Source organism: Methanosphaera sp. (assembly GCF_022768985.1).
Lineage (GTDB): Archaea > Methanobacteriota > Methanobacteria > Methanobacteriales > Methanobacteriaceae > Methanosphaera.
In genome coordinates this window covers 57,672-241,276 of record NZ_JALEKL010000004.1, presented here as the reverse complement: position 1 = coordinate 241,276, position 183,605 = coordinate 57,672, and the positions used below count along the sequence as shown (strand labels likewise).

179 protein-coding genes, 8 tRNA genes and 1 other RNA gene (1 of these 188 only partly in view) are annotated in these 183,605 nt (G+C 30.0%); 102 read left to right on the top strand and 86 right to left on the bottom strand.

The features are described from left to right. Nucleotides 1-58 precede the first annotated feature (58 nt). From MRZ80_RS02405 to tpiA, 6 genes are all read right to left on the bottom strand, one after another. Nucleotides 59-130: transfer RNA gene (locus tag MRZ80_RS02405), tRNA-Asp, on the bottom strand. Between the two features lie 99 nt (nucleotides 131-229). Further along, nucleotides 230-303, bottom strand: a tRNA-Tyr gene (locus tag MRZ80_RS02400). Between the two features lie 18 nt (nucleotides 304-321). Then, nucleotides 322-396: transfer RNA gene (locus MRZ80_RS02395), tRNA-Pro, on the bottom strand. Nucleotides 397-412: 16 nt separating this feature from the next. Continuing rightward, a tRNA-Thr gene (locus MRZ80_RS02390) sits at nucleotides 413-486 on the bottom strand. Nucleotides 487-660: 174 nt separating this feature from the next. Then, nucleotides 661-1,893, bottom strand: a complete 1,233-nt coding sequence (locus tag MRZ80_RS02385; RefSeq protein WP_292535832.1) for a phosphoglycerate kinase — start codon at nucleotides 1,891-1,893, stop codon at nucleotides 661-663. A gap of 36 nt (nucleotides 1,894-1,929) precedes the next feature. Then, nucleotides 1,930-2,601 carry a triose-phosphate isomerase gene (gene tpiA / locus MRZ80_RS02380; RefSeq protein WP_292535830.1) on the bottom strand — a complete coding sequence of 224 codons (672 nt, stop codon included), beginning with the start codon at nucleotides 2,599-2,601 and terminating at the stop codon, nucleotides 1,930-1,932. A 208-nt stretch (nucleotides 2,602-2,809) separates the two neighbouring features. Here tpiA and twy1 point away from each other — a divergent pair, with 208 nt between their 5' ends. Both twy1 and MRZ80_RS02370 read left to right on the top strand, forming a co-directional pair. Further along, nucleotides 2,810-3,751, top strand: a complete 942-nt coding sequence (twy1, locus tag MRZ80_RS02375) for a 4-demethylwyosine synthase TYW1 (protein WP_292535828.1) — start codon at nucleotides 2,810-2,812, stop codon at nucleotides 3,749-3,751. A 45-nt stretch (nucleotides 3,752-3,796) separates the two neighbouring features. After that, nucleotides 3,797-4,756, top strand: coding sequence for a DUF1002 domain-containing protein (locus MRZ80_RS02370; protein ID WP_292535826.1), 960 nt, complete (start codon nucleotides 3,797-3,799; stop codon nucleotides 4,754-4,756). A gap of 172 nt (nucleotides 4,757-4,928) precedes the next feature. Here the strand turns inward: MRZ80_RS02370 and MRZ80_RS02365 are convergent, their stop codons facing one another. The 4 genes from MRZ80_RS02365 to rnhB all read right to left on the bottom strand — a co-directional run bounded on the left by MRZ80_RS02365 (nucleotide 4,929) and on the right by rnhB (nucleotide 7,725). Continuing rightward, nucleotides 4,929-5,546 (bottom strand): IMP cyclohydrolase, encoded by a 618-nt coding sequence (locus tag MRZ80_RS02365; RefSeq protein WP_292535824.1) that lies wholly within the window; start codon nucleotides 5,544-5,546, stop codon nucleotides 4,929-4,931. 92 nt (nucleotides 5,547-5,638) lie between these two features. Continuing rightward, nucleotides 5,639-6,046, bottom strand: coding sequence for a biopolymer transporter ExbD (locus tag MRZ80_RS02360; RefSeq protein WP_292535822.1), 408 nt, complete (start codon nucleotides 6,044-6,046; stop codon nucleotides 5,639-5,641). A 22-nt stretch (nucleotides 6,047-6,068) separates the two neighbouring features. Continuing rightward, on the bottom strand, nucleotides 6,069-6,911 hold the full coding sequence (locus MRZ80_RS02355) for a MotA/TolQ/ExbB proton channel family protein (protein ID WP_292535820.1): 843 nt from the start codon (nucleotides 6,909-6,911) through the stop codon (nucleotides 6,069-6,071). 124 nt (nucleotides 6,912-7,035) lie between these two features. Further along, complete coding sequence (gene rnhB / locus MRZ80_RS02350; RefSeq protein WP_292535818.1) at nucleotides 7,036-7,725, bottom strand: ribonuclease HII; 690 nt, start codon at nucleotides 7,723-7,725, stop codon at nucleotides 7,036-7,038. A 302-nt stretch (nucleotides 7,726-8,027) separates the two neighbouring features. Between rnhB and pssA the strand changes: the two genes are divergently transcribed. The 11 genes from pssA (at nucleotide 8,028) to MRZ80_RS02295 (ending at nucleotide 17,921) form a co-directional block, all read left to right on the top strand. Next, nucleotides 8,028-8,786 (top strand): CDP-diacylglycerol--serine O-phosphatidyltransferase, encoded by a 759-nt coding sequence (gene pssA, locus MRZ80_RS02345; RefSeq protein ID WP_292535816.1) that lies wholly within the window; start codon nucleotides 8,028-8,030, stop codon nucleotides 8,784-8,786. A gap of 132 nt (nucleotides 8,787-8,918) precedes the next feature. Continuing rightward, the gene (locus MRZ80_RS02340; RefSeq protein WP_292535814.1) at nucleotides 8,919-10,076 is read left to right on the top strand and encodes a DUF515 domain-containing protein; all 1,158 of its coding nucleotides are present in this window, start codon (nucleotides 8,919-8,921) and stop codon (nucleotides 10,074-10,076) included. A 63-nt stretch (nucleotides 10,077-10,139) separates the two neighbouring features. Further along, nucleotides 10,140-10,502 (top strand): dihydroneopterin aldolase family protein, encoded by a 363-nt coding sequence (locus tag MRZ80_RS02335; protein WP_292535813.1) that lies wholly within the window; start codon nucleotides 10,140-10,142, stop codon nucleotides 10,500-10,502. A gap of 436 nt (nucleotides 10,503-10,938) precedes the next feature. Continuing rightward, complete coding sequence (locus MRZ80_RS02330; RefSeq protein ID WP_292535811.1) at nucleotides 10,939-11,136, top strand: 4Fe-4S binding protein; 198 nt, start codon at nucleotides 10,939-10,941, stop codon at nucleotides 11,134-11,136. A 4-nt stretch (nucleotides 11,137-11,140) separates the two neighbouring features. Further along, a complete protein-coding gene (locus tag MRZ80_RS02325; RefSeq protein WP_292535841.1) occupies nucleotides 11,141-12,268 on the top strand; it encodes a 2-oxoacid:acceptor oxidoreductase subunit alpha in 1,128 nt (375 codons plus the stop codon). Further along, complete coding sequence (locus MRZ80_RS02320; RefSeq protein ID WP_292535809.1) at nucleotides 12,269-13,138, top strand: 2-oxoacid:ferredoxin oxidoreductase subunit beta; 870 nt, start codon at nucleotides 12,269-12,271, stop codon at nucleotides 13,136-13,138. Nucleotides 13,139-13,141: 3 nt separating this feature from the next. Further along, nucleotides 13,142-13,699, top strand: coding sequence for a 2-oxoacid:ferredoxin oxidoreductase subunit gamma (locus MRZ80_RS02315; protein ID WP_292535806.1), 558 nt, complete (start codon nucleotides 13,142-13,144; stop codon nucleotides 13,697-13,699). 30 nt (nucleotides 13,700-13,729) lie between these two features. Continuing rightward, entirely contained in the window at nucleotides 13,730-14,851 is a 1,122-nt protein-coding gene (gene sucC, locus MRZ80_RS02310; protein ID WP_292535805.1) for an ADP-forming succinate--CoA ligase subunit beta, read from the top strand. A 360-nt stretch (nucleotides 14,852-15,211) separates the two neighbouring features. Beyond that, a complete protein-coding gene (locus tag MRZ80_RS02305) occupies nucleotides 15,212-16,129 on the top strand; it encodes a dihydroorotate dehydrogenase (RefSeq protein WP_292535803.1) in 918 nt (305 codons plus the stop codon). Nucleotides 16,130-16,149: 20 nt separating this feature from the next. Beyond that, nucleotides 16,150-16,962 (top strand): dihydroorotate dehydrogenase electron transfer subunit, encoded by an 813-nt coding sequence (locus MRZ80_RS02300; protein WP_292535801.1) that lies wholly within the window; start codon nucleotides 16,150-16,152, stop codon nucleotides 16,960-16,962. 377 nt (nucleotides 16,963-17,339) lie between these two features. Further along, nucleotides 17,340-17,921 (top strand): hypothetical protein, encoded by a 582-nt coding sequence (locus MRZ80_RS02295; protein WP_292535800.1) that lies wholly within the window; start codon nucleotides 17,340-17,342, stop codon nucleotides 17,919-17,921. A 469-nt stretch (nucleotides 17,922-18,390) separates the two neighbouring features. On the opposite strand, the gene hjc is transcribed toward MRZ80_RS02295, so the two are convergent. From hjc to MRZ80_RS02260, 7 genes are all read right to left on the bottom strand, one after another. Then, nucleotides 18,391-18,801: a Holliday junction resolvase Hjc gene (gene hjc / locus MRZ80_RS02290; protein ID WP_292535798.1), complete on the bottom strand. Its 411-nt coding sequence runs from the start codon at nucleotides 18,799-18,801 to the stop codon at nucleotides 18,391-18,393. Nucleotides 18,802-19,097: 296 nt separating this feature from the next. Beyond that, nucleotides 19,098-20,432, bottom strand: a complete 1,335-nt coding sequence (gene gdhA / locus MRZ80_RS02285; protein WP_292535796.1) for an NADP-specific glutamate dehydrogenase — start codon at nucleotides 20,430-20,432, stop codon at nucleotides 19,098-19,100. 365 nt (nucleotides 20,433-20,797) lie between these two features. Beyond that, on the bottom strand, nucleotides 20,798-21,931 hold the full coding sequence (locus MRZ80_RS02280; RefSeq protein WP_292535794.1) for an AAA family ATPase: 1,134 nt from the start codon (nucleotides 21,929-21,931) through the stop codon (nucleotides 20,798-20,800). Between the two features lie 29 nt (nucleotides 21,932-21,960). Further along, complete coding sequence (locus MRZ80_RS02275) at nucleotides 21,961-22,860, bottom strand: FAD-dependent oxidoreductase (RefSeq protein ID WP_292535792.1); 900 nt, start codon at nucleotides 22,858-22,860, stop codon at nucleotides 21,961-21,963. 252 nt (nucleotides 22,861-23,112) lie between these two features. After that, a complete protein-coding gene (gatE, locus tag MRZ80_RS02270; protein ID WP_292535790.1) occupies nucleotides 23,113-25,014 on the bottom strand; it encodes a Glu-tRNA(Gln) amidotransferase subunit GatE in 1,902 nt (633 codons plus the stop codon). A 21-nt stretch (nucleotides 25,015-25,035) separates the two neighbouring features. After that, entirely contained in the window at nucleotides 25,036-26,349 is a 1,314-nt protein-coding gene (gene gatD / locus MRZ80_RS02265) for a Glu-tRNA(Gln) amidotransferase subunit GatD (protein WP_292535788.1), read from the bottom strand. Between the two features lie 298 nt (nucleotides 26,350-26,647). Continuing rightward, the gene (locus tag MRZ80_RS02260) at nucleotides 26,648-27,109 is read right to left on the bottom strand and encodes a universal stress protein (protein WP_292535786.1); all 462 of its coding nucleotides are present in this window, start codon (nucleotides 27,107-27,109) and stop codon (nucleotides 26,648-26,650) included. A 248-nt stretch (nucleotides 27,110-27,357) separates the two neighbouring features. Between MRZ80_RS02260 and MRZ80_RS02255 the strand changes: the two genes are divergently transcribed. From MRZ80_RS02255 to hemA, 4 genes are all read left to right on the top strand, one after another. After that, entirely contained in the window at nucleotides 27,358-28,092 is a 735-nt protein-coding gene (locus tag MRZ80_RS02255; protein ID WP_292535784.1) for a tRNA-dihydrouridine synthase, read from the top strand. Nucleotides 28,093-28,274: 182 nt separating this feature from the next. Further along, on the top strand, nucleotides 28,275-28,760 hold the full coding sequence (locus MRZ80_RS02250) for a methanogenesis marker 9 domain-containing protein (protein WP_292535783.1): 486 nt from the start codon (nucleotides 28,275-28,277) through the stop codon (nucleotides 28,758-28,760). Between the two features lie 119 nt (nucleotides 28,761-28,879). Then, complete coding sequence (locus MRZ80_RS02245) at nucleotides 28,880-29,527, top strand: bifunctional precorrin-2 dehydrogenase/sirohydrochlorin ferrochelatase (RefSeq protein ID WP_292535781.1); 648 nt, start codon at nucleotides 28,880-28,882, stop codon at nucleotides 29,525-29,527. 92 nt (nucleotides 29,528-29,619) lie between these two features. After that, nucleotides 29,620-30,807, top strand: coding sequence for a glutamyl-tRNA reductase (hemA, locus tag MRZ80_RS02240; RefSeq protein WP_292535780.1), 1,188 nt, complete (start codon nucleotides 29,620-29,622; stop codon nucleotides 30,805-30,807). Nucleotides 30,808-30,944: 137 nt separating this feature from the next. Here hemA and MRZ80_RS02235 read toward each other — a convergent pair whose 3' ends face one another. The 3 genes from MRZ80_RS02235 to MRZ80_RS02225 all read right to left on the bottom strand — a co-directional run bounded on the left by MRZ80_RS02235 (nucleotide 30,945) and on the right by MRZ80_RS02225 (nucleotide 33,575). Continuing rightward, nucleotides 30,945-31,709: a GTP cyclohydrolase IIa gene (locus tag MRZ80_RS02235; RefSeq protein ID WP_292535777.1), complete on the bottom strand. Its 765-nt coding sequence runs from the start codon at nucleotides 31,707-31,709 to the stop codon at nucleotides 30,945-30,947. A gap of 176 nt (nucleotides 31,710-31,885) precedes the next feature. Further along, nucleotides 31,886-32,785 (bottom strand): 2-phospho-L-lactate transferase, encoded by a 900-nt coding sequence (gene cofD, locus MRZ80_RS02230; protein WP_292535775.1) that lies wholly within the window; start codon nucleotides 32,783-32,785, stop codon nucleotides 31,886-31,888. Nucleotides 32,786-32,810: 25 nt separating this feature from the next. Beyond that, on the bottom strand, nucleotides 32,811-33,575 hold the full coding sequence (locus MRZ80_RS02225) for a coenzyme F420-0:L-glutamate ligase (protein ID WP_292535773.1): 765 nt from the start codon (nucleotides 33,573-33,575) through the stop codon (nucleotides 32,811-32,813). A gap of 141 nt (nucleotides 33,576-33,716) precedes the next feature. Here MRZ80_RS02225 and MRZ80_RS02220 point away from each other — a divergent pair, with 141 nt between their 5' ends. Further along, nucleotides 33,717-34,019: a hypothetical protein gene (locus MRZ80_RS02220; RefSeq protein WP_292535771.1), complete on the top strand. Its 303-nt coding sequence runs from the start codon at nucleotides 33,717-33,719 to the stop codon at nucleotides 34,017-34,019. A gap of 81 nt (nucleotides 34,020-34,100) precedes the next feature. Here MRZ80_RS02220 and mmp11 read toward each other — a convergent pair whose 3' ends face one another. The 5 genes from mmp11 to hacA form a co-directional block, all read right to left on the bottom strand. After that, nucleotides 34,101-35,054: a methanogenesis marker protein 11 gene (gene mmp11, locus MRZ80_RS02215; RefSeq protein WP_292535769.1), complete on the bottom strand. Its 954-nt coding sequence runs from the start codon at nucleotides 35,052-35,054 to the stop codon at nucleotides 34,101-34,103. 144 nt (nucleotides 35,055-35,198) lie between these two features. Further along, nucleotides 35,199-35,603: a 6,7-dimethyl-8-ribityllumazine synthase gene (ribH, locus tag MRZ80_RS02210; protein WP_292535767.1), complete on the bottom strand. Its 405-nt coding sequence runs from the start codon at nucleotides 35,601-35,603 to the stop codon at nucleotides 35,199-35,201. A 207-nt stretch (nucleotides 35,604-35,810) separates the two neighbouring features. Next, a complete protein-coding gene (locus MRZ80_RS02205; protein WP_292535765.1) occupies nucleotides 35,811-36,788 on the bottom strand; it encodes an isocitrate/isopropylmalate family dehydrogenase in 978 nt (325 codons plus the stop codon). A 2-nt stretch (nucleotides 36,789-36,790) separates the two neighbouring features. Continuing rightward, nucleotides 36,791-37,297, bottom strand: a complete 507-nt coding sequence (locus MRZ80_RS02200; protein ID WP_292535763.1) for a 3-isopropylmalate dehydratase small subunit — start codon at nucleotides 37,295-37,297, stop codon at nucleotides 36,791-36,793. Nucleotides 37,298-37,323: 26 nt separating this feature from the next. Further along, nucleotides 37,324-38,580, bottom strand: coding sequence for a homoaconitase large subunit (gene hacA, locus MRZ80_RS02195; RefSeq protein WP_292535761.1), 1,257 nt, complete (start codon nucleotides 38,578-38,580; stop codon nucleotides 37,324-37,326). Nucleotides 38,581-39,350: 770 nt separating this feature from the next. On the opposite strand from hacA, the gene MRZ80_RS02190 reads away from it, so the two are divergent. The 6 genes from MRZ80_RS02190 to MRZ80_RS02165 all read left to right on the top strand — a co-directional run bounded on the left by MRZ80_RS02190 (nucleotide 39,351) and on the right by MRZ80_RS02165 (nucleotide 49,997). After that, nucleotides 39,351-41,744: an OB-fold nucleic acid binding domain-containing protein gene (locus MRZ80_RS02190; RefSeq protein ID WP_292535759.1), complete on the top strand. Its 2,394-nt coding sequence runs from the start codon at nucleotides 39,351-39,353 to the stop codon at nucleotides 41,742-41,744. A 71-nt stretch (nucleotides 41,745-41,815) separates the two neighbouring features. Beyond that, nucleotides 41,816-42,778, top strand: a complete 963-nt coding sequence (gene radA / locus MRZ80_RS02185) for a DNA repair and recombination protein RadA (protein ID WP_292535757.1) — start codon at nucleotides 41,816-41,818, stop codon at nucleotides 42,776-42,778. A 152-nt stretch (nucleotides 42,779-42,930) separates the two neighbouring features. Beyond that, nucleotides 42,931-43,833, top strand: coding sequence for an AEC family transporter (locus tag MRZ80_RS02180; RefSeq protein ID WP_292535756.1), 903 nt, complete (start codon nucleotides 42,931-42,933; stop codon nucleotides 43,831-43,833). Between the two features lie 220 nt (nucleotides 43,834-44,053). Then, nucleotides 44,054-46,021, top strand: a complete 1,968-nt coding sequence (locus tag MRZ80_RS02175) for a CoB--CoM heterodisulfide reductase iron-sulfur subunit A family protein (protein WP_292535755.1) — start codon at nucleotides 44,054-44,056, stop codon at nucleotides 46,019-46,021. 359 nt (nucleotides 46,022-46,380) lie between these two features. After that, nucleotides 46,381-47,649, top strand: a complete 1,269-nt coding sequence (gene glyA / locus MRZ80_RS02170) for a serine hydroxymethyltransferase (RefSeq protein ID WP_292535753.1) — start codon at nucleotides 46,381-46,383, stop codon at nucleotides 47,647-47,649. A gap of 161 nt (nucleotides 47,650-47,810) precedes the next feature. Continuing rightward, a complete protein-coding gene (locus MRZ80_RS02165; RefSeq protein WP_292535751.1) occupies nucleotides 47,811-49,997 on the top strand; it encodes a phage holin family protein in 2,187 nt (728 codons plus the stop codon). 7 nt (nucleotides 49,998-50,004) lie between these two features. Here MRZ80_RS02165 and MRZ80_RS02160 read toward each other — a convergent pair whose 3' ends face one another. The 3 genes from MRZ80_RS02160 to MRZ80_RS02150 are packed head-to-tail and all read right to left on the bottom strand — an operon-like array spanning nucleotide 50,005 to nucleotide 51,999. Next, entirely contained in the window at nucleotides 50,005-50,730 is a 726-nt protein-coding gene (locus MRZ80_RS02160; RefSeq protein WP_292535750.1) for a flavoprotein, read from the bottom strand. Between the two features lie 30 nt (nucleotides 50,731-50,760). Further along, the gene (locus MRZ80_RS02155; protein WP_292535748.1) at nucleotides 50,761-51,642 is read right to left on the bottom strand and encodes a metallophosphoesterase; all 882 of its coding nucleotides are present in this window, start codon (nucleotides 51,640-51,642) and stop codon (nucleotides 50,761-50,763) included. Continuing rightward, nucleotides 51,643-51,999 carry a DUF192 domain-containing protein gene (locus MRZ80_RS02150; RefSeq protein ID WP_292535746.1) on the bottom strand — a complete coding sequence of 119 codons (357 nt, stop codon included), beginning with the start codon at nucleotides 51,997-51,999 and terminating at the stop codon, nucleotides 51,643-51,645. Between the two features lie 278 nt (nucleotides 52,000-52,277). On the opposite strand from MRZ80_RS02150, the gene MRZ80_RS02145 reads away from it, so the two are divergent. After that, a complete protein-coding gene (locus tag MRZ80_RS02145) occupies nucleotides 52,278-53,501 on the top strand; it encodes a methionine adenosyltransferase (protein ID WP_292535744.1) in 1,224 nt (407 codons plus the stop codon). 150 nt (nucleotides 53,502-53,651) lie between these two features. Here MRZ80_RS02145 and MRZ80_RS02140 read toward each other — a convergent pair whose 3' ends face one another. Beyond that, nucleotides 53,652-54,434, bottom strand: coding sequence for an NAD(P)H-dependent oxidoreductase (locus MRZ80_RS02140; protein ID WP_292535742.1), 783 nt, complete (start codon nucleotides 54,432-54,434; stop codon nucleotides 53,652-53,654). A 279-nt stretch (nucleotides 54,435-54,713) separates the two neighbouring features. Here MRZ80_RS02140 and ileS point away from each other — a divergent pair, with 279 nt between their 5' ends. From ileS to MRZ80_RS02095, 9 genes are all read left to right on the top strand, one after another. Then, entirely contained in the window at nucleotides 54,714-57,884 is a 3,171-nt protein-coding gene (gene ileS, locus MRZ80_RS02135; protein ID WP_292535741.1) for an isoleucine--tRNA ligase, read from the top strand. A gap of 99 nt (nucleotides 57,885-57,983) precedes the next feature. Beyond that, a complete protein-coding gene (gene purL, locus MRZ80_RS02130) occupies nucleotides 57,984-60,170 on the top strand; it encodes a phosphoribosylformylglycinamidine synthase subunit PurL (RefSeq protein WP_292535739.1) in 2,187 nt (728 codons plus the stop codon). Between the two features lie 25 nt (nucleotides 60,171-60,195). Then, complete coding sequence (locus tag MRZ80_RS02125) at nucleotides 60,196-61,485, top strand: site-2 protease family protein (protein WP_292535737.1); 1,290 nt, start codon at nucleotides 60,196-60,198, stop codon at nucleotides 61,483-61,485. Nucleotides 61,486-61,611: 126 nt separating this feature from the next. Continuing rightward, complete coding sequence (locus MRZ80_RS02120) at nucleotides 61,612-62,406, top strand: DUF6198 family protein (protein ID WP_292535735.1); 795 nt, start codon at nucleotides 61,612-61,614, stop codon at nucleotides 62,404-62,406. A gap of 109 nt (nucleotides 62,407-62,515) precedes the next feature. Continuing rightward, a complete protein-coding gene (locus tag MRZ80_RS02115; protein ID WP_292535733.1) occupies nucleotides 62,516-63,142 on the top strand; it encodes a cobalt-precorrin-7 (C(5))-methyltransferase in 627 nt (208 codons plus the stop codon). A gap of 193 nt (nucleotides 63,143-63,335) precedes the next feature. Next, nucleotides 63,336-64,523 (top strand): redox-regulated ATPase YchF, encoded by a 1,188-nt coding sequence (locus tag MRZ80_RS02110; protein ID WP_292535732.1) that lies wholly within the window; start codon nucleotides 63,336-63,338, stop codon nucleotides 64,521-64,523. A 41-nt stretch (nucleotides 64,524-64,564) separates the two neighbouring features. Next, the gene (locus MRZ80_RS02105; protein WP_292535730.1) at nucleotides 64,565-65,734 is read left to right on the top strand and encodes a hypothetical protein; all 1,170 of its coding nucleotides are present in this window, start codon (nucleotides 64,565-64,567) and stop codon (nucleotides 65,732-65,734) included. After that, a complete protein-coding gene (cfbD, locus tag MRZ80_RS02100; protein ID WP_292535839.1) occupies nucleotides 65,734-66,792 on the top strand; it encodes a Ni-sirohydrochlorin a,c-diamide reductive cyclase catalytic subunit in 1,059 nt (352 codons plus the stop codon). Before MRZ80_RS02105 ends, cfbD begins: the two co-directional genes overlap by 1 nt. 103 nt (nucleotides 66,793-66,895) lie before the next feature. Next, complete coding sequence (locus MRZ80_RS02095) at nucleotides 66,896-68,425, top strand: FAD-dependent oxidoreductase (protein WP_292535728.1); 1,530 nt, start codon at nucleotides 66,896-66,898, stop codon at nucleotides 68,423-68,425. A gap of 192 nt (nucleotides 68,426-68,617) precedes the next feature. On the opposite strand, the gene MRZ80_RS02090 is transcribed toward MRZ80_RS02095, so the two are convergent. Next, nucleotides 68,618-69,796, bottom strand: a complete 1,179-nt coding sequence (locus MRZ80_RS02090) for an argininosuccinate synthase (protein ID WP_292535726.1) — start codon at nucleotides 69,794-69,796, stop codon at nucleotides 68,618-68,620. A gap of 278 nt (nucleotides 69,797-70,074) precedes the next feature. Here MRZ80_RS02090 and MRZ80_RS02085 point away from each other — a divergent pair, with 278 nt between their 5' ends. The 22 genes from MRZ80_RS02085 (at nucleotide 70,075) to MRZ80_RS01980 (ending at nucleotide 85,600) form a co-directional block, all read left to right on the top strand. After that, a complete protein-coding gene (locus MRZ80_RS02085; protein WP_292535724.1) occupies nucleotides 70,075-70,794 on the top strand; it encodes a metal-dependent hydrolase in 720 nt (239 codons plus the stop codon). A gap of 168 nt (nucleotides 70,795-70,962) precedes the next feature. Then, nucleotides 70,963-71,274, top strand: a complete 312-nt coding sequence (locus MRZ80_RS02080) for a Na+/H+ antiporter subunit E (RefSeq protein WP_292535722.1) — start codon at nucleotides 70,963-70,965, stop codon at nucleotides 71,272-71,274. Between the two features lie 15 nt (nucleotides 71,275-71,289). Continuing rightward, entirely contained in the window at nucleotides 71,290-71,556 is a 267-nt protein-coding gene (locus MRZ80_RS02075) for a hypothetical protein (RefSeq protein WP_292535721.1), read from the top strand. Next, the gene (locus MRZ80_RS02070) at nucleotides 71,556-71,858 is read left to right on the top strand and encodes a cation:proton antiporter (protein ID WP_292535719.1); all 303 of its coding nucleotides are present in this window, start codon (nucleotides 71,556-71,558) and stop codon (nucleotides 71,856-71,858) included. Before MRZ80_RS02075 ends, MRZ80_RS02070 begins: the two co-directional genes overlap by 1 nt. 1 nt (nucleotide 71,859) lies before the next feature. After that, nucleotides 71,860-72,144: a DUF4040 domain-containing protein gene (locus tag MRZ80_RS02065; protein WP_292535717.1), complete on the top strand. Its 285-nt coding sequence runs from the start codon at nucleotides 71,860-71,862 to the stop codon at nucleotides 72,142-72,144. Then, complete coding sequence (locus tag MRZ80_RS02060) at nucleotides 72,144-72,533, top strand: cation:proton antiporter subunit C (protein WP_292535715.1); 390 nt, start codon at nucleotides 72,144-72,146, stop codon at nucleotides 72,531-72,533. The genes MRZ80_RS02065 and MRZ80_RS02060 overlap by 1 nt, the downstream gene beginning before the upstream one ends. A gap of 34 nt (nucleotides 72,534-72,567) precedes the next feature. Beyond that, complete coding sequence (ehbF, locus tag MRZ80_RS02055; RefSeq protein ID WP_292535713.1) at nucleotides 72,568-74,076, top strand: energy conserving hydrogenase EhbF; 1,509 nt, start codon at nucleotides 72,568-72,570, stop codon at nucleotides 74,074-74,076. Between the two features lie 13 nt (nucleotides 74,077-74,089). Beyond that, nucleotides 74,090-74,431, top strand: coding sequence for an energy-converting hydrogenase B subunit G, EhbG (locus tag MRZ80_RS02050; protein ID WP_292535711.1), 342 nt, complete (start codon nucleotides 74,090-74,092; stop codon nucleotides 74,429-74,431). Then, on the top strand, nucleotides 74,428-74,715 hold the full coding sequence (locus MRZ80_RS02045) for an EhbH (RefSeq protein ID WP_292535709.1): 288 nt from the start codon (nucleotides 74,428-74,430) through the stop codon (nucleotides 74,713-74,715). Before MRZ80_RS02050 ends, MRZ80_RS02045 begins: the two co-directional genes overlap by 4 nt. Continuing rightward, complete coding sequence (locus tag MRZ80_RS02040) at nucleotides 74,708-75,193, top strand: MnhB domain-containing protein (protein WP_292535707.1); 486 nt, start codon at nucleotides 74,708-74,710, stop codon at nucleotides 75,191-75,193. Before MRZ80_RS02045 ends, MRZ80_RS02040 begins: the two co-directional genes overlap by 8 nt. A 13-nt stretch (nucleotides 75,194-75,206) precedes the next feature. After that, on the top strand, nucleotides 75,207-75,512 hold the full coding sequence (locus tag MRZ80_RS02035) for an energy-converting hydrogenase B subunit J (protein ID WP_292535705.1): 306 nt from the start codon (nucleotides 75,207-75,209) through the stop codon (nucleotides 75,510-75,512). Between the two features lie 15 nt (nucleotides 75,513-75,527). After that, nucleotides 75,528-76,859 carry a 4Fe-4S binding protein gene (locus MRZ80_RS02030; protein WP_292535703.1) on the top strand — a complete coding sequence of 444 codons (1,332 nt, stop codon included), beginning with the start codon at nucleotides 75,528-75,530 and terminating at the stop codon, nucleotides 76,857-76,859. Further along, the gene (locus MRZ80_RS02025) at nucleotides 76,856-77,404 is read left to right on the top strand and encodes a 4Fe-4S dicluster domain-containing protein (RefSeq protein WP_292535701.1); all 549 of its coding nucleotides are present in this window, start codon (nucleotides 76,856-76,858) and stop codon (nucleotides 77,402-77,404) included. The genes MRZ80_RS02030 and MRZ80_RS02025 overlap by 4 nt, the downstream gene beginning before the upstream one ends. A 14-nt stretch (nucleotides 77,405-77,418) precedes the next feature. After that, nucleotides 77,419-77,871: an NADH-quinone oxidoreductase subunit B family protein gene (locus MRZ80_RS02020; protein WP_292535699.1), complete on the top strand. Its 453-nt coding sequence runs from the start codon at nucleotides 77,419-77,421 to the stop codon at nucleotides 77,869-77,871. A gap of 19 nt (nucleotides 77,872-77,890) precedes the next feature. After that, nucleotides 77,891-79,042, top strand: a complete 1,152-nt coding sequence (locus MRZ80_RS02015) for a nickel-dependent hydrogenase large subunit (protein WP_292535697.1) — start codon at nucleotides 77,891-77,893, stop codon at nucleotides 79,040-79,042. A 14-nt stretch (nucleotides 79,043-79,056) separates the two neighbouring features. After that, nucleotides 79,057-80,046 carry an NADH-quinone oxidoreductase subunit H gene (locus tag MRZ80_RS02010; protein WP_292535695.1) on the top strand — a complete coding sequence of 330 codons (990 nt, stop codon included), beginning with the start codon at nucleotides 79,057-79,059 and terminating at the stop codon, nucleotides 80,044-80,046. Between the two features lie 19 nt (nucleotides 80,047-80,065). Beyond that, entirely contained in the window at nucleotides 80,066-80,335 is a 270-nt protein-coding gene (ehbP, locus tag MRZ80_RS02005; RefSeq protein ID WP_292535693.1) for an energy-converting hydrogenase B subunit EhbP, read from the top strand. Between the two features lie 367 nt (nucleotides 80,336-80,702). Further along, nucleotides 80,703-80,927 carry a ferrous iron transport protein A gene (locus tag MRZ80_RS02000; protein WP_292535691.1) on the top strand — a complete coding sequence of 75 codons (225 nt, stop codon included), beginning with the start codon at nucleotides 80,703-80,705 and terminating at the stop codon, nucleotides 80,925-80,927. A gap of 168 nt (nucleotides 80,928-81,095) precedes the next feature. Then, nucleotides 81,096-83,099 (top strand): ferrous iron transport protein B, encoded by a 2,004-nt coding sequence (gene feoB / locus MRZ80_RS01995; RefSeq protein WP_292535689.1) that lies wholly within the window; start codon nucleotides 81,096-81,098, stop codon nucleotides 83,097-83,099. A 267-nt stretch (nucleotides 83,100-83,366) separates the two neighbouring features. Next, nucleotides 83,367-83,576, top strand: coding sequence for a hypothetical protein (locus tag MRZ80_RS01990; protein WP_292535687.1), 210 nt, complete (start codon nucleotides 83,367-83,369; stop codon nucleotides 83,574-83,576). Nucleotides 83,577-83,590: 14 nt separating this feature from the next. Next, nucleotides 83,591-83,776: a hypothetical protein gene (locus MRZ80_RS01985; protein WP_292535685.1), complete on the top strand. Its 186-nt coding sequence runs from the start codon at nucleotides 83,591-83,593 to the stop codon at nucleotides 83,774-83,776. A gap of 786 nt (nucleotides 83,777-84,562) precedes the next feature. After that, nucleotides 84,563-85,600 (top strand): nucleotidyltransferase domain-containing protein, encoded by a 1,038-nt coding sequence (locus tag MRZ80_RS01980; protein ID WP_292535683.1) that lies wholly within the window; start codon nucleotides 84,563-84,565, stop codon nucleotides 85,598-85,600. Nucleotides 85,601-85,640: 40 nt separating this feature from the next. Here MRZ80_RS01980 and MRZ80_RS01975 read toward each other — a convergent pair whose 3' ends face one another. The 4 genes from MRZ80_RS01975 to MRZ80_RS01960 all read right to left on the bottom strand — a co-directional run bounded on the left by MRZ80_RS01975 (nucleotide 85,641) and on the right by MRZ80_RS01960 (nucleotide 87,908). Continuing rightward, nucleotides 85,641-86,291: a DUF5612 domain-containing protein gene (locus MRZ80_RS01975; protein ID WP_292535681.1), complete on the bottom strand. Its 651-nt coding sequence runs from the start codon at nucleotides 86,289-86,291 to the stop codon at nucleotides 85,641-85,643. A 119-nt stretch (nucleotides 86,292-86,410) separates the two neighbouring features. Next, the gene (locus MRZ80_RS01970; RefSeq protein WP_292535679.1) at nucleotides 86,411-87,160 is read right to left on the bottom strand and encodes a hypothetical protein; all 750 of its coding nucleotides are present in this window, start codon (nucleotides 87,158-87,160) and stop codon (nucleotides 86,411-86,413) included. Nucleotides 87,161-87,181: 21 nt separating this feature from the next. Further along, nucleotides 87,182-87,661, bottom strand: coding sequence for a hypothetical protein (locus tag MRZ80_RS01965; protein ID WP_292535677.1), 480 nt, complete (start codon nucleotides 87,659-87,661; stop codon nucleotides 87,182-87,184). After that, on the bottom strand, nucleotides 87,600-87,908 hold the full coding sequence (locus MRZ80_RS01960) for a hypothetical protein (RefSeq protein ID WP_292535675.1): 309 nt from the start codon (nucleotides 87,906-87,908) through the stop codon (nucleotides 87,600-87,602). Before MRZ80_RS01960 ends, MRZ80_RS01965 begins: the two co-directional genes overlap by 62 nt. A 260-nt stretch (nucleotides 87,909-88,168) precedes the next feature. On the opposite strand from MRZ80_RS01960, the gene MRZ80_RS01955 reads away from it, so the two are divergent. The 13 genes from MRZ80_RS01955 to MRZ80_RS01895 all read left to right on the top strand — a co-directional run bounded on the left by MRZ80_RS01955 (nucleotide 88,169) and on the right by MRZ80_RS01895 (nucleotide 99,644). Continuing rightward, nucleotides 88,169-88,735 carry a DUF366 family protein gene (locus tag MRZ80_RS01955; RefSeq protein WP_292535674.1) on the top strand — a complete coding sequence of 189 codons (567 nt, stop codon included), beginning with the start codon at nucleotides 88,169-88,171 and terminating at the stop codon, nucleotides 88,733-88,735. Nucleotides 88,736-88,801: 66 nt separating this feature from the next. Continuing rightward, nucleotides 88,802-89,284: a 6-pyruvoyl tetrahydropterin synthase family protein gene (locus MRZ80_RS01950; RefSeq protein ID WP_292535837.1), complete on the top strand. Its 483-nt coding sequence runs from the start codon at nucleotides 88,802-88,804 to the stop codon at nucleotides 89,282-89,284. A gap of 12 nt (nucleotides 89,285-89,296) precedes the next feature. After that, nucleotides 89,297-90,007, top strand: coding sequence for a 7-carboxy-7-deazaguanine synthase QueE (locus MRZ80_RS01945; protein ID WP_292535672.1), 711 nt, complete (start codon nucleotides 89,297-89,299; stop codon nucleotides 90,005-90,007). A 444-nt stretch (nucleotides 90,008-90,451) separates the two neighbouring features. Beyond that, complete coding sequence (locus MRZ80_RS01940; protein ID WP_292535670.1) at nucleotides 90,452-91,021, top strand: CBS domain-containing protein; 570 nt, start codon at nucleotides 90,452-90,454, stop codon at nucleotides 91,019-91,021. Nucleotides 91,022-91,074: 53 nt separating this feature from the next. Continuing rightward, nucleotides 91,075-91,983 (top strand): CBS domain-containing protein, encoded by a 909-nt coding sequence (locus MRZ80_RS01935; protein WP_292535668.1) that lies wholly within the window; start codon nucleotides 91,075-91,077, stop codon nucleotides 91,981-91,983. Between the two features lie 49 nt (nucleotides 91,984-92,032). Next, nucleotides 92,033-93,019, top strand: a complete 987-nt coding sequence (gene bsh / locus MRZ80_RS01930) for a choloylglycine hydrolase (RefSeq protein ID WP_292535667.1) — start codon at nucleotides 92,033-92,035, stop codon at nucleotides 93,017-93,019. A 233-nt stretch (nucleotides 93,020-93,252) separates the two neighbouring features. Next, a complete protein-coding gene (locus tag MRZ80_RS01925) occupies nucleotides 93,253-94,077 on the top strand; it encodes a CBS domain-containing protein (RefSeq protein WP_292535665.1) in 825 nt (274 codons plus the stop codon). Between the two features lie 169 nt (nucleotides 94,078-94,246). Then, nucleotides 94,247-95,095: a prephenate dehydratase gene (gene pheA, locus MRZ80_RS01920; protein ID WP_292535664.1), complete on the top strand. Its 849-nt coding sequence runs from the start codon at nucleotides 94,247-94,249 to the stop codon at nucleotides 95,093-95,095. A 257-nt stretch (nucleotides 95,096-95,352) separates the two neighbouring features. After that, nucleotides 95,353-95,766, top strand: a complete 414-nt coding sequence (locus tag MRZ80_RS01915) for a hypothetical protein (protein ID WP_292535662.1) — start codon at nucleotides 95,353-95,355, stop codon at nucleotides 95,764-95,766. Between the two features lie 37 nt (nucleotides 95,767-95,803). Beyond that, a complete protein-coding gene (locus MRZ80_RS01910) occupies nucleotides 95,804-96,412 on the top strand; it encodes a hypothetical protein (RefSeq protein ID WP_292535660.1) in 609 nt (202 codons plus the stop codon). A 58-nt stretch (nucleotides 96,413-96,470) separates the two neighbouring features. Beyond that, the gene (gene coaBC, locus MRZ80_RS01905) at nucleotides 96,471-97,625 is read left to right on the top strand and encodes a bifunctional phosphopantothenoylcysteine decarboxylase/phosphopantothenate--cysteine ligase CoaBC (RefSeq protein ID WP_292535658.1); all 1,155 of its coding nucleotides are present in this window, start codon (nucleotides 96,471-96,473) and stop codon (nucleotides 97,623-97,625) included. Between the two features lie 87 nt (nucleotides 97,626-97,712). Next, nucleotides 97,713-98,960 carry an ATP-binding protein gene (locus tag MRZ80_RS01900; protein WP_292535656.1) on the top strand — a complete coding sequence of 416 codons (1,248 nt, stop codon included), beginning with the start codon at nucleotides 97,713-97,715 and terminating at the stop codon, nucleotides 98,958-98,960. Nucleotides 98,961-98,978: 18 nt separating this feature from the next. Then, nucleotides 98,979-99,644: a fibrillarin-like rRNA/tRNA 2'-O-methyltransferase gene (locus MRZ80_RS01895; RefSeq protein ID WP_292535654.1), complete on the top strand. Its 666-nt coding sequence runs from the start codon at nucleotides 98,979-98,981 to the stop codon at nucleotides 99,642-99,644. A 111-nt stretch (nucleotides 99,645-99,755) separates the two neighbouring features. Here MRZ80_RS01895 and MRZ80_RS01890 read toward each other — a convergent pair whose 3' ends face one another. Together MRZ80_RS01890 and MRZ80_RS01885 are read right to left on the bottom strand one after the other, a co-directional pair. After that, nucleotides 99,756-100,781: a sugar phosphate nucleotidyltransferase gene (locus MRZ80_RS01890; protein ID WP_292535652.1), complete on the bottom strand. Its 1,026-nt coding sequence runs from the start codon at nucleotides 100,779-100,781 to the stop codon at nucleotides 99,756-99,758. A 513-nt stretch (nucleotides 100,782-101,294) separates the two neighbouring features. Then, nucleotides 101,295-103,103, bottom strand: coding sequence for a glycosyltransferase (locus MRZ80_RS01885; protein ID WP_292535650.1), 1,809 nt, complete (start codon nucleotides 103,101-103,103; stop codon nucleotides 101,295-101,297). A 229-nt stretch (nucleotides 103,104-103,332) separates the two neighbouring features. On the opposite strand from MRZ80_RS01885, the gene purE reads away from it, so the two are divergent. The 6 genes from purE to MRZ80_RS01855 all read left to right on the top strand — a co-directional run bounded on the left by purE (nucleotide 103,333) and on the right by MRZ80_RS01855 (nucleotide 109,536). After that, a complete protein-coding gene (gene purE / locus MRZ80_RS01880) occupies nucleotides 103,333-104,355 on the top strand; it encodes a 5-(carboxyamino)imidazole ribonucleotide mutase (protein WP_292535648.1) in 1,023 nt (340 codons plus the stop codon). Nucleotides 104,356-104,384: 29 nt separating this feature from the next. Next, nucleotides 104,385-105,668, top strand: a complete 1,284-nt coding sequence (locus MRZ80_RS01875; RefSeq protein ID WP_292535646.1) for a UbiD family decarboxylase — start codon at nucleotides 104,385-104,387, stop codon at nucleotides 105,666-105,668. A gap of 45 nt (nucleotides 105,669-105,713) precedes the next feature. Next, nucleotides 105,714-106,316, top strand: a complete 603-nt coding sequence (gene hisH / locus MRZ80_RS01870; protein ID WP_292535644.1) for an imidazole glycerol phosphate synthase subunit HisH — start codon at nucleotides 105,714-105,716, stop codon at nucleotides 106,314-106,316. A 172-nt stretch (nucleotides 106,317-106,488) separates the two neighbouring features. Next, a complete protein-coding gene (locus MRZ80_RS01865) occupies nucleotides 106,489-107,838 on the top strand; it encodes an AIR synthase-related protein (protein ID WP_292535642.1) in 1,350 nt (449 codons plus the stop codon). Continuing rightward, the gene (locus MRZ80_RS01860) at nucleotides 107,831-108,241 is read left to right on the top strand and encodes a hypothetical protein (RefSeq protein WP_292535640.1); all 411 of its coding nucleotides are present in this window, start codon (nucleotides 107,831-107,833) and stop codon (nucleotides 108,239-108,241) included. The genes MRZ80_RS01865 and MRZ80_RS01860 overlap by 8 nt, the downstream gene beginning before the upstream one ends. 200 nt (nucleotides 108,242-108,441) lie before the next feature. Further along, on the top strand, nucleotides 108,442-109,536 hold the full coding sequence (locus tag MRZ80_RS01855; RefSeq protein WP_292535638.1) for a cation:proton antiporter: 1,095 nt from the start codon (nucleotides 108,442-108,444) through the stop codon (nucleotides 109,534-109,536). A 72-nt stretch (nucleotides 109,537-109,608) separates the two neighbouring features. Here the strand turns inward: MRZ80_RS01855 and MRZ80_RS01850 are convergent, their stop codons facing one another. Further along, nucleotides 109,609-110,265 (bottom strand): PHP domain-containing protein, encoded by a 657-nt coding sequence (locus MRZ80_RS01850; RefSeq protein ID WP_292535636.1) that lies wholly within the window; start codon nucleotides 110,263-110,265, stop codon nucleotides 109,609-109,611. 364 nt (nucleotides 110,266-110,629) lie between these two features. On the opposite strand from MRZ80_RS01850, the gene MRZ80_RS01845 reads away from it, so the two are divergent. Beyond that, nucleotides 110,630-111,841, top strand: a complete 1,212-nt coding sequence (locus tag MRZ80_RS01845; RefSeq protein WP_292535634.1) for a bifunctional 5,6,7,8-tetrahydromethanopterin hydro-lyase/3-hexulose-6-phosphate synthase — start codon at nucleotides 110,630-110,632, stop codon at nucleotides 111,839-111,841. A gap of 181 nt (nucleotides 111,842-112,022) precedes the next feature. On the opposite strand, the gene MRZ80_RS01840 is transcribed toward MRZ80_RS01845, so the two are convergent. The 3 genes from MRZ80_RS01840 to MRZ80_RS01830 form a co-directional block, all read right to left on the bottom strand. After that, nucleotides 112,023-112,622: a hypothetical protein gene (locus MRZ80_RS01840; protein WP_292535632.1), complete on the bottom strand. Its 600-nt coding sequence runs from the start codon at nucleotides 112,620-112,622 to the stop codon at nucleotides 112,023-112,025. A 192-nt stretch (nucleotides 112,623-112,814) separates the two neighbouring features. Further along, nucleotides 112,815-113,552 carry a hypothetical protein gene (locus tag MRZ80_RS01835; RefSeq protein ID WP_292535631.1) on the bottom strand — a complete coding sequence of 246 codons (738 nt, stop codon included), beginning with the start codon at nucleotides 113,550-113,552 and terminating at the stop codon, nucleotides 112,815-112,817. Between the two features lie 159 nt (nucleotides 113,553-113,711). Then, nucleotides 113,712-113,891 (bottom strand): hypothetical protein, encoded by a 180-nt coding sequence (locus MRZ80_RS01830; RefSeq protein WP_292535629.1) that lies wholly within the window; start codon nucleotides 113,889-113,891, stop codon nucleotides 113,712-113,714. Between the two features lie 59 nt (nucleotides 113,892-113,950). Here MRZ80_RS01830 and MRZ80_RS01825 point away from each other — a divergent pair, with 59 nt between their 5' ends. Both MRZ80_RS01825 and MRZ80_RS01820 read left to right on the top strand, forming a co-directional pair. Next, a complete protein-coding gene (locus tag MRZ80_RS01825; RefSeq protein WP_292535627.1) occupies nucleotides 113,951-116,017 on the top strand; it encodes a hypothetical protein in 2,067 nt (688 codons plus the stop codon). Between the two features lie 136 nt (nucleotides 116,018-116,153). Then, nucleotides 116,154-116,576, top strand: a complete 423-nt coding sequence (locus tag MRZ80_RS01820; RefSeq protein WP_292535626.1) for a hypothetical protein — start codon at nucleotides 116,154-116,156, stop codon at nucleotides 116,574-116,576. A gap of 60 nt (nucleotides 116,577-116,636) precedes the next feature. Here the strand turns inward: MRZ80_RS01820 and MRZ80_RS01815 are convergent, their stop codons facing one another. The 3 genes from MRZ80_RS01815 to MRZ80_RS01805 all read right to left on the bottom strand — a co-directional run bounded on the left by MRZ80_RS01815 (nucleotide 116,637) and on the right by MRZ80_RS01805 (nucleotide 119,031). After that, complete coding sequence (locus MRZ80_RS01815) at nucleotides 116,637-117,377, bottom strand: hypothetical protein (RefSeq protein ID WP_292535624.1); 741 nt, start codon at nucleotides 117,375-117,377, stop codon at nucleotides 116,637-116,639. Beyond that, nucleotides 117,378-118,610: a DNA cytosine methyltransferase gene (locus MRZ80_RS01810; RefSeq protein ID WP_292535622.1), complete on the bottom strand. Its 1,233-nt coding sequence runs from the start codon at nucleotides 118,608-118,610 to the stop codon at nucleotides 117,378-117,380. It abuts the gene before it with no gap. A 124-nt stretch (nucleotides 118,611-118,734) separates the two neighbouring features. Beyond that, nucleotides 118,735-119,031, bottom strand: coding sequence for a hypothetical protein (locus MRZ80_RS01805; protein ID WP_292535620.1), 297 nt, complete (start codon nucleotides 119,029-119,031; stop codon nucleotides 118,735-118,737). 969 nt (nucleotides 119,032-120,000) lie between these two features. Here MRZ80_RS01805 and MRZ80_RS01800 point away from each other — a divergent pair. The 3 genes from MRZ80_RS01800 to MRZ80_RS01790 all read left to right on the top strand — a co-directional run bounded on the left by MRZ80_RS01800 (nucleotide 120,001) and on the right by MRZ80_RS01790 (nucleotide 122,785). Next, nucleotides 120,001-120,132, top strand: a complete 132-nt coding sequence (locus MRZ80_RS01800; RefSeq protein ID WP_292535618.1) for a hypothetical protein — start codon at nucleotides 120,001-120,003, stop codon at nucleotides 120,130-120,132. A 25-nt stretch (nucleotides 120,133-120,157) separates the two neighbouring features. Beyond that, complete coding sequence (locus MRZ80_RS01795) at nucleotides 120,158-120,532, top strand: hypothetical protein (protein ID WP_292535616.1); 375 nt, start codon at nucleotides 120,158-120,160, stop codon at nucleotides 120,530-120,532. 615 nt (nucleotides 120,533-121,147) lie between these two features. Next, on the top strand, nucleotides 121,148-122,785 hold the full coding sequence (locus MRZ80_RS01790; protein WP_292535614.1) for a hypothetical protein: 1,638 nt from the start codon (nucleotides 121,148-121,150) through the stop codon (nucleotides 122,783-122,785). A gap of 1,008 nt (nucleotides 122,786-123,793) precedes the next feature. Here the strand turns inward: MRZ80_RS01790 and MRZ80_RS01785 are convergent. After that, nucleotides 123,794-124,360 (bottom strand): MGMT family protein, encoded by a 567-nt coding sequence (locus MRZ80_RS01785; protein WP_292535612.1) that lies wholly within the window; start codon nucleotides 124,358-124,360, stop codon nucleotides 123,794-123,796. A 212-nt stretch (nucleotides 124,361-124,572) separates the two neighbouring features. On the opposite strand from MRZ80_RS01785, the gene MRZ80_RS01780 reads away from it, so the two are divergent. Then, nucleotides 124,573-124,821, top strand: a complete 249-nt coding sequence (locus MRZ80_RS01780) for a pro-sigmaK processing inhibitor BofA family protein (protein WP_292535610.1) — start codon at nucleotides 124,573-124,575, stop codon at nucleotides 124,819-124,821. A gap of 51 nt (nucleotides 124,822-124,872) precedes the next feature. On the opposite strand, the gene MRZ80_RS01775 is transcribed toward MRZ80_RS01780, so the two are convergent. The 3 genes from MRZ80_RS01775 to MRZ80_RS01765 all read right to left on the bottom strand — a co-directional run bounded on the left by MRZ80_RS01775 (nucleotide 124,873) and on the right by MRZ80_RS01765 (nucleotide 128,556). After that, on the bottom strand, nucleotides 124,873-126,342 hold the full coding sequence (locus MRZ80_RS01775; RefSeq protein ID WP_292535608.1) for an NAD(P)H-hydrate dehydratase: 1,470 nt from the start codon (nucleotides 126,340-126,342) through the stop codon (nucleotides 124,873-124,875). 180 nt (nucleotides 126,343-126,522) lie between these two features. Then, complete coding sequence (gene fhcD, locus MRZ80_RS01770) at nucleotides 126,523-127,404, bottom strand: formylmethanofuran--tetrahydromethanopterin N-formyltransferase (RefSeq protein WP_292535607.1); 882 nt, start codon at nucleotides 127,402-127,404, stop codon at nucleotides 126,523-126,525. A 123-nt stretch (nucleotides 127,405-127,527) separates the two neighbouring features. After that, nucleotides 127,528-128,556 (bottom strand): UPF0104 family protein, encoded by a 1,029-nt coding sequence (locus MRZ80_RS01765; RefSeq protein ID WP_292535606.1) that lies wholly within the window; start codon nucleotides 128,554-128,556, stop codon nucleotides 127,528-127,530. Between the two features lie 200 nt (nucleotides 128,557-128,756). On the opposite strand from MRZ80_RS01765, the gene MRZ80_RS01760 reads away from it, so the two are divergent. Continuing rightward, nucleotides 128,757-129,440: a TrkA family potassium uptake protein gene (locus MRZ80_RS01760; protein ID WP_292535604.1), complete on the top strand. Its 684-nt coding sequence runs from the start codon at nucleotides 128,757-128,759 to the stop codon at nucleotides 129,438-129,440. Between the two features lie 88 nt (nucleotides 129,441-129,528). On the opposite strand, the gene MRZ80_RS01755 is transcribed toward MRZ80_RS01760, so the two are convergent. The 3 genes from MRZ80_RS01755 to MRZ80_RS01745 form a co-directional block, all read right to left on the bottom strand. Beyond that, on the bottom strand, nucleotides 129,529-130,161 hold the full coding sequence (locus MRZ80_RS01755) for an MBL fold metallo-hydrolase (protein ID WP_292535602.1): 633 nt from the start codon (nucleotides 130,159-130,161) through the stop codon (nucleotides 129,529-129,531). A 103-nt stretch (nucleotides 130,162-130,264) separates the two neighbouring features. Continuing rightward, nucleotides 130,265-130,879, bottom strand: coding sequence for a GNAT family N-acetyltransferase (locus MRZ80_RS01750; RefSeq protein WP_292535600.1), 615 nt, complete (start codon nucleotides 130,877-130,879; stop codon nucleotides 130,265-130,267). A gap of 39 nt (nucleotides 130,880-130,918) precedes the next feature. Further along, the gene (locus MRZ80_RS01745) at nucleotides 130,919-131,527 is read right to left on the bottom strand and encodes a GNAT family N-acetyltransferase (RefSeq protein WP_292535598.1); all 609 of its coding nucleotides are present in this window, start codon (nucleotides 131,525-131,527) and stop codon (nucleotides 130,919-130,921) included. 113 nt (nucleotides 131,528-131,640) lie between these two features. Between MRZ80_RS01745 and MRZ80_RS01740 the strand changes: the two genes are divergently transcribed. The 3 genes from MRZ80_RS01740 (at nucleotide 131,641) to MRZ80_RS01730 (ending at nucleotide 134,240) form a co-directional block, all read left to right on the top strand. Then, nucleotides 131,641-133,434: a DNA-directed DNA polymerase gene (locus tag MRZ80_RS01740; protein ID WP_292535596.1), complete on the top strand. Its 1,794-nt coding sequence runs from the start codon at nucleotides 131,641-131,643 to the stop codon at nucleotides 133,432-133,434. A gap of 121 nt (nucleotides 133,435-133,555) precedes the next feature. Then, nucleotides 133,556-133,939, top strand: a complete 384-nt coding sequence (locus MRZ80_RS01735; RefSeq protein ID WP_292535594.1) for a hypothetical protein — start codon at nucleotides 133,556-133,558, stop codon at nucleotides 133,937-133,939. Nucleotides 133,940-134,095: 156 nt separating this feature from the next. Next, a tRNA-Trp gene (locus tag MRZ80_RS01730) sits at nucleotides 134,096-134,240 on the top strand. A 138-nt stretch (nucleotides 134,241-134,378) separates the two neighbouring features. Here MRZ80_RS01730 and larB read toward each other — a convergent pair. Then, the gene (gene larB / locus MRZ80_RS01725; RefSeq protein ID WP_292535592.1) at nucleotides 134,379-135,158 is read right to left on the bottom strand and encodes a nickel pincer cofactor biosynthesis protein LarB; all 780 of its coding nucleotides are present in this window, start codon (nucleotides 135,156-135,158) and stop codon (nucleotides 134,379-134,381) included. A 222-nt stretch (nucleotides 135,159-135,380) separates the two neighbouring features. Between larB and hypF the strand changes: the two genes are divergently transcribed. Next, nucleotides 135,381-137,699: a carbamoyltransferase HypF gene (gene hypF, locus MRZ80_RS01720; protein ID WP_292535590.1), complete on the top strand. Its 2,319-nt coding sequence runs from the start codon at nucleotides 135,381-135,383 to the stop codon at nucleotides 137,697-137,699. Nucleotides 137,700-137,752: 53 nt separating this feature from the next. Here hypF and MRZ80_RS01715 read toward each other — a convergent pair whose 3' ends face one another. Next, nucleotides 137,753-138,238: a hypothetical protein gene (locus MRZ80_RS01715; protein WP_292535588.1), complete on the bottom strand. Its 486-nt coding sequence runs from the start codon at nucleotides 138,236-138,238 to the stop codon at nucleotides 137,753-137,755. Nucleotides 138,239-138,248: 10 nt separating this feature from the next. Then, entirely contained in the window at nucleotides 138,249-138,650 is a 402-nt protein-coding gene (locus tag MRZ80_RS01710) for a hypothetical protein (protein ID WP_292535586.1), read from the bottom strand. Between the two features lie 193 nt (nucleotides 138,651-138,843). Between MRZ80_RS01710 and MRZ80_RS01705 the strand changes: the two genes are divergently transcribed. Beyond that, nucleotides 138,844-139,824: a M24 family metallopeptidase gene (locus MRZ80_RS01705; RefSeq protein ID WP_292535584.1), complete on the top strand. Its 981-nt coding sequence runs from the start codon at nucleotides 138,844-138,846 to the stop codon at nucleotides 139,822-139,824. 225 nt (nucleotides 139,825-140,049) lie between these two features. On the opposite strand, the gene rnpB is transcribed toward MRZ80_RS01705, so the two are convergent. The 4 genes from rnpB to MRZ80_RS01685 form a co-directional block, all read right to left on the bottom strand. Then, an RNA gene (gene rnpB, locus MRZ80_RS01700) (RNase P RNA component) lies at nucleotides 140,050-140,353 on the bottom strand. Between the two features lie 92 nt (nucleotides 140,354-140,445). Then, nucleotides 140,446-140,520: transfer RNA gene (locus MRZ80_RS01695), tRNA-Met, on the bottom strand. Between the two features lie 117 nt (nucleotides 140,521-140,637). After that, nucleotides 140,638-141,108 carry a coenzyme F420-reducing hydrogenase, FrhD protein gene (gene frhD / locus MRZ80_RS01690; RefSeq protein WP_292535582.1) on the bottom strand — a complete coding sequence of 157 codons (471 nt, stop codon included), beginning with the start codon at nucleotides 141,106-141,108 and terminating at the stop codon, nucleotides 140,638-140,640. A 137-nt stretch (nucleotides 141,109-141,245) separates the two neighbouring features. Next, complete coding sequence (locus MRZ80_RS01685; protein WP_292535581.1) at nucleotides 141,246-141,518, bottom strand: hypothetical protein; 273 nt, start codon at nucleotides 141,516-141,518, stop codon at nucleotides 141,246-141,248. A gap of 263 nt (nucleotides 141,519-141,781) precedes the next feature. On the opposite strand from MRZ80_RS01685, the gene MRZ80_RS01680 reads away from it, so the two are divergent. From MRZ80_RS01680 to MRZ80_RS01670, 3 genes are all read left to right on the top strand, one after another. Next, nucleotides 141,782-142,639, top strand: a complete 858-nt coding sequence (locus tag MRZ80_RS01680) for an NgoPII family restriction endonuclease (protein WP_292535580.1) — start codon at nucleotides 141,782-141,784, stop codon at nucleotides 142,637-142,639. Continuing rightward, nucleotides 142,636-143,607 (top strand): DNA cytosine methyltransferase, encoded by a 972-nt coding sequence (locus MRZ80_RS01675; protein ID WP_292535578.1) that lies wholly within the window; start codon nucleotides 142,636-142,638, stop codon nucleotides 143,605-143,607. The genes MRZ80_RS01680 and MRZ80_RS01675 overlap by 4 nt, the downstream gene beginning before the upstream one ends. A 209-nt stretch (nucleotides 143,608-143,816) precedes the next feature. Further along, entirely contained in the window at nucleotides 143,817-144,782 is a 966-nt protein-coding gene (locus tag MRZ80_RS01670) for a bile acid:sodium symporter (RefSeq protein ID WP_292535576.1), read from the top strand. 47 nt (nucleotides 144,783-144,829) lie between these two features. Here the strand turns inward: MRZ80_RS01670 and dnaJ are convergent, their stop codons facing one another. From dnaJ to grpE, 3 genes are all read right to left on the bottom strand, one after another. Beyond that, a complete protein-coding gene (gene dnaJ / locus MRZ80_RS01665) occupies nucleotides 144,830-145,984 on the bottom strand; it encodes a molecular chaperone DnaJ (RefSeq protein WP_292535575.1) in 1,155 nt (384 codons plus the stop codon). A gap of 182 nt (nucleotides 145,985-146,166) precedes the next feature. Then, a complete protein-coding gene (gene dnaK / locus MRZ80_RS01660; protein ID WP_292535573.1) occupies nucleotides 146,167-148,026 on the bottom strand; it encodes a molecular chaperone DnaK in 1,860 nt (619 codons plus the stop codon). 80 nt (nucleotides 148,027-148,106) lie between these two features. Further along, nucleotides 148,107-148,658, bottom strand: coding sequence for a nucleotide exchange factor GrpE (gene grpE, locus MRZ80_RS01655; RefSeq protein ID WP_292535571.1), 552 nt, complete (start codon nucleotides 148,656-148,658; stop codon nucleotides 148,107-148,109). Nucleotides 148,659-148,913: 255 nt separating this feature from the next. Between grpE and MRZ80_RS01650 the strand changes: the two genes are divergently transcribed. The 4 genes from MRZ80_RS01650 to MRZ80_RS01635 all read left to right on the top strand — a co-directional run bounded on the left by MRZ80_RS01650 (nucleotide 148,914) and on the right by MRZ80_RS01635 (nucleotide 150,845). After that, complete coding sequence (locus MRZ80_RS01650; protein ID WP_292535569.1) at nucleotides 148,914-149,417, top strand: ArsR family transcriptional regulator; 504 nt, start codon at nucleotides 148,914-148,916, stop codon at nucleotides 149,415-149,417. 116 nt (nucleotides 149,418-149,533) lie between these two features. Continuing rightward, nucleotides 149,534-150,292 (top strand): hypothetical protein, encoded by a 759-nt coding sequence (locus tag MRZ80_RS01645; RefSeq protein ID WP_292535567.1) that lies wholly within the window; start codon nucleotides 149,534-149,536, stop codon nucleotides 150,290-150,292. A gap of 306 nt (nucleotides 150,293-150,598) precedes the next feature. Next, nucleotides 150,599-150,673 (top strand) — tRNA-Arg (locus MRZ80_RS01640). A gap of 97 nt (nucleotides 150,674-150,770) precedes the next feature. After that, nucleotides 150,771-150,845, top strand: a tRNA-Arg gene (locus tag MRZ80_RS01635). 445 nt (nucleotides 150,846-151,290) lie between these two features. Here MRZ80_RS01635 and MRZ80_RS01630 read toward each other — a convergent pair. The 17 genes from MRZ80_RS01630 to hpt form a co-directional block, all read right to left on the bottom strand. Continuing rightward, entirely contained in the window at nucleotides 151,291-152,448 is a 1,158-nt protein-coding gene (locus MRZ80_RS01630) for a TIGR00375 family protein (protein WP_292535565.1), read from the bottom strand. Nucleotides 152,449-152,554: 106 nt separating this feature from the next. Then, nucleotides 152,555-153,343 (bottom strand): proteasome assembly chaperone family protein, encoded by a 789-nt coding sequence (locus tag MRZ80_RS01625; RefSeq protein ID WP_292535563.1) that lies wholly within the window; start codon nucleotides 153,341-153,343, stop codon nucleotides 152,555-152,557. A gap of 79 nt (nucleotides 153,344-153,422) precedes the next feature. After that, a complete protein-coding gene (locus MRZ80_RS01620) occupies nucleotides 153,423-153,593 on the bottom strand; it encodes an RNA-protein complex protein Nop10 (protein WP_292535561.1) in 171 nt (56 codons plus the stop codon). Between the two features lie 101 nt (nucleotides 153,594-153,694). After that, nucleotides 153,695-154,678 (bottom strand): alpha/beta fold hydrolase, encoded by a 984-nt coding sequence (locus MRZ80_RS01615; RefSeq protein ID WP_292535559.1) that lies wholly within the window; start codon nucleotides 154,676-154,678, stop codon nucleotides 153,695-153,697. 202 nt (nucleotides 154,679-154,880) lie between these two features. Next, a complete protein-coding gene (locus MRZ80_RS01610; protein ID WP_292535557.1) occupies nucleotides 154,881-155,663 on the bottom strand; it encodes a translation initiation factor IF-2 subunit alpha in 783 nt (260 codons plus the stop codon). Between the two features lie 41 nt (nucleotides 155,664-155,704). Beyond that, nucleotides 155,705-155,884, bottom strand: a complete 180-nt coding sequence (locus MRZ80_RS01605; RefSeq protein WP_292535555.1) for a 30S ribosomal protein S27e — start codon at nucleotides 155,882-155,884, stop codon at nucleotides 155,705-155,707. A 148-nt stretch (nucleotides 155,885-156,032) separates the two neighbouring features. Next, entirely contained in the window at nucleotides 156,033-156,317 is a 285-nt protein-coding gene (locus MRZ80_RS01600; RefSeq protein ID WP_292535553.1) for a 50S ribosomal protein L44e, read from the bottom strand. Between the two features lie 521 nt (nucleotides 156,318-156,838). Then, entirely contained in the window at nucleotides 156,839-157,987 is a 1,149-nt protein-coding gene (locus MRZ80_RS01595; RefSeq protein ID WP_292535551.1) for a hypothetical protein, read from the bottom strand. Between the two features lie 143 nt (nucleotides 157,988-158,130). Continuing rightward, a complete protein-coding gene (gene pcn / locus MRZ80_RS01590) occupies nucleotides 158,131-158,862 on the bottom strand; it encodes a proliferating cell nuclear antigen (pcna) (protein ID WP_292535549.1) in 732 nt (243 codons plus the stop codon). 174 nt (nucleotides 158,863-159,036) lie between these two features. Further along, nucleotides 159,037-159,429, bottom strand: a complete 393-nt coding sequence (locus MRZ80_RS01585) for a hypothetical protein (RefSeq protein ID WP_292535547.1) — start codon at nucleotides 159,427-159,429, stop codon at nucleotides 159,037-159,039. Nucleotides 159,430-159,800: 371 nt separating this feature from the next. Beyond that, nucleotides 159,801-160,787, bottom strand: coding sequence for a hypothetical protein (locus MRZ80_RS01580; protein ID WP_292535545.1), 987 nt, complete (start codon nucleotides 160,785-160,787; stop codon nucleotides 159,801-159,803). A gap of 236 nt (nucleotides 160,788-161,023) precedes the next feature. Further along, a complete protein-coding gene (locus MRZ80_RS01575) occupies nucleotides 161,024-161,341 on the bottom strand; it encodes a transcription factor S (RefSeq protein ID WP_292535543.1) in 318 nt (105 codons plus the stop codon). A 139-nt stretch (nucleotides 161,342-161,480) separates the two neighbouring features. Beyond that, nucleotides 161,481-161,909: an NUDIX hydrolase gene (locus tag MRZ80_RS01570; RefSeq protein WP_292535542.1), complete on the bottom strand. Its 429-nt coding sequence runs from the start codon at nucleotides 161,907-161,909 to the stop codon at nucleotides 161,481-161,483. Between the two features lie 173 nt (nucleotides 161,910-162,082). Beyond that, entirely contained in the window at nucleotides 162,083-162,349 is a 267-nt protein-coding gene (locus MRZ80_RS01565; protein ID WP_292535540.1) for a DNA-directed RNA polymerase subunit L, read from the bottom strand. Continuing rightward, on the bottom strand, nucleotides 162,336-162,914 hold the full coding sequence (locus MRZ80_RS01560; protein ID WP_292535538.1) for an exosome complex RNA-binding protein Csl4: 579 nt from the start codon (nucleotides 162,912-162,914) through the stop codon (nucleotides 162,336-162,338). Before MRZ80_RS01560 ends, MRZ80_RS01565 begins: the two co-directional genes overlap by 14 nt. 106 nt (nucleotides 162,915-163,020) lie before the next feature. Further along, a complete protein-coding gene (dph2, locus tag MRZ80_RS01555) occupies nucleotides 163,021-164,040 on the bottom strand; it encodes a diphthamide biosynthesis enzyme Dph2 (protein ID WP_292535536.1) in 1,020 nt (339 codons plus the stop codon). Between the two features lie 28 nt (nucleotides 164,041-164,068). Continuing rightward, nucleotides 164,069-164,629, bottom strand: coding sequence for a hypoxanthine/guanine phosphoribosyltransferase (gene hpt / locus MRZ80_RS01550; RefSeq protein WP_292535534.1), 561 nt, complete (start codon nucleotides 164,627-164,629; stop codon nucleotides 164,069-164,071). 182 nt (nucleotides 164,630-164,811) lie between these two features. Between hpt and MRZ80_RS01545 the strand changes: the two genes are divergently transcribed. Continuing rightward, nucleotides 164,812-166,149 (top strand): signal recognition particle protein Srp54, encoded by a 1,338-nt coding sequence (locus tag MRZ80_RS01545; protein WP_292535532.1) that lies wholly within the window; start codon nucleotides 164,812-164,814, stop codon nucleotides 166,147-166,149. 71 nt (nucleotides 166,150-166,220) lie between these two features. On the opposite strand, the gene MRZ80_RS01540 is transcribed toward MRZ80_RS01545, so the two are convergent. Continuing rightward, a complete protein-coding gene (locus MRZ80_RS01540; RefSeq protein WP_292535530.1) occupies nucleotides 166,221-170,672 on the bottom strand; it encodes a glycosyltransferase in 4,452 nt (1,483 codons plus the stop codon). Between the two features lie 205 nt (nucleotides 170,673-170,877). Between MRZ80_RS01540 and MRZ80_RS01535 the strand changes: the two genes are divergently transcribed. From MRZ80_RS01535 to MRZ80_RS01515, 5 genes are all read left to right on the top strand, one after another. After that, the gene (locus MRZ80_RS01535) at nucleotides 170,878-172,095 is read left to right on the top strand and encodes a tRNA pseudouridine(54/55) synthase Pus10 (RefSeq protein ID WP_292535528.1); all 1,218 of its coding nucleotides are present in this window, start codon (nucleotides 170,878-170,880) and stop codon (nucleotides 172,093-172,095) included. A 414-nt stretch (nucleotides 172,096-172,509) separates the two neighbouring features. Next, on the top strand, nucleotides 172,510-172,800 hold the full coding sequence (locus MRZ80_RS01530) for a 50S ribosomal protein L21e (protein ID WP_292535526.1): 291 nt from the start codon (nucleotides 172,510-172,512) through the stop codon (nucleotides 172,798-172,800). Nucleotides 172,801-172,802: 2 nt separating this feature from the next. Further along, the gene (locus MRZ80_RS01525; RefSeq protein ID WP_292535524.1) at nucleotides 172,803-173,165 is read left to right on the top strand and encodes an RNA polymerase Rpb4 family protein; all 363 of its coding nucleotides are present in this window, start codon (nucleotides 172,803-172,805) and stop codon (nucleotides 173,163-173,165) included. A 146-nt stretch (nucleotides 173,166-173,311) separates the two neighbouring features. Further along, the gene (gene rsmA, locus MRZ80_RS01520) at nucleotides 173,312-174,133 is read left to right on the top strand and encodes a 16S rRNA (adenine(1518)-N(6)/adenine(1519)-N(6))-dimethyltransferase RsmA (RefSeq protein WP_292535522.1); all 822 of its coding nucleotides are present in this window, start codon (nucleotides 173,312-173,314) and stop codon (nucleotides 174,131-174,133) included. Next, nucleotides 174,130-174,720 carry a HemK2/MTQ2 family protein methyltransferase gene (locus MRZ80_RS01515; RefSeq protein ID WP_292535520.1) on the top strand — a complete coding sequence of 197 codons (591 nt, stop codon included), beginning with the start codon at nucleotides 174,130-174,132 and terminating at the stop codon, nucleotides 174,718-174,720. Before rsmA ends, MRZ80_RS01515 begins: the two co-directional genes overlap by 4 nt. Nucleotides 174,721-174,823: 103 nt before the next feature. Here MRZ80_RS01515 and MRZ80_RS01510 read toward each other — a convergent pair whose 3' ends face one another. The 7 genes from MRZ80_RS01510 to MRZ80_RS01480 form a co-directional block, all read right to left on the bottom strand. Next, complete coding sequence (locus MRZ80_RS01510) at nucleotides 174,824-176,101, bottom strand: divalent metal cation transporter (protein WP_292535518.1); 1,278 nt, start codon at nucleotides 176,099-176,101, stop codon at nucleotides 174,824-174,826. Between the two features lie 18 nt (nucleotides 176,102-176,119). Next, entirely contained in the window at nucleotides 176,120-177,346 is a 1,227-nt protein-coding gene (locus tag MRZ80_RS01505; RefSeq protein ID WP_292535516.1) for a CBS domain-containing protein, read from the bottom strand. A gap of 122 nt (nucleotides 177,347-177,468) precedes the next feature. Continuing rightward, on the bottom strand, nucleotides 177,469-177,909 hold the full coding sequence (locus MRZ80_RS01500; protein ID WP_292535514.1) for an Lrp/AsnC family transcriptional regulator: 441 nt from the start codon (nucleotides 177,907-177,909) through the stop codon (nucleotides 177,469-177,471). Nucleotides 177,910-178,120: 211 nt separating this feature from the next. Then, entirely contained in the window at nucleotides 178,121-179,083 is a 963-nt protein-coding gene (locus tag MRZ80_RS01495) for a glycosyltransferase family 2 protein (protein WP_292535512.1), read from the bottom strand. Nucleotides 179,084-179,093: 10 nt separating this feature from the next. Continuing rightward, nucleotides 179,094-180,329 (bottom strand): glycosyltransferase family 4 protein, encoded by a 1,236-nt coding sequence (locus tag MRZ80_RS01490; protein ID WP_292535510.1) that lies wholly within the window; start codon nucleotides 180,327-180,329, stop codon nucleotides 179,094-179,096. 55 nt (nucleotides 180,330-180,384) lie between these two features. Then, a complete protein-coding gene (locus MRZ80_RS01485) occupies nucleotides 180,385-181,329 on the bottom strand; it encodes a glycosyltransferase family 2 protein (RefSeq protein ID WP_292535508.1) in 945 nt (314 codons plus the stop codon). Between the two features lie 96 nt (nucleotides 181,330-181,425). Continuing rightward, nucleotides 181,426-181,647 carry a hypothetical protein gene (locus tag MRZ80_RS01480; RefSeq protein ID WP_292535506.1) on the bottom strand — a complete coding sequence of 74 codons (222 nt, stop codon included), beginning with the start codon at nucleotides 181,645-181,647 and terminating at the stop codon, nucleotides 181,426-181,428. 179 nt (nucleotides 181,648-181,826) lie between these two features. Between MRZ80_RS01480 and MRZ80_RS01475 the strand changes: the two genes are divergently transcribed. After that, a complete protein-coding gene (locus MRZ80_RS01475; RefSeq protein ID WP_292535504.1) occupies nucleotides 181,827-182,921 on the top strand; it encodes a glycosyltransferase family 4 protein in 1,095 nt (364 codons plus the stop codon). A gap of 66 nt (nucleotides 182,922-182,987) precedes the next feature. Here MRZ80_RS01475 and cobI read toward each other — a convergent pair whose 3' ends face one another. Next, on the bottom strand, nucleotides 182,988-183,605 hold the 3' portion of the coding sequence (gene cobI / locus MRZ80_RS01470) for a precorrin-2 C(20)-methyltransferase (protein WP_292535502.1). The gene runs 87 nt beyond the window's last position; the window shows 618 of its 705 coding nt (coding positions 88-705); the start codon falls outside the window, past its right edge; its stop codon occupies nucleotides 182,988-182,990.

Sequence of the window (183,605 nt, the reverse complement as noted above, 5' to 3'; positions counted from 1 at the left end):
GGTTAAAAGCCAGGCGCTCTCCCAGACTGAGCTACGAGCCCTAAAATAAAAGTGCAAGCGCCTTGGCCGGGATTTGAACCCGAGTCGCAGGCTCGACAGGCCTGCATGATCGCCTCTACACTACCAAGGCACATATAAATAGATAATTGCATTATAGCAACTATTCTAATAGTATATTGTAAGTAGTATATAAAGGTTATTATATACCAACAATTACTATAAGATAATATCCCGTCTGCCGGACTTGAACCAGCAACATTCGGATCTACAGTCCGATGCTCTGCCAGATTGAGCTAAGACGGGTATTAATAAGTAAGTTGATGGGACCACCCGGATTTGAACCGGAGTCTCAGGCTCCCAAAGCCCAAAGGATCGACCAAGCTACCCTATGGTCCCAATTAATAAAAGTTAGAGCCCCAGGGGGGAATTGAACCCCCGACCGCTTGATTACAAGTCAAGCGCTCCACCAGACTGAGCTACTGAGGCATCTGATGTCTTTAGAGCTACATACGTTCAAGCTCTATTTAATATGTTGTACGTACTTAGTATATAAAGGTTTCCATTTATTCCTATTAAATTAAAAAATATGTACAAAATTAAATTTAAAAGAATTAAAAAGAAAAAAAGCAATTAAAATTGCTTTAATAAATTATTAAAAATTTAAAAATTATCTTTTTTCCTTGCAGATTCATCTAAAGCTTTTACAGCAGGTAAAGCTTTACCAGAAATTAGATTTATACTTGCTCCTCCACCACTACTAATATGAGTTATTACATCATCTAATCCCATATTACTTGCTACAGCAGCGAGATGTCCTCCTCCAATAATTGAAAATCCGTCAGATTCACCAATAGTGTTTAATAAATCCTCTGTTCCTTTACTGAAACCTTCTTTTTCAAATACTCCTGCAGGTCCATTTGCAAATAATGTTTTTGCAATTAATATTTTTTCCATATACATTGAAATTGTCTTACTTCCAACATCATAAATTGGAAGATCAGGAAGTTCATCAACCATATATTCTACACGTGAATCATCTTCAAGAATTGCAAGATCTATTGGAAGTATAATTTTATCAGAATATTCTTTTAGGAGATCTTTTGCAATATCTATATAATCTTCATATCCACGTTCAATTATAAAGTTACGATTATATTCTTTTATATCTATACCTTTTGCTTGGAGGAATATGTTTGCAACAAGACCAGTTGTTAGAATGTAGTCTGCACTATTACTTTTAAGAGCATTAGCCATTACATCAATTGAATCATCAGCTTTAATTCCACCAAGTACATATACACGTGGTTCTTGTGCATTGTCAAGAATTTGATACAATGTATTTAATTCAAGTTCCATTACACGTCCTGCAATTGATGGAAGAGCTTTGGAAAATCCAATAATTGATGTTTGTGATCTGTGAGCTGTTGCAAATGCATCATTAACAAAATAGTCAGCAAGAGGTGCAAGAGATCTTACAAGTTGAGTATCTGCTTGTTCTTCAGGTGTTAATTTTGACATTTCCTCAGAATAGAATCTTACATTTTCAAGAAGAATAATTTCTCCATTAACCATATTTTTAATTGTATTTTTTACATAGCTTGAAAATATAGAGTCTACATATTGAACTTCTTTTCCTGTAATATTTGATAGAACTTCAGCATGTTGTTTTAGTGTTGTGAAATCTGACTTTCCAGGTCTACTTTGGTGTGCTATTATAACTACACGAGCTCCACGATCTGATAATTCAGAAATTGTTGTTGAATGAAGTACCATACGTGTATCATCAAGTAAATCTCCACTTAAAGGATCTACAGGTGAGTTTACATCTACTCTTACAAGTACAGTTTTTGATTCAAAATCTACATCATCCATAGTTTTAAATTGATAATCCATAAATGAAATCTCCCTAATTTATTATATTTTTCATATTTAGACTTTATCTACTAATTCAAGCATTGCCTGTTTTTGATCTTCTGCTTTAATAATTCCTGAAGCAAGAAGTACACCATCTGCTCCAAGTTCCATTGCTGATACTAAATCATCACTTGTTGAAATTCCAGCACCACATAATACTTTAATATCTTTATTTACATTATGAATTGCCTCTACACTATTTTCAACAATTTCAGGATTTGCCTGTGATACTGCAACACCAGATCCTATTAATTCAGGTGGTTCAATTGCAATATAGTCAGGTTCAAATGATGCACATGCAGCACTTGTTTTAATATTATTTGTACATAAAATACTTGTTAAATTATTTTTACGTATAATTTCAACAACAGCATCAATATCTGCAAGTGTTAATCTTTTTTCTGAGTGATTAATTAAACTTCCACTAATACCTGTTTCAATAAGTGCTTCTGGTAAATATGATCCAGTATGTCCACCAGGTGTTATTGGATCGATATGTTGAGCATATACAGGAACATCTACAGCTTCACATATCTGTGCTAGATTTACAGCTTGAGGAGCAATAGCTATTTCAATTCCTGTTTCATCTGTCACTTCTTGTGCATATTGTGATAATTTTAAAGCCTTGCTACCTGTTGATTGTTCATAAGTTTTATAATTAATTATTATTTTTGGTACTTTAGTCATATCATTTACCTTCCATAAAGTTTTAGTTTATGATTTACCATTCCACACATTATTGTATGTTAAAAATCTAAATCTATTAACTATCTATATTAATAATATATCTATTTTCTCTAATATTAAACTAATATGTTAACAGAAGTAGTGTTGTAATATTTTTTATTTGGTTGTGATAATTTTTTAATATTATAAATTATAAACGAATATATTAATGTTAATTTCAAATGAAAAACAAAAAGATTTAGAAAAGAAAGGTTATAGATTTGCAGGAGAACATGTTCATGCTGCAAATAAGATATGTCATTGGACTAGAAAAAGTATAGTTGATGATGGATGCTGTTATAAAGAACAATTCTATGGAATAAAAAGCCATCGTTGTCTTCAAATGTCACCAGCTGTTGCTTACTGTCAACATAAATGTATGTTTTGTTGGAGAGATACAGAGATAACAAAAACATCATGGGACACAGATGACTATGACGATCCAAAAACAATAATAGAAGACTGTATAGAAAATCAGAAAAAGCTTCTATGTGGATTTTTTGGAAATGAAAAGGCAAATCCTAAGAAATTAGAAGAATGTGTTAAACCATCAAATGCAGCATTAAGTCTTGCAGGAGAACCTCTTCTTTATCCTGAAATAAATCAGTTAATTGAGGAATTCCACAAACAAGATTTCACAACATTTCTTGTAACAAATGGTGAAAGTCCAGAAGATTTAGCAAATCTTCAAGATCATGAGCCAACCCAGCTTTATGTATCAGTTGATGCACCAAATAAGGATGTATATAAAAAGGTTTGTAAACCACAAGTTGAAAATGGATGGGAAAAACTACAAGAAAGTCTTGATCTTCTATCAACTATGGATACAAGAAAAGTTCTAAGAATTACATCAGTAAAAGATCTTAACATGTCAAATACTGATGAATATGCAAAAATTATCAGCAATGCTGACATTGACTATGTTGAAATAAAAGCATACATGTTCGTTGGAGATTCAAGAAATAGACTCGAATGGGAAAATATGCCTAAAACTGTAGATATTCAAAACTTTGCACAAGAAGTTGCCCAAAAAAGTGGTCTTGAAATAGTTGATGAGGTAGAAAAAAGTCGTGTTCTTCTTCTTGGAGATAAAAAGCCTACAAAAGTATAATCCTTAATTTTCATACTACATAGTATTTTATGGAGGTATAAAACTATGGGAGCAGGTAAGATTATTGGAGTTGTTCTTGTTGTATTCATAATCTTTGGACTATTTGTTCCACTAGATTCTGTTACAAACATTATAAGTCCAAATTCATCATCAAGTGGTGGTGATGATATTGCAATAACATATGGACAGACAACTTATGATAATGCAAATTATAAGGATATTGTAGATGACTACTTTAAATCAAAAACTAGTGGTAGTCTTAGTAATGTAAAAGATACTATTATCACAGCAAACGATGTAAATAAGATTACATCAGACATTAGTGGTAGAACATACAATGAAAATCAAATTCTTTCATGTGCTATGGTAGACTTAAATAAGAAAGGAAGTCTTAAAGTTGATGTTGATGATTCAAAAATCACACTAGTAACAGAAAGTATGTATAAATCAGCACTTAATTCATCAGGTATTAGTGAAGGTTATGTTGTTGTTACATCACCTACAACTGCAACTGGTGAATCAGCACTTGCAGGTGTAATGAAATCATATGAAAAAGCTTCAGGAAAAGAAATTCCAGATGAACTTAAAGATGCTGCAAATAAGGAAATTTATACACAAACACAGGTTGTAAATGAAAGTAATGTATCAGCAGATGATGTTGCAGATGTTGTATCTGAGGCAAAACAGAAAGCTGCTGAGGAAAATACAACAGATAAAAATACTATTATTAATATCATTACAAATATTACAGAAAATAAGAATATTAACATAACAAACAGTAGTGTTGATAATATTGCAGATAGTGTATCACAATCACAATCTGTACAAGATCAAGCAAATAATTATCAATCACAAATATCAAATTATGTTAACTCAGATGATGGTCAGACTCTATTTGCAAAAATATGGGACTTTATTAACTCAATAATTAATCCATCAAAAGTAGTTGATACAAGTAGTGATGATATAGTTTTAAATAATAGTAGTAGTAATTCTACAAACTAACCACCCTAATTTATCCCTTTTTTACTATTTTATTTTTTTTTTATAAAATAAAGATTAAATTTTGCAAGTTATATTAAAAAGGGGTTGTTTTAAATAAATAATTTAATAAAAAAAAAGAGAAAAAAAGAAGATTAAAAAAATAATTAATAATAAATGGATATTATCTTTTTAATTATTCTTGTGGGTTTTTAAAGTCAATTTCCCATCCATTTGACTTACCAAATGCAGCACATGATGTTACAGGATTTGTAAATTCTTTAAATACTCCTTGATCATATATGTATTCTGCTGCTTGATGAGCATCTTTAACAGGATATTCTACTTCCATAGGTGTTGTTTGTTCATATACTGAAATGTAGTATGATTCATTAGGATTTACTTTTTTAACTTCAATACCACTATCAGTTATGATACCTATAAATCCTTCACCTTTTGTATTAATTACACCAGCAATTCTTGGTGTGTGATATTCATCTTTTTCATAGTCCATTGCAAGAAGTGATAATGCAAGAGCATCTCTCATATTCATTCCTTCACGGATTTTTCCTGCAATAATATCTGTATGTGAACCATTTGTAATTACACATATATCATCAATTATATCAATACAGTTGTAACTTATGTATATGTTTTTATAGATATCTTCTTCTGATCCTTCTGTTGGAACAATAGCTACTTTATTAGCATTTACAATTGATTTTCTATTTGGAAATGATCTGCTTGATACACGGTATGATGCATATACACCATTTTCATTACTTCCTATTGATACGATTCTTCCTAAATACATTTTTTCATCTCATAATTTAAATTTTAATAACTTATTAATTATACTATAGTTGTTATTTTATTTATCTTTTAATTTTTAAGTCACATGATTTACTAACCAGATGCTGGTGCTTTCACTGCCTTATCAACAAGATCAGGTGGTGCTTGAATATTTATTGTTCCTGTTGATGAATCCATCTCTATTTTACCCTCATCCATTACACGTGTATGTACAGCAATTGAATCTCCACGAATATATTTGGAGTAATCTACACCATTTACTGTTACATGTTGTAAATTATTAAGTGGAATAAGATAATATTCAGATGTTCCAGATGATGATGTAGGCTTTGCTGATACTTGATCTTGTGAATAATGGTCAGGAACATCCATTGATGTTTGACTTAGCATTACAAGTAGAAAGATCATGATTGTAAAAATTACATCAAGAAGAGGTACTATGTTAATACCTGGACTTTTCTCATTAAGCTTATCTTTAAATCTTTTTGTGTCAATACTCATTTAGATCCCCTTCATGTAAATCTTATTGTTTAAGTTTACTTTCAACGATTCTATTTGAAGTATCAGAACGTTCACGTATAATTGTTTTAATACCTTTTTCAAGCATGTTAGGTTTTATTGTAACTCTAAGATTTGCCTGTTCATCATCTATCTCTTTTACTTGTATTACACCTGGTGAATCTTGTAGTGCTTCAATAACTTCTTCTTTATCTGTTTCAATCCACACTTTCATCTCTGCACGACTCCAGTTACTCATTTTCTTTGCAATTTCAATATTGTCAAGTTGTACTTCAATTTTTGTTTTGATGTAACTGTAAAATGGTATTAATATAATTGCCACTGCAAGTCCAAAGATTGTTGTAATTATTGAAATATATATTCCACCAGCAAGTAATGACATATCACTACTCATTCCAAGATCTTTAAATGTATACCACATTCCAAGAACTGTACCAATAAGTCCTATAAGAGGAGCTATCTCAATTATTGTCTGTATTGTTGAAAGACCTTTCATCATCTTAGACATTTCAACAATAAATACTTGCTCCATGTTATCTTCTACTTCTGATTTTCCTCTATATCCTATCTTTAATGCTTCTGAGATTATACGAGAAATTGGTGTTTTATACTTACCAATAGCACGTAGGGCTTCAAGTGATCCTCCATGTGCCATTGAATCATTAACTATTATCATTAATTCTGATAAGTCAATCATAGAAGCTTTACGAAGATATAACATTTTATCTATTGAAATAAATAATCCATATAATCCTATTACTGTTAAGATATAAACAATAACTCCACCACTTTGGAACATGCTTATTAAGTCATTAACATATGATATGATTAATGTTATAACATCCATTTTATTAACTCCCTTTTGAGTGTTTTGAAGGTTTTATATAAATTATTAAACCTTACTTATTAATGTTTAATATATCTTAGTTTAATTAATAATAAAGCTATCATAATTATAAACTTAGATATAGTTATTTTTCTTCATGATTTTCATGTTGTATAGAATCTATTGTATTCCATGTTTTTCTTACAAACCATGGATAGTTATCTTCATCAAGTGTTTTTAGATAGTTTCGTGTTACAGGATCACTCGGATATCCTGATCCTAGCTTTCCATATTCTGATCTTATCTTTTCAAGTTCTTTATCTCGTGTTGTTTTTGCAATTATTGATGCTGCTGAGACTATGTCATATTTTTCATCTGCTTTGTGTTTTGTCATTATCTGTATTGGCATGTCTGGTTTTTGTATTGTTTTTATGAATTCCTCTATTGTTTCTGTGAATTTATCTTCATTTGATTCTATACAATCTATTATACATGCATCTGGCATTAACTCACCTATTATATCTTCCATTGCATTTGTTTCTATCTGATTTAGATTTATTGAATTAAGACGCATTTCATCGATTTTTTCAGCCGGTATTATTCTTGTTGTAAATGTTGTTAGTTTTTTTATTTTTCGTGCTATTACTGTTCGTCTTTTTGATGTGAGTTTTTTTGAATCTTTAACTCCCATTCTCTTTAGAAATCTTAGTTTTTTTCGTGGAACTAGTACTGCTCCTACTACTAGTGGTCCTAGTACTGATCCTCGTCCTGCTTCATCTATTCCTAGAACTAGTGAATCATCTTCCAATATAAAGTCATCATCGTATATCATCATATTTTTTTTGCCAGATTTTAGTTTTTTTTAAATATTAATATATTCTATTGTTTTGTTGTTATTATTGTTATGATTATCTACTTTTTGAAGTATTATCTTTATGAATTTACATATTTTTATAAAATTATATATATTAAATTAAACAATGTTTAAATAAGTATTGTATTTTTATAATTATTTATAGAAATACTATTTAAAATAAGAGTTGTTATTTGAAAAAAATCAATTATGTTAAAAAAAGACTTATTAAAGAAAATACATAATTAATATATTAATAAAATTATGTAGGGGCATCAAAGTAAATGGAAACAAACATACTAAAAATGATTACCATTGCAGACTGCATGTCCATTGCCAATGCCTTATGTGGATTTCTGGCAATGTTTTTCATACTAAAAGGTGAAAACATACTATCTGCACAACTACTACTTCTAGCAGTTGTATTTGATTGTTTAGATGGAACAGTTGCAAGAATGCTTAATACAAGATCTGGAATGTTTGGAGAAAACATAGATTCACTTGCAGATATTGTTTCATTTGGAGTAGCTCCAGCTATAATAATGTATATGATATCACCATCACAGTGGATTATAATACCAGCAGCACTTGTTGTTATATGTGGACTTCTAAGACTTACACGATACAATACACTTGTAGTATACCAGGAAGGACCTACAAAAACATTTCTTGGACTTCCAATTCCTGTAACATCAACAATACTTGCAGCTTTAATATTATCATCATTTACAGATATGTATCTTATATCTGTGTTAATGATAATTATATCAATACTAATGGTATCAGAAGTTAAATATCCAAAAATAAAAAATAATAAAATACTCATACCATTTGCAATTGTTGTAATATTATGTATGATTCCAGGTGTAAATACACTACTATATAGTATACCATCATATGTGCTTCTTATAGCTGTAGCTGTATATATATTTGGAGTTTTCATTAAGAATTTAAATCTTCAAAATTCAAAACTTTCAAATCAAATAAACAGATCATATAAAAATACAAAACATGAAGTACAATCATTACACAAAAAACAATAAAAAAAAATGGATTAAATCATAACCACCTAAATATTTTTTCTTTTATTTTTCTTTTTTTAATATAATAACAACTCTTTAACTTTGAATAAATAATTTTCAACATACATAATAATATAAACTAAAATAAGAGTTATGAAAAAACTTGATAAAATACTAAATTCTAAATTTAGCAAACACTTCAAAGAACTTAAAGAATATCTTAAAGAAGATAATCAAAATAAAAAGCCATCTCTTCATAAAAATCATAAATTTAGAAAAGAAGATATTTTTGATTATAAAAATTATTCACAAAAAGATCAAGAACTTATAACAGGCACAGTAGTATGTATAATTGTCATAGTTGTACTTCTATCAATTGGATATTATTTTCTAGTATTTGCACCAGAGGCAGAAAAACTAGATAATGCAAAGAATATGAAAATTAATGAAGTTAACATGATATTTAGTGATGATCTTACATATTCATCTGCAAAACAATCACTTACATCAGAAATTTACTCAGCAAAAAGTGTTGCAGAAGTAGATGCTATTGATGTTAAAAAAGCTGCATATCCTGTTATAAAAAATAAACTACTTGATGATATTAATCAAATGAAAGATCGATACAAGCGTGTTGCAATAAGAAGTGGTAGTTCAATTACAATTGCTTCAATTAAAAATGCAACAGAATATATTAACACAGCAGGTGTTGATGAAATAATAGATATGAAAATTGAGGAAGTTGACACAACAATTATTCCACTTACAATTACACGAAAACAGGCAGCAAGTGGACTTATTGATGTAAATGATATTGTTGATATATACACAACAAATCCACCCACAACAGATAATGGTGAGGATGAATTTAATGAAAATAGTACACAAAATAATACAAATAATACAACAATACCAGTTAATGGAAGTGAAGATAATAATGAAACATTAAAGCTTGCAGGTGGAGCACAGATCATTTCAATACTAAGAGCACAAGATGCAGGAAGTATTAACTCAAACATTGCAACATCAAACAATACAACAACATCTACAAGCTTTGACATACAACAGATACAATCAGCAAAAGCTGCAGGAATTGATGAAACACAAAAACATAAAATAAATCTCACATCATATGGAAGTAAATTAACAGAAAATGAACGTACATCAAATATTGCAGATCTTAATGCACAATATATTATAATGGTAGAAGTTCCAAAACAAAAAGTTAATGATATAATATCAAATATGGATAATATCATCCTTACAATACCAACAAGCAATGCACCAGATTGGGTTAAAATTAAAGCATGAAGAAATTTATATTAATATATATTATTATATGAAAAAAAAAACAATTCAATGAGGAGAAATAATATGAGTGATATTGATAAATACTTCAAAAATCTAACAGATCGTGAACATGCAATATTTGAAGGAGCAGTAAGTATGGGGGCATTATACCACCAGTTTGTTGGAACACCAGTAAGTATTGAAAGTTCACAATCACTAAAAGATGCAATAGCAGAAAGTATCATGCTTCAGCCTGCTGTTGTTGATGTAAAAGTAGACTTTGACATGGACTTAATGAAAAAGGCAATAGGTGATATGCAATACACATCACTTGATGGTAACATGCTTATAATTGAAATAACAACACAAATTAATGATACAAAAATAGTTACATGCATATCATATAATGAAGAACTACAATATCCACTAATGTATGTTAAAGACTAGAAAAAATAATAACATCACCACCCTACATATTCATCTTTTTTTATCTAAAACTTAGAAAGAATTGTTTAAATTGGAGTTATACTTAAAAGTTCTCAATGTCTAAAATTTATTTTAAATAAGATAAGTTATAAATATAATAATTAATTGTGAGAGTTTCAAATATATAAAGAAAAACAAGTATGTATTAAGTTAAAACTATGAAAATTTAATTTAAAAAAATATATTTAAAATTAAGAAATAAAAAAAATAAGAATTTATTTCAAAATTTATACCAGAAAATGTGAAAATAGTTTCCATAAGAAAAAACATGACATGACAACTAATATGACAAACAACTAATCAACACTAAATTTTCTAGGAAACAATAAAAAAAGAAGTTTTCACAACCATGATATAAGACTTTCACACTCTATATAAAACTAAAAAAGGTAATAATATGCTATACTTAAATGAAGAATTATGTAAAGGATGCTATATTTGTATTGACATATGTCCAAAACAAGTATATTCAAAATCAGATCAATACAACCTTAAAGGAGTTTGTATACCAGTAACTGATGATGAAAAATGTGTAAAATGTAAACTATGCACATTAATGTGTCCTGACCAAGTAATAACTGTAGAGGATGACTGATAAAATGGATAAAAAAGAACGTTTTATACAAGGAAATGAAGCATGTGCACTTGGAGCACTTGCTGCAGGATGCAGATTCTTTGCAGGATACCCAATTACACCATCAACAGAAATTGCAGAAATAATGTCAAAAGAACTTCCAAAAGTAGGAGGACACTTCATACAAATGGAAGATGAAATAGGAGCAGCAGGAGCAATAATAGGTGCATCATGGGGTGGACAAAAAGTTGTAACAGCAACATCAGGACCTGGATTTTCATTAATGCAGGAAAACATAGGATATGCTGCAATGACAGAAACACCTATTGTAATTATTGACATGCAAAGAGGAGGACCATCAACAGGACAGCCAACACATACATCTCAAGGTGATATGATGCAGGCAAGATGGGGATCACACGGTGATTATGAAACAATAACACTTACACCATCATCAGTACAGGAATGTTTTGACTTCACAGTAGAAGCATTTAACCTCGCTGAAATCTACAGATGTCCAGTATTTATAATGGCAGATGAAATTGTAGGACATATGAGAGAAAAAATTGTAATACCTGATGAAATTGAAATTGTACCAAGACAAATGCCACAAAAAACAGAAAACTATCTTCCATATGAAGCTGATGAAAATGCAGCACCTGCAATGCCATCATTTATGGAAGGCTATGATATACACGTAACAGGACTTACACACGATGAACGTGGATATCCAAGTACAGATGACCCAGATGTACATACAAAACTTGTATCAAGACTCTGTTCAAAAGTTCTAGAAAATAGAAATGAAATGGCAAACATTGAATATGACTACCTTGATGATGCAGAAGTTGTAATACTTGCATATGGAATACCTGCAAGATCAGCAATAACAGCAGTTAAAAAAGCACGTGATCAAGGACTAAAAGTAGGATACATCAAGCTTAACCTTGTATGGCCATTCCCAGCAGAAAAGATCATAGAACTAGCAGGTGATGCAAAAAGAGTTATTGTACCAGAATTAAATCTTGGACAAGTATATCTTGAAGTAGACAGAGTTCTAGGAAAAACAGCAAAAGTTGAACTTCTCCCAAAAATTGGAGGAGGACTACATACACCAACTGAAATATTAGATAAGATTATGGAGGACTACTAAATGGAGAATGAAAAACACCCATCTAGATTTATGAAATATCTAAGAGAAGAAAGATTACCTCATATATTCTGTCCAGGATGTGGACATGGAATAGTATTAAACACAATCTTTAATGGTATTGAATTATCAAATAAAGAATTTGAAAATATCTCCATGGTATCAGGAATTGGTTGTTCATCAAGAATACCAGGATATGTAAAATGTGACTCACTCCACACAACACACGGACGTGCAATAGCATTTGCAACAGGACTTAAAGTTGCAAATCCAAAACAAGACGTACTTGTAGTATCAGGAGATGGGGATGCAACATCAATAGGTGGAAACCATCTTATACATGCAGCACGTAAAAACATCGACCTTACAGTTGTATGTATCAACAATGATATCTATGGTATGACAGGAGGACAAATCAGTCCAACAAGTCCACAGGGAAGTTTTGCAACAACAGCACCATATGGATCAACAGATAAACCATTTAACATTGCAGAAGTTGCAAAAGCAGCAGGTGCAACATACGTTGCAAAATACACAACAAACCAGCCAATACAAGTATCAAATGCTATAAAAGCTGGACTTGAAAACAAAGGATTTTCATTAATTGAAGTAATATCACAATGTCCAACATACTATGGACGTAAAAACAAGCTCAGAACACCTATTCAGATGCTTAACTGGATAAAAGACAGTACAGTTACAATAGAACAAGCAAAAGAAATGACAGAAGAAGAACTTGAAGGTAAAATCATCACTGGTGTATATGTAGATAAACCACGTAAAGAATACATTGAAGCAATGGAAGATGTAATGCGTGAAAAATTCGATGTTGACCCTGATGAAAACATTAACAAAGCATATAAGAGGGATTAAGAAATGAGAAAAGATATTCGAATAGCAGGATTTGGTGGACAAGGTATACTTATGGCAGGTATTGTAATTGCAAAAGCTGCATCACTTTTTGATCATAACTATGCTGTACAAACACAATCATATGGTCCTGAAGCAAGAGGAGGAGCATCACGTACAGAAGTTGTAATTAGTGATGAAAAAATCGACTATCCTAAAGTTGAAAATCCTGAAATATTTGTTGTAATGTCACATGAAGCACTTCTAAAATATATTGATGATATTAAAGAAGGTGCAATACTAATTGCAGATCCTGACCTTGTAAATATTGATGCAATAGATGATATTATTAAAGATAAAAAACTAAAATATTATCAGTCACCTGCAACAAAAACAGCAGATCAAGAAATTGGTAAAAAAATTGTTGCAAATATCATAATGCTAGGATCATTTGTAAAAGCAACTGGTATCATATCAGAAGAAGCTGCAAAAGAAGCTGTTCTTGATAGTGTACCTGCTGGAACCGAAGAATTAAACCTTAAAGCATTTAGTGAAGGAATGAAAATAGTTGAAAAAGTAAACTAGGGACTAATAATTAATTTGGAGTCATAATATATGAATATACATGAATACGTAGCTAAAAATATATTTAAACAAGCTAACTTGAATACACCACAATCCTACTTGTCACATTCACCTGAAGAATCTGCAGAATTTGCACGTGAAATTGGAAAACCTGTAGCTGTAAAAGCACAAGTATTAACAGGTGGAAGAGGAAAATCTGGAGGTATCTTATTTGCAGATACACCAGAAGAAGCAGCTGAAAAAACAGAAATCTTATTTAATAAAACAATTAAAGGCGAAAAAGTAGAAAAAGTTCTTATTGAAGAAAAAGTTGAAAATAAAGTTGAAGAATACTATCTTACAGTTATTCTTGATCGTGATGTAAGACAACCTCTTATAATGGCAAGTATTGCTGGTGGAATGGAAATTGAAGAAGTTGCAAAAACAGCACCTGAAAAAATTGTTAAAAAATATGTTAATCCAATTAAGGAATTTATGCCATATGAGGCAAGAAACATTGCACTTCAAATGGGTGTAGATACAAGTGAAATTGCAAAAATTGGAGATATTATCCTTAAATTATACAACATATTTAATGAATATGATGCAACAGTTGTTGAAATTAACCCATTAATTAAAACAGCTGATGGTGAATTTATTGCTGCTGATGCAAAAATGGCTATTGATGATGATGCAAGTTTCAGACATACAAAAATTAAACAATTTGATGAATTTAAAGATGATAAATTTGCATATGTAAAACTTGATGGTAACATAGCAGTAATTGGTAATGGTGCAGGTTTAACTCTAACAGCTATGGATTTAATTGAATACTATGGTGAAAAAGCTGCTACATTTATTGATATTGGTGGTGGAGCTGCAGAAGATATTATTAAAGATGCACTTAACCTTGTTCTTAAAGATGATGATGTAAAAGTTATATTCTTTAACATGCTTGGTGGTATTACTCGTGCTGATACTGTTGCTGAAGCTATAGTTAAAGTAAGAGAAGAAAGTGATATCCATAAACCTATTGTTATTCGTCTTACTGGTACTAAAGAAGTTGAAGGTCAGAAAATACTTTCAGATCATGGAATTCCATTTGAAACATCAATGGAAAGATCAGCTATTAAGGCTATTGAAATTCTTCACTCACTTGAAGATGAAGAGTAGATTTCACAATATAAATATAGCATAATTCTTCACATAACCCCCATCTATTTTTTTATTTTTTTTATAGAACTTAATTAATTATTATAACTTCATGTAGATAACATACTTTAATTACTTAGTATTTTAGATATTGTTTTATTATTTTAGTATTTAGATTTAATAATTTTATATATTTTCAATATATTTACTTATTTAATTTATGATTTATTTAATTTAATTGAGGATAACAGCATACCTAGAATATCTCATTAATTAATCTTGCCCAAAAATAAATATAATATTATACTTTTTTTAATATGATCAAACAAAAATAAAATATAATAAAAAATCAAATAGACTTTTTGGGAGATTAAATTAGTTATGTTAGAAAATGAAATTCTTGGAATGAAAGTTTCAAACCCACTATTTTTAGCTGCTGGAATTCTTGGAACAACAGCAAGTTCAATGAAGATGGTTGCAAAAGCAGGAGCAGGAGGAATAGTAACAAAATCCTTCTCAATAGAACCAAATGATGGATATGAAAATCCAACAATAGTAAAAATAGAAGGTGGAGTAATAAACTCAGTAGGACTAGCAAGCCCTGGAGTAGAAGCAAAAAAAGAAGAACTAAAAGAACTTGAAGAAATACGTCCACAAACACCAGTAATAGCATCAATATATGGTGATAGTGAAGATGTATTCATAGATGTAGCACAAAGAACAAAAGACTATGTAGATGCATTTGAACTAAATGTATCATGTCCACATGCAAAATGTGGATTTGGATCAAACATAGGAGAAGATCCAGAACTAACACATAACATAGTAAGCAGTGTAAAAGATGCAATAGATGATGTGCCAATCATAGTAAAACTCACACCAAATGTACGAGACATCACAGAAATAGCAAAAGCATCAGAAGATGCAGGAGCAGATGCACTAACACTCATAAACAGTCTAGGACCAGGACTAAGAATAGACTATAAAACTGCAAGACCAATACTAAATAATAAATTTGGTGGAATAGCAGGACCAATGATAAAACCTGTAGCACTAAAATGTGTATATAAAACATATGAAGCAGTAGACATACCAATCTTTGGAGTAGGTGGAATAAAAGACTACAAAGATGCACTTGAATTCCTATATGCAGGAGCATCACTACTACAAATAGGAACAGCAATAATGTATGATGGACCTGAAATATTTTCTAAAATCAGCAATGACTTAGAAATATTCCTAAAAGACAATGGATATAAAAATATAAAAGAAATCATTGGATTATCACACAGACTATAAAAATTGAGGGGAGAATTTACATGTTAGAAAACATTTATGATGATGAAGTTCCAAAAGTTGTAGAAATAAAACAAACAATCATAGAAACACCAACAGTAAAAACATTCATATTTCCATGGCAAATAACAGATGACATAAAACCAGGACAATTTGTAATGGTATGGGATCTTGAAGTTGAAAAACCAATGACAATATCAGTAATAGATAAACAAAACAACCTCATGGGAATAACAGTAAGAAAAGCAGGACCATTTACAGAAAATCTATATGAAAATGTAGATGAAGGAGATCTTATAGGAATAAGAGGACCATATGGACATGGATATGAACTTGAAAGATACAAAAAAATACTAGCAGTAGGAGGAGGATCAGGAGTTGCATCAATAGCATCACTATCTGAATTCTATGATGATGTAGATCTAATATCAGCAGCAAGCAGCAAAGATGAACTTGTATTTACACAGAGATTTGAAGAAAAAAATGAAGAAGTATATGAATGTACAGATGATGGATCAAGAGGATATCATGGATTTAGTACACAACTTGCAGAAGAACTTCTACAAACAGGAAAATACGATGTAATAATAGGATGTGGTCCTGAAATAATGACATACAAACTATATGAACTTAGCATAAAATACAACATCGACTGTCAAATGGCACTAGATAGATACATGAAATGTGGAATAGGAATCTGTGGACAATGCTGTATGGACGACACAGGAGAACGTGTATGTGTTGAAGGACCAGTATTTGACAAACAACAACTATCAAAACTATCAGAATTTGGAAAATACCGCCGAGATGCATCAGGAAGTATAGTAAAATACTAAAATAGATTACCCACCACAAGAAAAAACATAAACTCCCAATCTCTTTCTCTTTTTTATTTTTTAAAGTTATTTAGAAGTTAAATTATGAAAAATAATTAAATTTTATAAAAATAGTTTAATGTAAAGTTAATATAAGAAAAAGTTCTATATAATAGTAAAATAAGGAACTCTAAAATTTAGCGATTCATAGAGTTCCTTAAAAATTGTAAATTAGTATAAAAAAACTATCATAACTAAGAGTTAAAATAGTGATTCAATACAATAGTATATACATTTTTTATTATTATTATACTTAACACTATTTTTATAATATCTCTTTTATTTGATAGTTTAATTCTTATTTACAAGCATTATTCAAAAAAGAAGAGATGTTAGTAATGGTTAATAAATCCAAAAATATTAGACTCCCTGAACATACACATAGAATTTTAGATGGTTTAGAAGAAGAATTTGATATTAAAACTTCTACTTTTCTAATAAAAGCTACAGAAAGTTTAATTCCAGAATTTTATAGAGATGAAAAAATAGAAATTGAAGTTTTAAAAAGATCTAATGAAGAATTAGACAATGATATTAATGAACTTGAAAATCTATTGAAACATAAAAGAGAAAAAAGAAAACTTAATAATATCAAAATAAAAGAATTAGAATCTAAAATTAATAAAACTCCAATTGTTTATAAATATACAGAAAATGAGATTAAAGAAATTATCAAATATCTTCATAAAGAAAATAAATTAAACCGTGACCATGATAAAAAAATTGGAAAAACTGGAGGAAAATCTCTCCACCAACTAGCAAAAAGTATGTCTAAAAGTAAACATGTAGATTTTTATATCGTATGGAATATTGTAGAACTTATTATTGATAATAAAATTACAGTTGAAGAAGTTCTAAAAAAACCTATTCATAAAATTGATGGAATAGATCCTAATTTATTAAAATCAATATTTCACTAAATTATTTTTTTTTACTTTTTTTTAAAATGCTACCAATTTCAAAAATTATTTTACATAAAATGGTAGCAATTAGTGATAGCAGGTAGCACCTACCCACTGCTATCAGGTAGCAGTTTCATTTTCAGATTTGAAAAGGTATCCCCCTAAAATTTAATTTTTCATTTTATAAAACATTTAAATAATATATAATTCATAAAAAATATCATATATAAAATTTTAATTTACTTTTTCTTTTAAATACTAATGATAAATTTCATTTCAATCAATTTCAAAAAGTAGGGTATACTTTCGTTTTGAAGATATCAAAGTGCTACATGATAGCACCCACTCACTGCTACCAGGTAGCAACAGGTGGTAGCAATTATGTTTTCATAAAAGTTATAATTGGTTGCAGCTAATTTTATCTAAAAAAAATAAGTTAGAGTATTATGTATACTCATGTGTCCTTCTACTTTTCATGTGGTGGTGATTATAATAGTTTAGTTTGCTTGCTTTCTTCTATCATTTCATCAAAGTCTATTCCTTTTGTGAATGCAAGTTCTTGATTTACTCGATAGTTGTTACTTGGTGTTATGTGTAAGTCTTCTAGTTTTATAAATCTCCATGGTTTTCGTATAAACTTTGCACCAATGTATGATTTTGATCCAAATATTTTTGAAAATTCTTTTAGATTTGTAATTTTTTCATTGTCAATGTATATGTGTTCAAGACGTGATGATTTTACCTCTATTGCAAGATATAGTTCTCCATTTCCTGCAAGTACATCAGGTAGTGGTCTTTTTGTTGCACCTCCACTTGCTGGTGCTCTCATTGCTGCAAATCCCACATCCCATAACATGTTAACTAGGTCTCTTTCTTCTTTTGAACCTGTTTTACTCATAATATTATAATCCTTTTAAGTTTTTAATTTTATATAAAAAAATTAGTAGTATTTTTTTTTTATTTTGTTAATGTTTATTATTTCTATTAAAAAAAGAGTAAATATTTTTTTATTTACATAAAAAAAAATGAGAGATCAAATTTGTAATTTTTATAATGTAATTTATTTAATGTAATTTATTTAAGAAAATAGTTTTAGTTTTTAGGTGTTTATGTAGTAAAGAGTTGTAAAAAAAGAAGTTATGATGAGAGAAGTTCTCATCATTGACCTTGTTTCTTTTTCTAAAATTTCTGTGATTAAACGATTCCTTGTGCTTGCATTGCATCTGCAACTTTTTCAAATCCAGCAACGTTTGCTCCGAGTACGTAGTCGTTTCCTGCTTCGTATTTGTCACAGCTTGCTTCGATTTGTGCGAAGATGTTTTTCATGATGTTTTGTAGTCTTGTATCTACTTCTTCAAATGTCCATTGTAATCTTTCTGAGTTTTGGCTCATTTCAAGTGCTGATACTGCTACTCCACCAGCGTTTGCTGCTTTTGCAGGACCGAAGAGTACACCTTTTTCTTGTAAGTATTTTGTTGCATCGAGGGTTGTTGGCATGTTTGCTCCTTCTGCTACTGCGATTGTTCCGTTGTTAACGAGTGTTTTTGCATCGTCAAGTGTTAATTCGTTTTGTGTAGCACATGGTAAAGCAACATCTGCTTCAATTTCCCATACTCCTCTACCTTCGTGGTATTCTGCGGATGGTCTTTCGTCTGCGTATGCAGTCATTCTTTCTCTTCTTACTTCTTTGATGTCTTTAAGTAAAGCTACATCGATTCCTTCAGGATCGTATACCCAACCAGTTGAGTCTGATGCTGTTACTACTTTTGCTCCTAATTGGTGAGCTTTTTCAATTGCATAAATAGCTACGTTTCCTGCACCTGATACTGTTACGGTTTTTCCTTCGAATGATTCGTTGTTTGCTTTTAACATTTCTTGTGCGAAGTATAATAATCCGTATCCTGTTGCTTCTGTTCTTGCAAGGGATCCACCGAAGTTTAATCCTTTACCTGTGAGAACTCCTTCGTATTGTTTTGTGATTCTTTTGTATTGTCCGTATAAGTATCCGATTTCGCGGCCACCTACACCGATATCTCCTGCAGGTACATCTTGATCTTGTCCGATGTGTCTGTATAATTCAGTCATGAAACTTTGACAGAATGACATGATTTCACGGTCTGATTTACCTTTAGGATCGAAGTTTGATCCTCCTTTTCCTCCACCAATTGGAAGTCCTGTAAGTGCGTTTTTGAAGATTTGTTCGAATCCTAAGAATTTAATAATTCCTATGTTTACTGATGGGTGGAAACGAAGTCCTCCTTTGTATGGTCCAATAGCATCGTTGAATTGTACACGGTAACCTGTGTTTACTTGTACTTGTCCTTCATCGTCTACCCATGGAACTCTAAATTTAATTTGTCTTTCTGGGTTTGCTAATCTTTCAAGAAGTGCATCTTTTCTGTATTGTTTTTCATTTGCTTCTACAGCTACTTCGATTGATTTGTAAACTTCGTTTAATGTTTGGTGAAATTCTGGTTCACCTGGATTTTCTTTTGTAATTTTGTCAATTACTTCATCAACATAAGACATAATCTTTTGCTCCCTTATAATTTTAATTTTTGTATTTATAATATATTTTTGTAGTTATAATTTTAATCTAGAAGATAACACCATTGTGTGGTGTTTCTAGTCATGTTTAACACAAATTTCAGAAAGAGATTTCCGACCTAAGTAGGAAAAGTGTTTCCGTTAGATAATGGTTTATAATAAGTTATATATAATGTTTTTGTATTTTACTTAAAATTAGTCGGAACTAAAATTTAGTTGAAAAATTAATCAATCGGAAAAAATTATTCTATGAAAAAATAAAAAATTATAACTTATAACTTAAAACTTATAATAACTCATAATATAAAAAAAAGAAAAAAAGAATAGAAAAAAATACTCCTAAATACTCATGTAAACATAGTATCAGCAGGAGATCTGATCTCTTTTTTACATTGACTTATTGCATAATCAATATCAGCATCTGAAATATAATCATGATCTTCAATAATAGCCTTATGAAGTGCAACTTTTAAAACCTTCTCCTTAATATCACGACCAGAGAACTTCTTAGTTTTCTCAACAGTTGCCTCTAAATTAAATCTACAATCAACAGGAAGAGTCTTCATATAATTTCTAAATATTTGACGTCTTTCATCACTATTTGGAAGTGTAAATTCAATCTCCTCTTCAAAACGACTTCTAAATGCATAATCAAGCATGTTAGGATTGTTAGTAGCACATATTGTAATAACACTCTCATTATCATCAATACCACCCATCTCAGTTAAAAGAGCATTAACAATCTCTGTAACATCACCACGAAGGGATTGATACTTACGCTCAAGAGCAATAGCATCAATTTCATCAATAAATATGACACAAGGCTTTATCTGACGTGCCTGTTCATATAAATCATGAATCTGATTTGCACCATCACCAACATGATCACCAATTAAACTAGTTGCCTTAATCATACGAATTGGAACATCAAGTTCTGATGCAAGAGCCTGTGCAAGCATGGTCTTACCAGTACCAGGAACACCATAAAATAATATATTTTTAGGAGCCCAACCCTTAAATTTATCAGGATCCTCAAGGTACTTTGTAATAATACGACTCTTATTTTTAGCCTTAGTTTGTCCAATAACATCATCAATTTTAAATTTACGTTTTGGAACAGCAACCTTAGATTTACTATCATTTGATGAAATTACAAGAACAGATGTATTATTTGTAATAGTTGAATTATCAGGACGTACATCAGCAACACGGAATGCAAAATCCGGGATGAGCTTCTGATCAAATATAAACTGATCCTTATGAACCCTATATCCACCCCACTGTTCATGTGCATACATTTCAAATAATTCCTTATTTGTAACTTTAATATCTGGAGTTTCAATATAACTACTTTCTATAGGAAATCCCACAGGTTCAAGTATTACAAACTTTGCCTCTTTTCTATTTTTATTAATTTCATACATTATCTGATTTTCATTAAGATATCTGCCATCCATTCTATTACCACTAATTATAATCAACCTCCTATCATATTTTAATTACACATTAACTAAATTAATGAATCAATCTTTGAAATTGCAACAGCACCCTGAGCTTCTGCAACAATAATCTGTTTTATTCCACCTGTAACATCACCAACTGCAAAAATACCATCAGTTGATGTTTGCATATCACTATCTACAATAATATATCCATTATCATCACATTTAATATTACAATCAACTGCAAGTTGATTATTTGCATCATGACCTATTGCAACAAATAAAGCTGCAACATCAACTGTTTCATCAACACCAGTTTTCTTATTATGAATTACAACAGATTCAAGCTTTGATGAAGCATTAATTGCTTTAACTTCACTATCCCAGTAAACCTTAATTCCTGCCTCTTTAATGTCAGATTTTAATTTACCATCACAACGAAGCTCATCACGTCTGTGCACTATTGAACAATTAACACCTATACGATTTAAGTATAATGCCTCTGTTGCAGCAGAATTTCCTCCACCAACAACAAGTACTTCACGACCAATAAAAAATCCACCATCACAAACAGCACAGTATGATACTCCACGACCAGTATATTCATCGATATGTTCAACATCAAGGGTTTTATACTTTGTACCTGTTGCAAGAATTACAAAGCGTGTATTTAATACTTCATCATCTACTGTAACATTAAATGTATCATCACTATTTTTTGTAATATCTTCAACATATGCAAATTCCCGTATTTCACAGTACTTACTTGCCTGAGTTGTAATCTTTTCTGCTAAATCCATACCAGCTATTTCATCATATCCTGGATAGTTTTCAATAAGAGGTGCTTCATTTACAGTTCCACCACTTTGTGCTTCATCAATAATTATAGTTTTAAGTGCTGAACGTCCAGCATATATTCCTGCTGTAAGACCTGCAGGTCCTGCTCCAACAATAACAACATCATACATAAAAAAATAAACCTCCAAATAAAATATTTTCTTTCTTAATCCATATTAATAATTAAAAAAATTTAAATTTACTAAATTATCATCTAATTCTACTTTAATTTTTGCTATCTTAATAAAATTACTTTATTATATCTTATATAAATAATCTAGAAAAAAGATAGCTATGCAACTATAAATATATTAAAAGAAAAATAAGAAAAAGATGTAAAAATGGGGGGGGGGAGATGAAACTGGGATTTGTAAATAATATAATTATCCATTTACAATTGCAAGAATTTCATCTTTAATAATATTATTTACAGTTTGACCATCAGCTTTTCCTTTAAATTTAGCCATAGCCTTACCCATAAGAGGACCCATTGCTCCCATTCCTCTTTGAGATATCATATCTTTATTTTCTTCAATAATTTCAACTATTGCAGCTTTTACCTCATCATCTGATAATTTTTCAAGATTATTATCTTTTACAGATTGTTGTGGTGAAACTCCATTACATGCATCTTTAAGAATTACCTCTGTTTCTGCTGCTGATATTACATCATCATCTACAAGTTTAAAGATTTCAACAAGTACATCTGCTGTAAGTTTTTCAATATCAAGACCGTCACGTTTTAAGTCTTTTATTGTATATACAATATCTGATGCTATTTTTACACTATCCATTTGTGGTAGTTGTTCTTTAATTTCCTCAAATAGATCTGCACGATTTCTTGATACAAGTTGTGATGCAAGATCATCACTTAGATCATATTGTTTTTCTATACGTTCTTTTTTAATGTATGGAAGTTCTGGTAGATCTGATGCAATTGCCTCAACACGTTCATGGTCAATAATTTCTGTTGGAATATCAGTTTCCACATACATTCTACTTGCAGTAGGGAGTGGTCTTAAATACTCTGTATTTCCATTATCTAATGCTTTTCTTGTCTGTTCAGGAACTCCTTCAATTGATGCTTTTGCACGTTTTATTACCTCATTTAATGCATTTTCTGCTTTTTGTGGTTCTGCACCAACAAGTATGAATGCATCATTATCACCAAGTTCTAGGTGTTTGCGTATTGCATCAACTTCATCTTGTGTTACACCATATGCTGGTAGTTCATCTGTATGGAATAGTCCATTAACTCCCATTTTCTTACCATGTTCTGAGAATTCTGTTCCAAGACGTTTTCCTGGCTGGATTTCACGTCCAATAAGTGAATCAAATCCAAAGAGTCTTATTGCAAGAACTTTTGCATCAGCACATCCTTCAAATATTGACTTAATAACTTTTGATTCAGTTTCTGCGAAGAATTCTGTTACATCATAGATTTCATCATCAACTGATGCATTACGTTTTTGTAATTCTTTACTTATATCAATAAGATTAAGTTGTCTTTGTACCTCATTTTCTACCATTGTTGGCATTAAGTCAAGATCTTGTACACCTTTAATTTCTACTCTTGCACCTTCTGCAATTGAGATGTTTAAATCCTGTCTTATTGTACCAAGACCTCTTTTTACTTTGGTACTTCTTAGAATTTGTCCTATCTGGTATGCTACCTCTTTAACTTGTAGTGGATGATGCATATCAGGTGATGTTGTAATTTCAGCAAGTGGAATTCCAAGTCTGTCAAGTCTAAATACTATTTTTCCATCCTCTTCACCAATTCTACGTGCAGCATCCTCTTCAAGACCAAGTGTTTCTATTGTTACATTTCCATACTGTGTTTCTACATATCCATCTGTTGCAAGAATACCAGTTCTTTGGAAACCACTTGTGTTACTTCCATCAATTACCTGTTTTCTCATTGTGTGGAATTCATCAACAACACGCATATGCATAAGTGATGCAAGTACTATTGAAATATCTACAGCTTCCTGATTTAGTGGTGCTGGTGGTTCTTCATCAGCTTCTACAAGACAGGTATGATGATTGTATGCTTCATATACAAATTGTAAGTTACGTTGTGATTCTTCATATGCTGCTCGATCTATTTCACCAAGTTCACTCTGTGTTGGTCTAAGTCTTCTGTAAAGTCTTAGTTCTGGTTCTTTATCTGTTAGATGGTTTGGACATCTACAGAAGAGTTTTTCTTGACTGTCAAGTTGTTGGTGAACTTCAAGTCCCATTTTTAAGCCTAGTTTTTTATAATCAAATTTATCTTCTGACAATTTAAAGACAACCCCCATATCTTAGTTTCTAAAGTAGTTTTGAGATAATGTATCTTTCATTTCTCCTTTAAGATTTGTCTGCATAATAGAGCGTATTTCAGCTATATCATCAGTTTGTCCTGCTGCCCATAGGAGTTTTGTATATGCTGTTTCTGTAATCATATCTCCTACTGGTATTACATTGTTTTGTAATAATCTTCTTCCACTACTATATACATTTAAGTTTGTATGTCCATAGACACACTGTGATGTTATAACAACTGGTATTTTTTCATCATTTGCACGTGCAATACTATCATATAAGTTATCAGAACAATGTCCAAGACCTGTTCCTTCAATAACAATACCATCATATCCATTGTCTATGTAGAGGTCAAGTACTTCTGTTTCAATTCCTGGATACATTTTAACAAGTGCAACTTTATCTGCAAGATTATTATTTAATGCAAGTTCTACTGATCCACGTTTGTTATATGCAACTTCTTCATCATACATTCTTAGTTTTTGATTTTGAACTTTTGCAAGTGGATCCATATTTATGCTTCTGAATGTGTCACGACGTGATGTGTGCATTTTACGAGCATTTGTTCCACGAATAACATTACAGTATGAATCATCTTCTGTTGCATGCATACATATTGCAACTTCTGCAATGTCTGATTTTGCAGCAACAAGTGATGATGTAAGATTCATAAATGCATCAGATGATGGTCTATCTGAACTTCTCTGTGCACCTGTAAGTATAATTGGTACTGGTGTATCTATCATAAAACTAAGAGCTGATGCTGTGTAGTGCATTGTATCTGTTCCATGTGCTATAATTATACCGTCTGCACCATTATTTATTTCATCATAGATTGATTCTGCTGTTTTCATCCAGATTTCTGGTGTCATATTTTCACTGAGAATATTAAATATTGCCTCAGCATTAATATTTGCATAATCTACAAGTTCTGGTGTTGCACGAAGTAGATCATCTGCTGTAAATGCAGGGTGTACAGCTCCTGTTTTATAATCAATTACACTTGCAACAGTACCACCAGTTGATAGTATTGTTACATTCATTTTATCATCAGATAACTGTTTATCTACAGCATCAAGTTGAATATTAGGTTTTTCACCATCTGCTATTTTTTCAACTTTTGCTTCTTTAATATCAGTTCCAATGTTATATCCACTATCAAGTTTTATAATAATAGTATTTTCATCTGAATTATCAGGCTTTTCAAGTAGCATTCCTTCATATTGTATGTCTGGTTTTATTATAGAAATTCTATCTCCAACTGTAATATTTGATGCATCTAGAAAGTCTTTTAGATATCCTTCATATACCAAGTTGTTTCCTCCCTAAAAAAGTAAGTCAATTGTATAATTAATATTTCATCTTTTTCTAAAAACAAAAAAATGGGTATATTTTAGAAAAGATTTAGAAAAATTTTCATATTAAAATAAAATTTTTAAATTAAGTTTAAATTTATTATGTTATATGTATAGTTTTTATTGTTTTTATTTCTTTGTTAAAATAGATGTAGAAAATAACATAATTATTAGAAATTTTTATTAAAAAAAAATATAGGTAAAAAGTGGGGGGGATGGAATTTGTGTGTTTAATTAATTTTTTATATCTTAAATTCTAGTATCCATTAGGAATTACAAGTACTGGTACTTTTGAATGTCTTACTGTTTTTTCTGTTACACTACCAAGTAAGAATCTGTCAATCATGTGTTTTCCACTACTTGCCATTACTACAAGGTCTACATCTTTTTCTTCTGATATTTTAAGAATAACATCAGCAGCATTACCTTCCATTGTTAAAGTTTCAATTTTAATTTTACCAGGTTCAATGTCTAGTTCTTCTTCATATTTTTCAATGATTTTTTCTACTCTGTGTGTTACTCTTTTACTTTCACGTTCAAGAACTATTTCTGTATCTGTAATTAATTCTTCTTCAGGAAGTCCAGATAAGTATACACTATCTACTACATTTAAGACTAAAATTTCAGAGTTTTCATCGTTTGCCATGTTTACTGCATGTATAATTGCTTTTTCTGAATTTGCTGATCCATCTGTTGGTAATAAAATTTTGTCATACATTTAAAAAACCTCTTTTATATTTTTTTGATTTTAACTATTAATTATTATATTTAATTATATAAAAATATTTTATTAAATTTTATACTTTTTTCAATAAATTAACAATATTCTATAAAATATCTAAGCTTATTTATATAGGAGGTGTACTTCCTACTTCCCATTTATAGATATTAATTTATGTTATGAAAAACAAATTTATATATATAGAAAGCTATTTTTTATTAAAAACTAATAAGGATTATTTTATTATGAATATGATTGCAGCAATGGCGGGAATTACAGATAGTAACTTTCTAAAACAATACATGAAAGATAACATTGATATTATTACACTTGGAGGATATAGTTGTGATAATGAAACATATAATGCTGCTAGAAAAATTGTAGATCGTGGACGTTGTGAATTCATAGTTAAACCTGAAGATCTTGCAGATCACATCAACTGTGAAGTTAACAAACTACGAAACTACAAACCAAAATGGAAAGGTAAAATATGTGCAAATATTCGTGCAACTAATCCTGAATCATTTAAAAATCTAGATAATTGCAATGTTGACATCATAGAAGTTAATGCTCACTGCAGACAACCTGAAATGATTAAGGCAAAAACTGGACAAACACTACTAGGTGACATAAAACGTCTTGAAGCAATAATTGAATATGTATGTGATAATCTTAAATGTGAATTATCTTTAAAGATGCGTGCAAATGTAGATAATATAGATACAATTGAAATTATAGAAATGCTTGAATCATATCCTATCCAATACATTCATATTGATGCAATGAAACCAGGTGTTATGATGGCAGACTTAGATATAATAAATACAATAAGTAATATTACATCAAAACATTTAATTGGAAACAATTCAGTAAAAACACACAAAGACTACATAAATATGATAAATAGTGGAGCAGACTCAGTATCAATTGCACGTGCTGCAGTTAATTGTGATATTGATGAAATATTTAGGATTTCTTAAGTTTTATAAAATTTAAATACATAAAACTATAGAGAATTTTGTATATAATATATGAAAACATATATAATAATAAGTGAAATTTCTTATTAGAAGAAAATAAATTGAAATTTAATAAAAAAAATATAATACTAAAAAATAAACTATGTTTTTAACTAAAAAAAAATTATTATGGAGTGAATATAATGGGATGGGATGATGCACCAGCACATGTATGTAAAGGAGGAGATGCAAGAGGACTAGCATTTTGCTGTCCACCAGTAAAACCATGTCCAATACATAACAAACTTGCAGAAATAGGACTAAGTCCACAAGAATTTATACAAATAAAAGAAGACTTTGCTAAAAAAACAGAACTAGGACAGGGAGCTGCAACATGTTTCGGATCACTAGTATGGTGTTGTAAAGCTTCAAAACCATGTCCACTAAGAGATTCACAACTTGCATCTCTTGGAATATCACATGATAAATACATGGAACTTAAAAAACAATTAGCAGATGAAATACTAAAAAAAGCTAACATAGAACAAAAAGTTGAATATTCAGATGATGACCTAAAATCACTTGCTGAAACATTTAATATAACAATTGATGAAGCAAAAGCAGCACTTGAAGATGCAGGTAATGATCTTAAAACTGCAATTAAAAAATTAAGATTAAAAAATTTATAAACTGAATATTAAAATAAAATTTAACCACCAATTTTCTTTTTTTCAACCTTTTTTTATAAAAAAACAATAATTTATAAAACAAACTATATTAAAAATTAAAACTAAAAAAATGATTAATTATGGCATTAACATCATTATTTCTAGATATGAAAGATAAAAATGTTCTCATTGTAGGTATGGGATCAGTAGGTATTAGACGTTCAAGACGATTTATTGAAGCTGAAGCAAATGTTTACATCGTAACAAAAGATGTCGATAATGACATTAAAGATGAACTTATATCAAAAGGTGCTAAGTTTTATAGTAATGATCATCTTGATGAACTCATTGAGATGTGTGATCTTGTTGTTGTTGCAACAAGTGATCATGAACTTAACAATGAAGTTGCATATAAAGCAAAAGATAAACTTATTAACTGTGCAAGTGACACATCAGTAAGTAATGTTATTGTACCATCAACATTTGAGATAGGCTCTGTAATTGTATCACTATATACAAATTCTAAAAGTCCTCTCATGGCAAAGGCATTACGTAAAAAGATTCAAGAAACTATTACACCAGCTGATATTCTTAATATTGAACTTCAAGAACATCTTAGAATTCCACTTAAGGAAAATATACAATCACAACTTGATCGTAAAAAGTTTATGGAAATAATAAAAGATAATGCTGAAATTCAAAGCCTCCTGGATGCAGATAAACTTGATGAGGCTATTAATCTTGCAGATGAACTTCTAAGCAAATACATAATAGAAGTTCGTAAGTAATAGAAAATAAAAAATACTAAAAAAACAATATATATTATATAATATGGATTATTTTTTTAAATTAAAATTATATGAATGGGGATTAAACTAAAATGTTAGTAAATATACGCATAGATTTTAAAATTGCTGATATTGAAACAATGGAAGCATCATATGCTAAACTTGACATGATAAATGAAGAGTTGCATGAAAAATTAAATATACTAGAAGAAGTTACACTTAAAACATGTAATAGGTATGAAATTTACTTAATTGTAGATAAACAAGTTAACATTCCAACAACAACATTTATTGTAGAAAAAGATGACATTGCAATAAATCACATACTCAGACTTGCATCTGGTCTTGAATCAATGATCATGGGTGAAGATCAAATTCTTGGACAGATCAAAACAGCACGTAAAAATGCTATAAAAAACAATACAATAGGACCTAAACTTGAAAAGTTATTTACAAAAGCAATACATGTAGGACAATCTATACGTAAAAATACACATATTAATGAAGGTGGAGTATCAATAGGTAGTGGTGCTGTAGAGCTTATTGAAGAAAAGTATGGATCACTTGAAGGTAAAAATGTTCTAATTATTGGTGCAGGTGAAATGGGTACAGTTGTATCAAAAGCATTACTTGAAAAAGGTACAAATGCAATTGTAGTTGCAAATAGAACATATGATAAAGCACAGACACTTGCAGAGGAACTTGAAGGAAAAGCTATAAGATTTGATCAACTAGATGAGGCATTTTCTCAAATTGATATTGTAATAAGTGCAACAGGAGCACCTCATCCTATCATTACAAAAGAAAGAATTGAAAATCTTGAAGCTGAACATCTCTCTAATATGATTATGATTGACCTTGCAAATCCTCGTGATATTTCAGAGGAAGTTCGTGATCTTAATGTGAAACTATACAACATTGATGATCTCAGATACATTACAGATAAAAATAAGGAAAAAAGAGTTCAAGAAGCAATAAAAGCAGAGAAAATCATTGAAGAGGAAACTGTTCTTCTTAAAGATAGCCTTAAGGAAATGGAAATTACACCAATTCTTTCATCATTAAATATCCAGGCTGCTAAAATTAGAAAACAAGAACTTGAAAAAACAATGCATATGCTAGATCTAGATAAGTCAGATGCTAAAAAAGTTGAAAAACTAACACAAAGTATAACAGATAAACTTCTCTTTGATGTTATACAAAATCTTAAAATTGCAGCAAAAAATGAGGATCAAACAACAATTGATGTTGCAAAGAAATTACTAATAAATGACAACTAAAAAATAAAGTTTTAGATAATAAAACTTCCCCTCCCTATAAAATACCCTTTTTTTATAAAGAATTATTATTAAATTTTCAGTTATATTAAAAAAGAAAATAGTAAAAAAAAGATGGTGGTTATATTTTGATGATACATTCAGAGATCTTTTTCATATAATACTTCTACTGAATCATCCACTGTTTTTGCACGAATATCTTCAAGACCAATATCTGCTAAATCTGCTGCTTTTGCTGCCTTTGTTGCACGTCCAATACCAGCCTTTAGAGATACATTTGTCTTTTCATCTACACGTTTTAGAAGATCACGAAGTTCATCTTCACTTATACCATTTGATGGTGCCATATAATTATCTCCACCTATGAAGAAACATAATCCACCAGCCTTATTTAACTCAACCATAAGTTCATATAATACTTCATATACCTTAATTGATGTGTCAAATGCTGTTTCTATATCAGTAAGAGATCCTGTAATATCATCAATATCAATATGTGCAATTTGTACTGTTGAATCATCATCTTCAACTAATGAATCAATATTTAATACTTCACAACGTTCAGAGCTCTGTGCTCCTCCACCATTTTGAATCATTTCAGTTGCAATTTTCTGTGCTTCTGCTGCAGTTTCAGCTGAACCTACACCCATACTTATTGTTATTGGATAACGATTTCTTATTGAATCCTGAATTAGTTTATGATCATCATAATCCATACCATTACTTACAGCAATCAAGTTATCAAATCTATTGAAAAAAACAATACCTCCATGAGCTCCAAACTCACGTTCTAAATCTCCATATAATCTTGATTGTAATGCTTGTAAATCTGGTTCTGTTCTTGGTGTTGGTGTTACAGTCCAAGGTCCATAATTATCTATTTGAATCAATGTAATTTGTATCATTCAATCACTTTATTAGTTATTATAAAAAAAAATAAAAAAATAATTTCTTATATTATATTCCAAATTTTTATTTTCATTGTTTAATTTATATCTTAATTATATCTTATATTATAATATTTTAATCTTAATATTTATTTTTTAGATTAATTTTTATATATTGTTTATATGAATTAATACTATTTATTTAGAATTTTAGATACAAGATCAACTTTTATATCATGTGAACTGAAAATTATGTTTTCAACTGATACTTCATTAATTGTTTTATTTATTTCATCTTTATATTGTGCATCTGTTGTATGTATTATGAAATGATCAAGGAAATCCTCATATATCTTTGCAACACCACAACAGTTTGCATCATATCCTTTAGCCTTCATAAACTTTTCTGCAGGTCCACTTACAGCTTGCTGACCTATAAATGGTGATATTGCTGTTGTATGTACTTTTTTTAGTGCATCTTTTACTTTTGGCATTATTAGTATTGGATTTATTGATGTTATTGGATTTGATGGTCCTATAATTACTTCATCTGCTTCTTCTATTGCTTCAATTACACCATCTGCTGGTGTTACTTCCTTATATATTACATCAAGTACTTCAGGTTTTGATTGTTGTTTTATTAGAAAATCATGAAAATCAAGCATTCCCATGTCTGTTTTAATTTTTACATCTGGTTGTTCATTTGACATAGGAAGAATATTTGCTTTTATACCCAGTGCATCTTTTTGTATTTTTACTGCATCCTGGAGTGTCATAGATTTAAGAAGTTCTGTCTTTTGTATCTTTAATGCACGATCTTTATCACCTATGCGTAGTGTTTCATGATAACCTAACTTTTCTAGCATCTCATGTGTATTGAATGTATCATCACATCTTCCATACCAGAATTCATCATTTATAAGATCACACATTGTATATAATACAGTGTCAATATCAGCTGAAACATACACACCTGAGAAATAATTATTTTCAAGTGTATTTACAACAACTGTTAGTTCATCTTGTGCTATTACATCTTTTATTCCCTGAAGAAGCTTTGGTGTTCCTGTTCCTCCAGATAAAACACATATCATAACTATCTATATCCTCCCATTATTCCTATCTAAATGCATCTGATTCTTCTTCACGTATAATTTCACTAATTGATGCATCATCTACTCCACATCTTATATTTTCAAGATCATATCCACGAATAAGTACAAGACACATTCCACTATCTGCCTGTCCCATAATAAGTGATGCTGCTGATGCAAGTTCATCTGCTGTTGCCTCAATTGTTGATTGAAGTTCTTGTCCATAAAGATCAAAACTTCCTCTAAAATCAGTATATGGATGCATACCACTAATTCCAACAGAAACACCTATTGCTCCAACACGCCATGTTCGACCCTGAGTATCTGATACTATAACTGCAACATTACATCCTGATTTTTCATCAACATATTGTTTTATCTTCTGTGCTGAAATATCAGCATCAACAGGTAGTGGTGTAAGATATCCTTCCTCACAGTTACTATTATCAATTCCTGAATTTGCACAGATAAATCCATGTGGTGTTTGTGTTATAATAAGACCTGGAAGACATCTGATAACATTAACAGTATTATCAAGTATTATCTGACACTGTTTTGGATCTTTTCCTGAAATTTCACTCATCTCATATGCTTTTTGTGTCGTCTTTACATCATCAATTTTAACATAATTACCTTCAGCTTTTGATATGACAGTTTCAGCAATAACAAACACATCATCATCTTGTATTTCTATACCATTTGCCTTAACTGTATCATATACAATTTCAGCTAGATTATCTCCTTGCTTTATAATAGGAAAGTTTTCAATTCCAATAACTTCAATTTTCATTTTAAGTAAATCCCCATTGTTTATAATAAAATATAAAATTAGTATAAAAAAAATCTAATTGCTTAATTTAATTGTAGTTATGTAATTTATAATTAAAAAATGTAGTATATTAAAATTAATGTATGAATATAATATTATATTATGACACAACAACAGCAATACTTTCAAGGAGTAATATTTAATTTAACATATTTTAGTGAAATTGAAGATGAATTATTTAATTATCAACTACAACATCCAGAAGAATGCATACCACTTATGCCATTTTTTAGCAGTGAACATACACAAGAACTTGATAAGTTCTATGTAAGCAATCTTACAGCGGCAAAAAGCTTTGATGATTACATGTTTAATGTACGTATGTATGGATTTCCTACTATGATAAATAATTTCATAGCAAAACATCCACAATATAGTAATTTGATTGTAGAAATTAATGAATAAAAAAAAATAATATAAAAATAAGATTAAAAGAAAGTGTGGGTGGTGAAGTAAATATTTCCCTTTTTAGATAAAAAGGAAATTTTAATCTTTATTTCTTCCATAAACTTTAGCATACTCTTCTGGTTGATTATAAAGACCAAGAGCTGCTAATGCTCCTATTAATCCACCTTTTCCTGTTACATATTCAACTCTTATGTTGTTTTCTTCTGCTAATTTTTGAGCTTCCTCAAGTGATTTCATAGATTGTTTTGCTTCAATTGCATATTTTTCTATATCCTCTGGAATATCAAATTTATCATACACTACAAATGCTGTACTATCTGATAATGTTTTTTCATGTAATTTTTCACGCATAAGAGTTATAAGATCTTCAACTTCATCTTCTTTAACTGCAAATACAAGTATTATAGAAACACAATTTTTAGTTTTATTAGGATTATCAGGGAAGAGCTGACATGTTATATGTTCAAGATAACGGTATCCTTTTTCATTTTGAATCTCATTTGCAACATTGTTTGCAAGAGTCCATGTAGCACCTTCTGTTGGAATATCTGTATCATCAAGTCCAATTATAACTTTTTTATATTTTGGTGTTATAACTGCTGCTTTTCCAACTTTTGAGCCTCCACCTTTTTCATAGATTTCAACTCTTTTGACACCTTTTGCTTTTCCACGACAAAATGCTGCTCCAACACCTGCTCCTGCAAGACCTGTATGTACTATTTTTATTTCATCACCATCAATTTGTGCTTCTGAAATTCCAGCTGCCTGGTAACTTGGTTTTAGTGTAAGTTCTACTTTATCATTTTTAACAATATAGGTGTGTTTATTTCCATCACGTTTTGCATCAAGTATTAAAGGACTTGTCTGCTTATATTGTGTAATCATCCAATCTGATCCTATAGGACATGGATGATACTCTATAAGTTCTATCTTTTCTTCTTTTTCATCAGTAATTGTGATAATTTCCTCATAAGGTGTTATCCAATCATCATCATATTTTTCTTTTAGTTGAGAAGGTGTTAAAATTTCCATATTTACCTATTTCCTTTTCCTCTATTTTATTTTAAAAAAATTAATAAGTTTCATATAATTTTTATATACTTTTTTTAGAAAGTCATTATATAAAAAAAAGAATGGTTGAAGGTGAGTAAAAGATAAGTATTTAATTAAAAATACTTATTCTAATGCTTTTACAAGTTTTACTGCTGCTTCAACAGCACGTTTTCCATATTCAACTCTTTTGTGAGCTTCGAGTCTTGTCATTCCAGGACCTGATATTCCAAGTGTTACAGGTTTTCCATATTCAAGTGATAAATCTGTGATTTTACGTGCTGCATGTTGTACAACAATTTGGTCATGGTCTGTATCTCCTTCAATTACAGCTCCAAGTGTAATTACAGCATCTACATCTTCATCTTCTAATACTTTTTTAATAACAATAGGCATGTCATATACTCCAGGTACTGCTTTAACTACTGTTATTTCAGCACCAAGGAATTTTGCATGTTCTTTTGCAAGTTCTAACATCATACTTGTTATGTCAAAGTTAAATTCTGCTACTACTGCTGCTATTTTAATCATTATATCATTTTCTCCATAAATTTTTATTTTATTAATTTTAAATTAATTTAAAGCATTTTATATATTATTTTCCCTAGTAAATACTCTATTTGCTATATTATATAAGATATAATACAAATGCTGATACTGAACTTATTACCATAATAGCAATAATGAATATTGCAATTAGCTTAGCTGATTCCATATATAAAAACTCCTTTACTTTCTTTATAATTGTTCTGCAATATATTCAGCCATTTGTTTTGTTGAGTATTCTCCACCAAGATCTAGTGTTACATGTACTCCTTCCTGGATTACATTAATTAATACTTCTTCAATATGACGTGCATGTTCACTTTCACCGAGGTAGTCAAGCATCATACAAGCTGAAAGTATTGTTGCTGCTGGATCTGCAATTCCTTGACCTGCAATATCTGGTGCTGAACCATGTACTGGTTCAAATAATCCATTTTCATCACCAATGTTTGCTGATGGAATCATACCAAGTCCACCTACAAGTCCTGCTCCTTCATCAGAGAGAATGTCACCATATAGGTTTGTTGTTACAATAACTTCAAAGTCTAGTGGATTTGTTATAAGATACATTGCTGTTGCATCTACATAGAAATCATTTGTTTCAATTTCTGGGTAGTTTTCTGCTACTTTATAGAATGAATCTTTAAATAATCCATCTGTTACTTTAAGTACGTTTGCTTTATGTACTGCTGTTACTTTTGATCTGTTTGTATCTTGTGCATATTTAAATGCATAGTCTGCTATTTTTTCTGATGCATTTTTTGTAATTCTTTTGTATGCTACTGCACCATCTTCTGTAACTTCTTCTTCTCCAATGTAGAGATCTTCTGTATTTTCACGTACAATCATGAAGTCTATGTTTCCATATTTTTCAGGTTGTAATGATTTTACAGGTCTGAGATTTACAAATGTTTCAAGTTCTTGTCTTAGTCTTACAATTACAGCTGCTGCTGTTTCTCCTGCTGCTCCAAAGAGTACTGCATCTGCATTTTTTGCTATTTCTATTGTTTCATCAGGTAGTGGAACTCCTGTTTTTTCTGCACATTCATCACCAGCTTCTGCATAGGTGTAGTTGAATTCTACTGGTAATTTATCTAGTACTGTTATTGCTGCATCTACTACTTCAGGTCCTATTCCGTCTCCGCCAATTACTGCTATGTTATATGCCATATTTATTCCTCATTAAATCTTGTTTTGTTTAAGTATTCAATTAATCCATTGTTTTCAAGTATTTCAAACATGAAAGGTGGAAGTTTTGATGTTTTGTATTCTTTTTCTTTTGTTAAGTTTTTAAGTACACCATTTTCAAGGTCAAGTTCTACAATATCTTCTTCATCGATTTCATCTGGTCCTTCTGGTGCTTCTAGAAGTGCAAGTCCTATGTTTATTGCATTTCTGTAGAAGATTCTTGCAAATGATTTTGCAACTACTGCTTTTACACCTGCAGCTTTAAGTGCTATTGGTGCATGTTCACGTGATGATCCACATCCAAAGTTTGATCCTGCAACCATTACATCTCCAGGTTGGATTTTTTCTTTGTAATTTAAGTCATATCCTTCCATTACGTGTTTTCCAAGATCATCTGCATCTGATAATGTTAAGTATCTTCCAGGAAGTATACTGTCTGTATCTATGTCATCGCCTAGTTTTAATACTCTTCCTTCAATAATTTTTTTCATTTATATTAATCCTCCTTTCATTTATTTTAGTTTTTTCTTGGTGCTGTTATGTGTCCTGTTAGTGCACTTTCTGCTGCAACTACTGCTGAACTTAAGTATACTGATGCATCAGGGCTTCCTTGTCTTCCTTTAAAGTTACGGTTTGATGTTGAAAGACTTACTTCTCCATCAGCTATTAATCCTACATGTCCTCCAAGACATGGTCCACAACATGGGTTGCATACTAATGCTCCTGCTTTTACAAATATGTCTATTAATCCTTCAGATAATGCTTGTTCATAGATTTCACGTGATGCTGGTATTACAAGTACACGTACTCCTTTTTTAATTTCTTTTGCTTTAAGTACACGTGCTGCTTGTCTTAAGTCATCAATACGTCCATTTGTACATGATCCTATGAATACTTGATCTACTTCTACATCTTCTACTTCACTTGCTGGTTTTACATTATCTACATAGTTTGGACATGCTACTTGTGCTTCAAGATCTGATATATCTACATCAATTGTTTCAACTGATGGTGCATCTGCATCTGTTGTGAGTTTTTCATAGGTTTTTGTTGTTCTTCCTTTGAGGTATGCATCTGTTTTTGCATCTGGTGCTATGAGTCCTGTTTTTGCTCCCATTTCTATTGCCATGTTACTGAGTACCATACGATCGTCTACTTCCATGTTTGTTATGGTTTCTCCTGTAAATTCAGCTGCTTTGTATCTTGCACCGTCTTGTCCTACACTTCCAATTATACTAAGTATTACATCTTTACTTGTAACATTTTCTTTTAATTGTCCTGATATATTAAATTGGATTGTTTCTGGTACTTTAAACCATAATTGTCCTGTTGCAAATACCATTGCCATATCTGTTGATCCTATACCTGTTGAAAATGCTCCTAATGCTCCGTGTGTACAGGTGTGTGAGTCACTTCCTACAACTACTGTTGATGGAATTACGTGTCCTTTTTCTGGTAATACTTGATGACATACACCTTCATATACATCATAGAAGTTTTCAATTTTTTGATCTTTTACGAACTGTCTTAACATTTTATGATGTTCTGCTGCTATTATTGTATCAGCTGGTACTTGGTGGTCAAATGGTATTACTATTTTTTCAGGATCCCATACTTTATCTGTGTTAATTTGTTCTAGTGCTTGTAGTGTTAGTGGTCCTGTTAAATCATGTACCATAGCAGTATCTATATCTGCCATTACTATTTCGCCTGCTTCTGTTTTTTCTTGGTTTGAAGCTTTTGCTAATATTTTTTCTGACATTGACATTGACATTTTATAATCTACCATCCTTTAATTTTATTTTTTATAAATTTTTTTTATATTCTAAAAATTGTAAAAGCCATAAAGTAATATAATCATCTTTCATGTTTTAATGAAAGTTTTAGATTATAATCTTATAATATATTTATATTTGATTTTTTGTTTTATTATGTTTTATTATTTAAATTAATTTTTTTACTATAATTTAGAAGGATAATATTTTACTAAAATTCACATATATATAACAAGCCATGTGTAAATTATAAATATTAAAAAATATATAATAAAATAAGATAATTTATATAAATTATTTAAAAATAGTATTATAAAAATAGAAATTAAACTACTAATTTATAGAAATATATGATAAATCAATTAAAATATTACTTATCACTTGCTACCTAAAGTATCATTTATTATAAAAAACAAAAAAAGAAATAAAGACAACAAATTTTTATATATAATATATATTATAATTAGATAAGTTTACTATTGTAAGATAATAATATAAACTAAAAAATAAGATTATTACAACATATTATTATTACACAGTTTTTAACTTTAAAATTATGAAATTATGAAACTTATAAAAACCAAAAAAAACTTATTATTAAAATTAAATCCTTTTTTTTAGAAATGAAATTTTTAATTTTAAACTTAAAATTAAATAAAAGATAAACTATTAAAATAATATACTAAATATAATTATGAAAAAATTCCATCACAAATTAGATAGTATTTTCTAAAAAATAAAAGGACACTAAAAAATGAGGTTTTAAATCATGGTTGAAATTAGTGAAGAGAGAATAAAAGAAAGATATCAGGAAGTAAAAGAAAAAGTTGAATTTAAACAATTCCATGATGAAATACGAGAAGTTTCAAAAGGATATGATGATTCACCATACTTTACAGAAGATCAGGTAATTGATCTAATTGTAAATAAATACAGTGAATCTGAAAATCTTCAACAAATACATTCAGAAATTCAGAAAATTTCATCCCTTATTGATGGAAATGGAAACGTAGTAATTCAGGGAAGACTTATTGCAATATCAAACATTAAAACATTTAAAACAAAAGCTGGAAAAGATGGAAAAGTTGCAAATCTCACAGTAGAAGACAGTACAGGACGTATACGTGTTGTAATGTGGACTGACAGTATGAAGTACATGAAACGTATAACTGAAGGAGATGTTGTAAAGATAAACAATCTTGATGTGCAAAAAAGTAACTTCTCAGGAGATCTTGAAGTTGTAATGAGAAGTAACTCATCAATACAAGTACTACCTGATGAAGTTGATGATACACTTCCAGAATATGAAGCAGAAAAAATAACAAATCTTGCAGATGTTGAAGATGGTCAGGAATATAATGTTATTGGACGTATTATTAAGATAGGACAACTTCGTGAAATTCAAAAACCAGATAAAACACTTAACCTTATCACACTTACAATTATGGATGCAACAGCAACAATGGAACTTACACTCTGGAATAAAGATACACAACTTGTTGAAACACTAGAATTAAAAGAAAATGACACAATTAAAGTTCTAAAAGCAAGAGCAAAATATAGTTATGAAAAAATGAGTCTTTCAAGTAGTTGGAAAGGACGTATAATTAAAGGTGACTATGACCTACCAGAATATAAAAAAGAAATTCTTAAACTAGCAGATGCACAACCACAAGAAGATGTAACAGTTATTGGAGTAATTACACGTATATTTGACACAATTACATTCCAGAAAAACGATGGAAATGAAGGACATGTAAGAACTATTCAAATCATGGATGATACAGATGCAATAAGTGTAACATTATGGAATAAAGAAACTGAAATTGCAATGAATAAGGGAGATATCATTAAAATTGAAGATGCAAAAATTGAAGAACATGAATATAATGGTATGACATCACTAAGAGTTAATACTGGATGGAATGCTTCAATTGTAATAAATCCTGAAATTGATGATGAAGATCTTAAAGCTAAACTTACAGCTTTAAATAAATATGAAATAACAAAAATAGTTGATGCTCTTGATGTTGATAAAGAAGAAGGTCTTGAAGTTGATGTTATAGGACGTATTCTTACAATAGCAGATATTCATGAATTTGACAGAATGGATGGAACTCAAGGACAAGTACGTAATATTACAATTGCTGATGAAACAGGATCTATTCGTGTATCATTATGGGATAAAGTTGCTGATATTAACCAGTCACTTGGTGATGCTATAAAAATAGAAAGTGCAAGAACAAAAGTTGGTGACAGACAGATGGAATTAAATGTTGGTGGAGGATCAAGAATTACAACACCAACAGATGATGAAATAAGTACTCTTCCAACATATGAAGAACTTGAAGATGCAAGATATAAGACAAAAACTCTTAAAGAACTTGAAGCTGGAGATGTAGATGTTAAACTTAAAGTAAGAGTTATGGATATTGATGATGTACGGCTATTTGCACGTGATGATGGATCTGATGGTAAAGTAAGATCTGTATATATTGCAGATAAAACAGAACAACTACAAATGTCACTATGGAATGAAGCATCAGATATTTCATTTACAGAAGGTGCTGCTATAGTTGTTGAAAATCCAAGAATTACAATGAGAGATCTTAATGGTATTCAAGTTTCAGCAAATGCAAATACAATAATTCGTCAGGCAACACAAGATGAAGCACAAGATATTCCATCAATACATGAACTTAAAAATATAATATATCCTGAAAAAGCAATTGAAGATATTGAAGATAATGATAAACACATAAAAGTTAAAGCTACAATTGAAGAAATTGATGGTGAAAACATACTAACTCCTATGTGTCCTACATGCCATAAAGGTGTAAAACAGGATGAAGAAGGATATGTATGTGATCGTTGTGGTGAGGCAATAATGAATCCTGACTACCTGCTTATAATAAAAGCTACACTTTCAGATGGTACAGGTACAATTAATGCTACATTCTTTGGAAGTGAAGCAGAAGAACTTATTGCTATGACTAAAGAGGAAGTTATTGAAGTATTTGAAAAAACTGGTGATGAATCATCACTTGCTGATAAAATTGAAGATCTTATAAGTCATGAAGTTACAATGATTGCAGATGCAAAATACAATGACTATGATGAAGACATCGACTTAACTGCTAAAAATGTTGAAGTAGTAGTTTAAGTAATAATATATAGAAGTAAAATTTTAAGTATATAATATATAATACAATAATAAATTTGGAATTGATAAACATGAGTCCAGAAAATGATAATGAAGAAAAAATGCAATTAGAAGACTTACCAAGCGTTGGTGAAAAAACTGCTCAAAAACTCCGTGATGCTGGATTTGGAGATATGATGCGTCTTGCAACAGCTACAGCAAAAGAGTTAAGTGTAAAAGTTGAAATTGGTGAAGGTGTTGCTGCAAAAGTTATTGAAGCTGCAAGAAAAGCTGAAAAGATTGACTTTGAAACTGCATTTGATGTAATGCAAAGACGTGAAGATGTTGGTCGTATTACAACAGGAAGTCAAGGTCTTGATGCTCTTATTGGTGGTGGAGTTGAAACTCAGTCAATTACTGAAGTATATGGTGAATTTGGATCAGGTAAAAGTCAGATTTCACATGAACTTGCTGTAACTACACAGCTTCCACCAGAACAGGGTGGTCTTGAAGGTCATGTTGTATTTATTGATACAGAAAACACATTCAGACCTGAAAGAATTGCACAGATTGCTGAAGGATTTGGTCTTGATGTTAATGAAACATTAAGTAATATTCATGTTGCACGTGCATTTAACAGTAGTCATCAGATGTTAATGGCTGATAAAATTAATGAATTAATTCAAAATGGTGTAGATGTAAAACTTGTTATTGTTGATTCATTAATGGCTCACTTCAGAGCAGAATATGTTGGTCGTGAATCACTTGCAACACGTCAGCAGAAACTTAACCAACACCTACATACACTTCAGACCATTGCAAATACATACAATGTTGCTGTTTTAATTACAAACCAGGTACAGTCTAAACCTGATGCATTCTTTGGTACACCTACCAAGGCTGTTGGTGGACACGTATTAGGTCACGCATCAACATATCGTGTACTTCTTAAGAAAGGTTTATCTGGTAAAAGAATTGCACGTTTAGTTGACAGTCCTCACTTACCTGAAGGTGAAGCTGTATTTAAAGTTACAACTGAAGGATTAGTTGACTAGATATAGTATTATTACCTCCCCTCCCACATTTATTAATTTTTTATTTTTTTTTTGTTGCCTTTTTATAATTTAATTTACAAATACATTATATAACAATTATTTTTAAGTAATTATTTTTTTTAAGATTAAATTTTATAGGAGGATTATTTCAGATGCCAACACCTGTTGAAGTTATTTTAGTTCCAACTTTAATGATTATTTTAGGATTTTTCCTTAAAAGAATTGGAATGCTAAAACCACAAGACAGCAATACATTATCTGCAATTGTTCTTAATGTGACTCTTCCTGCCATGGTATATATTAATATATCTACAGCGAAAATTCAGCCAGATATGATGATACTTCCTATTGCATCGTTTATACTTAGTATTATATGTATGCTTATTGTTGGAGTATTTTGTAAAATTCGAGGCTATGATAAGATTAAATCTTGGACTCTTATGATTGCAGCTGCAATGATGAATACTGGATTTATTGGTTATCCAATTACTTTAAATGTATTTGGTAATGAAGGTCTTCTTCATGCAATATTCTTTGATATGGTAACACCTATTCTTTTTGTAATGTATGGTATGATGCTTGTTAAAGAGTTTGGTGGAGATATGCATAAAGTTATTAAAAAAGGTCTCGAATTTGTACCATTATGGGCTGTGGTTATTGGTTTAGTTGCTAATGTTGTTCATTTCCAGGAAGGTTATGTTCTTCATTCAACACTTAACTATCTTGCAGGCGGTACAGTACCACTTATTATGATATCTCTTGGTTTAACTATTGACTTTAGAGATGTTAAAAAGTATCTTAAAGATTCATTATTCATATCATTTATAAGACTTTTACTTGCACCGACTATTGTATTTGTTGTATTTTCAGCTTTAGGTATTAGTGGAATGGTATTTAATGTTGCAGTTTTAGAGGCTGGTATGTCTACTGCTATGACTGCTTTAGTTCTTGCAATAACATATAATATTGACCATAAGCTTATGAGTTCAGTAATACTGGTAGACGTTGTTTTAAGTCTTATAACGCTTACTATGTGGATTTCAATTTTAATGTAGTTTTTTTCTACTATATTTTTTTTGGAAAATAAAATAGTTTGTTTTCATACGAACATCATAAAAGTATATATAATATATCCCATTAAACATAAAAACATAGGATATAATTTGTTAAATTTTTAATAGTTAACAAGATAGTTTTTTTTATAGATTTTTTTTACAATATACAAAAAAAATCAAGGTGATAAACATCATAGTCTTATTAAATAGGTGATTTAACTTGGCAGATAATTTAAACGAAGAAATACGTATTGGAGTTTACACATGCCACTGTGGAGTAAACGTTGGTGGAGTAGTAAACTGTGAAGAAGTAGCTAAATATGTAGAAGGTCTTCCTGATGTTGTAGTTTCAAGAGAATACAAATACATGTGTTCAGACCCTGGACAGAACTTAATTCAAGATGATATTAAAGAATTAAACTTAAACAGAGTTGTAGTAGCAGCATGTAGTCCACGTTTACACGAACCTACATTCAGAAGATGTGTAAAAGAAGCAGGATTAAACGAATTCTTATTTGAGTTTGTAAACTTAAGAGAACAAGACTCCTGGGTACACGGAGACGATCCTGTAGGAGCTACAGAAAAAGCAAAAGATTTAGTACGTATGGGAGTTGCAAAAGCAAGATTACTTAACCCATTAGTACCAGAAAAAGTAGGAGTAACCAAAACCGCTATGGTTATTGGTGGAGGAATTGCTGGTATCCAGACTGCACTTGACTTAGGTGACATGGGATTCAAAACCTACCTCGTAGAAAGAAAACCAACCTTAAGTGGAAGAATGGGACAATTAGATAAAACCTTCCCTACACTCGACTGTTCAATGTGTATTTTAGCACCTAAAATGGTAGATGCAAGTAAACACGCTAACATTGAATTATTAGCATACTCAGAAGTTAAAGAAGTAGACGGATACATCGGTAACTTCAAAGTAACAGTAGAGAAAAAAGCAAGATTTGTTGATGAAGTAGCATGTACAGGTTGTGGAGTATGTCAAGAAGTATGTCCAATAGAAATACCAAACTACTTCGATGAAGGAACCGGTATGGTAAAAGCAGCATACATCCCATTCCCACAAGCAGTACCTCTCGTTGCAACAATCGACGACAACTACTGTATTAACTGTCACTTATGTGATAAAGCATGTGAAATCGGAGCTATTGACCACGAACAAGAACCAACAGATGTTGAACTTGAAATCGGTACAATAGTAGTAGCTACAGGTTACGACCCATTCGATGCAACAGAAAAAGAAGAATACCTCTTCGGTCAAGCAGAAAACGTAATTACCGGATTACAAATTGAAAGATACATCAACGCATCTGGTCCTACACAAGGACACGTAATCCAACCATCATCCGGTGAAACACCTAAAAAAGTTGCTTTCATCCAATGTGTTGGTTCACGTGACGAAAAAGTTGGAAACCCATACTGTTCCAGAGTATGTTGTATGTACGCAATGAAAAACGCACAATTATGTGTTGACCACGAACCAGATACCGAAGTTACAATCTACTACATAGATATCCGTGCATTCGGTAAAGGTTACGAAGAGTTCTACAGATTATCACAAGAAAAATACGGAATCAAATTTATCAGAGGAAAAGCAGCACAGCTTATTGAAAACGAAGATAAAACAATCACAGTACGTGCAGAAGACAGCCTTCTTGGTAAAACAACAGCATTTACTTACGATTTAGTAGTATTATCCGTAGGTCTTGTACCTCCTGAAGGACAAGATGAACTCAGACAAACATTAGGATTATCCAAATCAGCAGATGGATTCTTCATGGAAGCTCATCCAAAACTCAGACCTGTTGACACAATGACAGACGGTATTTACCTTGCTGGTGTAGCACAAGGTCCTAAAGATATTCCTGATACAGTAGCTCAAGCATCAGGAGCAGCTGCAAGAGCAGCTATTCCAATGATCAAAGGAGAAGTAGAAATTGAACCTATCATCGCAGAAGTTGACAAAGACAACTGTGGTGGATGTGAAATTTGTATCGAACTTTGTCCATTTGGTGCATTATCAATCGACGAAAATGATGGTAAATGTGGAGTTAACGTAGCATTATGTAAAGGATGTGGAACCTGTGTAGGAGCATGTCCAACTGGTGCACTTGACCAAGCACACTTCAAAAACGATCAAATTTTAGCACAAATTGAAGCTGCTTTCGAAGATTTATAGACAAATAGCATAATTATTAAATTAATAGCTATATAGTTGTAGACGACCAATAGTACTCAGACGTTTGGTAAAAAGTTGTGGAAGGATATAATCCTTCCAAGCTATTTTACTCTAAAAAATAATACATAAACATCCAAAATATTAAAAATTACTTTTTTATAAAAATATTAAATTATAACTTATTTTAGAAAAAATAATAAAACACACCTATTTAATAGGAAACTAATTATAAGATTAAAAATATAATATAATATATAATAATATTTTAAATTGGATAGATAGTCCAATAATATTTTTTTAGTGTTTAATATTAGAATAATAATAAAAAACATGGATTCTTTAATGGAGGAATATAATTAATGTCTAATTTTGATAAAGCAGAAGAAATCAAAAACATAACAAAAAAACATCACGACTGGATGAAAAACAGTTTAAACTTAATTGCTAGTGAAAACATTACTAGTAGAGCTGTAAGAGAAGCAGTAGCATCAGACTTATCACACAGATATGCTGAAGGATTACCTGGTGAAAGATTATATGAAGGATGTACATACATCGATGAAATTGAAAACATAACAATTGATCTTTCCAAAAAATTATTTGGAGCAGAACATGCAAATGTACAATCTACATCAGGAGTTATTGCAAACCTTGCAACATTCTTTGCTCTAAGTAAACCTGGTGACAGAATAATGTCAATTAACGTACCAGAAGGAGGACACATCAGCCACGCTGGAGTAAGTGCAGCAGGAGTAAGAGGTCTTCAAATTTCATCAGTACCTATGGATTCTGAAATGATGAATGTAGACATTGATAAAACAGTAGATAAAATAAGAAGACTTGAACCTAAAGTAATTGTACTTGGAGGAAGTTTATTCTTATTCCCACACCCTGTTAAAGAAGTAGCAGATGCAGCAAAAGAAGTAGGAGCACGTGTAATGTATGATGGTGCTCACGTATTAGGACTTAACGCTGGAAAACAATTCCAAGACCCAATAGCTGAAGGTGCAGATGTTGTAACAGGAAGTACACACAAAACCTTCCCAGGACCACAAGGTGGAATTATTCTTTGTAAAGAAGAATTAGGTAAAAAAATCGATAACTGTGTATTCCCAGGACTTGTAAGTAACCATCACTTACACCACATGGCAGGATTAGGTATTGCAACAGCAGAAATGCTTGAATTTGGTGAAGATTACGCAGCACAAACAGTTAAAAATGCACAAGCTTTAGCTCAAGCATTATATGAATTAGGATTCAATGTTTTATGTGAAGATCAAGGATTTACAAAATCACACCAAGTTGTAATGGATGTAAAAGAACTTGGAGATGTTGCTAAAATGGCAAAAACATTAGAAGCAAACAACATCATATTAAACAAAAACCTTCTCCCATGGGACGATGTAAATGACAGTGCAAACCCATCAGGTATAAGAATGGGAACACAAGAATTAACACACCGTGGACTTAAAGAAGATAACATGCAAGATGTTGCACAATTCATAAAAGCTGTAGTAATGGATGGAAAAGATGTAACAGAAGATGTAACAGCATACATGCAAGATTACACAACAGTACATTACTCATTTGATGAAGGTGCAGAAGGATACGATTACATTAACTTCTAAGTGTCTTTAAGTTACTCTTAACCCCCCATACATTTTATTTTTTTTATATGGCTATTTTTTGAAATTTATATTATCTTTATTTAAATTATAAAAAATATAATTATACAATAATTATATAGGTAGATTTAAAACTAATTTAATAAAAGGGTTGGTGTAGATGTATGATACATAATTTCAGCAATAAAGTTATAAGATTAATAAAACTTTTCATATTCCTAGTTTTAGAGGTTGTTATATTTTTTGAATTAAATAAAATACTTCATATTATAATAATTCCAGATTTTATGACAGCATTTTTAATGATTGTTACATTATCAATTATTAATGTTCTTATATGGCCTGTTGTATCATACTTTTCATTGAGACTATTTGTTGCAACAATTGGACTTGGAACATTTTTTATTGATGGTATAATTCTTTCATGTTTTGCATACTTCTTTTCTGGAGTATCTATGGATCCTGCATCACTTTTTACTTTTCCATTTATTGTTGGAATTATAAATTCTGCACTTACAATTATGTTTAATTTTGATGATGAGGAAACCTACTATCGTAATATTATTAAAAAAAGACTTGAAGAGAATAAATTTGATGATACTGCAGATAAGAAGGGATTTATCTTCCTTGAAATTGATGGTCTTGCATATGATATTTTAAATGAAGCAATAGAACGTGGTGATATGCCAACTGTTAAATCATGGCTTGATGATGGAAGTCATAAAACTACATCATGGAATACTGATCTTTCAAGTCAGACAAGTTCATCACAGGCTGGTATTTTACATGGAAATAATGATAATATTCCAGCTTTTCGTTGGGTTGAAAAGGAAAATAATAATAGAATTCTTTCATCTAATGGATTTAGTGATGTTCATATTATAGAGGAGATGATCTCTGATGGTAATGGTCTTCTAGCACATAATGGTGGAAGTAGGTCAAATCTTTTCACAGGTGATGCTGATGATTATATTCTAACTCTTGGAAAGATTGGGCAAAAAGGAAGTGTTAATAATAAGTCATGGTACTACCTATTTGCTGAGCCATTTTTCATGGCAAGGGTTGTTGCATTAATATTATGGGATTTCCTCATGGAATTTGAATCAAGAATATATCATATAGTGAGAAATATCAGACCAAGACTTCATTATCGTGGTCTTAAATATTTTGTTGCTCGTGCTGGTGCAAATATCCTAATGCGTGAAGCTTCAACATCAGCTGTAATTGGTGATATTACAACAGGAAAACTTGATGTTGTATATACAACCTATATGGGATATGATGAAATTGCACATCACTCTGGTATTCGTGATAAGGATGCATTTTATGCTCTTCGTCAGATAGATAAACAATTTAGTAACATTCAAAAAGCAAAAGAAGATGCAAAACGTGACTATGAACTTATAGTATTATCAGATCATGGACAATCAGAAGGTCCTACATTTAGAATGAAATATAAAATTACACTTGAAGATCTTGTTAAAACATATCTTCCCGATCATGTAACAATTCACAGTATGCTTTACTCAAACAATGACCATATAATGGCTGATATTTCATTTGAAAGAGCAAAAGAAACAGCAAAGCTTAGTCATAGAAAATTTAAAGATGAGCATGAAAACATCCGTAATATTTCAGATAAAATTAATGAACAAAAAGATAAATTTTCAGATCATAAAGAGAAATTATCAGATCGTAAAGATGAATTTATGAAAAACAATTTCATAACAGGATCTGAACCTATAACAAGTCGTATTGAAAAATTAGCTGAAAGTATTGGTATTGATATTAACCTATCTGATGATGAAGTTGTAGATGTTGATAGTGGTGAAACTATTGTTCTTGCATCAGGTAATCTTGGTCTCATCTACTTTACAAATTGGACTCAAAGACTTACATATGAACAGATTGAAGATGCATTTCCTGGCTTAATTAGTGGTATTGCATCACATCCTGGTATTGGATTTTTAATGGTTAAAAGTTCTATCTATGGAACCATAGTATTATCTAATAATAATGTCTACTACATGGATGAGGATCGCTATGATGGTGAAGCTTTCCTTGATGTATTTGGTGAAAACATAGTTGATCATCTTAAACGTACAGATAGCTTTGATCATGTACCTGACATCTTAGTTAACAGTGCATATGATCCTGAAACTGGATATGTTTATGCATTTGAAGAACTTATTGGAAGTCATGGTGGTGCTGGTGGTACACAACAAGAACCTTTCATATTATATCCATCATACTGGGATTTAGATGAGGATATTGTTGGATCAGAATCTGTTCACAAGTTCTTTAAGCGTGAAATTAAAAAAAGTTGGAATGAAAAGGAAGGTAATGAGTAAATAGAATTTAATTTTTTAATTCTATCTTTTTTTCTATTTTTTCTATTTCTTTGAGTATTTCACTAGGTTTTAGTACTACTTTTATATTTTCAATTGTTTCTAGTTTTTTTGTATTTTCTGCATCTATTTTTCGTATGTAGAGTTCTATTTCTTCATTAAGTTTTATTGCATCATATTTACATTTATCCTCACACATAAAGCAACTTATACATTTGGTTGTATCTATTTTTGGTGGATTTATTGCATTTTGTGGACATTCATCTTTTGGTATGCAATTTTTACAATTTATACATCTTTTCTTATCAATATATGGTGGTATTATTGTCTTTATAAGTCCTTGTTTTTGGTCAACAGGCAGTACTATTAATGGTATTTGTCCTTTTCCTGACTGTGCTGCTATGTTTGTTATCAAAGTATCTGCTATTCCATATACAATCTTTGCTGTTGTATTTGCAGTTAATGGTGCTATAATTATAACATCATACTTATGATGTGTTAATTTTCCTGAAAATGGAAATGAGTATTTCTCATCACTATCTAAAACTAGCATATTTGCACTGTTTTTATCTACTAGTTGTCTTATATTTTTATCATATCCATAGAGTTTTAATACTTCACATGCAGCATTTGATGTTGCAATTGTAAGTGTATTGTTCTCTGCTAGTTTTTCAAGAACACCTATTGATTCATCAAGAAGATGTCCTGCACCTGTTATTGCCCATAATATATTCATAACTATAAAAATCCCCAATTAATTATTTTTCTATGTACATTTAAGTTTTATCTTTGTAATTTCATTAAATGAATTTATCTTAAACCAGAAAGCATTAGTACCAATACCACGATTAGTATACTGTATCATATTACCAACCTTATACTCTCCAAGTGGATATTTCATGAAATTCTTACCACGTACAGGTGTACCAATTTTTGGAATTTCAATCTGACCACCATGACTATGTCCTGAAAGTTGTAAAATAAAAGGATCATACTTAGCTGTAGTATCAGCAAAGTCAGGTTCATGTGCAAGCATAATAGCAGGATAGTTATAGTCAAGCTTTCTTTGAACCTTTCCTATATCATCCATGTCAACTGTAATACTATCTACTCCTGCAATTTGAAGCTTTTGGTTATTTTTTTCAATTGCATAAACATCATTTTCAAGATTAACTATACCAGCCTTTTTTAATGCCTTTTTAACATCACCAGCATTAGTCCAATGATCATGATTTCCTAAAACAGAAAATGTACCATCACATGATTTTATATTTGAAAGACTATCTGATAATTCATGAAGATAATTAGATGTTTGATAAGATAAAAAATCACCAGTTATCATAACACTATCAGGCTGTTGATTGTTAATAATTTTTACAACACCATCAAGCTTTTCCTTATTAATCCACTGTCCAAGATGAATATCTGTAATATGAATAATTTCATAATTATCAAATTCTCTTGGAATTCTACTATTTTTAATTGTTAAATTTACAAGCTTAAAATTGTTAGGATTAAATTTTCCCTGATTTAATTTATCACGAGTATCATTCATAAACGTCTGAATCTTACTTCGCATAGCCTTGTTGTTTTGAATTACATGCTCATAATCATGTATTGCTTCTATATTTTTTTCATCATCATTCAATTAAATCACTACTTTTAATTTTGAATTAAGTGTAATATCATACCTCTTCAGTGTATTTTCTGGTAACTCTATGATATACTTAATATTTCCCCTTCGTGGAACATAAAACCTGTATGGCTTTAGTGTTATTGTTTCATTTATTTTATTATCTTCACTTATATATATGATGTCTATTGTTTCATTCATAAAAAATGTATGAATAATACCATAAAATCTCCAGGGAAGTTTTTGAATAAAAAGAAGTGGTTTTACATCATCTTGAAACATTAAACCATACATACGTTCATAAAATGAGACTGCCTGCATTAATTTTATAGTTATTTTTTGATTATTATTTTCAATTATTAACTCTGCCATAACTTATTTTATTATACTATATTACAACTATGATATATACTTGAAATTTAGAAAATTAAAATAAAAATTAAAAGTTAGTTTATTATCCAGTTAATGAAAAAAAGCTATTTATAAAAATATTAAATATGAATTAGTTAGAAATATATATTATAACTATAATAGAAATTAGACAAAATTCAGATTAAAATGAATTTTGTGAAAAATAGAATTTGAAAAAACCAATTAAAAATTATATTATTTTTATTATTTTATATAAAACCCTAAATTGAGGTGTACTAATGCGAAATATTAAAATAGAAAAAGCATCAACAAAACTTGCAGGTCAAGATGAAATAGAAATCGTAGAAAGAAAAGGTATAGGACATCCAGACAGTATTAGTGACGGTATTGCAGAAGCAGTAAGTAGAACCTTATCACAAGCATACAAAGAAAAAGCTGGAAGTGTATTACACCACAACACAGATGAAGTACAAATTACAGCAGGTGAATCTGACCCTAAATTTGGTGGCGGACAAATCATCAAACCTATACAAATCTTACTTACAGGACGTGCAGCAAATGAATTCACACTCCCTAATGGTGAAACCAAAAAAGTAGGAGTAGACTACCTTGCAATTGAAGCTGCTAAAAACTACCTTAAAGAAAACATATTAAACCTTGATGTTGAATATGGTACAGTAGTAGAATGTAAAATTGGACAAGGAAGTGCAGATCTAAGAGATGTATTCCAAAGACCAGAAGATGTTCCATCATCAAATGATACATCATTCGGTGTAGGATTCTACCCATTTACAGAAACAGAAAACTTAGTTCTTAAAACAGAAGAATTACTCAACAATAAAGACTTCAAAAAATCCCACCCACAAGTTGGAGAAGACATAAAAGTAATGGGATTACGTGAAAAAGATAAAATCACACTTACAATTGCATCAGCATTTGTATCAAGATATGTAGATGATGTAGACTGCTACCTTAACATGAAACATGAACTTGAAGACATTGTAAAAGACCTTGCTGCAAAAGAAACAGACATGGAAGTTACAACACTCCTCAACACAGCAGACGATGAAACTAAAAAAGACGAATCAGGTTACTACCTAACAGTAACAGGTACAAGTGCAGAAATGGGAGACGACGGATCAGTAGGACGTGGAAACAGATCAAACGGACTTATCACACCTAACAGACCAATGTCAATGGAAGCAACATCAGGTAAAAACCCAATTAACCACGTAGGTAAAATATACAACCTCTTATCAAATGAAATAACAAAAGAAGTATACCAAGATGTTGAAGGTGTACAAAACATTGATATGGTAATTTTAAGCCAAATAGGAAAACCTATCGACCAACCAAGAACAGCAACAGCACACATCCAGACAAAAGATGGATACACAATCGATGAAGTAGAAGATGATGTAACAAGAATCATCGACAAATGGCTTGAAAACATTACAGATATTAAAGACTTCATGCTTGAAGGAAAACTAAGAACCTTCTAAGTATAAATTCTTTAATTTTTAACCCCCCCCAACATTTTATCTTTTTTTATTGAAATAAATTTTATGAAAAAATAGCTACAACTCTTCTTTTTATGATAAAATATTAAATTTAAAAAAAAACTAGGAAAAAAATAGGAAAAGAAGTGGATTTTATGTTGATGCTTCAACCTTATTTTGACTTAAAAACATGAGCATTATCTTATAGAAGATCTTAAATGGTAATTTTTTAAGTCCACTACATGGTATGTCTGGATGAAATTCACTATCCATCATATTATTTTCAACCCAGTAATTTTGATCAGCTTTAACATGTCCATTATATGCCATTGAACGCCACATATTATAGTAGAACAAAGCCTTAAATGATGGAGAATAAAGCCTGTCTTCTTTTATATCATCATAGAATTTTAGTGTTTGTTTATCAATCTCTTCACGTACCTTAAATGGAAGTTTTCCACGAGCATCATAACTATTTACAAAACAAAGCTTGTATCGTTTATTATATCCAAAATGTCTTAGTGTTTCATCAAGATATTTTCCTGCATCTTTTGCTCCTGCACCTGCTGTTGTTGTAACAACAATTGCCTTTTTATTAAAGAAGTATGGTCTGTGGAAGAAGTATGCAAGATGATCAATGAAATTCTTAATAAGTGCTGTTACATTAAGTGCATATACAGGTGATGTAATAATAAGACCATCACATTTTTTCATCATCTCAACAATAGGCTGTACTTTATCAGCATGAGGACAGCTATCTTCACCATTCATAAAACAACTAAAACAACCCATGCATAGTGGAATGTCTTCTTTCATAAGGTCAACTTCCCAGAAATTTGCAGAAGTATCATTATCAGATAATGTATCTTTAATTCTTTCAACTATCTTCCATGTATTTTGTCGTCTTGGACTTCCATTAATTATTAAATAATTCATACTAAAGTAAACTCCCCAAAAAATTTGTTAAAATAAATAAGAAATCTTATCTTTTCTATTTATAATCTATGATTTTAATATTATTTTAAAAGTATTATTTTTAATATATTATAGTTAACTATTATTTTAAGTAATTATATAAATAGTAAATATTATAACATTATCTTATAAATGATCAACTTCATTAGATAATGTTAACATTAAAAAGGGAATATTCATGAATAAAACCATAAACTCAAAAAGTGAATATCTACCCAAAAAAATAATAGGAGATAATATATGCCGATAAATGAGGTAGCTCAAGGATATGATAAAAATTTAGAAAAGAAAATCCAAGAGTTTTGGAATCAAAATGAAATATTTGAAAAAACCAAAAAACTAAGAGAAAATAGACCAAAATACTCATTTCTTGATGGACCACCATACTGTAGTGGAAGAATACATCTAGGAACTACATGGAATAAAACAATCAAAGATTCATTCCTAAGATATAAAAGTATGTCAGGATATGATCTTAGACGTCAAGCAGGATGGGATACACACGGACTTCCTATTGAACATAAAGTAGAAGAAATTCTTGACATTAAAAGTAAACAAGAAATTGAAGAAAAATATGGAATAGACTCCTTTGTTGATCAATGTAAAGAATTTGCAGTAAAAAACAAAGAAGATATGACAGAACAATTCAAACAGATGGGTGTTTGGATGGACTGGGATGATCCATATGTAACATATGATAATGGATACATGGAATCCTGTTGGTGGACTCTTAAACAAGCAGATGAAAAAGACTTACTTGTTCAAGATAAAAGAGTAATTACATGGTGTCCACACTGCCAAACTGCACTTGCAAATGCAGAAATTGAATATGGTGAAATGACAGACCCATCAATTTATGTTAAATTTAAACTTGATGAACAAGAATATGACATACCAACATACATTCTTATCTGGACAACAACACCATGGACAATACCAGCAAACATGGCAGTAAGTGTAAATGGAGCATTTGATTACAGTTATGTACAATACACAAATACAGAAACTGGAAATGATGAAATTGTAATCATGGCAACAGAACTTATTGACTCTGTATTTGGTGAAGATGAAGAAACAAAAATCCTAAAAACAGTAAAAGGAGAAGATCTCAAAGGCATAACATATGCACATCCTCTTGCTGATAAAGTACCAAAACAGGCAGAATTTACACACAGAGTAATTCTTGGAGATCACGTAACACTTGAAGATGGTACAGGTTGTGTACATACAGCACCAGGTCATGGTCCTGAGGATTATGAAGTAGGTATGGCAAACAACATAGAACCATTCTGTCCTGTAGGTGAAGATGGAACATACACAGATGAAGCTGGAGTATATGAATCAAAACCTATACGTGAAACAAACGATGAAATTACACATGACCTCTTCCATGCAGGAGCACTACTTAAATCTGGAGATATTCACCACAGAGTAGGATACTGTTGGAGATGTAAAACACCTATCATGTACATTGCAACAAAACAATGGTTCCTTAAAGTTACTGAAATCAAAGATCAAATGCTTGAAGAAATTGATAAAGTAGAATGGGTACCAGGATGGGCTGGAGAAAGCAGATTCAAAAATTGGGTTGAAAATGCACGTGATTGGACAATATCAAGACAAAGATATTGGGGTATACCACTTCCTATCTGGACATGTGATAAATGTGGAGAAAAAGTTGTTGTAGGATCCAAAAGTGAACTTAAAGAACTATCAGGTGACGACACACTTACAGGTGACTTCATACACAGACCACACGTTGATAACATTACAATAGACTGTGATTGTGGTGGAGTAATGCACAGAGTAGAAGATGTACTTGATGTATGGATTGACTCAGGAGTTGCAGGATGGGCAGCACTACACTACCCACAAGATCCATCAGATAACTTTGATGAATGGTTCCCATATGATTTCATTGCAGAAGGACATGACCAGACAAGAGGATGGTTCTATTCACAACTTGGTCTTGGAGTAGCAGCATTTGGAAAAGCACCATATAAGAAAGTATTAATGCACGGATTTACACTTGACTCTGAAGGTAAAAAGATGAGTAAATCACTAGGAAATGTTGTAAGTCCAGAGGAAGTAATTGAAAAATACAGTGCAGATATTCTTAGATTCTATCTACTTGATGCTAACAAACCATGGGATGACCTTAAATTTAACTGGGATGAAGTACAAAACTCAGCAAAACTCTTTAACATCTTATGGAATGTATATTACTTCTCAACAACATACATGAGCCTTGATAACTTCAATGCAACAGAACATAACAAAGAAGATCTTAAATTCAGAGAAGAAGATCTATGGATACGTTCACGTATTAACTCACTTACAAAATCTGTAGAAGAAGACTTTGAAGCTCTTGAATTTAACAGAGCAACAGAAAAAATTACAGAATTTGTACTTGAAGATCTAAGTCGTTGGTATGTAAGACTTATACGTGGAAGAACATGGGTAGAAAGTGATGATCCTGATAAACTTGGAGCATACTACACATTATACTACACACTTAAAGATCTTATAAAAACACTTGCACCAATTGCACCATATGTAACAGAAGAAATCTATCAAAACATTGTTGTTGGTACAGAAGAAGATGCACCAGAAAGTGTACATATGCTTGACTGGGGATATAATGAAGATGAAATCGATGTAGAACTTGAAGAAAACATGAACTACATACGTGATGTAATTGAAGCATGTGCACATGCAAGAGATGTTGCAAGATTCAAACTCAGATGGCCTGTACAAAACATTACAGTTGTAACAGAAGATGAAAAAGTTGCAGATGCAATTAATTCACTTGAAGCTGTACTTAAAGAACAAGCAAACACAAAACAAGTAACAATTGAATCAGAACTTGAAAATGCTATAATTATTGCAAAACCTAACATGGCAATACTTGGTCCTAAACTCAGAGGAGATCTTGGACGTGTAAAAGCATACTTTGACTCTGATGATGTAGATGGAGCAGATATACAAGCAGCAGTTGAAGCTGATGGAACATACACAATAAGCTTTGATGATAAAGATATTACACTTGAAGCTGAAGAAATACTCTTTGAAAAAGATGTTCCAGAAAACCTTGTAAGCTGTGACTTTACAAATGGAAGTGTATATGTAGATACAGAACTTACAGATGAAATCTATGCTGAAGCTATGGCACGTGAACTTATAAGACGTATCCAAGATATGCGTAAAGATATGGATCTTAATGTAGAAGCAAACATTAAAGTACATATTAAATGTAGTGATGAATTCAAAGATATTGTATCAAAACACCAAGAATACATATCAAATGAAGTACGTACAGATAAACTTATATTTGAAGATGTTACATCCACAGGATATTCCAAAGAATGGAAAATTGAAGATGAAACACTTGAAATTTCAATTGATGAATAAGCAAGTTGGAATATTAGTATAAGTATTAAAATTATAAAAAACTAGTAAATTAAAACACAAAAATATATAATTAAAGTATAAAAAAAAATTTCACAAAGGTTGTATGAGTTTATGGTTTTAACTGATGATGAATTAAAATATATAAAAGAAGTACTTGGACGAGAACCTAATGAACTAGAATTAGGTATGATGGATGTAATGTTTTCAGAACATTGCTCATATAAAAGTAGCCGACCAATACTAAAAAACTTCCCAACAGATGGTCCTGATGTAATACTCGGACCTGGGGATGATGCTGGTATTGTAAGTTTAACTGATGAATATGCTCTTGCTATTGGAATGGAAAGCCACAACCACCCATCTGCTGTAGAACCATACGGTGGAGCAGGAACAGGTATTGGTGGAATTGTACGTGATATTATAAGTATGGGAGCAAGACCTGTTGTACTTCTTGATGCTCTTAGATTTGGACATATGTCAGATCAAAGATCAAAATACATATTTGACTATGTAGTAAAAGGAATTTCAGACTATGGTAACAGAATTGGTGTACCTACAGTTGGTGGAGAAATTGAATTTGATGATAACTTCCAATACAATCCACTTGTAAATGTAGTTTGTGCAGGACTTGTAAAAAAAGATGAAATTGTATATGGATCAGCACCTGTTGTTGGCGATGTATACCTTCTTATGGGAGGAACAACAGGACGTGATGGTATCCATGGTGTAACATTTGCATCAGAAGAATTAACATCAAAATCTGAAATTGAAGACAGACCAGCTGTTCAAGTTGCAGATCCTTTCACTAAAAAACGTGTAATGGAAGCAACATATGAAATTCTTGAAGAAATTGATGTACATGGAGTAAAAGATCTTGGAGGAGGAGGTCTTACATGTTGTCTTTCTGAAATGGCAGATAAAGGTGGAAATGGTTCACGTATTGACCTTAATAAAATCCCACTTCGTGAAGAAAACATGACAGCATATGAAATTATGCTTTCTGAATCACAAGAACGTATGGTATTTGCAATTTCAAAAGAAGATGTAGCAAAAGCTGAAGAAATCTGTGCAAAACATGATCTTTCACGCGCTGTTATTGGTACAATTATTGATGAACGTGAATTTGTAATTGTTGATGGAGATGAAGAAATCTGTCATGCACCAAATGTACTCTTTACAGATGCACCTATCATTGAACGTGAAGCAGTAGCACCACAAAAAGATGAAACACCTGTAGAAATTCCAGAATATGACATAAAAGATGCACTTGTTGAACTACTTTCAAGTGAAAATCTTACAAGTAAAAAATGGGTATACAGCCAGTATGACCATGAAGTTCAACTTAGAACTGTTGTAAAACCTGGTGATGACTCTGCTGTTGTTAAAGTAGATAATGATACATCATTTACAATTAACACAGACTGTAACAGTACACATGTATATCTTGATCCTTACATGGGAGCTGCAGGATCTGTACTTGAATCAATCAACAATGCTATAAGTATGGGTGCAAGACCTATTGCTCTTGTTGACTGTCTAAACTATGGTAACCCTGAAAAACCTGAAGTATTCTGGCAATTTAAACAATCAATTGCTGGTATGAGTGATGTTGCAAATAAATTTGTTACACCATTTATCAGTGGAAATGTAAGTTTCTACAATGAAACAGAAGGAGTTACAGTAAATCCATCACCTATTGTTGGTACAGTTGGTGTTATTGAAAATACAAACATTAAAACAATGCCATTTAAAGAAGATGGAGATCTAGTATTACTCCTTGGTAATACATATGATGAACTTGAAGGATCACAATATGCACGTGAAATCCATGATATTGTAGCAGGAAACCCTCCACAAATCAGACTTGATGAAAACTACAACGTATCAATGGCTGTAAAATCATTAATTGACAACTACACAGACGACATAACAGCAGTACATGACCTTTCAAAAGGTGGACTTAGTGTTGCTTTAGCTCTTATGAGTATAAAATCAGGCATGGGAGTAAATGTAGATATTAAAGATATGCCTATTGAAGGTGAAATGTCAGATATTGCAAAACTTTACTCAGAATCTGTAAGCAGATTTATTGTAACAATTAAAGCAGATGCAAAAGATACAATTACCAAAGCACTTGATGATGTAGATGTTGCATATGCAGTTATTGGTGAAGTTAAAGATGATGCTACAGTTAACATAAGCTGTGGTGATGATGAACTTATCAACATTAAAGTTGATGAACTTACAACAGCAAACACAACAACAATTGAAAAACAAATGATATAAACTTAGATGAATATAAGGTAATTTTATGAATGTATTATACTATTATTTGATTGGTTTCATTATAGTATGGATTGTTGCATTACTACTGAAAAACAAGCCATACATTGATATTGATGGAATTATGATAATGCTTAAAACAGATAAGCTACGTAATATTATTAATAAAATTGCTAATATTTCACCTAATTTCTGGAAGAGATTTCTTAACCTCTTAATGCCACTTGGTGTGATACTGATAGTTGTAATGGTTTGGAGTGTTATTTATTCACTTCAGATCATGTTTAATCAACCTACAGTATCATTAATTCTTCCAGGTGTTGATATTCCAGGTTCACCAATTTATATTCCATTTGCAACAGGACTTATTGCTCTTGCCACTGTATTAATTATACATGAAGGTGGTCATGGAGTTGTTGCAGCAGCAGAAAAGATTGACATTGACTCTGTTGGATTAATACTTCTTGGTATTATTCCTGGTGCATTTGTTGAACCTAATGAAAAACAGTTATCTGAGGCAAATAGTATCTCAAAGATACGAGTATTTTTTGCAGGTCCTATGGCAAATGTAATTCTTTGTATTATTGCACTTGTCATTTCTATGGGAATTGGTGGATTTATAGCATCAGAACATATCTATACAACAGATGGTATGGAAATATCAAGTGTTGTATCAGGCAGTCCTGCTGAAGGTGTTCTTGCAGACGGTATGGTTATTAAATCTATTAATAACAAGACAACATCTACAACACCAGAGTATATGAATGCCTTAAATGGTCTTCATATTGGTGATAGAATTAATATTGTTACAGATAAGGGCGAATATAATCTTACATTATCATCGAGTCCATCAAATTCATCAAAGGCATATATTGGTATAAGAACAAAAGGACATGAAATTGTTACACAACAAGCAAAAGCTAAATATGGTGAGGTAATTCCTGCAGTACTTCCAACACTTAGTGAAATATTTTCACTAATTTATATTCTTAACTTTGCTGTTGGTACATTTAACCTACTTCCAATGAAGCCTCTTGATGGTGGATTAATACTTGAGGAAGTTCTCAATATGAGAGTTACACCTCAAAGACGTAAGGAATTTAATGATACACTAAATAAGTATACAAGAATCTTTCCAATGGCTGTGCGTTGTTGGATAAGTCGACGTTTTAATAGCCTGCTTAATGTTCTTGCAAGATATAACTTATCTGAGGAGAGAGCTGGTACTATTATGCGTATGATTACAACATTTTTCATTGTAATTCTTATAATACTTATTGGTTATGGAACAATTCCAGGAATTCTTAAGATGCTTTAGAATTAATTATTCTAAAGTCTAATTTTTTATTTTTTTAAAAGATAAACTACTTTTATTATACTTAATTACTAATTTTATTATTTACAAATTAATTAAACATAGAATTATAGTTTTTTGTGATTATTAATGGAAAATAAATCTAAATACTTTAAAATGGTGGAAGAATTTCTCAAAAGAGAATTCATAAAACAAACCAGTGAAGATTTAAACTTAAAAGTAAAAATTAAAAAGATACTCTTTCTTAATATTGGACTGCTTCTTATGGCAGTTGCTATTGCTCTTTCCATACGTTGTAATATGGGAACATCACCAATGAGTGCATTTGCATATGTATTATCTTTAGTTACACCATTTAATGTGGGAACAATTCTCATATTTTTTAATTTATTTTTTGTCATATGTGAAGTTCTCATAGCAAAATCTGAATTTAAGAAAATTCAATACTTCCAAGTCATACTTTCATTTGTTTTTGGATATTTTACAAATTTCACAATGAAGTTAACTGAAAATATAATTCCAACAACACAACTTGATAAATGGATATTATGCATAGCATCATGTTTTATAATGGCACTAGGAATTGTATTTGAAGTAAAAGCAAAAACCTTACTTCTACCTGATGATGGAATTCTCATAGTTGTTAGTCAAAAACTAGAGAAAGGATTTGGTGAAATAAAAGTAGTCTTTGATGTTATATGTGTAATTTTAGCAGCTATAATATCATATATTCAGCTTGGATGTATTAATGCAATAGGAATAGGAACAGTAGTTAGTGCAGCATGTGTTGGATATATTGTTAAATTCTACAAAAAGATGCTACAAAAAGCAGTTGAAGCTTATAGTAGTGAAGAAGTTGAAAATATTAAAAATAAGTCAAAAACCACACTCAAAGATGCTAAAGATAAAATAACAAAACCATAAAATCCATTTCTTTTCTATCTTTTTTTAGTTTTTTTTATCATATAAATTTATATTTAAAAACATAGGAATATAACAATATATAATAAAACAATTTTAAGGAACTATTAAAATGACAAATAAAATGAATATTGTAGGTATTGGACCTGGTGCAAAAGAATATTTAACAGTTGCAGGTTTGGAAATTATTGAAAAATCTGATGTTATAGTTGGAAGTAAAAGATCACTTGAACTATTTGATTATCTTGATGCAGAAATGGTAGTTCTTGAACCTAGAGATATTCCAAAAACTATTAAAAAAGCTGTTTCATTCCTTGATGAAGGTCTTAAAGTAACAATTTTATCAACTGGAGATCCTGGATTTTCTGGTATGCTTAAGACAATGCAGAAAATTTCACCAAAAACAAAACTTGAAGTTACACCTGGTATTAGTTCAATCCAGCTTGCATCAGCAAAACTTCAAATTCCATGGGATGATGCAAATCTTATAACAATTCATGGTGGAAAAGCTCCAACAGAAGATCTTCTTGATAAACTTGAAGAAGGAAAAAACAATATCTTACTACCAAATAGACACATAAGTGAACTTGCAGAGTATCTTATTGATCATGGATATAATCCTGAACATCCAATTACAATATGTGAAAAACTAAGCTATCCTGATGAACAAATTGTTCAAGTTACACTTGGTGAAGCTAGAAATATGGAATTTGGATACATGTGTATTGTAGTAATTTAGAAATATTAAATTTAATTTAACCACCCAATTTATCTTTTTTTATAATACTGCCACTATTTTTTAATAATAACTTCTTTAAGATAGAAAATAGATAATATAATATATTAATTAAATACTATTTTAGTAAGGAATTATTTTTATTATTCATTTTAAATTAGAAATTAGATTACATATATAGGAGGAATTTTTTAATATGTTACAAATTGCAGTAACAGGAAAACCAAACGTAGGAAAATCATCATTTTTTAATTCAGCAACACTATCTGAGGCTGAAGTAGCAAATTATCCATTTACAACAATCGATGCAAATGCAGCAATAGCATATGTAACAGCACAGTGTCCATGTGGAGAACTTGATGTTACATGTAATCCAAGAACAGGAAAATGTGAAGATTCAACACGATATATACCAGTTGAATTAATAGATGTTGCAGGTCTTGTACCTGGAGCTCATGAAGGTAAAGGTCTTGGTAACCAGTTCCTTGATGATTTAAGTCAGGCAAGAGCATTAATTCATATTATTGATGCATCAGGATCAACAGATGAGGAAGGAAATCCATGTGATCCTGGAAGTCATGATCCACTAGATGATGTTAACTTCCTAAGAGATGAAGTTACAATGTGGCTTTATTCTATTCTTGAAAGAAATTGGTCAAGACTTATAAGAAAAGTAATGTCAGAACATCTTAACTTTGCAAAAGTTATAGCAGATCAACTTAGTGGTGCTGGTGTATTTCTTGATGATGTACTTGAAGCTGAACGTATCATGGATGATAACTATGATAAATGGGAAAAAGAGGATATTTTAAAATTCTTATCTAAACTTCTTGAATATGCAAAACCTATCATTATTGTTGCAAATAAAATTGACACACCACAGGCTGAAGAAAACATTGCAAGACTTAAAGAACACTATGAAGTTATACCAACAAGTGCTGAATCTGAACTTGCACTTATTAATGCCGCAAAAGCAGGTCTTATAAGCTATAAATCTGGTGATGATCATTTTGATGTTATTGATGATTCTAAATTATCAGAAAAACAAAAAGCAGCACTTGACTATATTGATGTAAATGTTCTTAAAAAATATGGATCTACAGGAGTTCAAAACGTTATTAACACAGCAGTATATGATGTTTTAAATCAAATTGTTGTATATCCTGTTGAAGATGAACATAAATACTCTGACCAGAAAGGTAATATCTTACCTGATGCACTTTTAATACCTAAAGGATCAAATCCTAGAGATCTTGCATACTGTATCCACACAGATATTGGTGAAGGTTTCACACATGCAATTGATGCAAGACGTAATATGAGAATTTCAAGTGAACATGAACTTGAACAATCAGATATTATTAGTATAATTTCAAATAAATAAACTAAGAAAAAATATTAAAAAATACTGGGTGGTTTTTATTTATGAAAATTGTAATTTATCCAGATGTCAAAACTGATCTTTCAAAGTATGAACAGTTAAATGCAGATGATGTAGTAGTATATGATGAAAAAGATGAATTTAATACAACAATCACTAAAACTAGTGATTTTGACATTATAGGTGGCTGTGATGTTATTATACTTACATTAAACTGTATCATAAATGGAAGATATGACATCACACCAATTGAAGAAGTTTGCCGTAAGTTATCTCAGTTTGTACTTGATGATAAAATTGTAGTATTTGACACACAGCTTCCACCACGAAGTGTACATAAGATGTCAAAAGTTCTTGATGATCTAGGACTTATTGAAGATATTAATCTTACATATACTGTAATGGTAAATGATGATACATGCTTAATTTCTGCTACAAATGAAACATCACTTGAAAAAGTTAAAGATCTCTACTGTGATATGGCAGAAAATATCGAAACTACAAATAATATTCAGACAGCAGAATGTGTACCTCTCCTTCAAAGTGCATATAAGGATGTTATGGTTGCATTTGCAAATCAAACAGCAATACTATCTGAAGCCATAACAATTGACTTAATTGAAGCTATAAAGTATGCAAATATGGATAATGATGTACATCTTCTTAATCCACAGCCAATTGCAAATCATGATATAGTTCGTGATTCAAAAGAAATTATTAATCTTGCAGATGAATATGGTGAAACTGCACAATTATCACAAACAACACGTGACATTAACAACTATGTAGCATATCATATTGCATATAGAGCAGAAAAAGAACTATATTTAAAGCTTCACCTTGCAATGTTTGAGACAACCGTTGCAATACTTGGTATTACATCAGATGATACCCTAATATCAGAAGATGATAATGTATCATTAACACTTATTGATGATTTTGTAAGTCGAGATGTAGAAGTATGGGTATGTGATGATAAAGTAGATGAAGATATTATTGAAAATCATGGAGCTAAGAAAATATCAATTGATGAAGCATATGAGGCAGATTGTATCATTATAATGACAGATGATGAATCATTCAGAAATATTGATGCAGATCGTATTGATAAGGTGATAATTTCAGCACTTCCAATACTTGATGGTGAAAAATTCAAGGATAAATACTACTCCAGTGTAGGACAATACAGACTAAAAAAAGGTGAAATGTTATGATGCATCCAAGACCAAGCCCAATAGCTGCAGCATTATATACACTACGTGATCTTCAAGTAGATGTAATTATTATGCATGGACCTGCTGGGTGTTGTTTTAGAACAGGAAGACTACTTGAAGATGAAAAAATACGTGTAATTACAACAGCAATGAATGAAAATGATTATATCTTTGGTGCTAGTGATAAACTAGTTGATACAATCCATGAAGTATATGATACATTTAAGCCTGAAAAGATAGGTATTGTTGGAACATGTGTAAGTATGATTATTGGAGAAAACATGAAACAATCTGTACAACAAGCAGGAGTTGACTGTGATATTATAATTGTAGAAACACATGCAGGATTTAGTGAAGGTGACAATACATCAGGTGCAATTGCAACACTAAAAGCTGCAAATGAAGCAGGAATAATACCAATTGAGGAAGTTGAAAGACAAACACTCATGCTTCAAAAGGCAACAGAACTTGAAAAAACACGTGGAATGGCAAAAGGTGAATACATCAAGCCTAACTATGGAGATAACAAAGTAAAAGTTGCAAATATAATACTTGATGCAATAAAACAAGATAAAAAAGTATCAATTGTACTTAATGCTAAAAAAGAGACAAGCTACCTATTTGCAGATATTATGACAATACCATGGCAAGACTATGATCTTAAAGCACCAGTATATATTGCAAATACAGATGAAGAAATTGGACTTGACTACATCCGTAACCATGCAAAGGTTGTAAATGATAATGTATCAAAACCTATAAATTACATTACAGGTGGTCTTGATGAATACCCAATAACAGGTACAAATGCAGAAGAAATTCTAGCAGATCTTGACTCTGATATAACAGTTATACTTGGTGTTCCTCATGCAGTGGATGTAAATAAAATTCCAGGCACAACAATTGCAGTAACAGATGGTCCACGTCTTGTAAAACCATTAAATGATATGGGATATGACTATGTAATTACAGAGCTTGATGCACATTCTAAAACTCTTGGATGTGAAAATATAGTAGAATCTGAATTTGCACAAACACTAAGAGGACTTCTCGAATAATATTTATAGTTTTATTAAAATATTTTCAAAAAAAAGCTAAAATATAAAATATAAAAAAATCATATATAAATATTATACTGAAATTTGTATAAAGGTGACATGATTGAATATAGTAATTATCGGAGCAGGAGCTTCCGGATTAACAGCAGCATCTAATATTAGAAAATATGATGAAGAATCTCAAATTATAGTGTTCACAACACAGAAAAATGTAGCATATTCCCCATGTGCAATTCCATACGTAATTGGGGGACATATCGACAGCTTTGATGACATAATTATGCATAAACCTGGAGAATATATGCAGAAAAACATAAGAGTTATTACAGAAACTGAAGTAACTGAAATTGACAAAGACATCAAAGAAGTAACATATAAATCCAAAAATGCTACAGTAGATGAAAAAGTTAAATATGACAAACTTATAATAGCAACAGGTGGAACACCATTAATGCCACCTATTCCTGGTAAAGATCTTGAAGGAGTATTTAAAGTAAGAACTGTTGAAGATGGTGAAGAAATACTTAAATATTCACAGGATGTAGAAAACGTTACACTTGTTGGTGGAGGAGCAATAGGTCTTGAACTTGGATCAGAACTTGCAAATAAAGGTATTAAAGTAACAATTGCTGAAATGATGCCACAATTATTCCCAAGATCATTTGATAAAGAAATGTCTGATAAATTCCAAGAACATCTTGAAGAAAAAAATGTTACAATACTAACATCTTCAGCTGTAGAATCAATTAATGGTGATGAAAAAGTTGAATCTGTAACAATTGATGGACAACAAAGACCAGCAGATATGGTAATACTTTCAACTGGAGTAAGAGCAGAAACAAAACTTGCAGAAAGTATCGGATGTAAACTTGGTAGATTTGCAATAGAAGTAGATGAACATATGGAAACATCAGTTAAAGATGTTTATGCAGCAGGAGACTGTGTTGAAGTTGTAAGTGCAATTACAGGTGAAAAAACACCATCACCACTTGGTACAACAGCTGTAAGACAGGGAATTATACTTGCAAAACACCTTACAGGTCACGACATAGAATTCAAACCAGTTCTTAACTCAACAGTATCACAAATTGGTAGAATGGAAATGGGAGCTGTAGGAATTACACAACAAGAAGCAGAAAACATGGATATTGATGTTGTAGTAAGTAACATTGAATCATTATCAAAAGCAAGATACTATCCTGGAAGCAAACCATTATACCTTAAATTAATTGCAAAACTTGATGGTACAATCATTGGATGTCAAATGTTTGGACAAGAAGCAGTAGCAGAAAGAGTAGATACAATGACAGCTATTATTTCACAAAAACTTAAATGTAGTGAAGTTGTATCAATGGAATTTTCATATGCACCACCTGTATCTCAGGTAATTGATCCTATAGCACAAGCTGCTGGTGAATGTCTTGAAAAAATAGAAGAAATTAACGATGCAAAAGTAGAAGATTGTCAAGAAGCAGAAAACTGTGATGTATGTGACAAAGCAGATGATTGTGAAATAAAACCTGCTGAAGAACCTGCAAAAGAAGAATGTCAAAAAGATGAAGAACCTGCAGAACCTAAAGAACCTACAGTAAGTTTCACACAACAATTAAGAGAAAATAACTTCATACAATAGGATATGAAAAGTATTTAACTCTAAATTTTTAACCTCCCTAACTTTTATTATTTTTTTTTTAAATTAAATTTATTAAAACAGTAAAATTTCTTATTTTTTATAAAATCAGTAGATTAAAAAAAATTATTATTATTATTTTGAAAAATTAGTTCTATTTCTAAAAAAAAAGGTGGTTAAGGGATTGAAATAAACTTATTGTTTATTTACTTTTGAGTATTCTGCACCTTGAAGGTCGTGGTATTTTACCATACCAATCATTTCTCTTTGATCTATACCTTTATCATCAAATGATACATTTTCTTGGTTGTATAGTGCAAATGGTGATTGTTTTGTGATTACTTTCATTGATCCTTTGTGTAATCTTACTTCTACGGTACCTGTTACTCTTCTTTGCATGTGGTCGTTTACTACATCAAGGTCTTCTCTTAATGGTTCGTTCCAGTGTCCATCATATACAAGTTCTGCATATTTTTGTGAAAGACTTTCTGCAAATTTAAGTTCTTCTCTACTGAATATTAGTTTTTCAAGAGCTGAGTGTGCTGTTATGAGAAGTATTGCACCTGGTGTTTCGTAGTTTTCTCTTGATTTAAGACCAATTATACGATCTTCGATCATGTCTATTCTACCAATACCATTTTCTCCTGCTATTTCATTTGCTTTTCTAATTAATGCTACAGGTTCAAGTTCTTCATCATTGATTGCTACAGGTTCACCATTTATGAATTCAATTTTTACAATTGTTGGTTCATCTGGTGCATCAAGTGTTGATTTTGTCCATGCATAGATGTCTTCTGGTGCTGCTGTTGCAGGATCTTCAAGAAGTCCTCCTTCTATTGATCTTCCCCAGATGTTTTCATCAATACTGTAGATTTTTTCTGATGGAAGTGGTATTCCATGTTCTTTTGCATATTCTTGTTCTTCTGTTCTTGTTAAGTTGTAGTCTCTTACTGGTGCTACTATTTTAAGATCTGATTCTGATCTGATTGTTGCTTCAAATCTGAATTGGTCGTTTCCTTTTCCTGTACATCCATGTGCAATTGTTGTTGCTCCTTCTTGTTCTGCAATTTCTACAATTTTTTTTGCAATTAATGGTCTTGCATATGCTGTACTTAATGGATATCCTTCATATAATGAGTTTGTTTTTATGCATCTGAATGCATATTCTTTTGCAAATTCATCTTTTGCATCGATTGTGAAGTGTTTTGATGATCCAATTTTATCTGCTGCTTCTGCAGGTCTTTTAATTTCATCTTCTGGTTGTCCTACATCTACACATGCAGTTATAACTTCCATATCATATTTTTCTTCTAATAGTTTTACACATACTGATGTATCGAGTCCACCACTAAATGCTAATACAACTTTTTCCATGTTATTTTTTCTCCTTAATAATTTTTTTTACATAATATATTCTTAGTTTTTAATTGAAAAATTTTTGATTAGTATTTTAAGAATAATATTGTGATTAATGTTATTTAAAAAAATATAAGTTTTATATTATAATTATATATCTTTTTATTTTCTTTTAAAATTTTTGATATAGATAGTTGTAATTTAAATAATTTTTAATTTATCTTTAAGTAAATATGTAAGGTAGCTACATATAATATATTAATTAAAATATATTTTTTTGGGATGTGAATTTTAGGATGTCTTCATTTAAACCTCATGCAATTGCTGGTATTGTTTTTGGATTGCCTTTTGTTTTTAAAATGCAGCCTATTTCACTTGCAGTTTTTTACTTATTTTTTGCATTAATTGGTGCATCTATTCCTGATTTAGATCATAGTAGTCGTAAAAATAAGATTTATTTGATGTTTATTGTTGGTATTTTACTTTCAGTTCTTCTTTTTTTATATGAGGGTAATACTATATCTTGTTTGATTATTGTGATGCTTGCCTTGATTTTCTATATCTCAAAACATAGGGGCTTTACACATACTTTTGTTGGTATTTTCATAATATCATTGCTTTTTACATTGTTTATTATGGGTTTTCTTCCAACTGTTCTTCGTATGTGTATTGATTTTAATGTTGAATTCTCAGGTAATGTTTTTATTTTCATTATTCTTGGAGCAATTGGATATTTCACTATTAATAGACGTTATTTCAGATTGTATTTACTTGCACTTGCTGCATATTTAGTCATTTTCCCTATGGATTTCACTGTTATTAACTGGTATATGGTGTTTGCTATGATGTTTGTTGGTTCTTTAAGTCATCTTGTTCTTGACTTAAATACCAAAATGGGTCTTGCAATCTTTAAACCATTTTCTAATACTGTTTTCCATAAAAGTATGGCTTCTATTTTAATTTTAGTGTGGCTAGCATTTGCCTTTTTCCAAATGGGCGTATTTAGTATAATATAATAAAATTAACAATAGTTAATCTTTTTAATATAATTCATAACAATTAAATATGGTGTTTTTTATAAATAAATATATACTATATACTTAATTTGGATATTTTCTTTTTTTAAGTATGGAGTTTTTATAGCTAATTGATTTAAATTTTATAATAAAAACGGAGTTTAATTTATGTTTTTAACTAGAATAATCTATGGAATACAATTTTTCATAGTATTAGTAGTCGAAATAATAAAAGCAGTAATTGACACAGCTGCTTGCAGTCTCAAGGGAGATGTTGATCCTGTAGTTGTTAAGATTAAACCTGATCTTAAAAGACCAGTATCCTTAGCAATCTTATGTAATACTATCACATTAACACCTGGTACTATTACAGTAGACATGGATCAAGAAGAAGGTGTATTAACAGTATCAGCTATTACACCACGTGCAACTGAGGACATCATACCTCTTGAGCCATATATAAAAAAAATGTTAGAATAAACTTAGGGTGATGAGATGGATTTTTTAACACTATCTGAATTGTTCCTAATGGTATGTCTAGTAATTTACATGATTGCTAGTATCAAAATTGCAGCAAGAAAAACTGGTGGATCAGCACTCGCTGGTGTAGCAGGATTTACAATTTCACTTGCAGTATTTTTAACACTTGTAACAAGTGTAACAGGTATAGCATTCTGTAAAGACATAGCATTCGCAATAATAATATTAAGTCCTGTTGGAACAATCGCTGCAGCCTACGCACTTGCTGGAGGGGATTTATAATGGCAGCTGATTTTAGTTTAGTAATGGGTGATCCTATAGGAGTTATCGTTGGTATTATCCTTATTATCTGCGGAATAATCGCATTAATCGCAGCAAAAGGATTATTAGTAGAAACTGATGATGATTTAAAATACACAGTATTTGCAAGATTAGAAATACTCGGTATATTAGATGTATTAAGCGTACTTATCTTAGTGCTTATCGGACAAGCAGCTTTAGGTATTGTATACTTTATATTAGCTCCATTTGCAACACATGCAATAGCAAAAGGACACTTCCGTGGAGAACAGGGGGAGCAATAAAATGGCAGATTTAAATTTAATGATACAAGGAGCAATTCCTTGGATTTTATACATAATCACAATTTTAGGTGCTATTGTTTGTTTAATGCAAAAAGACCCACTTAGAATGGCAGTATTAACCAGTGTAAGCGGATTCGCAGTAGCAGCAATCTTCCAAGTATTACTTGCAGCAGATGTAGCTTTAACTCAAGCAGTAGTTGGAGCAGCAATTGTACCTACATTAGTAGCTATTGCAGTATTAAAAACAAGAGAAGAACCTGTATCAAAAGAGGAAGGTGAATTATAATGGCATTTAGTTCAATACAACTAGGAGCTTTAATTACCGGTGCTCTTTTAATGATTATTGGTACAGTAGCTTTAGTTTACTTAGATAATGTTCTTAAAAAAATTATTGGAGCAGCATTTATTGGTGATGGAGTAAACCTATTATTAGTTTCATTAGGTTACAAAGCTAACGGAATTAGTTACATATTCTTACAGAATATGACAGTTGACAATTTCCTCGGAAATGCAGCATACCCACTACCATTTGCACTTGTACTTACAAGTATCGTAATTGGAGCAAGTACACTAGCTGTAATGTTAGCTCTTACAATAGTATTATACAAAAGACATGGAACACTCGATGCATCCGCTCTTTTAAATGATAAAAAACTAGGAGAGGATAAAGAATGATTAATACTATTACAATAAACGGGGGTAGTTTATAATGGATGGAACTATATTTATACCACTACTCGTTATTATACCAATCATTTGTGCAATCCTTGTAAACTTAATACATGGAAGTCAAAAATCAAGTAAACTTATAGCATACATTGGAGCAATTTGTCTTGCTTTAGTACCTTTAGTGGCAACATACGGATACCACTACTTCGGTGGACACCTACCACTATTATTATCAAACATAACACTACCTGCAGCAGCAAGTAGCATAATTTCTGGTTCAGTATTACAAATTTTCCACCCAGCAATTACATACATATTTGGTCCTGGACAACAAGTAGTACTTTTCATACTCGGAATTGTAGCTATGTGTGCAGTAGTTGTATCAATCGCAGAAACAAGAAAAACATCAGGAGTATACTTATACTTACTATTCATGCTCACAGCAGCATTAATGGCATTCATCTTAACAGATGATATATTCAACTTATACGTATTCTTCGAAATCGCAGCACTTGTACAAGTAGGTTTAATACTTGTATCAAGAGTAAAAGGAAATTATGAAACTGGTTTAAAATACATGTTACTCGGAGAAGTAGGTGGATCCTTCATGCTTTTAGGTATCGCACTTATACTCGGATTAACTGGTAACGTAAACATAACAGATATTGTAACAATGATACACTCAGGTGCAGTTAACCCAACAAACCCTGTATTATTATTCGCAGCTGGTATGTTATTCTATGGATGGTTATATGCAACAGGATTACCTCCATTTAACGCAATTAAATCAGAAATTTACAGTAAAGGTTTATCAAGTGGATCAATGGTATTACAAGCATTCTCTGTAATTGGATGTATATCAATTGGTCTTGTAATTATGAGAATATTTGGATACTTACCAACAATGAAAATGGCTATTCTTGCAGTATCAGTTATTGCAATGATCTTAGGTATTTGTATGGCTATGACACAAGATGATTTCAAACGTGTTATTGCATACTTAGCTGTTGGTGAATTAGGTTACATTGGAGTAGGTATCGGACTCGGTACAGCTTACAGTATGACCGCAGGATTATTCCAAGCAACAAACGAATTAGTAGTAACATCAATGTTATTTGCAGCATTTGGACTTGTATTATACAAAACCAAAACAAGCAAAATCAGCAATCTTGGTGGATTAATTGAAGATATGCCAGCAGCAGCATTATTAACAGTGCTTGCAGGATTTATCATGGCAGGAATTCCTCCATTCAGCGTATTCCAAAGTAAATACATGCTTTGTCAAGCAGCAATGGCACAAGGAATCCCAGAACTTGCAATAATCATGATTATTTTAAGTATTGTAACATTCTTAGCATTCTTAAAAATCACATACATGGTATTCTTAAGACCTAAACCAGCTGAATTAAAAGTATCAAAATCTAAAATACCAAAAGTTACAATGGCAGTTTTAGTATTATTCCTTGTAATCAGCTTAGTAGTAGGTTTATTCCCAGGATTAGTAGTAGACAAATTAGGACTTATGGCTCTAGCTACCCTAATCTTATAATATAGGTGATAATATGAATATGTACGAAAAACTTGTAGAAACCTTAAAAAGTACATTTGGGTTAGATCCTGCTGAAGAAACTTTAATTCCAGGAGTACAAACTTCATCAATCGTAGCTGCAGAATTATTATTAATGGCATCAATTCTTATTGCTGTATCAACAGTAAGACTTGTAAGCCCAGCATTAATGATTGTACTAGAAGTTGCATTAATGATTGCATACGTATATGTATCACCAATTATGCCTAAATTGTACAAAGAACACAATGATAGCTTAAACAACATGATGTTTTATGCTATTATCGCATTAGCAATTGTAGCAATAGTATTCAATATGGGGGTTAGTTTAATATGAATTCCTCAGTAAGAAAAGTAGCAATGGCAGTAGCATTACTTGCATTCTCCATGATTTTCTTAAACTCAGTATTCCAATTCAGTTATTTAATTTACCCTGGAATAAACTACATATACCAAGCAGTTGGAGTATCAATTGCACCAAACCTTGTAACTAACATCGTATTCGATTTCAGAGGATTCGATACACTTGGTGAAGCATTAATTCTTGTAAGTGCAGTAGTAACAACAATGCTTGTATTCGGAAGAGGAAAAGTAAACCTTGGAGGCGACGACGATGAGTGATCTTCTTAAATTAGTAGCATATCCAACATCATTCATAATGATGGCTTACGGAGTTATGACCATCCTCGGTGGACACATTACACCGGGTGGAGGTTTCCAGGGAGGAGCTATGATGGCTTCCGGAGCAATCTTATGTATATTAACATACGGATTAAAAGACAATCCATTTAACCTTTCACACTCCAGAATGTCTTTAGTAGAAAGCTGTGGAGCATTACTTTATGTAGTATTAGGTTTATGTGGATTATTCACTGGAGGATCATTCCTCTACAACTTAGGAACAAACCTATACGGACTTGTACCAGCATCATTACAAGGTATTTTTAACTTCCCTGATGCATTAAATGCAGGAATTATTCCATACCTTAACATTGTAGTTGGTTTAAAAGTATTTATAGGATTAACAACTTTAGTAATTCTCTTCTATGGTGTAACCAAATTTAAAGAAGATTACGTAGATGATGAGGAAATAGAGTAGGAGGAATCAGAATATGGTAGTAGAACAATTTTTACCATCAGTAGCTCCTAACTTATTTGGAGCAGTATATATTGGACCTACAGTATGTGCATTCATAATGGGTCTAGTATTTGGTGCAATGATGCATAAAACACCAACAAAAGGTATTCACCTCACAACTTCATCATGGATCGCAATTATAATATCAGCTATTATAGTAGCATACTGGTTAGGTACATTCCCATACTACGGTGGATTACCACTCGGACCAGGATTTGTAATGGCAGTAATTGGTGCAATAATAGGAAGAGCTATACTAGGAACTAAATATGAGGCTTAAGTGGGGTAATAAAATATGTTTTTAACAACAAATAATTGTGACGGCTCAGGAAATTGTGTAGATGCTTGCCCTACTGATGCAATTAAAGTAGTAAATGGTAAAGCTGTAAGTTGTATTACATGTGGTAAATGTCAAAGAGTTTGTCCAAACAAAGCAATCTTTAAAAATAAATTGGGCGGTTATGTAGTAGATAGGACAAAATGTAACACATGTGGAATGTGTCAAAAAGTTTGTCCAGTAGATGTTATCACAATAAAAGACGGAAAATTAATGGGATTATGTTCTAACTGTGGTGTTTGTGTAGAACCATGTAAGAATAATGCAAGAATGTCAAAACCAGCAAGACCAGTTAAAATGGAAAATGAACTTGTTAACAGAGTTAACATAGGAACAAACCATGATGACTGTATTGAATGTGGTAGATGTGCATATGTATGTCCTACAAATTCAATTAAATTCTCATACATAGAACCAGGTGTTTGTACAAAATGTGATATCTGTGTAGATGTATGTCCAAGAAATGCAATTGGACCAATTGAAGAAGGTGGAGAATACGAAATTGACATGAAAAAATGTGCAATTTGTTACAAATGTTTAATTGAATGTCCAAATGATGCTATTGAAGCAAGTCATTTAGAACTTAAAATAAACCACCCAGAATACGACGTTGAAAATGATACAAAAATGATTGCATGTATTGAATGTAAATTATGTGCAGATGCATGTCCAATCGATGCACTTGATGTAGTAAACAAAAGAATTAGATACGATGTTGACCGTTGTACCTGTCTTGAAGATGGAGACCTTGAAACAACACCATGTGTAAGTGCATGTCCACAAGGTGTACTTCAATTTGTTCCAGAATCAAAAATTACACTTGAAGGTATCTGTGTTGAATGTAGTATCTGTGTAAAAGAATGTAAATACAACGCTCGTAAATTCGGAAGAACAACATGGGAAGGAGACATTAAAGCTAACTGTATAAAATGTGGTCTTTGTATGGAAGTATGTCCAAAAGATGCACTTACACTTGAAAATGGCCAAATTAAAGTTAACTTTGATAAATGTGTACTTTGTGAAAAATGTGCAATGTACTGTCCTGTACAAGCAATACCAAAAACAACACCTCTCAGATACAAAATTGCAGATGGTTACTCAATGATCAAAAACAACCTCTGTATTGGCTGTGAATTATGTGTTGATGCATGTGTATTTAAAGCAATCACCAAAGATGAAGATGGAAACTTAACCATCAACGATGACAGATGTATTTACTGTGGTGCTTGTAAAACAGCATGTCCAGCTAGAGCAATTAAAATACAAAGAGATTTCGAGGCAACAATATGAGTTTAGGAAAAGTTTTTATTGAAGGAATCTATGTTAACCTCAAAAGAATTATCTTTGGAAGTGAATGTAGAACAGATTTACAACTACGTGAAGATGCACTTAGCGGTAATGTTCAACCATCACCAAAAGTTGCAAAAATAGAATGTATAGGTTGTGGAGGATGTGCAAATGTATGTCCTACAAAAGCTATAGTAATGAAACCAGTTGAACCTGTAGAAATTGCTGAAGGTATCGTAAAAACAGCTGTACCTGAAATTGATGAAATTGAATGTGTACACTGTTACCAATGTCACGACTTCTGTCCAATATACGGATTATTTGGTGTAGCAGCAACAATTCATCCAAACGATGTTGGAAACAAATGTGACAAAGATGTAAACAGTATGCTTTTAGATCCAGCTGACGTATCTGATAAAAATATGCAAGTTATTGCACAGTATTTGACTGATGATTCTATTATTCAGAAAAATAGAGAAATGAAAGAAAAAGCTCAACAAGAAGCTGAAGAAACAGAAGCTGCAAGTGAAGCTTCTGCAAATGAATAGATTAGAGGGATAAAATGGGAATTAAATCACAATCTCGTAAAAAGTCAATACATATCATGCTAGTATATACTGGTGGATGTAACGGTTGCGATATAGAAATAGTAAACACAGTTTTATCTCCTAAATTCGATATTGAACAGTACAATGTTTATTTAACATGGAACCCAAGAGAAGCTGATGTTTTAGTTGTATCAGGTCCTGTAACATACTGGACAAAAGAACCACTACTTAAAATTTATGATGCAATACCAAATCCTAAATTAGTAGTAGCAGTAGGAGCATGTGCTTTAACTGGTGGAGTTTACAAAAACATCCATGGTGAAATTCCATCTGAAGAAATTGAAGGACCAGTAGATAACGTTATTCCAGTAGATGCTAAAGTACCAGGATGTGCTGTAAGACCAGAAGACGTTGTAGCAGGAGTAGTATCAGTAATACCTATACTACTACAGAAAGAGGATAAATAAATAAGAGGGTGTTATCTAAATGGTTACAAAAATAGATGGAGCAACTACTTGTAACGAAACAGAAAGACAAGTATTTGAAACAGAATTAGATATGGGTACAGTTCATCCAGCTGCACTTGAACCTTACAGAGTAAGACTATTTGTTGAAGACGAAATAGTTAAAGATGCAGAAATCACTGTAGGTTTAAACCACAGAGGTATCGAAAGAATCATGGAAGGACTACCTGTAGAAAAAGCTAACGCATTAGCTGAAAAAGTATGTGGTATTTGTTCAAACGGACACATATACCAATCATGTCGTGTTGGTGAAGGTGCAATAGGTATCGATATACCAGAAAGAGCTGTATACTTACGTGTTCTTGCAGAAGAACTTGAAAGATTACACAGTCACATGTTATACTTAGGTCACGGATCTGAAGTATTATGTCATGAAACCTTTGCTATGAGAATCTTCTACATCAGGGAATCTGTAATGGATTTATTATACATGATGGGAGGAAACAGAGTACAGTACGGAATTTCTGTACTTGGTGGTGTAAGACCAAGAGCTGACTTAAATCTTAAAGAACAACAAAGAGTACTTGACACAATGGATTACATTGATGAAAAAGTAGCTGCATTTGCTGAAAGATTTATTGCTGATCCTATGGTAATGAGCCGTATCACAGGTACTGGTGAATTATCACAGAAACAAGCACTTGATTTACACGTATCAGGACCTTCTCTAAGAGCAACAGGATATGAACACGATTACAGAACAGAAATGTTTGAATACGAACCATTTGAATTTGATATTATCACTCAAGATGGTGGAGATGTAAGAGCAAACATTCTTATGAGAGCAACTGAGATTTTTGAATCTACAAAAATCATTAGACAAGTTATTAAAAACTTACCTAAAGGACCTATCGTAAATCGTGACTGGGAAATGGTTGACTCTCCAGTATATAAAAGCTACATAGAAGTACCTCGTGGAGTATGTTACCACTCATATGGTCTTGAAGATGGAAAAGTAAGACACAGTATTATCAGAACACCTTCAATGTCAAACATTGCTGCAATGCAAGAAGCATGTATTGGTCACCCAATTCAGGATGCACAACTTGCTATTGTATCATGTGACCCATGTTTCACCTGTACTGATAGAGCTATACAAGTAATTAAATTATAGGAGAGAACAAAACTATGAATATGTTAACATCAATAGGTTATGTTATAGGTGCTTTTATTATTGCAAGTATCGTATGTTTATGGTTACCAGGTATTGAAAAGAAAACAGAAGCAAGAGTACAACAAAGACTTGGACCTCAAGTATCAAGTCCAGGATTTTACACAACTTTAAAATTCTTATTCAAACAGGTACTTAAACCTAATGCAATACTTCCAAAAGTATACAACATGCTTCCACTAATTACATTATTAGTTGTAGCTGTATTATTTATCATAATTGTACCTCAAGTAATGGCTGCATGGGGACCATTTGCTAGTCTTGTAGCAGTTGTAGGATTATTAAAATTAGAAGAAGTATTATATGTGTTCATGAGTTCATTTTCACGTTCATTCTTATCCAAAACAATGCCGTTCCCGGATCAGATTAAAGGTGGAAAACACTTAGGTGCTACACAATCATACTTCGAAGAATTAAGTGCAAACAGAGCTTTAAAACTTATATCATACGGTAGTTTACCGTTTTATATAGCTTTATTCATACCTGCAATAATGTCTGGTAGTATCAACTTACTTGATATTGTAGCAGTACAACAAGCAACAGGTCCATTCTTATTTAGTGTTCCTGGTATTTTAGGTACTATTGTATTCTTCATAGGATTTTTAATTATATTAAATTCAAATCCTTTTGCATTCCTTGAAGGACACTCAGATGTAATTCAAGGTCCACTTCTTGAATACATGGCTAAATACAGAGCATTTTATGTAATGGCTCATGCTTTATTAATATTTGTTGGTGGATGTCTCTACTCAACATTATTCTTAGGTATGCCACCTGTATTCAGTATTACAATGATTGTACCAATTATTTGTGCAATTATATTAACAATGGCTGCAGCTGTAGTAAGTGCACTTTCACCATTATTTACCAATAATGAGTTCTACCCTACAGTTATCGCAACATCAATAATAGCTGTATTAGCAGTAATACTTGCTTTCTTACTTTAAGTAATATATAGGTGATAAAATGAAAATTGTATTAAGAGCACATCATATTATTAGTTTAGCAGGTTATATTGTTGAGCTTAGAACTTCATTTAGAAACTTAATTGTTGTAAATCATGAAGATGAACCAATTAAATTAGAAGTTCCTGTTCTTAATGATGAATGGATCGAAGAACATGAAGCTTTAGGATTAGAAGTTATCCCAGTTAATGATGATGACGATTTCCTTGTAAAATATGAAATAGCTAAACATAAATTAGATCAAGAAAGAAAAGTTTTAAAAGAAGAATAAGTTTCTTTATTCTTTCTTTTATTTTTTTTTAAAATTAGATTTATTTTTACTACTTTTTTTGTGGAGATTATATTTTTTTATTCTTATTTTAATTTACTTATTTTAATATATTTGATTGATATATTGTTTTTTACTTATTTTATTGAAATTTTAATCTTATTTTTTAATATTAATATTATTTTAATAGTTTTTTATAGTTTTAAATGTTTTATTGTGTTTATTTTTTTTATATGTTATATTTTTTGATATATAATAATCTTTATATATTAGGAGTACCTAAATATATTATTATAAAAAGTTAAGTTTACCTAATTTTGTATATTTTTAAGTTAAAAAATTAATTAAAAATCTAAAGGAGAAATTTATTATGACAAAAACAGTGGATAATTTAAAAACTGGAGAAAAAGGAGTTATCAAAAGTTACAAAGCAACAGGAACACTTGCAAAACACCTAAAAGAAATGGGTATTGTATCAGGAACACCAATAGAACTTAAAAGAAAAGCACCACTAGGCTATCCATTAGAAGTCAGAGTTCAAGGTTTCTCACTTGCACTACGTAAAGAAGAAGCTCAATCAATAGAACTCCAATAAATTGAATTTTTTAATTTATTTTTATTTTTATTTTAACTTTTTAAAAAAAATGATTTTCTAAAAAAATTAATTTCTTATTTTTTTAAGTTATTTTTTATTAGTAGTTTTTTTTAGATGTAAAATAATTAACTAATGTTTAGGTATACCTAAATTTTTGAGAGGTATGGTATGGAAAAAATAAAATTCTTACTAGCCGGTAACCCAAACGTAGGAAAGAGTTCTGTATTTAACAACCTTACAGGACTAAAACAACACGTAGGAAACTGGCCAGGAAAAACAGTAGAACAAAAGTCAGGAACATTCGAACTTGACAACTATGAAATAGAAGTAATAGATCTTCCTGGAAACTACAGTCTAACACCATATTCTGTAGAAGAAAAAGTATCAAGAGATGCTATAATCCATGAAGAAAACGACGCAGTAATAAACATTATAGATGCAGAAAACATTCAAAGAAACCTTTACTTAACATTACAGATCATGGAAACTGGAGCAAACACAGTAATTGGTCTTAACATGTTAAACTATGCAGAAGATGCAGGACTAAAAATAAACATTAAAAAACTAGAAAAAACTCTAGGAGTACCTATAGTAGTAATCGATGCAAGAGAAGGTAAAGGACTAAATGAACTTATAAGAACAGCAATTAAAGCTGCAAGAAAACCATCAGATCAAGCAGCATCACTTACATATGGTTTTGAATTAGATGATCATATAAACGAAGTAAAATCATTATTCCCACACCTAAAAGTAGGATCTGCACCAGATTCATGGACAGCAGTAAAACTTCTTGAAGATGATGAAGAAGTAATAGCACTTGCAGAAAAATCAGCAGATAAAGATAATCTTCCTAAACTAAGAAAGATTCAAGAACATGTTGGTGAAATTGTACATCAAAAACTTGATGAAGCTTTCATTGAAGCAAGATACGGTCAAATTAATTCAATAATGAAAGAAGCAGTTTCAAGACCAGCAGGTGAAAAGAAAACATTAACAGATAAAATTGACTCAATTGTAACAAACAGAATTCTTGGAATACCAATATTTTTAATTGTAATGTATCTAGTATTTTATCTAACATACACAATAGGAGGACCATTCCAAGACTTAATTGATGAAGCATTCGGTAGTTTAATTGAATATTTAACACCAATACTTGGTGATGGAGCATTCCAAACATTTATCCTAAATGGAGTAATTGGTGGAGTAGGTTCAGTACTTACATTCATACCTATTATATTCATACTGTTCTTCTTGTTAAGTTTAATAGAAGATGTAGGATATCTAGCAAGAGCAGCATTTGTAATTGACCGTGCAATGAGTAAAATAATGGGCCTATCTGGTAAATCATTCATCCCAATGATCTTAGGATTTGGATGTGATGTAACAGGTATTATGGCAACAAGAACATTATCTAATGAAAGTGACAGAATTTCAACAATGCTTGCATTACCATTCATATCATGTAGTGCAAGAGTACCTATATATGCACTTTTCACAGCAGTATTCTTTGAAAGCTATCAAACAGAAGTAACATTTGGATTATACATACTTGGTATGATTGTAGCAATTATAGTTGCAAGATTATACAAAGGAACAGTATTTTCAGATGATGAAGCACCATTTATCATGGAACTACCTCCATATAGAATTCCAACACTTAAAAGTGCACTACTTCACATGTGGGAAAGAGGATCACTCTTTATTAAAAAAGCAGGTACAGTAATTTTAGGAACCTGTATCCTTATATGGATATTAAGTAACCTACCACTTGGTGTTGAAGAAGCATCAGCTAACAGTATTATTGGAATTATTGGAAGCTTCATAGCACCTATCTTCCAACCACTAGGATTTGGAAACTGGCAAGCAGCTGTAGCATTAGTATTTGGTATGCTTGCAAAAGAAAGTGTAGTATCAACATTTGGTACACTCTTCGGAGTAGGTGAAGAAGGAATAGGAACAATGTTACCTGCCTTATTTACACCACTAACATCGTTATCATTCATGGTATTTACACTCTTATATGTACCATGTTTTGCATGTTTAGGAGCAATAAAAGAAGAAACAAACTCATGGAAATGGGTAGCAGCCTGTATTGTAACATGTTGTGTTGTAGCATATGTAGCAGCATTCATAGTATACCAAGGAGGACTACTACTAGGATTTACCTAAAGTAGTAGTATGAGTATAAAAATTAATTTTTTTTATACTCCTATAAAATTTTCTTCTTATAACAAAAAAAATTATTTTTAAATTAAATTAATGAGGTGAAAAAAATATGATACGTGGAGCAAACACTAAAAAAAATAATAAAGATTAAATTTAATCTTAAAAAATAAAACTTTGGAGGTGAAAAGTATGATACGTGGAGCAAATACCAAAAAATCTAACAAAAAAGAATAAAATAAAAAAAAATAAATTAAATGGAGAGAAAATAATATGGTAGAAGAATTACAATGCAGATTATGTGGATGTAGATTTGATCCTAAAACTGTAAAATCATGTGAATGTGGTTGTCCATTTGGTGGATGTCATGGAGAAAATATACGTTGTCCTAACTGTGGACATGAAGTACCATGTAAAAAAGCAATGAAAAATAATAATAAAAAATCATTTATGCAGAAAATTAAAGAATCACTTAAAGCTTAGGGAGGCTACCTGTAATGGAATGTAAAATTTGTGGAACAGTATATGATGAATCAACTGCAGAAAACCTTGATTGTAACTGTGGTTGTGGTGGAGATTTAGTTCTTTGTCCTAATTGTGGCTATGCAGTTAAAATTCCTGGACCTAAAAAGAAAAAATCATTTGCTGAGAAAATTACAAGTATGTTCCGTATGGGATATTAAAAATCTAATCACCAAAAACTTTTTTTAGAAAAAAATATTTTACCCCTTTTTTATTACAATTTTCAAATAATTTAAATTAAAAATACACTTATTTTAAAGATATATATTTTACATAAATAGTTATTTAATTAAAAGAGTATCTTATTATTTTATAATATGTAGATAAAAATGATAATTTTTAATATATACTAGTTACATGTAAATAAAATCCTTATTTTAATAAAAAATTAGCATTAAGTTATGTTAAAAAAAATTAGTTTTTATAAAAAAAAAGTTATATAATGTCAAAAAAAAAGTTTATTAAAAAAAGATATTAGGCAAAATCTTTTTTTCCTTAAATTTATATAATGGGATTTATTTTTTTTATTATTTTTTAAGTATTTATTTTTCCAGAGGTACTAATATCTGGATTTAGTATATTTTTTTTCTGAATCATTAATTCTAGTTTAGCATTCTTTAATACATATAACAACTAAATTTAAATGGTGAGCGTTTTTGATATAAGATAAGATTACATGTATATAAACTATTTTTTTATTTGATTCTTGATGAGTTCTTTTCTTTTATTCCAAATAGATAAAATAATTAATGTGGATATTTTTTTTTAGAATAATTTTATGTTCTCACAATTAACTTATTTTAATATCATACTATATAAAGGTTACTTTATTTTAATTCAATAAACATTTAATAGTATTTGTAGTATTATTTTAATATAAAATACATAATTTAAAAATTATAAAAATACTACATAAACAACAAAAAACAGAAGGGATCTGCATAAATATGAATATAAAACCTAGATATTTTATTCAAACAAAAGACGACTTATTTTTTGCAATAAATGGATATACACATCCTGATGAGTACATAGTTGCATTTTTAAGATACATACCATCAGAAGATGGAGATAGAAACTACAACGGCATAAAATATACAAAAGTAGGATCAGATGAAGCATACACCTACATCAAAGAAAACCATCCAAACTACCTATTTGACTGGAATGTAGAAAACAAGAAGATGATGGGAGTACCAAGATGTGACATTAAAAAAATACTAAATCCAACAGAAAAACTAAAACAAATACTAGAAGATAAAACAGACAATCCATTCAACAATAAAGTTCAAAAACTTGCAGAAACATTCCACAGCAAAGCTGGCATTAGCTATGATGATATGGGAATAACAGGATCAGCACTACTAGGATTTCAAAATGAAAAATCAGACATAGACTTCATAATCTTTGGACTTGAAAATCATAAAAAAGCACGAAATCTATATGGAAAACTAAAAAATGACCCAGAAAGTATACTTGATCCAATAGATGATAACTTCTGGGAATTTGTATATAACAAACGTATAAAAGATGACACACTTAGTTTTGAGGAATTTAAATTCTATGAAATGCGTAAAAATATACGTGGAGTAATATGTGGAACACTCTTTGACATACTCTCAACAATGAATGATGAAGATATCAAAGAAAATGTAAAACCAGATTGTTACTACAAACAAGTAGGACCAATGAAGATAAGATGTAAAATTAAAGAAAATAAGCAATCATATGATAGTCCATCTATCTATAAGATAAGTGATATTGAATATTTAGATGGTGTAAAGTATGATATTGAAAATGTAGTATCATATACTCATACTTATGCAGGTGAAGTATTAAATAATGAAACAGCAATTGTATCTGGTGTATGTGAAGAAGTAATAGATAAAACAACAAATGAAAAATCATACAACCTAGTTGTAGGAACAACAAGAGAAGCACTAGGTGAATACATAAAACTTGAAAAAATACCAGAAATAAAATAAAAAAAAGAAATAAAAAAAAGAGAGGAAATAAAACTTAATACTATAAAACTTCATCAACACGATCAATATCAAATTTTGCAGTTTTTGCAACAGTCATAACAGCCATTACACCAGCCTGCACTGGATCTGTAACAACTAAATCAGCATGATCACGAACAGAACCAACCATATTAAGACTAATAACCTTAATACCATAATCCTCTTTTAATTTATCAATAGAATCAACAATACTTCCACCCATAATAGAACCTGCTAAAACAAGAACACCAACACGAGGAAGTGAACTAACAGCCTCAATAACCTGACTTAACTTCTCCTCACCAACAAGAGGTAATGTATCAATACTAATTCTTTCACCTCTAAGATTATGACGATCAGCTTCTGTAATAGCACCAAGAGCTACCTGTGAAACCTGAGCTCCACCACCAATAATAATAATTCTTTTACCCCAAATTTCACTCATTGAAGAATCAGTTTTTGCTGCAACAATCTCAGGCAACTTAAGAAGATCCTCAACTAAAGAATCAACATTATCAACATCATCAAACTCAATATAAGTAGATGCATAATCATTAGACTCCATATACAAATGAGTATAAGTAATATTAATACCCTTATTTGCAATAAAATCTGTAATTTCTCTTAAAACCCCAGGTTTATCAATAGTTTTTAATGTTATAGCTTTAGTCATACATATCCCCTAATAATTTATAAACTTAATACTAACTTTATATTAAATCTTATAAAAAAATTATCATATTAAAACAAAAATCTAATAAAAAAGAATAAAAAAAAGAGAAAAAAGATTACTTAATTAAAGTAATCAGAATAACTATTTCCATGTTTATCTGTATATTTTATATATCCTGTTTTTGGATTATATGATTCGTGCCATCCACCTTTACCTTGAGTATGTTGTACACCATTACTATCAGTATATTCACGAATATAATCTTCAGCTTGTGGAGAATAATAATATCCATCATCTCCACCAGAGGATGATTTACCACTACTAGATTTTTTTGATGCTTTTGATGATGATTTTACAGCAGCCTGTGCTTGTTGTTTTTGCTGAGAATTTAGTGTTGAATTATCTGTATCATTTGAATTTAGAATATCATCAATTTTAAGTGGTGTAACATCAAGTGTTGTAAGTACATGTTGCATAATATTTTCATCAGCTGCAGTAATTAGTACATGCCTGTTTTCATAGTTTTTATAGAAGCTACATAGCCCTGATGAGGTTTTATTGTATGTTAGATTTCCTTTTGTTACTGCTGTTGCATTTTGTTGTGCTGTATTTTTAAGTTCATTAAATTGTGGATCATCCTCCACTAAGTCATATACTACAATTTTAAAGTTATTTTCTTTATCATCATATATCTGGTGATTGTCAACTTTCTGTGTTGTAATATTTGCCTTTGGAACTTCACATTTAACTCCATCCATTGTAACATTAGTATATGTTTGGGCTGTGGCAAATGAATAGACACCAGCAATAGCAAGTGCTATGATGATAACAGCAACAATTATTAATGGTGGTTTTATTTTATCTCGCATAATATAATCTCCCTTTCTTTGTTACATCTCATCATAGTATACATTTCCATCTTTATCTTTTGTTGTCATGTACCCTGTGTTTGGATCGTATGATTGATCCCATCCACTTTTTCCTTTTACATGATCAAGACCATCTTTTCCTGTATAATGTTTAATGTATTCATCATGTTGTGGTGAGTAGAAGTATCCATCATCTCCTGATGTGTATTGTTTTGCTCCACCTTTTGCTTTTGCTGACTTTACTGCTGCTTGTGCTTGTTGTTTTAGTTGATCATTTGTTGAGTTTGTATCGTTTGAATTTAGTATGTCATCAATTTTTAGTGGTGTTACACTTAGTGTTTCAAGTACATGTTTCATTACATCTTCATTTGTTGTTGTAATTAGCACATACCTGTTTTCATAGTTTTTATAGAAGCTACATAGTCCTGATGAGGTTTTATTATATGTTAGATTTCCTTTTGTTACTGCTGTTGCATTGTTGTGCTGTATTTTTAAGTTCATTAAATTGTGGATCTTCCTCAAGTAGGTCATATACTACTATTTTGAAGTTGTTTTGCTTATCATCATAGATTTGGTAGTTATCTACTTTTTGTGTTGTTATGTTTGCCTTTGGTACTTCACATTTAACTCCATCCATTGTTACATTTGAGTATGTCTGGGCTGTGGCAAATGAATATATTCCAACTATTGCAATTATAGCAATTATAACTACTGCAATTAGTAGTGGTGATTTCATTTTATCTCGCATTGCTTTTTACTCCCTCATAATTTATTAATTTTTAAAAGTCTAATTTAATCATTAGAATTATTAAATAAAGTTATCTTATCTATTTATATTAAATTTAATGCTATTAAAAGTACTATATTTATTTTAATTTGTGGTGGGTGTGGAAAGATTTATTCTATAGTTTCATTTTAATATATTATAGTTAAATGTTGGAATATTTTTAAACTAGTTTTTTAAAGTTAAAATTATATAAATAATATTATAATAGAGGAAATGATAAAATGCAATTTTTAAAATGGGAAGATGGTAATGAATATGATGGTAGTCAAATTAATCCATCATGGGCATTTCAGGAATTTAATGTGAAAGATTCAACTATTGTTTCATGGGTAGGTCCTATGAATATTCTTGGTGATAACCTTATTGACTATGAAGATGTAGGTCTTGATATTACAGGAAATAAGATGCTTCATTTTATTGTTGAGCATTTTGATGAACAGCCTGGTAATTTAAAGCTTGCATATCACAGACAACGCATGCTTGTTATGATTATGCGTGATAAACTTCTTGATTATGGTATTAAAACTACACAAGATGGTGATGATATATTTATTGATAATGGTAAGTTATCTGTATCTATTGCAACAGCATCAATTAGTGCTATGAAAATCCACTTTGCTGTTAATATTACAAAGAAAGGAACACCAGCTGATGTTAATGTTGCATCTCTTGAAGATAATGGTATTTCAATGGATGATGTTTATGAACTTCAAGATAAGGTTGCAAATACATACATTGAAACTATTGAAACTATAATGAAAGATATTACTAAAACAAAAGTATTCTAAAAATAAATTAAATAATGAAGATTAGATAATGAAGATTAAATTTATAGGGGAAATTATATTATGAAAATGAAAGTAAATCTCGATGGAATTCATACAAATTTAAGATTTTCAGCAGCACACATGGTAATAGGACATGAATCTTGTGGAAAAATTCATGGTCACAGCTATATTGTAGATGTTGAAGTTGAAGGTGAAAGATCAGGACAATTTGGATTTGTAATTGACTTTAAAGAACTTAAATCTATAACACGTAGTGTATGTAAAAGTCTTGATCACAGAGTACTAATACCTGTTGAAAGTCCAGATCTTGAAGTTACATATGAAGATGATAAAACTGTTGAATTTACAGTTCTTGGTGAACTTGAATATAAACTTCCAAAATGTGATGTTGTACTTCTTCCAATCGATGCTACAACTGCTGAATCACTCAGTGTATATATAACAGATGAAATTGTTAAAAAATTAGAAAATACAGACACTCTTGAATATATTGAAGTACAAGTAAATGAAGGAATTGGACAGGGTGCATCATATCATAAAGAATTCTAGATAAAAAAAAATATGGGGAGGTGTTGTGTTATTTCAAGAATAATCGAAGTATTTTCAAGTATTCAAGGTGAAGGAGAACTTATTGGAAAAAGACAGATTTTCATTAGATTTGCAGGATGTAATATTAACTGTAAATACTGTGATACACAAGAAAGTCTTAGTGATGTTGTAGGTGATGAATATTCATATGATATGTTAAATGATAAAATAGAGTCACTTATGAGTACTGATTTTCATTCACTTGAAATAACAGGTGGTGAACCTCTACTTAGCTATGAATATATTGGTGAGTTTCTAAGAAAATATCCATATAAGGCAATGCTTGAAACTAATGCTACATTACCTGAAAATATGCGTAAAATATCTGATGTTATAGATCTTGTATCTATGGATATTAAGCTTCCAGAACACTTTAGTTGTGAGGATGAATGGAAGTCTGTATATGCAAATGAATTAAAAACTATTGATGTTCTTGAAGAGGAAAATGTTAATTATTACATAAAAATTGTAGTATCACCAACCACACCCCTTGATATTATTAGAAAAGTTCGTGATGATATAAAAATGCATGTAAAGTGTGATGTTAATATCATTATCCAACCTGTAAGTCCTATGAGTTTATGGACATCTAAAGATAATTTATTTAGAATTTCAGAGCTTATGGGTGTTGAATTTAATGTCTCAATTATTCCTCAAATTCATAAGTATTTAGATGTTGAATAAAACATTGAAAAAATAGATTTATCTTCCCCTTAACTTTTTTTAAATTAATTATATTAGAAATAGAGTATTATCTTGCTAGTTTTATATAAAATAAGAATTAATTAAGGTTAATATTATTTAAAGTTATTATAAAAATAAGTTTCAACATTACTATATTTATACTTTATTCTATTATAGTTTTTCTTTTTTTAGACCATAAAATCCATGAAAATTCACATAAAATTATAACACAAATTATGAAATAATTTATTTGTAATTTTTTAGCATAAAATAATAACCATTATATTAATAAGGAAAATTATACTATTCATTAGGTTGGGATTATTATTTTCAAAAACTTAAACCTCATCAATTAATTGAAATTAATAAAGAAAACTTAAAAAAATAATGAACTAAAAAAGAAAATTAAATCAACTTTAGTTCACTAACCCGGAGTTGATTAACATGGATTTAAATTTACGAGAAAATATTGGAATCAAAGATGCAATAACATACAATGTTATTAAGGCAACAAGTGATGTTGCAATCTCAGAAATCGCAGAGATGATGACACAAAACAATATAAGTTCCGTGGTTATAGAAGATGAAAAAGTAAAGGGAATAGTTACAACTAATAATATTATTTCAAAAGTTGTATCAAAAAATATATCACCAAAAGATATAACAGCAGATATGGTGATGGAAGATTATGTATCAATAAGTCCTAATACTTCACTTGCTGAAGCTTCAACAACCATGATCAAAAACAAGTGTAAAGTTGTACTTGTAATTGAAGATGAACAATTAAAAGGACTGCTAACATTAACTGATATTGTTAGAGTATCACCAGAACTCATAGAACTATTCATGGAAGGTCAAGATATTGATGATAAATACTATGAACATAGAAACTATGACGATGATGAAGCAATAGATGAAGGAGTATGTGAAAACTGTGGAGCATACGACACTCTAAGAAAATATGACGGACAATACGTCTGTAGTGAATGTATTGATGAGGAACTTGATGAATAAGAAGATAATAATGGACACAGATTTATTAAACAAACAAAATGTAGGTGATAGATATGAAAAATAAAATAATTGAAAAATTCAGAGATGATGCAAATGAACTAAATCAAAGTAACATAGTAGACATAGCAATCAAGGATGTTATTGTAGCACCAGCTAGTACATCAATTATTAACATAGCAAATATGATGACAAAAAACAATGTTCGTCGAATACCAATAACAGATCCTGGATCTGGTAAAATACTTGGTATTATTACAACAATGGATATTCTTAACTTCTTTGGTGGAGGAGAAAAATATAAAGTTATCACAGATAAATATGAGGGAAACTTCCTCTCTGCAATAAATGCACCAATACGTGAAATTATGACAAAAGGTGTTAAAACACTTAATATTAAAGATACAATTGTTGATGCAACAACTGTGATGCTTGAATCTAAAATTGGTGGACTTCCAATAGTTGATGATGATGACAAACTTGTTGGAATGCTTACAGAAGGAGATGTTGTTGGAAAACTTAAAAATATCATAGCAGGCAGTGATGTTGAAGATGTAATGACATCTGATGTTATGACAACAACACCAGGTACAAGAATTGAAGGTGTAACTAAGATTATGGTAAGAAATTCTATTCGTAGAATTCCAATTGTTGGTGAAGATCCAAAAGATAATACAGAAAAACTACTAGGATTTATCACAGCAACAGATATTCTTAAATACATTGGAGATCACAAATTATTCACAGAATTATTCTCTAATGAAGGAAATGATGTTGTTGACATTACCATTGACAAATTAATGGAAAAAGATGTAATTACAACAGATAAATATGCAAAAACAGAAGATATTATTGAAATAATGGAAGAAAATGATATTAAAGGTGTTCCAGTAGTAGATAATGAAACTGGAAAACTTGAAGGTATTATCACAGTACGTGACTTACTTAAAACAATAATAGAATAGACTTAGAAGTTGAATGTATTTATAATTAACTAAAAGGAGGATAAAAACAATGTGTACAGGATTAACTTTAAAAACTAAGGATGAATACACACTTTTTGGACGTAATATGGATCTTGCATACCAGTTCAATCAGAGTGTTATAATTACACCACGTAATTTCAAATATATTGATGAATTTGATGGCAAAGAAAAACAACCAAAATATGCATCTATGGGAATGGCATCAATAATTGATAACTTCCCATGCTATGCTGATGGATTTAATGAAAAAGGAGTTGCATGTGCAGGTCTTAACTTCCCACAGATGGCATACTTTGAAAGTGATATAGATGATGATAAAGTTAATGTTTCAGCACATGGATTTATCTTCTGGGTTCTTTCAAACTTTGCCAGTGTTGATGAGGTTAAAAAGGCAACAGAGAATCTTGCAATTATAAATCATCCACTAAATGAAAATACACCAGAAGCTACACTACACTGGATGGTAACAGACACAACTGGTAAATCAATTGTCATTGAAAATACAAAAGATGGACTGAAAGTATTTGACAATCCACTTGGAGTTTTAACTAACTCCCCATCTTTTGACTGGCATTTAATGAATCTTAATGATTATCTTTCAATAAAGCCAACACAACCTGAAAATACCAACTGGTTAGAGTGTGAACTTAAACCAATGGGTGTGGGTATGGGAACAAAAGGACTTCCTGGTGGATATTCTGGTGTTGACAGATTCATAAGAATTGCATATTTAAAATCACAGATAGATGATCCTGAAAATCTTAATATTGCCATAAGTCAATTTAATCGTATGCTTCAAGCTGTTGCAATGCCTGTTGGTGCTGTAATATCTGAGGGATCTGATGATATAACAATATATACCTCATGTATGATACTTCAAAAACATGAATATATCTACACAACATACAATAACCTTACACCACATGTTATATCAATGGACAATGAAGATCTTGATGGATGTGAAATTAAGAAATTTGAATACATTGATGAACTTAAAATGGAATATCAAAATTAATTCAATAATTAATTCAATATTAATTAAACAATTATGTAACTTGTATATGAAAACTTGAAAAAATACACAAAGATGTATTAATTATTAATAATTTTCTTATAGAAAAGTCATAAAAATATAAATAATTCTATATTTAGATATAAGATTAATTATTAATGAAAAATCATGACCAAAAAAGTAATTGGTTGTGATCTTTAATAAAATTTAAACAAACATAAAGGAGCTGATTGTATATGACAATCGAAAAAATAATGGCTAAAGATATCGTAACTGTAAATAAAGATCAAACAGTAATAGATGCATTAAAACTCATGCAAAAACATAAAATTTCCAGACTTCCAGCAATTTCACCAAAAACAAAAGAGTTAGTGGGAATAATAACAGAAGCAGATATGGCAATAAAAATTGCATCTGCAAAATATGAAGAAGTACCACTTACACACATGAGAATTTCCACAATAATGACATCAGATGTAATAACAGCAGCTCCATCTGATTCAAAATTACAAGTTCTTAAAAAGATGGTTGACAATCACATTGGTGGAATACCTATTGTTGATGATGGACAAATTGTTGGTATGATCACAAAAACAGACTTCCTTAAAGACTTAACTGATGATGTATACACAGAAACATCCATCAAAGACATACTTACAAAAAGAGTTGTTACAATAGGACCTGATGAAAGATTTGTACATGCAAGAAGATTAATGAAAGATAATGAAATTTCAAGATTAGTAGTTGTTGATTCAGGAACAATTGCAGGAATTGTAACAGATAAGGATCTTACAAAAACAATAATTGACTTCAAAAAACGTGTACCTGAAAAATACCAGGCAACACAGATTAGAAACTTATTTGTACAAGAATTAATGTCACAAACCATAACTACAACAACAAAAGATGCATCAATTGCAGATGTTGCAAATACTATGGTAAGTGAAGAATTCAGTGGAATTCCTGTATCTGATGATAAAAACAAAGTACAAGGTATTATTACAAAATCAGATATCTTAAACTTTGTATATGATCACAGTAGAAAAAGAGGAAACTACTAGATACAATTTGAATTTAAATATTTTAGGTATCTAGAATATATTCTTCCCCTCCAACCATTTTTTTTCTAGTTTTAAAAATTTATTTAAATTAATACTTTTTTTTAGTAATAGAATTTATTCAAAATAAATAAAAGAATTAATTAATTGAATTGTATATATTATATAATTAATGAATAAAAATAAACAAGTTGGATACTTAGGTCCTGAAGGTACATTTTCACATGAAGCAGCAATGATTGTTGTTAACAATAACACAGATGCCATAAAAGCATATCCTAGCATACTTAGTGTATTTGAAGACTTAAATGCTGGAAATATCTCAACTGCTGTAGTTCCTATTGAAAATTCTACAGAAGGCTCTGTTTCAATAACTCTTGATTGTTTAACTCATTTTAATATGAAAATTATTAAGGAACTTGTTCTTCCAATACGACATAATCTACTTGTCCAGAAAGGAAGAACACTAGATGATATTAAAATGATATGTTCACATCAACAGCCAATTGCACAGTGTCGTAGATATATTAATAGTACAGGTAAGCCTACAGAAAGTATGGCAAGTACTGCTACAGCTGCAAGATATGTAACTGAAATATCAACAGCTGCTGTTATTGGAAACAAATCACTTGCTGAGAAATATAATCTTGAAATACTAGATTCTGATATTCAAGATTATTCAAACAATGTAACACGATTTGTAATTTTATCAAAAGATGATAATGATACAACTAAAGGTGAAAACAATAAAACATCAATAATTATCTCTTTATGTGATGATAAGCCTGGAGGATTATATGAAATCCTATATGAATTTAAAAAGGAAAATATAAACCTTACAAGGATTGAATCTAGACCTTCAAAGGAAGGAATGGGTAAATACTTGTTTTTTATTGACATGGAAGGACATAGGCTAGATTCCCATGTTTCTAGAGTTCTTAAAAAAGTTGAAAAGAAAGTTAAAATTTTTAAGATTTTAGGTTCCTATGAAACTACAACTGCTATGGGGGAATTAAAATAAATAAGGGTGACTCTCAACATAACATAGAGAGAAAATTAAAAAATTTAGAAAAGCAGAAAGAACAAGGCTATATTACTCAAGAAGAATATGACACTCTAAGAATCAGATATGAAAGAAAACTTGGAAATAAGGAAGCTGTTAGTGAACTTCAAGAAGCTAAAGGCTTTAGTAGATCTGCAATTAAAGAAAAAACTGCTAAGAAGAAAGAATTATATGATGACTTTGTAGATGAATATACAAAGGTTGAATCTAAAGATGTGGCAAACTATGATGTTGTCAGTAAAAGAACTGGAAGAAAGCTTATAATACTCTTTGTAATACTTGCATTTGCAATTGGTATTGTAGCAGGAGTATCAACACTTCATAGTGTTGAAAATAAAACTCAGATAAATATTACAGTTGGAGATTCAGCATTTGGTCCTAATGCAACAGCTGAAGCTGCAAATATGTCAGCACAAACTAATGTTACAAACAATACAACACAGGCAACTGTGACAAAAACTACAACTAAGAAGTCATCAACATCTACACAGACAACTACAAAAAAAGCAAGTAGTAGTTCATCTAAGAAATCATCTAGTAGTGGTAGTTCATCATCTAGAGGATCATCAGGAGGATCATCTGGAGGATCATCAAATGGTGGATCATCAAATGGTGGATCAAGTGATTAAATAGTCAGATTATATTAAAGCTAATGGAAGTAATAAAATGAGAAAATCTAAAGTAATAATGACAGTAGGTGGAATTATTGTTCTTATAATATTTGCACTTATTGCATCTAGTGTTATTGATGATTTATCTGTTCCTGGTCAGAAGTATGAAAAAAATGGAATTAAATTTAATTATCCTGACACATGGACTGAGGCAAAATCAGTAGCAGAGGGAAGTATTGGTGCTGTTGCATGTACAAGTGAGCCTGCAACATCAGTTGTTATACAACAGGTTCCATCATCATTTGGTGCTGATATCTATAATGCATCTGAATTTAACAAGAAATACCTAGTTCAGAGTGGTAATTATATTGAACTTGACTATAAAAACAGTAGTATTAACAATCAATCTGTTTTAATGCAAAGATACATTACAAATGAGGGTGATGGATCACAAAAAGAACATGTTGCTACATGGATTAAGATGAAAGACAACAAGATCTATGTATTACTCTTTTCAACACCTGTTGAAAAATATGAACATCAAAGAGTTAACTATGACTTAATTGCTGGTACATTTAAATTACAGCAAGACAATGATGACAATATCATAAATCAGATTTCATCATCAGTTCAAAATGCAATAAATAAATACATCAATAACTAAATGAAAAATAACAGATAATAAATAGAAAAGAAACTTAAATATGAGGTAGTAGATTAAAATGAAAATTATTCTTTGTATCACAGGAAGTATTGCTGCAACAGAAGATTTAAAACTTATACATGAACTTCAAAGACACAACTTTGATGTTGAATGTTTTATGACTGATGCTGCATGTGATATTATAACACCACTATCAATGGAATTTGCATCAAAACATCCTGTTACAACAAAACTTACAGGATATGTTGAACATGTAATTAATGCAAAGGCAGATCTTATTGTTGTAGCACCAGCAACAGCAAATACAGTTTCTAAATTTGCAAATAAAATTGCAGATAATGCAGTTACAACACTTCTTCTTACAGCAAATGGATATAGAACACCTATTCTCTTTGTTCCATCAATGCATATTTCAATGTATCATGCAATTGAGGATAAAATTAATGAAATTAAGGATAAATATAGTGAAGTTACATTCCTTGAACCTGTAAATAGTGAAAATAAGGCTAAGTTCCCTGATAAACGTGATATTGTACTTGAAGTTGAAAGAAGAGTATCACAACAGAAACTTGAAGGACTTAATGTTGTAGTTGCAACTGGTGCAACATTTGAAGCTATTGATGATATGCGTGGTATTACAAATAGAAGCTCTGGTAAGATGGGTATTGAACTTGCAAAAGAAGCATACAGACAAGGTGCAAATGTAACAGTTGTATGTGGACGTATTGATACGTATGTTCCTAGTGTATTTGAAAGAATTGATGTTGAATCTACAGATGAAATGATGGAAGTAATTAAAAGTACAATCTATGAAGCTGACATCTACATCTCAGCTGCTGCAATATCAGACTTTAAAATAGATAAGAAAGATGGAAAACTATCATCTGATAATGATATTTCAGTTAAATTTACAAAACTACCTAAAGTTCTTAAGGAAATAAAAGAAATTAATCCTAACATCTATGTTGTAGGATTTAAAGCAGAAGCTGCAAAAACACAGGAAGAGTTAATTGCAAAAGCAAAAGATAGAATGGAAAAATACAACACTGATCTTATGATTGCAAATGACATCCTAACTGAAGGTGCAGGTCCTGGCAGTGATGATAATGAAGTTTACATTATTGATGAGAATGATGTTGTATCAAAAGTTGAATTAAGTTCTAAACGTCATGTTTCTGAGGAAATTATTGACAAGATCTATGATTCAATATAAAAAAAAAATATTTTCCACACCCAACCTTCTTTTTTTACTACTTTTTTTATAAAATTTAATTAAATAACAAAACTAAAAATATTAAATATGATATGCTATATTACAACTACAAGCTTTGGTTTTATAGCGACGGATAATGAAAATAATATCGTTGCCTATAGACTTTTTGAAGATAATCAAAAACAAAAGCTTGAAGAAATAAGGAAAAATAAGTTATTAGATGAAAAAAAGGATTTAATTTTAGATCTTCACAATAAATATGATGAAGTTATCATTGAAACTAGCAATTCCTCACTTTACACACACCTTGAATGTGAAAATCTGGTATTTGAAAAAACTACTACTGCTGGTCGTTTTATACGTGCAAATCTTGATGAGATTCTATTTGAAATTACAGACCTAAAAGATAGTGATGATATTACATCACAGATGAACTATGCATTTAATGAAGTTACACGCGATGAGATTCAAAGTTCAATTAAGATGAATGATGTAATGATTGTTGAAACTATTAATTCTCTTGAAGAACTTGATGAAACAACAGGAAAACTTATTGAAAGACTTCATGAATGGTGTATGCCTTATCTTCCAGAACTTGATAAGATTCACAATCAACAGCTTTATGCAAAATTAATTGCTACTGAAACTACACGTAGTGCTATAAAAGAAAGTAAACTACTAGAAAATAGTAATATTGATTTTATTGATGCAAACGATGATATTGAAGTTAAAGACTCTGATCTTATGATTATTAAGAGTTTTGCTGCATCACTTTGTGAGTTATATGATACTAAAAATATGCTTGAAGAATATATTGATGAAAAGATTAAGGAAGTTGCACCTAACCTTTATAGTGTTGCTGGTGCTAATATTTCAGCAAAGCTTATTGCTCATATGAATGGTCTTGAATCTCTTGCAAGACTTCCATCTAGTACTATTCAAATTATTGGAGCAGAAAAGGCTACCTTCCGTCATCTTAAAACTGGTGAAAATCCTCCTAAGCATGGTATTATATTCCAACATCCTAGTATTCGTGGATCTAATTGGTGGGTTCGTGGTAAGATTGCTCGTGCTGTTGCATCAAAGATTGCTATTGCAGCAAGAAAGGATGCATATGGTAATGGGGAGGTTGACGATAATCTCATTAAGGATTTAGATGAAAAAGTTAAAAAAATTAAGAAAGACAATCCATTTCCTAAACGTAAAAATTCAAAGAATACCACATCATCTAAGAAGTCTAAGAAGGATAAAAAACAGAAAAAACAACGTAAAAAGTATGGTAAGAAGGCTAAACGTAACAAGAGAAAGTTACATAAGGGAGATTTTAATTACTAAAATGGAGGAGTTAAATTTATGCAGATTAATGAAATTGGAGAAAATGTATATCAGATAGATAATCAGATTGCTACTGTTAATTTAAATCCTGGAAAGAGTATTTATCAAGAAAAGCTTATTACATATGAAGATAAGGAGTTTCGTCTCTGGAATCCTAGACGTTCAAAGCTTGCTGCTGCTATAATTAAGGGTCTTAGAACTTTTCCTTTTAAACGTGACAGTAAAGTTCTATATCTTGGTGCATCAGCAGGTACTACACCGTCTCATATTTCTGATATTTGTACAGAGGGTAGAATTTATAGTGTGGAATTTTCTGCTACCATGATTCGTGAGTTTCTTGATGTATCTAAGGATCGTCCTAATTTAATTGCACTTTTTGGTGATGCTACTCGTCCTCTTGAATATCAGAGTTTTCTTGAGGCTGTTGATGTAGTTTATAGTGATGTTGCTCAGGCTCGTCAGACTCAGTTGTTTATTGATAATTTTAAACTCTTTGCAAAAGAAGATGCAATTGGTATATTAATGATTAAAGCTCGAAGTATTGATGTAACACGTAATCCTAATGATATTTTTAAAGAACAGAAAAAGCTTTTAAAACAAGAGGGTTTACAAATTATTGAAGAAATAAAACTAGATCCATATGAGAAAGATCATATAGCATATATTTGTAAAAAAGCATTCTAATAAACTAAGTGAAAAAGTATGAAAATATTATTTTTCACATAATTCTTTTTTTAAAAAAAATAGTTAAGGATGTGAAGAGTAAACTTTCTTCACATAATATAAATTAAATTTCTATCTTTTACCTGTTGGTGTTTCAGCATCATAGTAGTCTTTTATTCTTACTGTATCATCAAGATCAGGTGTTGAAACTTCATGTAATACTGTATTTTCAAGTGCTACAATTGTATGTGCAGTTTGTGGTTCTACTCTTACTGTATCTTTTGTGCTGAAATATTCTTTTTTATCTTCAAATTCTATGTAACCTCTACCACTTACAATATACATTGTTTCATCCTTATTAGGGTGGTAGTGGAAACTTGTCTGATATCCTTCTTTTAGGAATAATTCTTTTGTAAGATATTTTTCTGTACTAATAAGTACTTTTTCATATCCCCAAGGTTTATCTTCTCTGTTTTTATATTCATTTTGTACTTGTTGAAGTTCTTTTGATGTATCTACTGCCATCCAGAAGAGTTCATTTTCCTTGTAGTATCCTAGTTTTTTCTCTTTTGCAAGCTCTGGGAATAATGTTTTTTCTATATCTCCTGTTTTGTATGATCCAAAGTCAAGTTTTCCTTTACAGAAGTAGATTCCACCATTTATGTAGTAGTCAAGTACTGGTTTTTCTTTAAATGAGGTGATTTTATCTCCACTAAGTTCTACTATTCCATATGGTGAAACCATTCGTGTTACAAATATTGTAAAGTCAAATGGAGATTTTTCACCATCTTCAATCATTTTCTTAATATTTAGATCTGCAACTACATCTCCATTTCTTATTACACATTGTTGATCTTCTCTAATGTGTTCCATTCCAAGTCTTATAGCATTGAGTGTTCCAAGTGGTTGATCTTCTTTTACATACTCTACTTCTACGCCCATGTAGCTATTACCATATCTTTCCTCGATTTTTTCTCCAAGGAAACCTGTTAATAGAATTACTTTTTTAATTCCTGCACTTTTGAAGTCAAATATTTGTTTATCTAGTATTGTGTAATCCTCTTTAAGTTCTACAAGTGGTTTTGGAATTGTTTCAGTTACAGGACGTAATCTTTTTCCAAATCCACCGCAGAGTATCATTCCTATGGTTTCATTCATTTGTATCACTCTGTTTATTTATCAAGAAAAAAACTTTAAAAAAATTTTTCTTTCTATATTAATCTATATTTTTATATTGTCATATTAAATAAATTTTATTAATTTTACTTAAAATTTTAATTTCATAAAAATTATTTCTATTTTTACTAAATTTCTCTAAATAAAACTATGTCCTAAATTTATATTAATTTTATTTAATTTCCAAAAAAATTTAATACTTTAATTAAATTCGAATATTTTAAAATCTACTTTAAAATACCTCAATTAAGATCATATAAGCCTTTTAAATAGTTAGAAGTTAATAGAATTAATTATAATTTTGATGACATATCAGTTTTTTATACTAGATTTGATAACTCCATAACACTATATCATCTAGTATTAAAACTACTTTTAGAAAAAAAGTTTATCTTAAAAATCTATTTTTATAAAAATTTTATTTCACTATAACAATCTTCTCTAAAAAAAAGTAAAAAAAGTGGGGGAGATTATACAGTCCTCTAATTCAACTACTTATTTATATGAATTTTTATCATTAATGTGAATATTAAGGAATTTAACATATGAATCATCATCAGCAAATACTAAAGTTGCATTGACATCTGATGGCTCCATTTTAACTTCAACAGTTGAATTATTATATGTTGTATTATATATGGTTCCATTTGTTGTTTTATTAATATTCAAGTTAGACATAGCTGCTCCATTAATATATATTGAATATGTACTATTTTCATTAAGAATTGCAGCTGTTTTTCCTACCTCTGTATCATTAACATAAACAGTTAATATATTGCCCTCTGTTGCATTTTGTGAGTAATGTTCACCAACACTAATATTTGTATGATTAACATCAAGATGTGATGAATTATTAACATTATTAGGATCTACCTTTATATTCTTTACAAGATATGAATCCTCAAATACAGATTTTAAGTCAGAATCACGAATTGTCATGTCAACTTTAACTTCAAGACCATGACGAGCTTTCTCAGGAATTCTGAGAAGATCATTTTCATGATTTACAGCCTGCTCTAGTTGATATCTTTCATTGTTAATATATACATAATCACCATACTGGGCTTGCAGTGTATTTGAAGCCGACAGAGGCAATCGTATAAGATCCTCTTCATTTTCAAGTGCATTTGCAACATTATAAGGTCCACGTACATCAACACTCTGCTGCTGTTGTGATGAAGATGTAGATGATGAGGATGTTGGTATGATCATATTTTTACTTACAGGCTCAATTGATATCTGATTTGATGTAATACTTACAGATCCAAGAAGAGATATCATAAGAAGCAGTAAGATAAGAACTGATATTACAACAGGAAAATGTGTCTTCATAAATACCCTAAACATGTCACGTGTTGAAAGATTACTTCGGCGATAAACATGAATTGACATCTTAACAATACGCACAATATGATAAATGGCAATTATAAGACCTGCTAGTATTATTAAAATTGAAATATATAAGTTCATAAATTTAATGAAAAATATACCAAATATTCCAAGTGTAATGAGTGATAATCCCATAATTTCCATTCTTATTGAATTTCCAAGATCATCAACCATAGTTAATCGTCCATAATTTATTGCACGATCAACAATTGTCCGTACCACCTCATTTGCCATAATATTAAGTTCTTGTAGTGTTGAATGATCATGTACAATATCACCAATATCAACTTCTACAATCTTCATGCCAAGAGATTCAGCATCAAGAACAATACCAATATCTACACCATAATCATTTTCAAGATCTATCTTATCAAGAAATGTCTTAGTTGCAGCAAACTGTCCACTAAGAGGTTGTGCAAAGCTAAGCTCTGGGAAGAAAAACTGTAAAAGTGGCTTTGCTGTAAGTTCTGTTACACGTCCTGCTTCTCTTTTAAACTTGGTTTTTGCAATATCAGCATTTCCCTGAAGGATAGGTTTTACTATTGTTTCAATCTGCTGTTTTTGTATTTCACGAAGATCAGCATCAAGAAATAGTACAACCTCATTTTTAACCTTTTTAAGTCCTGTATTCATTGCAGAACCTTTACCCTTATTAGTTCTATGTTTAATAAGAAGTACTCCTGGTATTTTAGATACAATAGATGCAGTATTATCCTTCGATCCATCATCTACGACAATAATTTGATCAATTACATCTACTTGTTTTACAGCACTAATTACATGCTCAATTGATTCCTCTTCATTAAATGCAGGAATTACAACAGATGCCATATCATACTTTTTTGACTTCTTAGGAAAACCGGCAAAAGCAAGCAATACGAGCATAATTAGAACTAATTGTGGTAAAAATTGCAATTTATTAATACTCCATTTGGGTTGTTGATTATAAAAAAATTATAAGCTAAAAAAATAACTAACTTGAATTTAATTTTTATTAACTTAATAATAAAATGTTATATTTATAATAATATAAATTATTTTTTTATATAATATAAAAAAAATTAATAAAAAATAAGGGATATATAAATATATTAACTAAAATTTTTATTTTTTTAAATTCAATTTTTAAGGGGAATTAATTATAATGCAAACTAAAGTAATGATCATACTAGGAAGTGGATCAGATTATAAAATTGCACAAAAATCAGTAAAAGTACTTGAAGAGATGGAAGTAAACTATGATCTTAGAGTAGCATCAGCACACAGAACACATAACAGAGTAAAAGACATAGTACGCAACTGTAGTGATGAAGTAGAAGTATTCATTGCAATAGCAGGACTTGCAGCTCATCTTCCAGGAGTTATAGCAGCATATACAACAAAGCCTGTAATTGCTGTTCCTGTAAATGCTAATGTTGGAGGAATAGATGCATTACTATCAAGTACAGAAATGCAGCTTGGAACACCTGTTGCTACAATGGGAATTGACAGAGGAGATAATGCTGCATGGCTTGCATGTCAGATAATTGCATGTAATGATAAGGACATGAAAGATGCACTTAAAATAAAACGTCAATCATATGAACAGAAAATGGAAGATGCAGAAAAAGATGTTATAGAAAAAATTGCATCAAAACATTACAATCGTACAAAACGCACAGAACATGAAGTTGAAAAATGTGATAAGACAATTGAATGTAACAAAGATACACGTGTTTTAATTGTATCTGGTAATTACTCTACAATGGATACTGTACATAAAATTACACAAACTCTTGATACACTCAACATTAAAAGTCAATATAAGGTAATTTCTGCAACAAGATCACCTGATAGACTTGAAAAATATATTAGTGATGTTGATGATCAAATGGATTTATATATTGTTGTATCAAATCTTTCAACAGTTCTCTCTGGTGCTGTTGTATCACTTACAACAAAGCCTGTTATTGGAGTTCCATGTGGAAACAACCAAATTAGGGGAATTGACTCACTTCTTTCAATGATACAGATGCCACCTGGTGTTCCTACAGCTACAATGGGACTTAATGCTGGTGAAAATGCAGCTCTCTTTGCTGCAAGAATACTTTCAATCTATGATGATGACATAAAAGAAGCATTAAATAACTTCTTAAATTCACTTCACAGAAACAACTACTATGAATAGAATAGAAAAAAATAGGGGAGATATTGATTATGCGATTAATTGACCAGATAGATAAAGATGAAATAATTACAATTGATGAGGAACTTTCATGTGAATATGAAATTACAAAAGTTCTTAAAAAATATCCAAATGACACAGTAGTATTTACAAATATTAAGGATTGTGACATGAATATTATCTCAGGAATATGTAATACAAGAGCTAAAATTGCAGCATCTGTTGATACAACTGTTGATAATCTTACAAATTCAATTATTGAAGCAACAAATAATCCTACAAAAATAACAGATATTAAGGATTTCTCTGATGTGTATGCAAATAGTATGGATGCAGATCTTTCAAAACTTCCAATTCTTAAATACTACCCTGAGGATATGGGAAAATATATTACAGCAGGTGTTGTAATTGCAAAAGATCCAACAACAGGACAGACAAATGCATCTATTCATAGAATGGTTGTAAATGGTAAAGATGAACTTGGAATTAGAATTGTGCCAAGAAATCTATACACCTACTATAAGAAAGCTGAGGAAATGGGAAAACCACTAGAAATTGCTATTGCTATTGGTCTTGAAGCTTCAACTCTTCTTGCTACAACAACAAGTATCTCCATATCTGATAATGAACTTGAAGTTGCAAATACATTTAAAGATGGAAATTTAACACTAGTTAACTGTGAAACTGTAGATATTCAGGCACCAGAGTGTGAAATTCTCCTTGAAGGTAAGATTCTTCCAAATGAAAGAAAATCAGAAGGACCATTTGTTGATCTTACAGATACATATGATAAAATACGTGATGAACCTGTTATTAAATTAAGTCGTATGCACTTTAAAGATGATGCATATTATCATGCAATTCTCCCTGCTGGTAATGAACATAAGCTTCTTCAGGGTCTTCCACAGGAGCCACGTATATATAATAGTGTGAAAAATACTCTTGCAACAGTACAGAATGTTGTTCTTACAGAGGGTGGATGTTGTTGGCTTCATGCTGTTGTTTCTATTAAAAAGCAGACAGAAGGAGATGCAAAGAATGTTCTTATGGCAGCACTTTCTGCTCATCCATCATTAAAGCATTGTGTTATTGTAGATGATGATATTGACATCTTTGATCCTAATGATGTTGAATATGCTATTGCAACACGTGTTAAAGCAGATGATGATGTAATTATTATTCCTAAGGCTCGTGGTTCATCACTTGATCCTGTATCTGAAGCTGATGGTACTACAACTAAGATGGGTATTGATGCTACAAAGTCATTTAGAAATCTTAAAGATTATGAACGTGTAAGTCAAACACTTGAAAAATAAAAACTAAATATAAGGAGATGTATTTTTATTAGTAATATAGTAATTATGGACTATGGTAGTGGAAATATCCGTAGTATTCACAATGGATTTAAAAAGATAGGTGCAGATACTGTTGTTTCATCAGATAAGAAGACTATTGCTGATGCTGATGCAATTATTCTTCCTGGTGTTGGTGCATTTGGTGCTGTTATGAACAATCTTATTGAATATAAGGATATTGTTCTTGATCATATTGCAGATGATAAGCCTCTTCTTGGTATTTGTCTTGGTCTTCATATGCTTTTTTCTGAAAGTGAAGAAACAGAGAATATTGAGGGTCTTAACATATTTAAAGGTAGTGTTAAACGTTTTGATCTTCCAGCAGACTATAAAATTCCTCACATGGGCTGGAATCAGATAAGAGTTAATGACACAGAATCTAATAATTGTGAACTGCTTCGTGGCTGTGATGATAAGTATATGTATTTTGTTCATTCATACTATATTGATCCTGAAGATAAAGATCTTATTACAGCTTATACTAATTATGGTCATGATGTTCCTGTTGCTATTGGTCGTGGCAATGTTCATGCTCTTCAGTTCCACCCTGAAAAGAGTGGTGCTAATGGTCTTGAAATTCTTAGACGTTTTGTTAATCTTATAGAATAAATATTGGAATTTTTCCCCTTCACTATTTTTTTTATCTTTCTAATTTATTTTTTGAATTATTTTTAATAGAAATGTTTTATATATTTAGTAAATAATATGTATGAGTTTTATACAAAAACAATAATCATACAATTTTATGTTAAATGTATTACAAATAATAGTGGTAATAATTATGGATATAGAAGAATTTGTTAGATCAAACATTAACAAAGATAAAGATGAAACAATAGAAAAGCTTACAGAAATTCTCAAATACTACAAAAACATACCAGATGATAAAGCATTAAAACTTGCAAATGTAGTATATGATGAAATTAAAACAACACAAAACATAGATACAACACAAATTGAGGATTTAATGCAATATCCACATACAAACATTAAAATGGGAGAATTTGGTGTAGGATCAAGAGGAGTTGGAGATTTCTATGTTCATAGTAAAATTGCAGAAATTATTGAAAATACAAAGACGGATTCAATAGTAGATCCAACACAACAAGATGATGGTGGAGTAATAAAAGTAGATGATACATACTACATAACAACAGCAATAGATGGAATACATTCAAGACTAGGAGATTATCCATTTCTTGCAGGATTTCACACAGCACGTGCAACACTACGTGATGTCTGTGTAATGGGAGCAAATCCAGTGGGACTTATAAGTGATATTCACCTTGCAGATGATGGAGATATTGGTAAAATTCTTGATTTTACTGCAGGAATTTGTGCAGTATCAGAGTTAACTGATGTACCATTAATATCTGGTAGTACACTTCGTATTGGTGGAGATATGGTTCTTGGTGACAGACTTACAGGTGCTGTTGGTGCTGTTGGATCATCAGATAAGATGCCAACTGCAAGAAATCAGTCACAAAAGGGTGATATTATTCTTATGACACAGGGATCTGGTGGTGGAACAATTACAACAACATCAATCTATAATAATTACCCTGATGTTATTGAATGTACAATGAATGTTGATTTCATAAAAGCTGCAAAACTTCTTAATGAATATCCAAATAGTAGTGCTATTCATGCAATGACAGACATTACAAATGGTGGTATTAATGGTGATGCTAATGAAATTAATAAGACAACAAAGCTTGGTATAGAACTTTATCGTGAAAATATCCTTAATCTTATTGAACCTAAAGTTCTCAGTATGCTTGATGATCTTAAAATTGACCCATTTGGTGTATCTATTGATTCACTTATGATTATAGTAGATAAGGATGAATACATGAATGTTATGAATCTTTTAAATGATAATAATATTAAAACAGATGTTATTGGAAAAATTACAGATACACAAAAAACCTACATTAAAGATGCTGATGGCAGTATGGAAGTTCTTAAACCTAAATTTAGGGAAGCTGCATATACTCCTATTAAGAAGATTATTGATGAGTTAACAGATAATGATTTTGATGAATCATCACGTATTATTGATGAAAAAACAAGGGATGCTATTGCAAAAAAAGATAAAATTGTAGCCAGTATAAAAGCTCGTTATGAATAGGAAGGGATATTTTTTAGTTTATGATATGATATTTGCAATTGTGATTTTAGCAGTTGTTGTCATGTTTAGTGTATTTATTTATGGTCAGATGGGTGGTGTTGAAAGTAACACTAAGATAAACACACCTGGTGATGTACTTGAAATTCTTGATAGTAGATCCAATTATGATACATCACCTCTTGAAAACCTTGCATATAAGATAGATGAAAATGAAGATAAAACACACCATGTATCTGAAATTAATAAAACAATACATTCATATACACATAACTTCATTTTTTCATATGAATATAGAAATATGACACATATCATACTTAATGAAACAGATAATGAATATAAAAACACATACACATCAAAAAAAATTATTGGTGAATACACCTTTCAATTAACAATATTTGATTAAAACTTAAACTCCCCTTAATTACCACTTTTTTTATTGATTTAAGATATAAATAAGATTTTTAATAGAAATTTATACATACAAAGGATTATTATTGAAAATATCTTTTATTAAGGAAAAAATATTATTTTTTTTAGATTGAATTAATTTAAAGGGAGGTTTTATTTATTATAACAGCAGATTATTTCCCAGTAATTCTTGCCGTGCTAATACTTCTTGCAAGTTGTATTTCAGTAAAATTTGGAATTTCAGTATCTATTGTTGAAATAGTAGTTGGTATTATTGCAGGAAATCTGGGAATTTTACAAGTTGAACCATGGATGTTATATATAGCATCAATTGGTGGAATGGTCTTAACATTCCTTGCAGGAACAGAAATTGACTTTGAAATAGTTAAAGATAACTTTAAAACATGCCTATTTACAGCTATAGGATCGTTTGGTTTATCATTTATATGTGTACTAATACTTTGTTATATGATGCTTAAGTGGGATTTAACATCATCACTACTTGTTGCAGTAGCACTTAGTGAAACATCTATTGCAATTGTATATTCTGTGATTTTAAGTCGTAGTTTATCATCAAAAACAATTGGTACAATACTTATGGGATCTACATTTCTTATAAATATTGCAACTGCATTAGCATTAAGTATACTATTTATGAAGCCAGATATTAACACACTGATATTCATTGTTTTATCTGTTATAATATTATGTGTTGCATATAAATTTTCAAATAAATTATTTGAAAGTCGTAAATATTCAATGCAGAAAAATGAGTTAGAAATTAAATATATATTTCTTCTAATAACAGCATTGATATTTCTTGCAAATGTTGGTGGAGGACAAGCACTACTATTTGTATTCATACTAGGAGCACTACTTGCAAAACCATTTAGCTATGACAACAAAAACAACATGCTAAAAAGACTTCAAACAGTAGCATTTAGTGTAATAACACCAATATTCTTTATAGTTGGAGGAATGAAAGTATCAATACCCATAATAATGGGATCAATAGGAGTGTTCCTTGCAATCTTCATAGTACGTGTAGTATCAAAATTTATTGGTGCATATCCTGTAATATCACACAATCTTGATGACAATCACATGTTTATAAGTCTTATACTTTCAACAGGACTTACATTTGGTCTTGTAGCAGCATTATATGGACTTAATAATCATATTATAAGTAGTGAAATTTACAGTATTCTTACAGGAGTTTTAGTACTTAGTGCAATACTTCCAACATTTATTGCAGATAAATTCTATCCACCAGTAATTAAAGATGAATAATTATAATAAAAAAAAAGATTAGAAGATTTTTTTTAGAAAAATTAAATTATTCATCCAATTTTTCATTTTTTTTTATTCTGTTTTTGGCTTAGTTCTATGTCCTTTTTTTCTTATAACTTCACGAATAATAGCCTTCATAGGAGTTCTTATTCCACAAGCTTTTGTCATGCCTTTTTTGATATACTTTAAGATTTCATCAACACTATCTGCCTGTGGAATTTCTGTATAACAACTACCAATTCCCTCAATAAAATGTGCATCACTTGCACCAATAGCTGGAATATCATACTTTTGTGATACAACTTTACTCATATAATTTGACATACCAAGAATAAATCTTGAATTCTTAGTTTCCATAGCATCAACATCAAGATCTCTTACAATATCACCAACACCACTACGATAATAACAGTATGGATGTGCAGCAATAGCTACCCCACCATTGTCATGAATTTGATCAACAGTCTCCTGTGGTGTTTGAAGAGGCTTAATATATTCACTAATTCCAAGAGCTACAATATGACCCTTAGTTGTACTTACCTCTTCTGCTGGTATTACAATAATACCCTCATGTTCAACATTCTTTATTGCCTCAATTACCCCAATTTCATCATGATCAGATATTGCTATAGCTTCTAGATTTTCAATTCTACTATATTTAATAATATCCTCAAGTGGCATTATAGAATCCTTAGAAAACTTACTGTGAATATGTGTATCAATCTTCATTTAATCTTAAACTCCCCAAATATTTTTTAAATAAAATGTTAATTAAATATTTCTTTTTCTATTAATATATTAATTTTAACTAATTTCACATCCTAATTACCATATGATAAAAAGGATTTTAAAACCTATTTATTCTAGTTTTATTATCTAATAAGATAATCTTTATTATAAATTGATTTTATTTAAATTTATAATTAAATAAATAATTTTTAAAACATAAATTTAATAATTAAAAAAATACTAATATAATAATATATAACAATACTCTTTTTTTATTTACAAAAGAGGGGCAAGTAATTTTTTTTAAAATTATCTATTTGAATTTAAATAAATTATTATAGGAATTTAATGGAGAATATAACACATGTATGAAATTGGAGAAGCTTTAATTGGAGATGGACCTGAATTAGCACACATCGACTTAGTTATTGGTGATAAAAAAGGACCTGTAGGAACAGCATTTGCAAACAACATGGCAAGTATGTCAGTAGGACACACACCACTTCTTGCAGTAATAAGACCAAACCTTGCAACAAAACCTGCAACATTAATTGTACCAAAAGTAACAGTACAAAACCTTGATGATGTAAGTAAAATCTTTGGTCCTGCACAAACAGCAGTAGGACGAGCAGTAGCTGATGCAGTAGAAGAAGAAATCATACCAAAAGACATGGTAGATGACCTTGTATTAATGGTAAATGTATTTATTGACCCATCAGCAAAAGACTACCGTAAAATATACCAATACAACTATGGAGCAACCAAACTTGCAATAAAACGTGCACTTGAAGGATACCCATCAGTTGACAAAGTATTAGCAGAAAAAGACAGAGGAACACATCCAATTATGGGATTCAAAGCAATGAAATTATGGAACCCACCATACCTACAAGTAGCTCTTGACCTTGATAATGAAGATAAAATGCGTAGCATAATTCGTGCATTACCAAAACGTGAAAGAATACTTATAGAAGCAGGTACACCACTAGTTAAAAAATTCGGTGTAGAAATCATAAGCAAAATAAGAGAAGAAAGACCTGGAGCATTCATTATTGCAGATCTTAAAACATTAGATGTTGGAAGAGTAGAAGTTAAAATGGCAGCAGATGAAACAGCAGATGCTGTAGCAATCTCAGGACTTGGAACAAACGAATCAATAGAAAAAGCTATCCATGAATGTAGCAAACAAGGAATATACTCAATACTTGATATGATGAACGTATCAGATATTCCAGCAAAACTTGAACAACTCAAATTAAAACCAAACATAGTTCTCTTACACAGAAACATCGACTCAGAAACAATGAGAGACAACGATAACGAACAACAATCCGAATGGGGAAACATCAAAGAAATCAAATCCAAACTCGGAGAAAGAGGATTAATCGCAGTAGCTGGTGGAGTAACACCTGAAAAAGTAACAACAGCACTCGAAAACGGTGCAGACATTATTATTGCAGGAAGATACATCATCGGATCATCAGATGTAAGAAGAGCAGCAGAAGACTTCCTCTACTACATGCCACAAGACTCAGATACAATGAGACTTGCACTTGACGAAGACGAAAAAATATAAGCACAAAAACAATATCTTCTCCCCCCCCACAAACCCTTTTTTTAAAACATTACCATTTTTTTACATGCAAAAATTAAAGAAAAAAAGTTAATTCTACTTACTAATAACTTATAAGTTAAAACTTATAACTAAAAAATAATAAAAAAAATAAGAAAAAAAGTGAAACTATTATAATATAATTTCATATTAAAAAACTAATTACTATAACAGCAACACTATAAATTAAAAAATTTCGCATCTTATGTAAATTAATAGGCAATATCTTATCAACCACATCAATATAAAAAAGCATCACTATACCAATAATCTTTGGAATAGATGAACTAATAAACATCATATTATGAGAAATAAAAAAATTTCCTATACCAAAAAATGCACAGAAAAATGCAAGTGGTACACACATTAACATAGTAAAAATAATAGGATACTTATCTTCACTAAAATGTATCTCCTCAGCAGTTATTCCATTATCAAGATCTGGAAGAGAAAATACATGATCTCTATGACATAATACAAAAAGAATGAAAAACATCATAGCAAAAAATAATGTTAATTGCAATACAAAATTATTTGGAATAAATATTAATGGTAAAATAAGGCTTATTACAATAAAAGGTAAAAATCCGAAAAAAAGATTTATAAATAAACTATACTTACCTCTAACAGAATAAAAACTATCTGGATTATAATCTTCATCATAGAAATCTGATTTTATATTACGATTAATCCACTTATAAAAAGGCTTTAAACAATACATATCATTTAAAAATACTGCTCCCAAACCTATGAAATATAAATAAAAACTTAAATCTCCTAAATTAATAATACCAACTCCTTCTTTTATTTAATTAATCTGAATGTAATCCTCCAGAATTTAAAAAAGCTTCATAAGTTTTACTCTTAGATATAATTCTTTTTTTTTCAGAAATAAATCTTTTGAGTATCTAAAAAATAAGAAAAAGGAAGGTGAAAATTAAAGCATTCTTCCCATTATAGAAACTATAATTACAAGTGAAAGTTCAAAAGATAAAAAATTTAAACGTTTATGTAAATTTATAGGAACTAAATTATCCACTTTATCTACAAAAAGAATCATTAATATAAATACAAAAGTTACAATACACCATATTAAATACTTAACCTCACCTGTTTCAATAAGATTAGTTATTCCAGATAATGTTAAAGCAACAGTTAAAAACATTGATATAATCATAGAAAATACAAATGAATACTTATTTTCAGTAAAATGGATTTTTTCAATATTTTCTGCACTAAAGTTTGGATGAGAATATACACGACCTTTAAGAGTTAAAATAAAAATATCTGAAAATGATGGCTTTTCAATAGTTTTATCATTAAAATTTGGCTGAGAAAATACATGATCTCTATGGCACAAAATAAATAGAACTAAAAACATTGACCCAATTATCACTAAACCATATAAATATTCATAATGTGATGTTAAAAATGCAGATAACACAAAGCCTATCAAAATAAAAGGTAAAAATCCAAAAAATAGATTTAATAATACTCCATATTTTCCATTAATAACATCAAAATCAAATGCTGGACTTTTAGTTTCATCATAAAAATCTTCTTTTATATTACGATTAATCCACTTGTAAAATGGTTTTAAAACAAAAAAAGCATTGAAAACTGACACTGCTAATCCTATTAAAAGATAACATGCTAAAATATTCATTTCATTCATAATTAATTCCCTCCATTAATCATCAGGATATAATCTACATGAATTTAAAAAAAAACTTCATAAGATTTACTCTTAAATATAATTCTTTTTTTTTTCAGAAAATAAATCTTTTGAATAATATAGAAAAAAAGAGAAAAAGAGTTGAAAATTAGTTTTTTTTTATTTGTTTTGTTTTTTTAGGTTTCGATTTCTTAGGAAGTATAGGATTGCTACTGCAATTAGTACTCCAAATCCGAAGTTCATAAATCGGATGTTAACTACACCTAGTATTATGAGAATAAGTCCTATTGATGATATTATTTTAAAGTAATCATTTGTTAGTTTTTCCCATTGCATCATATAGTGACTTGATAGTGTGTCCCAATAGTATATATAATAAAACTACCAAAATGTAAATCATGGCAAGTAAAAAATTAAGACTGGAAGATGGAGAGAAATATGATAAATATAAAGAATTTGTAAAACAGTATCAACCAGTTATAGAATATATTGAAAGTTCTGACCTTACTAAAAGTAGTGAAGTAACCCAAATTACACATTTAGCAATTTATTGCTATAGTCAAGATGAAACTTTATCAGATTTATTAAAAGAAGCAAAAAATGAAGAGAAATCAGATAAACCTATTTCAGAAAGAAAAATTACAAAAAGATTAGATAATCATGAAAAATTCTTAACTGAAGAAGGATATGCACCAAAAACTGTAAGAAGTAGAATGAAAACAGTGCGAGCATTTTATAGGCGAGAAAGAATTACATTACCCCAATCTGACTTAAGACCATTACTTAATCCAAAATTAAGAGAAGAAATAAAAAATTCCCAACTTTTCCAAGATTTTACAACAAATAGGAACTTAAGTAATGAAAGTACAATTGGAGGATATTTAACAAGTTTAACTGGATATTGTGATTACTTTAATATGTCAATTGAAGAATTAATTCAAGAAGCAGAAGATGAAGAAGAAGAAAATGTGAGAGAATCAAAAAGAAGTGTTAAACGAAGACTTGTTGAATATAGGAATTATTTGCATAAAGAAAAATATTCTAATAAAACAGTAAGTACAAAAATGAGTGATATTACCTTCTTTTATGCAGAATGCGATATTACGATACCTCAACTTGGAAAACCTAATGTCCCATATGATACTGAAATATCATTTGAAGAAGTCCCAAAGAAAGAACATGTTCAAAAAGCTATAGAGACAACAACTAGTATTAAAAATCGTGCATTATTTCTTTTTTGTATGGTTAGTGGTTCAGGTTCTGCTGAAGCAAGAGAATTTACAATAGAAGAATATATTAAAGGAGTTAAAGGAATTGAAATACATAAAGACATTAGTGATATAAATATTGAACAAGTGTTGGATGAAGTAGATGGTGATAAAGAACTTGTACCAACATTTCATTTTGTTCGTGTAAAAAGGAACAGAGATTATTATACTTGCATTACTCCAGAGGCAAATCAATTTATTATCAATTATCTTAAAACAAGAGAAAATTTGACATTAGATGATAAAGTATTTGATTATTCTAGAAAATCATTAATACGAGCATTTCAGCATGTTAATGATAAAAATAATTGGGGATGGGTTAATCAAGACAGACAACGATTTTTCACATCACATCAACTTAGAAGACTCAATGCAAATCTAATTGATGAACCACTGTTAGTTAATCAAATACAAGGAAGAAAATTTGATGCAACATCTGAAGCATATTTTAAACGAGACCCTCACAAGATTAATCAACATTACCTAAGGTGGTTAGATGAACTTACAATATACGAACAATATCGTGTTAATTTTGTAACAGATGAAACATATGCAAAATTAACTAATGAAATAAAAGAAAAAACTGATAAGATTACAGATTTAAATACAGAAAATGAGCGATTAAATAATGAAGTTAAAGAATTACGAAATAGAACTGAAGAAATTGAAAAAGATGTTGATACAAAAATTAAAGATGTTAAGAAAGACATATTGGAAAATTTAGGTTTTAATGATTTAAATACAAATACTATTAGAGATAAAATAAATGAATACATACATAAAAATAAGGAGACATTAAAGATAAATCATGAGGATATAGCAATAATAACAGAACTATCCACTGCAATTGCATTAGAACATGAAAAAATGTATGATGATGGAAATGGAATCAAAGAATTAATAGGAAAAGCTAAATTCGAGCTTAAAATAGATAAAAAATTAAAAGAAAGATTAGAAGAAGAATTAAAAGATAATGGTAAAATTATTAAACACCTACAAAATATTTGGACATATGTTATGGATTTTATTGATAAAAATGAATTGTTAGATGTTATTGGTGGTGAAAATCAAGGAGATAAACTCTTAGGATACCTTTTTGACCACCAAGAGAAGTATGCCAAATCAAAAATCAATGATGAGTTAGCTATTGATATAATAAAAGAGGCAATGTACTATGATGATGTTGAATATAACTAGACAACAACATATCCTATAAGTATCTTAATAAGATACTTATATATTACTCACCCCAATATTATAATAAAGAGAACAACAAGCCAAATAATGAACATGCAAATTGTTCCAATTATCATAACTATTAGGAGATGTAATTATGGATTTGAAGAATATTAAAGTAACTGAAAAGGTAAAATCTGAATTAGATGATATTGCATACGATAAAGAAACATACAATGTCACAATAGAAAGATTAATACGAGAAAATAAAAGATTGTTCTTAGAAAATCATAGGTTGCATTTTGATAAAGAAGTATTGACTAAATTATTATTAAAAGATGATGAGTTAGCTAGTCCAACAATACTTCATAAATATGTGCCTTTTATAGAATCAATGTTATTTGATTCCGAATTATCAGACATAGAAAAGTTAAATAATCTTAAAAAGTATTTTGGTGAAATAGATGATGTAGATTATGAGATTATAACATCATGCATAGCTATTGTTAAAGACACACATAATCTAACAAGTGGTGCTTTAATAGAGTTTGAATCTTGGATTAATGAACAATATCATTAATCCTATCATAATTTCCTAAATATATGAGGATATTTTAAACCCATACTAAATTTAACATTATTATAAATTAGATTCCTCTTGTTCTAAATAAATAGATTCAATCTCACTAAGTCTTTTTTTAACATCATCACTCTCTGGAGACCAAATTAAAACTTTAGTTCTTAATGGTTGGTCATCTAATAATCTAAAATATTTGCATTTAGAATAATTATATCGGACTTTGCCTCTATTTTTACCAGCATTAAGAGTATCTGGCTCATAAAACTCAGATAATTCTCCATTAGGCATGCAAGTAATAATAATAGTTTGAATGTCCAAATTCTCTTCATTATACAAAATACAAATAAAATATGTTAAACATATTTTTACTTCGCCATTTTCTTTATGGTAAAAAGTAGGTAGATTACCTTTATACTTATCATCATAGGTTCTTGTTTTAACATGCCCAATATAACTATTTTGATTGTCACCAACAAATATATTTTTAGTTATATCGCCAATATTCTTTTTAGTAACCGTTTTAATATCTATATGCACATAAGCATTATATGTCTCAAAAAACATATCAGAACCAATAGGTGATGAATTTGGCACTCCAAATTGATTAAATAACCAGTAAAAAATTCTTTCTGAACCTGTAGCAAAGTCAGAAGTTTCTTTTCCTAAAAAATCTTGCCAATCTTTTCTAATATCTTCTTTAGTATTGAAACCATCTAACATTTTCTGTTTATCTATATTTAATAAATAATATATTTGTTTCAGATATTCATGTTCCCAAAATTCAATTTCCTTATGTTCCATTTAATCACCAACATATTGGTTTAACATTTTAATAACACATTCTCCTATTTTTTTTGCAAGTAAAACTGGTACGGCATTTCCTACCTGCCTATACATTGAACTTAAACTTCCATAAAAAATAAAATCATCTGGAAAAGTTTGTAGAATAGCACATTCTCTAACAGACAATCTTCTTTTTTTATTTACATGAATCTCTGGACTTGTAGCTGTAATAGTATCACTAGGCTTATCCCAATTAGTAATTCTTAAAGATTGTTCAAAAACAATTTCCTTTTCTATAAGTTCAGTGACTTGTTTATCATATTTGTCATCAAAATTTAGTATCCTTTTAAGTTCCCACCAATCATCGGGATTTGGAATTGAACCAGAATTATTATCTTTTCTAAACCAATGCCCAGCAGTATGTTTATAACCAAAATGTTCATCAATTTTCTTGGTAGTCCATTCTGATGAATCTCTCCAACCCCTAAGATAATCACAAATTTGTGCTTGGTCTACATCATGTTTTCTAGCCCAAAATTTATCTGAAACATTAGTTGAAGCAATATGATTGTGAATTTCTCTACCCCCAACCAAAAGCTCATTATTAGTAATTTTAACATCACTCAAAAATCCAATAGCTTCTTTAGTAGTTACATAAGGTTTTAATCCATTATTAGAACTAATTAAAGTTTGTTGTTTTTTATCTTTTAAGAAATGAGTTTTATCTGGATAAATATTATCTACACCAATTCGATTACCAATAATAATAACTCTTTGTCTTGTTTGAGGAACACCATAATCAACTGAATTAAGAACTTCATAATTAACAGAATAACCAATTTTTTCGAAATCTTTGACAATCATATCAATAACTTTGCCTTTTTCCATTGAAAGAAGTCCTTTAACATTTTCGGCAACAAATATTTTAGGTTTCTTATCATCAATAATTCTAAGCATTTCTTTATATAAAAAATTTCGCTCATCATCCATATTTCGCTTAGTGTTAGCTACTGAAAACCCTTGACATGGAAATCCTCCAATTATAACATCAGGATTATTCGGAATTTCACCACTATCAATTTGACATATATCCCCTAAGACTACATGATTCCCAATATTATTCTTATATGTAATAGTAGCATCTTCATCAAAATCATTTGCCCATAAAATATTAAAACCAGCTTGTTTAAATCCTAAATCCATTCCTCCAGCACCACAAAACAAAGAAACTACAGTATAATTATCACTCATTATCTACTCAATCTCCAATATTTATCAGCAAAATATAAAAATAAGTTTATACTTCAATCTATAAATAATTTTCAGATATACCTATCAACACCCAAAATAGAAAGATTTTCAACCATAGTTACAATTAACTACTTATTTTAGATTCTAAGCTTCTAATCTTATCATTAATATCATCTAATTTATCCAATATCGCAGACAAATCTGAACCAGTATTTTTAGAACTTAATTCTTCTCTTAAATTTTTATTTTTACTTTTTTGTATAGCTAATTCTAATTCCAACTCAGCTATTTTAGCTCTCATATCATCATACTCACTTGGATACAAAACATAAACTTTACCTAACTTGACATTATCCTTTTTAACAAATCTAATAATTGTATCTTTCCTATCACCATAAGCTTTAATTTCCTTTTCCATCATAATACTCACAACAGCAAAACATACTATATAATAATATTAGAAGCAACCATATTAAATTTTGATTGTTACATTTTTTACTCATCACCTATAATACCATGTTGCCCCATGTGATAGCCAAGATCTGCGAAGTCATACATAATCTAACACCAGAATGTTTGTGTGCAATAACAGATACACGATGTGAAACATAATTGATTGCTCCTTTTCGGCAAAAAATCCAAAATCAACAAATCGTTAAAAAATTACTTACATTAAATTACATGTAACTATTATAAAAATTACATGTAATTACATGTAATCAAAATAATTAATCAAATCTTCAAGTATCTGAATATACATATGCAAGATGAAACATGCGATTTGGGACACCTGTATGTCTGAAAAACAGTATCTTTAAATCCAAAATAAAGTATTATCCATCCTTATTTTTTGAGCAATTCGAGGGCATACAAAACAAACCAATAATCCAAATCAGCAATAAAAATTACAACCAACAGTCCAAGACAACTAGTTCAAAATCAAGCTATCTTTCCCATAAACTAACCCATAATTAAGTAATTAAACAATTACTTTCATTAAAATATAATGTAGCTATAAAATAATCAATGCAATTATCATAAGTACCATAATGATGAAGCATCTTTTAAAATATGATGGTCATCAGCACCAACCAATAATTAATCGAAAAATTGCATCATTAATTAATTACTTGATTGCTTAATTGCTCGAAGGATAATCGCCAGAATTAGGACTTGAAATATTTAGCGTGTTTGTGACCTTTCCTGCTTCATTTGGCAATGTAAAAATTACCTAAATGTCTTACCAACAATTATTAATAATCCAAATAATGTCCTACATCAAAAAGAAGAATATAATTTATTTTTTATATACATTAGACACTCAATTAGTATTATGTGCAACACAAATCTTAGTTACACTAATACATTCAGTATTAGAGTAACAGAAGAAATGCAAGATATGTTATCATATCTTCAAGAAAGAAAATTATTGAACAAAACTGCTGTAATTCGCACAGCAATAGCAGAAGAATACAAAAGAGAAAAGATTAGAGAAAAAGGTGAATATCATGAGAATATCTAAAAGTTTAGAAGAAAGAATAGACAATATGCCTCAGTCAAAGAATAAAGAGAAATGGAACGACTTAAAAGAAAACATTAATGTCTACATTACCCTACCAACAATTGACAAAATAAACCACATATATGACCATAGGAAAGATTATTTCCGACATAGACAAGTAGAATCACTACAATACGAAAGACAATACTACAGTTATGTTTTTGAAATATATGATGAATACGATTACATTCTAAATCTCGACTTTTTCGAGTCAACCATCCATGTAAACGAAATTGACAGAATACAAGTAACACAAACAACCAAAGACAAAATCAAAAAGATAATACAAGCCATAGACAAGCAAATAAATCAATTGAAAAAACAAACACCACCAAAAGCCAAAAATCATCCATTTTACTAAAAAATAAAAAAGTCACTACTAAACATTTGTATAATAATAAGAAAAATTAATTATCTGACATATTATCAAAAGACTTAGAAGAAAATTTGACAAAAAACAGTATAAAACATTCGATTTAACAATCAATCAAAGGAACTCCAGTAGTTTATATATCTTATTTTCGCTCCAAAAATAAGACATTCAATAAAGACTGTATAACCTATCAAATTTAAAATAAAGCTATTTAAAATGATTTTTATATATAAAAAGGTTTATATAATATGTTGATAAGAATTATAAATAGGCATGAGTGGATTATTATAAAATAAAGAATTTAGAAATATAATCACAAAATGTTATTAAACGATGAGGGTTGGTGCTGACTAAATAAAAAGATGAGAAATATGCAATATTAAATTATAATAAAAAAAGAATTCTCAGGTGTTGCTCCCTATGAGTTTAAAAACAACATAGAGAACAGTTACCTTATTACCACAATAACTGTTTCTATCCCATCATTAATAAATATATGGATTTATTGTTAACAACCATCAGGATTGCAACACCATTATTCTTTTATTAATTTTATGAACTCTGACCGAGGAACAAATATAATTAAAAATAATGGTGATAATTATGATTAAAGATATCAAATCTAAAAATAAAAAGGATAAAACACCAATATCAGATAAATTATCCGAATTGGAAGAACCTAAACGGTTCAACTTAACAAAAAACACATATCAAAAGAAAGATGGAATGTATATAACAAAATTTAAAAAAGGCAAAAAAGAAGACGAGTTAATTGCTAAATTATACATCAAGCAAATAATAATAACTAAAGACACATTGGAACTATTTGAACCAGTGTATAGTATTAAATACTATGATGTTCTTTATGATGCAGACAAAAGCATAGAAGATGTAACTTTTGAGGAATTAATCAAAAAACTCGAAGCAGAAAGACTATTTGTATATGATACAAAAGATATTAAAAAATTAATCAACGAAATATTCATACATTGCCACAATAAAGAAATTAAAGGCAAAGATTTTATACAAACCGAAACACGAGTATTTAAAGAAGGATTCTTCCTAAAAGATGGTAAAGTAATCGAAAATACATTAATCAATGGACTAAAAACCAGTAAAGAACAAGTTAAAGAAAGTATTAAATTAATTAATGATTTACTTAATACAAGAGATTCAGCTATTGACAATGACTGCACATTACTGCGATTTATGTTATGGTCTCCATTCTCATGGTGTTTAAAAGAAATAGGAAAAACAAAAGGATTATATGGATTAATACTAACTGGTTCTCCAAAAACCAACAAAACAGGAAGTTGCTTAAACTTCTCTTGGATATACTCCACACCACAAGACAGAGAAAAAGCAGTATCAACCACATCAGTATTTGGAAGCAGACTAGAAGAAAGTACACTTCCAGCCATTATAGATGAAGCATATACACTAATATCTAGAGAAGATATGCAAGACCCAATGAAACGGTGCATATACAACAAAGATACCCGTTCAACAAAGGATAAAAGCAACACACAAATTACAATAGACTATTTGGCATTAGGATTACCAATATTTACAATGAACGAATACGAAGAATTTAAAAATTTCATAACTCGACGGTATCATATTAGCTATTATCCATCAAGCATGAAAGTAACTGATAACGAAGCTATTGAATTTGAAAATAAATATTCACCCGAGTATGAAGATTCACCCCTAAAAGCATTAAGACATCTTGGAAGAGCATTTGCCGATAAAATAATACCATATATTGAATCAAAATCCGAAGAACTTAACAACTTAGAAACACTAACAATCAAAATATTAAAACAAATTGCCAATGATGTAGAAGAAGAATTTAATCCATCAGTATACGAAATACAAGAATCAACAGATGATTTCAGCCAAGACAAATGCACAACAATAAGAAATGGACTAAACAAACTATTCAGCTCCATACACTACAAACCATATAACATCAATTATACAATAGGAGACTTTATTAGCTGTGCAAATAATGGTGAGATTAACTGGTTATACTATAGAAACACAAATACATCCTTTGTTATAAATAAAAAAGGTTTTGAAAAAGAAGTCAGCCAAATAGTCGGTGAAAATATGGACTACATATCCATATTAAACGAAATAAATATACCAACAGACAACATATCATCCAAAACAATACACACCAACAGAGGAAATACACGAGGATTTGAAATAACATTTGAAGAACTGACAAACCTTTAAATCAACAACCAAGCCATTAAATCAATAATTAAATAATCAATATAACAAAATAACATATTATTACATTATACATATAATACCTATTTTTGTGAAAATGAAACAGAACAGCTATTAATATAAAGATCTGTATTAATTTTGTTAGATGTTAAAGTCCAAAATCCAAATCCCAACCAAGCAATATAAAGACTTATTTTAGCTATTGAAGACCATAGAGCCAATAACAAAAATCTAACAAACACATAACAAAATTACAAAATAATCATATATCAGCCGAATTTAGTAATTAAGCACAATATAATGTTATCAAAAGTAATTATTACCAAATACTTAGTTAAATAACTAATAAAACCATTTAAAAAGAGATATATTGAGAGATTTTATTAAGCTCAAACATCTACAATATATAAAAATTTATGTCTGCCAACAACATTACCATACTAATCATTGCTTACAAAAAAAGAAAAATGGTATTAAGTCTATATCAAAGCTATAACCACCATATAACTATTTAATTAATTATTAACTTATTTGATAAGCACATAAAGGAAACAACCCATAACTCCAACATACATCAACATAACTATTTAAAGATGGATAATAGACAATAACATAAATATCTAATTTTAAATATACAATATCACATTATATTAAATTATATGTTCTTAAAATACAATTTACGAGATTATAAAAGTTATTTTTTTAAGATGTACCCACACCATTAAGTCATTACATCATATAATAAAGCCTCCCAATATTTTATGTAAATGAATAAATCAAAAAATAAATATTTTTCCAAAAAATGATAAAAAACTATTTCCCTCATATCTATTTTAAAATTAGTAATCCTTTTTTTTTGCTAATTAAATTTTAAGTTAAAAAAATAGTTTTTTTCTTATTAACTATATTACATTTCTATTTTTTAAATGTATTAATATTTAGTCTATAAAAAAAAATAAGTTTTAAAGTTAGGTGTGGTGTGTGAAAAAGTAGGAAAAATAAAGAAAGAATTCATTGTTTTGGGTAATGATACTTTCTTTTTGCTACATTATTTTGAAATTCAACACCTTCATTTTCAAGTATTAATTTCTTAAATCTTCCATCGTTTGTTCCACAATATCCTCCTATCTTCCAGTCTGATCTTAATGTTCTATGACATGGTATTATTAGAGGAAATGGATTTGCAGCTAAAGCATTAGCTACAGGTCTTGCACTTTTATCATGTCCTATAAGTTTTGCAAGATCTTTATATGTTGTAACTTTTGCATGTGGTATTTCAAATTGTTTTTCTAAAACTAGTCTTTGGAAGTCTGTTAGCTCTGTAAAGTCCATCTGGTCAAGACTAAATTTTACATCTGCTCCAAGTATTATATCTTTTATTGCTTCAATTACATCTTGTATATAGTCACTTGGATCTGATTCATATAACAGTCCACTATAATTATTTTTTGCATAATTATATCTTCCAGTTTCAATATCTGGTAGAATTACCTGTTTTAGTATTTCATCAGAACTTCTCCATACTACTGCTATTTCTCCTATTAATGTTTCAAATAATATATATCTAAGTGAACCCAAATTAAACACTCCATATCAATTTATATTATTTTAAATAATAGTTTGTGCAATAAAATATAAAAATATAGTTAATGTTTTATTGAAAAAGTGATATATTAAAATTTATTTCTATGAAAAAAGCGAAATATTAATATTATAGAAATCCTAAAAAGTGGGATGATGAAAACATAACATATTAAAAAATAAAAGTTAGTGGGGAGATTAAAAATAAAATGTTTGATACAATATTTAGTCTTGTTATTATATTTCTAATAGCAGCTGTTGTAATTAGGTTTCTCCAGCAATATGGTGGTGTGATTGTTAAAATTATCACTCATCTTATTACAGGGTGGATATTTCTTTTTATTATCAATCTTCTGCCTGGAATTTATGTTCCAGTTAACATAATTACAATGTCAATATCAGGATTTGGAGGAGTTCTAGGAGTTGTACTTCTAGTTCTTATATCACTTGTAATATAAGAAATCCTCCCCTCTTCAACACCAAATTTTTCTATTCTTTTTTCTTATTATTTATTTTAGGAATTTAAATATATCATCCATCTGGTAGTTGTCACCATATTCCTTTTTTGCCTTATCTGCAGCACTTCCCAGGAGATATGCTGCTATGTATGCTGCATCGTATGGTGTTGGTGTTTTTGTAATTAATGCTGTCATAAGTCCTGCAAGCACATCACCTGTACCACCCATTGTCATACCACTATTTCCTGTAGAATTAAGTTTAAAATCATCATTTGTTGCTATTATATCAACAACTCCCTTAAGAAGTATTGTTATATCATATTCACATGATAGTTTTCTAACTTGTTCTACTTTTTCATCAAAGTCTTTTGGAAGTTTTACATCAAAAAATGTTTCAAATTCACGTACATGTGGTGTTATTGTAATATTTTCACATCTTGCATCTTCTACATCTACAACTTTTAGTGCATCAGCATCAAGTACTACTGGTTTTTGTGTTGACTTTATGATCTGTGTAAATAATTCACCAGTTTTCATATCAACTCCTGCACCTGATCCTAGTAGTATTGCATCTACTTTATCTACTAACTCATTAATTAAATTAAATGCATCAGGTGTTAGTATATCACCAGGTGTTGATCTTACAATAAAGCTTGGATTGTATTGTTTTATTATCTGTGCTGATTTTTCTGGTGCTATAATATATACAAGGTCGATGTGTTGTGATAGTGCTGCATTTGCTGCAAATACTACAGCTCCAATATAGTCTGGATTTGATCCTACAATTAGTATTGATCCATTATCATTTTTATGAGAATCTCTTTTTGATTTTTCTATTTTTAGTAGATCTCCACTTCCTGTATATAGTTGTGATGCTTTTGGAATTCCAATATCTAACACTTCGATACTTCCTGTTTTTGATGTATCTGCCACATCTAGTCCTGTTTTCATCTTGTGTAGTGTTAGTGTTGTGTGTGGTATTACTTGTTTATCTGCCATTGAGCCATCTTCTGGATTTAGTCCTGATGGTACATCAACAGATATTACTATTGCTGGTGAATAGTTTATAACATCTACTGCTGCTGATACTGGCTGTCTTAGTTTTGAATTTATTCCTGTTCCAAGAATTGCATCTACTATTATATCTGAGTTGTCAGGTTTTAGTTGTGATGAATCTGTTATCTTAAATAGTTTTAAGTTTTTATCTGTTTTTGATATTACATCTATTACCTGCCAGTTTGTATATGTGTCCTGATTTTTTATATTTTCAGGCTTTGATAGGAAAAATAGGCGTACTTTGTAGTTATGATTTAGAAGATGTCGTGCTACTACAAATCCATCTCCTCCATTTCCTCCTACTCCTGCATAGATTGATACTCTTTTTTTATCAGGATAGTTTGCTATAATATAATTTGCAATTTGTGCTCCTGCATTTTCCATTAATGCTATTGTTGGAAGGTGATTGTATTGTGTATTTTCATCTACAGCTCTCATCTGTGTTGGTGTTAGTATGTCTTTCATAGAAAAAATTACTCCCCATTTATTTAATTTTAGTTATTACTTGATAGTTTTAAATTTTATATGATATTAAATTTTTAATAATAAAAGAACAGTTAGACATCTTCAAAGAAAATATTGTATTAAAAAAAAGAATTAAAGGGGTGGTGGTGAGTGTTAATTGATGAAATTCTACCTATAATCTTATTCATCTATAAGATTTATTTTATATTTTCCTAGATTTCCACCATAGTTTCCTGCTGAAATTTTTACAACATCTTCAACTTCCATAATTGCATCGATAGCATCACTTGTTGCCTGTTTTATTGCATCAAATGTAAGTGCATCAAATACTATTTCATAAACTCCTTCTACATCATCTGGTAGTTGTGTTTCTACTTTATCTTTTAGTGTTGGACAGTATTTTTCATTTGTTGTTGCATCCATAAAGTCATACTTATTTGATCCTACTTTTGATCCTGATGCTACAATTCCTCCCGGAAATGGTGTGATTGTACCTTCAACATTACCAATTGCTTCTACTGCTTTTTGTGCAGCCCTGAGTGCTGCATCTTGTGTTTTTGCCATGATGAAAAGATTTCCACCAGCTACAGCTTCAACAATTCCAAATGATTCTTCAATTATAAAGTCACCTGACATTACAGGAATTCTATAGATGTCTTTGTTATATAATTCATCTTTACTTTGATATCCATCAGCAAAGAATGATAACTTAAATCCAAGATTTGTTGTTTTATCTGAATCATCAATAAGATTAAATACAGCTGTTGTTGGTGCTGTTAGTACACATTGACCAATTCTGTTAAGTAGTTCATCTTCAAGTTGTTTTGTCTTATTTTGACAGATAATAATTGAATATCCAGGTCTGTTATCTGGTGTTTCATCTTCTGACATGAATCTGTCAATTCCTGCTTCTGCTGAACATCCAATAAATGATGTTGCATATCCTGTTGCTTCTACAGCTGCAATATGTGCAAGTTCTTTTGTTTGAGCTGTTATTAGAAGATGTGCAGCTTTTGTTGAAAATGCTTCTGCATATGTGTCATCTACTATTGTTTTTGTCATAAATATCTAAATCTCCCTAAAATTATTTGATTATTATTATTTTTTCTTTAAAAAAAGATTATCACACCATCCCTAATAAAAAAAGGGGGTGTGGATAATGAAAATATTTTGGGTGGTTATTTGTTATTTTTCTTCATCTCCAAAGTTTACCTCATCAAGTACTTTTGTTCCAAAGTATGGAAGTGTAAGAAGTCCAAGTATTGCAACAAACCAGAATGAAATTAATCTTTCAATAAGTGTTGATGCTGTACTTACAAATGGTGAAATTCCTGCAACTGAATAAATAAGAATCATCACACCATCAATTGCACCTACTCCACCAGGAAGTGTTGGTATCATACCTACAAGTGTTGATACTAAAAATACTGAAGCTATCATACCAAGAGATACTTCTGTTCCAAATGCAAGAAATACAAAGTAAACACGTACAAGTTCTAAAAACCATGAAAGGAATGATATAACACATGATGCAATAAATACATTACGATCTGCCATTAATAAACGTAGATTTTCCTGAAATTCACCAACAGCATCAAGAACTCTTTTTTCATAAACATCAAGATTACGTGAAAATAATCTGCGTCCTATTGAAAATATTCCTCGTATTATTCTATTTGCAAAGTTTTCATTTATACATGCATAGATAATAATTGCAAGAAGTGCTATAAAGATTATAAGAATTCCAATAAGTGTTGCTGTAATTGATTCACTTAATTTTATTGTAAATATAAGATATAACAGTGCAACTACTGCAAGTATTGCAAATGGAAATGTGTCAAATATCTTATCTCCCATTACTGATGCAAAAGTCTTCTTAAATGGTTCTCCACTTTCTTTACCAAGAAGATATGCTCTTACTGGTTCTCCACCAGCACGTCCACTTGGTGTTATTTCATTTACTGTAAGACCAAGAAGTGTCATAGCAAAAAGTGGTAGTTTTCTATGTTTAATATCAAGACTTTTTGATATAATACTCCAACGTACTGCCCATAATACTAATAAAAAAATTTGAATTAAAACAGCAATAAGTACATACTTCATATTAGCTGACTTTAATGCTAATACTATCTCATCTGGACCTATAAATCCTATCATTGCAAGTAGTATTACCACTCCAACCATAAATAAGGCAAATATTTTTTTATAATTCATAAATATCTAAATCCTATTTATAAGGACTTTATTTTTCCTATTAATTTTTTTTTGTAATAAATTATTATATTAATTAATATTATATAATTATATATTAATTCTTTATTAAAACTTATATTAATTAAGAAAAATTTCATAGTATGCGAAATACTTTTAACAAAAAATATAACTTAAAAAAATTATGGGAGGATGATGATTAGATGAAAAATATTATAATAATAGGTGGAGGTCGTGTAGGTAATCGTCTGATCATACGTCTTAGAAAAAATAGTGACTATAACATCACAATAGTTGACAGTAACCAGCAAAGACTTGAACAAATGAAGAAATATAGTGATGTTGAAATTGTTAAAGGTAATGCTACAAATAAGAAAGTTCTACTAAAGGCAGGAATTGAGAATGCTGATATTGTTGTTGCAGCAACAAGTACAGATGAGGTAAATCTACTAATAAGTGTTATTGCCCAGGAATGTGGTGTTGAAAAGGTTGTTGCTAGAACTGAAAATCCATCACATATTAAGATGTTTAAAAAATTAGGATTAAATGAGGTGGTAAGTCCTGAACTTGCAACATGTATGGATATTCAAAGACGAATTATAAGACCAAATACTATTGAACTTCCAACAAAGGGAAAAGAAGACTATGAAATTATTAACATACCTATTATTTCAAAAAGATTAATTGGAAAAAAAATAGGTGAAATAAGTCCTGCTGAAAACTTTATAATAATACAATACTACCAGAGAGAAACTGACCGTGAACTTATTGCAACAAACGATATTGTTCTCCAAAAGGGTGATATTGCAACGATTCTTCTTAAAAAAAGTGACTTTAAAAAGGTTAAGAAGTTCTTTAATAAAACAGGTCTTATAGGCTTTATATAAGAAAGTAAGACTTTTTTGGAGAATTACTATTGAAAGATTCATCCCCCAAATAAAATCTATTTTTTTCTATAAATTATTTTCTTTTTTTCTATAATCTTGATGCTATCATTACTGTAAGTTCTATTTGTTCACGAACAGCAGATATTGCATATGCTCCATGTCCTGGATATAATCTATCTATGTCAAGTTCTGATAATTTAAGAATTGACTTTTTCATATCATCAATACTTCCTGTTGGCAGATCTGTTCTTCCAAAGTTTCCACCACTAAAGAGTGTATCTCCACTTATTAGGTTTTCTCCATCATAAAGACAGATTCCACCATGTGTATGTCCTGGTGTGTGAATTACCTTAAAATCTCCAATCATGTCATCTTCATTTAGATCTTTAATTTCAAGATCTGGTACTTCACATCCAAATGATGATGCAACAGTAGCATCTGCATCTTTTGATAGTACTGTTTGTTTATCTAGTGGATGCATGTAGATTTCATATCCATATGTATCTTGAAGATATTTATCAGCACCAATATGATCAAAATGGCAGTGTGTATTTACAATCTTATTTATATCATCCATACTCATACCTGAGTCTTCTATAGATTCAACTAAGTAGTTGATATTTTCTCCACTTCCAGGATCTATTAGTATATCATCTATAATGTATGCATTTGAATCTCTTTGTTTTCCTAGTATTATTCCAATATTTTCAACTTTTTCCATGAAAATTACATCCTTTTTTTCATAATATTTATTCTTTTTTTTAAATGTTAATAGTTAGTTATATACTTTTTAATACTTTAAAATTTTTAAATTATAATATCATCTATTTTAGTGGATGTTTCATTGCATAACATCCATATTCTTTTGATAGTATTTTATGATAATTCATTCCATCTTCAATAAAGTCAAGCTTTTCATAGAACTTTAATAGATATGGCTTATTGTAGACTACATCAAGTGTGATATTGTTACAATTTAGTAGTTTTGCATTTTCTTTTACCTTATTTACTAGTTTTGATCCAAGATGCATATGTCTGTATTTTTCATCTACATATAAATTTCCAAGGTAGTAGTCTTCATCATCTATTGCAAGTGTAAATAGTTCTCCTATCATAAAATATCCTGCAATTGAAATATTATCTGTACATTCCGTCTTAATTAATGCCCTGTATTTCTCCTTTAATGATACCTGTGAGCCCTTATATGCTATTGCAACACCCATTATTTCATCTGTCCTATCATCTGCTGCAACCATTATAAAGTTTCTATGATATGGATTTATATGATCACTTCTAATTAAACGTCCAAGTGCTGTTTTTGCCCTGATTTCATCGTTTGAGAAAAGATAATTAAATTCTATTTCATCTGTTTCATAGATCCAACCTGCAATTTTATCTACATCATCTGTATTTTTAAAGTTTCGAAAATACATTCCCATCTGTATTCTACCTCCTTTTTCATGGGTTTTATTTTTATTTTAATCTCTTAGTGAGTATTTTAGTCCATAGCATCCATATGTTTTTCCCATTACTTCATGATAATTTTTACTATCTTCAACAAAGCCTAGCTTTCCATAGAAATCTAGAAGATAGGATTTATCATATTCTACATCAAGAAGTACATTTTCACAGTTAAGATATGATGCATTTGCTTTTTCCTTATTTACTAGTTTTGATCCAAGGTGTTTATGTCTGTGTTTTTCATCAACATATAAATTTCCTATATAGTAGTCTTTTGTTCCTATTTTTGATGCAAAAAATTCACATCCTATTAGTCCTCCCATTATAAGAAATGTATTTGAACATGATGTTTCAACAAATGCCTTGTAAGTTTCTTTTGATGAAATTTGTGATCCTTTAAATGATACACTTACACCCATTGGCTGATCTGTTTCATCGTCACATATTAATGTTATGAAGCTTTTATGGTATGGATTTATATGCTGGCTTTGAATTAAACGTCCTAGTGCTGTTATTGACTGTATTTTATCTTTAAAGAGTATGTTACATAGAAATTCTTCTGTTGAATAGATCCATTCTGCTATTTCATCGATATCATCTGTATTTTTTAGTTTTCTAAAGTACATTATCTCCATCTTCTACATAAGTTTTTATTATTATATTTTATAAATTCTATCATTTATGAGTAATATATTTTTTATATAAAATTTTTAATATTTTATCTTTTAAATATTAATTTATGCAGAAAAAGAGCCTTGTTGTTAATGATATTGATTATGTAACAGAAAATGAAAAACCTGTTATTCGATTGTTTGGAAAAGATCCACAGACTGATGAAACTATTATGGCAGTTGATAAGAATTTTAAGCCATACATGTATATTCTACCATATGATATGGATGAATGTATCAGTGATCTTAAGGAGATGGAACTTGAAAATATTGAAATTGAAGAAAAAATTGATATTGGATGTAGTGTAGAATTTATTAAACTTATCCTCACCCATCCACAAGATGTTCCTAAGCTTCGTGATCAGATACGTAATCTTAGTAGTGTTTCACAAATTAGGGAATATGACATACCATTTTATAGACGTTATCTTATTGATAAACAAATAAAGCCTACAAATATTATTGAAGTTGAAGGAAGAGATGTTGAAATAGCAGATTGTGAAGATAAGCTTGAGGATGTATGTGTATTTGAAATACTTAAAGATCCTATTGATACAGGACGATCTCCACAGAAAACTAAGATTTTAAGTTTTGATATTGAAGTTTATAATGCAGAAGGCATGCCTACACCTGAAAAAGATCCTATTATAATGATGAGTCTTGCATCAAATGATGGATTTATGAAGGTTCTTTCAACTAAAGATTCAGATAAAGAGTATGTTGAAATGCTAAAAACAGAAGAAGATATGCTTAGACGTTTTTGTGAGGTTATAAAAGAGCAAAATCCTGATATGCTTGTTGGATATAATTCTGATAATTTTGATCTTCCATACATTAAAAAACGTGCAGATAAGCTTAAAATTAAACTTGATCTTGGTGTTGATAATAGTTCTATTAAGTTTATTAATCGTGGTATGGCATCAGCTGGTGTGATTCGTGGATATGTTCATGTTGATTTATATCCTCTTGTTCGTCGTAATATGAATCTTGACCATTATACTCTTGAACGTGTTTATGAGGAGTTGTTTGATAAGGTTAAAATTGATGTTGAAGGAGATAAGATCTTTGAATACTGGGATAGTGATGATGAACGCCTTGAGGAGTTGTTTGCATATTCAATGGATGATGCAAAGTCTACTGTTGATATTGCAGTGAAACTTACACCTCTTACTGTTGCTCAGAGTAAACTTGTAGGTCAGCCTCTTTTTGATATTTCACGTATGACAACAGGCCAGATGGTTGAATGGTATCTTATCTGCTGTGCATATGAAAAAAATAATATTATTCCTAATAAGCCTAATAATATGGAGTATTCAGAACGTAGGGGTGATAATAAGGTTGCAGGTGGTTATGTTAAAGAGCCTGAGAAGGGTTTATTTGAACATCTTGCATATCTTGACTTTAAGAGTCTTTATCCTTCTATTATTATTTCAAAAAATATTTCACCAGATACAATTACTGATGGTGAAGGTCTTAGTGAGGATGAATATTATACATGTAGTGAAAATGGTTTTAAGTTTCTTAAGGAGCCTGCAGGTTTTATTCCATCAATTATTGGTGATATTCTCGATGAAAGACAGAAGATTAAAAAGCTTATGAAGCAAACAACTAAGCCTGAAGATTATAAGGCTTATGATTTTGAACAACAGGGACTTAAAAGACTTGCAAATTCCATGTATGGTGCATATGGATATTCAAGATTCCGTTGGTATAAAAAGGAGTGTGCTGCAGCTATCACTGCATGGGGTCGTGAATATATTCAGGATGCAATGAAAAAAGCTGAGGAATATGGATTTAAGCCTGTTTATGCTGATACTGATGGATTTTATGCTACATATATGGGTAAGTTAGATGATGAATAAATTATGATTTTTTATAAAAACATCATGAATTATCCTTATAAATTTATAAAATAATATAAATTATAAGAGATATAAATATATTTTAACTTAGAAAATAAAAACACAGCAGAGTAATATTATTATGAAAGTTAGCCCATTAAAAGCAATAGTTATAATTATTATTTTAGCTGGAGTTGTTTATGGAACATATTCTGCAACTGTAAATCAATTGCCTGATTTATCTGGAAATATTGTTGGAAACACTACAGCTATTGCTAATAGTACAAATCAAAGTATTGGAACAATATATATTGATGATCAAAATAATGAAAGTAGTAATATTTCAGTTGTAATTACAAAAAATACTAAGATATATAAGGAAGTTGACAACCAGAAGGTTAATGCTTCACTTCGTGATTTAAAGACGGGATCTCGTGTGGAAGTTTATACTATTGGTAAGTATTCAAACACTATTCCACCACAGATAACAGCTGAGGAGATAGATATTAAACCTAATAAGAAGTAATTCTTCTCCTATCTTTTTTACTACTTTTTTTTATTAATTTAACTTTTTTTACTTAATTTTATTTTAAAAAATCTAAAAGTTTATATATAACTTTAGATATATTTAATAATAGTCTTAGATTTCATTACTAAGGTCTTGGCACTATAAAAACATTATGGGGTTATAGTGTAACCAGGCATCATCTGGGACTCCAGTTGTCTTTGAAGATAGCGCGCAAGCTGAATTATATTATGATGATGATCAATTGGAGTGCTGAGACAAGAGAAATCCTAGGATCTGGGTTCAAATCCCAGTGACCCCATTTTTACTTTTAAAAAAAACTTATTTTTTACATTAATTTCTTATTTTATAGACAACTTACTCTAAAAATTATATAAAATACTTAAAAAAAGCTAGTTTTAAAATTCTTTAAAAAAATAAATTAGGGTGGAGAATTAATTTAGTAACCATTTGCTACTCGTTTTTCAATCTGTTTTAGTGTAGTTATTGCATATACTCCTGCACCATAACCATTGTCTATATTCATTGTTGCAATTGCAGGTGCACATGATTGAAGCATACAAAAGAGTGCTGTAAATCCTTTCGCACCAACTCCATATCCTGTTGATGTTGGAACAGCAACTATTGGTACATCTACAAGTCCTGCAACAACAGATGGTAGTGCTCCTTCCATTCCAGCTACTGCAATTATTATATCTACTTTTTGCTCTAGAATATATGTTATCTTATCAAGTAGTCTGTGTATTCCTGCAACTCCCACATCGTATGATGTTATTGTTTCAAATCCTGCCTGTTGTATTGTTATTCTTGCCTCTTCTGCTACTGGTACATCTGCTGTTCCTGCTGTTATTATTCCTACTTTTCCTTGATGTTTTTCTATTGGTATTTTATTAAGTGTTAATATAGATGCTTGTTTGAAATACTGTGAATTTTTAAGAACATCATCATTTATTTCATTTTTAATGCTATTATAACGTGCTTCTGGTAGTCTTGTTACTATTAAATTACCCCTTATTTCAATATTATTGATGATATTAAGTAAGTCTTCATCTGTTTTTCCCTGTGAATAAACAGCCTCAGGAACACCAATTCTATCTTCACGATCAGTGTCAAATTTAACATTATCACCAAGCTGCTGAACCTGCATAACTTTAAGTTCATCTTCAGCTTCAGACATTGAAATACTACCATTCATAAGTTTTTCAAGAATTTCCTTCATAAAAAAAAATACACCTCCCCTAAATTATCAATTTAGTAAAAAAAAGTATTAAGTTAAAGTTTTTCAAAATATTCAAATATTATATTATTTACATAATAATTTCTATAAAAACATACTAATAATATTAAAGATTCCTAAAAACAATTAAAAAAAATAATAACATGAATTAAATAAATAATAAACAAGACAATAAATAATTTCACTAGGAGAGGAAATATAATTATGAAATACATGGCATCATTATTAGTTGAAGGAATAGTACAAGGAGTAGGATTTAGACCAACAGTATATAGAATAGCAAAGTCCATGAATCTTACAGGATATGTACGAAATATGGGAAATATTGTTGAAATCTTAATTGAAGGAACCAAAACAGATGTAGAAAACTTTCCAGATGAACTAAAACAAAGAAAGCCAATAAGATCACAGATAAACAATATCAAAATCGATATAAAACAACAAGATACATCCAACTATGATGATTTCATAATTAAAGAAAGTAGTGATAACCTCAGTGGATCAGCTGTAATACCACCAGATATGAGTATATGTGATGAATGTCTAAATGAAATATTCACACAAGATGATCGTCATAACAAATATCCCTTCACAGCATGTACAAACTGTGGACCAAGATTTACACTAATTGACAAAGTACCATATGACCGGAAAAATACAACAATGGATGAATTTCCACTATGTAATGAATGCAATGATGAATATGAAGATCCTATAGATAGACGATATCATGCAGAGGCAACATGCTGTCCTGAATGTGGACCTGAAGTATTTCTATATAAAGATGAAATTATAAAATGTGATGATCCAATAAAAATGGCATCAAAACTAATAGATGAGGGAAATATTCTTGCAATAAAAGGAATTGGAGGAACACACCTTGTATGTAAAACAACAACAGATGATGCAATAGAAAAACTAAGAAACAGGCTAGGACGACAAACACAGGCATTTGCATGTATGGTGCCAGATATAGAAACAGCAAGAGGATTTGTAGATATAACAGATATGGAAGAAAAGTCACTAACATCAGTTGAAAGACCAATAGTTGTAGTTGATAAAAATGAAAACTACTACCTATCTGACATGATTGCACCAGGACTTCACAATCAGGGAATAATGCTACCATATACAGGACTACACTACTTACTTTTTAAATATACAGATGAACCAGCATATATTATGACATCAGCAAATCTACCAGGAAATCCAATGCTAATAGACAATGATGAAATAATATCAAATCTTGAAGGTATTGCAGACTACTACCTGCTTCATAACAGGAAAATATTAAATCGTTGTGATGATAGTGTAATACGATTTAGAAACAACAAGCCAGTATTTATAAGACGTTCAAGAGGATATACACCAAAACCATACGACTTTAAAAGTATTGACACAACACATAACATGCTAGCACTTGGACCTGAACTTGATGTTACATTTTCAATACTAAAGGATGGACGATGCTACCCATCACAACACATAGGAAACACATCAAAAATAAAAACAATAGACTTCATGAAAGATGCAATAGCACACCTAATGAAGCTTACAAAAACAGAAAATCTAGACTACATAGTATGTGATATGCATCCTGAATTTAATACAACAAAGCTTGCAAAACAAATAAGTAAAGAACATGATATTCCACTCATACAAATACAACACCACCAGGCACATGCAGCAAGTGTAATGGTAGAACATCAAATAGATAAAGCTGTAATAATAACATCAGATGGAGTAGGATATGGAGAAGATGGCTCAATTTGGGGAGGAGAAGTATTATATCTTGATTCAACTGGTGAATATATAAACTTTGGAGGACTTAAAAAACAGCCAATGCCAGGAGGAGATCTAAGTACAAAGTATCCAATACGTATGGCACTTGCAATACTTTCAACAGTAATAGATCATGAAGAACTTAGAAAACTAATGAAAGAAAACTACTCAGATCTCTTCAAATACAATGAACGTGAAGTAGACATAACACTAAAACAACTAGAAAACAACTTCAACACAGCACAAACAAGTAGTATGGGACGTATACTTGATAGTATAAGTGTACTTCTAAAGGTAAGCCAAAATCGTGGATATGAAGGTGAATGTTCCATGAAGCTTGAATCAGCAGCAATAGGAGCAGATGGTGAATATGATCTTAAAGTAGACATATCAAAAGATGAAACTGATGGTCGCTATATTGCAGATACAAGCAAACTACTATGTGATATAGTAGAATTAATTCAAAAAGACTGTGACATTAATAAAATTGCATACTCATCACAAAAAGCATTAGCAGATGTTATGGCAAAAATAGCAATAAAATGTGCAAAAGAGATGAATACCAACTACATTGGAATAACAGGTGGAGTATTTTATAATAAATTCATATCAGAATATACAAAAAAAGTCATAGAAGAAAATGGATTTAAATTTATAGAAAATGAAAATAGCTGTGCAGGAGATGGAAGTGTATCTGTTGGTGAATGTGCAATAGCTGCATGGAAAATAAATAATAAATAAATAATAAAAAAAATAGTTATAAAAAAATAGGATAAGAATATGAATGAATATTCTCATTCATCTTCATTTTCAATAGCATTAATTTTAGCATCAATACTATTAACTCTTTTTTCAAGATCTTCAACACGTAGATCATTACTTTTCTTATAAGAATTGAAGTCATCTTCAAATAAATTAAATTTATCAATAATTTCATCAAGATCCTTATTTGTTGCAAGATCCCAATCTTCAATTACTTGTTCACTCTGTTCATTGATGAATTGATCGATCTTATTTGAAATTTGATCAGTTTTTGAGATGCGTTCTTCATCATCTGCATCATCATCTTGAACTTTATCTTTTACCTTTTCACTGAAATCAGAAAATTTTCCTGATAAATCAGATACATGTTCTTCTTGTTCAATTTTTGTTGAAATATCAGAAGCTTTCATATGAATCTTCTGGTAGAGAAGGTGATTTGTAGCTTGAAGATAGTAATAGATGAGTATTAATACTGCAATAAATAAGATAATTATTGCAAGAGTAGTTGCTGTTTCCATAAGAACTCACCTATTTAAGAGATTTTTCAATTTCTGCTTGTTTTTTATCGAGTTTTTCAGATAACTTTTGAAGTTTTAAAAGTTCACTTTTTGCTTCAAGTTGATCTGCTTTTTCATTTACCTCAGAACTTAATAAGCTGATTTTTCCCATAATTTCTGAAGTATTTGTTCTAATTTGTCTTAATCTTTCTTGATCTTCTTGAGATAATTCAGATAAGTTTTCTTTTCTTTGTTTGTTTTCAAGATCTCTTTCTACTAGTTCTACTTTTTTAAGCTCTGTTTGTTTTTCAAGAAGCAATACTGCATTTTTTGATTCAGAGTTTTTACGCCATGCCATTACTATTGCAATAATTGCAATAAGTGCAATAACAGCAAGTGCTAATATAACTAGATAATCTTGACTTATTGCCATATTCATTATTTTAACCTCGTCTATTAAACATGATTATATAATATATTATTAAATAGTATACTATTTAAGATTTTATACATTAAAAAAACATGAATATTAACTTATAAATTATTAAAGAGTAACTTTATAAATTAAAATATAACAATAAGAAAAAAATTTTATTTAATTAAATATTTAAATTATCGTGATAATAATGTTAGAAAAATATGAAAAAGCAGGAGAAATTGCTTCAAAAGTAAGAAATGAAGCAGCAAAAAAAATTAAAGCAGGAGTAAAAGTTGGTGACATTGTTGATTTTGTTGAAACATCAATAAAAGATACAGGTGCAGGATTATCATTCCCATGTAATGTGTCAATTAACCAGATTGCAGCACACTATACAGCAGATCCTGGTGATGAAACACTTTTCTGTAGAGGAGATATTGTAAAACTTGACCTTGGAGCTGAAGTTGATGGTTACATTTCAGATACTGCTGTAACTGTAATTGTTGAAGGTGAAAATGCAGACAATACAGATGAAGATGGTAACTTAATTAACATGCCAGGACGTCTTGATAATGGTGATGTTGAAGTTTCAGAAGAAGAAATTGAATTAAGACAACAAATTAAAGAAGCATCAAGTAGTGCTCTTGAAAATGCTATTAGTATTATACGTGATGGTACAACACTGAATGAAATTGGTGAAATTGTACAAAAAACAATACAAGATATGGGATTTATGCCTATTGTTAATCTTTCAGGTCATAGTCTTGAAAGAAATAATTTACATGCAGGTCTTTCAATTCCTAACTATCCTGATGGAAGTGATCATAAGCTTCAAGAAGGAGATCATATTGCAGTTGAACCATTTGCAACAAATGGTATTGGTGAAGTTAATGATCTTCCAAATGCATACATCTACTCATACCTTAGAAACAGACCCTTAAGACAGCCTGATGCAAGAAAGCTTCTTAAAGATATTAGTGTAAATAATACTTATTTCCCATTTTCAAAAAGAGCTTTAATTGATAAATATCCTGACCTTAAAAGTCTTAACCGTGCTATGAGACCACTTCTTGTTTCACGTTCAATCTATCCTTACAGTGCTCTTAAAGAAAAAACAGATGGTATGGTAGCTCAAACTGAACATACACTTATTGTTGAAAAAGATAGTTGTGAAATTACAACATTATAGAAAGTGTAAGATTATAAAATTAAAATTTTTTTAGAGTATTAAATAAAATAATTTAATTTATTTTATTTTTTATATTCTATTAATTACTAGAATAATCCTCTCCTATATTGAAAAATTAGATTTAACTCTTTTTATAAAATTATTGAAAAAAAATAGTATGTTTTAAAATAAGACTTTAGATTAATTAAAAAAAAACTTTTTAATTTTATTATAATAAATTATCAGGCATGCTGGGAGTAACCCACCTCCTGTTATTATGTAGCATTAATCTTAGCAAGGTACCTTTTATCAGTAAATGATAAATACTTTCTTTTGCACTCCATGGATTGATCGTTTCATCGATTATCTATGTTAGGCATCATCAACGCAATTGTATCATCTTTCAAAGCCAGTTTAAGATCTATCGTATCGTTTCTATCTCAGTGTCACACTTCTCAGCGTATGTCAGTTAAGAACATCATGGTACTTATAGTGGATGGAGTTTCCCCAGTAAAAATAAATTTATACCGTTAGCTACGCTCCAGCTTACCTAAAATATTATATTATTATGTAAAATTAAAAATTAAAAAATTAGTTTAAAAATATCATAAAAATAAAATTTAAATTTTTTTAGTAAAAAGATAGCGGGGCCTAGATTTGAACTAGGGCTCTCGGGGTTATGAGCCCCGCGGGATCACCAGACTACCCCACCCCGCTATGTTGTAGAATAGTTAACTCTATAAGAGCTATACTAAAATTTGTTATAAGTTATATATAAAGTTTTCTAATTTAATTATTATATGAAAAAAAATAATAAAAAAAAGGTAAACTAAACTATAACTTACCTTCTAAGATATCATATACCATGTCAATTGCTTTAGGTAATGCTTTTTGAACAGAATCTGAAAGACCATATTCCACATAAGGAGATGATACTTCCTCAGGTTGACATGCAACAATAATAATTTCTGCTTCTGTTAATTCAAGAGGATCAGCAACAGAAAGGGAGTGTGGATCCTGGTATTTTCCTTCAGGTACTTCATCTTTTGATAATATTTTCACATCACCAGGTTGTCCACCAAAGTTTGCAATATCAAGTATAATAATCTTCTTCCACATCGGATTAGGTAGTGAAAATAGATAATGTGGAGCACTAGTTCCTGCATCTATTGTCATAGCATTATCAGGTATTGGTCTTTCATCTAAGTGTTCTTCAATTTCTTTAATTGCTGCAGGTCCAAATCCATCATCTTTAAATAATACATTTCCACAACCTACAATTAAAACTTCTGCATCGTATGTCAAATTAATTTCTCTCCATAAAAAATTATTTTTCAAATTAGAATTTGATTTATATTATTTTTAATTTTTGTATTTACATTTTATTTTGTTACAATTATTATTTATGCTAAAATTTAATATTAAATATTGTTATGTTATTATTAAAACTCAGGAACATAACATGTTCTTAATTTCAATTCATCCTCCTTACATAGAGGTTCATTTAAATTCATCATATACCATGCAAGTTCATATTTACATGAAGCAGGATTTAAATACAATGCATAGCCTTCATTATCATCCTTCATAAACAAGATCCATCTATCTGAACCAACCAAAGTTTTATAAATTCTTATAAAAAATGGGTGACGATCCTCATCACAACTAAAATACATAACACCACCAGGCACACAAACAACCTCACGTGGCTCCATAGACTCCTTAAGTGAAATCTTAAAATCACCAAGTAAATCTTCAACCTCAGCAAATGTTAAATCACCAAAAAACTCACCATCTAAATTAATATCTAAATGAACATTCTCATCTGAAATAATCATAATACAATCACCACTAAATAACTTCAATATCTAAAATCTTAATTAACTAAAAACCTAATATATTATAATTAATATTCTAATATTTGAAAGTATCTAAAATAAAAAAACTATAGAAAAATAATAATGGAAAAAAAGAAATTATGAAAACTAATATTCTAAAAGCAATTTTAAATATAAAAAAGAATTCTGAATTTAATTTCAATAAGTTGTATCCTCCAAAATCAGATATTAATCTTGAAAATGAAATACAGAATGTTGGAAAAGGTTTAGAATACTTTATAAAAGATTCTTTTGCTGATTCATATAGTATTATAAATAAGGAAGATGAATATGAGAAATATTTTTCATATCTTGGAAATTCAAATAATCCACCTGATTTTATGATAGCTAATGGAGATGCAGTTGAAGTTAAAAAAGTTAATGGTTTTCCTAAAGAAATTCAATTAAATAGTTCTACACCAAAATCAAATCTATATTCTAATGATTCACTCATAACAGAAACATGTAAAAACTGTGAAAAATGGGATAAAAAAGATTTAATATACTCAATTGGTAGTTTTGAAAATAGAACTTCATGCTTAAAATTTCTATTTCTTGTGTATGGAGATTGTTATATTGCAGATAACACATTATATAGTAATTTTAAAAAGCTATTACAAGATACTATTAGTGTTATTCCAAACACTCAAAAAACTAATGAACTAGGTAGAATTAATCAAATTGATAACTTAGGAATTAGTAAACTTAGAATACGAGGAATGTGGATTATATCTAACCCATTTCACATATTTAAAGACCAGTTAAATTATAATAAAAATAATCAAGAATTCACAGTAGTTAGTTTAATGAAAAAGGAAAAATTTTTATCATTCCCACAAGAAGATAGAGAATCAATTTTAAATGATGAAGATATAATAACCAGTTTTATTAAAATTAAAGATCCTAATGAGGTAGATTCAATGATGGATGCTGTTTTAATAAGGTGGGATAAACTATGAAAGTAGCATCATTTTTCTCAGGAATTGGTGGACTTGATAAAGGATTTCAAAATGTAGGATATGAAATAGTCTTTGCAAATGATAACTGGAGTGGATGTTGGCAGACATATGAATACAACCAACACCTAGAAATGAATAAGAAATCCATAGAAGATATAACAGCAGATGAAATACCTACTGTTGATGGGTTTATTGGAGGACCTCCATGTCAAAGTTGGAGTCTTGCAGGAAGTATGCGTGGAATTAAAGATCCTAGAGGTCAACTTTTATATGAATATCTACGCCTAATAAAACAAAAAAAGCCTAAATTCTTTTTAATGGAAAATGTACCTGGAATGGTGTGTAAAACTCATAAAGATGAATTTGATAAATTTACAGAAAATCTTAGAACTATTGGATATACACTTCACTACCAAGTTTTAAATGCTAGTGACTATAATGTTCCACAGGATAGAAAACGAGTATTTATTGTTGGATTTAGAAATGAACTTGAAGTTAACTTTAAATTTCCAAAGCCATATAAATCTAAAGTTACACTAAGAGATGCTATTGGTAATATGGAAGAACCACTAGCTACACAGAAAGATAGCATAGATGAAGTAGAACTTCCCCTTATAAATCATGAATATATGCTTGGTGATTTTTCATCAATGTATATGTCAAGAAATAGGGTTAGATCATGGGATGAACAATCATTTACAATTCAAGCAAGTGGAAGACATGCACCTTGTCATCCTCAAGCAAATAAGATGATAAAAGTAGATAAAGATAAACGTATATTTGATCCTTCTACACCTAAGCCATATAGAAGATTATCTGTACGTGAATGTGCAAGAATTCAAACATTTGATGATGATTATAAATTCTTTTATAAAAAAATAAATGATGGATATAAAATGATAGGTAATGCTGTACCTGTAAAATTAGCAGAAGAATTAGCAAAAGCCATAAAAGAGGCTTTAAACTAAATATTTTTATATCCATTTCCCTTCTTTTTAATGTTTAATTTTTTTGTATTTTTCCTATATTTCCTATTAAATACTACGGAAACTTTTATTTATATTTGATTAAATTTTTATTAAATGTATTTTTTAGATTAGTTTATATTTTATTGCCTTTATTAATTTAAAAATATTAGATTATTTACACACCCTATTACATAAAGGAGCACATTATAATGGATGAAGTAAATAAATTTCAAACATTTACAATTCTAGGTATGGTTCTTATAGGAATACTACTCGGACAAGTTGACATTATAAGTATGAATGCTGAGTATTTAATTACACCAGCACTTATGATAATGCTATTTCTAGTATTTCTACAAGTTCCAATATCAGAGATTGGAAAATCATTTAAAAATATTAAATTTACAACAACAGCTGTGATAATTAACTTTATTATAACACCAATAGTAATATTCATACTTGGCAGAACATTTCTATCATCAAATCCTGAGATTCTCATAGGATTTATAATGCTTATGGTTACTCCATGTACAGACTGGTATCTAATATTTACTGGAATGGCAAAAGGAAATGTTGCACTAGGATCATCAATTCTACCATTAAATCTTATATTACAACTGCTACTAATGCCCATCTATATCCTACTTATCGGAGGGGCAAGTATTAATATAGAATTTATCGCACTACTAAAAGGTGTAATATTTACACTTATTATACCACTAGTTGCAGCTACAATTATAAGACATATCTTAATAGTAAGATATGATGATGAATTCTTTACAACAAAAATTACACCAAAGGCATGTGATTTTCAGGATTACTTCCTAGATTTAGCAATCATTGCAATGTTTGCATCACAAGGAAAGATACTACTTGCAAACCTGGAAGTGCTAGTTTTACTTCTTATACCAATAATATTATTTTTCATAATAACATTTATTATTGGACGTATTGCAGGGAGAATTATTAATCTCAACTACTCTGATAGTGCAGCATTAAGCCTTACTACAATGGCAAGAAATTCACCCATTGCACTTTCAATTGCTGTTACATCATTTCCTGACAAGCCATTAATTGCACTTGCCCTTATTATAGGACCTTTAATTGAACTTCCAGTACTATTTATTGTAGCACGAGTTCTTCTAATTATAAGATCCAGGCAAGATTTAAAATAGAGGATAAATAAATCCCTCTATCTATAACTTTTTTTTGACTACATAACTTATTTATTTAAGGTTTCTTTTACTTTATCAAAGAATCCTTGTCTTACCTCAGAGATTTCATCTCCACTTTCATGTGCAAAGTCTTTGAGTATGTCTTTTTGTTTTTCTGATAATTGTTTTGGAACAACAACATGTACTTTTACATATAAGTTTCCAACACCAGACCATTTTACATGTTTAAGTCCTTCATTTCTTAGTTTAAATGAGGTTTCTGTCTGTGTACCTGCTGGTATTGTAAGTTTTGCATTTTTACCATCAATTGTTGGAACTTCTACCTGATCACCAAGACATGCTTGTACATAGCTTATTGGAAGTTCATAGTATAAGTCCTGTCCATTTCTTGTGAAAAGATCATGTTTTAGGACATTGATTGTAACATATAAATCTCCACTTACTCCACCATTTACAGAATCATCACCTTCACCTGTTACTCTTAGTTTAGTTCCAGTTTCTACACCTGCTGGTATGTTGATTGTGATTTTTTCTGTAATCTTTTTAAGTCCACTACCAAGACAGTCATGACATTTATTTTCAATAACTTTACCTTCACCATGACATGTTGGACATTCTGATACTGTTGCAAACTGTCCAAGTGGTGTATTTTGTACTTGTCTTACCTGTCCTGACCCATTACATTGACTACATGTATTTACAGCAGAGTTTGGTTCTGCTTTTGAACCATTACATGTTGGACAGAGTTTTCTGTGGGTTACACTAATTTCTTTTGATGTTCCTGTTGCTACCTCTTCAAGTGTAATGTTAAGTGTCTGTACAAGGTCACTTCCACGTTCTACTCTTTGTCCTGATGATCCTCCACCAAATCCAAATAAGTCAAAAATACTTCCAAATCCACCTGATGAACCTCCAAATCCACCAAAGATGTCTTCAAAGTTTATGTTGTTGAATATGTCTTCTTGTGAATATCCATCCATTCCTGCATGACCAAACTGATCATATCTTTGTCTTTTACTTTCATCTGATAGTACACCGTATGCTTCACTTACTTCTTTGAATTTTTCTTCAGCATCCTTATCACCATCATTTACATCAGGGTGATATTTCATTGCAAGTTTACGATATGCTTTTTTTATTGTTTTCTGGTCAGCATCACGGTCTACACCTAATACTTCATAATAATCTTTCTTATCTGCCATTTGTTTTAAACTCCTTGTATAATAATTTTTTTTATTATTTTTAAAACTAGTATTACTTTTATATTGTTATATTTGTTTATATTAGAAAAAAAGTCTTGAGGTTTATGGATAGATTAAAAAAAAATAAAGGAATGTATTAATATTTCACACTCCTTTAAATCCATTTTCTTTTTTAATTAAATCTATTTCTGGAAGTCAGCATCGATTGTGTCATCATCTGCTGCTGCATCATTGTTTGGTTGTCCTTGTGCTTGTTGTTGTGCTTGTTCTTGTGCTTGTTGTGCTTGTGCTGCTTGTTGATAGATTTCTGCTCCGATTTCTTGAATTGTTTTATCAAGTACATCTGATTTTTCTTTGATTTGATCTATGTCATCAGCTGCAATTGCATCTTGAAGATCTTTTTGTTGATCTTTAAGTAATGTTTTCTTATCTTCAGCTAATTGTTCTCCTAGTTCTTCAATTGTTTTATCAACTGTGTATACAAGTGAGTCTGCTGTGTTTCTGATTTCGATTTCTTCTTGACGTTTTTTGTCTTCTTCTGCGTGTGCTTCTGCTTCTTTGATTTTTTCTTCGATTTCTTCATCAGAGAGTTTGTTTGATGCTGTGATTGTTATTTTTTGTTCTTTTCCTGTTCCTTGATCTTTTGCTGATACATTGATTATACCGTTTGAGTCAATATCGAATGTTACTTCAATTTGTGGTGTTCCTCTTGGTGCTGCTGGTATTCCTACAAGTTGGAATCTTCCAAGTGTAGTGTTGTCGTTTGCCATTGGTCTTTCCCCTTGAACTACGTGGATGTCTACACTTGTCTGGCTGTCTGCTGCTGTTGTGAATATTTGACTTTTCTTAGTTGGGATTGTTGTGTTTCTTTCAATAAGTTTTGTTGCAACTCCTCCCATTGTTTCAATACTTAATGATAATGGTGTTACATCAAGAAGTACTAAGTCATCGATTTCTCCTGCAAGTACTCCACCTTGGATTGCTGCTCCTGATGCTACACATTCCATTGGGTCGATTCCTCTTTCTACTTTTTGTCCTACGAAGTTTTCTACGTATTTTTGGATTGATGGCATTCTTGTAGGTCCACCTACGAGGATGATTTTATCGATTGCTCCGTCAAGTTTTGCATCGTCAATTGCTTGTTGGATTGGTGCTCCACATCTTTTGATGATTGGATCTACAATTTCTTCGAGTTTTGCACGTGTTAATGTTGTGTTAAGGTGAAGTGGTCCTTTTTCTGTTGCTGTAATGAATGGAAGGTTGATGTCTGTTGTGAGTGTTGTTGAAAGTTCGATTTTTGCTTTTTCTGCTGCTTCTCTGAGACGTTGTGCTGATTGATCATCGTTAAGTAAGTCTACTCCGTTTTCTTTTTCAAATTCATCAGCTAAGTATTTCATTAAAGCTGTATCCATGTCTGTTCCACCAAGTTGGGTATCTCCACTTGTTGATTTTACTTCGAAGATTCCTTCTCCGAATTCCATGATTGTTACATCAAGTGTACCTCCACCAAGGTCGAATACAAGTATGTTTACGTCTTCTTCATCTGTTTTGTCAAGTCCGTATGCAAGTGATGCTGCTGTAGGTTCGTTTACAAGTCTTAATACGTCAAGTCCTGCGATTTTACCTGCATCAATTGTTGCAGTTCTTTGGTTGTCATCGAAGTATGCTGGTACTGTAATTACTGCTTTGTTTACTGGTTCTCCGAGGAATGCTTCTGCATCTTTTTTGATTTTTTGTAAGATTAATGCTGAGATTTCTTGTGGTGTGTAGTCTTTTCCTTTTATGTTTACTGTGTAGTCTGATCCCATGTGTCTTTTAATTGCACTGATTGTACTTTCTGGGTTTGTTACTGCTTGTCTTCTTGCTGGTTCTCCTACAAGTACTTCTCCTTCTTCTGTAAATGCTACATAACTTGGGAATGATTTTCCGTATTGGGTTGCTCCTTCAGCACTTGGTATGATTGTTGGTTTTCCTCCAACTAAAGCTGCTGCTGCTGAGTTACTTGTTCCTAAGTCTATTCCTATAACTTTTTCTTCTGCCATATATATTCACCTTTGTTTTTTAATTTTTTTTTGTTATATTTTTTTTTGAAATGATAAGTTTAATTTAGATTATAATTTATTTATTTTTTGCATACTTTTACTTTTGAGTATCGTATGACTTTTGAATTTAGAGTGTATCCTTTTTGTAAGTCTTGGATGATTTCATTGTTTTCATAATCATCATTATTTTCTGTTAGTAGTGCTTCGTGTTTGTATGGGTCAAATTTTTCATGTTCTGTTTTTATTTCACAAACACCTTGATCTTCTAAGACTTTTGTAAATTTCTTGTATATTAAATCTACTCCTTCTCTTAGATCTTTATCATCTTCAACTTGAAGTGCACGTTCTAAATCTTCATATACCTCCAGCATTGCAAGTATTACTCCTTCATTGGCATATTTGACAAATTCTTGTCTGTCTTTTTCTGAGCGTTTTTTGAAGTTTTCAAAATCTGCTTGTAGTCTTTGTATTTTGTCTTTGTATAGTTGTAGTTGTTCTTCTAGTTGTTCTTCTTTTGTTTTTTCTTCCTCTTGTTGTTCTTCTTGTTGTTCTGTGTTTTCTTCTTGTGAGGATTCTTCTATGTTTTCTTCATCTTGCATTGTTTCTGCTTTGATTTTTTCTTCTTCTGTCATTTATACACCCTTGTAATTATTATAGTAACTCAAAGTTACAAAATTATTTTTCTCTTATTTATTATTTTAAATTTGATTTAGTATATAAAGGTTTCCTATTTTAATAACCTTTGGTTACAAAAAACTTTTCTTAATTATAAATAATTATTTCATACTATATAAATGTTATGATCTTTTAGTAACCTTAGGTTATATTTATATAATTATTAAAATAAATAATAAAATCAGAGACAATAAAAAAGGAATGAAAAGAAAATGAATCTTGAAGCAGTACTCGATGTAATAGGATGTAAAACAAGACGAGACATCCTTGCATTACTAACTGAAGAACCAAAATTTGTAAGTGAAATATCACAACAACTCAATATTGGTCAAAAAGCAATAATAGGACACCTAAAAGCAATGGAAGAATTAGGTCTCATAAACCCCAGCTACAAAAAAATAGAAAGAGGAAGACCAAGAAAATACTATGAAATAACACAAGGAATAGAAATCAAGATCTTCATCAAACCAGACAACATCAAAATGCACATGATGGGAGAAGAATTCACAGAACTATACAACATAGAAGAAAGACTATATAGTGGAGATATCACAGCAATAGACGATCTTAAAGTATTAATAGAAAAATATAAAAGTGCACTAACATATGCAGAAGATCTTCTACGACAAGTAGAATATCCAAAACAAAAACAAGAAAAGAAAAAGACCATAATAACAGATATAAGAAAAGCAATTCCTGAATACAAATATGAATAATTAAAAAATTTATATAGTAAAAAATAAACAAATAGTATTATAATAATATATAGAAAATCCTACAATTCTAGGAGTATATATTAAAAAAACTGCGAACTAATATAAATGGTGAAAAAATGGATAAGAAGATAATATTAGCTCTTGTCATAGTAGCCTTTATAGGAATAATTGCAGCTACATATCAAATAAATATAGACGATGACATGCTTAACCCACTTGCAAGTGTTGATACAGAAGAATCATCAATAACAGATACATTATCTGCACCAGCACAAGCAGATGGACAAGCAAATGGTAAAGGATCAGACGGACAAGGAATTTCACAAGCACAGGCACAAGCTCAACAAGCAAAAGATCAAGCAGCTCAAGCAAATGCAGCTTCAAATAATAATTCAGCTGGAAATGTTAAAGCTAGCCAGAGTTTAATTTCAGCAGACAATCCAGTAGCAACACCAGCAGGTAATGGATCAGGAAATAGTCAAGGAGACAACCAAAACAACAACCAAAACAACCCTAATGATAACCCAGCAAATCCAACCAACCCAACAAATCCAACAAATCCGACAAATCCAACAAATCCGACAAATCCAACTAATCCGACAAATCCTACTAACCCAGATACTCCATCTGTAGATAAATTAACAGTTCCACAAGCATACTCATTACTACAGAAAGCTGATCTTGGTGATATTACAATTACATCAAGTGAAGGTACAATTGTAAATACTGAAGCTAACGGTGAATGTATAGTATTTGATGCTACAACATCAGATCCTAACTTCTCACATATTAAAGTTTATGTAAGTAGAACTAAAAACAGTAATGGAAAAACTGGAGTTACAATTCCAGATATTGGACAATACTTCGAAATTTAGTATTATAAAAGATAAAATGAGAATCTGATATTTTTCTCTTTTATTTTTTTTTCAATTTATTTGATAGTAGTTTGAAGATATTTTCTATTAATATATGATACTACTAAAAAAAAGAATTGCTAATAGATAAACAATCATATTATATTTTTTGAGATGCGATATTCTCAAATTATTTTATTTTTTTAAAGAACTTTTTTTAATGATAATTAATTTTTTTTATGAATAATTACTTTTTTTAAATCATAACCGTAAAGTATATATATAAAAACAAATAAACCATAATAATAGTAATATGTGTAATTACATGGGCCTGTAGCCTAGACTGGATAGGGCGTTGGACTTCTAATCCAAAGGCCGGGGGTTCAAATCCCCCCAGGTCCGCTAATTTTAAAAAGAACTTATTTTATTTAAATTTAACAATAATTTTAACTTATTATATTAATTCTACATAATAATTACTTAAATATTTTTATGTAATGGGTTTGTAGCCCAGCCAGGATAGGGCACCAGACTCCTAATCTGGAGATCGGGGGTTCGAATCCCCCCAAATCCGCTAATTTTAAAGATAAATCTACAACAATATTATAATTTTATATCTAAATTAATTATAACTTATAACTAATAACTTATAATAAAATGAAATATAAAAATAGATGAAAAACTTCTAAAATATACTAAAAAGAGCTAAATAACTAAAAAAAAGATAATTTAAATTAAATTTAAAAAAATAAATTTAATCTATTCTAATGCTTTACCCATTAATTGACCAACTAATGTGATTATTACAAAACCTATGAGAACAAAGATTCCTATTGTTGTAAAGTCCATTGCTAATAAATCCATATTATTACCTCAATTTCTTTTTTTTTATTCTAAATATTTAAAAAAAATATATTTTTCCTTTAAACCAAGTAGATTATAAAATCTACTATTATATTCATATATTTATTCTAAATACTATATTAATATTATTACTAATATATAAATTCTAAATAAATCTAGTTATAATTAACCTTACCATAACATCCTCCACGACCAGGCTCAACATCTAAACTATCATTACGATAGGATTCAAGAGCATTAGCAAGAAGCATGTCAACTTTACGTATCTTTTCAATATCAACATTTAGAAGAACATCAATTTCACAGCCAAAAAGCTCAATTAAACGATCATACCTACTTTGAACATACTTTGTCATAACACCTTTATTGTGAACAACACTAAGAAGTTCTGCAAGTGGTAGAATATACTGATAATGAGGACGACCCTCTGGATGATGAGCTACATCATAACTTGCAAGTTCTTCAATTCTTCCCTTTACACCTTTTTTAATACGTCCACCACAACTACATTTCATGTTACGCTCTTGTGCATCAAATATTGAATAAATCTTATAACAATCAATACATCCTGTTTCATGATATTTACCCATACGTGGATCAAATCCATAGTTTTCAATAATATTATTATTTAATATTGCTCGTCTTATACCTTCAAATGTTAATTCATCAACTTCCATCTTATTAAATTCACGACCCATTCTATGTGGCCATGGAGAGTGTGAATCTGAGTTTGTAAGAAATGTATAATCTTTAAGTTCATCAATTAAATCTGCAAGATCACTATCACTTGAAAGTCCAAGTTCTACAAAGTCAGGTCTTTGTTTATAGCAATCCTCTATTGAATCATATGACTTATAAAGACCAGTCCAAGGTGTAAATATATGTGCAGGACCTATAATACAGTTATATTTACGTGCAATTTCAATGATTTGCTCTCCATCCATTCTTATTCTTGGTCTTCCATCAGCATCCATATTCTTTACAATAAAATCATCACGCATAGCCCGTGCAACTTCAAGTGATGGAATAAGTATAAGATGATGAATCCGGTGATTGTCTTCTACTTCTGTGGTTGTAATAAACTTTGTATTAACACCTAGTGTGTCATCTTTTAATTTATAAATTCCACTGTCATCTATTTCAACTAGTGCATCTTCAAGTTCATCAAGCCATCCTGAATGAAGTCCATCACCTGTTGCTATAAGATCAAGACCTTTCTTCTGGGATTCTTCTGCCATTACTACTGGTTCCATATTCTTTGATGTTGCCATTGAATACTTACTATGTACATGTAAATCTGCATTTATTATCATAAATTTTAGCACTTCTCCAATATTGTATTTTCCTTATAAAAAAAAGATTAAAAAAGATGTATAGGTGGGGAATTATTAAGTATATATCTTATAATTTAATATGTGTTTATCCAATGTATCTTAGATCATCACTAGGTGCAGGTTGAGGTGCCTGTTGTGCTTCCATCATATTTGGATTAAATTGTGGATTTAATGATAATCTTTTAAGTGTAGTTTCAATTTTCTCATCAAGCTCTTCAAGATCAAATTCAAATCCAAGTAATTTGAAAAGAACCATCAATACTTCTTTTGCAGCTGATGGATCAACAAAGAAACCTGGAGTTTCACCCATAAGACATACAGCTTTTACATCCTTTTCTTCTGCATAATGAAGAAGAAGACCAGAAGCTCCAATAATTGATCCCCCTTCATCTTTTCTTATATGAGTATTATCAAGTTCAATTACTTCATTAATTGCATCAAGATCATTACCTGCTACAAATACTCTGTTTTTCTCTACCATTTCACCTGTTCCAATACCACCAAGTGTAAATATTTTATCAGCACCAAGATCTGCAAAGAAGTTCATTAACTCTCTTGATATTGCAATTTGTCCATCATAATCTGTTGCCTGAGTATTACCTGTAAGAATTACAAGATCTCTTTTTTCTTCTCCGAAATCTTTTACATAGTAGAATTCATTTTTCATATGATCTATAAGACCATCTTTTTTTACAGTAACTTGTGGTGGGAAATAGTCAGATTGAAGTTCTGCAAACTTAGTAGCATCAAGTTGTTTTATTATTTCATCAACAACAATTTTACCTACAAATCCTATTCCTGGTAATCCTTCAAAAATTATAGGATTTTCAAGCTCTACATCTTCAATTTGTTTTATTTGTATTTTATCATCCATATTATCAGTCTCCTCCCTAAAAAAATTAAAAAAATTAAGATTTAATAAAAATTAATAGAAAAAACAACTATTCATTCTTTTACATATTTTCCTGTTGTTGTTTTTTCATCATACGCCTATATTTTCCATACTTATCTTGTGGTGAGTATCTTGCCGGAAATATTACACCAGTTTTCTCATCACATCGTGGACAGACATCCTTTAGTGTGTATTCATTACAAACTTTACATCTTCTCATCTGAAACTTCATGATATATATTTATCTTTTTATGTTATGTTTATATTTTTGTATTAAACTATCATAACTTTCATATAATCTATAAAAAAAATATTTACAGTTGCAACACACCTTTAATATTTAAATTCAGACATGAAGTCCTCAAGTTCATTGTGAATTTTTGATAATTCAGATGATCCAACATGACCAAGATATGAATTATAACATATAAGACGTGAATCTTTTATCTTTGCATGCATTGGTATAGCATCAAGTTCTGGTGGGAAATATTGATCCTCATAAATTCCAATAATTAATGTTTTTACCTTAATATTTTCAACACAATCTGTTAAATCATAGTTCATACTTGCAACACAACGATAAAATGCATCAAATACATCCTCTTGTGCATCCTCATATGCAAACTCATCCATATACTTTGCAATATCCTCAACTGGTTGATCCATATAAAACTGTCGTGAAAGACCAAATGAATACATTGCCTTACTTGAAATTATAAGTGAACGTTTAAGTTCATCAATATTTTCATCACATTCAAAGTTAGGATCTGAAACTATAACATCATACATAAGCTTTGAAAGAACATAGTTTTGTCCACCAACCTTATAACTACTTACAAGAGATATTAGAAAATCCATATCATCAGGATACATACAAGCCCACATAACAGCTTCAAATCCACCCATAGAATTTCCAATAACACCACGTAAGTGTTTAACATTTAAACATTCCATGATAAATTGTTTATTAAAATTAACCATATCAGCAATTGTATATTCTGGGAAATTACGTCCCATATTTGATGTTGAAGGTGAACAACTACCAGGTGTACCAAGTGTTGAAAGAGATATGAAAAATAACTTATCTGTATCAAATGCCCGATTTTCACCAAGTTCTTCTGATATTCTACGTATAGAACCATAATTACCAGATGTACCATGGAAGTAAATTACAGCATTTGTAATAAATCCTTCATCATCATATTGTGGTGTTCCAAGTGTAATATATTCAACTTTCTGATTTTCTAGAACTTCACCATTTTCAAACTTAAATTCATCTAAAACATAGTATTTTGGAGGTATATCTTCAATATTCATAAATTTTCCCCTCTCCATTAAAAATAATTATAAAAAAGAAAAAAGCCCTAAATAACTAAAGCATTTTTATTCCTATTCTAGATTATATATTTAGTAATTATCAATATTTAATAAATATTATCAAAAAAGAATTCTAGAAATAAGTAAAATATAATAAAAAAAAGTAAAAAAAGAGAATGAATCCATTCTAAATAAAATGTAATTATTCTTCTAATTCACGGTGGAAATGTCCAAATCCTTCGTTAGATTCAATAATTTCAATACATTTATCAGAAGATTCACTTAATATTTTCTCAGCCGTTGGATAATCTTCAGCTGTTACCATGATTCTGTATTTAGGTGCTCCAACACATTGAACTTCAACATTATCAGTTTCAATAGCCATAAGAGCTTCTTTAATAACTTCTACACCGTTAGGTTTGTATGATGTTAAATCAACATAACCTGTAATTTGTACTTCAGGTGTTGAAATGTTTTTCTTAGCAACAGAAGTGATAACTTCAGCCCATTGAGGATCAATATCTAAAGCTAAAAGCACATCTTCCCCTTCATCAGAAGCTAACTCGAAACCTTCATATAAGTCTCCGAATTCTTCCATAATTAGATATCCTACTTCATCATAAGCTTCATCTAAAGTCTTATTAATTGATTTAGCAGAAATTTCTAATAATTTCTCAGCTTTTTGCTCAATCTTCCATTGTTGCATCCGACGTGTTCTTTGATCTTCACGTATACGTTTTAAAGATGCATCTACATGACCTTTTTTTGGGTTTACTCTAAGAACTCTTGCAACTATCTTTTGATTTTCACGAACATAATCTCTGATATTTTTTACCCAACCAGAAGAAACTTCTGAAATGTGGATAAATGCTTCTTTACCCTCATATTCTTCTAGTTTTGCAAAAGCTCCATAACCTAATACTTTATGTACGGTTCCAACAATTAGATCACCTTCTTCAGGCCATTGCTTATTCATTCTAACCATTTAAAATCACCTGGAATTAGCAATCTATATTATCCTAAGATCTAGTGGTCTAAAACTTCAACGATTTGTGCACAAATTTTAGAACGGCCACCTTTTGGTTCAACTAATGTTTTACCACATACAACACATTTAACTGTTGATGATGCGTGGTCAAAGATTATTTGATTGTTTTCACAGTCGCCACATTTAACTTTTAAAAAATTACTTGCTTGTTTAGCCATGTACAATTCCTCCCTTTTAAGATGTGAAAAAAAATATTTATTTACCATTGGATTTTAAAAAAAATAAAGAAAGCCTCACTAATTGAAGCTCTCTTTTTAGTATGTATAATTAAATCCTGGAAAAAAATAATTAAAATTAAATTTTAATCTATTGTGATACAAATTCAACTTTTCCTGCACGGATGTTGGTATCTCTTTTAATGTGAGCTTTTCCACATTCTTTACATTTGTATCTTAAATCTAATTTTTTAATAGGTTTACTTCCTGATGGTAAAGGTCTTGGGTAACCTCTGTAACCTGCGGTTACACGTCTGAACTGACGTTGTCCCCATTTTAATTCACTTGCTTTTCTTTTTTTGGATGTGTGTACTTCGTGTACTGTGTGTTTTTTACATTTTGGACAGTAGGTCCTTCTTTCTCGTGGTATTTTCATCTAATTCACCTCGTCATTATATAAATTGAAATAAAAATTATCCGTTATATTTTACTGGAAATAATTTGTATTAAAATTTTAAAGTAGTAACAATAAGTTCTACTTCTTAAAAGAATATCCCTTTTTTATTAAAAGATATTTCTATTTTGAATATTTTTTTATTGTTAAAATCTCATTTTTCCGTTAAAAATATTCATAAATTAAGAAAAAAAACAAAAAATACAATTGATTGTATCATCTTAATTTCTTTTTCTATAAAAAAAATATACATACGATAATATCTAAAATATCATGTTTTGTGTTGTTTTTACATCTATGTATAATAAAATATTTTAATAATATTTTTTAATTAAATCCTAATTGTTCAACATGATAGAACAATCAATAATTTATCTATATATTATTATATTAATGATCTATATTTATATTTATGTATTATAGATGTATATAAAAAATTGTTTTATATATAAAAATCAGTCTTCATTTAAAAGGGGATTAGGGTTGTATGATGTTATTTGACACTATAATATATCAATTACATCGTGCATCTTAAGTATTTTTACTATGGATTTTGGTAGTACTACTACATCCTGTACATTAAATGGTCCATAGCTTTTTTCATCTGCATCTAAAATATCTGTATTTAGATCTTCTTTAAATTCTACTATTTCTTCTGAATTTAAGTTATCTTCAACTACATGTATCTTATTTTCAGATTCTTCCACGTCATCTACTTGTTGTTGATTTTCTTGTTGAATTTGCTGTGTCTGATCTATTTGTTTTTGTTCTAAATCATCAGATTTTTGTATGGTTTGTTTATCTTCAATAGGTGTGTCATTAAAAGATGAGTTTTGCATCATCTGTTGCTTTTTTTTATGATCACCTTCATTATTTTGAAGTGCTACTGTGTCAGTTTCTGGTGCTTTTGGTGGTTTAAATGGAGTAATAATATCTGTTCTTTTTTTATCCTCAACAGGCTCATTTTCTGCATATACATAGTCTGGTACATCAGGCTCTGCATCTGGAATTTCACCAAACATCATTGCAATTTGACTCTCATCAAGACGTACATCTGAAACATTACCAACACTAGGCTCATTAACATCAACAGATTGTGGCATGTCACTAACTTCTGATGTAACACTACCATTTTTATCTTCAATTACTGGCTCATCAACAGGTTTTGCATTTAATATTGCTTCAGCTTCAGGCTCAAGAACTACTTCAGGCTTTGCCTCTACCTTCTGTGTAGGCTGAGGTCTTTTAGGCATTTCTGATTCATTATGCATTATATACTGACGATGTGCAACAATTGTATCAACTAAGTCAAAATATAACTTCTCCTCATCTGCTGTAATATTTAATGGCAACTCCTCATGTAAACTAGAATCACTTCTTTCACCATTTATAAGATCATGTGATTTTTGAACATTAGAAAGTGCTGTTGTTAGAATCTTAACTTCTCGTCTTTCACAGATTTCAACAGTAATTCTTTTAGCATCACGTAGTTGATATGCTTCTAAAGAAAGAGGATTATCATCAACTATTTTTAATAAATGCTGAAGATAGTTTGAAGCATCATCATAGAATGTATCATCTATTTCAGATAAAGGTCCGTCATTTCTTTCCTTTTTTTGAATATCTCTTAGTTTTTGAAAAAATGTATCCAAGCTATACTATCTCCTTAAATATTTTTAATTCTCATCATAAAATTTAAAAAAAGAATAATGTATTCTAAAATAAAAATATGTGGTGATTATAATTTCCCAACTAAAATTACTAAAAAAATTTATTGAAAAAAAGAATATAAAATCTATTCTTCTTCAATTCTTGGAGCTAATAGGAATGATAGCTCTCCTTCTTCATTTAATAATTCTAAGGTTAAAGTTAAAGGCATGTCATTACCTAATGCTATGTAGGTGTTATCTGCAAATTTCTCTGCTTTAAGCATTTCTTTAATGTTTTCAATTGCAAATACTGCTTTTACTGTTTCTAAAACTTTTTCACCGTGTAAATATTCTACTTCTGCATCTGCAAATTCTCCAACAGCTTTGAGTTTTAAAACATCCTGGTTAATATTGAATTCTACTCTGTCTGCTACAATTTCAATATCTTGTATTGTTTCTTTAAGAGTTCCAATAGGGATGCTTATTTTTACAGGGTATTCTATTGATGGAGGTGTTGGTGTATCATATTCAAGATCTATGAGTTTTACTTTGAATGTCTTTTTAACTTCTCCTTCAAATGTAACTATAAGGTTTCCACCATCAACTGTTAATTCCATTACATCATCAGATTTTGATCTTTTAAGAACTTTCATTAATTCTTCTGTATCAATGTTAAGTTTAATTGGTTTATCACACTGGAATATATCAAATAAACTTTCTTTTAAGTCAAGATGTACAAATGTAATGTGACTACGATCAATTGCATTTAATCTTAAACCATCTGAATCTACTTCTATTTGTACCTCATCAACAATTGATGAAATTGCTTCAAAACTTGTTTTAAATATACTTGGATCACTTAATATAAGTTTAAACACTATTAAAAACTCTCCTTAAAATTATATTACTGATTAATATTTTTATATTTTATAAATATTAAAATTTACCATATATTATGTTAATTTATTAATTAAAATAAGTATTGCTATAAAAAAAAGTTAAAAAAAAAGTAGTAGAAAATAGGAAAAAATCAATACTTCCTCCCTATTCATCTATACATATATGTTTCTCTGTCCACATCTTGGACAATGACTTAAAGTTGAATTATATACACAGCCACAGCCTTTATATTTACAGGTTTTCATATAACCTACATTTTTATCAACACCAGCTTGCTCATATGTTACTTTTCCAGAACTTGATGAACCAGATGATGATACTTTAGAAGATGATGATGAACTAGATGATGTATCTGTTGTATTGTTTTGTGTTGTATTATTTGCCTGATTTTTTACCTGATCAAGTTCTTGTTGCATAGAATTTAAAGAATTATTAAGTTCATTATTCTTATTTTGCATCTCATTGAAGTAATAAATACCACCAGCTGAAACTGCACAGATAACAACAACTAAAACAATAATTAGAATTTGCATCTCTTTTCGCATTGACTTTAATCCTCCCACATAATTATTATTAAAAATCGCAGAATCTTGTCTAATTATAATATCATTAAAAAATATACTTTTAATAAATAATTAAACTCATTGCTATAATATTAATTCTATTTTTATAATTTAATAACATTAATGTTTTTTTAATAAGAAAAAACAACTTCTGAATAAAAATAAGATAAAATAAATTTATTAAAACAAAGTAAAAATAAGAAATTATTGTAATTAAAAAAATAGGTTTATAATTAAAATTAAAAAAAATATTAAAAAAATAGTTTAACTAAAAATTAAGCACGCAGAGAATGTCTACCATATAAAAATAGACATATCTTTTATTTTAATTTTCATATCATTGAGGGTGAATATTATTTTTTATCTTCATTAAAATCATCAATACTTCCAGATTCTGTGATGTCATCATCTCCAGTTTCTGCAAAAGAGAAATAACTCATGATTTCTTTATAAAATGATAATAATACTATAAGAACTCCAATAAAAATCATTGCTATTGCTATAGTTTCATGTTCTCCATACATAACACTATCTGATATTTTAATTGTATCATTAAATGCCTGTATTATACCAAAAGCCATAACACATAAACCAACAACTACGCCTACAATTTTAGAAAGGTTATGTTTTGTATTTTTAACAATTGATGAATTTTTAAGTTTATCCATGTCAAGCTGATTTAATAATGGTACACCATCACCATCAACTTTTACCTCATCAATAATCTTAGTTTCAGCCTTATCTGACTTGTCAGTTGAATCTTTTGATGCTTTCACATCACTTTTAGTTTCAACTTTTTTCTCAGCTTTAGCTTCAACTTTTGATTTAAGATCTAAGTTTTCAAGTTCTGAGTCAAGATTTTCCATTCTTGAATTTAGATTTTCAGGTTCAACATCCTTAACATCTATTTTGAAGGATTTAGGATCTTTTCTTTTTACATCCACCACTATTTCATCTTCAGATCCACTGAGTACTTTTTCAAGAATTTCAGCTTCTTCTTGTGCACCTTCTGATGCATTTTTTGCTTCTTGTGGTGAATCTCCTACTGCAATTTCATCAATTGCATCAAGTAGTATGTTGTTGATTTTATCTTCTTTTTCGTATTTAATTTCAGTATCACTATTTATGTCATCTTTTTTATCAGCATTTTTTACAATGGAATGTGATTTACTATCATAATCTGGTAGTTTATCCTGATTTTTCTGTTCCATTATATATAGAGGATCCTTTTCTGTTTCAATTGTTTCAACCTTAAGAGGTTTAGCATTATCCTTATTTAAAGTATTTAATTCAGCAAGAGGATCTTCTTGACTGCTATGTTTTGATTTTTTATTTGTCATATTATCACAAAAAAATTATAATATATTTCCACATAAAAGACTGTTCTTTTATGATAAAATATTTCTAAAAGCACGTTTTAATAAAAAAAATAAAATAACAAAGTGATTTAAGAAAAATACTTAAGAAATTATCTTCTATTTTAAGTATTATTTTTTATTATCTTCTTTTTTTTATAGATAAAAAAAAGTTATTATTTTTTAATCTATCTTAAAAAAAAGAATTTAAATGAGAGAATTTAGTCGTATTCTCTCCATGTGTAGTCACAATCTGTACATCTGAAAAATCTTGTTTCTGATTCATCTGCACTTCTTGTTTGTTGTAACCACCAAAATGCAACTTTATTTTGACATTTTGGACAAATTACTTTTATTGTTGGTAAAGTTTTAACATTACTATCTGTTACAATTACTGTATCTTCTTTATCAACTTTTTCAGTAACTTCATATTGTTTTTTTGATTCTTCTGTTACTCCTTTTTCATAGTTACAGTCTTCACATATGAACTTACCATTTATTGGAAATAAAACTTTTCCACAATCTGGACAAAATTCCATCTATAATCATGATCTCCTGTAAATTTGTAAATTTATAAAATTATTAATTTTTTTTTATATCTGTATAATACTATTTGTTTTTTCAATATAAAATAAATTTTGTTAAATATAAAAAATTGTATTCAATAAGTAGTATTTTTTATTTCTCAATGCTTTGAAGTAAGTTCATATTTTTAGCATCTGTGAGTATTTCATTATGGTCAAATGCAAGGCTTATATCATCTAGTGTATCTATATCTATAAATTTTGCATCTTTTGCATCACTACCTGAGTTAAGTTCTCCATTTACAATTTCAGCTGTATATACAACACTTACTGTATGTCCTCTTGGGTCACGACTTGGATCTGAATATACTCCTACTAGTTGATTTAATTTTACATCAAGTCCTGTTTCTTCTTTTGCTTCACGTACTGCTGCTATTTCTACCTTTTCATTATATTCTACAAATCCACCAGGAAGTGCCCATGAATTCTTATGTGGATCATTTAATCGTTTAATTAGTACAATTTGTGAATCTTTTATTATTATTGTATCAACTGTTAATGCTGGATTTCTATACTTCATCATGGTATGATATTTTGTAATTTATAGATAAATGTAAATTTCTATTAAAAAAAAGTGTTTATAAATAATTTATAAAATTTGAATTAAAAAAAATAAGAAATTTTTTTTGTAAGATTAAAAAAAAAAGTAAAAAAAAGTTTTGGAATTAAATCCTACAATAAACTATTCCAAAAAATCTATTCATCAAAAGCTGCAAGTACTGCATCTTTAAAGTCTGCTGCTTCACCTTTAACTTCATTTGCAGCTCTTGTTATAGAGTCTCTTGGAGATGGACTGTGAACTTCAAATTCTGGTTCTCCAATAAGAGGGTGTGTAATATCATATGCTGCTGCATAAATATCATCTTGACTCATAAGTCTTTTTCTTAAAATGTTACAGATTGTGTGGCTTTCTCCTGTAATTTCTAATACTAATTTTTCAGCGTCTTCTTCAATAATTTTCATCTAATATTCTCCCATAATTACTTGATAATTTACGTGTAGTTGAATGTTCACATTCACAAACTAATTTATCTCCAGCTAATTTCATAAACTTACGACAAAATACACACATTGCCTTTATAATCCCTAAATCATCATCAGCTGTTGTAAGCTCAATAAATTCTGAGCCAATTTTATTAATAACTTCTGCTTCAATTATATCTCCAATCTTAAAGAGTTCATGCATAGAACAGACATAATCATCTGTTGCATGTGAAATATGAATATAGCCCTTATATCCTGCAACAATATCACGATTGTTGCCAACAATTTTTTTCACTGTAATAAGAGCTTTATACTGTTTTACCTCAGTTACATGACCAATAATACGATCTCCAACTTTTATATGTTCTGGAGCATTATCTGCAACTATGGAAATCTCCTTATTCATATCATCAACTTTAAGATATCCAAAAATTGATGCTTTAATATATCCATCCTCAACATATGTCCAATCTGAGGGAATAAATTCCTCATAAGTACATAAAACTTCTCCAGGTAATACTACATCACCTTGTTTATGGTTCATTATAAAACATCCCCTTTAAATTATATTGAATTAATGGATAAAAAATTTATAAAAATCTAATATATTACTATATATTTAATATTCTTTAATAATATAATTTTCCTATTTATTGTTGTTTATCATGTATTATGATTTCATCCATAAGATAATCATCCCATGTACGGATACCTAATACTATTTCAAGTTCTTGTGGTGTAAGAATTGGCTTTTTATACATTGCATTATCATCAATTGCAATTCTTGGACATGCAGTCATTACATATGCATCAAGATTAAATGGAAGAAGTCTATCTGGTGAAATATAGTCCATGTTAAGAATCTGTGCATCAAAGCCATGTTCTTTTATAAGCTTTTTAAGTTTTAATGCAAGATCAAATCTTAGCTGTCCTTTCTTTGATGATATTATAATTCCAAAGCTTTTTGCATCTTTTGCCTTTGTAATTCTTGCAAATCTTACCCTTAATATTCTATCATAAAACTCTTCTATATCACGTGCAGATCCCTTAAATGGGTCGGCAACAATTACTGGTTTTTTTGTGAAAAGTTTAACTCCAAGTGCATGGAAATCTCCACTTCCAACATATATTATTACATCAACATCAAGATTTTTTATTGATGTAAAGTTACATCCAAGTACCTGTCCTTTTGCTGTTGTAACACCAGGTGAGGTTTTTACATCGTATCCTTCATCTTTTATGATTTGTATCATATCATCAAGATTATGAATATGTTGTGTTGTTGTTATAACACCTACACATTTAACATCTGGATCTTCAATTTTAGAGAGTGCATCAAGAAGTGGTGCTTTAATATCAGCAGATGATGAAGCTTCAATATACATTACAGGACAATCAGTTTCAAGACCAAGAGTAGTATGTGCAAAGTGTACAACTAAGTCCATATGTCCATTTACTTTATGATCTGCAAGGTCACATGCTCCAAAACATGCATCAGCATCAATTAGTATGTTTACATCAGTTGGTGTTTTTTCATCAATTTCATTTGCAACTTCTGTTGCATCCATTTTCAGTCCTTCTGGAAATTGAAGTATTACATTTTTTGCATCAAGTTCTTCTATCTTTGCTACTATATCATCAATTTTATAGTTATAATCAATTGTTGGCATCTAAAAATTAACTCCCCTTACTTTGTAACTATTCAACAAGTGTTACTTTACCATCAACCATCTTAATTTTAACAAGTGTTTCAAGAGTATGTCCTGTGTTTTCTTCAACAATAACACGACCATCATCTTTTTCTATTGGAACTATTGTATAAACTAAGTTCACACCTATATCATCAAGAGCATTAATTACACTCATTAATGTTCCACCAGTACTTACAACATCATCAATAAGAAGAATATTATCATCAGCATTAATTCCATTAATGTAAAGTTCACTTTCACCATAACCTGTTTTTTGATGAACAGCACATTCACCATCAAGACCATATGATCTTTTACGAATAATTACAAATGGAATACCAGTTTTAATTGAAAGAGCTGTTGCAAGAGGAATACCCATAGATTCAACACCTACAATTTTATCAACTAAGTTAAGATTATAATGATCAATAATATAATCCATAATCTCATTAAGAAGATCAGCCTCAACAAGAGGTACACCATCACTTATAGGATGTACAAAATAGAAATATTCACCTTTTTTAACAACAGGACATTCAACTAATGATTTTTTCAATTCATCTAACATAATAAACCAATTCCTTTTAAATAATTTTCATTTTAAATTTTCTATAATATTATTATATTTCTTTTTTAAATTATAAAAAAATCTTTATTAAATCAGCAACAATATATTATAAATATAATAAATGATATTAAATATAAAAAATATTATCATAGATCACAACACAAAATTAGGAGGTAGAAATAATGCTTGAAGGATTAAGTGACAGCCTAACAAAAACAATGAAAAAGATTTCAGGAATGTCAGTAATTGATAAAAAAGTGCTAAAAGAGATAACAAAAGATATTCAAAAAGCACTCATTCAATCAGATGTAAATGTAAAAGTAGTATTTAAACTCACAAAACAAATAGAACAAAAAGCATTAGAAGAAGAACTACCTAAAGGATTAAGTCCTAAAGAACATGTAATGCGTATTGTATATCAAGAACTTGTAAATTTAATTGGACAAAAACCAGAAGAACTAAAAATTACTAAAAAGCCATACAAACTAATGATGTTTGGTCTGCAGGGAAGTGGTAAAACAACAACCACAGTAAAACTTGCAAAAAATCTTAAAAAAAGAGGACTTACCTCAGCAATTGTATGTACAGATACATGGAGACCAGCTGCATATGAACAGCTAAAACAATTAACAGAAGATCTTGACATACCAGTATTTGGAGAACCAGAAAATAAAGATGCAGTAGATCTTGCACAAAAAGGACTTGATGCATTTGGAAACAAATACGACATTGTAATTGTAGATACAGCAGGACGTCATAAAGAAGAAGAAGATCTTCTTGAGGAAATGAGAACCCTTAGTACAGTAGTAGAACCTGATGAAGTAATACTTGTAATTGATGGAACAATAGGACAGCAAGCAAGACAACAAGCAAAAGCATTCAAAGAAACAACAGAAATTGGATCAATTATTGTAAGTAAACTTGATGGATCAGCAAAAGGAGGAGGTGCTCTATCTGCAGTAGCAGAAATCAGAGCTCCAATTAAATTTATTGGTACAGGAGAACGTGTAGATGACTTTGAAGCATTTGATCCTGAAAGATTCATCTCAAGACTTCTTGGAATGGGAGATATAGAAACTCTTATTGAAAAAGCATCAGAAGTAACAGCTGATAAAGAAGACAAGGAAATGGTAGAATCTATTGTTTCTGGTAAATTCACACTAAAAGATATGCAAAATCAGCTTGGAATGATGAAAAAGATGGGATCACTACAAAGTATAATGAAACTCATACCTGGTATGGGATCACAAATACCTGCTAGTGCTACCATGGAAACAGAGGAAAAACTAGAAAAATATAAAGTTCTAATGCAATCAATGACAGACTATGAACTTGAAAATCCAGAAGTTATTAAAAAGTCAAGAATAAGTCGTATAAGTCGTGGAGCAGGACTTAAAAATGAGGATGTTAAAGATCTTCTAAAATACTATAATGTAACTAAAAAAGCCCTTAAAGGTGGAATGGGTAAACGTAACATGTCAGGACCTATGGGTAAAATCATGAGACGTATGATGAAATAAAAAGAATTTTTGGTGAAATATAATCCCACCAAATCTACTCTTTTTTTATTTTTTTTTATTTTAATTTTTAACTATTTTTTATTTATCTTTTCTTCATAATCTGCAATAATTTTTTCAACACGCTTTGCATATGTATGTTCAGCTACAACATCTACTTCTACAGGTTCACGATTTAATGCTTCTTCTATTTTTGCTGGAAGATCTTCTTTATCTTCATATACAATAACACTATCACCAAAGACATCTTCAATTCCCTTTACATGATCTGATACTATTGTTGCACCACATGCAAGAGCATCAAAGATTCTATTTGATATAAAACCTTTCTCAAGCATGTCATCCCAGTGATCATTTAGTAGTACATCACATGATGAATATGCCCTGTATACTTCCTCATTTGGAATATAATTATCTGTTATGTATTTATCATCAAGTATTCCTTCCCAGTTATTTCCATAGATTTGAAGATCATAATCTGTTGGTAGAAGATCATGTAAAATCTTACGATATATCATTCTTGAATTTCCAACAAATAATAGTTGACTTTTGTAGTGTTCATCATAATGTCTGTGGAATCTCTGTGGATTTGTACATTGAAGTAGTGCTTCTACATCAACATCAAGTACTGGTTTTATCTTCTCTGTCCAGTAATTTGATGAAATATAAACCTTATCAAAGCTATTGTATTCACCAACACTTACACGGTTAGGATGTGAAATATTCCATAGTATGTTATAATGTGATGGTTTTGGCTCATAAAGTCCTGTACCACGAAGTACCAGTACTATATCATAGAGTGCATCTGTATTATTTCTCCAGTCATCATGAAGTTGAAGTCTTGATGGATATCCATGTAAGTTAAATTCCTTCTGAAGTTGTAATCCAAAGTGATAATCTCCCCAATGATACTTATTTTGTGCTCTTGGTGTTGGATACTTTATTATTATACGATCTTTAGATGCAAAATCTGCAAGTATTTCAATTAACTCATCTGCACGTACCTTATATGTATGTTGTTTTAATACAATACTACGTAATTCCTCAACTGTTGCATCCATTAGTTCTGGTTCACTTAGGTAGAATTCTATCTGTTCTTTTAGTGAATCTGCATCATGATATACTGGCAGTTTATCTCCAAATAATTCTTTTGCTCCTATTTCACCGTTTGTTATAACTAGTTTTCCTGATGCAAGTCCATCAAATATACGTCCATTTACACCTGATGGTACTTCTGTAAGATCTGTTGCATCATCTATTATTATCTTTGTTGATGCATAAACTTCAGGCATTATTTCATATAATTGATGTCCCATGTTGTATTTTTCTAGATTTTCAAAGTTTTGCCATCTTTTTCCATAGATTTTAAATTTATATGGTATTTCATCAGGATTTAATATTTCTGATATTTCACGCTCATCATGCCAGTCATTTCCTGCAAAGATGTAGTCACATTCAAATTCCTCTCTAGACTTTACATCTGGATTGAATTTTTCAGGATTTGTTGCCACAGCAAGTAGTTGTGCTTCATATCCTGAATTTTCATTAATATAGTGAAGAGATCGACTATTTGAACATAATACTAGGTCATATGATTCAAAGTATGACTTATTTATCCACCATTCAGGCCAGTTAAGAATCCATGCTATTTTTATTACAAGATTGTTTTTTACCTTGATTTTATCGATGTTATAACTATTTACAAGTGATATTATCACATCAACATCACAGTCAATGTTAAATTTATCTTCATCATTACTTTTTGATATGAAATTTACTTCATATCCCCTATTTTCTAGTTCTTCGGCAAGTCCTTGTGCTATAAAATATTCACCTGTTGCTGCATATTTTCCTTTTTCTAGTGTTATGAAGGTGAATTTCAGTGGTTTTTCTGTAAAGAACCTATTACATCGTATCTTATCATTTAATACTTCTTTTTTAAGCCATCTTTGCCATTTCTTTGCGAAGTGTTGATTATTTAATGCTTTTTGTGTGTTTACTAATCCTTCTATTCTATTATCAACAGTTGCACGATTGTTATGGTATGCTGCTGCATTTGAATTATAATAATTTACATAGCCTTTTTTATATAATCTAAGTGATAAATCCACAGCTTCATATCCATATATGTATTCTTCATCAAATCCTCCCACTTCATCAAATACATCACGACGTATAAGCATTAATGATCCATTTACAGCAGGTACTTCTTCTATTATATGTTCATTGTATCTGTATACCCGTCCATCATCACGATTATATGGAAGTATGTATTTACCTGATTGTATGAATTTTACTGATGTATGTTGTAGCTTGTATGATTTTCCCTTGTTATTTATTGAATTACTACAGTCAGGATAGATGAGTTTTGCACCTACAACTCCTACATTTTCATTTTCTTGTGCTGTTTGTATGAGATGATTAAGCCATCCATCAAGTAGTTCTATATCATTGTCCATGAAAATTACATATTCACCTGTTGCATATTCTATTGCATCGTTGTATGCCTGTGCATATGTCTTATTAATCCTATTTTTAAGAACAACCAGGTCTAGTTTTTCTTTATATTCACATATTATGTCAATTGAATCATCTGTTGAATCATTTTCTACCACTATAACTTCATAGTTTGGATAGTTTGTTGATTCATCAATTGAGTCAAATAGTTTTTTAAGATATTTTTCTCCATTATAATTTAGTATTATAATTGAAACTTTTGGAGCAGTTGAATCATATTTAGGATAGCTTTGTGATATAATATCAGTATTTATCTCTATTTCTGCCTCTTTTTTATCAACATCACTATAGAAGTATTTTGATGCATATCCTAGATTTTCACCCTCAACTATGTAGTGATATAGTGGATTTATATCAACACCACGCCTATGTTTATATCGATACATGTAGTAGTTGTTATCAAAGTATCTGGATGGATTTTTAGATTCTTTATATCCTCGTGATATGTAATGATATGCTGGATTTTGCATTGTATATTTAACATCAGAATACTGTTTTAGGTAGTATTCACTATCAAATAGTGTGCTTTTTTCTATTATTTCTGCCTGTCTTTTATATTCATCTTCTTGTTGTTGTTTTTTGTTAATTTCACTTTTTGTTGCTATTGGATGTTTACCTTTACTAATTCCCTTTGTCAGGTAGTGATAGAATGCATTTGCTGATGCTAAAACTACATCACTATTATTTTCAAGGTAGTATTTTGTGTCAAATTCATGATTTGGATTATAGCCTAGCATTTCACCTTCTATTATGTAGTGTTTTATTAAGGCTTTATCACCCATATCTAGATTTGTCTGATCTTTGTAGTATTTTTCATCAAATCTGTTAGAATCATATATTAATTCTACATATTCATTGATCTTAGATTCTCCAAGTTTGAATATTGTTTCATTATCATGATGATTTAATACATAGTCAACTAGTGGATTTATATCATCACTACCTTCAAGATATCGCATCTTATAGAAAAGTGTGTTAAAATTCTTTGATGGATTAAGATTATTCTTATATCCCTCAATGATATAGTGCATTAAAGCATCAAGTGATGTATCTTTTAGTTGTGGAATCTGTGTTATGTAGAATTTTTCATCAAATAGATTTTCATCTTTAATTATATCAATTGCCTTTTGTATATCATCTGGTGTAACTTTATTTGTAGTTCTACGTTCTGATCCAAGATCATACAATACATAAAATATAAGTGGGTTCATACCACTTTTTTTAACATCATCATATTGCATGTAAAAATTAGTATCAAAATACTCAGATGGATTAAATCCCTTAAGATAGCCCTCATTAAGATAATGATCTAGAAGATCGGAGTTCTTCTCAAATACGTGTGGATAGCAACTATTATAATAGATTGGATCAAAGAGGTTGTTTTCTTCAATTAATAGTTTTGCCTTTTTAATATCATCATCTGTTAGTTCATTATTTGTTTTAATTGCTGAATTTGATGTATTTTCATCATAGATTTCTTTTACATTTTCATTTGTCTGCATAAATCTTTCAACATAAACCTGACTTTTTTCATTTAATTGCTTGATTTTATCATTAATATCAACACTTAACTGTGCAATATCCATATTTTGCTCTGATATATCCTGACTTTCATGATATTTTCTTATTGATGAATTATCTGTAATATAATCATCTATATCACCTTTTAATTCAACATCATCATCACCAGATTTTCCACTAGATTTTCCATCATCATCATTATTGTCAAAATTATTTATTGCATAGTAAATTAATGGATTTATATTGTATTTACGTAGTTGTTCATGCTCTTTGATGTATTCATTTGTATTAAATTCCTCTGATGGATCATATCCAAGTTTATATCCAACAGTTAAGTAGTGTTCTAACAGATCATCAGCTTCAGCTATTGTATTTGGATAGTTTAATTCATAGTATTCATCATCAAAGAGATTATTTTCAATTATAATTTCCTTTGCTCTTTTTATCTTATTTTTATCAAATGAATCAAGATTTATCTCCGAGTCCATCTATACCCACACACCTTATCTTTAATATATCTAAATATATTTAACTTAAAATATAATAATTTAGAAAACTAATAATATCAAAAATATAGTTGATTCAAAAAAATGTTATAAAATAATTTAATAAAAATTAAAAAACATTATTATGAAAATATTGGCTTAATTTTAGTAATTTTTCAAAAAAAACATAAGATAAAGGAGTATTTAATTGACACAACAGCAAATCCAGAAAACAGATGAATATAAAATCTGTCATAAATGTCTTAAGCGTATCTATCCTAACAAGCAAAGACGCCAAAATGCTATAATTCCAACTATAAAAGAAGGAGAAGTATGTGATCTTTGTGGTAATGTAATGTTACATCTTGATAAGATATTTGACATGATAAAGCATAAAATTGAAATCTTAGGTGTTACATTTAATTCAGCACTCATTGCTGCAAAAATTAGTGATAATGACATTCTCAAACAGGAACGTGCAATACATAAAAAAGCACCATACTTTGGTAAGAACAATCTTAGAAATCAGATAAAGTATGAAATGTGTGATATGCTAAAAAGTGAACTTAATAAAACTATTGACTATGACAATCCTGAAGTTGTAATAATGGTAAAGCTACGTTCTAAACCATATGATAATCCTCTTCATGAGGAAGTTGCAGGAGTTAGTGTCTTTATTGATGTAAATCCACTTTTTATTGAAGGTAAATATTGTAAATATGAACGTGGAATTCCACAGACAAAATGGCCATGTAGTAAGTGTAAAGGTCATGGATGTGATGCATGTGATCATACAGGACAACAATATAAACGTACAGTTGAAGGTCTTATTGCAAAGCCTGCACTTGAAATGACAAATGGTAGTGAATCCAAATTTCATGGATCAGGACGTGAAGATATTGATGTATTGATGCTTGGTGAGGGAAGACCATTTGTACTTGAAATAAAACATCCATTTAATCGTATAATTGACCTTGATGAACTACAAGAGCGTATAAATACAGAAAATGTAGGTTCTGTATCTGTTAATTCACTTAAATTTACAACTAAAGAAAGAAAGGCTGAAGTTAAAAATAGTTCAACAGAAAGCTATAAGGTTTACTCTGCCATTGCTGAATTTGAAAATGGTGTTACAAGTAATGATATTGCAAAGATTGAAAAACTTGAAATTATTAATCAACAAACACCACAGCGTGTAATGCATCGTCGTGCAGACCTTGTACGTCAACGTAGTATTTATTCTCTTGAAGTTGAAAGAATAAATTCTAAAAAACTAAGATTACAAATTAAATGTCAAGGCGGATTATATATCAAAGAGTTAATTTCTGGAGACGATGGACGAACACAGCCAAATGTAAGCTCTATTACAGGTAATAAAGCATTATGCACACAGCTTGATGTTATAGAAGTACATATTCCAGAATAATATTTTTGAATATTTTTTTTATTATCAAAATAGTTATACTTATAAACAATAAAGATAATAAATATTATACAATATTAAAACATAGACTAATTATTTAAAAATTAGTAATCTTGGAATAAAAACAAAACTATGTTTAATTAAAAACTAAATTTCTTTCTTAAACTCTAAGAATATATTTTTTTATATCTAAAAAAAGGTATTCATAAAAACAACAACTCTAGAATTTAGTATTCTTAACATTATAATTAGCAAGTCATAAGTATTTGACTATTTAATTAAAAAAAACCTAAAAAAAACCTAAATTGGATTAATTGTGAGAAAAAAACCTAAATTAAAACTTCACAAAATCCTAAAAAAAACCTAAAAAAATTTAAAAGAATTTTAAATTCTACATAACATTGTTGAGATGATAAGATGAGAAAATCAAAAGGATTAAAAAGCCGATCAAGATATAAACTTAAAAAAAGTATAAGACCAAGTCGTGCTAATCCAATATCCAGAAAAATACAAGTATTTGAAGATGGAAATAAAGTACACATAATAATTGATTCAAGTATCCAAAAAGGACAACCACACCCAAGATTCCACGGAAAAACTGGGGAAATTGTTGGACAAAAAGGAAAAGCATACCTTGTAGGTATTAAAGACGGTAACAAACCAAAAGAATTAATTATAAGACCAGAACATCTTAAATTACAAGAGTGATTATGATGATTGGAAAAAAAGTCATTGATAGTGAACCTATAACAATATCTGAAGCAAGAGAAATTCTAATGCAAAAAGTAGAAGAAAAAGTGGATGAGAACAACGAAGTCGATGGCCGCCAATTCACATATGAACAAAACTTAACTATTGACTATGTCAATAAATTTGCTCTTCTTGATGCTGAAGATGCTAAAGAATTAAGAGGTAAACTCGAAGAGTATATCAGCCCAAGACAAGCAGTTAAAGTTGTAGATATTATGCCTGAAGACATGGATGACCTCAGATTAATATTTACAAAAGAAAGAGGAACTATCGAAACTGATGTTTTAGAAAAAATATTAGATCTAATCGATCAATATCGATAAAATCTTTCTTTAAAACTTTTTTTAAAAATTTATAAATTTCTTAATAAACCACCAAAAACAAATCTAATTTTAATTAAAGAAACTTATTTTACAAAATTAACTAAACTATTTTATGAAAAAAAAGATAAATTAAAGGTAATTATATTATGGCAGAAAATACCAGAGAAATTCTTAAAAAATACAATATTAGACTTGATAAAAATAAAAGTCAAAACTACTTAATTGATAATAATAAACTTGAAAAGATTCTAGAAAATGCTGATATTCAGCCTGATGAAACAATTCTTGAAATTGGTGCAGGTATTGGAACTATGACAATTCCAATGGCAAAAAAGGCAAAAAAAGTTATTGCAATTGAAAAAGATCCAATAATATGTGATATTCTACGTCAAAGAATTATTAAAGAGAAGATTGATAATATTGAACTTATCAATGATGATGCACTAAAAATTGACTTTCCAAGCTTTGATAAGGTAGTTTCAAATCTTCCATACCAGATTTCATCACCTGTTACATTTAAGCTTCTTAAATATCCATTTAAAAAAGCTACACTTATGTATCAGCTTGAATTTGCAAAGAGAATGTCAGCAAAAGAAGATACACATGAATATTCAAGACTTTCTGTAGGATTATATTTCAGGTGTAGTTGTCAAATTATTGATACACTTCCACCATCAGCATTTATTCCACAGCCAAAAGTTAACAGTGCTGTTGTTGAATTAATACCACACAACTGTGATGTTGAAATTCCAGAATTATTTGATGATACTATACGTGCTCTTTTCCAGCATAGAAATAAAAAGGCAAAAAAAGCACTTATTCAATCAGCACATGAGTTTGGATCTGATAAAAAACAACTAAAAGCATTACTTGATGAGGTTGAAAATCCTTTACTTGACGTTAAAGTATTCAAACTAAAACCTGAAGAAATACTTGAAATATCAAACATTATTGGTGAATTATTATGAGATACGATGATATAGAATATAATGAATGTGATGAGGTATATCCACCAGCTGAAGATACATTTCTTTTCATAGATAACCTCGAAGTTAAAGAAGATGACAAAGTTCTAGAAATTGGAGTAGGAACAGGAATAGTAAGTATAAAAGCAGCAATGAGTGCAAAAGAAGTTGTAGGTGTTGACATAAATAAACATGCAATAAAATGTGCACAAGAAAATGTAAAACTAAATAACATCAAAAACACTACAATAATTGAAAGTGACTTATTTGAAAATATAAAAGAAAAATTCGATCTAATACTATTTAACACACCATATCTACCAGTAACAGACGATGAACACCTAGATGATGATGACTACTCAAAAGCATGGGATGGAGGAGCAGATGGACGTAGTGTTATTGACAGATTCCTCAAAGATGCAAAAAAATACCTAAAAGATAATGGACGAATACAACTTATACAATCATCACTAAGTAACAATGAAAAAACACTAAAATATCTTAATGAAAATGGATATGTTGCATCAATTGGAGCTGTTGAACATCAATTCTTTGAAGATATAACACTAATAAATGCTAAATTAATATAAAAAAAAATAGAAAAGTGTGAAAAAAAAATAATAATTTTAAGTATTTAAAAGTCCACACTAAATAAAACCTTTAAACACCAAACCTTTAATTTACTCTTTTTTTTTAGACTATTGCAAGTCCTGGTATGAAGCTTGTTACAATCATAATAACTACAAGAATTGTAATTATAATTGTTATTGCCCATGCTATATAATTATACCATTTTGAGTTTACATATTCTCCCATAATACTTTTATCATTGATAATAACAAGCATTAATACTAAGATTATAGGAAGAATTAAACCATTTATTACCTGTGAAAATAGTAAAATATCAGCAAGTGGAATATTTGGTATTAATATAACAATTGCACATATAAAGATCATTCCAGCATAAAGTCCATGAAATACTGGAGCTTCCTTAAATGTTTTAGATATTCCTGTTTCAAATCCAAGACTTTCACATACATAATATGATGTTGAAAGAGGAAGAATAATTGCACTAAAAAGTGATGCATTAAGGAAACCTATAGCAAATATAATACCTGCATATTCTCCTGCAACAGGAATTAATGCATTTGCAACATCTGCAACATTACTTACAGGAACTCCTGTTTTAAATATTGTAGCAGCACATGCAAGAAGTATGAATAATGCTACAACACCAGTGAGAATAGGACCAATTATTGATTCAATTCTTGAATATTTAAGTTCATCACGACTTACACCTTTTTCAACAACTGATGATTGTAAATAGAACTGCATCCATGGAGCAATAGTTGTACCAATAAGACCTACAACCATCACAATATATGGTAGATTGTATTGTATGTGTGGAATTACAGCAGCTGATACCTGAGACCAGTCAGGATGTGCCATAAGACCTGCTATGATATATGATACATAGATGAAAGATAATCCTATGAAGATCTTTTCAACATTCTTATAATTACCCTTAATTACAAGAAGCCATATTAATATAGCAGAAAGTGGTACTGTAATAAGTTCTGGTATTCCAAATACCTGGGATGAAACTACAATTCCTGAAAACTCAGCAAGTGTTGTTCCAAAGTTTGCAGCCAGAAGTCCTATCATTATAAGCATGGTAAGCTTTACACCTACCTTTTCACGTATCAGGCTTGCAAGACCCTTACCTGATATTATTCCCATACGTACACCCATCTCCTGGGCTACAATTAATGAAAATATCATTGGAATAAATGTCCATATCAGGTTATATCCATAGTTTGCACCAGCAAGACTGTATGTAAATATACCAGCTGAATCATTATCAACAAGTGCTGTTATTAGTCCAGGACCTAATACACTAAGAAACATTACAATAGATGCAATTGTTGGATATTGTGCTATTTTTGATTTTATTTTTTCTTTAAATGACAAATATACACCCTCCCCAATTTATCTAAACATTTTAGGAATACGTTTTTTCCATGCTGTTGGTAGAATTATATCGATTGCATCATCTACTGTTACAATTCCCTTCATTATATTATCATCATCAACAACAGGTATTGCAATAAGATTATATTTTGCAATCATACGTGCTACTTCATCTTGTTCTTCATTAGTATTTGCAGATATTACATCCTTATTCATATAACTATATATTGGCACATCATCTTCTGCAAGAAGTAGTTCTCGCATTGTTATTACACCTTTTAGTAGGTCATCTTCAGATAATATGTAGATGTAGTATATTGTTTCTACATCGTCTGCAATTTTTCTAATTCTTTGAAGTACATCAAATGTTGTCATATTACCCTTTATTGATGCATATTCTGTTGTCATTATTCCCCCTGCTGTATTTTCAGGGTATTCTAGAAGTTCACGTAGTTCATGTGATTCTTCTGGATCCATAAGACGTAGAATTTCTTCTTTCTTCTCATCTGATATTGATGCAAGAAGGTCTGCTGCATCATCGGGTGACATTTCATCAATAAGATCTGCTGCCTGTTTTTTCTCCATTTCAGTAAGTAGAGTTCTCTGTTTTTCTGGTGAAATTTCCTCAAATGCATCTGCTGCTGATTCATCATCAAGGGAATTTAGTATACTTATTGAATCTGATATTCCAAGATTGTCCACTATTTCTGCAATGTCAGCAGGATGTAGTTTTGTTAGTTTTTCCTTTGGTACATTAAGTTTTAAATTTGAAAAATCTAGTGAATCAATATCTTTCCATGATATGATATTGTTTTCTGGGTGTAGCCTCTTAGATACTGCTTCAAGTCCTAGTCTTCTAAATAGTCCATTGATCCCTATATCTACACCTATTATGAAGTAATTACCATTTTTATATGATATTTCGACATCATTTACACGACGGATTTTACTTCCTTCCATATCTACTACTTGTCTATCTAGTATGTCTCGTGATAGTTTTATTACAGAGTCCTGTTTTGGGTATTGTTTTATATCTTCAATGTTATGTGTGAGTATAACTTTTTTTGGTGTTATTTTTTTAATGTATCTTGAGGGTATAAAGTATGGTTCTCCATTTGCCTTTATTTTTAATGCCTCAATTTTTGGGTATGTTCTATCAGATGAAATTACTATATCTTTTACTTTTCCATATTTTTCATCTTCATCTGATACTACTTTTTTATTTAAAAGTTCTGAAAGGTACATTGTGAAAGATCACCACCGCACATAATTTATTTTTTTTGTTATATTTTACATCTAGGGTTTAGAGAATTTTGTGTAAAATTTTATTTTATTTTTTTTATGATGATCTTCTAAAATTTTATTTTCTAAATTGATAGTTGTTCTTCTTTTAAAACATCCATTATTATTAATTCTCTTAACTCTTCTATTCCATCAATTGTTCTTATTTTTGAGTTAATTATGTCATTTAACTCATCTAGTGAATGTGCCCATAGTTTTATTAAAATATCATACTCACCTGATACACTATATACTTGTGATACTTCTGTTAGTTTTGGTAGTTCTTTTTCTACATTTTCATGTTTTTCTGTTTCTGTTTGTATGATTATGATTGCTGCTACATTGATTCCTAATTCTTCTGGATTTAGGATTGTTGTGTATTTATCGATTATATTGCTTTTTTCTAGTTTTTTTAGTCTGTTTGATACTGTTGAGTCAGGTATTCCTGTTTGAGCAGATATTTTTGATATGGGCATTCTCGAATTTTCTACTAGTTTTGCCAATATTTTTTCATCTGTTTCATCCATAATTTTTTCATCTCTTTAAAAAGTAAATCTATTTAGATATTATTTATATTACATAATTAATATAAAGATGTTGGTAAATTTCCCAAAATATCAATAAATTTGGGAAGATCCACAACATTTATGTAAAATTTTTGGAAAAATACCAAGATTTAGTATGATAATTCATGATAAATTATAAAATAAAAATATAAAAAAAAGTAGTTGAGGGAGATTAGAATTTATTAAGCAAAGCCCTTACATAATTCATTGCAATCTGGAAGATATACTTTGGAAGATTTAAGTAGTAATCGTCCTTATGCTTTTTAATAAATGCAAGATTTGTCTTAATATGATTTTTTTCTCTTTTAAATACAGAACTCTTATGGCGTGACATACCAACCTTATGCCATATTATTGAATCCATAACAGTAACTACACTGTATCCTGCCTCTTTAAGACGAACAGCTAAATCAACATCTTCACATCCGAAGAAGAAGTTAGTATCAAGATATTCACCATTACTAATTGCCTCAGATTTAATTAAAGCACCAGCACCTGAAACCCAGTCACATTCAACAACACTACGTGATAAATCATAGTTTTCCTCCTCCATTATACTATGATGTCCTGGGTAATGATCAAGATCTACAACACTTCCAACACACCATATTTCATTGTGTGAACCTTCATAGTCATAATAATAAAACTTAGGACCAAGCAGACCAATAGTTTCATCAGCAGTTGCAACATCAATCATCCTAATAAGAAAGTTAGGATCTACAATTGTATCATTATTTAAAAGAAGCACATATTCAGGCTCATCATACTTCATTGTATAGTCAATTGCAATGTTATTTCCACGTGCAAAACCATAGTTGTCATGATTTTCAATTAAAAGTAATTTTTTATCATCACCAACTGTTGTGTAGTCAACTTTATGGTTAAGTTCATCTTCATCTAATCTTATAACATCAATTGGCTTTGTATCTTTAATGTAGTTTGTATACTTAGTTTGTACTTCAATATTTCCTTTTGCATAGTCTAATATTTTATCTATTGAATCGTTACTTGATGCATTATCAACAACAATCACATTATAATTTGGATAATTTATCTGATATAATGACTCTAATGCTTCAAGTGTATCATCATATCCATTCCAGTTAAGAAGTATTATAGAAACTAATGGCTTCATACCCTATCACCTATTTTTTATCTATTATACGATACATATTTTTAAGTAATCTTTCACCTGCAGCATCTAGTGTCCAGAATGAATTTACATATGCTTTACCATTTGCTGCAAGTTTATCCCATAGTTGTTTATCATTAAATAATTTAACAATTGCATCTGCAAAGTCTTGTTCATCACGTTGTGTTAGAATTCCTGTCTTGTTATGTTTTACAGTTTCTTTTATTCCACCCTCTTTTACACCAACAACAGGTGTTCCACATGCCATTGCCTCAAGTGGCACATAGCCGAATGGTTCAAGATATGGTGCATATACAACAGCCTTTGCCATGTTATAAAGACGTATAAGATCTTCATCTGATATCATTGACATAATATCAAGTTTCACACCCTGTTTTTCGGCTAGATCTTTAAGATAGTTTACCCATCCTTCATCTCCACTGTTTCCTACTACCACTAGTTCTGGTCTTTGTTTTTCATCTATTTTTGCTATTGAATTTATTAGAAAATCATATCCTTTTGGTGGTATGCATGTTCCAACAGAAAGTACAAAGTTTTCACGCTCAAGGTCAAGTGGCTTGAATTTTGTTGTATCAACACCAATATATGATACATATGCATTTTTTCCATACTGTTTTAGTATTGATTCATGACTAAAGTATGAATTTGCAAGTAGATTTTCTGAGTACTGTGCAAAGTCATAGTCTTGTTGGTAGTTTTGTGATTCTACATATTCAACGTAGTACTGTGCAAATGGCTTTATTAGTGGATGATTAAAGATTCCTGATTTTGGCTTTTTATCATTTACTTTCTTTAGTATTACATCTGCTCTTACTGGTTGTTGACAGTAGTAGAGATTTGGTACTTTTAGATATTTGAAGATTATTGGTGTCATTGTAAATTGATCTTGTTCACAGTATACTATGTCATAGTCTGAGTTGTTTAGATCTTCTGCTATTTGTTTTTCTGCTTTGAAGACATTTTTTACTGATTCTCGCTTGATTATTGCTGGTACATATGAAAATATTGAGTAGATTTTCTCACGCCAAAAGCTTGGTTTTACATCGTATATGTACATGTTTGTTGCTATTGGCTCAAGTGGCAGGTAGTCTTCATTTGCTGTTGATGGTATGTATACATCTACTGTGTGTCCATTTTGTGTTAGGTAGTCTATGTATGTATATAGTGATCTTTTTGCTCCTCCTGATGGAAGATTATGAAATACTGCTATTTTTAATTTCTTCTTCACTTTTATTATCCCCATTATAAAATTACTTTAAAAAAATTTAATCCCCTAATTTTTTTTAGATTATTCTTTTTTTATTTCTTAGTCCATCAATTAATGCTTTTATTAATATCTTTGAATATTGTGTGTTTTTTGCTATATTCATAACTGATTCCTTCATTACATACAACACTATGTAAATTAGGAATTTATAGTAAATATTTCGACTACTATGACGTTTCATATACCATATCCTGTTACGTGTATGATAATATATTCTCTTAAGTGATTTTATTGATGCACCTTCCTTATGATAGATAGATGTCCTATCACATATTCTTAATTTATATCCATATTCTCGTGCTGTAGCAGACCAGTCTACATCCTCCCAGTACATGAAATAATCACAATACATCACACCAACAGTCTCTAAAACCTCAAATGACATTAAAATACATGATCCTGTAATAAAATCATACACGTCTGTCACTCCAGGTTCTCTTATTGCCATTGCCTCACCATGAGTTTTATCAACTAGTCCTCCACCAATTGTTTGAATCTTGCCTGGTTCATGATAATAGTAATGCTTAACACCCATAAAACCAGTATCAGGATACTTCACATATTCAGATATCATCTCAGATAATAGGTTTGGCTTAACTGTTGTATCATTATTTAAAAGAAGAACATAATCAGTATTTTTAGTAGCAAGAATATAGTTTAATGCTACATTATTTCCACATGCAAAGCCTGAATTTTCATCATTAAGAATAAATAAAACATCAACACTATCAGGTTTTATGTATCCGTCAAGTTCACATTTCTCCTTGACATCATATGTGTAGCTGCTACGTTGAAGGTAGCTTTTAATATATTCAACAGATTCAGGCTGTGAGTTATTATCTACAAGATAAATATCAAAATTATCATAGTTGAGATTTTGTAATGAATTTAGACATTCAACACTATCTTCATGACCATTCCAATTTAATAAAACCAGCGATATTTTACTATTTGCTTTCATAATAACCCCAAATAATCCCCTTTTAAATAAAAAAAATTTAGTTTAAAAAAAAATTTTTAGATAATGAATTTAATCATTACCTAAAAAAATATTTACTTAATCATCTTGTGTATTTTTTTCATAGGTGCATTCCTTTGCATCCTTAATTTCAACATCTATCATATCTTCCTTACTAAAGGCTGCCTTAATTCCACTTTTAAGGTATTTAAATTCATCAGTATCCATTATCTCTTTCATCTGATAACCAATAGCTATACCTGAAAGGAAAAATCCTAATTTTGAAATTGTAGATCTTTTTGTCATAGTAATCACATTCATTATTATTAATAAAATCTCTTAGAATTTACTTATTCATTATATTTATTTTTTGTATAATGTTATCTTTTCTATTATAATATAAATAATCTAATCATTATCCATATAATTAATATCTAATTAACACTAAAACAATTAAATAACAAAACAATTACTAAAAATAAGAGGAGTGTAGTCTTTTTATGGCAAAATTTCAATGTATATTTCCAGCACTTAAGAATTTCATGTTAACAAAGGATGTTGGAATGATACCATATAAACTATCTAGTAATTATAACGTATCACTTATAAGTTATAACAATGATGAATACACCTATCTTAATGAGATATTTAATAACCAAATAGAGCTTAAATTCATAGAAAATAGTGGAAATGAAAAAGATGACATAAAAAGATACATTAAAGAAAATATTAAAGATATAGATGTTATACAATTCTATCATCTCAGATATTCAAATCTTGCATGCTACATCTTCTATATTAAACTATTAAATCCAAAGACAAAAATCTATCTTAAACTTGATGCAAACAATCATATTATTGATTTTCTAACCCAGAGAAAGGGATTTAAAGCATCAATGAGACGACTTCTTACAAAGATACTATTTAGATTTATTGATGTAATAAGTATTGAAACAAAAAGAAACTACAAACAACTTATAAATTCAAATGTAGTAGATGATAATAAGCTCTTATATCTACCAAATGGTGTTATTAAAACAGATGTAGATGTTAATTGTAAGGAAAATATCATACTCTATGCAGGATACATAGAAAAGAAGAATAAATCAACAGATTTACTAATTGATGCAATGAGTGGTGTTGATAAAAGCTGGAAGTTAGTCCTTGTAGGGGAGGTTGTAGATGATATGCATGAATTTATTGATGAATACTTCAGAGAAAATCCCCACATGAAAGATCAGATAATCTTTGAAGGCTACATATCAGATAAAAAATTACTCTCAAAATACTATGCAAAAGCAAGCATCTACTGTTGTACATCAGTTATGGAAAGCTTTGGAATATCAACACTAGAGGCTGCATATCATGGAAACTACATCATATCAACAGATGTTGGTGGCTCAAAAGATATAATTAACACAACAGGATATGGAAAACTCATAAAACATGACATTGAAGATCTTAGAAATACACTCATATATACAACAAAAAACTGGGATAATATTAAACAAAAACCAGATGATATACAAGATAAAGTCTATAAAAATTTCAGTTGGGATAATTTATCTCAAAAGTTAGCTGATAAACTTCAATAAAAATTAGAATATAAAAAAAATAGTTGTTATAAAAAAAAAGTAATAAGAAAAGTTTTGTTAATAAATCTATTCTTCATCTTTTTTAAATTTAATAATACTTGTTGAGAAGTATCTTTTATTATCAACAAATCCCTGAACTATGTTTTCATTTTCCATTGTACAGTTTTGTACAGATACAATTTCTTTTTCTCTTGGATCTTGATTAATACAATCTTCAAGTACATCAAGATGTCTTGATGTTTTCATAGCTACTACTGTATCAACATATGGTAATATTTTTGTTAATTTTTCACTTACTTGTGGAACAACAACCATTATATCATCTTGTTCTGTAAGCTGAATACCAGATCTTGCAGCACATGCTGTAAATGATGTAATACCAGGTACAAGTTCAACTTCCACACCTTTACTTTGAAGTCTTGATGAAATATATGAAAATGTACTAAATACTGTAGGATCACCAAGAGTTACAAACACTGCATTTAATCCTTTTTCAAGTTTTTCAAATAATACATCTGTTGCTTCATCCCATGATCTGTGAAGTTCTTCTTTATCTTCTGTCATTGGAAATAGTGGCTGATATATTTCACATTCATCTTCGCGTTCATCAACATATTTTTGAACAATATTTAATGCAACACTAGGTTTTCCACTTCTTGATTGTGGAGCAAATACAATATCAGT

Bases quoted from the DNA above. Each gene is read 5' to 3' on its own strand.
- MRZ80_RS02385 (WP_292535832.1), bottom strand. From the start codon at position 1,893: ATGGATTATCAATTTAAAACTATGGATGATGTAGATTTTGAATCAAAA.
- tpiA (WP_292535830.1), bottom strand. From the start codon at position 2,601: ATGACTAAAGTACCAAAAATAATAATTAATTATAAAACTTATGAACAA.
- twy1 (WP_292535828.1), top strand. From the start codon at position 2,810: ATGTTAATTTCAAATGAAAAACAAAAAGATTTAGAAAAGAAAGGTTAT.
- MRZ80_RS02370 (WP_292535826.1), top strand. From the start codon at position 3,797: ATGGGAGCAGGTAAGATTATTGGAGTTGTTCTTGTTGTATTCATAATC.
- MRZ80_RS02365 (WP_292535824.1), bottom strand. From the start codon at position 5,546: ATGTATTTAGGAAGAATCGTATCAATAGGAAGTAATGAAAATGGTGTA.
- MRZ80_RS02360 (WP_292535822.1), bottom strand. From the start codon at position 6,046: ATGAGTATTGACACAAAAAGATTTAAAGATAAGCTTAATGAGAAAAGT.
- MRZ80_RS02355 (WP_292535820.1), bottom strand. From the start codon at position 6,911: ATGGATGTTATAACATTAATCATATCATATGTTAATGACTTAATAAGC.
- rnhB (WP_292535818.1), bottom strand. From the start codon at position 7,725: ATGATGATATACGATGATGACTTTATATTGGAAGATGATTCACTAGTT.
- pssA (WP_292535816.1), top strand. From the start codon at position 8,028: ATGGAAACAAACATACTAAAAATGATTACCATTGCAGACTGCATGTCC.
- MRZ80_RS02340 (WP_292535814.1), top strand. From the start codon at position 8,919: ATGAAAAAACTTGATAAAATACTAAATTCTAAATTTAGCAAACACTTC.
- MRZ80_RS02335 (WP_292535813.1), top strand. From the start codon at position 10,140: ATGAGTGATATTGATAAATACTTCAAAAATCTAACAGATCGTGAACAT.
- MRZ80_RS02330 (WP_292535811.1), top strand. From the start codon at position 10,939: ATGCTATACTTAAATGAAGAATTATGTAAAGGATGCTATATTTGTATT.
- MRZ80_RS02325 (WP_292535841.1), top strand. From the start codon at position 11,141: ATGGATAAAAAAGAACGTTTTATACAAGGAAATGAAGCATGTGCACTT.
- MRZ80_RS02320 (WP_292535809.1), top strand. From the start codon at position 12,269: ATGGAGAATGAAAAACACCCATCTAGATTTATGAAATATCTAAGAGAA.
- MRZ80_RS02315 (WP_292535806.1), top strand. From the start codon at position 13,142: ATGAGAAAAGATATTCGAATAGCAGGATTTGGTGGACAAGGTATACTT.
- sucC (WP_292535805.1), top strand. From the start codon at position 13,730: ATGAATATACATGAATACGTAGCTAAAAATATATTTAAACAAGCTAAC.
- MRZ80_RS02305 (WP_292535803.1), top strand. From the start codon at position 15,212: ATGTTAGAAAATGAAATTCTTGGAATGAAAGTTTCAAACCCACTATTT.
- MRZ80_RS02300 (WP_292535801.1), top strand. From the start codon at position 16,150: ATGTTAGAAAACATTTATGATGATGAAGTTCCAAAAGTTGTAGAAATA.
- MRZ80_RS02295 (WP_292535800.1), top strand. From the start codon at position 17,340: ATGGTTAATAAATCCAAAAATATTAGACTCCCTGAACATACACATAGA.
- hjc (WP_292535798.1), bottom strand. From the start codon at position 18,801: ATGAGTAAAACAGGTTCAAAAGAAGAAAGAGACCTAGTTAACATGTTA.
- gdhA (WP_292535796.1), bottom strand. From the start codon at position 20,432: ATGTCTTATGTTGATGAAGTAATTGACAAAATTACAAAAGAAAATCCA.
- MRZ80_RS02275 (WP_292535792.1), bottom strand. From the start codon at position 22,860: ATGTATGATGTTGTTATTGTTGGAGCAGGACCTGCAGGTCTTACAGCA.
- MRZ80_RS02260 (WP_292535786.1), bottom strand. From the start codon at position 27,109: ATGTATGACAAAATTTTATTACCAACAGATGGATCAGCAAATTCAGAA.
- MRZ80_RS02255 (WP_292535784.1), top strand. From the start codon at position 27,358: ATGAATATGATTGCAGCAATGGCGGGAATTACAGATAGTAACTTTCTA.
- MRZ80_RS02250 (WP_292535783.1), top strand. From the start codon at position 28,275: ATGGGATGGGATGATGCACCAGCACATGTATGTAAAGGAGGAGATGCA.
- MRZ80_RS02245 (WP_292535781.1), top strand. From the start codon at position 28,880: ATGGCATTAACATCATTATTTCTAGATATGAAAGATAAAAATGTTCTC.
- hemA (WP_292535780.1), top strand. From the start codon at position 29,620: ATGTTAGTAAATATACGCATAGATTTTAAAATTGCTGATATTGAAACA.
- MRZ80_RS02235 (WP_292535777.1), bottom strand. From the start codon at position 31,709: ATGATACAAATTACATTGATTCAAATAGATAATTATGGACCTTGGACT.
- cofD (WP_292535775.1), bottom strand. From the start codon at position 32,785: ATGATATGTGTTTTATCTGGAGGAACAGGAACACCAAAGCTTCTTCAG.
- MRZ80_RS02225 (WP_292535773.1), bottom strand. From the start codon at position 33,575: ATGAAAATTGAAGTTATTGGAATTGAAAACTTTCCTATTATAAAGCAA.
- MRZ80_RS02220 (WP_292535771.1), top strand. From the start codon at position 33,717: ATGACACAACAACAGCAATACTTTCAAGGAGTAATATTTAATTTAACA.
- mmp11 (WP_292535769.1), bottom strand. From the start codon at position 35,054: ATGGAAATTTTAACACCTTCTCAACTAAAAGAAAAATATGATGATGAT.
- ribH (WP_292535767.1), bottom strand. From the start codon at position 35,603: ATGATTAAAATAGCAGCAGTAGTAGCAGAATTTAACTTTGACATAACA.
- MRZ80_RS02205 (WP_292535765.1), bottom strand. From the start codon at position 36,788: ATGGCATATAACATAGCAGTAATTGGCGGAGACGGAATAGGACCTGAA.
- MRZ80_RS02200 (WP_292535763.1), bottom strand. From the start codon at position 37,297: ATGAAAAAAATTATTGAAGGAAGAGTATTAAAACTAGGCGATGACATA.
- hacA (WP_292535761.1), bottom strand. From the start codon at position 38,580: ATGTCAATGTCAATGTCAGAAAAAATATTAGCAAAAGCTTCAAACCAA.
- MRZ80_RS02190 (WP_292535759.1), top strand. From the start codon at position 39,351: ATGGTTGAAATTAGTGAAGAGAGAATAAAAGAAAGATATCAGGAAGTA.
- radA (WP_292535757.1), top strand. From the start codon at position 41,816: ATGAGTCCAGAAAATGATAATGAAGAAAAAATGCAATTAGAAGACTTA.
- MRZ80_RS02180 (WP_292535756.1), top strand. From the start codon at position 42,931: ATGCCAACACCTGTTGAAGTTATTTTAGTTCCAACTTTAATGATTATT.
- glyA (WP_292535753.1), top strand. From the start codon at position 46,381: ATGTCTAATTTTGATAAAGCAGAAGAAATCAAAAACATAACAAAAAAA.
- MRZ80_RS02165 (WP_292535751.1), top strand. From the start codon at position 47,811: ATGATACATAATTTCAGCAATAAAGTTATAAGATTAATAAAACTTTTC.
- MRZ80_RS02160 (WP_292535750.1), bottom strand. From the start codon at position 50,730: ATGAATATATTATGGGCAATAACAGGTGCAGGACATCTTCTTGATGAA.
- MRZ80_RS02150 (WP_292535746.1), bottom strand. From the start codon at position 51,999: ATGGCAGAGTTAATAATTGAAAATAATAATCAAAAAATAACTATAAAA.
- MRZ80_RS02145 (WP_292535744.1), top strand. From the start codon at position 52,278: ATGCGAAATATTAAAATAGAAAAAGCATCAACAAAACTTGCAGGTCAA.
- MRZ80_RS02140 (WP_292535742.1), bottom strand. From the start codon at position 54,434: ATGAATTATTTAATAATTAATGGAAGTCCAAGACGACAAAATACATGG.
- ileS (WP_292535741.1), top strand. From the start codon at position 54,714: ATGCCGATAAATGAGGTAGCTCAAGGATATGATAAAAATTTAGAAAAG.
- MRZ80_RS02125 (WP_292535737.1), top strand. From the start codon at position 60,196: ATGAATGTATTATACTATTATTTGATTGGTTTCATTATAGTATGGATT.
- MRZ80_RS02120 (WP_292535735.1), top strand. From the start codon at position 61,612: ATGGAAAATAAATCTAAATACTTTAAAATGGTGGAAGAATTTCTCAAA.
- MRZ80_RS02115 (WP_292535733.1), top strand. From the start codon at position 62,516: ATGACAAATAAAATGAATATTGTAGGTATTGGACCTGGTGCAAAAGAA.
- MRZ80_RS02110 (WP_292535732.1), top strand. From the start codon at position 63,336: ATGTTACAAATTGCAGTAACAGGAAAACCAAACGTAGGAAAATCATCA.
- MRZ80_RS02105 (WP_292535730.1), top strand. From the start codon at position 64,565: ATGAAAATTGTAATTTATCCAGATGTCAAAACTGATCTTTCAAAGTAT.
- cfbD (WP_292535839.1), top strand. From the start codon at position 65,734: ATGCATCCAAGACCAAGCCCAATAGCTGCAGCATTATATACACTACGT.
- MRZ80_RS02090 (WP_292535726.1), bottom strand. From the start codon at position 69,796: ATGGAAAAAGTTGTATTAGCATTTAGTGGTGGACTCGATACATCAGTA.
- MRZ80_RS02085 (WP_292535724.1), top strand. From the start codon at position 70,075: ATGTCTTCATTTAAACCTCATGCAATTGCTGGTATTGTTTTTGGATTG.
- MRZ80_RS02080 (WP_292535722.1), top strand. From the start codon at position 70,963: ATGTTTTTAACTAGAATAATCTATGGAATACAATTTTTCATAGTATTA.
- MRZ80_RS02075 (WP_292535721.1), top strand. From the start codon at position 71,290: ATGGATTTTTTAACACTATCTGAATTGTTCCTAATGGTATGTCTAGTA.
- MRZ80_RS02070 (WP_292535719.1), top strand. From the start codon at position 71,556: ATGGCAGCTGATTTTAGTTTAGTAATGGGTGATCCTATAGGAGTTATC.
- MRZ80_RS02065 (WP_292535717.1), top strand. From the start codon at position 71,860: ATGGCAGATTTAAATTTAATGATACAAGGAGCAATTCCTTGGATTTTA.
- MRZ80_RS02060 (WP_292535715.1), top strand. From the start codon at position 72,144: ATGGCATTTAGTTCAATACAACTAGGAGCTTTAATTACCGGTGCTCTT.
- ehbF (WP_292535713.1), top strand. From the start codon at position 72,568: ATGGATGGAACTATATTTATACCACTACTCGTTATTATACCAATCATT.
- MRZ80_RS02050 (WP_292535711.1), top strand. From the start codon at position 74,090: ATGAATATGTACGAAAAACTTGTAGAAACCTTAAAAAGTACATTTGGG.
- MRZ80_RS02045 (WP_292535709.1), top strand. From the start codon at position 74,428: ATGAATTCCTCAGTAAGAAAAGTAGCAATGGCAGTAGCATTACTTGCA.
- MRZ80_RS02040 (WP_292535707.1), top strand. From the start codon at position 74,708: ATGAGTGATCTTCTTAAATTAGTAGCATATCCAACATCATTCATAATG.
- MRZ80_RS02035 (WP_292535705.1), top strand. From the start codon at position 75,207: ATGGTAGTAGAACAATTTTTACCATCAGTAGCTCCTAACTTATTTGGA.
- MRZ80_RS02030 (WP_292535703.1), top strand. From the start codon at position 75,528: ATGTTTTTAACAACAAATAATTGTGACGGCTCAGGAAATTGTGTAGAT.
- MRZ80_RS02025 (WP_292535701.1), top strand. From the start codon at position 76,856: ATGAGTTTAGGAAAAGTTTTTATTGAAGGAATCTATGTTAACCTCAAA.
- MRZ80_RS02020 (WP_292535699.1), top strand. From the start codon at position 77,419: ATGGGAATTAAATCACAATCTCGTAAAAAGTCAATACATATCATGCTA.
- MRZ80_RS02015 (WP_292535697.1), top strand. From the start codon at position 77,891: ATGGTTACAAAAATAGATGGAGCAACTACTTGTAACGAAACAGAAAGA.
- MRZ80_RS02010 (WP_292535695.1), top strand. From the start codon at position 79,057: ATGAATATGTTAACATCAATAGGTTATGTTATAGGTGCTTTTATTATT.
- ehbP (WP_292535693.1), top strand. From the start codon at position 80,066: ATGAAAATTGTATTAAGAGCACATCATATTATTAGTTTAGCAGGTTAT.
- MRZ80_RS02000 (WP_292535691.1), top strand. From the start codon at position 80,703: ATGACAAAAACAGTGGATAATTTAAAAACTGGAGAAAAAGGAGTTATC.
- feoB (WP_292535689.1), top strand. From the start codon at position 81,096: ATGGAAAAAATAAAATTCTTACTAGCCGGTAACCCAAACGTAGGAAAG.
- MRZ80_RS01990 (WP_292535687.1), top strand. From the start codon at position 83,367: ATGGTAGAAGAATTACAATGCAGATTATGTGGATGTAGATTTGATCCT.
- MRZ80_RS01985 (WP_292535685.1), top strand. From the start codon at position 83,591: ATGGAATGTAAAATTTGTGGAACAGTATATGATGAATCAACTGCAGAA.
- MRZ80_RS01980 (WP_292535683.1), top strand. From the start codon at position 84,563: ATGAATATAAAACCTAGATATTTTATTCAAACAAAAGACGACTTATTT.
- MRZ80_RS01975 (WP_292535681.1), bottom strand. From the start codon at position 86,291: ATGACTAAAGCTATAACATTAAAAACTATTGATAAACCTGGGGTTTTA.
- MRZ80_RS01970 (WP_292535679.1), bottom strand. From the start codon at position 87,160: ATGCGAGATAAAATAAAACCACCATTAATAATTGTTGCTGTTATCATC.
- MRZ80_RS01965 (WP_292535677.1), bottom strand. From the start codon at position 87,661: ATGAACTTAAAAATACAGCACAACAATGCAACAGCAGTAACAAAAGGA.
- MRZ80_RS01960 (WP_292535675.1), bottom strand. From the start codon at position 87,908: ATGCGAGATAAAATGAAATCACCACTACTAATTGCAGTAGTTATAATT.
- MRZ80_RS01955 (WP_292535674.1), top strand. From the start codon at position 88,169: ATGCAATTTTTAAAATGGGAAGATGGTAATGAATATGATGGTAGTCAA.
- MRZ80_RS01950 (WP_292535837.1), top strand. From the start codon at position 88,802: ATGAAAGTAAATCTCGATGGAATTCATACAAATTTAAGATTTTCAGCA.
- MRZ80_RS01945 (WP_292535672.1), top strand. From the start codon at position 89,297: ATGGGGAGGTGTTGTGTTATTTCAAGAATAATCGAAGTATTTTCAAGT.
- MRZ80_RS01940 (WP_292535670.1), top strand. From the start codon at position 90,452: ATGGATTTAAATTTACGAGAAAATATTGGAATCAAAGATGCAATAACA.
- MRZ80_RS01935 (WP_292535668.1), top strand. From the start codon at position 91,075: ATGAAAAATAAAATAATTGAAAAATTCAGAGATGATGCAAATGAACTA.
- bsh (WP_292535667.1), top strand. From the start codon at position 92,033: ATGTGTACAGGATTAACTTTAAAAACTAAGGATGAATACACACTTTTT.
- MRZ80_RS01925 (WP_292535665.1), top strand. From the start codon at position 93,253: ATGACAATCGAAAAAATAATGGCTAAAGATATCGTAACTGTAAATAAA.
- pheA (WP_292535664.1), top strand. From the start codon at position 94,247: ATGAATAAAAATAAACAAGTTGGATACTTAGGTCCTGAAGGTACATTT.
- MRZ80_RS01910 (WP_292535660.1), top strand. From the start codon at position 95,804: ATGAGAAAATCTAAAGTAATAATGACAGTAGGTGGAATTATTGTTCTT.
- coaBC (WP_292535658.1), top strand. From the start codon at position 96,471: ATGAAAATTATTCTTTGTATCACAGGAAGTATTGCTGCAACAGAAGAT.
- MRZ80_RS01900 (WP_292535656.1), top strand. From the start codon at position 97,713: ATGATATGCTATATTACAACTACAAGCTTTGGTTTTATAGCGACGGAT.
- MRZ80_RS01895 (WP_292535654.1), top strand. From the start codon at position 98,979: ATGCAGATTAATGAAATTGGAGAAAATGTATATCAGATAGATAATCAG.
- MRZ80_RS01890 (WP_292535652.1), bottom strand. From the start codon at position 100,781: ATGAATGAAACCATAGGAATGATACTCTGCGGTGGATTTGGAAAAAGA.
- purE (WP_292535648.1), top strand. From the start codon at position 103,333: ATGCAAACTAAAGTAATGATCATACTAGGAAGTGGATCAGATTATAAA.
- MRZ80_RS01875 (WP_292535646.1), top strand. From the start codon at position 104,385: ATGCGATTAATTGACCAGATAGATAAAGATGAAATAATTACAATTGAT.
- hisH (WP_292535644.1), top strand. From the start codon at position 105,714: ATGGACTATGGTAGTGGAAATATCCGTAGTATTCACAATGGATTTAAA.
- MRZ80_RS01865 (WP_292535642.1), top strand. From the start codon at position 106,489: ATGGATATAGAAGAATTTGTTAGATCAAACATTAACAAAGATAAAGAT.
- MRZ80_RS01860 (WP_292535640.1), top strand. From the start codon at position 107,831: ATGAATAGGAAGGGATATTTTTTAGTTTATGATATGATATTTGCAATT.
- MRZ80_RS01850 (WP_292535636.1), bottom strand. From the start codon at position 110,265: ATGAAGATTGATACACATATTCACAGTAAGTTTTCTAAGGATTCTATA.
- MRZ80_RS01845 (WP_292535634.1), top strand. From the start codon at position 110,630: ATGTATGAAATTGGAGAAGCTTTAATTGGAGATGGACCTGAATTAGCA.
- MRZ80_RS01835 (WP_292535631.1), bottom strand. From the start codon at position 113,552: ATGAATGAAATGAATATTTTAGCATGTTATCTTTTAATAGGATTAGCA.
- MRZ80_RS01830 (WP_292535629.1), bottom strand. From the start codon at position 113,891: ATGATGCAATGGGAAAAACTAACAAATGATTACTTTAAAATAATATCA.
- MRZ80_RS01825 (WP_292535627.1), top strand. From the start codon at position 113,951: ATGGCAAGTAAAAAATTAAGACTGGAAGATGGAGAGAAATATGATAAA.
- MRZ80_RS01820 (WP_292535626.1), top strand. From the start codon at position 116,154: ATGGATTTGAAGAATATTAAAGTAACTGAAAAGGTAAAATCTGAATTA.
- MRZ80_RS01815 (WP_292535624.1), bottom strand. From the start codon at position 117,377: ATGGAACATAAGGAAATTGAATTTTGGGAACATGAATATCTGAAACAA.
- MRZ80_RS01810 (WP_292535622.1), bottom strand. From the start codon at position 118,610: ATGAGTGATAATTATACTGTAGTTTCTTTGTTTTGTGGTGCTGGAGGA.
- MRZ80_RS01805 (WP_292535620.1), bottom strand. From the start codon at position 119,031: ATGATGGAAAAGGAAATTAAAGCTTATGGTGATAGGAAAGATACAATT.
- MRZ80_RS01800 (WP_292535618.1), top strand. From the start codon at position 120,001: ATGCAAGATATGTTATCATATCTTCAAGAAAGAAAATTATTGAACAAA.
- MRZ80_RS01795 (WP_292535616.1), top strand. From the start codon at position 120,158: ATGCCTCAGTCAAAGAATAAAGAGAAATGGAACGACTTAAAAGAAAAC.
- MRZ80_RS01790 (WP_292535614.1), top strand. From the start codon at position 121,148: ATGATTAAAGATATCAAATCTAAAAATAAAAAGGATAAAACACCAATA.
- MRZ80_RS01780 (WP_292535610.1), top strand. From the start codon at position 124,573: ATGTTTGATACAATATTTAGTCTTGTTATTATATTTCTAATAGCAGCT.
- MRZ80_RS01775 (WP_292535608.1), bottom strand. From the start codon at position 126,342: ATGAAAGACATACTAACACCAACACAGATGAGAGCTGTAGATGAAAAT.
- fhcD (WP_292535607.1), bottom strand. From the start codon at position 127,404: ATGACAAAAACAATAGTAGATGACACATATGCAGAAGCATTTTCAACA.
- MRZ80_RS01765 (WP_292535606.1), bottom strand. From the start codon at position 128,556: ATGAATTATAAAAAAATATTTGCCTTATTTATGGTTGGAGTGGTAATA.
- MRZ80_RS01760 (WP_292535604.1), top strand. From the start codon at position 128,757: ATGAAAAATATTATAATAATAGGTGGAGGTCGTGTAGGTAATCGTCTG.
- MRZ80_RS01755 (WP_292535602.1), bottom strand. From the start codon at position 130,161: ATGGAAAAAGTTGAAAATATTGGAATAATACTAGGAAAACAAAGAGAT.
- MRZ80_RS01750 (WP_292535600.1), bottom strand. From the start codon at position 130,879: ATGGGAATGTATTTTCGAAACTTTAAAAATACAGATGATGTAGATAAA.
- MRZ80_RS01745 (WP_292535598.1), bottom strand. From the start codon at position 131,527: ATGTACTTTAGAAAACTAAAAAATACAGATGATATCGATGAAATAGCA.
- MRZ80_RS01740 (WP_292535596.1), top strand. From the start codon at position 131,641: ATGCAGAAAAAGAGCCTTGTTGTTAATGATATTGATTATGTAACAGAA.
- MRZ80_RS01735 (WP_292535594.1), top strand. From the start codon at position 133,556: ATGAAAGTTAGCCCATTAAAAGCAATAGTTATAATTATTATTTTAGCT.
- larB (WP_292535592.1), bottom strand. From the start codon at position 135,158: ATGAAGGAAATTCTTGAAAAACTTATGAATGGTAGTATTTCAATGTCT.
- hypF (WP_292535590.1), top strand. From the start codon at position 135,381: ATGAAATACATGGCATCATTATTAGTTGAAGGAATAGTACAAGGAGTA.
- MRZ80_RS01715 (WP_292535588.1), bottom strand. From the start codon at position 138,238: ATGGAAACAGCAACTACTCTTGCAATAATTATCTTATTTATTGCAGTA.
- MRZ80_RS01710 (WP_292535586.1), bottom strand. From the start codon at position 138,650: ATGGCAATAAGTCAAGATTATCTAGTTATATTAGCACTTGCTGTTATT.
- MRZ80_RS01705 (WP_292535584.1), top strand. From the start codon at position 138,844: ATGTTAGAAAAATATGAAAAAGCAGGAGAAATTGCTTCAAAAGTAAGA.
- MRZ80_RS01685 (WP_292535581.1), bottom strand. From the start codon at position 141,518: ATGGAGCCACGTGAGGTTGTTTGTGTGCCTGGTGGTGTTATGTATTTT.
- MRZ80_RS01680 (WP_292535580.1), top strand. From the start codon at position 141,782: ATGAAAACTAATATTCTAAAAGCAATTTTAAATATAAAAAAGAATTCT.
- MRZ80_RS01675 (WP_292535578.1), top strand. From the start codon at position 142,636: ATGAAAGTAGCATCATTTTTCTCAGGAATTGGTGGACTTGATAAAGGA.
- MRZ80_RS01670 (WP_292535576.1), top strand. From the start codon at position 143,817: ATGGATGAAGTAAATAAATTTCAAACATTTACAATTCTAGGTATGGTT.
- dnaJ (WP_292535575.1), bottom strand. From the start codon at position 145,984: ATGGCAGATAAGAAAGATTATTATGAAGTATTAGGTGTAGACCGTGAT.
- dnaK (WP_292535573.1), bottom strand. From the start codon at position 148,026: ATGGCAGAAGAAAAAGTTATAGGAATAGACTTAGGAACAAGTAACTCA.
- grpE (WP_292535571.1), bottom strand. From the start codon at position 148,658: ATGACAGAAGAAGAAAAAATCAAAGCAGAAACAATGCAAGATGAAGAA.
- MRZ80_RS01650 (WP_292535569.1), top strand. From the start codon at position 148,914: ATGAATCTTGAAGCAGTACTCGATGTAATAGGATGTAAAACAAGACGA.
- MRZ80_RS01645 (WP_292535567.1), top strand. From the start codon at position 149,534: ATGGATAAGAAGATAATATTAGCTCTTGTCATAGTAGCCTTTATAGGA.
- MRZ80_RS01630 (WP_292535565.1), bottom strand. From the start codon at position 152,448: ATGATAATAAATGCAGATTTACATGTACATAGTAAGTATTCAATGGCA.
- MRZ80_RS01625 (WP_292535563.1), bottom strand. From the start codon at position 153,343: ATGGATGATAAAATACAAATAAAACAAATTGAAGATGTAGAGCTTGAA.
- MRZ80_RS01620 (WP_292535561.1), bottom strand. From the start codon at position 153,593: ATGAAGTTTCAGATGAGAAGATGTAAAGTTTGTAATGAATACACACTA.
- MRZ80_RS01615 (WP_292535559.1), bottom strand. From the start codon at position 154,678: ATGAATATTGAAGATATACCTCCAAAATACTATGTTTTAGATGAATTT.
- MRZ80_RS01610 (WP_292535557.1), bottom strand. From the start codon at position 155,663: ATGGTTAGAATGAATAAGCAATGGCCTGAAGAAGGTGATCTAATTGTT.
- MRZ80_RS01605 (WP_292535555.1), bottom strand. From the start codon at position 155,884: ATGGCTAAACAAGCAAGTAATTTTTTAAAAGTTAAATGTGGCGACTGT.
- MRZ80_RS01600 (WP_292535553.1), bottom strand. From the start codon at position 156,317: ATGAAAATACCACGAGAAAGAAGGACCTACTGTCCAAAATGTAAAAAA.
- MRZ80_RS01585 (WP_292535547.1), bottom strand. From the start codon at position 159,429: ATGCGAAAAGAGATGCAAATTCTAATTATTGTTTTAGTTGTTGTTATC.
- MRZ80_RS01580 (WP_292535545.1), bottom strand. From the start codon at position 160,787: ATGACAAATAAAAAATCAAAACATAGCAGTCAAGAAGATCCTCTTGCT.
- MRZ80_RS01575 (WP_292535543.1), bottom strand. From the start codon at position 161,341: ATGGAATTTTGTCCAGATTGTGGAAAAGTTTTATTTCCAATAAATGGT.
- MRZ80_RS01570 (WP_292535542.1), bottom strand. From the start codon at position 161,909: ATGATGAAGTATAGAAATCCAGCATTAACAGTTGATACAATAATAATA.
- MRZ80_RS01565 (WP_292535540.1), bottom strand. From the start codon at position 162,349: ATGAAAATTATTGAAGAAGACGCTGAAAAATTAGTATTAGAAATTACA.
- MRZ80_RS01560 (WP_292535538.1), bottom strand. From the start codon at position 162,914: ATGAACCATAAACAAGGTGATGTAGTATTACCTGGAGAAGTTTTATGT.
- dph2 (WP_292535536.1), bottom strand. From the start codon at position 164,040: ATGCCAACAATTGATTATAACTATAAAATTGATGATATAGTAGCAAAG.
- hpt (WP_292535534.1), bottom strand. From the start codon at position 164,629: ATGTTAGATGAATTGAAAAAATCATTAGTTGAATGTCCTGTTGTTAAA.
- MRZ80_RS01545 (WP_292535532.1), top strand. From the start codon at position 164,812: ATGCTTGAAGGATTAAGTGACAGCCTAACAAAAACAATGAAAAAGATT.
- MRZ80_RS01540 (WP_292535530.1), bottom strand. From the start codon at position 170,672: ATGGACTCGGAGATAAATCTTGATTCATTTGATAAAAATAAGATAAAA.
- MRZ80_RS01530 (WP_292535526.1), top strand. From the start codon at position 172,510: ATGAGAAAATCAAAAGGATTAAAAAGCCGATCAAGATATAAACTTAAA.
- MRZ80_RS01525 (WP_292535524.1), top strand. From the start codon at position 172,803: ATGATGATTGGAAAAAAAGTCATTGATAGTGAACCTATAACAATATCT.
- rsmA (WP_292535522.1), top strand. From the start codon at position 173,312: ATGGCAGAAAATACCAGAGAAATTCTTAAAAAATACAATATTAGACTT.
- MRZ80_RS01515 (WP_292535520.1), top strand. From the start codon at position 174,130: ATGAGATACGATGATATAGAATATAATGAATGTGATGAGGTATATCCA.
- MRZ80_RS01505 (WP_292535516.1), bottom strand. From the start codon at position 177,346: ATGTACCTTTCAGAACTTTTAAATAAAAAAGTAGTATCAGATGAAGAT.
- MRZ80_RS01500 (WP_292535514.1), bottom strand. From the start codon at position 177,909: ATGGATGAAACAGATGAAAAAATATTGGCAAAACTAGTAGAAAATTCG.
- MRZ80_RS01495 (WP_292535512.1), bottom strand. From the start codon at position 179,083: ATGAAGCCATTAGTTTCTATAATACTTCTTAACTGGAATGGATATGAT.
- MRZ80_RS01485 (WP_292535508.1), bottom strand. From the start codon at position 181,329: ATGAAAGCAAATAGTAAAATATCGCTGGTTTTATTAAATTGGAATGGT.
- MRZ80_RS01480 (WP_292535506.1), bottom strand. From the start codon at position 181,647: ATGAATGTGATTACTATGACAAAAAGATCTACAATTTCAAAATTAGGA.
- MRZ80_RS01475 (WP_292535504.1), top strand. From the start codon at position 181,827: ATGGCAAAATTTCAATGTATATTTCCAGCACTTAAGAATTTCATGTTA.